This is a genomic window from Exiguobacterium sp. UBA7533, from assembly GCF_002479335.1.
GTDB lineage: Bacteria > Bacillota > Bacilli > Exiguobacteriales > Exiguobacteriaceae > Exiguobacterium_A.
In genome coordinates, this window is record NZ_DLMP01000003.1 from 173015 (window position 1) to 360737 (window position 187723).

At 46.5% G+C, this 187723-nt stretch carries 184 protein-coding genes, 2 tRNA genes, 2 pseudogenes and 2 other annotated features (1 of these 190 only partly in view); of the genes and pseudogenes, 32 read left to right on the forward strand and 156 right to left on the reverse strand.

Features of this window, described 5'->3' with window-relative positions; genetic code table 11:
* The 14 genes from trpB to B2U10_RS06465 form a co-directional block, all read right to left on the reverse strand.
* Positions 1 to 275 carry the 5' portion of a tryptophan synthase subunit beta gene (gene trpB, locus B2U10_RS06400; RefSeq protein WP_290786414.1) on the reverse strand. The gene continues 922 nt to the left of window position 1, outside the view, so the window shows 275 of its 1197 coding nt (coding positions 1–275); its start codon is at positions 273 to 275; the stop codon falls past the left edge of the window.
* A gap of 2 nt (positions 276 to 277) precedes the next feature.
* Complete coding sequence (locus tag B2U10_RS06405; RefSeq protein ID WP_290786417.1) at positions 278 to 841, reverse strand: phosphoribosylanthranilate isomerase; 564 nt, start codon at positions 839 to 841, stop codon at positions 278 to 280.
* On the reverse strand, positions 838 to 1605 hold the full coding sequence (gene trpC / locus B2U10_RS06410) for an indole-3-glycerol phosphate synthase TrpC (RefSeq protein WP_035409056.1): 768 nt from the start codon (positions 1603 to 1605) through the stop codon (positions 838 to 840). Before trpC ends, B2U10_RS06405 begins: the two co-directional genes overlap by 4 nt.
* Complete coding sequence (gene trpD, locus B2U10_RS06415; RefSeq protein WP_035409058.1) at positions 1602 to 2618, reverse strand: anthranilate phosphoribosyltransferase; 1017 nt, start codon at positions 2616 to 2618, stop codon at positions 1602 to 1604. Before trpD ends, trpC begins: the two co-directional genes overlap by 4 nt.
* Before the next feature lie 6 nt (positions 2619 to 2624).
* Positions 2625 to 3191 carry an anthranilate synthase component II gene (locus B2U10_RS06420; protein WP_035409060.1) on the reverse strand — a complete coding sequence of 189 codons (567 nt, stop codon included), beginning with the start codon at positions 3189 to 3191 and terminating at the stop codon, positions 2625 to 2627.
* Complete coding sequence (trpE, locus tag B2U10_RS06425) at positions 3188 to 4582, reverse strand: anthranilate synthase component I (RefSeq protein ID WP_290786421.1); 1395 nt, start codon at positions 4580 to 4582, stop codon at positions 3188 to 3190. Before trpE ends, B2U10_RS06420 begins: the two co-directional genes overlap by 4 nt.
* A gap of 50 nt (positions 4583 to 4632) precedes the next feature.
* Positions 4633 to 4882, reverse strand: a binding site (T-box leader).
* Positions 4883 to 4930: 48 nt separating this feature from the next.
* Positions 4931 to 5182: a binding site (T-box leader), on the reverse strand.
* A 56-nt stretch (positions 5183 to 5238) separates the two neighbouring features.
* Positions 5239 to 6507, reverse strand: a complete 1269-nt coding sequence (locus B2U10_RS06430) for a dihydrolipoamide acetyltransferase family protein (RefSeq protein WP_290786423.1) — start codon at positions 6505 to 6507, stop codon at positions 5239 to 5241.
* Positions 6508 to 6521: 14 nt separating this feature from the next.
* Positions 6522 to 7505 (reverse strand): alpha-ketoacid dehydrogenase subunit beta, encoded by a 984-nt coding sequence (locus tag B2U10_RS06435; protein ID WP_290748965.1) that lies wholly within the window; start codon positions 7503 to 7505, stop codon positions 6522 to 6524.
* The gene (locus tag B2U10_RS06440) at positions 7502 to 8515 is read right to left on the reverse strand and encodes a thiamine pyrophosphate-dependent dehydrogenase E1 component subunit alpha (protein ID WP_056060235.1); all 1014 of its coding nucleotides are present in this window, start codon (positions 8513 to 8515) and stop codon (positions 7502 to 7504) included. The genes B2U10_RS06435 and B2U10_RS06440 overlap by 4 nt, the downstream gene beginning before the upstream one ends.
* 13 nt (positions 8516 to 8528) lie before the next feature.
* Positions 8529 to 9950, reverse strand: a complete 1422-nt coding sequence (gene lpdA, locus B2U10_RS06445; protein ID WP_290786425.1) for a dihydrolipoyl dehydrogenase — start codon at positions 9948 to 9950, stop codon at positions 8529 to 8531.
* A complete protein-coding gene (buk, locus tag B2U10_RS06450) occupies positions 9920 to 11023 on the reverse strand; it encodes a butyrate kinase (protein WP_035409073.1) in 1104 nt (367 codons plus the stop codon). Before buk ends, lpdA begins: the two co-directional genes overlap by 31 nt.
* Positions 11024 to 11039: 16 nt before the next feature.
* On the reverse strand, positions 11040 to 12164 hold the full coding sequence (locus B2U10_RS06455; protein ID WP_023467593.1) for a Leu/Phe/Val dehydrogenase: 1125 nt from the start codon (positions 12162 to 12164) through the stop codon (positions 11040 to 11042).
* 13 nt (positions 12165 to 12177) lie between these two features.
* A complete protein-coding gene (gene yqiS, locus B2U10_RS06460; protein ID WP_035409077.1) occupies positions 12178 to 13098 on the reverse strand; it encodes a phosphate butyryltransferase in 921 nt (306 codons plus the stop codon).
* Between the two features lie 145 nt (positions 13099 to 13243).
* Positions 13244 to 14899, reverse strand: a complete 1656-nt coding sequence (locus tag B2U10_RS06465) for a sigma 54-interacting transcriptional regulator (protein WP_290786428.1) — start codon at positions 14897 to 14899, stop codon at positions 13244 to 13246.
* A 122-nt stretch (positions 14900 to 15021) separates the two neighbouring features.
* On the opposite strand from B2U10_RS06465, the gene B2U10_RS06470 reads away from it, so the two are divergent.
* A complete protein-coding gene (locus B2U10_RS06470; protein ID WP_023467590.1) occupies positions 15022 to 15276 on the forward strand; it encodes a DUF2627 family protein in 255 nt (84 codons plus the stop codon).
* A gap of 675 nt (positions 15277 to 15951) precedes the next feature.
* The gene (locus B2U10_RS06475; RefSeq protein ID WP_290786433.1) at positions 15952 to 16536 is read left to right on the forward strand and encodes a dihydrofolate reductase family protein; all 585 of its coding nucleotides are present in this window, start codon (positions 15952 to 15954) and stop codon (positions 16534 to 16536) included.
* Between the two features lie 156 nt (positions 16537 to 16692).
* On the opposite strand, the gene spo0A is transcribed toward B2U10_RS06475, so the two are convergent.
* The 15 genes from spo0A to aroQ form a co-directional block, all read right to left on the reverse strand.
* Positions 16693 to 17415, reverse strand: coding sequence for a sporulation transcription factor Spo0A (gene spo0A / locus B2U10_RS06480; protein WP_035409083.1), 723 nt, complete (start codon positions 17413 to 17415; stop codon positions 16693 to 16695).
* Between the two features lie 3 nt (positions 17416 to 17418).
* Positions 17419 to 19125 carry a DNA repair protein RecN gene (recN, locus tag B2U10_RS06485; RefSeq protein ID WP_035409085.1) on the reverse strand — a complete coding sequence of 569 codons (1707 nt, stop codon included), beginning with the start codon at positions 19123 to 19125 and terminating at the stop codon, positions 17419 to 17421.
* Positions 19126 to 19137: 12 nt separating this feature from the next.
* The gene (gene ahrC, locus B2U10_RS06490) at positions 19138 to 19587 is read right to left on the reverse strand and encodes a transcriptional regulator AhrC/ArgR (RefSeq protein WP_035409088.1); all 450 of its coding nucleotides are present in this window, start codon (positions 19585 to 19587) and stop codon (positions 19138 to 19140) included.
* Positions 19588 to 19741: 154 nt separating this feature from the next.
* On the reverse strand, positions 19742 to 20548 hold the full coding sequence (locus tag B2U10_RS06495) for a TlyA family RNA methyltransferase (protein ID WP_035409090.1): 807 nt from the start codon (positions 20546 to 20548) through the stop codon (positions 19742 to 19744).
* A gap of 6 nt (positions 20549 to 20554) precedes the next feature.
* On the reverse strand, positions 20555 to 22441 hold the full coding sequence (dxs, locus tag B2U10_RS06500; RefSeq protein WP_056060225.1) for a 1-deoxy-D-xylulose-5-phosphate synthase: 1887 nt from the start codon (positions 22439 to 22441) through the stop codon (positions 20555 to 20557).
* A 118-nt stretch (positions 22442 to 22559) separates the two neighbouring features.
* On the reverse strand, positions 22560 to 23429 hold the full coding sequence (locus tag B2U10_RS06505; RefSeq protein ID WP_056060223.1) for a polyprenyl synthetase family protein: 870 nt from the start codon (positions 23427 to 23429) through the stop codon (positions 22560 to 22562).
* Positions 23426 to 23647, reverse strand: coding sequence for an exodeoxyribonuclease VII small subunit (gene xseB, locus B2U10_RS06510; protein WP_023467583.1), 222 nt, complete (start codon positions 23645 to 23647; stop codon positions 23426 to 23428). The genes B2U10_RS06505 and xseB overlap by 4 nt, the downstream gene beginning before the upstream one ends.
* 2 nt (positions 23648 to 23649) lie before the next feature.
* A complete protein-coding gene (gene xseA / locus B2U10_RS06515) occupies positions 23650 to 24972 on the reverse strand; it encodes an exodeoxyribonuclease VII large subunit (protein ID WP_290786436.1) in 1323 nt (440 codons plus the stop codon).
* A complete protein-coding gene (gene folD / locus B2U10_RS06520) occupies positions 24969 to 25802 on the reverse strand; it encodes a bifunctional methylenetetrahydrofolate dehydrogenase/methenyltetrahydrofolate cyclohydrolase FolD (RefSeq protein WP_081780391.1) in 834 nt (277 codons plus the stop codon). Before folD ends, xseA begins: the two co-directional genes overlap by 4 nt.
* A 71-nt stretch (positions 25803 to 25873) precedes the next feature.
* Positions 25874 to 26275, reverse strand: a complete 402-nt coding sequence (gene nusB, locus B2U10_RS06525; protein WP_035409747.1) for a transcription antitermination factor NusB — start codon at positions 26273 to 26275, stop codon at positions 25874 to 25876.
* A 123-nt stretch (positions 26276 to 26398) separates the two neighbouring features.
* Positions 26399 to 27751, reverse strand: a complete 1353-nt coding sequence (gene accC, locus B2U10_RS06530; RefSeq protein ID WP_035409099.1) for an acetyl-CoA carboxylase biotin carboxylase subunit — start codon at positions 27749 to 27751, stop codon at positions 26399 to 26401.
* Positions 27752 to 27766: 15 nt separating this feature from the next.
* Positions 27767 to 28216, reverse strand: a complete 450-nt coding sequence (accB, locus tag B2U10_RS06535; protein ID WP_290786439.1) for an acetyl-CoA carboxylase biotin carboxyl carrier protein — start codon at positions 28214 to 28216, stop codon at positions 27767 to 27769.
* A 168-nt stretch (positions 28217 to 28384) separates the two neighbouring features.
* Positions 28385 to 28951, reverse strand: a complete 567-nt coding sequence (gene efp / locus B2U10_RS06540; RefSeq protein ID WP_023467577.1) for an elongation factor P — start codon at positions 28949 to 28951, stop codon at positions 28385 to 28387.
* Between the two features lie 35 nt (positions 28952 to 28986).
* Positions 28987 to 30051: a M24 family metallopeptidase gene (locus tag B2U10_RS06545; protein ID WP_035409103.1), complete on the reverse strand. Its 1065-nt coding sequence runs from the start codon at positions 30049 to 30051 to the stop codon at positions 28987 to 28989.
* A gap of 14 nt (positions 30052 to 30065) precedes the next feature.
* A complete protein-coding gene (gene aroQ / locus B2U10_RS06550; RefSeq protein WP_035409105.1) occupies positions 30066 to 30494 on the reverse strand; it encodes a type II 3-dehydroquinate dehydratase in 429 nt (142 codons plus the stop codon).
* 156 nt (positions 30495 to 30650) lie between these two features.
* On the opposite strand from aroQ, the gene B2U10_RS06555 reads away from it, so the two are divergent.
* Together B2U10_RS06555 and B2U10_RS06560 are read left to right on the forward strand one after the other, a co-directional pair.
* Positions 30651 to 31583: a DUF1385 domain-containing protein gene (locus tag B2U10_RS06555; protein WP_056060219.1), complete on the forward strand. Its 933-nt coding sequence runs from the start codon at positions 30651 to 30653 to the stop codon at positions 31581 to 31583.
* Between the two features lie 20 nt (positions 31584 to 31603).
* Positions 31604 to 32005 (forward strand): SA1362 family protein, encoded by a 402-nt coding sequence (locus B2U10_RS06560; RefSeq protein ID WP_035409109.1) that lies wholly within the window; start codon positions 31604 to 31606, stop codon positions 32003 to 32005.
* 56 nt (positions 32006 to 32061) lie between these two features.
* Here the strand turns inward: B2U10_RS06560 and hpt are convergent, their stop codons facing one another.
* From hpt to B2U10_RS06575, 3 genes are all read right to left on the reverse strand, one after another.
* Positions 32062 to 32589 carry a hypoxanthine phosphoribosyltransferase gene (hpt, locus tag B2U10_RS06565; RefSeq protein WP_035409112.1) on the reverse strand — a complete coding sequence of 176 codons (528 nt, stop codon included), beginning with the start codon at positions 32587 to 32589 and terminating at the stop codon, positions 32062 to 32064.
* Between the two features lie 148 nt (positions 32590 to 32737).
* Positions 32738 to 33160, reverse strand: coding sequence for a transcriptional regulator MntR (mntR, locus tag B2U10_RS06570; protein ID WP_035398709.1), 423 nt, complete (start codon positions 33158 to 33160; stop codon positions 32738 to 32740).
* Between the two features lie 24 nt (positions 33161 to 33184).
* Positions 33185 to 34015 (reverse strand): lipoate--protein ligase family protein, encoded by an 831-nt coding sequence (locus tag B2U10_RS06575; RefSeq protein ID WP_035409114.1) that lies wholly within the window; start codon positions 34013 to 34015, stop codon positions 33185 to 33187.
* 138 nt (positions 34016 to 34153) lie between these two features.
* Here B2U10_RS06575 and B2U10_RS06580 point away from each other — a divergent pair, with 138 nt between their 5' ends.
* Positions 34154 to 34534, forward strand: a complete 381-nt coding sequence (locus B2U10_RS06580; protein WP_035409116.1) for a rhodanese-like domain-containing protein — start codon at positions 34154 to 34156, stop codon at positions 34532 to 34534.
* A 64-nt stretch (positions 34535 to 34598) separates the two neighbouring features.
* Here the strand turns inward: B2U10_RS06580 and gcvPB are convergent, their stop codons facing one another.
* From gcvPB to B2U10_RS06640, 13 genes and pseudogenes are all read right to left on the reverse strand, one after another.
* The gene (gcvPB, locus tag B2U10_RS06585; RefSeq protein WP_035409117.1) at positions 34599 to 36068 is read right to left on the reverse strand and encodes an aminomethyl-transferring glycine dehydrogenase subunit GcvPB; all 1470 of its coding nucleotides are present in this window, start codon (positions 36066 to 36068) and stop codon (positions 34599 to 34601) included.
* A complete protein-coding gene (gene gcvPA, locus B2U10_RS06590) occupies positions 36061 to 37407 on the reverse strand; it encodes an aminomethyl-transferring glycine dehydrogenase subunit GcvPA (protein ID WP_056060214.1) in 1347 nt (448 codons plus the stop codon). The genes gcvPB and gcvPA overlap by 8 nt, the downstream gene beginning before the upstream one ends.
* A 13-nt stretch (positions 37408 to 37420) precedes the next feature.
* Positions 37421 to 38503: a glycine cleavage system aminomethyltransferase GcvT gene (gene gcvT / locus B2U10_RS06595; protein WP_035409121.1), complete on the reverse strand. Its 1083-nt coding sequence runs from the start codon at positions 38501 to 38503 to the stop codon at positions 37421 to 37423.
* Positions 38504 to 38687: 184 nt separating this feature from the next.
* Positions 38688 to 39002 (reverse strand): hypothetical protein, encoded by a 315-nt coding sequence (locus B2U10_RS06600; protein WP_035409123.1) that lies wholly within the window; start codon positions 39000 to 39002, stop codon positions 38688 to 38690.
* Positions 38999 to 39484 (reverse strand): shikimate kinase, encoded by a 486-nt coding sequence (locus B2U10_RS06605; RefSeq protein WP_035409124.1) that lies wholly within the window; start codon positions 39482 to 39484, stop codon positions 38999 to 39001. The genes B2U10_RS06600 and B2U10_RS06605 overlap by 4 nt, the downstream gene beginning before the upstream one ends.
* Complete coding sequence (locus tag B2U10_RS06610; RefSeq protein ID WP_231496877.1) at positions 39477 to 39749, reverse strand: hypothetical protein; 273 nt, start codon at positions 39747 to 39749, stop codon at positions 39477 to 39479. Before B2U10_RS06610 ends, B2U10_RS06605 begins: the two co-directional genes overlap by 8 nt.
* Complete coding sequence (locus B2U10_RS06615; protein ID WP_290773380.1) at positions 39746 to 40174, reverse strand: hypothetical protein; 429 nt, start codon at positions 40172 to 40174, stop codon at positions 39746 to 39748. The genes B2U10_RS06610 and B2U10_RS06615 overlap by 4 nt, the downstream gene beginning before the upstream one ends.
* Before the next feature lie 139 nt (positions 40175 to 40313).
* A pseudogene (locus tag B2U10_RS15545) lies at positions 40314 to 40391 on the reverse strand (prepilin-type N-terminal cleavage/methylation domain-containing protein); the annotation flags it as partial.
* A gap of 5 nt (positions 40392 to 40396) precedes the next feature.
* Positions 40397 to 40858, reverse strand: coding sequence for a prepilin-type N-terminal cleavage/methylation domain-containing protein (locus tag B2U10_RS06620; protein WP_035409128.1), 462 nt, complete (start codon positions 40856 to 40858; stop codon positions 40397 to 40399).
* Positions 40827 to 41138, reverse strand: a complete 312-nt coding sequence (locus B2U10_RS06625; RefSeq protein ID WP_023467559.1) for a competence type IV pilus major pilin ComGC — start codon at positions 41136 to 41138, stop codon at positions 40827 to 40829. The genes B2U10_RS06620 and B2U10_RS06625 overlap by 32 nt, the downstream gene beginning before the upstream one ends.
* 17 nt (positions 41139 to 41155) lie before the next feature.
* Positions 41156 to 42097, reverse strand: a complete 942-nt coding sequence (locus tag B2U10_RS06630) for a type II secretion system F family protein (protein ID WP_290786443.1) — start codon at positions 42095 to 42097, stop codon at positions 41156 to 41158.
* A gap of 14 nt (positions 42098 to 42111) precedes the next feature.
* Complete coding sequence (locus B2U10_RS06635; protein ID WP_056060197.1) at positions 42112 to 42954, reverse strand: ATPase, T2SS/T4P/T4SS family; 843 nt, start codon at positions 42952 to 42954, stop codon at positions 42112 to 42114.
* Between the two features lie 62 nt (positions 42955 to 43016).
* Positions 43017 to 43403 (reverse strand): Spx/MgsR family RNA polymerase-binding regulatory protein, encoded by a 387-nt coding sequence (locus B2U10_RS06640; protein ID WP_035409130.1) that lies wholly within the window; start codon positions 43401 to 43403, stop codon positions 43017 to 43019.
* 224 nt (positions 43404 to 43627) lie between these two features.
* Between B2U10_RS06640 and B2U10_RS06645 the strand changes: the two genes are divergently transcribed.
* The gene (locus B2U10_RS06645; RefSeq protein ID WP_023467555.1) at positions 43628 to 43891 is read left to right on the forward strand and encodes a DUF2626 family protein; all 264 of its coding nucleotides are present in this window, start codon (positions 43628 to 43630) and stop codon (positions 43889 to 43891) included.
* 42 nt (positions 43892 to 43933) lie between these two features.
* Here B2U10_RS06645 and B2U10_RS06650 read toward each other — a convergent pair whose 3' ends face one another.
* Entirely contained in the window at positions 43934 to 44551 is a 618-nt protein-coding gene (locus B2U10_RS06650) for an MBL fold metallo-hydrolase (RefSeq protein ID WP_035409132.1), read from the reverse strand.
* Between the two features lie 168 nt (positions 44552 to 44719).
* On the opposite strand from B2U10_RS06650, the gene B2U10_RS06655 reads away from it, so the two are divergent.
* Positions 44720 to 44899 carry a DUF2759 domain-containing protein gene (locus B2U10_RS06655; protein WP_035409134.1) on the forward strand — a complete coding sequence of 60 codons (180 nt, stop codon included), beginning with the start codon at positions 44720 to 44722 and terminating at the stop codon, positions 44897 to 44899.
* 106 nt (positions 44900 to 45005) lie between these two features.
* On the opposite strand, the gene B2U10_RS06660 is transcribed toward B2U10_RS06655, so the two are convergent.
* The 22 genes from B2U10_RS06660 to B2U10_RS06765 form a co-directional block, all read right to left on the reverse strand.
* The gene (locus tag B2U10_RS06660; RefSeq protein ID WP_035409136.1) at positions 45006 to 46931 is read right to left on the reverse strand and encodes an LTA synthase family protein; all 1926 of its coding nucleotides are present in this window, start codon (positions 46929 to 46931) and stop codon (positions 45006 to 45008) included.
* Between the two features lie 216 nt (positions 46932 to 47147).
* Positions 47148 to 48098, reverse strand: a complete 951-nt coding sequence (locus B2U10_RS06665; protein ID WP_035409137.1) for an ROK family glucokinase — start codon at positions 48096 to 48098, stop codon at positions 47148 to 47150.
* 83 nt (positions 48099 to 48181) lie between these two features.
* On the reverse strand, positions 48182 to 48385 hold the full coding sequence (locus tag B2U10_RS06670) for a YqgQ family protein (RefSeq protein ID WP_035409139.1): 204 nt from the start codon (positions 48383 to 48385) through the stop codon (positions 48182 to 48184).
* Entirely contained in the window at positions 48369 to 49406 is a 1038-nt protein-coding gene (locus B2U10_RS06675) for a M42 family metallopeptidase (protein WP_081780393.1), read from the reverse strand. The genes B2U10_RS06670 and B2U10_RS06675 overlap by 17 nt, the downstream gene beginning before the upstream one ends.
* A gap of 160 nt (positions 49407 to 49566) precedes the next feature.
* Positions 49567 to 50076, reverse strand: a complete 510-nt coding sequence (locus tag B2U10_RS06680; protein ID WP_035409143.1) for a GNAT family N-acetyltransferase — start codon at positions 50074 to 50076, stop codon at positions 49567 to 49569.
* A 255-nt stretch (positions 50077 to 50331) separates the two neighbouring features.
* Entirely contained in the window at positions 50332 to 51288 is a 957-nt protein-coding gene (locus B2U10_RS06685; RefSeq protein ID WP_035409145.1) for an L-lactate dehydrogenase, read from the reverse strand.
* A gap of 163 nt (positions 51289 to 51451) precedes the next feature.
* On the reverse strand, positions 51452 to 52231 hold the full coding sequence (locus B2U10_RS06690; protein ID WP_056060181.1) for a DUF92 domain-containing protein: 780 nt from the start codon (positions 52229 to 52231) through the stop codon (positions 51452 to 51454).
* Positions 52225 to 52770 carry a 5-formyltetrahydrofolate cyclo-ligase gene (locus B2U10_RS06695; protein ID WP_290786448.1) on the reverse strand — a complete coding sequence of 182 codons (546 nt, stop codon included), beginning with the start codon at positions 52768 to 52770 and terminating at the stop codon, positions 52225 to 52227. Before B2U10_RS06695 ends, B2U10_RS06690 begins: the two co-directional genes overlap by 7 nt.
* Positions 52771 to 52827: 57 nt before the next feature.
* The gene (gene rpmG, locus B2U10_RS06700) at positions 52828 to 52977 is read right to left on the reverse strand and encodes a 50S ribosomal protein L33 (RefSeq protein WP_012369771.1); all 150 of its coding nucleotides are present in this window, start codon (positions 52975 to 52977) and stop codon (positions 52828 to 52830) included.
* A gap of 104 nt (positions 52978 to 53081) precedes the next feature.
* Positions 53082 to 55265, reverse strand: a complete 2184-nt coding sequence (locus tag B2U10_RS06705; protein ID WP_035409150.1) for a 1,4-alpha-glucan branching protein domain-containing protein — start codon at positions 55263 to 55265, stop codon at positions 53082 to 53084.
* A gap of 31 nt (positions 55266 to 55296) precedes the next feature.
* Positions 55297 to 56022 (reverse strand): DUF4912 domain-containing protein, encoded by a 726-nt coding sequence (locus B2U10_RS06710; RefSeq protein ID WP_035409152.1) that lies wholly within the window; start codon positions 56020 to 56022, stop codon positions 55297 to 55299.
* A gap of 107 nt (positions 56023 to 56129) precedes the next feature.
* The gene (gene phoU, locus B2U10_RS06715) at positions 56130 to 56792 is read right to left on the reverse strand and encodes a phosphate signaling complex protein PhoU (RefSeq protein ID WP_035409154.1); all 663 of its coding nucleotides are present in this window, start codon (positions 56790 to 56792) and stop codon (positions 56130 to 56132) included.
* Between the two features lie 18 nt (positions 56793 to 56810).
* Positions 56811 to 57587, reverse strand: coding sequence for a phosphate ABC transporter ATP-binding protein PstB (pstB, locus tag B2U10_RS06720; protein ID WP_052019099.1), 777 nt, complete (start codon positions 57585 to 57587; stop codon positions 56811 to 56813).
* 95 nt (positions 57588 to 57682) lie between these two features.
* On the reverse strand, positions 57683 to 58591 hold the full coding sequence (pstA, locus tag B2U10_RS06725) for a phosphate ABC transporter permease PstA (RefSeq protein WP_035409158.1): 909 nt from the start codon (positions 58589 to 58591) through the stop codon (positions 57683 to 57685).
* A 1-nt stretch (position 58592) separates the two neighbouring features.
* Positions 58593 to 59534 carry a phosphate ABC transporter permease subunit PstC gene (pstC, locus tag B2U10_RS06730; protein WP_035409160.1) on the reverse strand — a complete coding sequence of 314 codons (942 nt, stop codon included), beginning with the start codon at positions 59532 to 59534 and terminating at the stop codon, positions 58593 to 58595.
* 89 nt (positions 59535 to 59623) lie between these two features.
* The gene (locus B2U10_RS06735) at positions 59624 to 60568 is read right to left on the reverse strand and encodes a PstS family phosphate ABC transporter substrate-binding protein (RefSeq protein WP_035409162.1); all 945 of its coding nucleotides are present in this window, start codon (positions 60566 to 60568) and stop codon (positions 59624 to 59626) included.
* A gap of 225 nt (positions 60569 to 60793) precedes the next feature.
* Positions 60794 to 62866, reverse strand: a complete 2073-nt coding sequence (locus B2U10_RS06740; RefSeq protein ID WP_056060174.1) for a peptidoglycan D,D-transpeptidase FtsI family protein — start codon at positions 62864 to 62866, stop codon at positions 60794 to 60796.
* 133 nt (positions 62867 to 62999) lie between these two features.
* On the reverse strand, positions 63000 to 63608 hold the full coding sequence (locus B2U10_RS06745; protein WP_035409166.1) for a superoxide dismutase: 609 nt from the start codon (positions 63606 to 63608) through the stop codon (positions 63000 to 63002).
* A 93-nt stretch (positions 63609 to 63701) separates the two neighbouring features.
* A complete protein-coding gene (locus B2U10_RS06750; protein WP_035409168.1) occupies positions 63702 to 65162 on the reverse strand; it encodes an alpha-amylase in 1461 nt (486 codons plus the stop codon).
* Between the two features lie 115 nt (positions 65163 to 65277).
* Positions 65278 to 65351: transfer RNA gene (locus B2U10_RS06755), tRNA-Ile, on the reverse strand.
* Positions 65352 to 65362: 11 nt separating this feature from the next.
* A tRNA-Met gene (locus B2U10_RS06760) sits at positions 65363 to 65436 on the reverse strand.
* Between the two features lie 126 nt (positions 65437 to 65562).
* The gene (locus tag B2U10_RS06765) at positions 65563 to 67206 is read right to left on the reverse strand and encodes a Na/Pi cotransporter family protein (RefSeq protein WP_035409170.1); all 1644 of its coding nucleotides are present in this window, start codon (positions 67204 to 67206) and stop codon (positions 65563 to 65565) included.
* Between the two features lie 207 nt (positions 67207 to 67413).
* Between B2U10_RS06765 and B2U10_RS06770 the strand changes: the two genes are divergently transcribed.
* The 4 genes from B2U10_RS06770 to B2U10_RS06785 all read left to right on the forward strand — a co-directional run bounded on the left by B2U10_RS06770 (position 67414) and on the right by B2U10_RS06785 (position 71022).
* The gene (locus B2U10_RS06770) at positions 67414 to 67899 is read left to right on the forward strand and encodes a hypothetical protein (protein ID WP_056060164.1); all 486 of its coding nucleotides are present in this window, start codon (positions 67414 to 67416) and stop codon (positions 67897 to 67899) included.
* Between the two features lie 167 nt (positions 67900 to 68066).
* Positions 68067 to 69176 carry a flavodoxin-dependent (E)-4-hydroxy-3-methylbut-2-enyl-diphosphate synthase gene (ispG, locus tag B2U10_RS06775; protein WP_035409173.1) on the forward strand — a complete coding sequence of 370 codons (1110 nt, stop codon included), beginning with the start codon at positions 68067 to 68069 and terminating at the stop codon, positions 69174 to 69176.
* Between the two features lie 98 nt (positions 69177 to 69274).
* Positions 69275 to 69844 carry a 5' nucleotidase, NT5C type gene (locus tag B2U10_RS06780; RefSeq protein WP_231496878.1) on the forward strand — a complete coding sequence of 190 codons (570 nt, stop codon included), beginning with the start codon at positions 69275 to 69277 and terminating at the stop codon, positions 69842 to 69844.
* 98 nt (positions 69845 to 69942) lie between these two features.
* Positions 69943 to 71022 carry a GGDEF domain-containing protein gene (locus B2U10_RS06785; protein WP_290748863.1) on the forward strand — a complete coding sequence of 360 codons (1080 nt, stop codon included), beginning with the start codon at positions 69943 to 69945 and terminating at the stop codon, positions 71020 to 71022.
* 60 nt (positions 71023 to 71082) lie between these two features.
* On the opposite strand, the gene B2U10_RS06790 is transcribed toward B2U10_RS06785, so the two are convergent.
* The 5 genes from B2U10_RS06790 to B2U10_RS06810 form a co-directional block, all read right to left on the reverse strand.
* Positions 71083 to 72912 (reverse strand): bifunctional diguanylate cyclase/phosphodiesterase, encoded by a 1830-nt coding sequence (locus B2U10_RS06790; RefSeq protein ID WP_290786453.1) that lies wholly within the window; start codon positions 72910 to 72912, stop codon positions 71083 to 71085.
* A 151-nt stretch (positions 72913 to 73063) separates the two neighbouring features.
* Entirely contained in the window at positions 73064 to 74494 is a 1431-nt protein-coding gene (locus B2U10_RS06795) for a bifunctional ADP-dependent NAD(P)H-hydrate dehydratase/NAD(P)H-hydrate epimerase (RefSeq protein ID WP_035409177.1), read from the reverse strand.
* Between the two features lie 95 nt (positions 74495 to 74589).
* Positions 74590 to 75021 carry a Fur family transcriptional regulator gene (locus B2U10_RS06800; RefSeq protein WP_035409180.1) on the reverse strand — a complete coding sequence of 144 codons (432 nt, stop codon included), beginning with the start codon at positions 75019 to 75021 and terminating at the stop codon, positions 74590 to 74592.
* On the reverse strand, positions 74993 to 75862 hold the full coding sequence (locus B2U10_RS06805) for a metal ABC transporter permease (protein ID WP_035409182.1): 870 nt from the start codon (positions 75860 to 75862) through the stop codon (positions 74993 to 74995). Before B2U10_RS06805 ends, B2U10_RS06800 begins: the two co-directional genes overlap by 29 nt.
* Entirely contained in the window at positions 75859 to 76626 is a 768-nt protein-coding gene (locus B2U10_RS06810; protein WP_035409184.1) for a metal ABC transporter ATP-binding protein, read from the reverse strand. Before B2U10_RS06810 ends, B2U10_RS06805 begins: the two co-directional genes overlap by 4 nt.
* A gap of 215 nt (positions 76627 to 76841) precedes the next feature.
* Here B2U10_RS06810 and B2U10_RS06815 point away from each other — a divergent pair, with 215 nt between their 5' ends.
* Genes B2U10_RS06815 through B2U10_RS06825 form a run of 3 tightly spaced genes read left to right on the forward strand, consistent with a single transcriptional unit; the run spans position 76842 to position 80755 of the window.
* Positions 76842 to 78380 (forward strand): Ppx/GppA family phosphatase, encoded by a 1539-nt coding sequence (locus B2U10_RS06815; protein WP_290786456.1) that lies wholly within the window; start codon positions 76842 to 76844, stop codon positions 78378 to 78380.
* Positions 78377 to 80530 (forward strand): RNA degradosome polyphosphate kinase, encoded by a 2154-nt coding sequence (locus B2U10_RS06820; RefSeq protein ID WP_035409188.1) that lies wholly within the window; start codon positions 78377 to 78379, stop codon positions 80528 to 80530. The genes B2U10_RS06815 and B2U10_RS06820 overlap by 4 nt, the downstream gene beginning before the upstream one ends.
* Positions 80531 to 80584: 54 nt before the next feature.
* Positions 80585 to 80755, forward strand: coding sequence for a XapX domain-containing protein (locus B2U10_RS06825; protein WP_023467523.1), 171 nt, complete (start codon positions 80585 to 80587; stop codon positions 80753 to 80755).
* A gap of 120 nt (positions 80756 to 80875) precedes the next feature.
* Here the strand turns inward: B2U10_RS06825 and B2U10_RS06830 are convergent, their stop codons facing one another.
* From B2U10_RS06830 to B2U10_RS06850, 5 genes are all read right to left on the reverse strand, one after another.
* A complete protein-coding gene (locus B2U10_RS06830) occupies positions 80876 to 81493 on the reverse strand; it encodes a hypothetical protein (RefSeq protein WP_290786459.1) in 618 nt (205 codons plus the stop codon).
* A gap of 20 nt (positions 81494 to 81513) precedes the next feature.
* Positions 81514 to 82416 (reverse strand): deoxyribonuclease IV, encoded by a 903-nt coding sequence (locus B2U10_RS06835; RefSeq protein ID WP_035409192.1) that lies wholly within the window; start codon positions 82414 to 82416, stop codon positions 81514 to 81516.
* A gap of 98 nt (positions 82417 to 82514) precedes the next feature.
* The gene (locus B2U10_RS06840; protein ID WP_035409194.1) at positions 82515 to 83867 is read right to left on the reverse strand and encodes a DEAD/DEAH box helicase; all 1353 of its coding nucleotides are present in this window, start codon (positions 83865 to 83867) and stop codon (positions 82515 to 82517) included.
* 47 nt (positions 83868 to 83914) lie between these two features.
* Positions 83915 to 84868, reverse strand: a complete 954-nt coding sequence (locus B2U10_RS06845) for a sugar ABC transporter substrate-binding protein (protein ID WP_056060147.1) — start codon at positions 84866 to 84868, stop codon at positions 83915 to 83917.
* Complete coding sequence (locus B2U10_RS06850; RefSeq protein WP_035409197.1) at positions 84865 to 86628, reverse strand: two-component system sensor histidine kinase NtrB; 1764 nt, start codon at positions 86626 to 86628, stop codon at positions 84865 to 84867. The genes B2U10_RS06845 and B2U10_RS06850 overlap by 4 nt, the downstream gene beginning before the upstream one ends.
* A 145-nt stretch (positions 86629 to 86773) precedes the next feature.
* Between B2U10_RS06850 and B2U10_RS06855 the strand changes: the two genes are divergently transcribed.
* Complete coding sequence (locus B2U10_RS06855) at positions 86774 to 87721, forward strand: 4-hydroxy-3-methylbut-2-enyl diphosphate reductase (RefSeq protein WP_035409199.1); 948 nt, start codon at positions 86774 to 86776, stop codon at positions 87719 to 87721.
* 98 nt (positions 87722 to 87819) lie between these two features.
* Here the strand turns inward: B2U10_RS06855 and B2U10_RS06860 are convergent, their stop codons facing one another.
* The 21 genes from B2U10_RS06860 to rpsU form a co-directional block, all read right to left on the reverse strand.
* Positions 87820 to 88932, reverse strand: coding sequence for a Nif3-like dinuclear metal center hexameric protein (locus B2U10_RS06860; RefSeq protein WP_035409201.1), 1113 nt, complete (start codon positions 88930 to 88932; stop codon positions 87820 to 87822).
* Positions 88932 to 89648: a tRNA (adenine(22)-N(1))-methyltransferase gene (locus B2U10_RS06865; RefSeq protein ID WP_056060136.1), complete on the reverse strand. Its 717-nt coding sequence runs from the start codon at positions 89646 to 89648 to the stop codon at positions 88932 to 88934. The genes B2U10_RS06860 and B2U10_RS06865 overlap by 1 nt, the downstream gene beginning before the upstream one ends.
* 120 nt (positions 89649 to 89768) lie before the next feature.
* The gene (cccA, locus tag B2U10_RS06870; RefSeq protein ID WP_035409203.1) at positions 89769 to 90110 is read right to left on the reverse strand and encodes a cytochrome c550; all 342 of its coding nucleotides are present in this window, start codon (positions 90108 to 90110) and stop codon (positions 89769 to 89771) included.
* Between the two features lie 153 nt (positions 90111 to 90263).
* Positions 90264 to 91349, reverse strand: a complete 1086-nt coding sequence (gene rpoD, locus B2U10_RS06875) for an RNA polymerase sigma factor RpoD (protein WP_023467512.1) — start codon at positions 91347 to 91349, stop codon at positions 90264 to 90266.
* 34 nt (positions 91350 to 91383) lie between these two features.
* Positions 91384 to 93180 carry a DNA primase gene (dnaG, locus tag B2U10_RS06880; protein ID WP_290748831.1) on the reverse strand — a complete coding sequence of 599 codons (1797 nt, stop codon included), beginning with the start codon at positions 93178 to 93180 and terminating at the stop codon, positions 91384 to 91386.
* A gap of 146 nt (positions 93181 to 93326) precedes the next feature.
* Positions 93327 to 94136, reverse strand: coding sequence for a pyruvate, water dikinase regulatory protein (locus tag B2U10_RS06885; RefSeq protein ID WP_035409206.1), 810 nt, complete (start codon positions 94134 to 94136; stop codon positions 93327 to 93329).
* Positions 94137 to 94148: 12 nt separating this feature from the next.
* Positions 94149 to 94778: a helix-turn-helix transcriptional regulator gene (locus tag B2U10_RS06890; RefSeq protein WP_029341036.1), complete on the reverse strand. Its 630-nt coding sequence runs from the start codon at positions 94776 to 94778 to the stop codon at positions 94149 to 94151.
* A 21-nt stretch (positions 94779 to 94799) separates the two neighbouring features.
* The gene (gene glyS / locus B2U10_RS06895) at positions 94800 to 96860 is read right to left on the reverse strand and encodes a glycine--tRNA ligase subunit beta (protein ID WP_056060127.1); all 2061 of its coding nucleotides are present in this window, start codon (positions 96858 to 96860) and stop codon (positions 94800 to 94802) included.
* Positions 96853 to 97743 carry a glycine--tRNA ligase subunit alpha gene (gene glyQ, locus B2U10_RS06900; protein ID WP_029341034.1) on the reverse strand — a complete coding sequence of 297 codons (891 nt, stop codon included), beginning with the start codon at positions 97741 to 97743 and terminating at the stop codon, positions 96853 to 96855. The genes glyS and glyQ overlap by 8 nt, the downstream gene beginning before the upstream one ends.
* Before the next feature lie 289 nt (positions 97744 to 98032).
* Complete coding sequence (gene recO / locus B2U10_RS06905) at positions 98033 to 98782, reverse strand: DNA repair protein RecO (protein ID WP_214854844.1); 750 nt, start codon at positions 98780 to 98782, stop codon at positions 98033 to 98035.
* A gap of 3 nt (positions 98783 to 98785) precedes the next feature.
* Complete coding sequence (gene era / locus B2U10_RS06910) at positions 98786 to 99694, reverse strand: GTPase Era (protein ID WP_023467500.1); 909 nt, start codon at positions 99692 to 99694, stop codon at positions 98786 to 98788.
* Entirely contained in the window at positions 99687 to 100085 is a 399-nt protein-coding gene (locus tag B2U10_RS06915; RefSeq protein ID WP_023467498.1) for a cytidine deaminase, read from the reverse strand. Before B2U10_RS06915 ends, era begins: the two co-directional genes overlap by 8 nt.
* A 48-nt stretch (positions 100086 to 100133) precedes the next feature.
* Positions 100134 to 100484, reverse strand: coding sequence for a diacylglycerol kinase family protein (locus B2U10_RS06920; protein WP_035409213.1), 351 nt, complete (start codon positions 100482 to 100484; stop codon positions 100134 to 100136).
* Positions 100481 to 100957 (reverse strand): rRNA maturation RNase YbeY, encoded by a 477-nt coding sequence (gene ybeY, locus B2U10_RS06925; protein ID WP_056060122.1) that lies wholly within the window; start codon positions 100955 to 100957, stop codon positions 100481 to 100483. The genes B2U10_RS06920 and ybeY overlap by 4 nt, the downstream gene beginning before the upstream one ends.
* Entirely contained in the window at positions 100954 to 103011 is a 2058-nt protein-coding gene (locus B2U10_RS06930; protein WP_052019073.1) for an HD family phosphohydrolase, read from the reverse strand. Before B2U10_RS06930 ends, ybeY begins: the two co-directional genes overlap by 4 nt.
* Positions 103012 to 103047: 36 nt before the next feature.
* Positions 103048 to 104010 (reverse strand): PhoH family protein, encoded by a 963-nt coding sequence (locus B2U10_RS06935; protein ID WP_052019074.1) that lies wholly within the window; start codon positions 104008 to 104010, stop codon positions 103048 to 103050.
* A 171-nt stretch (positions 104011 to 104181) separates the two neighbouring features.
* Positions 104182 to 104652: a hypothetical protein gene (locus tag B2U10_RS06940; RefSeq protein ID WP_035409220.1), complete on the reverse strand. Its 471-nt coding sequence runs from the start codon at positions 104650 to 104652 to the stop codon at positions 104182 to 104184.
* A gap of 13 nt (positions 104653 to 104665) precedes the next feature.
* Complete coding sequence (gene floA, locus B2U10_RS06945; RefSeq protein ID WP_035409222.1) at positions 104666 to 105649, reverse strand: flotillin-like protein FloA; 984 nt, start codon at positions 105647 to 105649, stop codon at positions 104666 to 104668.
* Positions 105646 to 106155 (reverse strand): NfeD family protein, encoded by a 510-nt coding sequence (locus tag B2U10_RS06950; protein ID WP_035409223.1) that lies wholly within the window; start codon positions 106153 to 106155, stop codon positions 105646 to 105648. The genes floA and B2U10_RS06950 overlap by 4 nt, the downstream gene beginning before the upstream one ends.
* 182 nt (positions 106156 to 106337) lie before the next feature.
* Complete coding sequence (locus B2U10_RS06955; protein WP_035409225.1) at positions 106338 to 106784, reverse strand: GatB/YqeY domain-containing protein; 447 nt, start codon at positions 106782 to 106784, stop codon at positions 106338 to 106340.
* Between the two features lie 21 nt (positions 106785 to 106805).
* The gene (gene rpsU / locus B2U10_RS06960) at positions 106806 to 106979 is read right to left on the reverse strand and encodes a 30S ribosomal protein S21 (RefSeq protein ID WP_012369719.1); all 174 of its coding nucleotides are present in this window, start codon (positions 106977 to 106979) and stop codon (positions 106806 to 106808) included.
* A gap of 312 nt (positions 106980 to 107291) precedes the next feature.
* Between rpsU and B2U10_RS06965 the strand changes: the two genes are divergently transcribed.
* Positions 107292 to 108545, forward strand: coding sequence for a dicarboxylate/amino acid:cation symporter (locus B2U10_RS06965; protein ID WP_290786464.1), 1254 nt, complete (start codon positions 107292 to 107294; stop codon positions 108543 to 108545).
* A gap of 67 nt (positions 108546 to 108612) precedes the next feature.
* Here B2U10_RS06965 and pulA read toward each other — a convergent pair whose 3' ends face one another.
* The 13 genes and pseudogenes from pulA to B2U10_RS07030 all read right to left on the reverse strand — a co-directional run bounded on the left by pulA (position 108613) and on the right by B2U10_RS07030 (position 126111).
* The gene (gene pulA / locus B2U10_RS06970) at positions 108613 to 111525 is read right to left on the reverse strand and encodes a type I pullulanase (RefSeq protein ID WP_290786467.1); all 2913 of its coding nucleotides are present in this window, start codon (positions 111523 to 111525) and stop codon (positions 108613 to 108615) included.
* Between the two features lie 178 nt (positions 111526 to 111703).
* A complete protein-coding gene (locus B2U10_RS06975) occupies positions 111704 to 112630 on the reverse strand; it encodes an LCP family protein (RefSeq protein ID WP_290786470.1) in 927 nt (308 codons plus the stop codon).
* Positions 112631 to 112643: 13 nt separating this feature from the next.
* Complete coding sequence (locus B2U10_RS06980) at positions 112644 to 113816, reverse strand: DHHW family protein (RefSeq protein WP_035409231.1); 1173 nt, start codon at positions 113814 to 113816, stop codon at positions 112644 to 112646.
* A gap of 15 nt (positions 113817 to 113831) precedes the next feature.
* Positions 113832 to 115220, reverse strand: coding sequence for an MBOAT family O-acyltransferase (locus B2U10_RS06985; protein WP_290786472.1), 1389 nt, complete (start codon positions 115218 to 115220; stop codon positions 113832 to 113834).
* Positions 115210 to 115695, reverse strand: a complete 486-nt coding sequence (locus B2U10_RS06990) for a hypothetical protein (RefSeq protein WP_035409236.1) — start codon at positions 115693 to 115695, stop codon at positions 115210 to 115212. The genes B2U10_RS06985 and B2U10_RS06990 overlap by 11 nt, the downstream gene beginning before the upstream one ends.
* Complete coding sequence (wecB, locus tag B2U10_RS06995) at positions 115692 to 116792, reverse strand: non-hydrolyzing UDP-N-acetylglucosamine 2-epimerase (RefSeq protein WP_290786474.1); 1101 nt, start codon at positions 116790 to 116792, stop codon at positions 115692 to 115694. The genes B2U10_RS06990 and wecB overlap by 4 nt, the downstream gene beginning before the upstream one ends.
* Positions 116793 to 116904: 112 nt before the next feature.
* A pseudogene (tagH, locus tag B2U10_RS07000) lies at positions 116905 to 117645 on the reverse strand (teichoic acids export ABC transporter ATP-binding subunit TagH); the annotation flags it as partial.
* Between the two features lie 11 nt (positions 117646 to 117656).
* On the reverse strand, positions 117657 to 118457 hold the full coding sequence (locus tag B2U10_RS07005) for an ABC transporter permease (RefSeq protein ID WP_035409242.1): 801 nt from the start codon (positions 118455 to 118457) through the stop codon (positions 117657 to 117659).
* Complete coding sequence (locus B2U10_RS07010) at positions 118454 to 119746, reverse strand: nucleotide sugar dehydrogenase (RefSeq protein ID WP_290786477.1); 1293 nt, start codon at positions 119744 to 119746, stop codon at positions 118454 to 118456. The genes B2U10_RS07005 and B2U10_RS07010 overlap by 4 nt, the downstream gene beginning before the upstream one ends.
* Positions 119747 to 120024: 278 nt before the next feature.
* Positions 120025 to 121278, reverse strand: a complete 1254-nt coding sequence (locus B2U10_RS07015) for a glycosyltransferase family 4 protein (protein ID WP_290786480.1) — start codon at positions 121276 to 121278, stop codon at positions 120025 to 120027.
* The gene (locus B2U10_RS07020; protein ID WP_231496879.1) at positions 121275 to 122591 is read right to left on the reverse strand and encodes a glycosyltransferase family 4 protein; all 1317 of its coding nucleotides are present in this window, start codon (positions 122589 to 122591) and stop codon (positions 121275 to 121277) included. Before B2U10_RS07020 ends, B2U10_RS07015 begins: the two co-directional genes overlap by 4 nt.
* The gene (locus B2U10_RS07025; protein WP_290786486.1) at positions 122486 to 123490 is read right to left on the reverse strand and encodes a class I SAM-dependent methyltransferase; all 1005 of its coding nucleotides are present in this window, start codon (positions 123488 to 123490) and stop codon (positions 122486 to 122488) included. Before B2U10_RS07025 ends, B2U10_RS07020 begins: the two co-directional genes overlap by 106 nt.
* A complete protein-coding gene (locus B2U10_RS07030) occupies positions 123487 to 126111 on the reverse strand; it encodes a glycosyltransferase (RefSeq protein ID WP_290786489.1) in 2625 nt (874 codons plus the stop codon). The genes B2U10_RS07025 and B2U10_RS07030 overlap by 4 nt, the downstream gene beginning before the upstream one ends.
* 287 nt (positions 126112 to 126398) lie before the next feature.
* Here B2U10_RS07030 and B2U10_RS07035 point away from each other — a divergent pair, with 287 nt between their 5' ends.
* The gene (locus B2U10_RS07035; RefSeq protein ID WP_197026223.1) at positions 126399 to 126563 is read left to right on the forward strand and encodes a hypothetical protein; all 165 of its coding nucleotides are present in this window, start codon (positions 126399 to 126401) and stop codon (positions 126561 to 126563) included.
* Positions 126564 to 126618: 55 nt separating this feature from the next.
* Here the strand turns inward: B2U10_RS07035 and B2U10_RS07040 are convergent, their stop codons facing one another.
* A complete protein-coding gene (locus tag B2U10_RS07040; protein ID WP_290786492.1) occupies positions 126619 to 127614 on the reverse strand; it encodes an NADP-dependent oxidoreductase in 996 nt (331 codons plus the stop codon).
* 187 nt (positions 127615 to 127801) lie between these two features.
* Here B2U10_RS07040 and B2U10_RS07045 point away from each other — a divergent pair, with 187 nt between their 5' ends.
* On the forward strand, positions 127802 to 128860 hold the full coding sequence (locus B2U10_RS07045) for a PTS transporter subunit IIC (protein ID WP_290748772.1): 1059 nt from the start codon (positions 127802 to 127804) through the stop codon (positions 128858 to 128860).
* 86 nt (positions 128861 to 128946) lie between these two features.
* Here B2U10_RS07045 and B2U10_RS07050 read toward each other — a convergent pair whose 3' ends face one another.
* From B2U10_RS07050 to B2U10_RS07060, 3 genes are all read right to left on the reverse strand, one after another.
* Positions 128947 to 129579 (reverse strand): HAD family hydrolase, encoded by a 633-nt coding sequence (locus B2U10_RS07050; RefSeq protein ID WP_035409257.1) that lies wholly within the window; start codon positions 129577 to 129579, stop codon positions 128947 to 128949.
* A gap of 13 nt (positions 129580 to 129592) precedes the next feature.
* Positions 129593 to 130156: a DedA family protein gene (locus tag B2U10_RS07055; RefSeq protein ID WP_035409260.1), complete on the reverse strand. Its 564-nt coding sequence runs from the start codon at positions 130154 to 130156 to the stop codon at positions 129593 to 129595.
* Positions 130157 to 130286: 130 nt separating this feature from the next.
* Positions 130287 to 130721 carry a YkvA family protein gene (locus tag B2U10_RS07060; RefSeq protein WP_035409261.1) on the reverse strand — a complete coding sequence of 145 codons (435 nt, stop codon included), beginning with the start codon at positions 130719 to 130721 and terminating at the stop codon, positions 130287 to 130289.
* A gap of 136 nt (positions 130722 to 130857) precedes the next feature.
* Between B2U10_RS07060 and B2U10_RS07065 the strand changes: the two genes are divergently transcribed.
* Positions 130858 to 131607 carry an SDR family NAD(P)-dependent oxidoreductase gene (locus B2U10_RS07065; protein WP_035409264.1) on the forward strand — a complete coding sequence of 250 codons (750 nt, stop codon included), beginning with the start codon at positions 130858 to 130860 and terminating at the stop codon, positions 131605 to 131607.
* A gap of 334 nt (positions 131608 to 131941) precedes the next feature.
* Complete coding sequence (locus B2U10_RS07070) at positions 131942 to 133189, forward strand: murein hydrolase activator EnvC family protein (protein WP_290786495.1); 1248 nt, start codon at positions 131942 to 131944, stop codon at positions 133187 to 133189.
* A gap of 63 nt (positions 133190 to 133252) precedes the next feature.
* On the opposite strand, the gene B2U10_RS07075 is transcribed toward B2U10_RS07070, so the two are convergent.
* The 15 genes from B2U10_RS07075 to lepA all read right to left on the reverse strand — a co-directional run bounded on the left by B2U10_RS07075 (position 133253) and on the right by lepA (position 150534).
* The gene (locus B2U10_RS07075; protein WP_290748764.1) at positions 133253 to 134902 is read right to left on the reverse strand and encodes a methyl-accepting chemotaxis protein; all 1650 of its coding nucleotides are present in this window, start codon (positions 134900 to 134902) and stop codon (positions 133253 to 133255) included.
* Positions 134899 to 135873, reverse strand: coding sequence for a BMP family lipoprotein (locus B2U10_RS07080; protein ID WP_290786498.1), 975 nt, complete (start codon positions 135871 to 135873; stop codon positions 134899 to 134901). Before B2U10_RS07080 ends, B2U10_RS07075 begins: the two co-directional genes overlap by 4 nt.
* Positions 135874 to 136010: 137 nt before the next feature.
* A complete protein-coding gene (gene deoC, locus B2U10_RS07085; protein ID WP_035409273.1) occupies positions 136011 to 136676 on the reverse strand; it encodes a deoxyribose-phosphate aldolase in 666 nt (221 codons plus the stop codon).
* A 75-nt stretch (positions 136677 to 136751) separates the two neighbouring features.
* A complete protein-coding gene (gene rarD, locus B2U10_RS07090) occupies positions 136752 to 137636 on the reverse strand; it encodes an EamA family transporter RarD (protein WP_035409275.1) in 885 nt (294 codons plus the stop codon).
* Between the two features lie 16 nt (positions 137637 to 137652).
* A complete protein-coding gene (gene rarD / locus B2U10_RS07095) occupies positions 137653 to 138528 on the reverse strand; it encodes an EamA family transporter RarD (protein WP_035409277.1) in 876 nt (291 codons plus the stop codon).
* A gap of 54 nt (positions 138529 to 138582) precedes the next feature.
* Positions 138583 to 139278 (reverse strand): 23S rRNA pseudouridine(2604) synthase RluF, encoded by a 696-nt coding sequence (rluF, locus tag B2U10_RS07100; RefSeq protein ID WP_035409278.1) that lies wholly within the window; start codon positions 139276 to 139278, stop codon positions 138583 to 138585.
* A 107-nt stretch (positions 139279 to 139385) separates the two neighbouring features.
* Entirely contained in the window at positions 139386 to 140720 is a 1335-nt protein-coding gene (mtaB, locus tag B2U10_RS07105) for a tRNA (N(6)-L-threonylcarbamoyladenosine(37)-C(2))-methylthiotransferase MtaB (protein ID WP_035409280.1), read from the reverse strand.
* Positions 140721 to 140725: 5 nt separating this feature from the next.
* The gene (locus B2U10_RS07110) at positions 140726 to 141472 is read right to left on the reverse strand and encodes a 16S rRNA (uracil(1498)-N(3))-methyltransferase (protein WP_035409283.1); all 747 of its coding nucleotides are present in this window, start codon (positions 141470 to 141472) and stop codon (positions 140726 to 140728) included.
* Between the two features lie 4 nt (positions 141473 to 141476).
* A complete protein-coding gene (gene prmA / locus B2U10_RS07115) occupies positions 141477 to 142424 on the reverse strand; it encodes a 50S ribosomal protein L11 methyltransferase (protein ID WP_056060066.1) in 948 nt (315 codons plus the stop codon).
* Positions 142425 to 142449: 25 nt separating this feature from the next.
* The gene (gene dnaJ / locus B2U10_RS07120) at positions 142450 to 143556 is read right to left on the reverse strand and encodes a molecular chaperone DnaJ (protein WP_023467442.1); all 1107 of its coding nucleotides are present in this window, start codon (positions 143554 to 143556) and stop codon (positions 142450 to 142452) included.
* A 132-nt stretch (positions 143557 to 143688) separates the two neighbouring features.
* Positions 143689 to 145515 carry a molecular chaperone DnaK gene (gene dnaK / locus B2U10_RS07125; RefSeq protein WP_056060063.1) on the reverse strand — a complete coding sequence of 609 codons (1827 nt, stop codon included), beginning with the start codon at positions 145513 to 145515 and terminating at the stop codon, positions 143689 to 143691.
* A gap of 48 nt (positions 145516 to 145563) precedes the next feature.
* On the reverse strand, positions 145564 to 146121 hold the full coding sequence (gene grpE / locus B2U10_RS07130) for a nucleotide exchange factor GrpE (RefSeq protein ID WP_023467440.1): 558 nt from the start codon (positions 146119 to 146121) through the stop codon (positions 145564 to 145566).
* A 24-nt stretch (positions 146122 to 146145) separates the two neighbouring features.
* Entirely contained in the window at positions 146146 to 147180 is a 1035-nt protein-coding gene (hrcA, locus tag B2U10_RS07135; RefSeq protein WP_035409289.1) for a heat-inducible transcriptional repressor HrcA, read from the reverse strand.
* A gap of 326 nt (positions 147181 to 147506) precedes the next feature.
* On the reverse strand, positions 147507 to 148646 hold the full coding sequence (gene hemW, locus B2U10_RS07140; protein WP_290773627.1) for a radical SAM family heme chaperone HemW: 1140 nt from the start codon (positions 148644 to 148646) through the stop codon (positions 147507 to 147509).
* A 64-nt stretch (positions 148647 to 148710) separates the two neighbouring features.
* Positions 148711 to 150534 (reverse strand): translation elongation factor 4, encoded by a 1824-nt coding sequence (lepA, locus tag B2U10_RS07145; protein WP_056060060.1) that lies wholly within the window; start codon positions 150532 to 150534, stop codon positions 148711 to 148713.
* 232 nt (positions 150535 to 150766) lie between these two features.
* On the opposite strand from lepA, the gene rpsT reads away from it, so the two are divergent.
* Positions 150767 to 151027 (forward strand): 30S ribosomal protein S20, encoded by a 261-nt coding sequence (gene rpsT / locus B2U10_RS07150; RefSeq protein ID WP_023467434.1) that lies wholly within the window; start codon positions 150767 to 150769, stop codon positions 151025 to 151027.
* A gap of 127 nt (positions 151028 to 151154) precedes the next feature.
* Here rpsT and B2U10_RS07155 read toward each other — a convergent pair whose 3' ends face one another.
* Both B2U10_RS07155 and holA read right to left on the reverse strand, forming a co-directional pair.
* Positions 151155 to 151598, reverse strand: a complete 444-nt coding sequence (locus tag B2U10_RS07155) for a GNAT family N-acetyltransferase (protein WP_290786507.1) — start codon at positions 151596 to 151598, stop codon at positions 151155 to 151157.
* A gap of 12 nt (positions 151599 to 151610) precedes the next feature.
* On the reverse strand, positions 151611 to 152612 hold the full coding sequence (holA, locus tag B2U10_RS07160) for a DNA polymerase III subunit delta (RefSeq protein WP_023467432.1): 1002 nt from the start codon (positions 152610 to 152612) through the stop codon (positions 151611 to 151613).
* Positions 152613 to 152712: 100 nt separating this feature from the next.
* Between holA and B2U10_RS07165 the strand changes: the two genes are divergently transcribed.
* Positions 152713 to 152874, forward strand: a complete 162-nt coding sequence (locus B2U10_RS07165) for a YqzM family protein (protein ID WP_023467431.1) — start codon at positions 152713 to 152715, stop codon at positions 152872 to 152874.
* A 36-nt stretch (positions 152875 to 152910) separates the two neighbouring features.
* Here the strand turns inward: B2U10_RS07165 and B2U10_RS07170 are convergent, their stop codons facing one another.
* The 15 genes from B2U10_RS07170 to B2U10_RS07240 all read right to left on the reverse strand — a co-directional run bounded on the left by B2U10_RS07170 (position 152911) and on the right by B2U10_RS07240 (position 165237).
* Positions 152911 to 155073 (reverse strand): DNA internalization-related competence protein ComEC/Rec2, encoded by a 2163-nt coding sequence (locus B2U10_RS07170; protein ID WP_290786510.1) that lies wholly within the window; start codon positions 155071 to 155073, stop codon positions 152911 to 152913.
* Positions 155073 to 155681, reverse strand: coding sequence for a helix-hairpin-helix domain-containing protein (locus B2U10_RS07175; protein ID WP_290786513.1), 609 nt, complete (start codon positions 155679 to 155681; stop codon positions 155073 to 155075). Before B2U10_RS07175 ends, B2U10_RS07170 begins: the two co-directional genes overlap by 1 nt.
* A 229-nt stretch (positions 155682 to 155910) precedes the next feature.
* The gene (locus tag B2U10_RS07180) at positions 155911 to 156639 is read right to left on the reverse strand and encodes a class I SAM-dependent methyltransferase (RefSeq protein WP_290786515.1); all 729 of its coding nucleotides are present in this window, start codon (positions 156637 to 156639) and stop codon (positions 155911 to 155913) included.
* A complete protein-coding gene (rsfS, locus tag B2U10_RS07185; protein ID WP_023467427.1) occupies positions 156639 to 156986 on the reverse strand; it encodes a ribosome silencing factor in 348 nt (115 codons plus the stop codon). Before rsfS ends, B2U10_RS07180 begins: the two co-directional genes overlap by 1 nt.
* Positions 156983 to 157558 (reverse strand): bis(5'-nucleosyl)-tetraphosphatase (symmetrical) YqeK, encoded by a 576-nt coding sequence (yqeK, locus tag B2U10_RS07190; RefSeq protein WP_035409306.1) that lies wholly within the window; start codon positions 157556 to 157558, stop codon positions 156983 to 156985. Before yqeK ends, rsfS begins: the two co-directional genes overlap by 4 nt.
* Positions 157548 to 158117 carry a nicotinate-nucleotide adenylyltransferase gene (gene nadD, locus B2U10_RS07195; protein WP_290786518.1) on the reverse strand — a complete coding sequence of 190 codons (570 nt, stop codon included), beginning with the start codon at positions 158115 to 158117 and terminating at the stop codon, positions 157548 to 157550. Before nadD ends, yqeK begins: the two co-directional genes overlap by 11 nt.
* Positions 158114 to 158407, reverse strand: coding sequence for a ribosome assembly RNA-binding protein YhbY (gene yhbY / locus B2U10_RS07200; protein WP_023467424.1), 294 nt, complete (start codon positions 158405 to 158407; stop codon positions 158114 to 158116). Before yhbY ends, nadD begins: the two co-directional genes overlap by 4 nt.
* A 2-nt stretch (positions 158408 to 158409) precedes the next feature.
* Positions 158410 to 159198: a shikimate dehydrogenase gene (gene aroE / locus B2U10_RS07205; protein ID WP_290786521.1), complete on the reverse strand. Its 789-nt coding sequence runs from the start codon at positions 159196 to 159198 to the stop codon at positions 158410 to 158412.
* Positions 159198 to 160307: a ribosome biogenesis GTPase YqeH gene (gene yqeH / locus B2U10_RS07210; protein ID WP_023467421.1), complete on the reverse strand. Its 1110-nt coding sequence runs from the start codon at positions 160305 to 160307 to the stop codon at positions 159198 to 159200. The genes aroE and yqeH overlap by 1 nt, the downstream gene beginning before the upstream one ends.
* Positions 160308 to 160450: 143 nt before the next feature.
* Entirely contained in the window at positions 160451 to 161035 is a 585-nt protein-coding gene (locus B2U10_RS07215) for a YqeG family HAD IIIA-type phosphatase (protein WP_035409311.1), read from the reverse strand.
* A 136-nt stretch (positions 161036 to 161171) separates the two neighbouring features.
* On the reverse strand, positions 161172 to 162512 hold the full coding sequence (locus B2U10_RS07220; protein WP_290786538.1) for an ArsB/NhaD family transporter: 1341 nt from the start codon (positions 162510 to 162512) through the stop codon (positions 161172 to 161174).
* Between the two features lie 59 nt (positions 162513 to 162571).
* Positions 162572 to 163351, reverse strand: coding sequence for a phosphatidylserine decarboxylase (locus B2U10_RS07225; RefSeq protein WP_081780405.1), 780 nt, complete (start codon positions 163349 to 163351; stop codon positions 162572 to 162574).
* Positions 163344 to 163832 (reverse strand): thioredoxin family protein, encoded by a 489-nt coding sequence (locus B2U10_RS07230; protein WP_035409313.1) that lies wholly within the window; start codon positions 163830 to 163832, stop codon positions 163344 to 163346. Before B2U10_RS07230 ends, B2U10_RS07225 begins: the two co-directional genes overlap by 8 nt.
* A 13-nt stretch (positions 163833 to 163845) precedes the next feature.
* Entirely contained in the window at positions 163846 to 164979 is a 1134-nt protein-coding gene (gene iadA, locus B2U10_RS07235; RefSeq protein ID WP_290786524.1) for a beta-aspartyl-peptidase, read from the reverse strand.
* 63 nt (positions 164980 to 165042) lie between these two features.
* A complete protein-coding gene (locus tag B2U10_RS07240) occupies positions 165043 to 165237 on the reverse strand; it encodes a YjzD family protein (protein ID WP_035409317.1) in 195 nt (64 codons plus the stop codon).
* Between the two features lie 198 nt (positions 165238 to 165435).
* Here B2U10_RS07240 and B2U10_RS07245 point away from each other — a divergent pair, with 198 nt between their 5' ends.
* Positions 165436 to 166245, forward strand: a complete 810-nt coding sequence (locus B2U10_RS07245) for a Cof-type HAD-IIB family hydrolase (RefSeq protein WP_056060040.1) — start codon at positions 165436 to 165438, stop codon at positions 166243 to 166245.
* Positions 166246 to 166296: 51 nt separating this feature from the next.
* Here B2U10_RS07245 and B2U10_RS07250 read toward each other — a convergent pair whose 3' ends face one another.
* The 7 genes from B2U10_RS07250 to B2U10_RS07280 form a co-directional block, all read right to left on the reverse strand.
* The gene (locus B2U10_RS07250; RefSeq protein WP_035409321.1) at positions 166297 to 167148 is read right to left on the reverse strand and encodes a YitT family protein; all 852 of its coding nucleotides are present in this window, start codon (positions 167146 to 167148) and stop codon (positions 166297 to 166299) included.
* Positions 167149 to 167336: 188 nt separating this feature from the next.
* Entirely contained in the window at positions 167337 to 169637 is a 2301-nt protein-coding gene (locus B2U10_RS07255) for a glycoside hydrolase family 65 protein (RefSeq protein WP_035409323.1), read from the reverse strand.
* 225 nt (positions 169638 to 169862) lie between these two features.
* Entirely contained in the window at positions 169863 to 170894 is a 1032-nt protein-coding gene (locus B2U10_RS07260) for a LacI family DNA-binding transcriptional regulator (RefSeq protein ID WP_056061891.1), read from the reverse strand.
* Between the two features lie 34 nt (positions 170895 to 170928).
* The gene (locus tag B2U10_RS07265; RefSeq protein WP_290786528.1) at positions 170929 to 172452 is read right to left on the reverse strand and encodes an alpha-amylase family glycosyl hydrolase; all 1524 of its coding nucleotides are present in this window, start codon (positions 172450 to 172452) and stop codon (positions 170929 to 170931) included.
* Positions 172453 to 172474: 22 nt separating this feature from the next.
* On the reverse strand, positions 172475 to 173308 hold the full coding sequence (locus B2U10_RS07270; RefSeq protein WP_035409327.1) for a sugar ABC transporter permease: 834 nt from the start codon (positions 173306 to 173308) through the stop codon (positions 172475 to 172477).
* Position 173309: 1 nt separating this feature from the next.
* Positions 173310 to 174665 (reverse strand): carbohydrate ABC transporter permease, encoded by a 1356-nt coding sequence (locus B2U10_RS07275; protein ID WP_035409329.1) that lies wholly within the window; start codon positions 174663 to 174665, stop codon positions 173310 to 173312.
* Between the two features lie 126 nt (positions 174666 to 174791).
* Complete coding sequence (locus B2U10_RS07280; protein WP_035409778.1) at positions 174792 to 176048, reverse strand: extracellular solute-binding protein; 1257 nt, start codon at positions 176046 to 176048, stop codon at positions 174792 to 174794.
* Between the two features lie 455 nt (positions 176049 to 176503).
* On the opposite strand from B2U10_RS07280, the gene B2U10_RS07285 reads away from it, so the two are divergent.
* Together B2U10_RS07285 and B2U10_RS07290 are read left to right on the forward strand one after the other, a co-directional pair.
* On the forward strand, positions 176504 to 178291 hold the full coding sequence (locus B2U10_RS07285) for a glycoside hydrolase family 13 protein (RefSeq protein WP_290786531.1): 1788 nt from the start codon (positions 176504 to 176506) through the stop codon (positions 178289 to 178291).
* Between the two features lie 140 nt (positions 178292 to 178431).
* Positions 178432 to 179583: a cation:proton antiporter gene (locus B2U10_RS07290; RefSeq protein ID WP_290782386.1), complete on the forward strand. Its 1152-nt coding sequence runs from the start codon at positions 178432 to 178434 to the stop codon at positions 179581 to 179583.
* 57 nt (positions 179584 to 179640) lie between these two features.
* Here the strand turns inward: B2U10_RS07290 and B2U10_RS07295 are convergent, their stop codons facing one another.
* Positions 179641 to 180414 carry an enoyl-CoA hydratase/isomerase family protein gene (locus tag B2U10_RS07295; protein WP_035409335.1) on the reverse strand — a complete coding sequence of 258 codons (774 nt, stop codon included), beginning with the start codon at positions 180412 to 180414 and terminating at the stop codon, positions 179641 to 179643.
* Between the two features lie 194 nt (positions 180415 to 180608).
* Here B2U10_RS07295 and B2U10_RS07300 point away from each other — a divergent pair, with 194 nt between their 5' ends.
* The 7 genes from B2U10_RS07300 to B2U10_RS07330 all read left to right on the forward strand — a co-directional run bounded on the left by B2U10_RS07300 (position 180609) and on the right by B2U10_RS07330 (position 187309).
* On the forward strand, positions 180609 to 181991 hold the full coding sequence (locus tag B2U10_RS07300; protein WP_035398439.1) for an MATE family efflux transporter: 1383 nt from the start codon (positions 180609 to 180611) through the stop codon (positions 181989 to 181991).
* Positions 181951 to 182418, forward strand: a complete 468-nt coding sequence (locus B2U10_RS07305) for an aminoacyl-tRNA deacylase (protein ID WP_035409337.1) — start codon at positions 181951 to 181953, stop codon at positions 182416 to 182418. Before B2U10_RS07300 ends, B2U10_RS07305 begins: the two co-directional genes overlap by 41 nt.
* 21 nt (positions 182419 to 182439) lie before the next feature.
* The gene (gene pssA, locus B2U10_RS07310; protein WP_174316042.1) at positions 182440 to 183186 is read left to right on the forward strand and encodes a CDP-diacylglycerol--serine O-phosphatidyltransferase; all 747 of its coding nucleotides are present in this window, start codon (positions 182440 to 182442) and stop codon (positions 183184 to 183186) included.
* 136 nt (positions 183187 to 183322) lie between these two features.
* A complete protein-coding gene (locus B2U10_RS07315; RefSeq protein ID WP_035409339.1) occupies positions 183323 to 184078 on the forward strand; it encodes a carotenoid biosynthesis protein in 756 nt (251 codons plus the stop codon).
* Positions 184047 to 184748, forward strand: a complete 702-nt coding sequence (locus B2U10_RS07320) for a lysophospholipid acyltransferase family protein (RefSeq protein WP_290748686.1) — start codon at positions 184047 to 184049, stop codon at positions 184746 to 184748. Before B2U10_RS07315 ends, B2U10_RS07320 begins: the two co-directional genes overlap by 32 nt.
* Positions 184745 to 185821 (forward strand): glycosyltransferase, encoded by a 1077-nt coding sequence (locus B2U10_RS07325; protein WP_056060018.1) that lies wholly within the window; start codon positions 184745 to 184747, stop codon positions 185819 to 185821. Before B2U10_RS07320 ends, B2U10_RS07325 begins: the two co-directional genes overlap by 4 nt.
* Before the next feature lie 15 nt (positions 185822 to 185836).
* Positions 185837 to 187309: a phytoene desaturase family protein gene (locus tag B2U10_RS07330; protein WP_290748682.1), complete on the forward strand. Its 1473-nt coding sequence runs from the start codon at positions 185837 to 185839 to the stop codon at positions 187307 to 187309.
* Positions 187310 to 187723 lie beyond the last annotated feature (414 nt).

The window sequence follows — 187723 nt, forward strand, 5'->3', positions numbered from 1 at the left end:
ATTTTATGGGCACCGGTATGGTTCAAGTCTTCTCGTTTCAAATAGATCTTTGCGCCACCAATCGTTTGCGTCAAATGTTCGGCAAAGTAAAGTGGTGTTTCACGTCCGACGTATTCTTTCAGCAATTCGTCCATTCGCGCTTGAAATGCTGGATCTTCTTTTACGGTTTCGTATGCTTCTTCAAGTTCGATCACTGCATGCATCAATGTTTCCGGGATGTAGCGTCCTCCGTATTTACCGTATTGCCCGAGTGTGTCCGGTAGTGCGTAGCTCATGCTTATCTCTCCTTTACGGCATCAGCGAATGCCTGCATTTTGATGGGATCTTTCCGTCCGTCCGTCTCGATGCCACTTGAGACATCAACGGCGAACGGGCGATATCGTTTGATTGCTTCTCCGACGTTTCCTGCTGTCAAGCCACCGGCAATGAATAGTGGACGTTCTGCTTGAATGTCTCGTGACCAGTCGAATGTCTCGCCACTTCCAGCAACCGGTGCGTCGACGAGTAAATACTCCGTCTGTTGCTCTACTTCTGCGATGTCCGTCACGGGAATCGCTTGAATGATCGGAACCGGTAGCTTGCCGTCCGGAATCGTCCCATGAATTTGGATGAGGTCCAGTTCGACTTGCTCGACGGCGTCGGTCACCTGCTGGTAAGTCGGGGAGACGAAGACCCCGACGACCTGGACCGTACTTGGAATGTCGCGTCTAAGACGCGCTGCTTCTTCTAGCGTGACCTGTCGTTTACTTTTAGCAAAGATAAAGCCGATGTAGTCCGCTAAGCGAACTGCCGCTTCGACATGTTCGCTTTCCCGGAGACCACAGAACTTAATCCGTGTCATACGCGAACGCCACTCACTTCTCGGATGAAGACTTGTGGATCGTCTGCCCGCATCAATGTCTCACCGACGAGGATCCCGTCTGCACCTGCAGCATGTAACAACTGTGCTTCCTCGACCGTCTTGATGCCACTCTCACTGATGTACCGGACGTCTGGTTGTTTCTGTTCGAGTAATCCGACCGATGTCTGTAAATCAACTTCGAACTTTTTCAAGTTCCGGTTGTTGATGCCGATGATTTGCGCACCAATCGCCTCTGCCCGGCGTAATTCCTCTTCGTCATGGACTTCGACTAAGACCTCAAGCCCTTCCGCGTAAGCATACGCATACAAGTCAGCAAGCGTCTCCTGCTCGAGAGCGGCGACGATTAAGAGAATCAACCGTGCTCCATGTGCTTTTGCCCGGTCGATCTGAACCCGGTCGATCATGAAATCCTTACAGAGGACGGGGATGTCGACCGCTGCAGCGACTGCCGCTAAATCGTCCATCGATCCTTTGAAGTACGTCTCGTCCGTCAAGACAGAGATGACGGTCGCCCCACTCGCTTCATATTGTTTTGCCTGAGTGACGACATCGACGTCGAGTGCGATGGCACCTTTTGATGGCGACGCTCGTTTGATTTCCGCGATGACGGATAAATCCGCTCCCGCTAGTCGTTGCTTAATCGACGGCTTCAATGCCTCTCGATCAATTCGTTCGACCCCGTTTAATTTTAATTGCAGGACTTCTGCTCGTTTCGTTTCGATGATGCGATCTAAGATATTCATCCGATTGCTTCCTCCCGTGTCATTTGTCGTAATTGGTTCAATCGTTCCATCGCTCGTCCTGAATCGATGCTATCTGCTGCTAAAGCAATCCCTTCCTCAATCGTCTTCGCTCGATTTGCTGCAAAGAGTGCAATTCCGGCATTGAGTAGGACCGTGTCGCGATAAGCACCATGCTCGCCACCAAGGACTTGCAGTAAAATCGTCGCATTCTCTTGTGCACTACCTCCACGGATCGCTTCAAGCGGTGCGGTCTTCAGTCCGACTTCCTCCGGGTGAAGACTGAAGCGGATCAGCTCACCTTCGTCAAGTAAGACGAGTTGGTTCGTTCCGGCAAGGGATGCTTCATCCATTCCATTCGCACCATGCAAGACGATTGCCCGCTTCCGACCGAGTCGATGCAATGTCAACGCCATCGTCTCGAGCATATCCTCCCGGTAAATTCCTAATAGTTGTGTCTTGAGTGGGACCGGATTCGTCAACGGACCGATCAAGTTAAAGATCGTTGGAATCCGCAGATCGCGTCGAACCTTCATGATTTGCTTGACGCGTGGGTGCATCCGTTGCGCAAACAAGAAGGCGATTCCGTTCGACTCGAGCTGTTCTGCTAAACGTTCTGGTGTCGCATCAAGTGACACCCCGAGTGCTTCGAGCACATCAGCGCTGCCCGTTTTACTCGAGACACTCCGATTTCCGTGCTTCGCGACTTTCATACCGGCACCGGCTAGGACGAAGGCGGCTGTCGTACTGATGTTGAACGATTGTGAGCCGTCGCCTCCCGTGCCGCAGTTATCCATGAAATCGCCGGTGACCGGAATGTCGAGGGCGACCTCGCGCATGATTGAAGCGAGACCAGCTAATTCTTCTGCAGTCTCCCCTTTTGCTTTCAAGGCGACGAGAAAAGCAGCAATTTCGCTATCGGTCACGTCTTCTGCAAACAGTTCGCGTGCTGCCTGTTGCATCTCTTCATATCGTAAATGTTTTGCTTCTGCTAATTTCAATAACGTCTCTTTCATCGTTCGTCACTCCTTCGTCAATTCAATGAATCGTTTAATCATCTGCTGTCCTTGTGGTGTTCCGACGGATTCAGGATGGAACTGGATTCCGAAAGTCGGATGCGTCCGGTGCTCGAGTGCCATAATCGTCCGGTCATCCGTTTCTGCTGTGATGACGAGCTCCGTCGGTAAGTCGTTTCGAGCGACGATCAGCGAATGATAGCGCATGACCTCTAACGTTCCTGTCATTTCGTCGAAGAGTTGTCCCGATTGTCGGATCATCGATGTCTTCCCGTGCATGATGACCGGTGCTTCAACGATGCGTCCTCCGAATGCTTCGCCGATTGCCTGATGTCCGAGGCAGACACCGAGAATTGGTACTTGACCCGATAATTGACGAATGAGATCGATGCAGATGCCAGCATCAGCCGGGCGACCGGGACCGGGTGAGAGGATGATACCGTCCGGTTTCATCTCGCGGAGCTCTTCGATGCTAACCGCATCGTTTCGAATGACGTGGACGGCCGTATAAACCGATGCGTATTGATATAGGTTATAGGTAAAGGAATCATAGTTATCAATCAGGACGATCATTTCCAAACCTCCAGTAGTGATTTCGCTTTGTGTAACGTCTCCTGGTACTCAAGTCGTGGAATCGAGTCGTAGACGATGCCAGCTCCTGCTTGAACAGAAGCGACACCATCCTTGATCACCATCGTCCGGATCGCGAGAGCAAAATCCATATTCCCCCGAATGTCGAAATAGCCAACAGCTCCAGCGTATACTTCTCGTTTGACCTGTTCGTACTGGTCAATCAACTGCATCGCTCGAATTTTCGGAGCTCCTGTGACCGTCCCAGCCGGTAGACAAGAGACAAGTGCGTCTGCTCCAGTCTTCCCGTCTGCTAACGTCCCTTCAACGACCGAGACGAGGTGCATGACGTTCTTGAATCGTTCGATTTGCATGAAGCGTGTCACTTCGACGGTACCAATCTGACAAATCCGTCCTAAGTCGTTGCGTCCAAGATCGACGAGCATCCGGTGCTCGGCCCGTTCCTTTTCATCGTGAAGCAACTCTTCTGCTAGCCGTTCATCTTCCTCTGTCGTCTTCCCCCGGCGACGTGTGCCGGCAATCGGATTCGTCGTCACTCGATTCCCTTTGACTTGGACCAAACTTTCCGGGGAGGCCCCAAGTACGATTGCTTCGCCTAAGTCGATATAAAAGAGATAGGGACTCGGATTATTCTTACGGAGTTTTCGGTAAAATTGGAACGGGTCACCCGTAAACGTCGCATCGAGTCGTTGCGAAAAAACCAGTTGGAAGACGTCGCCTTGCCGAATATGTCTCTTCGCTTGTTCGACGAGTCCTTCAAACGTCTCTTGATCCATCAACGGTTCATAAACGACATCCCGGAGTGGACGCTCGATGTCTGTTCGCTCTCGCGATTGTTCGAGTTGCGCTTTCCGATCTACTAGACGTTGACGTAATTCATCACGATCGGTGATGCCACCAAGTGACGTTTGAATTAAATGAACACGATGTTCGAGATGATCAAACAGGATGATTTGGTCGTAGACGGCGAGTAGCGCGTCCGGTAGTTGGCGCGTTCGTTCCGGAATCGCTCCGAGTGTCTCATACGCCCGCATCATATCGTAACCGACATATCCGATCCCGCCTGCTAAAAACGGAAGATCTTCTTCGACGCCCTCCCGGAGGATCAACTGTTGCATCAGTCGTACTGGATCACCTGTTTCTTGTGTCAATCGACCTGTCTTCAACTGTTCCCGTGTCACGGTTCGTCCTTCTGCGCGGATCATTTCCACCGGATCGACACCGATGATCGAATACCGTCCATGATCCGTATGGGCGGAGCTTTCAAGTAAACATTTCTGTGTTCCACTCAGTTGTTGGAAAATCATGATCGGCGTCATCTCGTCGCCGTTTAGTTCAAGTTGTTCAATGATAAGTGTGTCTGTCTGAACCATCTCTGTTCGCCTCCTGGAATAAAAAAAGTCCTCCACACAGCATATGCTGCATGGAGGACGATGATCTCGCGGTGCCACCTCTCGATTGGAACGGTTCGACCGTTCCCACTCTGTCTGATGCGTCTAAATAAGAGACATCATAGCCTACGATAACGGGGGCATCCGTCGTGACCTACTTCTTCGTTCAGCCACGCTCTCATGAGACCATTCACGAAACCTCGCCGTACGGAAGTCGCACCATTCTTCCGCTCTCTGAAACGCCGATGTTGCCTCGCTACTTAACTCACTCTACGATTTATTCGATTCAATTGTATACGAAAAGGGTCTTCTCGCCCATTCATGTAGAACATGAAGGACGGGAAGACCCGCGGTACCACCTTCGTTGACGATGCTGACATCGTCCCCTTTGAAACGAACCGGACCATTGTCCTGATTCGTCGACCCCAATAACGGGAGGAACCCGTCAGAGCCTACTACCCATTGAAAGGATTCGGTCTGAAGCTCGGAAGGCCATTCGCTTGTTACCCGATACTGATTCACACCACCCATCAGCTCTCTTAAATCGTTTCACAAGTTACTTCTCTTCGTCTTTGCTATCGTGTGTTGAATTGTTTCTTATATTACGATGCTTCTACTTCCCTGTCAACTGGAAAATCTCAGTATAAGGAAAGTTGGTTTGGATCGATGGATTCGAGCGCTTGTTTGACAGTTTGTAGGAACTGTCCGGCGACGAGTCCGTCGAGCACCCGGTGATCGATCGACATACAGAGGTTGACCATGTCGCGTGCTGCGAACATGCCGTTCACCCAAACTGGACGTTTGACGATTGATTCAACGGATAGAATCGCCGCCTGCGGGAAGTTAAGGATCGGTGCTGATTGGATTGAACCGAATGAGCCCGTATTGTTGACCGTAAACGTCCCGCCCTGCATCTCTGCAGACGACAACGTGCCGGCTTGTGCCCGTTTCCCGAAGTCATCAATCGCGCGTGCGATCCCCTTGATGCTTAGTTCATCCGCATTCTTGACGACTGGTACGAACAGAGCGTCCTGCGTTGCAACAGCAAGTGATAGATTGATCGCTTTCTTTTGAATGATCTTATCTCCCGCCCATGTCGAGTTCATGATTGGATGTTTCTTCAATCCTTCGACCGTCGCCTTCATGAAGAATGGTAAGAACGTCAATTTGACCCCTTCTTGTTTGAAGAACGCATCTTTATGACGATTACGTGCTTCGACCAAGTTCGTGACATCGACTTCGATCATCAACCAGGCATGTGGCGCTTCGTGTTTCGCACGTACCATGTTCGAAGCGATTGCTTGACGCACACCGGCAGTCGGAATCTCGATGTCGCCCGTTTCCGTCGCTTGTGGTGCACTGACCGGACGTTTTGGTGCGGATGGTGCTTCTGTTGGAGGCGCTACCAGAGCCGTTTTCGCTTCCGGTTTTGGTTCAGTTGTTTGTGGTGTAGGAATAGCACCGGACTCAATCAGTTTCAACAAATCTTTCCGAGTAATCCGCCCGCCGGCTCCTGTACCCGTCACTTGTTCGAGATCGATGCCATGCTCACCCGATAGTTTCAAGACTGCTGGTGAATAGCGCTTTTTCATCGAAGTATCAGCCGTCGTTGTCTCTTCGACAGCCGGGACTTCTTGTTCAGTCGCAGCAACTTCCGTTGATCCCCCGTTGACTTGCATCGTGACGATTGCGTCACCGACTTGCAACGTATCGCCTTCTTCTGCAAGAAGTTTTTCGATCACACCATCAAACGAAGACGGGACTTCTGCCGTTACTTTATCAGTAATGACTTCTGCAATCGGATCGTATTTTTTAACAGTGTCACCTGGTTTGACCAGCCACATCGAAATCGTTCCTTCAGTAACGCTTTCCCCGAGTTGTGGCATCGTAAGTGTTTCAGTCTTCATCGGTCAGTTCCCCCTTAGTATGCGTGTAACGTCCGGATTTTATCTTCAATTTTCTCACTTGAGATGTTGAAGAACTTCTCCATCGTCGGAGCGTATGGCATCGCTGGTACGTCTGGACCACAGAGTCGTTCGATTGGTGCATCAAGATCGAACAAGGCTTCTTCTGCAATGATCGCCGATACTTCACTCATGACGCTACCTTCTTTATTATCTTCCGTGACGAGCAAGACTTTCCCCGTCTTTTTCGCTGCTTCGATGACTGCTTCGCGGTCGATTGGATAAACAGTCCGCAAGTCAAGGATGTGAACATCGATTCCGTCTTTTTCAAGGCGTGTTGCTGCCTCAAGTGCCATATGAACACATAGCCCATAAGTGATGATCGTCACGTCTTCGCCCTCACGCTTGACGTCTGCTTTACCGATTTCGACCGTATAGTCGCCTTCAGGAACATCCCCTTTTAACAGACGATAGCCCCGTTTATGCTCAAAGAACAAGACCGGATCATTCGAACGAATCGCTGCCTTTAGCAATCCTTTTGCGTCATATGGATTCGATGGGATGACAATCTTCAGACCAGGCGTCGAGTTGAACATCGCTTCGACCGACTGAGAATGATAAAGTGCCCCGTGAATACCGCCGCCGAACGGTGCGCGGATGACGATCGGACACGTCCAGTCATTGTTCGAACGGTACCGAATCTTCGCTGCTTCACTGACGATTTGGTTGACCGCTGGCATGATGAAGTCAGCGAATTGCATTTCAGCAATTGGACGCATGCCGTACATCGCAGCTCCAATTCCGACACCGGCAATCGCACTTTCAGCGAGCGGTGCATCGATGACACGTTCTTCTCCGAATTGTTCAAGCAACCCTTGTGTCGCCCGGAAAACACCACCACGGACACCGACATCTTCGCCGAGGATGAAGACGGACTCGTCGCGCTCCATCTCTTCTTTGATTGCACTATTGATCGCTTCGATTAAACTTAACGTCGTCATTTCGTTTCCTCCTCGTCGTACACGTAACGTAATGCATTTTCTGGCGCATCGTAAGCCGCTGCTTCAGCATACGCCGTTGCTTCATCGACTTCTTTCTCCATCGCTTGTTCGATTTCAGTCGCTGTTTCTTCCGTCAAGACACCCATTTCAATCAGACGCGCACGGAAGAGTTTGATTCCGTCACGTGCTTTTAAGGCATCGAGTTCTTCAGCAGAACGGTATGATTTATCGTCATCATCGGATGAGTGTGGCACGAGACGTTCGACTTCAACTTCGATTAAGGTTGGACCTTCTCCCCGTAATCCACGTTCGCGTGCTTCTTTGACGACTTTGAAGACAGCAAGTGGATCAATACCGTCCACTGTATATCCTGGCATACCATAGCCAATCGCCCGGTCAGCAACGTGTTTAGCTGACAGCTGTTTCGAAAGTGGTGTCGAAATCGCGTATTTATTGTTTTCACAGAACAAGATGACCGGGAGCTTATGAATTCCGGCGAAGTTCGCCCCTTCATGGAAGTCTCCTTGGTTTGAAGAGCCCTCTCCGAACGAGACGTAAGCAACGAGTGGTTCCTTACGCATCTTCGCAGCAAGCGCGATCCCGACAGCATGTGGGACTTGTGTCGTGACCGGACTTGAACCAGTGACGATGTTCAAGGCACGTGAACCGTAGTGTCCTGGCATTTGGCGACCACCTGAGTTCGGATCTTCTGCTTTGGCGAATGCCGATAGCATGATATCGCGTGACGTTTGACCGAAGTGCAAGACGACACCTAAATCACGGTAATACGGCAAAATGTAATCTGTTCCTTTTTCGAGTGCGAACGCTGCACCGACTTGAGCCGCTTCTTGTCCTTGACACGAGACGAGGAAGGGAATTTTACCTGCTCGGTTCAACTTCCACATCCGTTCATCGATTTTCCGCGCACGGACCATCGTTTCGAACATGTGAATCGCGTCTTGTTCCGTTAATCCGAGTTCTACCAATTCTTTGAATTCTATCTTTTCCATCCGTAATTCCTCCTTAGGCGTGAACCGCAAGTCCGTCGACTGCAAGTGCTGCTTCTCCAAATGCTTCTGATAAGGCCGGGTGCGGATGCACGAGCTGTCCAACTTCCCATGCCGTTGCATTGAGTACGAGCGCTAACCCACCTTCACTAATCAGTTCCGTTGCTTTTGGTCCGACGATGTGAACGCCGACGAGATCATCTGTCTTTGCATCCGAGACGAGCTTGATGAAGCCTGCTGCTTCTCCTTCAATCCGCGCTTTTCCTAACCCATTGAACGAGAAGCTCCCGACCTTAACGTCCATTCCGGCACGTTTCGCTTCGTCTTCCGTTAAACCGACCGATGCCGCTTCCGGTACGCTGTAGATACAACGTGGTACGAACGCATATTCAAGTGGTGTCGTCGTTCCGTTTACGATCGCCTCGACTGCTTTGACGCCTTCTGCTGACGCGACGTGCGCGAGTTGCAAGCGACCGATGACATCGCCGATTGCATAGATATGTTGATCCTTCGTCCGGAAATGGTCATCCACTTGGATGAAGCCATTTTCGACGACGATATTTGTGTTTTCGATTCCGATACCTTCGACATTCGCCATCCGACCGATGGCGACGAGCAACTTATCCGCTTCAAGCGTCGTCTGTTCTCCGTTACGGTCGATCGCGATCGATACGCCGTCTTCTGACATACGGAACGTATCACTTTGTGCAGCTGCGCCCGTATGAATCTTGACGCCCCGCTTTTTTAGTTGGCGGGCGACTTCACGACTGACTGCCGCATCTTCTGTCGGTAAAATCCGGTCGCTGAATTCAACGACCGTTACTGCGACGTCAAAATCCGTCAACATCGATGCCCATTCGACACCGATGACGCCGCCGCCGATGATGACGATTGATTTTGGCAAATCTACCATATCGAGCGCATCATCCGAACTGAGGACATACTCTGAATCAAAAGCAAGACCGTTCAGTGGACGTGGACGTGATCCTGTCGCGACGATCAATTGGCGTGGAAGAATCAACTCGCCTTCGCCTTCTTCCGGCTCGACACTGATTGTTCCGGGCATCGGTGAAAAGATACTTGGTCCAAGAATCGAACCCCGACCATGAAAGACTTCAATCTTTCCTTTTTTCATCAGGTGCTGAATGCCTGCCTCTAATCCATCTACGATCTCTTGTTTGCGTTGTTTGACCTGTTCGAATCGTAAAAACGATTCCGGTACGTCCACGCCATATGTAGTAGCGTGTTTGACCGTCTGATAGACTGCTGCTGATTTCAAAAAGGCTTTAGAGGGGATGCAGCCACGATGTAAGCATGTCCCGCCTAATTTTCCTTGTTCTACGATTGCTACCGACTTCCCGGCTTGTGCTGCACGGATCGCGGCGACATATCCACCGGGTCCTCCACCTAGGACAACGACGTCGAATTCTCTAGCCATGTTGGTTCGCCTCCATATTCCTTAACTTCCTCTTCCCCACGTAAGACACGCAACACTCCTTCTGCGAGCGCCTGCAACTCATCTTCACCAGGACTACGCACGACTTGACCAAGGTGGGCGACGCGTTCTTCGATCATACGCGTCAACCGATCACTATAAGCAAGTCCGCCTGTTAGAATGATCGCGTCGATCTGACCGAACAAGACAGCACTTTGACCAGCGATTTCTTTCGCGATCCGGTACGCCATCGCTTCATATAACAATGCCGCTTTTTCATCGCCTTCTTCAATCCGGCTCTCGATCTCAACCGCGTCAAACGTACCTAAGTGCGCAACAAGTCCGCCTGACCCAACGACCAGACGCTTCATCTCTTCAAGTTTATACTTGGTACTATAACATAGTTCTACTAGTTGACCAACAGGTAGCGATCCGCTTCGTTCTGGCGAAAACGGTCCTTCTCCATCGAGTCCATTGTTGACATCGATAACACGCCCTTCATGGTGTACGCCGACTGTAATGCCGCCACCCATGTGTGCAATGATCAGGCGCAGTTCCTCGTATGGACGTCCGATTTCCTTCGCGTACCGTTTCGCAACAGCTTTCTGATTCAAGGCATGGAAAATACTTTTTCGTTCAAGTTCAGGTAAGCCTGTAATACGCGCAATCGGTTCTAGTTCGTCAACGACGACCGGATCAACGATGAATGATGGGATGTCGAGTGTCCGAGCAATCTCATCCGCAAGGAGTCCACCGAGGTTCGATGCATGAACGCCAAAAATACCGCTGAGTAAGTCTTCTCGCATTTCTCTGTTGACCGCATACGTACCGCTGACAAGCGGTCGGAGTAACCCACCACGACCAACGACTGCAGTAAGCGCTTTCAAATCAATCTGTTCTTCAGCTAACACTTCGAGTACTACATGACGACGCATCTCCAGCTGCGCTGGAAGCGGTCCTCTGACCGCTTCCGCTGGATGGCGTAACGTCTTCATGAACACCGGGTTTGGTCCTTCGAAGATACCGATCTTCGTCGAAGTCGAACCGGGATTGATCGTCAAAATACGTTCGCTCATGGATATCCTCCTCTGATCAGCCGCGTGATCCTAGAATGTTTTTATCACGACGTAAGAATTGGCTGCGGGCACTACGCATCGTTGCGATACGCTCTTCTGCCATTTTCTCCGCAGCACGATATGTCGGTAAATGATCGCGTTTTGCGATCTCGAATACTTTTGTGACCGCGTCGTAGACGAGTTCAACTTTTTTCATGGCACGATCACGGTTGTATCCGTCGAGTTCATCGGCAACGTTGATGACACCACCCGCATTGATGACGAAGTCTGGTACGTATAAGATATCGCGTTCTTCGAGCATGTCACCGTGACGGTCTTCTTTAAGTTGGTTATTTGCCGCACCAGCGATGATTTTGACTTTCAATTGTGGAATCGTCTCGTCGTTTAATGTCGCACCGAGGGCACATGGCGCAAAGATGTCCGCTTCGACGCTATAAATGTCTTCTGGTGCGACGATCAAGGCACCGAATGCTTCTTCAGCACGTTGAAGTGCTTCTTGGTTGATGTCCGTGACGATCAGTTTCGCCCCTTCTTCATGCAAATGACGGCATAGATTGAAGGCAACGTTACCGACACCTTGGATCGCAATCGTTTTTCCACCAAGTGAATCTGTTCCGTACACTTCTTTTGCCGCTGCTTTCATACCACGGTAGACACCGTATGCCGTAACTGGTGATGGGTTACCACTTGATCCGAATGCTGGGCTGACACCAGTGACGAAGTCCGTCTCCATATGGATGTAATCCATGTCTGCAACCGTCGTATTGACATCTTCTGCTGTAATATAACGACCGTTCAGTGACTGGACGTAACGTCCGAATGCCCGGAAGAGTGCTTCTGATTTTTGTGTCTTCGCATCGCCGATGATGACTGCTTTGCCACCACCAAGGTTCAAACCAGCGGCTGCATTCTTATACGTCATCCCTTTTGATAAACGGAGCGCATCAATCAATGCCTCTTCATCAGATGCATAATTCCACATACGAAGTCCACCGAGTGCCGGTCCGAGTGTCGTGTCATGAATCGCGATGATTGCTTTTAATCCAGATACTTTATCGTGGCAAAAAACAACTTGTTCGTAATCTTCCATCTCCATTGTTTCAAAGATACTGAAGCGTGATTCTACATTTGTTTCGACCATTTTAAGTTCCTCCTCAGATTGTTTGTTTTACTTTTTTCGTCTGTTGAGCATTTAATAGCGCAAAGGCTAGTGAGTACATTTTTGCTTCTGCTGTATCGGCGCGGCTTGTCAATACAACTGGAGCCCGCGCTCCGACGAGAATCGCCGCCACAGAGGCATGTGCGAAATACATGAGCGATTTGTAGATAACGTTCCCAACTTCAATTTGCGGAACGACGAGTAAATCCGCCTGCCCTGCTACGTCTCCCGTCAAGCCTTTTTGCTGGGCAGCGACGAGATTCACGGCATTGTCGAGCGCAAGTGGTCCGTCTACAAGGCAATCCTTGATTTGACCACGTCGGTTCATTTGCGTCAGTAGGGCAGCGTCTATCGTTGCCTGCATCGTCGGATTGACGACTTCGACGGCTGCTAAGACTGCGACTTTCGGTAATCCGTATCCAAGCGCTCGTAAGGCGGAGACACCGTTTTCGATAATTTTTACCTTATCTTCGAGTGTCGGTTGGATATGAATCGCTGCATCGGTCAATCCGATCGCTGATTCACGCCCTGGCACTTCGAACAACGCGACATGCGACAGGACATTTCCAGAACGCAGACCCGTTTCTTTGTTCAAGACAGCTTTCATGAACATCGCTGTCGGAACAAGACCTTTCATCAAGACACTCGCATCCCCTTTGCGAACGGCATGAGCGGCACGCTCTGCCGCTTCTTGCGATGTAGAGGTGTGGGTGATCACGAACTGCGACTCTCGTAATGTCCGTTTTTGAATCATCTGCTGAATCCGTGTCGCATCCCCGAACAAATGAAAACGCGCTAAATCGTTTTCAATTGCTAATGCGACAGCATCCATCACTTCTTCGTCATCCGCAGCTGCAATCGCAACGACGGAATCTTCGAGTCGAGCTGCCTGCTCGACCATTTCACTGAATCTCACTGCATTCCCCCCCTTACCTGTCATACATAAATAGTAATAGCAATTTTCGTGCCAATTCAAAAGAGACGGTAGGATAAGCAAGAACGTCTTTAATTTTGCACGCTTTTGCATTTTTTGCAATATATTGCACGCAAAAATTTGCGCTTCATGAATAAATGTTAAATCGTTCCACTTTGTAATAAAGTGCCCGGAGAGAAATCCCAAGTTGTTTTGCGGCTTCTGTTTTGTTGCCATTAAAAGCAGTAAGCGCTTCCCGGATCAATCGTTCTTCGACGTGAGACATCTCGTCGGATAAATGTTTGATTTCCTTTTTCTGTCTCGTCGTGACTTTTGTTATTTGTGGCACGACAAGTTGAAGATGTCCTTTTCGTAAGACCGTTTCTGTTTTATCCGTAAAAATCAATGCGCGACCGATGACATTTTCAAGCTCGCGGACGTTTCCTTTCCACGGTTGCTTCTTCATTGCTTCGAGTACATCATCCGAGATCCGTCCGACCGATCGTCCATAACTTTGATTCAATTTGCGGAGTAGGTGTAAGGTTAACGGTGCGATATCATCCGGACGCTCACGTAGTGCCGGTATGTGAATCGGTAAACGATTAATCCGGTAATAAAGATCTTCTCGGAACTCATTCATGATGATTTTTTGTTCGAGATTGGCATTCGTCGCCGCGATGATCCGGACATCGACTGGAATCGCCTTCGTGCCACCGACACGGACGACTTCATTTTCCTGTAACACCCGTAACAGTTTGGCTTGGACGTCGAGTGGCAATTCGCCGATCTCATCTAAGAATAGCGAACCTCCGTGTGCTTCTTCGAAATATCCCCGTTTCCCGCCGCGCCGCGCTCCTGAGAACGCGCCTTCCTCGTACCCGAATAGTTCACTTTCGAGTAACGTCGGTGCAATCGCCGCACAGTTGACGCGGACGAATTGTTCATATTTGCGTTCGCTCGCTGCATGGATCGCATGTGCGAACAGTTCTTTACCGGTTCCGGATTCACCGCGAATCAAGACGTTGACTGGCATCGTTGCCGCAAGCTTCGCTTGATCGACGACGAAGCGCATTGCTTCACTCTCGGCGATGATATCATCGAATGTATATTTAGCTTCGAGTGTCCGGATTTTTTGTCGCGCTGCCTTTAATTCTTTTGCTAGAGCCTTCATTTCCGAAATATCTCGAATGACCCCAACGGAACCGCGGACTTGTCCATCGACAATGACAGGTGCTGCGTTGACGATGATATCGCGTTGATCTTGTCCGATCTTCATACGAACATCTCGCACGTTCTCGCCTGTATTCAAGACTTTCAAATGAACGGATTCCTGCATCCCGATATCAGCGCTAGCCGGTTTTCCGACGACATCTCGTTCTGTGAAACCGGTCATTCGCGTATACGCCGGATTAATCAGCATCGTCTGTCCGTCTTGATCGGCGACGGAAATCGCTTCGCTCGTACAATGAATGATTGCTTCGAGCATTTTCTCTTTTTCAGTCAGACGCTCAAGTAACACTCTGACGAATTCACCCGGTAAGACCGCCGCTCCCGGAAAATCATGGATTAATTGTTCGAGTACGCCACTTTCTCCCGTAGCGTCAATGATGAAATCGACGTCTGCTCCTTCGAATGCTGACCAGTTCGTTTCGATCCGAATGTCCGCGCGCCGTGCAAGCGCTACCCCAGGCGCCTCCATGTTTGGATCAACAAGACCGATGACCGTTAATAGTGGTGAACGTTGAAATGCGTGCAAGACCTCTGTTCCCCCTTGACCTGCTCCGACGACGAGTAGATGATGCATATAAATTCCCCCTTTGAAACTGCTTACATTTCTATCCTACTCGGAATAAAAAAGGGAAGCAAACCCGATTCGCAGAACGATCGATTTTTTGATACAATACGCTTGGAAAGGAGTGGCGTCCTATGCGTATCATTGGTTTGCTCTCATTATTAATCCCCGGCATCATCGGCGCGATTGGTATTAAGCTCATGCGCGACAGTGTCTTTCTAATTGCGCAAGTGCCGTTTAAATACTTAGGCGATGCGGCTTACGTATATGTATTGCAAGGTCTCGTTGGGTTGATTCTTGCGATGGGTGGTATTGGATTTGTCGCAGGATATGTCTTTTATCGCGATCGAAAACGTGGAAAAGTCTCCGACCGCTATCAAAAAAAATAAACACAGAAAAAGGTCCCCATCTCTTGAACTCATTTCAAGCGCGGGACCTTTTACTCGTATAAAATTGGTTTCACTTACGGATGAACTCCTCTCATAGTTAGAACTATTCGTGTACTCCAAAACCTTAGGTGTTCCTCTTAATGAAGAGGTGGAAAGAAATCAGATCTGGCTATCGAGCTAACGATAGAATGGTATTTCAGTTCCATCATCTGACTGTACTCGGGACCTAGGTGGAGCGTAATGTCATCCGCTTGAAGCAGTCAAACATTCGGTTGCTAACAATCACTGCTAGACAACACTCCTTTTCACGAACTGTACTTTTCATTTTAGACGATCCGTTACCTTCCACTTTTCCCTAGCTTCGAAATCATGGAAGCTCCCATTCATTCGAGATTTCCCATCTAGAATGAACAAGATACCTTGGTACGACTTCTACCAAGAGAATGTCGTCCGGCATTCTTGAGCCATTTACAGTTGGCGTTCTGAGATGATATTCATCAACGGGATTTCCGGAGTCCTCGCCGACTCGACGTTCATCTGACGTCTTGCCAAATCATTTGGTACCTTTATTATAACAAACATTTCAGTTTATGCAATATTTATTTGCAAACGCTTTTATTTTTTTTGACCTCTACCGTATGCTGTAGAAAGAGTGCATTCGAAAGGAGATCTTGTATGCGAAAAATCATCGTATTCGAACATCTATCTTTAGATGGTGTCGTTCAAGCACCGAGTGGAAAGGAGGAGGATGTAAGCAACGATTTCGAACATGGTGGCTGGACCGTTCCTTTTCAACATCCTGAGATCGGTCAAGTCATTCGCGGATGGATGCATGAGGACTGCTCTCTGTTGCTCGGTCGTGCGACTTACGAACAATGGGCAAGTTATTGGCCACTCCACTCAGATGTCTGGCCGATTGCCGATCATGCCATGAAGTATGTCGCCACGCGTCATGCACTACCTGTCCTTTGGCAGCCGACAACTTGTTTGAAGCATCCGACTTCTGAACTAAAGCTTTTGAAACAACAGGATGGCCCACCATTTCATATCTGGGGCAGTAGTGAACTCGTTCATACACTTTATCAAGCGGATTTGATCGATGAGCTTCGCTTGATCCATTATCCTGTCATCATCGGTTCCGGTAAGCGTCTCTTTCCCGATCAAAGAATGGTTCCCCTCACTTGGAACGTCATGGAACAACACACGTTTGATAACGGAGTGTCAATCATTCGCTATGAACGAAATAAGAATCAAATATAAACCGTTATCGTTTAGATTCTGCCTTTTACCAGAAAGAAAGAGGAAAGAAGCGTAGCGATTCGAGATGGACAAAAAAAGTGCAATCTTTCTCGTCAAGAGAAAAACTGCACTTTATCTTCAGTCTGGCGCCTTTTATGAATTAGACGGTATATGGCTTCAACCGGATTGTTCTTGATTCATATGACTCGATACATACGAGATGAATTCCGAGTTCTTTGGACTCTTCTCTTGTTCGATCCGACCGTTAAACAACTCGTGTTGCTGCATTCCTTCGTTCCAGGCGGACTTGATGGCATGACGCATCGCTCGTTCGACGCGAGAAGCTGTTGTTTGATGTTTTTTCGCAATCGTCGGATAGAGTTCCTTTGTGATCAATCCGAGTAGATCTTCCCGTTCAAGCACCATTAAGACAGCGTCTTTCAAATACGTAAACCCTTTGATATGCGGAGCGATCCCCACTTCTCGAAGCGTCGAGCCGACTTTTAGATCAATCGTTTCGATCGCCGGAGCTTGTCCTTGATTCGTCACGAGACGAATTTTTTGAACGAGCTGATCCATGCTGAACGGTTTAAGTAAGAAGTATGATGCTCCAAGGGTGACCGCCTGTTGTGAGACCTCGTCCTTACCGAAAGCACTCAACATGATGACAGCAGGATTCTTCTTTTTCTTCATCAATTCTTCGAGCACACCAAGCCCATCTAAATGAGGCATGATGATGTCGAGGAGCAATACATCCACCTCATGTTCTTTCATGCGTTCGAGACAACTCTCGCCATTGTAGGCGACGCAAACGACTTCCATGTCTTCTTGCGCAGAGATATGCTGGCGAATCAGTTCGACCATTTCGCGATTATCATCTGCTATCCCGACTTTAATCAATCCTTACACCCCATTTTTAAGCGATTCTTTCATCGTCTTCGCCTGATCCATCAATTCCTCGGCATGCCGTAATGTCAAATCCGTCATATGGGCACCGGAAATCATCCGTCCAAGTTCGTTCCCTCGATCTGCTTGAGACAAGACGTTGACTTGGGTCGTCGTACGATCCGTCTCCTCAATCTTTCGAATATAGAGATGTTGATCCGCCATCGAAGCGACTTGTGGTAAGTGCGTAATACAAAGCACTTGTCCGTCTACCGACAAACGATAGATTTTTTCTGCCATCGCTTGTGCAACACGACCCGAAACACCCGTATCGACTTCATCGAATATGATTGAGGCGACTCCGACCGAGCGCGAGAAGATCGACTTCAGTCCAAGCATGATACGAGATAATTCCCCGCCCGATGCAACTTTTCCGAGCGACTTGAATGGCTCTCCCGCATTCGTCATGATGAAGAATTCCACATGGTCGATCCCGTTCTTGCGTAGCATCGGTGTCTTTCCGTCTTGAAGAAAACGAATTTCAAACCGCGCCTTCTCCATGTAAAGCTCACGCAACTCCAAATGAATCGCTTCACTTAATTGAACTGCCGCTTTGCGACGCTGTTGTGAGAGTCGACCACCAATTTCAAACAATTCGCTTTCGAGCTGTTCGACTTCGGTTTTTAAGCGTTCAATTCGTTCATCTCGATTTGTCATCGTATCAAGTTCAATCCGAATTTTCTCACCGTAAGCGATGACTTCCTCAATCGTCGCTCCGTATTTTCGTTTCAGCTGTTGGAAGACGGACAAACGTTGTTCGATCTCATCGAGTCGATTGGAATCGAACTCAAGTGTTTCGAGTTGATCTCGAATGGCATAACCGACTTCTTCTAGTCCATAAAAGGCGCTTGCGATCGCGTCACTTTGCTGAGAAAACTGTTCGTCGATGCTTGATGCTTGTTGTAGTTCACGCATCGCGTCTCCAACGGAATCGATGCCGCGCATCTCATCGTGTAAGGCGTCATAGGCTGTCTTCAACGACGCATATAACTTCTCGAAGTTCGCAAGACGATTCCGCTCGACGAGTAACTCATCTTCCTCATGCGCTCGAAGTTTTGCGCCCTCGATCTCTTCGGTCTGAAACGATAACAAATCGATCCGTTGGGCGAGTTCTTGCTCACTTTGTGCGAGCGATTGTAGCGCCGTCCGTTTTTCTTCATACGTTTGATAACCGGACTGATAGGCTTGAAGGAGTGGCGCGATCGCCTCTTGCGCGAAGTCATCGAGAATCGCTTGATGGTACGTACTGTCCATTAAATGCTGATGTTCATGTTGCCCGTGCATATCGACGAGGACACGTCCGAACTCACGTAAAATCGTCAGTGTGACCAGCTTATTGTTGACGCGACAGACACTTTTTCCTGTCGCGAACAGATCACGTCGCAAGATGATCAATCCGTCTTCGATATCGATGCCATACTCTTCTGCAAGATCATAGACGAGATGGTCGTCTTCAATCAGAAACAATCCTTCTAGTTCCGCCCGATCTTCCCCGTATCGAACGAATTCCGCGGATCCACGTCCACCAATTAATAATCCGATCGCATCGAGAACGATCGATTTACCGGCACCTGTTTCCCCAGTCAAGACGGTCATTCCTTTTTTAAAGTCGATCTGTAGCTCGTCAATGATCGCAAATTGTTTGATCGATAATTCAGCTAGCATCCTGTCAACTCCTTACAGCATTTCTAAAATTCGTTCCGTCACTTCTTTCGCTTGTCCCTCACTTCGTGCAATCAATAGGATCGTATCGTCCCCACACACCGTTCCAAGCAGTTCGCTCCAGCTCAAATGGTCTAGTAAGACAGCGACTGCATTCGCATTTCCCGGCAGGACATGCATGACAATCAGATTTTGAGCAGAATCAATCGAGATGAAGCTATCTCCGAGCAGACGCCGCAATTTCCCGAGTGGGTTGAAGCGTTGGTCGGCGGGTAAGCTATATTTATAACGTCCATCATTCAACGGGACCTTCACGAGATGGAGTTCCTTGATATCTCGTGATACCGTTGCCTGTGTCACCTTATATCCTGCATTCCGTAATTCCTCTACCAATTCATCCTGGGTTTCTACTTCTGATTGGGTGATGATCTCCCGAATCTTAATCAACCGTTGCCCCTTTGTCATTCCTGCACCTCACAGTATTCTTCGATGTTACTATTGTAATCCAATAAATCATCAAAAGTCCACGTTTCCCATTTTATTATCCGGTTTTCATCGTGCCACACAACAAGGAAGACGGACCCATGAACCGGATCCGTCTTCGTTATCATCTGTTCGTTTAAAGACTAGCATGCGCTAGCTTGACCGTCTCCGTCGCATGAACGGACGGATCAAGCCCTGGTTGACCAAGGCGTGCATGCAACAAGAACTCAATGTTGCCCTCTCCACCGGTAATCGGAGAATAGTCGAGCTGCTTGACATAGAACCCTTGTTGAATGAAGAATTCGATCATCTCATCGAGAACTCGGACATGAATCCGCTCATCACGCACGATCCCTTTTTTACCGATATCCTCACGACCTGCTTCGAATTGCGGTTTGACGAGCGCCATGACGTCTCCTCCTTCAACGAGGATCATCTTCAATGGCGGAAGCATCAAACGTAATGAAATGAACGAGACATCGATCGTCGCAAACTGCGGCGCGACAGGGAACATGTCTGGTGTCGCATGCCGGAAGTTCGTTTTTTCCATCACCGTCACGCGGTCATCCGAGCGAAGCTTCCAGTCCAGCTGATTGGAACCGACATCAAGTGCATACATATGTGCTGCTCCATTTTGTAAGGAGCAGTCGGTAAAACCACCTGTCGACGATCCGATATCGAGACCTGTTTTACCCGTGACATCAAAATCGAATACTTGAAGTGCCTTTTCCATCTTAAAGCCACCACGCCCCACGTAAGGCATCAACTGACCTTTAACGTGCAAATCGATATCGGACTTGACCTTTTCACCGGCCTTCTCCAATCGTTCCGTGCCACTAAAGACGAGTCCAGCCATGATCGACCGTTTCGCTTTTTCACGCGTTTCAAACAAACCGCGCTCGACGAGAAGAACGTCGAGGCGGATTTTCTTTACATTTTCCATGAATCGTCACACACTCTGTTTCTTTCCTTGATTGACGAAAGCGCGTACTTCTTCTGCGATTTGTCCAGGTAATAGTCCAATTTCTTCCAGCAACTCATTCACACCGCCGTGCTCGATATACCAATCCGGAATACCGAAGCGTTTGACGCGTGGGAATGCTTCCTGCTCGTTCGCATGCTCAAGGACAGCTGATCCGAATCCACCTTTTAGGACGGCTTCTTCCAGTGTCACAAGTGGAATTCCCTCTGCGTAAAGAGCGTTCAGCATCTTCTCATCAAGCGGTTTGATCGTCCGGGCATTGATGACACGAACTGATAATTCGCCTGCTAAGAGATCCGCGATTTTGAGCGCGTCTTGCACTTGTGGTCCGAATGCAAGGATGGCGACATCTGTTCCTTCACGTTCAACTTCCCACGTATCGAGCGAAATTTCATGCAATGTCTCATCCATTGGTACACCAAGTCCTTCGCCACGCGGGAAACGAACGGCGATTGGTCCTTCGTATTTAACAGCTGAATAGAGCAAGTGCTGTAGTTCATTCTCATCCTTTGCCATGACGATTCGAATATTCGGAACGTGGCGCATGAAAGCAATATCGAAGACCCCTTGGTGTGTCTCTCCATCTGCTCCAACAAGACCTGATCGGTCAATCGTAAACGTTACGTCAAGATTTTGACGCGCCACGTCATGCACGAGTTGATCGTATGCGCGCTGGAAGAACGTCGAGTAGATTGATACAACGGGTTTCATGCCTTGCGTCGCTTGACCAGCTGCGAACGTAACAGCATGTTGTTCCGCGATCCCAACGTCAAACATCCGCTCTGGGAATTCTTTTTCAAAACAATCGAGTTTTGAGCCAACACTCATCGCTGGTGTGATCAACGTCAGCTTTTCATCGTCGCGTGCCATCTTCGTCAAGGTATCCGCTACCGTAAAGGAATAACTTGGTGCTTTTGATTTTCCTTTGATGACTTCGCCGGACTCCATCTTGTATGGTCCAAGACCGTGCCATGTACCGACCCCATCAAACTCTGCCGGACGATAACCTTTCCCTTTTTTCGTGATGACATGAAGCAGGACAGGTCCTTCTTCTTTTTTCACGTAATTGAGCTGTTCGATCAAATCATTAAGATCGTGTCCATCGACCGGACCGTAATAGTTGAAACCAAGTTCTTCAAAGAACATCCCAGGAACGAGCGCTCCCTTGACGGCTTCTTTCAATTTCTCGCTTCCTTTTTCCAAACGTCCGCCAATGACCGGAATCTTTTTGATCAATGCTTCAAGCTCGTCTTGCGCAAAACGTACTTTTCGCGATGAACGAATCCGTCCTAGCATTTGATGCATCGCACCGACGTTTGGTGCAATCGACATCTCGTTATCATTTAAGATGACGATGACGTTTTGTTGCTCTGCTCCGATGTGATTCAATGCTTCGAGGGCCATACCGCCTGTTAACGCCCCGTCACCGATGATCGCGACTGCGCGGTCATCCTTACCGCTCAATTCGTTTGAAACAGCAATCCCCATTGCTGCTGACAAGGACGTCGAGCTATGCCCTGTCTCCCAGACGTCATGCACGCTTTCATTGCGTTTCGGAAATCCACAAAGTCCTTTATGCTGACGGAGCGTATCAAACTGGCTCGCGCGTCCTGTGAGAATCTTGTGCACATAGGCTTGGTGTCCGACGTCCCAGACGAACTTGTCATTTGGACTGTCGAATTCACGATGCAGTGCAAGCGTTAACTCGACGACTCCAAGATTCGGTGCCAAGTGCCCACCTGTCGTCGCTAATTCTTCAATCAAAAAGCGTCGAATATCGCCTGCGAAAACTTCGAGTTCGGAGACCGACATACGCTTTAAAAATGACGGATCCTGTATTTCTGTCAATTTCATACCTTACCGCCTCTTTTCCTTACAATCTTATAGGGTTTGTACCCTACATTGTACTAGAACAATCTATCGAGCGCCATTGTCAGCATAGAAAAAGACGACGCACGATGCGTCGTCCTGCTTAATGGTCACGCTTGACCACGAAGTCTAGCAGTTCCTTAAGTGTCGTCGCTTCGACCGATAGTGCTTCAATCGCCTGTTCTGCTGCTTCCACCTGAGCTGTCAGTGCACGTTTCGCACCTTCAAGACCGAGGAGTTTCGGATACGTCGCTTTTTCATTTTCTTCATCACTACCAACCGGCTTGCCGATTTTTTCAGCATCTCCTGTCACGTCTAAGATGTCATCTTGAATTTGAAAAGCAATGCCGAGATGGCGACCATATTGATGCAGGTGCTCAAGATCTGTCGGACTAACCGCGGCGAGCAACCCGCCTGCTTCGACCGCAAAGACGAGAAGTGCTCCTGTTTTTCGACGATGAATCGATTCTAGCTCCGCTACATCATTTATGCCACCACGCTCACCGAGCATATCATCGAGTTGTCCACCGACCATACCAGAAGCTCCTGCCGCCGCCGCTAATCGTTCGACGAGCGCAAGCTTCACTTCTGGCGAAGCTGGTGTCTCAAGGAGGCAGCTGAATGCGTTCGTGAGCAATGCGTCTCCTGCTAAAATCGCTGTCGCTTCATCAAAAGCAATATGATTCGTCGGACGACCTCTACGGAGATCATCATCGTCCATTGCCGGAAGGTCATCATGAATCAGCGAATATGTATGAATCATCTCAAGTGCCGCAGCAGTAGCATCTCCTTTTGAGCGGTCGATTGAAAAGGCATCGAGTACTGCATAAATCAAGGCCGGACGAATCCGTTTCCCACCGGCATCAAGTGAATACCGCATTGAGTCACGTAAACGGTCGGGTGCATCGAGTCGCTCCATGAACTCTGCCATTTTGTTTTCGACTTGTGTCTTCCATTCATGCAAGGCAATCATTGTGCTCCTCCTTTTTCCCGCAGCGTACCATCTTGCTCCAGGATCTGATCGAGTTTTTTCTCAGCAACGGATAACTTTCCTTGGCAAAGAGCTGTCAATTTGACGCCCTCTTCATAAAGAGCCATCGCTTGTTCTAGCGGAGCTTCGCCCTCTTCGAGTAACGTGACGATCTCTTCTAGTCGTTCTAGTGCTTCTTCAAAAGATTGTTCCGTCTCCATCCTTACTCCCCATCCTCTCGTTTGGCACGAACCGTTCCATCATGGAATCGGATATCGAACGAAGACGCTGTTAATGCCTTCGCGGAACGAACAATTTGTCCATCCTGTTCGACATACGCATAGCCGCGCATCAGGACATGCGTCGGACTGACGGAGTCGAGTCGCGCGAGCACATGACGCACTTGTTGTTGTTTCGATTGCAAAAGCCGACGCACGATTTCGAGTCGACGACGCGACTGTTCAATCGTTGCTCGTTGTTGTACGAATCGATCACGTACTGGTATTCGCATTAAACGTGTGTGAAGACGCTCCACCTGCTGTCGGTTTTGAGTCACGATATACTGCATCTCTTTTTGGAGCAACATTTCCGTCCGGTCCAGTTGTTCCTGCTTTAGTCCGAGTAAAACACGTGGCGATTTAAGACCGTAACTCGCGGCTAGACGTGTCACTTGCTCCTGTTTACTCTTAAGGAGTTGTGTATACGTTCGTTCCAAACGTCGCTCTACATCCTGGACACGACGGACGAGTGCCTCTGCTTCCGGAGTGACAAGTTCTGCCGCCGCTGTTGGTGTAGCAGCACGAACGTCGGCGACGAAATCACTGATCGTAAAATCAGTCTCATGTCCGACAGCAGAGACGATTGGGATACGTGATTCAAACACGGCTGTCACGACAGACATTTCATTGAATGCCCACAACTCTTCGATCGAACCGCCACCACGACCAATGATCAACACATCACAGGCAGCATGCTCGTTCATCAGTTGAATAGCACGACTGATTTGGGGTGCCGCGTCTGCTCCTTGTACAAGAACCGGCGCGAAGACGATGGCTGCTTGCGGATAACGACGCCGGAGTGTTGTTGCAATGTCATGAAGCGCCGCTCCTTTTGGCGATGTGATGATCCCGATCCGATCCGGAAAAGCAGGCAACGGTTGTTTGATCGCAGGATCAAACCAACCACGTTCTTCAAGATCCATTTTCAGGCGAGAAAACGCCTCGTATAACGCGCCCACACCATCTTCCGTCATCCGTTCGACATAGAGTTGCATTTCTCCAGAAGAGACGTAGACAGATAAGCGTGCCGTGACGACGACACGCATGCCGTCGCGTATGTCTGTCTTGACCCGACTCGCATCCCGAGCAAACATGACGGCTTTCATCCGTGACTGTTCGTCCTTCAACGTAAAATAAAGGTGACCGGAAGAGTGTCGTTTAAAGTTCGACACTTCTCCCACCACCTGGACTTGTTGTAGAAGGGCGTCACCTTCTAGTTCACGTTTGACATAGTGGACTAAATCGGAAACGTGAAGAGGTTCACTCATTGCGCGGCCTCGATCGTGTTATGCAGTAACATCGTGATCGTCATTGGACCAACGCCACCCGGAACAGGTGTAATCATCGATGCAACGTCTTGTACCGTATCAAAATCAACATCACCGACGAGTTTACCATCGACACGGTTGACACCGACGTCAATGACGACAGCATCCGGTTTCACCATATCTGCAGTAATCAGCTTCGGTACACCGACTGCGACGATCAAAATATCCGCTTGGCGTGTCATCGCACCGAGGTCTGCAGTTTTTGAATGACAGTATGAAACGGTAGCCGATTCATTCAAGAACAACATACCGACGGGTTTTCCGACGATTTGACTCCGTCCGACGACAACGACGTGCTGACCCGCGATCGGTACATTCATCTCTTTTACGAGATGGAGAATACCATTTGGTGTACATGGTAAAAATGTCGGTTCACCAATCATCATCTTCCCGACAGAGACAGGATGGAAGCCATCGACGTCCTTTTCAGGAGAAATCGCAAAAATGACCTTGCTCTCATCAATATGGTCTGGCAACGGCAATTGAACGAGAATCCCGTGGACACTCGCATCTACGTTCAGGCGTTCAATCAAATGAAGGAGTTCTGATTCCGTTGTTTCTGCCGGAAGTCGGATCAACTCTGAATCCATTCCGATTTCCTTCGCTGCCTTCTCTTTTCCGCGTACATAAGATTGACTAGCTGGATCTTCACCAATCAAGATGACAGTCAATTGCGGTTGAATCCGCTGTTCTTTCAGACGTGCGACTTCTTCTTTCAGCTTCATACGATATGAATGGGCTACCTGTTTTCCATCGATTACTACTGCCATGATTTGTCCACTCCCCCAAAAAGTTCGATTCACTCTTCTGTCTGTTTGTCTCTATTCGGTTTTAAATCGGTTTATGAATTTTCTTTGACGACGCCTTGTGCCACTTTACCAAGAACACCGTTCACAATTTTCGTTGCTTCTTCATCTGCGAACGCCTTCGTCAATTCGATGGCTTCGTTAATCGTTACTCGAACCGGAATGTTCGTTTCGAACAACAATTCATAGACGGCTAAGCGAAGAATCGTCCGCTCGATGTTTCCAAGTCGCTCGAACGACCAGTTGACGAGCGCTTCTCGAATATGCTGATCAATTGTTTCTTTGTTCGTTTCGACACCGTTCACCAATTGCTCGACGAATGTATCGTATTCCTTACCTTCTACCGCGAATTCAATGGCCTCTTGTGCAGTCAGATCCGAAAGTTCCATTTGGAACAAAGATTGGACTGCGAGTTCGCGTGCCATGTGTCGTTTCATCATGATTTTGCGTGCTCCTTTTTTTGTCGTTCTCAATCAGTTAGTTTAGCACATTCCTCTTTTAAAAAACATAGAGAACGCCAAAAAAAGACGGGAGTTCGTCGCACAAACTCCCGTCCTGATTCAGTTTACGATCGTACCTTTTAACTCACGCTCTGCGAATTTCGTCGTAAATGTACCACGACGGAATACCGGGTGACTGAGAACCCGTTCGTGGAACGGGATCGTCGTTTTGACACCTTCGATCCAAAATTCAGCCAGTGCACGTTCCATCTTCGCACATGCTTCTTCCCGTGTTTCCGCATGGACGATCAATTTCGCGACCATCGAGTCATAGTATGGTGGAATCATATACCCTGGATAGACCGCGCTATCGATGCGCACGCCCATTCCGCCCGGTGTCACGTATTGTGTGACACGTCCAGCAGACGGACGGAAATCATGGTCTGGATCTTCGGCATTGATCCGGCACTCAATCGAATGACCATGGAACTTGATATCCTTTTGTTTAACGGCAAGTGGATGATCGAGCGCGACTTGGAGTTGTGCTTGAACGAGATCGAATCCTGTGATCATCTCCGTTACTGGATGTTCCACTTGAATGCGCGTGTTCATCTCCATGAAGAAGAATTCTTCCGTCTCTTCGACGAAGATGAATTCGATCGTTCCAGCTCCTGTATACTGAATCGCTTTTGCTGCTTTTACAGCAGCCTCGCCCATCTTCAACCGTGTCGCTTCACTGACCGCAGGAGATGGTGCTTCCTCAATCAGTTTCTGCATCCGGCGCTGAACGGTACAATCTCGTTCACCGAGATGAATGACATTGCCATGCCGGTCAGCAAGTACCTGTACCTCAACATGGCGGAATTCTTCGATGAAGCGCTCTAAGTATACGTCTCCGTTTCCGAAGGCTTGTTTCGCTTCACGGCGCGTCTCACTTAGACCATTGATCAACTCTTCTTCCGAACGAGCGACCCGAATCCCTTTACCACCGCCACCTGCTGTCGCTTTGATGATGACCGGATAACCGATTTCTTGCGCCAGCGCGACCGCTTCTTCGTCTGTGACCGTTCCATCTGAACCAGGCACGACGGGTACACCGCATTCGATCATCGTCTTTTTCGCGACATCCTTGATCCCCATCTGACGAATCGCATCCGACGTCGGACCAACGAACTTAATCCCACACGCTTCACACATCTCGGCAAAATCGACGTTCTCAGCTAAGAAACCATAACCCGGGTGGATCATCGTGACTTGACGATTTGTTGCGATCGCAAGGATGTTCGTAACGTTTAAGTAGGATGAAGCAGAACTTGCTTCACCGATGCAATATGCCTCATCTGCTAAGCGAACGTGTAACGCTTCCTTATCCGCCGTCGAGTAGACAGCAACGGTTTGTATTCCAAGTTCCTTTGCCGCTCGAATGATGCGGACGGCAATTTCTCCACGGTTGGCAATCAATAATTTTTCCATGCTGTTCACCCCCGCTTACGGACGGATCCGGAAGAGTGGTTGACCAAATTCAACGAGATCTCCATCGGCGACAAGAATCTCGACGACCGTTCCAGATACTTCCGAGTTTAAGTTATTGAAGAGTTTCATTGCTTCAAGGACACAGACGACTTGACCGACTTCGATCTGATCCCCGACTTTGACGTATGCCGGTTTATCCGGATTTGGACGAGAATAGAACGTCCCGACCATTAACGCATTGATTGTGATCGTATCGTCAGCGACTGCTTCTTCTTCAACAGGTGCTGCTGTTTGTTTCACAGGAGCAGGTGTTGCTACCGGTGCAGCGGGTGCTTGGTGTGAGAACGTTACCGTCTCTCCTTGTTTCTTTAACTCCAATTTATACGTATCCGTCTCAAGTGTGAGTTCGTTTACACTCGACTGATCGAGCATTTCGAGTACTTGTTTCAACTGATCGATTTTCATCTGTCATTCTTCCCCCATCTATGCTGTATTCACAATTATTATACCAGGTGCTAATGCCTACTCAAATACTTATATTAACTGGTCATACCATTGGATGCAAGTCACGCTGGATGAAAAAAGACGCCTCTCGACCTAACAAAAGGTGAAAGACGTCTTGTCGTTTCGTTCTTATCCGTTGTAACGACCTGTGAAATCACCTGTACGTGTATCAACCGTTACTTTTTCGCCCGCTTCGATGAAGAGTGGCACTTGAATGATGTGTCCCGTCTCTACTGTCGCGTTTTTCTTGACGTTCGAAGCTGTATCGCCTTTAACGCCCGGCTCCGCTTCAACGATCGTCATGACGACCGTGTTAGGTAATTCAAGACCGAGGATTTCGCCGTTATAAACAGCGATTTGAACTTCCATGTTTTCAAGCAAGTATGGAAGAGCTGCTTCGACTTGTGCCGTCGTCAATTCCAACTGCTCGTAAGATTCTGTATCCATGAAGACATATGTCTCACCCATTGGGTAGAGGTATTGCATCTTGTTACGCTCAATGTGCGCACGCTCGACACGCTCACCGCCGCGGAATGTCATCTCTTGGATGTTCCCGTTACGGATATTACGCATTTTCGTCCGAACGAACGCTGCCCCTTTACCTGGTTTAACATGTTGGAATTCAAGTACTTGCCAAATCATACCGTCTGAAGTTTTGATCGTTAATCCTGTTTTTAAATCGTTTACTGATACCATGAATGGTTCCTCCTAAAATGTCCCGTCACTCTGAATTAGAGAGTGATCAGTTCTTTTGGTGAAGACGAAAGAATTTCTCGACCTGTTTCCGTGATCAAGACGTCATCTTCAATTCGGCATCCGCCGACTTGCGGCACGTAGATACCTGGTTCGACCGTGACGATCATGCCCGGTTCAAGTTTCGTCTCAGAGCGGAAAGATAGACCAGGTCCTTCATGTACTTCTAGACCAATGCCGTGTCCCGTCGAGTGACCGAAGTACTCGCCGTATCCTGCTTCTTTGATGATATCACGCGTCAATGCGTCCGCTTCGATCCCTGTAATACCTGGTTTTAAACCATCAACACCCGCTAGTTGCGCTTGTAAGACTGTATCGTAGATTTTCTGCAATTCAGCATTGATCGGACCGACTGCTACAGTCCGTGTGATATCTGAAACATAACCGTTCAGAAGCGCCCCAAAATCAAGCGTGACAAGTTCGCCTGTCGCAATGACCTTCGAACTGGCAACACCGTGCGGCAAGGCAGAACGATAGCCCGATGCAACGATCGTATCGAAAGAAGAAGACGTCGCTCCATGCTTACGCATGAAGAATTCTAGTTCATTTGATACTTCAAGTTCCGTCCGTCCTGGTTGAATGTACGTCAAGATATGCTGGAAGGTCGCATCTGCGAGCTCCACCGCTTCCTTAATCATCTTAATCTCTGATGAATCCTTAATCAAGCGTAGGTTTTCGATGATTCCCGTCGTCGGAACGAGTTCGATCGAAGAAGCTTGATCATACGCTTCAAAAGCACCGAGTGTCATCGCATCTTTTTCGACGCCGACCGCGCGAACACGTGCCCCTGCCATCAATTCACCCATTGTCTCTGGAATCGAACGTTCAATTTGGACGATTTCCATTCCTTTGACTTGGTCTGCCGCTTGCTCCGTGTAACGGAAATCCGTCACGAAGTACGCTTGCTCTTCTGTTACGAGACATGCACCGCTTGAACCTGTGAAGCCGGAAATATAACGAATGTTCTCTGCTTTCGTGACGAGTAATCCTGGAAGGTCCCGTTCCTTTAAAGCTGCTTGTAACGCCTCGATCCGTTGTTTCATGATTGATTTCCCCCTTATTCCGATTGTTGTAAAGCTTGGAGTGCTTCTGTTGCCAGACGATATCCCGTCATGCCAAGTCCAGCGATGACCCCCTTGCAGACTGGTGCGATCATCGAATGATGCCGGAAGGATTCACGTGAATGGACATTCGATAGATGGACCTCTATGACGGGTGCTTCGATTGCAGCAATCGCGTCACGTAACGCGATACTCGTATGCGTGTAGGCAGCCGCATTGAAGACGATGCCGTCCGCCCCTCGTTCCTCGTGAAGAACATCAATCAGTCGTCCTTCATGGTTCGATTGCTCGAACCGAAACTGAATGTTCGGAAAATAAGCGCGAAGCTCGTGTTCTAAATCAGCTAACGTTGCCGTTCCGTATGTATCCGGTTCGCGTGTTCCGAGTAAATTCAAGTTTGGTCCGTTTAAAATCAAGACACGCAAAAAAACACCTCCTCGAATTCTTTTTCATTGTATCATAACCCGATTTCCGACTCCTAAAGATTACCTCGTTTTGACGAGTCGAACATAGTTTTTTTGTCGTAAATCAAGTACACTGACGATACACCTAATTTTAATGAAGACGGGATGCGTTCTATTATGAAAACGACTAATCCGCCGGTCGGTGGTCAAGCCATCGTCGAGGGCGTCATGTTCCAAAATGCGACCCATGCGGTCTCTGCGATTCGTCGAAATGATTCGTCGATTGAGACGTTTGCACAACAAAAACCGATTCGACCACGAATCGCCAAAGGAAAACGAATTCCACTCCTGCGCGGTCTCTTTGCATTAATGGAGTCTTCAGCGAATGGCGCAAGTCACATGAATTTCGCAAGTGATCGCTACGGCGTTAAACCCGGTGAAGAACAACCGGAAGAGTCAACGGCTAGTCCATTGACGAAATGGCTCGGAGTGGCTGTCGTCGGAATTCTTTCCTTTTTCTTTGGGAAATTACTCTTTACGCTATTACCTGCTTTCCTTGCGTCTTTGTTTGATGTGTTTCCGCTCTTATCGGGACATGTCGTTCAAAACATCATCGAAGCAGTGATTAAATTAACGTTACTATTTAGTTATCTCTACGTGATTTCTTTGACTCCACTCGTAAAACGACTCTTTCAGTACCATGGCGCTGAGCATAAAGTCATTAACTGTGTCGAGTCCGGACGTCCACTCACCGTCGAAAACGTTCGTGTTAGCAGTCGACTCCATTACCGGTGTGGCTCGAGTTTCTTGATTTTCACCGTCATCGTCGGTTTTTTCGTCTACTTGATCGTCCCAACAGATCCGCTTTGGTTGCGTCTCGTCTGCCGGATTGCTTTATTACCGGTCGTCATCGGTCTCTCATTTGAAGTCTTACAGCTAACGAATAAAGCACAACATATCAAAGGACTTCGTGTTATCGCCTTGCCTGGTCTATGGTTACAGTACTTGACGACGAAAGAACCGGATGATGCTCAAATTGAGGTTGCGATTTATGCGTTTGAAGCCTTAGAAAAACAGGAACATAACCTACATGAGAATGCACTGGGTTAATCGATAACAGGGGTGATATTATGATCAGACAACGCATTGGTTCTACATTCGCACTCGTCGTGTTACTGTTCGCTTTTGTCGGCTTTGGATATAAACTCGTCAATAATCCAAGTAGTCTGTTTTCACAATTGCTGTTCTTCGGCATTACTGCCGGGATTATCTTCTTACTCTTTAAGTTCCTGACTCGTAATCGAAGCGTCGGAAACGGTACGAACGCACAGTACCGTAAATCGGTCGCTCAATCCAAAAAAATGCATGGTCCTTCGAATTCTGTTCGCCGGACAGACTTCAAGAAAAAACCAGTCAAGTCTTCGAAAGCACCTGCATCGAATAAAGTCAGACCGTTACGTGATCGTTCGAAAGCGCCTCATCTGACGGTCATTGAAGGAAAAAAAGGCAAAAAGAAAAAACGTGCTTTTTAATGTTGAAAGCATATTAATTAAGGAGGTTCGTCGCCTATGACGAACCTCCTTATTTTTCACTCCGTTTCGACCCAACCGATGTAAGGAAGATTGCGGTATTCTTCAGCACAATCAATCCCGTACCCGACAACAAAGTAATCCGGAATCTCGAACCCGACATAGTCCGCATCGAGTTCTACTTCACGACGTGCCGGTTTATCAAGTAACGTACACACCTTCAGGACGCCTGGCTGATGCAATTTCATATGATCACATAGGAAATGAAGCGTCCGTCCTGTATCAATGATATCTTCGATGACGACGACATATTTTCCTTGAACATCGAGATCGAGGTCCTTCTTCAATTGAACACGACCTGAAGAAACGGTCTTTGTACCATAAGAAGAGCACGCAACCGTATCAATTTGGACGCTTCCTTTGATTTCGCGCATCAAATCCGCAGCAAAAACCATCGATCCTTTCAATACGACGACGAGAACGATTTGACGTCCTGCCGCATCTGCTTCGATCTGCTGTGCTAACTCACGAACTTTTTCTTTCAGTTGTGATTCCGACACTAACTTTTCTTTAATCGTGATTTCCATGACAAGGTGCGAACACCCGTCACCCCCTTCGTCCATTTTCAGGATCAGTATAGCATATCTACCTCATAATGCGTACTTTACCATGAAATTATAATGGATTGTTCGTGTTTAAGTGTATCTAATAAGAAATTATATAAAAAAACAAGCCTCAATCCTCTGGATGGGCTTGTTGATAGCGATGTAACTCTTCTTTCAGACCAGGACGTTCCGCAAAGAACTGAATCATCCCATTGATTTTATCCAATGCTTCGATGCTAATATGGTGTTCGATTCCTTCGACATCCTTGTAAATCAATTCCTCATCCACACCAACGAGACGAAGAAAATCTTCAAGCAATGCATGTCGTTCTACAAGACGCTTCCCAATCTTACGTCCTTTAGGCGTCAGCATGAGCCCCCGATATTTTTCATAAACGAGATAGGTCTCGCGGTCGAGCTTTTGTACCATCTTCGTCACAGACGAAGGATGTACACCTAATGACTCCGCAATATCCGATACACGGGCATATCCCTTATCTTCAATCAACTTATAAATTTGTTCCAAATAATCTTCCATACTCGGAGTTGGCACGACATCACCTTCCCATTTCATTCATTAGCGTTTCCAGTTCCACTCATCACTACGGTATTTCTCGGCAAGACGCTCAATCTCCTGCCACTGCTCACTAGTGAATGTCAACGGAACGAACGACAAATCAAGTGCTTCTTCAAACCCTTTCGTGAACGCTCCTCTTACTTCGTCAAATGCTACAGCGCGACCTGCTAACTCGTTCAGAGCGACAGCCTTTCCTGAAAAACGAGCCTTCATCCGCTCGCGCGTCGACTCATCATCGTACAAGAAGCAATCAAACAGTTCGCCTTCATCAACAGAGAGTGGAACAGAACCATGCTGTAAGACGACGCCTTGATGACGGACTTGTGCACTTCCGGCGACTTTTCGTTTACCGACAGCGAGTTCATAATACGATGCTGCATCAAAACAGACAGCCGATTTTGGCTTCCGTAATTCTTCTTTTTCCTCTTCCGTCAATGGAACTGAAAATTCGACTGGAATGCCGAGGTGATGGTATCCCTTGCGAATCCCTTCCGTCAACATTCGGTAACTTTCGATGACCGTGCGTGGTAACCCTTCCGTATCTTCAGGGATGACGATACTGTATGTCAACTCGTCTGCATGCAAGACAGCTCGCCCTCCTGTCATCCGACGCACGATCGGAATGCCGAGCTCCGCGATCCGCTTTCGATCGATATCACGGGTTGCTCGTTGGAAATGACCAATACTTAATCCACGTGGTTCCCATGAGTAAAAACGAAGCGTCGGTGCGATCTCCCCCCGCCCGACGAACTGAATTAATGCTTCATCGATTGCCATGTTCATTGCCGGCTCCATTGCCGGCGTCGTCAATACTTGCCACTCTCTGTTCACTTCAGCACCCCCAAAACGTTTCCGTATTAGTGTATCAAACCCTTTCTCGGTCGCGCAATCACGAGTCGATTGCCGAAATCGATTTCGTTGACTATAATGAAACAGAGGTTAAACGAACGAAGGGGTTGGAAGTCGAATATGGAAACTGGAACTATCGTTACGATCGTATTATGGGTCGCGCTGATCGCCTACATCGCTTGGCGTTTCATGCCGGTCAAAGGTATCACGAAATTGTCACAGGAAGAATTCCGTGCGAACTATCGCAAAGCACAAATCGTCGATGTCCGCGAGACACAGGAATTCAAAGGTGGACACATCGTTGGTGCTCGTAATATCCCGGTCAGCCAAATGAAGATGCGCTCGAAGGAATTACGGAAAGATATGCCGATTTACTTGTACTGCCAAGGTAGCATGCGTTCTTCACAGGCTGCAAAAGTTTTGAAAAAAGCAGGCTATACGAATCTGTATCAATTAAAAGGCGGATTCAAGCAGTGGTCAGGAAAAATCAAACGGAGCTGATGCTTCGTTCATCGCAAAAAAAGGATCCCTCCGGAAGGAGAGATCCTTTTTTTATGGTTCTTGCTTATACATGTACTTCTTGTTTTGGTTCATAGCGTAAGACGGGCTTGCGAGCAGCAAGTGTCTCGTCCATCCGTTTGACGACCGTCGTGTGTGGGGCGTTCAAGACGACATCCGGTGTCTCTTCGACCTCTTTTGCAATCTGGAGCATCGCATCACAGAAGGCGTCGAGTGTTTCTTTCGATTCCGTTTCCGTCGGTTCGATCATGATACACTCCTCGACGTTCAACGGGAAGTAGATCGTTGGTGGATGGTATCCAAAGTCAAGCAGACGTTTAGCGATATCAAGCGTCCGGACACCTAATGCTTTTTGACGTTTACCCGACAAGACGAATTCGTGCTTGCAATAGACGTCGTATGGCGCGTCATACGCACCTTTGAGACGAGCCAACATATAGTTCGCATTCAAGACCGCTTCTTTCGAGACGCGAGCGAGACCTGCCCCACCCATCGTCCGAATATAGCTATAGGCACGAACGTTGATGCCGAAGTTACCGTAGAATGGTTTGACGCGACCGATCGCTTCCGGGCGATCGTAGTCGAGGACATAACGCTCTTCTTCTTTGCGGACGATTGGTTTCGGTAAATACGGAATCAAATCTTGTTTGACCCCTACTGGACCCGATCCTGGTCCGCCGCCACCGTGCGGTCCTGTGAACGTCTTATGCAAGTTCAAGTGGACGACATCAAAGCCCATGTCCCCTGGACGAGCAATGCCCATGATCGCATTCGAGTTCGCACCATCATAGTACAGTTTTCCGCCTGCTTCATGAACCGCTTGTGCGATTTCGACGATATCCGACTCAAACAAACCGAGCGTGTTGGGATTCGTCAACATGAGTGCCGCTGTATCGTCACCGACTTTTTTCTTTAAGTCTGCTAGATCAACGAGACCACGTTCATCCGATAAGACCGTCACGGTATCAAATCCAGCGACTGATGCCGATGCCGGGTTCGTTCCGTGTGCCGAGTCCGGTACGAGGACTTTCGTCCGTTTAAAGTCACCACGTGCATGGTGGTAGGCCTTAATCAACATCAAGCCTGTCCACTCACCGTGTGCTCCCGCCGCCGGCTGGAGCGTCACTTCATCCATTCCTGTGATGACCGCGAGTTTTTCTTGCAGATCATACATCAAACCGAGTGCCCCTTGAACACTTTCGACTGGTTGAAGCGGGTGAATGTGTGCAAACCCAGGGAGGCGTGCCATATCTTCATTGATTTTCGGATTGTATTTCATTGTACATGACCCGAGTGGATAGAATCCAGAATCCACACCATGGTTACGGTTCGAGAGTGCCGTGTAGTGACGGACGAGATCCAGTTCAGATACTTCCGGTAGCGCCACGTCTTCCTTCCGTAACATCGAGGTCGGTAACAATTCTTCTACTGCCACCTCATCGACAGTCGGTAACGGTAAGCTATAGGCGATACGACCCGGTTTAGAAATTTCAAAGATCAATGTTTGCTCATTCATGTGTGAGTCCCCCTAACGCTGTCACGAATTGATCCAACTCTTCATTCGTCCGTAATTCCGTTGCACAAACAAGCATTTCATTTTGACGCGCTGCGTCATACGATCCTAACGGTAAACCGCCGATGATTCCGTGATCGAGCAATTGTTGACTCGCACGTGTCGCGTCGATTGGTAGCGTAACGACGAATTCATTGAAGCTCGGTCCATCGTCAACGATCGTAAAGCCAGCCTGTTTCAGCTTTTGTTTTAATGCATGTGCCGTTTGCAAGTTACGTGTCGCGAGTTCCCGGATACCCCGTTTTCCGAGTGCACTCATCGCGATCGAAGCAGCGAGTGCATTCAACGCTTGGTTCGAACAGATGTTAGATGTCGCCTTGTCACGGCGAATGTGTTGTTCACGTGCTTGTAACGTCAGAACGAAACCGCGTTTCCCATTCTCATCGACGGTCTGTCCAACGAGACGTCCCGGAATCTTACGCATCAACGCTTTTGTCGTCGTGAAATAACCACATGTCGGTCCGCCAAAGCTTTGTGGAATTCCGAACGGTTGGCAATCTCCGATCGTAATGTCAGCGCCAAGTTTACCTGGCGCTTCTAAGATACCGAGTGCCAGTGGATTCGCAGAGACGATGAACAGCGCACCACGAGCATGAGTCGCATCGGCCAATGCTTGTAGTTCTTCGACACGACCGTAGAAGTTCGGATACTGCACGATGACACAGGCGACGTCTTCGATGGCATCGAGTTGATCGATCCGTGTGACACCTTGCTCAAGCGCCAACGTCTCGACGTTTAGTCCTGGACCGTTCGCATACGTCCGAACGACATCGTGCGCTTCCGGGTGAACGCCATCTGAAAGAACGATCGTTTTTTTCTTCGTATGGGCACAAGCAAGCATGGCCGCTTCCGCTAACGCCGTGATACCGTCATACATCGACGAGTTCGCGACATCCATCCCTGTCAATTCACAAATCATCGATTGGAATTCAAAAATCGCTTGTAGCTCACCTTGCGAAATCTCTGGCTGATATGGTGTATAGGCAGTGTAAAACTCTGAGCGCAGTAACATATGATTGACGACAGCAGGTGCATAGTGATCATAGATGCCTGCGCCAAGGAACGATGGATATTGTTTCGTATTCATGTTTTGGTCGGCAAGCTTCGATAGAGTCCGAATCAAGTCCGTTTCCGGAAGTGGCACACCGACTTCTTCCAATGTACCGTTATCACGGACGGATGCCGGGATATCAGCGAGTAAATCTTCGATCGATGCTGCACCGATCGTCTGTAACATCGCCTGCTCATCTTCTGCTGTCATTGGTAAATAACGAAAATCCATAGAAATATCCCCCTTATTTCGTGCGACGATAAAACGGTGTCGCTGTTCGTTTCGCTGCTAAACGTTTTCCGCGTACTTCCACTTCAAATTGCTCTTGTTCCGCTACTTCTGCAGGAACGAGTGCCCAAGCAATAGCTTTTCCGACTGTCGGCGGCAACGTACCTGTCGTCACCACACCAACGACTTCCCCGTCATGCCAAACCGGTGCATCTTGACGCGCAATCCCTTTATCGAGTAATTCAAGACCGATCAAGCGTCGCGGTGCTCCTTGTTCTTTCTGTTGCAACAATACCTCTGAACCGACGAACGGTTTGACTTGTGGTTTGACCGCAAAGCCCATTCCAGCTTCGATGGGTGAAATCGTTGCTGATAATTCATGTCCGTAAAGTGGCAGACATGCCTCAAAACGTAATGTGTCACGTGCCCCGAGCCCGCATGGTACGACACCTTGCTCAAGCAGTGCTTGCCAGACAGCAGGTGCGTCACCAGCTGCCATGTAGAGTTCGAATCCATCTTCCCCTGTGTACCCACTGCGTGAGACGATCATTTCCACTCCTGCAACCGTCCCCCGTTGGAACTTGAAAAATCCGATCTCTGATAAGACAAGTGGTGTCATGCCGGAAAGGATGGCTTCCGCACGTGGTCCTTGGACCGCAATTTGACCATATTGTTCCGATTGATTCTCAAGCGTGACGTCCCCTGTTAGATAGTGACGTAAATGTTGTTCGTCTTTTTCAATGTTCGAAGCATTGACGACGAGAAGATAGTCCGTTTCTGCCAAACGATAGACGAGTAAATCATCCACTGTCCCACCGTCTTCTTGGCATAAGACGTTATATTGCGCTTGCCCCACCGCAATCTTCGAAATATCGTTCGATAATGTAGCTTGTAAAAACGTCAGAGCATCCGGTCCGCTGACGAACAGTTCTCCCATGTGCGAGACATCGAACATGCCGACGTTCTCCCTTACTGCAACGTGTTCTTCTTTAATCGAGGAAAACAAAACTGGCATTTCAAATCCCGCAAAATCCACCATCTTACCGGTTTGCGAAACCGTCTCGAATAACGGTGTTCTTTTCAATGTCGTTTGACTCATACAAATCCCCCTATTTACGAACGTTTTCGCTCTCTCTTCTCTTTAATGTTCCATTTTCAAATCCATCTTACCAATTAAAATCATAATTATCTAGTATTATTCGGAAAAAGGAACATACGAAAAAGAGAGAAAGGACCCTGTCCCTTCTCTCCTATTGTTTCATATTCTTCCCATGAAAGCCATTTCAAAATTGTTTGATTCCGGCAGTTCGTTTGATTTCCTCCTGGAGTCGACGACCTTCCGTCACCAATTGGCTTGTTCCCTGCTTCACACGATTTCCTTCTTCGGTGATCCGGTTGATGTTCCCTTTGATTTGATCGATTCGGTGCGTTGTATGATCGATGTTCGTCTGCAAGGTTTTCTGACGAATCGTAAAGCGCTCCATCAATTGCTTTAATTGTTGAATATCCTGAGATAGCTTCTTTTTGTAAAGAATGAATCCGAACAACACAAGTCCTACGATGGACAATAAAATAATACCTAACGTAATCCAAATCATGACTTTTCCTCCAATACAGTTTCAATCGCATGAACCAACCCTTCGATTGATGTCGTTCCTTCAATGCGAACAGTGGCAACTCCAGCATACAAAGAATAGCGACGATCGAATAAATGCTTCACCTGTTCCCGTTCTGTCACGAGTGGACGATTCGAGTCAGAAGCAATCCGTTTCCAGATGACATCAAAAGGCGTATCAATCCAAATGACTGTCCCTGCCTTTTTCATGAACAGTCGGTTCTCTTCTCGTTCGACGATTCCACCACCCGTGACGACTACTTCCGCGTTGCTGTTCCTTAACAATTCGCTCTCGTGTGTACGAAACCCTGCTTCGCCATACTCAGCAAAAAAAGAAGGAATCGTTTGTCCATGTTTCTGTTCGAAGTGTTCATCCAATTCGTCGACCGTGTATCGTCCACGTAATCGATGTCCGACGGCTGATTTACCAGTTCCCATAAAGCCAATCAAATAAACCTTACTCATGTGTAACGACCGCCTCGATTCTTTGACCATTATCTAATCTCGCTTCCATTTTAAAGCCTTTATCGGTCACTGTACAGCTGACTTGCCCGATTGGATAGCGGAGGGTCTCATCCTTCGTACAATCTGCTTTTGCCGCGCGGATGAGAGATTCGAGTTGTAGTGCTTCTTGTTCCAACTGATGATGGCGCATTTCTTCGTCAATTTGCTGACAAGCGATTAAGAGCACGACTCCCATGCCTAGAAGCAACAGTAAGGTCTGAATCAAGATGAATCCGTCTTGACGCATCGGAAGGAACGTTTGCTGTCGTTCAACTGAATTGAGAGGATCTCGGCAGTGCTTGTCACAGTGTATTGTTTGACATCGCGAGCGTATGTCAGTTCACCTCCTTGTTCTTTCTTGAGGCGTAGTTGATCCTGCACACGGACGAGACGCCATTTCTCAGCCATCTCTCCCGGATTAACGTCCATTCCGCGAATCTCATCTCCAACGCGTTCACACATCGTACTCCGCCACATGAGCCGTTCTACGGTATGAAAGAACAGTTCCTCATTCATTCGATTGACTTCTGGTGGGCGAACGAGTGGTGTCAGCGTCAAAATCGCCAACAGGAGCAACGGACTGATCCACAGGACGAACGATAGTTCGAGGAGGGTCATTCCGGATTCTGCTCGCAAGACATGTCGTTTCATTGCACCACGCTCCTTGCTTCAGAACATAGGACACTGTTCGGTTTTCAACTTGATCCGTCGCCATCTGCTCAAGCTGTTTCGTCTCTTGTTCCCATTTGATTTGTTTCGTTCGTAAATCGAGATAAGGATCGATCGCTAGCATCATGAAGACACCCATCGCAACGATAGAGAGAATCACTTCGAGCAAAGAGAAACCCGCTTGTCGTTTGTCCTGCATACTTCTCACCTCACTTTACGGATTGCCATTTGATAGTTCCCAAGTAAGAATTTAATTTCATACTCGGCTGTTGCCGAACGGCAAGACCACGTCGCTGCATAAATCGAGTGATAGCTCTTAAAGTAGATGATGCGGTTTGACGGGGGGACGGCACATGTATGCCCATTCTGGAACGTTCGTTGCCATAACAGCCGGTCATCCGCAAGTACAAGGTATCCTGTCCCGTCTCCTCGAAATCGAAACTGCATCAATGCTTGATCTTGTTTCGAGTACTGCATGAGCCGAAGCGTCTGAATATCTTGTTCCATTAGACGAACCTCTTGTTCAAGCGGAATCCAGTCCGGTCGTTTTTCAAATAGTGCCGGCAACAACAAAACAAGTAAACAAGCAATGATTGTCAGTACCGCCGTCATCTCAAATAAGGTAAATCCTTGTTCACTTCGTAAGTTCGCCAGTCTTCGGATCATACGTATACGTCTCCTGATCACAGACGAGGGCATTCGGTTTATCGGCGGTTCCCCGATTGATCGTCTGAAGCGATTCCGGGTATTTTTTCTCTTTCGCATAATAGAGATTGACCTCCGAACGAATGACTCGAATGTTCGCCTCACAACTCACACCTTTCGCCTGATCCTTTCCACTTGTCATCGTTGGAATCAAAACGAGCAGTAACAACGAAATGATCAATAAGACGGCTGCCATCTCCAGTAAAGTGAATCCGTCCTGTCGTTTTAAGAATTGTTTCATCGTATCGTCTCCTCTGTTTAAAATGGAAGCTGCTGTATCGCTAGCTGAATCGGATAATATAAGATGAGAAACAACGTTCCTGTCATGATCGTTAATCCCCCGTACAAAATCGGCTCGATCCATAACAACTTTTTCTCTAACTCCTCTTCCATCGACTCATGCAAGAGCGTCGCTTGTTCAAGCAACAACGGACCAAGATCTCCACTTTCTCGCGCTAAATGGACGATTCCAATCGTCTCGGCTTCGATGATCTCATCTTCGCCAAGCGCTTCTGCAAGTGGTTCCCCCGCCTGTTGTTTAGCATGCAAACGAGCGTACAAATGACCTTTTTTATTCGCTTGTCCTTGCTCTAGATGACGAAAGGTCTCTTCGAGCGAAAAGCCAGCATCGATAAACGATCCTACTTCGATCGTGAATAAATAGCTGTAGTAGAGACGAATCAAACGCTGTAACGGTTTCAGTCGTAAAATACGCTTTAATGGAAAGAAGCGAAAGAAGAGGTAACCGGAGGTTAACAAAATAACGGGAATACTTGCGAGCATATATTTCGCAGAGGGGTGAAGAAGAAGATGAAGAAATGAGGGGAGAGTTTTCGGGTCCGACATCTCGAGGAGAGATGGAAATACGTAGAGGGCGTAAAAGAAGAACAGCAGGAATAGACTGGTCGCTAGAACAAGCGGATATCGGATCATCTTCCAAAACTTCGATCGCATTTCTGTTTCGAGGTCGAGCAGTTTCACGATTTGGTGAAGAACAAGCAACGGTCGCTCTGTCCTTTCTCCAACAAAAAGAAGTCGTTTTAAGGTATTCGTTAACGCAAGCGGTTCAAGGGATGCTGCAAAGGAGTCTCCTTTTTCAAGACGTTGCTCCATTTCTCCGACCACTTCCGAGAACGGATGACGCTCGAATCGTTTTAAAATGAGTAGCGTCTCTTTCGCGGAAATTCCTTTTGATAACAAGCGATGATATCGTTTTAAGAACCGACTTTGATCGCGGCTTGTAAGTTTCTGACGGTACAGCGGACATCCTCTCCTTTTCGCTCGAGATGAATGATGCGTTGACAGACAGCTAGCTCTGACTCTTCGATACCTAAACTGCGCAATCGTAATCGCGCTTCATCAATACTTCCAGCGTGTAGCGTAAACAACACGACGTGACCACTAAGGGCGGCATTCATCGTCAAACGTGCTGCCTCCCTTGTCCGCACCTCACCAAAAGCAATCCAATCTGGATCCGCTCGCAGTATTTCCTCAAAACATCGCGTAGCAGTGAAGCCTGCTTTTTCATTTAGTTCCAGTTGTAAGACGTTTGGTACCGTACATTCCACCGGATCTTCAATCGAGATGATTCGTTTTTCTTCCATTGCACTCATCAAGGAATATAACATCGTCGTCTTTCCTGCACCTGTCGATCCGGAAATGACGATACACCCATGTCGTTGTTCAGCTAACCATGCGAAGTCCAATTGATCATGTAACGTTTGTAAAGCCGTTTCTCGAGAGACCGTCGAACGATAAAAACGCCACGACATCGCATCCCCTTGTCGACTCGGTAACAACGAGACACGCATTCCCTTTTTCCCATGTGGATACAAGCCACTTTGCGGAATTCGTTCATTTTGTTCCTTTAAGTTCGCCTCATAGCGAATATGGCTGACAAGCGTCCGGTAACGTGTCAGTTCTACGTCATCTTGTTCACACAGCCCATCGCTCGTTCGACAAACGATTCGGACGCGAGTCTCGTTCGGGACGAAATGAACATCTGTTGCACCGAGTGCTTCGAATCGTTCCATGAGTTGTGTCGTCCATTCCTTCATTTCTACTCACCTCCCTACAGCAAACAATACACAAAAAAAAGAAGCCGACCAAACCGGCTTCTTTACGATACGTGTGCAATTGTCCGATGTTTACGCTTCGCTAATGTCTCAAGACCCGGTTTATCATACCCGATAACGAGTTGTTTTCCATCAGTGATGATTGGGCGGCGTAACAACTTCGGGTTGTCACTCATGAGGCGTAATAACTCACTGAGTTTCATGTCTTCAATATCAATGCCGAGATCTTTGAAGGCTTGACTGCGTGTTGCGAGCAAACTTTCAATCCCGTCTGTCGATAATTTTAACAGTTCCATGAGTTCATCAACTGTTGGAGCATTTCTGAACAGATGACGTTCCTCTACATCAACATGTTCCTCCTTTAACCATGATTTCGTTTTACGACATGATGTACAGCTTGGATATGTGAAAAAGACTAACTCATTCGCCATTTTTGCTCCTCCTCTCAAAGTGTGGGGTTTCATTACAGTTACTATAGCACGACATTTTGACTTTGTACACCTTTTGTACAACTATTGTACAACTTTTTTTGAAACTTCATCTTTTGTTCACAGTTATTCCTTAACAATCACTAGAACAGGATAGACGAATGATTGTTTGCTTGGTAAAATAAGTACGTATATTGACTATCTGTCGGATTTAGGGGGTTATAGGAATGGGGAGAATGTACCGCGTACTCGGTTTCTGGACTGGTATCATCGCAGTCATGGCATTTATCGGCGCATTGGGTGGCGATGCAAGCTCAAGTGAGCATACGGATTCATTTTTAGTCATGGGCTTCGTCTTCTTGGCACAAACTGTCTTTTTTGCAGCGCTTGGTTACTTGCGTTTAACTGAAAAAACGTATGTCTATATCTTTGGAGCTTACTTAACTGTATTTTTCATCGTCTTTACGTACTGGTCGAACTTCCAGATGTAATGAAAAAAACTCGTCATCCTATTGGATGGCGAGTTTTTTTGCTTATAGAAACGGATTGGTTTTCATCTCTTGTCGGATCGTCGTATTTGGACCGTGACCCGGATAGACTGTCGTGTCTGCTGGTAGTTCCGCAATGAGTCGATCAAGCGAACGCATCAATACGTCTTGATTCCCACCATAAAGATCCGTTCGCCCGACGCCTTGTTGGAATAGGAGATCCCCACCGAATGCGATTCGTTCTCCCTTGAAATAGAACGTCACACTTCCTGGTGAGTGTCCTGGCGTCTCAAGTACATGCATTGAAAAGTTACCGATTGCCAATTGTCCTGGTTGTAACAGATGATCGGCTGGCTTCATGCGCATCGGCGGCATGCCGAATTTTGCCGAACCATTCCATTCTGGATTACCAAGCCAGCCTGCCTCTTCCGCATGAACGTAGACAGGAGCTTCCGTGAAGCGTCGTAACATATCCACACCACCAATGTGGTCAAAGTGAGCATGGGTCAAAAGGATTCCTTTTAAGGTTGCTCCTCGACTTTCAATTTCATCGAAAAAACGCATATCTTCTGTTCCTGGATCAATGACGAGACACTCCTTGTCCTTAAATAACAAGTAGCCATTCTCAGATGCCATACCGGAAGTGATCATGACGATTTCCATTCTATAAAACCCCTTTTCAATAGACTCTTCCCCTACTATACACGAAATTGTCGAAAGTTCCTGCAACGCCCTCTCGACTTTATCCCGAGAGTCGGATAAACTAAAAAGTGAGATTTAAGTGAAATCTTCGTGAAATTCATAACGTGATTGTTTAAGGGGGAGTACGTCATGCATTTGGATCAACCAATCGGTTGGCTTTTCTTCTTCGTCGCACTCGTCGGTGTTTGGGCCGTCGTTCGTTCACTTAAGAAACGCCAAATGTTTCCACTCGTATTCGCAGCCCTAACTGTCGTCTTATTCGGCTGGTTTGGGATTGCGACATTGATTTACGGCGGTATTCCATCGTAATCAGAGTACGCTAAAAAGAGAGGTGCCTCGAGCATCTCTCTTTTTTGTTATTTTATAAAAAGAGTAGACCTACTAGAACGTAGACCTACTCTCAGTATTATCTTACTTATTTTGAAGTTTGAAGGAAACGTAGCAAGTCGCCATAGATGACTTTATCTGAGAGTCCTAATTCTTTCTCAGATTGTTTCGTAGATTGTTTACACATTTCCGCTTGTTCCCCGTCCTTCACTTCTTCTCCTGTCTTACGGTCATAACATGTTTCTTGCGTGTAGACCGTCTTATCTGTTACGACAGAACCGTCACGGAACAACGCATAGTCTTTATGTTGTTTTGAGAAGAGATCGGTACCGAACAAGATCTCATTCTTGAAATCATGACCTAACAGGTGAAGCAATGTTGGTTTAATATCGATTTGACTCGCAACATTTTCGTGTTTGACACCTTTCGTTTGACCCGGTAAATGAATGACAAACGGTACACGTTGCAGTTGCGCAACATCATACGGAGTCAACTCATCTTTGTTCATGAGTTCTGCCATTGCAGCATTATGGTTTGTTGAAATACCGTAATGGTCACCGTATACCATGAAGATCGTATCATCCCACGTACCATCTTTTTTTAGACCTTCGATGAACTTACCGAGTGCCATATCTTGATACGCTAGCGCCTGAACGTAGTGGTTCAGTGTCGTAGAACTCGTTTCAAGCGGTGGTACGAGTTCATCTTCTGGTTTTGGCATCTCAAATGGATAGTGGTTCGTTAACGTAATGAATTTCGAATAAAACGGACGTGGTAAATCTTTTAACATCGGAAGTGACTGTTCAAAGAACTTGTCATCGAGTAAGCCCCACTCCGTCAAATCTGCTGGATCCCCTAAATCATAATCCGTCTCCGAGAAGAAACGATCTACGCCGAAACTGTTGTAGACGATGTCCCGGTTCCAGAATGACTTGTTATTTGCATGGAAAACAGCTGAGTAATAGCCATCTTCTTTCAACATCTCAGGTGTTGCACGGAATTCGTTCTCTCCGTTCGTAAAGAATGCAGATCCACGACCAAGTGGATAGATCGAATTCTCAAGAATGAACTCAGCATCTGACGTTTTCCCTTGTCCTGTGTTGTGATAGAAGTTATCCCATGAATGGGATTCCTTGATCAATTTATTCAAGTTCGGTGTAATTTCTTGACCGTTTGGTGCTTTTAAACCAACGGCAAATGATTGAGCTGACTCAAACGAGATGACGATGACGTTCTTACCTTTATACTTGCCGAACATCGCCGGATTGGCTGCAGCATGCTTCGAATCGATGAAGTTTTGGACTTCTGATAACTCAGAGCTATCCGCAAGTGCTTTTTGCGCAGATGTCTTCGACTGGATGAGTGCGTCATACATATGGAAGTTAAATGTTCCGATGTTCTTAACGAGTAATTCCCGGTCAAAGGCACGTGTCAATAATTCTGGACGTTCTGTCTCAGCAAGCGTCAAGTTTCCAAGGAAGACGACGACTGCTGCGACGAATGCAAGAATTGCGCGCCCACGTGACGCGACGTTTTTGGACATATCCATTTTCCGTAAGAAAAATGGTAAGATGATCAAATCGCCGACGATCAGTAAATCAGCCCAACTTAAAAGCGATGCGAGTGAAGCGGAAACCGTCTCTGCATTCGAAGTTTGGAACAATACTGGCAACGTCAAGTAATCATTAAAGAAGCGGAAAAAAATGATGTCCGCATATAAAATGATGGTTGCGACGAACAGTGTACCGTAGATGAACCATTTTTGGACATTTCCTCGGAAGAAGAAGCTAAATCCAAACATGAAGAGCGCTGAACTAATTGGATTAATTAGTAGAATGAATGCTTGCGCGGAATTCGTTACGGGAACGTTGAAGAAAAGTGTATACGCTAAATACGTTTTTAACCAAATCAATAAGGTCGCAATCCAAAAAAGCTTATGCTCTTTATAAGTACTGCGAACGCCTTGACCCATCTTTAGGCGCATTCGCGACCAGATGTTTGCGTCTTGCTGCATAAAAACCTGCCTCCTAATTTACATGTGCCTTCTGCTTTCAGTTCACACAACTTACATCATAATGTACATATACCCATATCACGTGAAAATTTTACGCTTAGTTTTACAAAAATGCAACCGGAATCCGGAAGATACTTAACAATCACACAATTACTATACGTTTGTAAACAAAAAAAAGATTCGCCGGAGCGAACCTTTCATTGAAATTGAATATTATCATTTTTTCAAGAACATTTGCTTAGCAAGCCATGCACACCCAATGACTCCAGCATCGTTTCCGAGTTCAGCAATCTTGAACGTCGTTGATCCAAAGACACGGGGTAACGCAAACCGTTCAAATTGCTGACGTAGTGGTGCAAGCAGTGTTTCACCTGCTTTCGAGACACCACCACCGATGACGATGATTTCCGGATTGATACTATTTGCTAGATTTGAAATCGCAAGTCCGAGGTGGAACGTCACTTCCTCTACAACATCCGTTGCGATACGATCGCCTTTCTCATACGCTTCAAATACATCTTTCGCCGTCACTGCTTTAATGTCATTCAGTAGCGATTCTTGTCCTTTACGTTTCTCAAGACCAAGACGGGCGATACCCGTTGCTGAAGCAATCGTCTCAAGGCATCCTTTACGTCCACATCCACACATGACGCCACCTTCAGGCAACATCGTGATATGACCGATTTCTCCTGCCATTCCGACCGTACCGTGAACGATTTGTCCGTTCGTGATCAGACCACCACCGACACCCGTACCAAGTGTGACCGCGAGTAATTCTGTTGCGCCACTACCGGCACCTTTCCACATCTCACCGATCGCTGCTGCGTTCGCATCATTTTCAAGTACTGCCGGTAAACCTGTCAACCGTTCGAATTCACCAACGAGTTCAAAATTATGCCACCCGATGTTGACTGCCTTTTCAACGACACCCGTATTAAAGTCGATGAATCCTGGCGCACCAATACCTGCTCCGACAAAATCCTCTGGTCGTTTGTTGCTTTCTTGACACTTCTCAAAAAATGATTTTGCAATATCTCCTGGAATTTGTGCACCATCATTCAGGATCACCGTCTCAATTTCCCATTTTTCTACGATGATGCCTTGCAAATCCAAAATTGCCATCTTCACTGTCGTTCCACCGATATCAATGCCGAGTAACCATTTCATTGCTCTGTCTCCCCTATGCTCATATAATGTCTACTTGTTCATTTTAACGGACACACTCGTATTGCGCAAAGGGTTGCGCAACCTTAAACATTATCGGATTGTGAACGTTTTAATTCATGTCGTAAGATGAGTTTTGCTGAATCATACTGACGTTGCTCCAAAACGCCTGCTTCTTGCAATTCATCAAGTTCGAGCATCATCATCGCAATATCTGATGCTCGATCTCCTAGATAGATGAATGTTCCATACGTCTTAAGTAGCTGTTGTACATCATACAGTGTCTTCATCGACCATCGGCTCCTTTACATACGCATGTAGCAAATCATAAGTCGCTTGTAATGACGTCTCATGTGTTCGTTCGTAAGAATGGCTCGATTCAATCCCCGGACCAAATAGTCCGTGTCGAACATCATGTCCCGCACGCACTGCTGCCGAAGCGTCCGAGCTATAGAACGGATAAATATCAACTTTATATGGGATACTATTGCGTTGTGCTAGACGTGTTAGCTGATGACGTAACGCTAAGTCATACGGACCGGAACCATCTTTTGCACAAATCGAGACCGTGAATTCGTCAGAGTGCTGACCATCTCCTAACGCACCCATGTCGACCGCGACATATTCTGCGACTTCTTCCGTGAATCCAGCATTTCCACCGAACCCAACCTCTTCGTAATTTGAAATCAGGATCTGGACCGTGTGTGGCAGGTCGATGGTTTTCCATTCTTTAATCAATTCAAGCAACAAAGCAACCGATGCTTTATCATCGAGATGGCGCGATTTCACAAACCCAGTTTCCGTATAGAGGAAACGCGGATCAAACGTCACGACGTCTCCTACTTCAATCCCCGCGACGCGCGTCTCTTCGGCTGTCGTCGAACGAATATCAAGTCGGACTTCAATATTATCAGCGGACCGTTCCGTTTTGTTCGTCTCGCGTGACGTATGGACACTCGAATGATGGAAAACAATCGTACCGGAAATTGTTTGACCGTCCATCTTATGCACGAGACAGTTCTCTCCTTCGATCGCTGTCCAAGCATAGCCCCCTAATTGTGATAAACTGAGTCGTCCCGTTGGTAAAATCTCTTTTACCATTGCCCCTAATGTATCGACGTGTGCCGTCAGTAACCGCGTGCGAGTTGAAGCACCAGGCAAAGTCGCTAAGATGGCTCCTTTCTCGAGTTTTCGATACGTGATGCCTTCTGCCATCAATCGCTTTTCTACGTATGTAATCGCTTCTTTCGTCGAACCTGTCGGACTTGGAATCGAGACCAGCTCTTCAATCGTACGTATGACTTCTTTCATGTTCATTCGCTCCCTTTCAATCGGACTACAACGTGCTATCCGCTTTGTTTTCATGATAACAAATATTCATTCTTTGTCGGTACTGATATCCTACATCCACTACGCGAAAAAGCTGTAGCGCTTTTTTGCTACAGCTTTTTGTCCACACCATATAATGAACTTAGACGTATTTTTTCATCCAAATATCATCACGGTATGTGCCATCTTCTAATTTTACGGAGTCTGGATCTTCGGCATATACTTCAAAGCCGAGCGATTCGTAAAGACTTTGCGCTGCTTCATTTCCTGATAATACGGCAAGAATGACTTGCTCAACGTCTGGTAACTTCTTCGCCTCGTCGATCAAGGCCTCCATTAGAGCACGACCGGTCCCTCCACGATATGCAGGCGAAACATATACTCCGGAAATCATCGCTTTGTGCGATTCACGTGACAGTTCATATGGCTTGACCTGACCAAACCCAAACAATACATCGCCGTCGAACATACCGAGCCAAATCTCATCGGAGTCGGGTTCTCCTTCTAGACCTTCTCGTACTTCGCGGAGCGGGGTTTGCTGTTCATCGTCAAACGAATGACCGAACGCATCTGGATGATTCTTTAATCCCTCAAGGCGTAGATTCCAGTATTGTTCTGCATCCTCTTTAGTTAATTTTCGAAAAGTATACATGACTGTCGATTCTCTCCTTTTTTGGGTTTCATGACGTACAAAAAATAACGGAAAAACGCTTCTATCTCTTACTTAACCCTTTTCTAGTAAAATAAAACCTAGATTTTTTTCTCTTTTAATTTCACTTAAATACAGTAGTGATGTTTGCCTCTTTTTTTCTCATAACAAAAACTCAAAGGTGGACACTAAGATACAGGATCACCATTTGAGTTTTTAAGCTCTCTATTTATGAGGTTTTCGTCATGCTTTGCGCCGTTAATCTTGCAAGACAGGTTCGAGTGTCTGACGCAATACATCAGCAGAATGATGAAACTTCTTCATTTCTTCTTCCGTCAACGCGACTTCAATGATTTCCCGCACACCTTGACGATTGATGATCGCCGGTACTCCGATGTGAATGCCGGAAATCCCGTACTGCCCATCTACATACGCCCCGACCGTCAACAAACAGTTCTCGTTCCCAAGGATGGCACGCACGATTCGAACAAGTCCAAGTCCAATCGCATAATAAGTTGCTCCTTTACGTTCGATAATATGGTAGGCAGCATCCCGAACGTTGATATAGATTTGATCAAGGTCTGCTTGAGAATAACGATCGTCCTCAGCAAGTAGTTCATCAATTGTTTTTCCATAAATACGGCTATTACTCCAGGCAGCGAATTCCGTATCTCCATGTTCTCCAAGAATGTAGGCATGGGCATTGCGAGAATCGATGTGAAAGTATTCTCCAAGCATTTGACGCAGACGTGCTGTATCGAGCACCGTTCCTGATCCAAATACGCGTGATTTTGGAAGACCGGAATATTTCCAAGCCAGATGTGCCATGATATCAACCGGATTGGAAGCCACGACGATGAGACCATCAAAACCAGAATCCATAATCTGACGAATCATTTCTTTCATGATCAATGCATTCTTTGCGACGAGATCGAGTCTCGTCTCTCCTGGTTTTTGAGGAGCTCCCGCCGTGATGACAACGACCTCAGCCTCTCGGCAGTCCATATAATCTCCAGCCCAGATCCGCATCGGTGAAGAACTAAATGGGGTTCCGTGGTTCAAGTCCATCGCTTCACCTTCTGCTTTTGCTTTATTGACGTCAATGATGACAAGTTCCTCACAAAGTCCGGCTGTTGACATCTGATAAGCAAAGCTTGAACCGACCGCACCTGCTCCGATTAACGCCACCCGTGTTACTTTCGCATGTAATTCCATCTCGTAATGTCCACCCTTTCATTCGTTCTAAGAGTTTGTTAACTATCTCACAAATAAATTGTAACATCTTTCACATTCTTTGTAATATGTGAAATTAATCACATTTGTCCATTTTGTGTCATTGATATCCTAACATAAGGAATTACCCTGTCATACTTTGCACTTACCAGAATCGGACGATGATAAACCCGATTCCACTCGCTAGACCACTCGTCATGACGTTTACCGCATCATTTCCAAGAAACCAAATACCCGATACGTAAGCTGTCGGTTGTCCATGATGCTCTCGTTTTTCCGTACGTTCCCCGCAAACTGAACATTCATACACGCGTTGCCACATTGCTCCAAATAGTGTATCGAGCAGACTTCCAAGGACACCGATACCTGTCACAAGTAAGGCCTCTGTCAAAGAAAGAGAGAAGATCCACTGCGCTGCTAAAGCGATGAACGCAGCTCCAGCAATTGTTCCTAACGTTCCGATTAACGACATCGCTCCGCTCGTTCCTGCTGGTACCCGTCGTAATGTTTTCAAAGACCATGGATCACGTCTTGAGAGTGGACCGATTTCCGAAGCCCATGTATCGGCATTCGATGCCGCGATGACGAATAGGAATAACAAGAGATATGCAAAATTCATCGTCATGGCGTAGGCTATAGCAGCGACGAACGCTACTCCTCCATTCGCAAGTACTTGCCATCCGTCACGTGCACCCTCTTTTTCGACGATCGCGTCCACGGATTTTTTTCTAGAACGCCCAATTTTCGATAAAAGACTCGAGCTGCCAAAGAAGAGTAAGAGCACCACTAAACCTTTCAAGCCGAATCCAAATGAGACACCACTGCCGACGAGCATTGTCAAGACAGCCCCGCTTGTCGTCAACAAGCGAAAATATCGTCCAGTCCAGGCGAGAATGAGACAAAATAAAATCGTAACACTTAACATCGGATAACCTCTTGGTCCGTGACGATGAGATCAACTGGGATATCGAAGTCTTCCACTTCAAAATCTGGAAAGAGCTGTTCTGAAAAGGCGATGGATACTTTACAACCTGTGTATGTCACGAGTGCACGATCATAATAACCGCCTCCCCACCCTAAGCGATAGCCATCCCGTCGATAGGCGCGTCCCGGAACGAGACAAAATCCCGCTTGATTAAGTGTAGTGCGACGAGCTGAATCCATTGGTTCTGCGATTCCCATCTGATTATGCTGCAATTGATCTTCTGGTCTGTATTCATAAAAGACCATCTCTTCTCCGACTACTTTCGGTATCAAGACCGTCTTGTCCTCTTGCCACGCTTGTTTAATCAATATGCTTGTATCACATTCATTTCGAAATGCTAACGTGATTGCGACACAAGTCGCTTGTTGCCATTCAGGCAATAACAAAACATGTTCGTGTATTAACCGTTGCTTTTCAGCACGGTTCTCCATCACATCTAATCTTTCTTTGATCAGACGGCGTACTTCTTGTTTGTTCATAACTGTCTTCCTTTCCACAAAAAAAGCCATCACACGAAGTGACGGCTTCCATCTCAATTATTTCACTTCACGGTGAAGTGTGTGTTTACGGAGACGTGGGTTGTATTTCTTCAACTCAAGACGCTCTGGGTTGTTACGCTTGTTCTTTTTAGTGATATAAGTACGGTCACCAGTTTCAGTGCAAGCTAATGTGATTTTAACGCGCATGGAATTCCCTCCTATCTAGCTCTCGATGTATCAAGTGATTTTGCTTTACATAAGGTTAAGCATACTCAAGTATCGTACCAAGAAAGGAAAGGAATTGCAACTGTTCATCCGTTCTTTTTCGGATTCGTCACGTGTTGATATGGTTTTTCAAGGTTCTCTTCAAAACGAAGGGGTTTCTTTTCAACGTGATACTCCTGTTCCACCCCGTTGCGTGACTCTTCCCGTTCTAGATAAACGACAGCCGATTGACGCAATGCGTCTCCTTCAAGTCGTTTTAACGCAACGACCAGACCACCTGAACGATCCGGAGAACGCTCACTCTCGACATCATAAACATTACTGACGAGTGGCAACTCTTTCATCTTGGCGATTGCCTGGGCAGCTGACGCTGTTTCCATATTGAAGTTATGGACGACTTGGAAGTCAACGATCTTCGCCAAGGCTTGCGCCTGACGCAAGAAGGCTAGATTTAACGCAGCCAGTTGATTGTATGTTTGAACGAGCGGTAGACCTGTCACTTGTACCCCGTATACATGTACACCCTCCTCGAATCGATACGCTTCAGGATGTTCCGTTACGACGTAGACGTTCTCTCCCGCTGCCGCTAGTCGTCTAGCTACATCACGAACTGGACGGTGAGATTGTTCGTAATCCCGAGTGAACATGAGAATACCATCCTTGTTCAAAGCAGCATCGCGTTTGACCGCAACATAATAGTCATGAGCCGTTAAGAAAACATCTGGTTCAATGTCTTCATCTTGCAAGAACGGATATTGTTGATAACGCCCTTCCAACCAGTCCATCGTTAATTCTTGTGCATCGAGACGACGTTCGGTTTCTTCAAAACGTAAGATATGCTCACGGAACCGGTTCGCAGCGTACTGTGCTGTCGTCTGTCCGTCTAAAATGAACGGCCAGTCACTTGAGACAGCAAGTAGATATTCTCGAATGAGCTGGCGTTTCGCCTTGACAGTCAATGCATCTTGATGACGATTTCGCGCAACGATTCCTGCTAGTCTCTTTTCGAGCTGGTGGAGATGGCGAATCATCCAGTCGTTGCGCTCGTTGATCCAGACTTCCGCATAGCCTTTTCGTCCCCACGTTCCCATCGCGACATGTGCCGTATCGATGTCTTGGAAGTGACGTTCGAGGAACATAGCTGGTGAAATCGACTCAATCGCCTGATCCTCTAGACGTTCCATCGCTTTACCAAGGAAATCAGGTCCTTCGAACCACCAGTGACCAAACAATTCAGCATCAAATGGTGCTGTGACGAGAAATGGCGGGAAGTCTTGTCCTTGATATGCATCTAAATGTTCACCAAGTGCTTGAGCAAAATCTGCTGCATGCTCACTTGTTCGTTGCCATGCCCAGTCACGTACGTAATAGTCTTTTTGATCCGTCTCACCTGTTACACGATGCAATTTCAACCCGGTATCATAACGTAAGCCTTCCGGATGCATGAACTCAGCAATTTGATCCCATTCCCGATCATACGCGAGATCCCGATAAAACTCACGATAATCAGGATGTCCCGGATACCCGATAACAGAACTCCAGATTTTTCCGGAAATGATTTGATCACGCGGGAAGAGTGCTACGCCGTGTGGAGAATAGACGGGTGCTCCGATTCCGTGTTTTGGTGCTGGATCGGCGTTTAAAATCGAATGTTCATCGACGAACGTATAGCGAATGCCTTCCTCATATAAAATCCGATCAAGTCCTGGCGTATAGGCACATTCCGGCATCCAAAGACCTGATGGACGGAATCCGTAATGGCGTTCAAAACAGTTCAAGCCTGTCTGAATTTCAGAGCGCGCCGCTTGTTCAGACAACATGTGAGGACTGAACCCGTGTGTCGCCGTACAGGTAATCAAATCAAGATAGCCTTGCTCTTTGTAATGGCGGAATGCCCGGTTCAAATCTTTTTCCCAGTGAAGGAACGTATTCAATAAATCTTGATAGCGGTCTTGATAGAATAAAAGAGCATCTCGTTCCTTTTGGTCAAGCTCTCGCTCCAGTTCCTGACGAATCAAACGTAATGTGTCCTCGATATGCTCGATGTAGCGGTCTTGAATCAGTGGATCGGCAAGCATCTCGATGACCGGCGGTGAAATACTGACTGTCCAACCGAGCGGACGTGATAAGCGGTCGACTTCCCACAATAATGGAATGTAGGTTTCTGAAATCGCTTCATACATCCACCGTTCCTCGAGACGATGCGCCTCTTCATGACGGATATATGGTAAGTGTGCATGTAAGACGAGTGAAAAATATCCTTTTCGCATAGCTTCTCTTCCTTTCCTCTCTCTAATTCCATTATCGGACGCGATCGAAATAAGAATACGGGCGTAATACCTCGACCCATTCCGGCTGTTCGACCTCACCGTATTGCCAATGATGCACGACTTCGGCGAAGCGTCCGTCTGTGACTGGTTCGTCACGTGGTGTCTCGACTGGTTTCGAACGTAGTACTGGAACGAAATCTCCATCAATCGTTTGAATGCCCCATTCAATGATGTATGTAGTATTCGGGGCAACTGGTCGAACGAACCAAGCATTCGTCATCTCAGGCAGTTCGAACTGATACGTACGATTCGCTTGTCCTTGTTCGTAATCGACGAGTGTGACGTCAATGATGCGTAACTCTTTACGGAACGAATCAAATGTCGTGTGATAATGCGTTTCTAACAACTGTTTCGACAGTTCAGACAATTCCCAGTAGACATATAACGCAGTCGGTGACTGAACGATCGCATGGAGAATATCATCTTCATAATGCGTCGCCATTCCAAACGCATCACGTTCGAGTGATGGCATCACTTGCACAGACGGTACGACATCTAATACCGGTGCAGTCGACTTTTTGGTCTGTTTGACAGTTTTTGATTTTACTTTCGGTGCTTCTACAGTTGGTTGATTTGTCAATGATTTACGATATTTGGTCCAAGCATATTTAATTTTTCCTTCAGTCGTATCCAATTGAGCTGCGATTTGTTTTGTTGTCAGCCCTTGTTCTTTCATTTTAATGATTTGCTCAAGCATTCCCAATCACCTCTCTGTCATTATTCACTTCTTTCCTATTCTACAAACGTGTTTCGAATCCCTTTACAAAAAAAGTAGGCAGAGGAAATTCCTCCTGCCTACTTAGTTCACCCATTTAAATCATAATGTTTTCCTTTTTCGAGATAGATCAGATGTTCCCCGACGTTCGTCAAGTGGTCACCCATTCGCTCGATATATCGGCAAATGTTCGTGAATTGCATGACTTCATCGACAACGATCGGTTGCAAGGACATATGACGCATATACTGACGGAGCGCCTTGTATGTCGTCTCATCGATGACATTGTCGAGATCAGACAGTGCTTTTGCTTTTTCGACATCTCCATCACGATATGCAACGATTGCGGTTTCCGTCATATCGAGTAATGTCTCAAACGCTTCCTTCAACAAGGAGATATCGATGACGTATGGAAATGTTTCGACACGAAGGACTGCTTTTGAAATATTTCCTGCATAATCCGCAATCCGCTCGAGATCCGATGAAATCTTCATCGCTGTGATGATCCGTCGTAAATCCGTCGCAACTGGTTGTTGCTTCGCGATTAAGAGGATCGCATCATCGTTGATTTCGAGTTCAAGATCATCGAGTTCATTGTCGTTCGCAATGACACCACGTGCGATATCTTGATCATATTTTTCGAGCGCCTCTGCTGTCGTTGCGATTTGTTGCATCGTTTTTCGTGCTAGTAAAAAGACTTTTTGATCGAGTATTGCAAGGTTTTCTCCAAAAATTGTACGGTTCGCTGCCATTCGTCTCGTCTCCCCTTCTTATCCGAATCGTCCTGAAATGTAATCTTCCGTCCGTTTGTCGGTCGGATTTCCAAAGATCCGGTCTGTTTGATCGAACTCGACGACTTCACCATTCAAGAAGAATGCTGTTTTGTCAGATACACGTGCAGCTTGCTGCATGTTGTGCGTGACGATGATAATTGAGTAGTCCGATTTCAACTCTTGGACGAGTTCTTCTACTTTTAATGTAGAAATCGGGTCCAGTGCCGATGTCGGCTCATCCATCAAAATGACATCCGGCTCGATCGCGAGGCAACGCGCGATACAGAGACGTTGTTGTTGACCACCCGAAAGACCGTAGGCATTTTCATTTAAGCGATCTTTGACTTCATCCCAAATCGCTGCTCGGCGTAAACTACGTTCCACGATCTCATCAAGGATTTTTTTGTTTTTAACGCCATGGACACGTGGACCATATGCGATGTTATCGTAAATTGATTTTGGGAATGGATTCGGTTGCTGAAAGACCATTCCGACAGACGTCCGTAATTCTTCAACACCATACTCTTTTTCAAAGATATTACGTCCGTGATACTCAATGACACCATTCGTCCGCACGATCGGAACGAGTTCGACCATCCGGTTCAATGTTTTGATGAATGTCGATTTACCGCATCCTGACGGTCCAATAATTGCCGTAACTTCATTTTTTTTGATATCAAGATTGACATCTTTAAGCGCGTGATCGTCACCGTACCATAAATTTAAATTTTTAACGTTATAGACGCTCTCGCGTGCTACTACTGGTTGGTTCATACGCTCTGCCCCTTCTGTGACGACTGATTTCGTATTCAGCTTCGTATCCATCATCTGTCTTCCTCCTTAAAAGAAATCCCTTCTATCTCGTTCGATTAATAGCGTTTAGAAAATCGGTTCCGAATCCAGATCGCAAGCGAGTTCATCGTCAAGAGAATGACCATCAAGATGATGATTCCTGCTGCTGCAAGACCTTGGAAGTCCGCTTGTGGACGACTTGTCCAGTTATAGATTTGAATCGGTAATGCCGTGAACTCTGAAAAGATCCCTTCTGGCGCACGGGCGATGAAAATGGCAGCTCCGACCATGATCAACGGTGCTGTCTCACCGATCGCTCGGGATACAGCTAAGATGATTCCTGTAATGACTCCCGGAAGTGATGCCGGAAGAACGACTTTGAACGTCGTTTGCCATTTCGATGCACCGAGTGCGAGTGATGCATGGCGCATCGCTTGTGGCACGGCGCGAATTGCTTCTTGAGAAGAAACGATGACGACCGGAAGACTCATCAATGCAAGTGTCAAAGCTCCAGCAATCAACGTCGAACCGAAGCCCATATTACGAACGAAGAACGTTAATCCGAGTAAACCAAAGACGATCGACGGAACACCTGCGAGGTTCGAGATATTGACCTCGATGAACGATGTCATCCGACTCTTTTTTGCATATTCTTCTAAATAAATTGCTGCTCCAACACCAATGATGAAAATCATCGGGATGATCAGGAGCATCAAGAAGATCGATCCCATTAACGCTGGATAGATTCCGGCACGTTCCGCACGACGAGATGGTGCGTTTTGTAGAAATTCAAGTGATAACCACGAAGCACCGTCACGGATGACGCCGAATAGGAGAATACCTAAGACGACGAGACCGAAAAACAGACCGACGAGGAAAATGACTTTCGTTACATTGTTGACGACGAGGCGTTGGCTAATGGATTTCTTAACTGCGACCGGGTCGATGAATTTTTTTGTGACAGGTTGCTTTTCTGGTAAGGCCATCTTAATACTCCTCTCTGAAGCGGCGTGTGATCCAGTTCGCGAGTAAGTTCATCAATAACGTAAAGACGAACAAGAGCGTACCAACCGCATAGATACTGTAATATTCAACTGTTCCAAATCCAGCATCGCCTAAAGCGACCTGAACGATATACGCAGTCATCGTCTGGACCGGCTCGAGTGGATTAACAGCAGCTGTCGGATTCGAACCACCAGCGATCGTCACGATCATCGTCTCACCAATCGCCCGAGACATTCCGAGTACGATTGAAGCAATGATTCCGGACAAGGCAGCGGGAACAACGACTTTTAATGCGACTTCAAGACGTGTCGAACCAAGAGCAAGCGCACCGTCACGAATTTTTTTAGGAACAGAGCTCATCGCATCCTCAGAAATCGAGGCGATCATTGGAATGATCATGATACCGACGACGATCCCCGGACTGAGCGCATTGTAGATTTGAATGCCTGGAATTAATTTAACGAGTAGTGGTGTGACGAACGTCAACGCGAAGAATCCGAAAACGATCGTCGGAACACCAGCTAAGACTTCTAAAATCGGTTTTAAGATACGGCGTGCACGGTCTGACGCATACTCACTTAAATAAATCGCAGACGTGAGGCCGATCGGCACGGCAACTAGCATCGCAATCACGGTAATCTCAAGTGTACCGACGACGAGCGGCCAAATCCCATACTCTGGTTGAGAGTTCAGTGGATACCAGCTCGTACTGCCGAAAAATTCCTTGAACGGAACGACTTCAAAGAAATGCTCGGTTTCAATGACTAACGTGAGAATGATGCCGATGGTCGTAACGACCGAGACGAACGCACACAGAAATAAAACGATCGGCATGATGCGTTCCATGACGTTTTTCACACTGAATTTTTGCTGTCGGTTCTGTTGAATCAGCTCGCGAACCGATTTATTGGGTGTTGAATTCATCCTTCTTCGCTCCCTACTCCTTCTTGACATGAGAACGGGACCCAACCGGTACAGACTTCCCCGGTTGGGCCATCCTCATGACTCGATGATTATTTCATTGCATCTTCGATTGCTTTTGTGTTTTCATCGTAACGATCTTGTGGCATTTTGATATAACCGACTTCTTCAGCTAAATCTCCAGCGTTTTCGTTCGTGAATTTCACGAAGTCTGCCACCTGTTTTTTATCGTTCAATGATTTGTTGTTGACGTACGTGTAGATTTCACGTGACAGCGGGTAAGATAAATCCTTGATTGTTTCTGGTGTTGGATCGACAGCATCTTTTCCTTCAGCTGAAAGTGGTACTTCTTTTAACTTATCTTTATTTTCAGCGTAGTAGGCATAACCGAAGTAACCAATCGCACCTTTCGTTCCTTCAACCCCTTTGACGAGTACGTTATCGTCCTCAGACAGTTGAACGTCTTTACGCATGTCTTTCTTCTCAAGTACTTTTTCAGAGAAGAAGTCGAATGTTCCTGAATCTTTCCCTGGGCTGAAGAACTTCAGTGGTTCAGCCGGATAAGAAGAATCAACATCTTTCCAAGTCTTAACGTTTGGATCGAGCCAAATCTTTTCGAGTTGATCAAGCGAGAGTTCTTTTACCCATGTATTATCTTTGCTGACTGCAACAGTTAGACCATCATATGCAAGTGAAAGTTTTGTATATTCGATGTTGTTCTTTTTCGCTTCAGCTGCTTCTTCTTCTTTAATTTCACGCGATGCGTTCGAAAGATCCGTTTCACCGACGACGAAGCGTTTGAATCCGCCACCCGTACCAGAGACACCGACTGTGACATTTACGTCAGGTTGTTCCGTTGAATATTCTTCACCGACAGCTTCCATGATCGGGAAGACTGTAGAAGAACCGTCGATTGCGATTTTCCCTTTTAAATCAGATGAACTAGCAGAACCGCCTTTATCGTTACCACATGCTGCCCCCACTACTGCGATTGATGCTACCGTTGTAATGAGTGCTGTTTTTTTCATCCAAGACATGATTAATTTTCCTCCTCGAAAGTATGTCGCTGACGATGCTACGACTTTTTATCCGTTTTCCTTACAAGACTTATACTACGGATGAACTATTAAAACGAAATGAATCCAACGTAAAAGAATTGTAAAGGCGTGTTTTTTAGTGTTTACAATTCGAAATCCATTACAAAAAAAGGTCAATACAAACAAAAAAACGAGAGTGATTGCTCACCCTCGCTTAGTTTCTAGTTAATTTGGCTTAGTCTGCCACGGTACGTCCTTTACGTTGAAGTACGCTTTGACAAGATCATGACCGATTTTCGAGTTGACAGTCTCTTGTTCCATGTAAGGAAGGAACACGGCCCACGCCATCTCTGGATTGTCATACGGTGCCCAACCGACAAGATTCGAGTTCAATGAACGAACCGGTTGCCCGCTTCCGTCACGTAAGGCGATTCCGTCATCCCCATAGACGCTGACCTGTGCAGTACCTGTTTTTGCTGCAGCATCGATTCCAGTTTGTGCGATGACTTTGGCTGTACCACGCTCACCTTTTACAACACGGTGCAACCCTTCCCGGACATGATCAATATTATCTTGACTGACTTCAATCCGGTTCAGATAATTCGTTTTAAAGCTGTAATCGACTTTTTTCGTACCCTTTTCAATCGAGTTCGACGCCAATACTTCTTTTAAGAAGTGAGGCTGAACTCGATAACCACCGTTCGCAAGTGTTGAAATGTACTGCGCGACTTGAAGCGGCGTAAAGGCATCGTACTGACCAATGACTCGGTCCATCAACAACGTGACACGGTCTGGCGTCCCTTGAACACCTTTTGCTTCGTAAGGCAAATCAACACCTGTCGTCACCCCAAGACCGAACTGACTATAGTAATTCTGCATGATGGCAGCTGCTCCATCCACGCTCGCACCAGCAATCCCATTGCTCGGATATTTCGCCATCCGCATCGCAATGTTAAACATATAGACGTTCGACGAGCGCTCAAGCGCCGTTAAATCCGTAATCGGTCCCATGTTAACATATGATCCTTTTTTTGTACCTCCGATTGTGATCGGCGCATCGTTGATGACTTCGTTTTGACGAATGACACCTTCCTGTAGTCCCATCGCAACTGTCGCACCCTTGATCGTTGAACCGATTTGAAGAGACGTCAAGACATTATTAATCGCTACATCCGTGAACTTCCCAGTCGAAGGATCAAGCTTTTGACCTGACATCGCTAAAATCTCACCAGTTTGTGGATTCATGACGACGGCATATCCTTCTTTTAAATAACGACTACCCATGCCACGACCCATTTTGATCGCTTGTTGCATGATTTGATCTACTTTTTTATTGTATTCCGCATCAACGGTTAGAACGAGGTCCTTCCCGGACTCGCCTTCTTCACGTTTTGGATCACCGACCGGTTCTCCATTAAACGTTTCGTACACATCGTATGCCGGTTTCCCGCGCAGAAGATCTTCGTACTGTTGCTCAAGGAACGAAGTCCCGACACGATCATTCAAACTATATCCTTTTGCTTTGAACTCCGCTTGTTGTTCTGCCGGAATCTTCGAGTACTTTCCGAAGATGTTTCGAAGTGTTCCTTCATACGGATAAGAGCGTTCGTAAAACGGTTCAACCGATACACCTTTCAAATCTTCTAAATTTTCATCGATGATTGCCATCTCTTTTGCAGACGCACCGAGCTTGACGAGTTGTGGATCAAGCGCATAACCGACTTCCATGTTATGTTTGATCGCAATGACTTCCATCGTCTTATCATCGTAATCAATATCTTTTTTCGTGATCGCATCCAGGCGGATTTGATCTTGTTCCGCAATCGAAAGCTTACTTTGTGCTTCCGTTGAAGGATACTTCTTTTTCACTGCTGCTTGGTAACGACGATCCGACTCTTCCGTGTTCGTCGCGACCCAAAAATCCTTGATGTCACGTTCCGTGACTTTCCAGTCTTTTTTAGGCAGATCAATGATTGCTGCGAGACGCTGCGCGATTTCAATACGTTCATCTACTTTCGTCGATTGTGCGCGACGATATACAATGGAGTATTTAGAAATTGTATCGACAAGTAGACGACCATCCCGGTCATAAATCTTACCACGTGGTACTTCATACTTTGATGCAGTCATCTCCGTTTTTTGGACTTCCCGCGAAATTTTTTCACCATTGACGATTTGAACGACTCCTAGACGGAAAATCAAAATCGCAAACAATAAAAAAACGACGAAGAACATTAAATTCAGACGAAGCGGCAGATGATTACGCCGTCTTCCTCGTACGGTGATTCGTTTAGCCATGGCGTACTCCCCTATCGTTCAAAAGTCATCTTGTTTCATTATATAGAAGGAAACTTTCCATAACAACCTATCCCATGATTTTCCGCATTAAAAAAAGCGTATCGTTCACAATTGAACGATACGCTTCTTTCCATTACTTCGCGTCAGCGTAAAGCTTCGCTACGTGGTCCCAATCAACGACGTTGAAGAATGCATTGATGTAATCCGGACGACGGTTTTGATAGTTGAGATAGTATGCATGTTCCCAAACATCAAGACCAAGGATTGGCGTTTTGCCTTCCATGACTGGTGTATCTTGGTTTGGAGTCGAAACGACTGCCAATTTCCCACCGTCAACGATCAACCAAGCCCAACCAGAACCGAAACGAGTTGTTGCTGCTTTTGCGAACGCATCTTTAAATGCATCAAATGATCCGAATGCTTCGTCGATTGCTGTTGCAAGTTCCCCTGTTGGAGCAGCGCCATCGTTCTTCTTCAACAATTTCCAGAAGAATGAGTGGTTCCAGTGACCGCCACCGTTGTTACGGACTGCAGTTTGAATGTTTGCTGGGAGAGCATCCAAGTTTTGAAGAAGTTCTTCAAGTGACTTTCCTTCATGTTCTGTACCCTCAAGCGCCGTATTCACGTTCGTGACATACGTGTTGTGGTGTTTCGTGTGGTGAATCTCCATCGTACGAGCATCGATATGTGGCTCAAGCGCATCATAAGCGTAGCCGAGTTCTGGTAATTCAAATTTTGACATGTTCATGTCCCCCTTTGTGCTATTTTCGAAAACTTCAATACCCTTTAAGACTAGCAAAAGTACCTGTGTTGACGCAAGTCAAGACCCTCGGATTTACTCGACTTCTTGCGGAGCAAAAACAGAGACGCCTCCGCCCGGAACCGGGAAGACACCAAATCCTTCTTCGTCAATCACGACTGGATGATCTTGATGGTTTGTATAGTCGAACCATTCTTGACCCGCACGCTCTTCACCGACGAACATGCGTTTCTCGCACATGTCGGCGTTCGAAAGCAACACGGCACAACCTGAGTTCTCGATTTCATCGACACCAAGACGAACCCAGCCTACACAGTGCGGGTCATCAAGATAATCCTGTTGTTCTCCGTATGCTTTATGATAGCGCGTATAGAGCAGGGCATTGATCATCTCTTTTTTTCCTTCGACAGGGGTCGGTCCTTGGACGCCATAGTAATCCCCGTAAAAGACACATGGATATCCGTCCTTACGTAACAAGATCGCTGCATAGGCATGTTGCTTGAACCAGTCATCCACCCATGATTCTAGCGACTCGCCAGGCTGTGAATCGTGATTGTCGACGAACGTCACGGCATTCGTCGGATGCGACTCGACGAGCGTATCCGCAAACAATGTCGTTAAATCAAATTTTTCTCCCTGCTTGGAAGCTTCATGGAATTTATAATGAAGCGGAACATCAAACAAATCAATCGTGTAGTCGACACTGTCTAGGAAATGACGGCAATCGTCGAGATCTGACTTCCAAAACTCGCCGACCATGTAAAAATCGCCTTCGCTGCTTTCCATCATCGATTTCGCGAATTCACGGACAAATTCATAGTTGATATGCTTGATTGCATCAAGACGGAAGCCTTGGCAATCGATCGTGTCCTTGAACCAGTGTCCCCAACGGATCATTTCTTCCCGTACCGTCGGATGATTGTAGTCGATGTTTGCAAACATGAGGTAATCATAATTGCCGAACTCATCATCTACTTGGTTGTTCCAATCTTTATTATTTCCGGAAATCTTAAAGATTCCTGTTTTTTCTTCGCGCGCGTCAAAATCCGTTCCATTGAAGAATTCGTGTGTCCAGACGAAATCCGAATACTTTCCATTACGACCTGGGAAAGTAAACTTCGTCCACGCATCGATTTCAAACTCTTCTGAAATTTCTTTCGATCGGTCTTCTGGATTGACTTCCACTACTTTAATCGTTTCGAGTTCGTCTGCTGCAGCTTTATGGTTCATGACAACATCCGCATAAACAGCGATATCGTTCTCATGGGCAACTTCGATTGCTTCGACCAGTTCATCCTTTGTGCCATATTTCGTCCGGACCGTTCCTTTTTGATCGAACTCGCCTAAGTCATAGACATCATAGATCCCGTATCCTGTATCTTCATCCGACTGACCTTTCGATGCTGGGGGAATCCACACGGACGTGATGCCAGCAGCACGCAATTCAGGCGCTCGTTCTTTCAAACGTTGCCAGTGCTTTCCATCATTCTCTACATGCCACTCGAAAAACTGCATCATCGTATGGTTACGTTCCATCTCTCTTCGCTCTCCCTTAGTTACTATAGTATGAATATTATTACAATACCTTTACTATTCCCCGAGCGAACAAAAATAAACGCTTCCCGTTTGCAACGAGAAGCGTTCAACCAAATGGACCCTGCAGGACTCGAACCTGCGACCGGACGGTTATGAGCCGTCAGCTCTAACCAGCTGAGCTAAGGGTCCTTAAGTAATAGTAGCGGCGGAGGGAGTCGAACCCACGACCTCACGGGTATGAACCGTACGCTCTAGCCAGCTGAGCTACACCGCCATGATGTATGTTTCTTACTCTTATTAGATTACGAGATGTGACGAAACTTGTCAATATGCTATTTCAAAAAAATAAACAGCTGATTTCATTTTTTTCGAAATCAGCTGTTTTAAAATAAGTCTACGCTTAGTTCATTAATGCTGTCCGCTGTTCAAGGACGAGATCCGTGATGTTCACCGCGTGATCGCCGATTCGTTCAAGGTTTGAAAGTAAGTCGACGAAGATCATTCCCGCTTGTCCTGTACATTCACCAGCATTCACGCGAAGTACATGCTGTTTACGGAATGAACGTTCGAATGCATCAAGTTTCCCTTCAAGTTCAAGAACTTTTCGTGCCCGCGTGACATCGTCTTCTTCGACGGCGCGAATCGCACAAGCGACGATTTCTTGTGTCAGGACATACATCTCATCAAGCTCTCGCTTCGCAGATGTGGTGAACTGAATCCGGTTGACGATCTGGAAGTCGATTAATTCAACGATATTCTCAACATGATCACCAATCCGCTCAAAGTCATTGACGGCGTGCATCAATAACGAATGATCGTTTGATTCACGTTCTGATAAATCATGTGCTGCTATTTTAACGAGATAACTCGTCACTTCTGTATTCAGGTAGTTGATCGCATATTCAATCTGCTCGGATTCTGAAACATCTTTTTTATCATGCGATTGCGTGTAACGGTGTGCTTTTGCAAGTGCGTCTTTTGAGAATTCACCCATACGCAAAACTTCAAGTTTCGCTTGGTTTAAGGCAAGCGCAGAAGATTGATTTAAGATGTTTTGATCGAGATGACGCGGTTTTGAATCGATCGTCGTATCCGTACCTGGTACGATTTTTTGAACGAGCCATGCGATTTGTGCGATGAACCAACATTGAATCAATGTGTTGACGACATTGAACGTTCCGTGTGCAAAAGCAATTTGCATTTTCGGTTCTAAACCAAGCGCGTCTGTAATCCATGCGATGAAGCTTGAGAACACTGGTAATGCGATCAAGAACAAAATTGTTCCGATGATATTGAAGATGACGTGTGCGGCGGCTGTCCGTTTGGCTGCGATCGACGCACCAAGTGCTGCAAGTACTGCCGTAATCGTTGTTCCAATGTTATCACCGAACAAGACCGGTAGTGCCGCTTTGATATCGATCATGTCACCAGCATACAACTCCTGTAAGATACCAATCGTCGCAGATGACGACTGAACAAGAACTGTAAAGATAGTTCCGACGAATACACCAAGCAATGGGTTATCCGACATCGAGACAGTCAACTCTCGGAACCAGGCACTTGATTCGAGCGGAGCCATCCCGTCCCCCATCAATGTGAGACCGTAAAACAATGCACCGAAACCAAAGAAAATCTGTCCGATATACTGAACACGTTCTTTATTGAAGAAGAAGATCAAGAAAGCACCAATGGCGATTGCCGGAAGTGCCGCTTCTTTAACATTGAACCCGATGATAAAGGCCGTGATCGTCGTACCGATGTTCGCTCCCATGACGACACCAATTGCTTGTCGTAAATTCATCAGACCTGCACTCACGAGTCCGACGACGATGACAGTCGTACCGGATGACGATTGAATCAATATCGTGACGACGATACCTGCTAAGATACCTAATAGTGGATTCGTCGTATACTTATCGAGGATATAACGTAATCGGTCTCCCGCTGTTTTTTGGAGACCATCTCCCATATACTTAATACCGAAAAGGAAAATCCCAAGTCCACCGATGAAGGTAAAAATCATTTCCTGCAAATCATAGTTCATCTTGCCAGCTCCTTTATTTGATGTGGATTGATGTGTTTGTAAAGTTTATTTTTTCGACCCCCCTATTATGTAAAGGTCTGATGAACTTGTAAACAGTTTTCCCGACATCCAATTGTTAAGGTTTTATTAATCTGTACCACTACAATAATTCCTTTATTTATGAACAAATAGACAAACCAAAAAATCTGTTATAAAACAATGGAAAGAGTGATATTCTTGTCTTTTTTACGTCAACTCATTAATTACTTACAAACTTCATTAATTCCAAACCGCTCGTTTTTACGACTTCGTCTATCAGATGTTTCTTTGTATTTCTGTGGATTGGCTTGGATTTCACTATGGACGACGATCATCGATTCCTTCTTTTTACAAAAAAATATTCCAATCGTGATTTGGTTCGTTCTCCACTTCATCTTCATCGCTATTGCGGTCTTACTGTATTTGCTCTTGATGGCATATTTGACGAAAGGATTCGTTCGTCTGTTACTCCCCCGCCCATGGGCATATCGTCAGACGTTCCCTTATACGGTTGCAACGAATCTATGGACCTTCCCCCTTGGCATGCTTCTTTACCAATTGGGGCATCATCAAATAGGAGTCGCTTTACTTATCCTCGGGCACTTCATTTACACGTTGGTGCCATTATGGATTGCCCGTTCCCCGAAACCTCGCGCGTCACGTAAATCTCGATGAGTATCAAAATCAGGCGTCCGACGGATTGACGGACGCCTTACTTTCATTAAACAATTGTAAATGTTCGATTTTCGTTCTTGTTTCTCGATTTTTAGGGAATAGTTCGATATGATAGAAAAGGTAAACATAAACAATATGGCGGTATGCCACAAAAGGAGATTTTCGATATGCCGAAAATGGTCCATCGCTCTAAGACTCGTCCCGTTCGTGTAGGGGACCTTGTCATTGGTGGAAATAATGAAGTCATCATCCAAAGTATGACGACAACTAAGACACACGACGTCGAAGCGACAGTCGCTGAAATCCTACGTCTTGAAGAAGCTGGTTGCCAAATCGTCCGCGTCGCTTGTCCAGAAGAACGTGATGCGCTCGCACTTGCAGAAATCAAAAGCCGAATCAACATCCCGCTTGTCGTAGACATCCACTTCAACTATAAACTCGCGCTCATGGCGATCGAAGCTGGCGTCGATAAAATCCGGATCAACCCAGGTAATATCGGTCGCCGCGAAAAAGTCGAAGCCGTCGTGACAGCAGCAAAAGCGAAAAACATCCCAATCCGTATTGGGGTAAACGCTGGTTCACTCGAAAAGCACATTCTCGAAAAATACGGTTATCCAACAGCACGTGGTATGGTCGAAAGTGCCTTGCACCACATCAAGATCCTTGAAGACCTCGACTTCCATGACATCATCGTTTCATTGAAAGCATCAGACGTACAGTTGGCGCTTGAAGCATATCAACTTGCTTCTGAATCGTTTGACTATCCACTTCACGTAGGGATTACGGAATCGGGTCCACTTCGTTCTGGTTCATTAAAATCAGCAGCAGGACTTGGAGCGATCCTCTCACGCGGAATCGGAAATACGGTTCGTGTATCTCTTTCAGCGGACCCTGTCGAAGAAGTAAAAGTCGCAAAAGAAGTCTTGAAATCATTTGGTCTCGCAGCCAACGCTGCGACATTGATCTCATGTCCAACATGTGGTCGGATCGAAATCGATTTGATGTCGATCGCTGCAGAAATCGAAGACTATATCGAAAATATCCAAGCGAACATCAAAGTTGCTGTTCTTGGTTGTGCAGTCAACGGTCCTGGTGAAGCACGTGAAGCCGATATCGGTATCGCCGGCGCTCGTAACGAAGGATTGTTGTTCCGCCACGGAGAAATCATTCGTAAAGTACCAGAAGCAACAATGGTCGAAGAATTGAAAAAAGAGATCGATGCCATCGTCCTCGAAAAACAGGCTGAAAAAGAAGCCGAAAAAGCAAATCACGTATAAGATAGGGCTCCTCTTTGATGAGGAGTCTTTTTTCGTATCTCGATTTCGACTATGTTATACTAAGTGAAGAAAAATTCTTAGAACGTGGGTGACTGTAAATGAAAATTGGAATCGACATCGATGGAACGATCACACATCCATCCTCTTGCTTCACTTACATGAATAAACATCTCGGAACGTCGATTGACTTCAATCAGGCGTCTGAATATGAATTGCATACGTATACGGATATGAATCAAATCGAATTTTGGGACTACATGGTGAACTCCGGTCACGAGTCAGGAATTTATCGTGAGTCCATCCCTCAAGAACATGTTCGCCACCACTTATGGAATTTGCGGAAGCAATATGATCTCCATTACGTGACAGCACGATCGGAACTCGTTCGTCCTGTAACTGAAGAGTGGATCAAACAACATGAACTTCCTCTTGATTCCTTAATCATGACGGGATCACACGACAAAGTACAAGTCGTCCGTGATTTATCACTCGATTTGTTTATGGAAGATCGATTAGAGAATGCTGTGCAGATTGCAGAAGATACATTCATCCCTGTGATTTTGTTCGACGCACCTTATAACCGTAAAGCCGTACCGAATAATGTTATTCGTGTCGCTTCATGGAATGAGGCTGTTCAAGAGATTCAAAAATTTGCACCGATTCGTTAAAACAGCCGATTAGGCTGTTTTTTCCGTTTTTCATGTTATTGAACTCTGAGATATCTTACAATGATTTTCGTTTTAAATTTTAAAATAGGAAGTGCTTCATGATGCTTGCTACAGTGAATATCTTTTTTGTTAATATTTGTATTATTTTTCTCGTTTCTACGTTCGCCTTTTATCTGCTTCGTGATCGTTTACCGATTCAACCCGACTCGATGATATCTACTCGGCTGTATTTTGGTTTTGCTAATGGGATCACCGGTATTCTTCTTATGCATCATGCGATTGATTTAAACGGCGCACTGATTGATTTGCGTTTATTACCTCTCGCTTTATCCGCTTTATTCGGTGGTAACATCAGTATCACAGTGACGGGATTAATGCTTTTGATTTATCGTTTTTTAATCGATAATGGCGATTCTATAAATGCCTTACTTAGTTCTGTCATGACGCTACTCGGTTTTTTGATGCTGTCATTTATTTGTCGTCGGTTCATTACACGGCAAGGATATTTTTTTACCGCCATCGTGACAGTCGGTTCTCTACTTGTTCTTTGGCGACTGATTACGAGTAATTCCCCTGTAGATGCCTGGAGGACGATTTATATTCCTTATTTCATCTTAACGATTGGCGGAGCCTTTTTGTTTTATCGTTTGTCACTACTCCTGCAACAACATTTTGTTCTTTACTCTTATCAATCCTATCTCGCTTCGACCGATCAATTAACAAGGCTTGCGAATCGACATGTCATTTTGGAAAAGGTCACGACGCTTGAAAAAAACAGAGCTTCTTGGGGCGTCATCTTGTTTGACTTAGATCACTTCAAGAGTGTGAATGACACACATGGTCACGCCGGCGGCGACGCCGTCTTGCGCCATTTTTCGATTGTATTGAATGAACATTGTCCCGCACCTATCACGGTTGGTCGATATGGCGGTGAAGAGTTCATCGTCATCATTCCAGATTGTGACCTTTACGAACCTATTCATTTAGCAGAAACAATCGTGGCAGCCGTTCAACAAACGCCATTTGTCATGCAGGATCACGCTGTATCGATCACGGTATCTGCTGGAATTGCTTACGCTCATCATCAACCCGCTGAAACGGTCTTCAAGCAAGCAGATATTGCTTTGTATGAAGCAAAAACACAAGGTCGAAATCAATATCGACTGTACCAATCATAAATACTGTATGAAAAAGCCACTTCTCTCCGAAAGGTTCGGACTGAAGTGGCTTTTTAGGGATTAATGAATCGTTCCTTCATTCGTTTTTTGTAGTAGACAGATGATTTCTTCGAGTGGTACCGGTTTAGCGAAGAAGTAGCCTTGGAACAAATGAATCCCGATTTCTTTGGCAATGCGTACTTCTTCTCCCGTCTCTACCCCCTCGACGATACATTCGACATGCATCGACTGACTCAATTGAAAAATCGACTCAAGGATCGATTGTCGTTTCTCTGATGCTCCGATTTGTTCAATGAATTGCTTTGGAATCTTTAATTGACGTAACGGTAATAAACGTTCGAGGACGTGATACGAGGCATGACCAGTCCCGAAATCATCAAGAGAAACTGGAAAATCGAGTGTTTTGATGCGCTTGAGCGCTCGATGAATCGATTGACTCTCAAAATCAAGCGACTGACTTTCCGTGATCTCGATCTTAATCTGTTGCGGCTTTAGTGCATACTTGAGTAGCGTTCGTTCAATGAATGGCATGAATGACTCACTCGTCAATTGTCGTGGCGATACGTTAACCGATAAGGTAAATTCATCCGGAACGAGACCGATCAATGCTTTACGCGTCTTACACCCTTCCTCAAAAATCCATTCTCCTAGACGAATCATCAAGTCACTTTTTTCAGCAATCGGGATGAAGACGGATGGTCGATCAGCTCCTTGCAACGAGGTCTTCCAGCGAACCAATGCTTCAAGACCAATGAATTGTTCTGATCGAACATCGTACTGCAATTGATAGACGAGGTGAAAGTCCGTTTCAATATTAGCCTGTGCTAATGATTGTGCTGCTTTGACTCGCAATTCTTGATCCTTTCGCCAGGCTTGGTCAATGCACATCACACGTTCATTTTGTTGAGCGGCTTCCTGTAGCGCAGTCAATAACTGCTGTACTCGACGCTTCCGATTGTCCGTCGCCCCTTCTCCATTATCGATGACTATGGATATGTTGACGTAGACATGATGCCCTTCGATTTCGTAAGGTATGGAAATTTCTTGACTCAATTTTTCCATCGCTTCCTTACATGCCACCTTGTCCGGCTTTTTCATGACGATCAATAACGTTCCTGCTTCGATTCGAGCAAACGCTTGATAAGGAGGTAGTTTTCGCTTGAGCCGTTCAATACATGCTCGTAACACTTGTGACTGAATGTCTTCTCCAAAATACCGTGCCAACTCATAATAATTTTCTAAATGAATCCCGACAAAAATGAGCTGTTTTTCAGGTCTTGGGAAATCGACTTCGTTCAATCCTTGACGATTCAAAACACCTGTTTCTTCGTCACAGCGTGCCGTATCGTGTAGTTGTATCGCCAAATCATTCAAACGATTTAAATTACGGATATGCAAGTGATTGATGACAAGGGCAATGGAAACACCAATTATAATCATGCCAATTCGTCCATAATGATCAGTCGGATCAATTTTCACCGTCACGTTATCGGCATTCCACATGACGTAAAAACTAGTTGCGATGGCAATGATGATGGCGTACCACATCATGATTCGTTGATACGAAATCAAAGCGATCATTAAAAACAAAAAACTGCTAGCCCAAACGGTGACCGCCGCATAAGGTAAAAAACTAATCGAAGTGATTGGAACAACGAGCAACATCAAGGACAATAAGTGGGTTTGCAACACCACGTCCATCTTACGACGACTGATATAAAAAATAAAAATCCCCATGAGGACTAAAAATGAAATAATGACAGAACGACTTAAATATGCATTCTTTATCGTCTCTTCCGTCGTCGTATAAATGATTAAAGCGCCAACAAGCATCATGAAAAGGGCAAAATTTCCGATCCACCATTGTTGTTTCCGAACAATGTCCTCCATGTATTTCCCTCCTTTCCATTAGTTTTTTCGTATATAGGTTTCGACATCGCTTGATGATACTCCTATCGTATCGAATGTGTCAATTCTTTCCTAAAAAGAAAAGTCTTCCCTCATACATGTCGTGGAAGACTTTTCTCTAACATTTATTGTCCTATAACCCAAATCGTCCTAACTCTTCGATGACATCCGTTGCTAACAAACTACTTGGATGTAATCGTCGTTCAACTTGTTTTGAAGCACACGCATACCACTCCGCTCCTAGCGCTAGCGTTTTTTCGACATCTCCTGATGGATGTTGCGCAAGGAGACTCGTTAAAATTCCAAACAAGGTATCCCCGCTTCCTCCCTTTGCGAGACCACTCGATGCACCAGAGATGACAAACCCACCTCCATTTGGTTTAGCGATTAAAATAACATGGGATTTCAAAACGACAGTTACTTGATGCAAGACGGCATACTCAGTTGCTTGACCGAATAGATCATCTTGAATACTTGCAACAGTCTGATTCGTCATCCGAGCGAATTCGCCAATATGCGGTGTGACGATGATCGGCGCGGTTCGTTCTGGGTAACTTTCTTTTATTAGTGCTCCGGCATCTAATACTACCGGTAAATCACTCTCAAGTAGATGATCCACCCATGTTTCGGCTACTTCTTGCGATAAACCAGGACCGATTCCAACTGCTGATATGGAAGATAGCACGTTCTGAATCGCCGGTAACGTCTGGTCCACGACCATCGCTTCCGGTGCTTGGACGACGATCCCCTGTTTCGCAAGTGACGTCGTCGCGACTTGTAGTTTACCGACTCCCGTTCTTAGGGCTGCCCGCGTCGCGAGTTGGATGGATCCCGGCATCGTGTCACTTCCTCCAATCAATAATGCCGTTCCGTATGTCCCCTTGTGACCGTATGGTTCCCGCTTAAACAAGGAAGCCAGATCCTTCGGTGAGACGCGCCATTCACCAAAAGCCGGTAATCCGATATCTAGCGTTTCTGATTCTCCATAAAACGGTGCCGTCCGTATCAAAAAGGTAGATCGTTTCATCGCATGCAATTGAAATGTCGCATCTGCTCGAATCGCTATCTCTTTGAATCCTATAGTATGGTCCGTTGGCACACCGCTCGGTACATCTATTGCATAGATGCGTGCTCCTTGCTGCTTTTGTTCCGATACGAATGTACACTGCGCCTCGAATTCCGGATTAATCCGACCTGGATCAAATCCAGTACCGTATAAGGCATCCAAAATGACATCATATCGACCACATGGTTTTTCGGCTACAAGTCCGAACGCTTCTGCATAATGAGTATGAATCGTTGCAATATCCGAACGACTCTTTCCAAACGGAGTGAATAGCGTGACATCGAATCCGTCACGTATCAGTTCGCGACCAATGACATAACCATCCCCACCATTATTGCCGGTTCCACACAAAATTAGTATTCGTTCCCTCTTCGAATGGCGCGTTTTAATCTGTGTTGCGATCTGACTTCCGGCTCGCTCCATTAACACCTCGAGCGGTAGCCCAGATGTCCGTGCCCACTCATCAATTTGTCGTGCTTCCTGTGTATCATAAATCATCATCTCATCACCTCTGTTCGACTATTCCCGTTTTAATCAGGACTAGTCGTATAAAAACAAAAAAGAGAACGTCCCGAATGGACGTTCCCTTCTATTTAAGACGTCAAGCGTTGACAATTCGCACAACGTCCATAGATTTCGAATTTATGATCTTCGACTTCAAAACCAGTCTCTTGAGCGGGTGAAATCCACTCCATCGGGCAGACATTCAACGTCTCCGTCTTGCCACAGATTCGGCATATCAAATGATGATGGTGATGACCGGAAGCACAGGCAGCCCGATATTTCATCTCACCGTCTAATTCCGTCACTTCTAATAAGTCGATTTCCGAAAAATCATTCAAGTTTCGATAAATCGTATCATAACTTAACGAAGGATGAGACGTCCGGAGAGCTTCTGCCACTTCCCGCGCACTGACATACCGATTCACTTCAAACAGATACGATAGCAAATCCAGACGTTTCGGTGTCATTTTAAACCCAGAAGCCTTCATTCGTTCACGCGCTTGTTCGATGTTCGTCTTCATGTGTTTTACCTCCTATCCAAAAACGTTCTAATAGCATGACGATGATCAGTTCGAGCACGGCAAGTAGGACAATCATTCCGCCGGGTGCTAAATCAAACTGATAAGCCAGGATGAGTCCAAGTACTGTTGCAATCTCACCGAAGATGATAGCTAAAAAGATCGTCGTCTTAAAACTTTTTGCAATTCGAAGTGCTGCCGCAACCGGCAACGTGATTAAGCTCGAGACAAGTAAAATCCCGACGATTCGCATACTAATCGCGATCACAAGCGCAACGACGATCATAAAGAGAATGTGAACTAAACGAAGTCGGATTCCCGAGACACGTGCCTGTTCCTCGTCAAATGAGAGGAACAACAATTCCTTATAAAAGGCAAAGACGAAGATGACGACCACGACCGTCACGATAAGAATCGTGTACACATCCGTTAAGGCAACAGCCGAAACCGTTCCAAATAAGAAGGAGACGAGATCCATTGAAAAGCCGTTCGCAAGACTAATGAATGTCGCACCGAGCCCCATCCCTGTTGCCATGATGATCGGAATCGCGAGTTCTTGAAAATGCTTATATTTAGCGCGCAACCAATCAATCGTCAGTGCCGCGATGACCGACGTCACGATTCCTAAGTACAGTGGATTTAAGTCCGCTAATTGCGCGACCATACCAGAAATCAAGAGACTGAGTGCAATCCCAGCTAACGTGACGTGCGAAAGTGCATCTGCGATCAGGCTCATCCGCCGGACGACGACGAACGAGCCAATCAATGGGGCCGTGAATCCAATTAAAATGGCAGCCACTAAAGCATACTGTAAAAATTTTAACGTCATGAATGCTTCGATCATTGGACACTCTTCCCTTCGTGAACGAGGACACGTCCCGGAACTGGATAGAGGGAGCGGATCGTCTGTTCATCTAGTTCCCAATACTCTTTAATGCCACAGTTACAACCTAAACGTCCATCGACCAAATGAATGACATCCGTGACGAGTTTGCTGACGAAATGGATATCATGTGTCACAAGGACGAACGTTCGCCGTTTATCTCGACGCAGTTCTTCAAGAATTTCATAAAATTCTTTCACGTATCGCTGATCGACACCAACAGTTGGTTCATCTAAGATCATTAAGTCCGGATCGTTGACGAGCGCGCGCGCGATGAAGACGCGTTGTTGTTGACCGCCGGACAAGTCGCCGACTTTTGAATCACGGCGTTCCCACATTCCGACTGTTTCAAGGGCAGTCCGTACTTTGTCTCGATCATCGCGTGACAAACGACGAAAAAGTCCTTTTTTAGCATACAACCCCATCTCGACGACTTCTGCGACAGTTACCGGGAAACCCGAGTTAAACGAAGCTGCTTTTTGCGAGACATAGCTGATTCGCCACCATTCATTGAATTGCGATTGGGGTTGTCCGAATAAGCGAATCGTTCCTTTCGGTTGCAATAAACCTAAGATACATTTGATCAGCGTCGATTTCCCAGATCCATTTTCCCCGACGATTGCTAAGAATTGTCCTTGTTGAACCTGAAACGAAACTTGATTCAATACCCGGCGATCTGGATAATCATAGCTGACTTGATCAATCTCGATGATTGGTGTTTCCATTTATTTTCACTCCTTCCGTTTTCGTAAAACGGAATAATTACGTCTTAATCAACTGTCTTATTATAGCGTTCGCTAATTATTGGTGCAACTCTAGCAACTTCCTATCCTCCTTTGAAAATAATCAAGGTACAATAAAGACAGAAACTAGCTGTTTCCGGCTTGTTCAGGAAGGGAAATCTTTTAATGCACGCATCGCAGAGAGGAGTCGAGGTCACTTGAAACAAGAACTTGCAGTTATCGATATCGGTTCCAACTCAATTCGTTATGTCATCTTCCATCCGATCGCTTCTGGTCGTTACATCGAGAAGATTAACATTAAAGTCGTCGCGCGTTTATCTGCTCATATCAATAAAGACGGAGCACTTGACGACGCAGGCATCTCGTTACTCGAAGAAACGTTACATCGATTTTACGAAGTCGGTGTCACCCATGAGGTCGAGGAGACGATTTGTGTCGCGACCGCTGCTATTCGTAATGCGACGAATCGAGAAGCAATTGTTAAATCCGTTACTGAAAACACACCTTTTTCCATTCAGGTTCTAACAGACGAACAAGAAGCATACTATGGTTATTTTGCTATCATCAATTCTACCTTCCTGACAGATGGGTTTTCTGTCGACATCGGCGGTGGTTCCATGGAAGTCACCTTGATCGAAAATCGCGAGATGGTAGCGTATCATAGCTTTCCATTTGGCGCCGTCACATTGACACGGCAATTCGTTTCCGACGAGACACTTAGTGCAAGTGATAAGAAGAAGTTGGTGAAATTCTTACGGGAACAATTCGAATCGATACCATGGCTAAGTGATAAAAAGCTTCCTTTAATCGGTGTCGGTGGTTCTGCCCGAAACTTCGTTCGTATCCATCAATCCAATCAGGATTATCCGCTTCGGAGCGTTCATCAATATCAAATCAAGGCGAAGGAACTCGCGAAAATGGTCGATGATCTGGAAGGGAAATCAGCGAAACAGCTATCGAAAATCGAAGGGTTATCAAAGGATCGAATCGATATTTTCCTGCCGGCATTGATTGCGATCCAAGGGTTAGCTCAACACATCGAAGCGGAAGAATTCATCATGAGCAATCTCGGTCTTCGTGAAGGTCTTGTTTACGAGTTCGACGTGCAGGACGAAGCATACCGCCGGATTGAAAACGTACGTGAGCAGAGCCTCTATCAGCTTGAAAGTGATTATAAGGTCAATCGTGATCGTGCGTCGTATATCGGAACACTTGCTAAATCGATGTACCGTCAACTCGTCACGTTAGACCTGGTATCAGAACGAGCGTCCGATTTACGCCTCCTCGATTCCGCAAGTCGTTTGTTTTATTGCGGTCAATACATTAATCCGGATACGCGATCAGACCAAACGTTTTATTTGTTGACGAACACCGAAATGAATGGCATGACGCACAAGGATCGCGTTGCGCTCTCCCTTGTCAGCTCCTATTCTTCAGCGAAACGGATGCAACAATTAGCAAAGCCGTTCAAAGAATGGTTCACGGAAGAATCACTGGACCGCTTCGACTTACTCGGTTCTTTACTCAAGTTAAGCCATGCCCTCGACGTGACGGAACGAAAAGCTGTCGATCATTTGGAACTGTTCCTTAAAAAGGACCAACTCCAATTCGTCCTCGATACAGGCGATCACGATTATGGATTTGAAGTCGAAAAAGCCGAAAAACAAAAGAAACACCTGGAACGAATCACTGGTTGTACGATTACCTTCGAAACGAAAGGAGATCTTCCTTCATGAAGCTCGACATACCGGAACATTTCAATAATCGTGAGCTCAGCTGGCTCCAGTTCAACGAACGTGTACTGGGTGAAGCTTTTGACACACGCAATCCATTAATGGAACGTTTTAAGTTTCTCGGTATCTTTAGTTCCAATTTAGACGAGTTCTATATGGTAAGGGTCGGTGGCTTAAAGGATGAAGTGCTCGCTGGGTTCAATAAACCGGAAAATAAACAACAGATGACACCTAAACAACAGTTACGTGCGATCGCGTTGAAAACAAAAGAGTTAGTCGATCGGCAATACGAAGCATTTCAAGCAATCAATCAGACGTTATCAGATGAAGGCATTACATTCTTAAAATACGACGCCCTGACTTCAGAACAAACGACCTATGTAAAATCCTTTTTCCGTGAACAAGTCTTTCCGGTACTCACGCCTGTTGCTGTCGATGCCTATCGTCCGTTCCCGATGTTGTCTTCAAAATCACTTAACATCGCAACGGTTCTTGAAGCAGAAGACGGGACGAAACGAAATTTGGCACTCGTACAAGTACCTGCTGTTTTACCGCGATTCGTCGATTTACCGGTAGAAGATGACGAGACGACGGCTGTCATTTTACTCGAAGACGTCATCATCGCCTTCATTGACAGTTTATTTAAAGGCTATCGCGTGTTGTCTGCCATGCCATTTCGGATCACCCGGAATGCCGACCTTCCGTTTCACGAAGAAGGGACACACGATTTATTGAAGTTAATCGAAAAGGAATTAAAAAAACGGCGTTGGGGGGTAGCAATTCGACTTGAAGTCCAAAAAGCTGCCATCAATACTGAACTACTCAACATGCTACGTGATGTACTTGATTTGCAGGAACGCGATATCTTTGCTGTGGATGGTCCGATTGATTTGACGTTCTCCTTCGCCTTCTACAGTCAAATCGGTGTTGAATATGATCATTTGATCTATCAGACGATCATGCCGGTCGACCCACCCGCACTCGATAGTTCAAAAAATCTGTTCAATCAATTACTGGAACGCGACTATCTCTTGCATCATCCGTATCATACGTTTGATCCTATCGTCCGGTTCATCGTCCAAGCGGCTAATGATCCGAACGTCCTTGCCATCAAACAAACCCTTTACCGCGTATCTGGTGACTCACCGATCATTAAAGCCTTAAAAACAGCAGCCGAGAACGGGAAACAGGTCACTGTCCTCGTCGAACTCAAAGCTCGATTCGATGAGGCGAAGAACATCGAGTGGGCAAAGCAGTTAGAAAAAGCCGGCGCTCATGTCATCTACGGATATAGTGATTTAAAGACGCACTCGAAGATCACGCTCGTCGTCCGACTCCACGAAGGAAAGATTCAGCGTTTCGTCCATCTTGGTACCGGCAACTATAATGATTCGACGGCGAAACTATACACGGATGTCGGATTATTGACGGCTCGAGAAGAAATCGCCGAAGATGCGACAAACTTCTTTAACTGGTTGTCCGGATACGGGGAACAACCCGAATGGAACGTCATCCAAACTTCACCGAACGCGATGCTTGAGAAGTTCCTGTCATTGATTGATGAAGAAATCCATCATCATCAAAAACACGGAAACGGTCGAATCGTCGCCAAGATGAATAGTTTAACGGAGAAAGACATCATCTTACGTCTCTATAAGGCATCGCGCGCCGGTGTACAAGTCGAACTTATCGTTCGTGGCGTCTGTTGTCTGCGTCCTGGCATTCCAGGTGTTTCGGAGAACATTCGCGTCATCTCGATCGTTGATCGTTATTTGGAACATTCACGCATCTTCTACTTCCATCATAACGGGCAGGATTTGATGTATGGATCAAGTGCTGACTGGATGACACGCAACATGCGAAAACGGATTGAAATCTTGTTCCCGATTATGGACGAAGAACATAAACAATATCTAAAGGATTGTCTCGCCCTCGCCCTTGCTGATAATGTCAAAGCGCGTGAGCAGACAGCCGCTGGATCCTATTATTACGTTAAAGACGGAAAACAGAGCTGCGAATCACAGTTGCTGATTCTAGATTATACGAGCGGCAAATTAAAACAAAAACCAAGTTTTACAGCTCCATTGAAACAAAAGTGGATCACAATCGAAAAGAAGGATGACAAAGTCATTCTTGATCAAAATGCCACCTGACATTTAAGATATACTTTACTTCAAATGCTGATTACAGCAGAAAGGACGAAATGTATGCTTCAGCAAATCTTGTTATCCCTTCTCGCAGGCGTCATCTGCGGAGTCGTGTTCACCGCATTGAAATTACCAATCCCTGCTCCACCCGTTTTCCCAGCCGTCGTCGGGATCTTTGGTGTCTTCCTTGGGATGAAAATCTATCTATTTTTAGTAGAACGCTTTTTCTAATCTAAATGAAAACAGTTCTCTTTACTGCCAGCGCAGATAGAGAACTGTTTTTTTGATTCTTTTAAGGTTTTAATGATTGGATGATCAGTCATACGAGCTCTGCTTGAATAGAAAAAGCTTTTACTCACTCTCTTCCGTCGCCGCCGCCGTATCCATAGCATGCAACATCCGTTGATGTAACCACCGGTGACATGTCGGACACACCGTCTGGTATCCTTCTGATGTCAAATGCCATTCGAGTAACGACTGCCTAGACTCCTCACAATGAACACATTGACGCGCAATTTGTTCTAGATGATTTCGCTCCTTGAAGCGCTCGATTCGACGTTGTTTAGATTGTACGAGTGTCAGCACATCGGTTTCGAAATACCCATACTGCCATGAATCAAGCAGACGTGTGCGAAACGCGCTTTCGACTGGTCCGGTTTTAAGACTAAGTTGATCGAGTGGTCGTCCAAGTAACGGATGTCGTAAATCCACACTGATGAGATCAAGACATACATAAGATCCTTCCGAATCGTCAGCAACGGTCAACCAAAACGGATCCTCTGGACGTGTCGTATACTCCGTGAACAAGACTTCTGCATACGCAATGATTCCATCAGACGTCGCAAGAAATACTTCTTCTCCCTCTGCCAGATCTGCCGGCAAATAAAACGGTTCCTTTGTTTCATAATAGTGGACAACAGCTTGTCGTATCGCAAAATTAGTCTCATCGACGACGAGTATATGACACATCACTGACACCCCTTTATGAGTTATTCGACCGGTGCTCCTAGAATCGGTAGACGCCAGTCTGCATCAAATGCACCCGAACGTAACATATCGATTTCTTGTTTATACGGTGCTACTTTTTTCTTTGGATCGAGACCAATGTAAGGTGTCTCTAGAATTTTGGGTAAATGAGCCAGGGCAGGATGATGCACGACACGGTGTAAGGCATCAAATCCAATCTCACCAAAACCAATATTTTCGTGACGGTCTTTCCGCGCACCGCGGACATTTTTCGAGTCATTCACATGGATGACACCAAGACGATCCAGTCCGACGATTCGGTCGAATTGTTCGAGAACACCATCTAGGTCGTGCACGATATCGTATCCCGCATCATGCACGTGGCATGTATCAAGACAGACGGACAGACGATCATGATGTGTGACGCCTTCAATGATCTGAGCAAGTTCCTCGAAGGTTTTTCCGATTTCCGATCCTTTTCCAGCCATCGTCTCAAGCGCGATCTTCACCTGTTCTTCGCCTGTCAATACTTCATTGAGTCCTTCAACGATCCGTTTGATTCCAACCTCTTCCCCAGCACCTACATGCGCACCTGGATGCAATACGATGTGTCGTGCTTTCTCTAAAGCTTCTGCTCGTTTGATCTCAGCTCCTAAAAACGAAACCGCGAGTTCGAATGTCTCGGGTTTTGTCGTATTCCCCAGGTTGATGATATACGGTGCGTGTACGACGATTTCTTCAATTCCATTCGCACTCATATGTTGCAACGCTTCCGGAATTCGTAACTCTTCCATCGGCTTACGGCGTGTATTTTGAGGTGCTCCTGTATAGACCATCATCGTCGTTGCACCATAAGACGCTGCTTCCTCACTGGCACCTAACAGCATTTTTTTCCCCGAAACGGAGACGTGTGAACCTATTTTCATGTTGTTTTCCACCTTTCTCTTTTTACAGTGTACCAAATCTTGAAAACGACAAGACACCCGAAAAATGTTTTTTCATTTCACGGGTGTCATCAATGGAGTTATTTTGATTTGCGGGCGTTTTCTTTACGTTGCGCGCGACCGACACCACGTTGTTCTTTGATGCGTTCACGTTTTGCTGTTTCTTTCAGCTTATATTGATGTTTCTTCTTATAACCTGGTTTAACACGTTTTTTCGCTTTTGCTGCTTCACCCGAAAGGCGACTATGCGCTGTCTTCGAGACGGCAGTCTTCATGTGCGGCTTCGCACGGCGACGTTCTTTGACTTCGACGATTTGACTGCCTTTGACATCGACGTTCGTAAATTGAATGCCACGGTCCTCTAAGCGATTGATCATACCGTTCTCATGATCTTCAAACAGCGTGTACGCCAATCCATCTTGATCGACACGACCTGTCCGACCAACACGGTGAACGTAGAAGTCCAAGTCTTTCGGAATACCGTGGTTGATGACGTGTGAGACACCTGAAATATCGATTCCACGTGCAGCAAGATCCGTCACGATGACATACTGGTACTTCGCATCGTTGATTTCCTTGATCGCTTGTTTCCGGCGACGAGCCGGGAGATCACCGTGAAGAGAACCAACATTAAGTCCTGCTTCTAGGAACAAAGCTTCGACTTCGATTGCTTCTGCTTTTGTGTTCGTAAAGATCAGACAGATATAAGGGTTCAACGCTTTCGCGACTTTTAGCGTCAACTCTGAGCGCTCACGGTGCTTGACTGGAATCGTATGGTGAACGATTTTCTTCGCTGTCTGCTGTTTCGGATCCACATGGGCGTAACGCGGGTTGTTCATGTATTTTTTCAAAAACGGTTGCAATTTCTCAGGAATCGTTGCTGAGAAGACCATCATCTGAAGCTGTTCTGGAAGAGCTTGAGCAATCCGGTCAACTTCTGGCAAGAACCCCATATCGAGCATTTGATCCGCTTCATCGATGACGTAGTGCTTCACGAAATGCGGCTTCAATGCTTGTTCCTTGAATAAATCTAAAATACGTCCCGGTGTTCCGATGACGATTTGTGGCGAGACTTTAACACGACCAATTTGACGTTCGCGATCCATCCCACCTGTAATGAGACTCGTTTTGATGAAGTCAGGTTCTTTCACGAGTAACGATTTTAGTTCTTCATGGATTTGCCAAGCAAGTTCACGCGTCGGAGCAACGATGATCGCCTGTAATTCTTGAAGCTTCGGATCGACGTTTTGAACGATTGGAAGAAGGAACGATAACGTTTTTCCTGTTCCTGTTTGTGATTGACCGATGATATCGCGCCCCTTTACTGCAGCTGGGATGATCCGCGACTGAATGTCGGTCGGTTTTGTGATGCGGGCGTCATCGAGTGCTTCGATGACGAACGGGTGTAATTGATAATGGCTGAATCCATTCATGAATTGACACCGTCCTTTCCTTATTTGCTGAGGCATCTGCCTCTCGATTAGTTCAACATGGTTATGGGTCTACTACCGTCATACAGATAGGAGTACGTATAAAAACGATTTGGAATCTTTTTGTTTTTCGTATGAAGCTTCAATGCACTGAAGGCGACTTTCATCATCTCATCAGCACTCTGGACGACCGTCGCATCCATCGATTTCATGTCAACAGCTTCTAATATAGCACGATTCCCGTCTATGCCGACAATTATTTTTCCTTTGATGCCTGCTTTTTTCAATGCTTCGAGGACACCAAGCGCAATATCGTCATTATGACAATAGACGGCATCAAACGGAATTCCTGACTCAATCACCTGCGTCATAACCTTTTCTGAAGTGATGGGGTCGTAATCCCCATTCACGGATTCGACAATCTGAAGTTCCGGCTCACGCTCAAGACCAGTCAAAAATCCTCGGTGTCGTTCATTCGTTGTATTGACGTTTGCTGTCCCTGCGACTTCAATGATATTGGCGGTAGCTCGTCCCGTCTGCTTGATACGTTCGTGTTTAATGAATGATGCAAGTTGTTCCCCAATCAATTGATTATTTGAAGTGATTGAACTGACGACTGCATCGGAACGAATCAATCGATCGATGGCAAAAACCGGAATCCCGGCACGAGCCGCTTCTTCTAATGTATTAGCGATATAGACGTCATCTAGTGTCGTCACGAAGATCGCATCGACTTTCATCCGAATGAACTCTTGAATCTGCTCCCGTTCATTGATGCGTGAGTTATGGGAAGTTGTGACGACCGCTTCGTATTTATTGATTTTTGCCTGCGTTTTAAACGCATCTACGAGCCGTTGTGCGAACTCATGCTTATCATTCACGATCGTAAATCCAACGAGATGACGTCGTGGACTAGGATCTGGATTGACGAACAAGTTGGAAATGAACAGAACGGATGAAATCCAGACAATCAGGACGAATAACCAGGCCTTATTGAATTTCATTCCATTTGCTCCTTTCGTGGCAAGTGAACTTGAATCGTCGTACCGACGCCCGGCTTACTATCAAAGATCATTTTCCCTTTATGATCACGGACGATTTGTTTCGACATGAAGATCCCAAGTCCATTTCCGTCGACTTTCGATGTTTTGAATGCTTGACCGACATGTTCGATTTGATCTCCGTCCATACCGATTCCGTTATCCTGAACAATGAATACGACCTCTTCTGGATAGACATGGACATGCAGATGACATATGCCGTCCGGTCCTTTAAACGCAACAGCTTGTAGGGCATTTCGGACACAGTTTGCTAAAATTTGTAAGATTCCCTCTTCTGACGCATAAATCTTCGGCATAAAGGATGGTGTATAAATCTTGCAGTCCGCCTCGTAATGATGCGCTTCAGCTTCGAGGATATATGTCAATTTCTTCATTAAATCATTCATATCAATCGTTGTTTTTTGAAGCGCATTGTTCTCACCTTTTGACAGATCGAGCATCGTTTGAATCATACCATTCGCCCGATCGAGTTCTGATAAAGCAAGAACGAGCATTTCTGCATTACGATCTTTTTCCGTCGCTAACAACTGTAAGGTCATCTTAACAGGCGTCAATGGATTACGGATTTCGTGTGCGATTCCTGCTGCTAATTGACCGAGCGATGCTAATTTTTCTTGATGTAACATCGTTTGTTGCTGACTCAATTGCTCAAGACGCGCATTTTCCATCCGTTGTGCATACTCGTTATAGGCGGCAACGAGTGTCTTGACCTCATTAGATCCCGCTCGCTCAAGAACGATCGGTTTGGGTGAGGTGCTTTTCTCGATCTTATTTACAAGTTCAAGCATCGGCGCGGTCAACTGCTTCGACATCAAATAGCCGACAATTAGACTGAGGACAAGCGTTAAAGCCGCGATGATCAAATATTGTTGTCGTGTCGTATAGACCGGTTCATAAAAAACATTTCGCGGCGTTCGAACGAGTATTTTCCAATCCGTCACTTTCAAATCTTTCGCAAAGTAATACATATCTTGATTCGTACTAAAAATCTCGGAAGGTTCTAGCGATTTAAAAGCACGGTCAACCACACTTCTCGATAATACGCGCTCTTCATCTGTCACGAGATTACTGGATGTGGCTAACAATTGTTTTTTACTATTGAAGAGGTAAGCAATGGTCTGATCGTCGAACGATTCAAGTGAATTTCGAAAAACAATCGAATTCATGACGCTTAATCCACCACCAAAGACTCCGACACGCTCATTGCCGTCTCGAATCGGGACGAACATGTACGTGACAGCATCTGACTCCATCGTATATAGCTTGCTCATATGAAAATCCGTACTCGTCAACGTTTGCACAAAATCATCGTCTTTTAGGATGGTACTATTCTCCACTCGACGATCATCGCTTGAGAACCAGGTGATTTGTTTCGTCTTTCGGTCAAAATAAAAGAGACTTTTAAACCCTGTATCAATGTCTAACAATTTAGACTCCTCAATTTTCCGACTCAACTTTTTAGGGTTTTTGACATTCAACTGCAAGCTCATGATTTCTTCATGCAAATTCCCGACATTGTCGCGAATCGCATTCCCAGAGACTTCAACACTTTTTTCACTCTGTTTCTCTGTTTGTTGTTCGACTCGGGAAATCGTGACCCGGTCTGCAGTGAAGGCAAGCGCTGAAATGACAAGACAAATCAGGATGAATAAGACGGCGGTGATTTGGAAAAAATACGACCGCATCATTTTCTTTGACTCCATCCCTTCGCCTCCCTTTTGAATAATTGACAACTTCATTAGTATAGCATGTTCTGTGGCTGAAACAGACTCCTCTATTTTCATTCAGCTTCAATCAATGGTACACTCTAACTAATCATTCTTTTTCACAAAGGGAGAATCTACAACTATGCTAGTAAAAAAAATCAGCCCCCGCGGCTATTGTTACGGTGTCGTCGACGCAATGAAACTTGCACAACAAGCGGCATTGAATAAAGATTTGCCACGTCCGATCCATATTTTAGGGATGATCGTCCACAATGCTCACGTCACACGTGAGTTCGAAAACATGGGCGTCATCACTGTTGATGGTCCTGATCGCCTCGAAGCCTTAGAGACGATTCAAGAGGGAACGGTCATCTTTACAGCACACGGTATTTCACCTGCTGTTTATGCTCGTGCTGCAGAGAAGAACTTACACGTCGTCGATGCGACGTGTCCTGACGTAACGCGTACCCACGACTTGATTCGTCAAGTCGTCGCAGATGATTACGAAGTCATCTACGTCGGGAAACATGGTCATCCGGAGCCTGAAGGTGCCGTCGGCGTAGCGCCGGAACATGTTCACCTCATCGAAAAAGTCGAAGATATCGATGAACTTCCTCCTCAGCTTGCTCATAAAAAAATCATCGTCACGAACCAGACAACGATGAGTCAATGGGATGTCCAAGCTTTGATGGAACACGTTCGGAAAAAATATCCGCATGTGGAAGTACACAATGAAATCTGTAACGCAACACAAGTCCGACAAGAAGCGGTAGCAGATCAAGCAGGAGACTGTGATCTCGTCATCGTCGTCGGTGACCCACGTTCGAACAACTCGAACCGTTTGGCACAGGTATCCTTTGATATCGCAGGAACTCCTGCACATCGAATCGGCGATTTAACGGAGCTTGATTTATCATGGCTTGAAGGTGTACAGCAAGTCGGCGTCACATCAGGTGCATCGACGCCAACACCGATCACGAAAAAAGTCATCGACTTCTTACAACAATATGATCCTACTGATATTAGTACGCATGACAAGACACCATTCCTTGAACTAAGACGGATTTTGCCTAAAGTCAAAGTACTTTAATCCTAACAATCGATACAGCAAAACCGAGTCGCGATTATCATTCGCGACTCGGTTTTTTACTGCTCAAAAGATACCCTTAGCGTACTCGATTCGTTGCCTCACAAAAACTGAAACGGATTCGTATTCGCTGTTGAAATTAGTAGTTCAACGTCGATTTTTTTCTGATCGAATCGGCGCTTCAATTCGTTGACGACGCCTTCTTTCATGACCGACTCTACATGATGTCCGGGATCAACGACCGCTAGTCCAAGTGCCATCGCATCATGGGCGACATGAAAATAGAGATCACCCGTGACAAGGACATCGGCTCCGGCAAAAGCTGCTGTCGAGACATATTTATTCCCATCGCCACCGAGAACAGCGACTTTATTGATCTCCCGTGATTCGTCTCCAACGAAACGCAAGTTTTGAACACCAAACACCGTCCGAACGTGCTCTGCAAATGCTCGCAACGTCATGGGTTTCGGCAATCGACCTATCCGTCCGAGACCAAGTGGCGCTGCCGGACGTTCCTGCTTTATGAGATCATAGGCTACCTCTTCGTAAGGATGTGCCTGCTTCATCGCTCGAATGACTTGTTTCTGATCCAATTCCGTCACGATCGTCTCAATTCGGACTTCAGAAACCCGCTCGAGTTGATTCGCTTCACCGATATATGGCGTAGCCTCAGGCGACGGTCGGAATTGCCCAGTTCCATTGACATGAAACTGGCAGTCACTATAATCCCCTTCTTGCCCGGCTCCTGCTTTTGCAAGTGCTGTCGAGACACGCTCTGCAGCTTCTGTTGGTACAAAAACGCTCAACTTGTAGCGCGTATTTTCAAATGTGGGGGCGAGAACTTCACATGACTCAAGACCGATTGCCTCTGCCATCCAATCATTGACCCCTCCTGGTGTCACATCAAGGTTCGTATGCGCAGCGTACACCGCAATATCGTGCTTGATACATTTTGTGACGATGCGTCCTGTTGCGGAACGATCCGTCACATTCGCTAACTTGCTAAAAATCGGTGGATGATGCGCGATGATGAGATCAACCTTTTTTTCAATCGCTTCATCAACGACAGACTCCAAGACATCAAGTGTCACGAGCACACGTTTTACGTCCTTGTTCAACGTTCCAATATGCAAACCGATCGGATCACCCTCGAGCGCGAATTTTTTCGGAGCGAATGCTTCAAACTGCTCAATGACATAATTCCCATTCGCCATCAGCTTGTCACCTCTTCCATCTTTTGAATCAATCGTTCGATCGCTATGATTTTTTCAGATAAGATTTCCGTAGTTTGTCCTTGTTTCATCTGCTCCAAAATATACTGACGTTTTTGTTTTTCCATTTGCCACTTTGCAATGAATTCTGGCGCTCGCTCTCGCATCAACTGAGGACCAAAGAAGAGTTCCCATTGTCGTGTTGTTTCATCTTCCGAATATAAGGTTTCTTCGCCACGTTCCGCGACAAGGATTTCATAAATCTTCCCATTCTCCTCGACGATGGCTTCTGACAATAAGGCATACGAATGTGCGAGTAACCAGTTTCGGACATCGACTGCATCGACATTCGGTTGTAGAATCAAACGTTCTTCTCCCGACAATCGATCTTTCCCTTCTTCAAGGATTGAGGCAATCAATGTTCCACCCATTCCCGCGATCGTGATCGCTGTCGCTTCTCCCGGTTTCAATACCGATAGACCACTCCCGAGACGGACATCAATTTGGGACTCGAGTCCTACAAGTGCCACTTGTCCTTTTGCGGCTTCCATCGGTCCTTCATTCACTTCCCCCGCGATGGCGCGTTCGATTTTATTTTGTTGGATACAAAAACACGGTACGAATGCATGATCCGAACCAATATCTGCAAGGATGGCTCCTTGTGGAATATACGACACGACTTTTTGGAGTCGTTGATCCAATACGACGTTCATTTGCATCTTCTTCATCCTTCCTATTTTCCGAAAAACTCTCTTTTAAAATAGCGGATTTACAGTAAAAAAGAAACCATCCGCCCATAAAAAAACATCCATCTCGTAACGAGATAGATGCTCTTGTTCTTATTTCTTAGCAGCTAACCATTTAGCTAGAACAGCTGCTTCTTCGTCATTCGCAAGACCGCCAGGCATTTGCCCTTTACCGTTCATTGCGATGTTCTTGATTTCATCTTCTTTCAGCTTCGCGCCGATCTTTGTTAAGTTCGGACCAACGCCGCCTTCTAAGTTTCCACCGTGACATCCTGTACATCCTTTAGATGCAAACAAGTCTTCTGGCTTCATTTCTGCAGTTGACGGCCCTTTGCGAGCTTCCTTCACCTGATCGACCCCAAAGTAAGACAATGAAATCATTGCGATGATGGCGATGACTGCGATCGCCGCAAACGGTACTAATGGATTACGCATTTGGATTCCCCCCATATTCTATACCCAACCAAGTTGGTGACTGAATGGTATTCCCCGTTACTATTCTACTGTAAAAAAAACAGGGAAGGAAGAAAAAAACGAAACTTTTTTCTCCCTTCCCACTAAAATTTCATATATTCTTCACACTTTGAATTAATCGAGGAAGTCTTTCAAGCGTTTTGAACGACTTGGATGACGAAGTTTCCGAAGTGCTTTTGCTTCGATTTGACGAATCCGCTCACGCGTGACGCCAAACACCTTGCCGACTTCTTCGAGTGTTCGAGTCCGACCATCATCAAGTCCGAAGCGAAGACGAAGGACGTTTTCTTCACGATCCGTGAGTGTATCTAACACATCTTCGAGTTGCTCTTTTAAGAGTTCATATGCAGCAGCATCCTGTGGTGCTGTCGCATCTTGATCCTCGATGAAATCACCGAGGTGTGAATCGTCTTCTTCCCCGATCGGTGTCTCAAGAGAAACCGGCTCTTGCGCAATTTTCAGGATTTCACGAACTTTTTCCGGCGTGATTTCCATCTCTTTCGAAATCTCTTCCGGTGAAGGTTCGCGTCCGAGATCTTGCAAAAGTTGACGTTGGACACGAATCAATTTATTGATCGTCTCAACCATATGAACCGGAATCCGGATCGTCCGTGCTTGGTCGGCAATCGCACGTGTGATCGCTTGACGAATCCACCACGTTGCATACGTCGAGAATTTATATCCCTTCGTATAGTCGAATTTCTCGACCGCCTTGATCAGACCCATGTTACCTTCTTGAATCAAATCAAGGAACAACATACCGCGTCCGACATACCGTTTAGCGATCGAAACGACGAGACGTAAATTTGCTTCCGCTAGACGTTTTTTCGCTTCCTCATCGTTTTGTTCGATTCGTTTCGCGAGTTCAACTTCGTCTTCTGCATTCAACAAATCCACGCGTCCGATTTCTTTTAGATACATCCGGACAGGGTCATTGATCTTAACGCCGGGTGGAACAGACAAATCGTTCAAATCCGCCTCTTCCTTTTCATCTCCTGTACCGTCATTGTTAACCTTGATACCTTCTGTTTCGAGCAATTGAAGGAATTCCTCGAATTGCTGAGCATCCATTGATTCGAACGAACTCAGTTTGTCTTCGATTTTCTGGTGCGACAATTCACCATTCTTATGTCCGAGCGCGATGAGTTCCTCTTTCGCGAGACGGAGTAATTCAGCTTCTGATCTTGCTTTTTCTGCCATCGAACCATACACTCCTTCCACATCATGCAGCAGGTCATCGATCTTTTAAACGACGCTTTCGTTCAATGATCGCCTGCATCAGTTCCGCTTGGGCACGGATATCTGTTTGTTGATTCAATCGTGATTTTTCTTCTTCGAGCAATCGACGTTGCTGTTCGTTCTGGACGGCACGAATGTAATGACTGAGTAAGTCAGGATCATATTCAGGCATCAGCATGAACTCTAGATCCACTACGATTCGTTGCAGGGAAGCATCATGGAGCATCGTCAAAAAACGATCGGAACTTCCTTGAGTACCTGTCCCGTAAAATTCATATAACTTGCCGGCAATCAATTGATGTGCCGGATCATTGAATTGGACACCCAGCTGCTCACGCACTTCTAGACATACTTCTTCGGAACGGATCATGTAGGCAAGTAAGAAGCGTTCTGCCTTTTTCCAGTTCGCGAACGTTCGATCAGGAGGTGCTGTCGGTACAGCGGTCGGGCGATCGGAAACGATTTGTTCTCTTTTCGGCTGTTGAACGGTTGGACGCACTTGTGCGATCAAGGAATCTTTCGAGAGTTTAAATTCCTCAGAAAGTTTTCCTAAATAGATGTCCCGTAACAACGGATTGGATGTTCGACCAATCTCTTCAAGCATAGTTTCAATATATCGAACGCGTTCTCCTTCTAATCGCAAGTTTTTTCCTTGTCGAAAATAAAAAGATTTGAATTCAAGACTTGAAACCCGTTTCTGTTCGATCCAGTGTAAAAACGTCTCTTCTCCCTGGTTCCCAATAAAGGAGTCAGGGTCTTCGCCATCCGGTAAGCGGATGACGGAACAGTCGACGGCAACGGCCTCAAGCAACTGTAAGGCTTTTAGCGTCGCAGCGCGTCCTGCTTTGTCTCCGTCATAACAAACAATGACTTCATCGACGATGCGTGCCAGGTTTTGGGCATGAACAGGCGTTAACGCTGTTCCTAAAGAGGCTACCGTATAAGGTATACCCGCTTGAGCAACACGCACAACATCAAGATTTCCCTCAACAAGGACGACTTGTTTGATTTTACGCATCGCCCCTCGTGCTTGAGCAAATCCAAATAACAGTTCACTTTTATTGAACAAAGGGGTTTCCGCTGTATTAACATACTTTGGGTCACGACCGTCAATCGAACGGCCACTAAATCCGACGATCGTGCCATCACGATCGGAAATAGGGAACACGACCCGACCGTTGAATCGATCTCGATAATCACCATCACGTCCGATTGAAATCAATCCCGCTTCGACCATCTCATCTAAATCAAACCCACGTCGTGCCAAGGAATCCACTGTAAAACGATCTTGATCCGGTGCATACCCGAGTCGAAACTCACGCATCGCCCCCTCGCGTATACCGCGATTTTCTAAATAGATTCTTCCGGCGTCGCCTGCTTCCGTTTGAATCAGCACCTCGTGATAGAGCTCGGTGACGATTCGATGCGCTTCGCGCATGCGGAACTTCTTTTCCTGTTCAGGCGTCGATTCCGACTGCTCGAATCGGTCTGGTTCTAGCTCTGGAAGTGTGACGTCGCTTCGATCGGCTAATTTCGAAACGGCTTCCTTGAAACTCATTCCTTCTGTTTCCATGACGAAAGTAATTGCATTTCCTCCTGCACCACATCCAAAACAGTAGTACATCCCTTTATCAGGAGAAACAGAAAAGGAAGGTGATTTCTCAGAATGAAACGGGCAAAGCCCTGAATATCGATTCCCTTGTTTTTTTAATTCTACACGTTCTGAAATCAATTCGACGATGTCCGTTGCTTGGCGGACCTGATCGACGATTTCATCAGGAATTCGCTTCATTCCGTCCTCTCCCCTTTCCTTGAGAACTTATCCTTACATGACCATACCCGCAATGAAACGGAACGATGACTCGTTCCGTTTCATTAGAAAAAGGGCATTATCTCATTTATCAGCTAAACAAGTATACTATGTTCCTGACTGCTTGACTAGTCATGCGCTTTCCCGGAAATTCCGGTCAAAATCAAATTCGCCGTCTCTTCGACTGCTTTATTCGTCACATCAATAATTTGGCATCCGATTCGTTCATATAAATTCCGTGCGTATTCAAGTTCCCGGTTGATTCGGTCCATCTGCGCATAGGCTGCTTCAGGTTTGAGTCCTAATGAACGCAATCGTTCCATTCGGATATCGATCAACTTTTCCGGTGAGATGAGTAGTCCAAAACATTTTTCTTTTGGAATATCGAATAGCTCTGCCGGTGGAATCGATTCGGGTACGAGTGGTACATTTGCTACTTTATATCGCTTTAAGGCTAAATACTGCGAGAGCGGCGTTTTAGATGTACGCGACACACCGATCAAAACGATATCGGCGCGTTTAATTCCTTTTGGATCACGTCCATCGTCATACTTAACAGCGAATTCGACCGCTTCGATTTTCCGGAAATATTCCTCATCTAAGCGATAGATTAATCCAGGTTCTTCCTTCGGTTGCATCTGCAAACGGTCTTCCATCGTGTCAAGCAATGGACCAAGTAGATCAATCGCCTTTACACCGTGGGCACGCGCTGTGTCTGCAAGCAAACGACGATGCGTCGCATGAACGATCGTAAAAGCGATCGTTGCTTGTTCTTCTTTTGCATGAAGAACCAAGTCATAAATGACTTGATCATCATCGACGAACGGAATGCGGACCGTTTCGATGGCTTGTTCCGGGAACTGAATAGCAGCTGCGCGGACGACGAGTTCACACGTCTCTCCGACAGAATCACTCACGACATAAATCCGTTGACGCATCAGGAGCCCCCCTTAAATTTCTTCATCACGTGCTAAAGCGACCAACACTTTCGTCATGTTCGTTTTCGTCATTCGACCGACGACTTTCAAGACCCCGTTCTCTTCTTCGACGACTGGCATCGAATCAATCTGTTTTTCGATCAGTTTCATGCCGGCACCAATTAACGTTTCCGATTTTTCACAGACTGTCAAATTTGGCATTCGTGTCATGATGATATTGACCGGTAACGAGTCTAATTCTTGATTACCGATTGCCGCACGTAGAAAATCCTTACGTGATAGCACACCGACCAACGCATGGTCCTTGCTGACGACAAACAGCGAACCGACATCTTCTAGGAATAAGTGGACGATTGCATCATACACAGTCATCCCTTCATGAATGACCTTTGCTGATGACATGAATTCGCCGACGGTCAAGGTGTCCAGTTTCTCATGAAGCATGGAAGCATTTTTCTTTCCGACATACATATAGCCGACACGTGGGCGCGCTTCTAACATGCCGGTCATCGTTAAAATCGACAAATCAGGTCGTAACGTCGCTCGTGTAAGGGAGAGCGCTGCAGCAATCTGCTCTCCCGTGATGGGACCATTCTCTTTGACGATTTGGAGTATCTTTTTTTGCCGTTCATTTAACTTCATCGGCTCATCCGTCCTTTTTCTTTACGCTAAAGTGAGTGCATTGAACCGAGCGACTGATTCGATTGCTTCTGCAAATCGTTTCATTTCGCTAAGACGGTTCGTACGGACCGTTTCGTCATCCGTCATGATCATCGTACCGTCAAAGTAGGCTGTGATCGATGGAACGGTTGCCTCAAGTGCCTCAAGTGCACGTGCATAGTCAAGTGACGCGATAGCTTGATCGACCTCCGGTAAGGCTTTCTCAATCGCCTCATGCAATTCGCGTTCCGCATCATTTTCAAAGAGCGCTGGATTAACAGTTGTGACACTTTCTGCTTTTTTCGAGATGTTCAAGACACGGCTTAATTGTTCGACCGTTTTCTTGAACGATTCTTTTTTCGTCGCCTCTTCGAGCATGGCAGCACGCTGTTCATTCGCTTCGACTGTCAACATATGGTCAAGAGCGGCTTCGACGACATCATGACGGAAGTCCATTTCCGATAGACGGTACTTCAAACGTTGCGCAAAGAAATCTTGTAATGCGGCTTGTACTTCTTCGGCATCCTTCGTATAAAGACCTGCTGCTACCTGTTCAGACACGACGAAGGCAATCAGTTCAGTCAATGTCAAGTTCAATTTACGATCCGATAAGATTTGCACAATTCCTTGTGCTTGACGACGCAATGCATACGGATCCGCTGATCCACTTGGAATCATGCCGACACCGAAGAATCCAGCGACGCTGTCCATCTTATCAAGGATCGCGTAGAGTGTCCCTGTCGGTGTCTCCGGACTTGCATCACCCGCGAAGCGTGGCATGTAATGTTCGCGAATCGCAGCAGCGACTTCCGGATCCTCGTTTTTCATGTTCGCATAACGTTCACCCATCAGACCTTGTAATTCCGTGAATTCATAGACCATCTGACTGACGAGGTCGAATTTATAAATCTGACCCGCGCGTTCGACACGTGTTTTGTCTGCGCCGACACGGTCAGCAAGTGCGAGTGCCATTTGACGTACACGACGGACTTTTTCACCTGTCGTTCCTAATTTTTCATGGAAGACGATTTTATCAAGACGTTTCGCCTGTTCATCAATGTCTGCTTTTTTATCTTCTTCATAGAAGAACTGAGCATCTGCTAAACGGGCACGAATGACTTTTTCGTTTCCGCGAGCAACGTTTTCAAGATGGGTTGCGTTCCCGTTTCGTACTGTCACGAAATAGTGGAGCAACGCACCGTCACGTTTGACTGGGAAGTACCGTTGATGTTCTTTCATCGTCGTGATCAAGACTTCTTCCGGCAACTCAAGATACGCTTCATCGAATGCACCGAACAAGGCTGTCGGATATTCGACGAGATTCGTGACTTCTTCAAGTAAAGACGCATCGATCGGTACTTCGAATTGTTCACGCGCCGCAAGCGCCGCGATTTGTTCTTCGATTAATTGACGACGAGCTTCATAACTGACGATGACGTGCTCTCCTGCGAGCGCTTCGACATAGGCATTCGGACGAAGAATCGTGATGTCTTGCCCAAGGAAGCGATGCCCACGAGACGTCCGACCTGTTTCGACGGATGCGACTTCAAACGGGATGACTTGATCGTCAAGAAGAGCAATTAACCAGCGAATCGGACGCATGTAGCGTAACGATTGTGTGCTCCAACGCATGTTTTTCGGGAACGTCATCGCTTCAACGACTTGTTTTAATCCGGGAAGTAGATCGGCTGTCGCTTGTCCAGTTTCCTTACGCGTCGCATAGAGGTATTCGACTCCCTTTTCTTCCCCAAGGAAGAGATCGTCCGTCGTGAGTCCTTTACCACGCGCGAATCCTTCTGCAGCTTTCGTCCAGTTCCCTGCTTCGTCCATCGCGATCCGTTTTGCGGGTCCTTTCAATGTCTCTTCGAGGTCGCTTTGACGTGCTGCGAGACCCTTGACATATACTGCAAGACGGCGTGGTGTCGAGAAGGATTCGACGCTTGTGAACTCAATCCGTGCTTCTTCAAGGAAACGCGTCACGCGTTCCTTGAGTTGTGTTTCGGATTGAAGGACGAATCGAGCCGGCATTTCTTCTAAACCGATTTCAAGTAATAATTCATGCATGTGACTCACCTGCTTTCGACTTGATCAATGGGAAGCCAAGACGTTCCCGTTCTTCGATGAAACTTTGCGCACAACGGCGCGACATGTTCCGTACACGATGGATGAATCCTGTGCGTTCCGTGACGGAAATCGCCCCCTTCGCGTCGAGAAGGTTAAAGGTATGCGAACATTTCAAGATGTAATCATATGCTGGGAAAACGAGATTCTCATCCAAGGCACGATTCGCTTCTTTTTCATATTGATCGAATAATGTAAAGAGTAAAGCGACATCTGATGTTTCAAATGTATACTTCGAATGTTCGAATTCCGGTTGATAGAAAATATCACCGTATTTGAACCCATCTGTCCAAACGAGATCAAAGACGCTCTCGACATCTTGGATGTAAGAAGCGAGACGCTCGATTCCGTAAGTGATCTCTACTGCGATTGGATTACACTCGATTCCACCGACTTGTTGGAAGTACGTGAATTGTGTAATTTCCATTCCATTTAGCCATACCTCCCAGCCGAGACCAGCAGCACCGAACGTTGGGTTCTCCCAGTTATCCTCTACGAAACGGATGTCATGTTCGAGTGGATTGATCCCGAGCAACTCGAGACTTTGTAAGTACAATTCCTGAATGTTGTCAGGTGATGGTTTCATGATGACTTGGAATTGATGGTGTTGATACAGACGGTTCGGGTTTTCTCCATAACGACCATCAGCCGGACGGCGTGATGGTTCTGTATAACAAACGTTCCACGGTTCCGGTCCGAGACTCCGTAAAAACGTCATCGGATTCATCGTACCGGCTCCTTTTTCTACGTCGTATGCTTGCATCGTCAAGCAGCCTTGTTCTGCCCAAAATTTTTGTAATGTCAAGATCATGTCTTGTACTGTCATCTTCACGACTTTCACCTCCGAAATGATTAAGGAACGCAAAAAACGCCCCTATGTACAACAATCGTTGCACATAGGGACGAGACGAGCCCGCGGTTCCACCCTACTTGCATGCATCGCATGCCACTCTTTTTGACAAAAAACACTCCGAAACGCCGTTCGCGCCCCTCTCACTCCCAGCTCGCACCACCCTGGAATCGCTTGATTGAGAAAAAAGACGGTACTCCTTTTCGTCATCGTGTTCATTTAGTTACTTCTTCCGCATTCATTCTACCGAACCCGCTTGTTGCTGTCAATCGTTGCCGAAATCAATCAACTGGTCGAGGACACGTTTTGAACGCAGACGTAACCCGCTGTAGCGTTCCATATAAGCATCCATGATTTGACGCAATAGACGCTTCGTTTCTGGCTTTACCGTCACGGTACCAATCCGTGAGAAATCATAGACGGAAAACACATAGAGCATCTTCGCAACTGCCTCTGACATATAGACAGCATGTTCATCCTCATGGCGATGCCGGCGACAGAGTAGACCGCCGTGGTGTAACGAAAAAGCGAATGGCGCTTCAGCACTTCCGCAAATCGTACAACCATTCAAATGTGGAGCAATGCCTAGATGACGCAACAGACGCAATTCGATGATGAAAGAGACGACGTCAGGATCTAGTCCTTCATCCATCGCCTCTAGTCCTTCGACGAATAAATCGTACAGCGCCGGTTGCGGCACCCGTTCATCAAGCGCTTTATCCGCAAGCTCCAATAGATACATCGCATAGGCCATCAACACGACATCTTGCCGAATATGCGCATGACTTGTAATGACGTCTGCTGATTTTAACTGACCGAGACCCCGTGAACGTGGATAGATATAGACAGCTCGGACGAAAGGCTGACTAGCCGCGTTAAAACGGCTACCCGGCTTCTTCGCTCCTCGCGCCATGACGGCGAGCTTGCCGTATTCACGTGTCAGTAGCGTAACGATCTTATTCGATTCACCATATACGACCGTTCGTAATACAAGCCCTTCCGCCTTATCGATCATCGCTTAATACTCATCATCGCGGAAGCCGAGTTCACGCAATTGACCGGCCTTGTTGCGCCAATCCTTTTGGACTTTGACCCACAAGTTCAAGTAAACTTTCGTCCCGAGTAACATCTCGATGTCCGTTCGTGCTTCAGAGCCGATTTCTTTTAGAAGTGCTCCGCGTTTACCGATGATGATTCCTTTTTGGGAATCGCGCTCGATCAAGATCGTCGCATGGACATCCACCATATTTCCATTCTCACGCGTCTTGATTTGATCAATCGCGACGGCAATCGAGTGTGGTACTTCATCGCGTGTCTTTTGCAAGACTTTTTCACGAATCATCTCTGAGATGATGAAGCGCTCTGGGTGGTCAGTGACTTGATCCGCTGGGTAATACATCGGTCCTTCTGGTAGAATTTTTGCGATTTCTTCAAGTAACGGTCCGACGTTATTCCCTTGTAGCGCCGAAATCGGAACGACTGCCGCGAACTCGAGTTCATTTTTGTACGACTCGATGATCGGTGGAATATCATTCGGATGAATCAAATCGACTTTATTCATGACGAGAATGATTGGTGTATCGAGTTCCTTCAATTTTTCAATAATGAAGTCGTCACCTTTTCCTTTTGGTTCCGTCACGTTGACCATGAACAAGATCGCATCGACTTCACGCAATGCGTTCGTCGCGACCTTCATCATGAAATCGCCGAGTTTATGTTTTGGTTTATGGATCCCAGGTGTATCGATGAAGATCGTCTGAACATCTTCTGTCGTGTAGACACCTTGAATCTTATTACGCGTCGTTTGTGGTTTATCAGACATGATGGCAATTTTTTGTCCGATGACACGGTTGAGGAATGTCGATTTTCCGACGTTCGGGCGTCCGATGATCGAGACAAAGCCCGATTTGAATCCTTCTTTAAACATGTAAATCTCCTTTCGTGAATGCTCCCGGTAAGAGGGCGCCCACTGTTGTTTCTGTGACATCCCCTTTAAGGTTCGTCAAATAGATTGGCATATCCGCATCACACATCTCTGATAACACTTGGCGGCATTGTCCGCATGGTGCGACCGGTCCTTCTGTGTCCGCAACGACAGCCATCGCTGCATACTCGCGCGCATCTTGTGCCCACGCAGAGAAGATAGCTGTCCGTTCTGCACAGTTACAAAGACCATACGCTGCGTTTTCAATATTGCAGCCATGGAAGACTTGTCCGTCTTTCGTTAAGAGAGCAGCACCGACTTGGAATTTTGAATATGGAACATACGCTTTTTCGCGTGCACGTTTAGCTTGTTCGAGTAATTGTTCTGTTTTCATGTGAGTATCCCCTTTTTAGGAACGGTATTGGCCAAAAAGGCCGGATTCTTATTGTACCAAATATGGGATGAAGATGCATAGCGCAATCGCAACAGATGTAAGCGCCAACACTAAAACAGCACCACTCGCGATATCTTTGACTGCTTTTGCCAGTGGATGCCACTCCTGTGTCACGAGATCCACGACGCGCTCAAACGCTGTATTGAACATCTCGGCACTTATGACGATCCCGACCGTCAGAAAAAGAATCGCTCGCTCGACAGATGTCAACGGTAATAAAAAGGCGACAAGTAATACGATGCCGCCAATGATGACATGAACTTTCATATGCCGTTCTTCTCGAATCGATTGGCGCAACCCATGCATCGCATGTCGAAATGGTTGCCACCAGCTTTTCACAATGTGCCCCGGAATAACTCGAAGTGATGCAGGATTTCCTCCTGTCGCTTCGTCATGATTTCCTCATCTGCCTTTTCAATGTGATCATATCCGAGTAAGTGGAGGAAACCATGGACGGCGAGAAAACCGAGTTCACGCTCGAAATGATTGCCATATTCAGCCGCCTGTTCGCGACATCGTTCCACGGAAATGATCAAATCACCGAGGACGACTGGTTCATCTTCCAATAATCCAAAATCGATTTCATCTTCTCCGAGTTCTTCCATCGCGAAGGAAATGACGTCTGTCGCCTGATCTTTCCCACGCCATTCACGATTAATCTCTTGAATTTCATCGTTTGAGACGAAAGTCACGGACAACTCACTGTTCGGATCGACTTCTTCTTGTTCCGCCGTGTAAATCAAAATCGATTCGACAAGCTGTCGTTGCTCTTCCGTTAGACGATTATTTTCGTCTGTCATATAAATGTTCATTTCGTTGCCTCTTTCTTTAATTCTGGATACTCGATTCGTTCATGGAACAAACCGGATAAGGTATGACATGCACTTTCACCAACACGATAAATCTCGCGTGTCGTGATGTCACATTCCGCAAATTGGTCGTCCATCATCTTTTCACGAATGATTTTCGCGACTAGGTCCCGAATTCCTTCTTCCGAAGGAGCTTTCATTGAACGAACAGCCGCTTCAATCGAGTCGACGATCATGATGACCGCCGCTTCACGCGTTTGTGGTTTAGGTCCTGTATAACGGAACGTATCCTCATCGACTTCACCTTGTTCTGCTGCCTTGACATAAAAATATCGGAGCAACGATGTTCCATGATGCTGGCGACAAATATCGATGATCGCTGCCGGGAGTTTTGCTTTTTCGAGCAATTCAACACCATCCTCCGTATGTGCCAAGATGACACGTGCCGACTCTTCCGGCGTCAATCGATCATGCGGATTGCGTCCATGCTGGTTTTCAATGAAATAAAGTGGTCGTCGTGTTTTTCCTAAATCATGATAGTAGGCACCGACTCGCGCAAGCAACCCATCTGCACCGATTGCTTCACAGGCTGTTTCTGCTAGGTTCGCGACCATCATGCTATGATGATACGTTCCTGGCGCTTCGACCAAGAGTTTCTTCAACAAGGGATGCGTCGGGTTCAACAGTTCGAGCAGACGCGTCGGTGCTAAGATACCAAATGTCATTTCGAGGAACGGCAATAACCCAATCGCAAGAATGGCACTCAAGATCCCACTAGCAATCGCAAAACCGACTAAAGTCAATGTTTCACGTAATTCGAATGTGCCACTACGTAATAGAACGAATGCAAAGAAAATCGCGATGTTTGCTCCGGCAATCGAAATACTGCTCATGAAAATACGACGACGTGACAAACTAGACTGTAGGAAAAACGTTGCGACTAAACCACCGACTAACAAATAGATCGCGATATTGAAGCTGAAGTTTTGATTCGTACTATAGAAGAATGTTCCGGCAAGTGCCGTGAAGAGTGAACTTGACAATGCAATCCGTTCGTTTAATAAATTGCGCAGAACAAGCGCAACAAAAGCAGTCGGTGTGAGTAAGTAAAGTGCAGGATTGATATCGTTTGCTAAAAACGCCATGCCATACATGACAAGCAATTGTAAGCTGACGACGAGGTAGACAAGCCCAAACAACCGGATCCGCCCCATCTGTGCATACCGTAGTTTCGAGCGATGAATGAAGCCGAATAGGAAAGCAGTCATCAATGCACTGACAAGCATCGCTCCAAGTAACGGTTTCAACGACTGACGGTCAGAAATCAAGCCGACGAGTTGTAGCTGGCGGTAAGCATCTTGCGAAATCACTTCGCCTCGCTTCACGATCACTTCCCCTTCCGAGATGATGACCGGTTCCACTTTATCACTTGTTTGTTTACGAAGCTGTTCCGTCTTTTCCGGATCATAGACGTAGTTCGTCACGATCAGTTGATCGGTCAACGCCTTGGCAATCGCCTTTAGCGAGAAAGAAAGCGGTGAACGTTCGATATCAGTTCGGGCATTTTCACGTGCTTCAGCCACTTCGCCGCCATCAGACGAGATGCGCTGACGCATCGCTTCTTCGATTGCTGTAATGACGACATCCCGTGTCGTGTCTCGAAGCGCTGTCGTTGAAGCTACAAGTAAACGTAGTTCGTCGTCCTTTAAAAGAGTTGCCGCTTCTGTCCCACGCAAACGCTGTTTGATTTTACTGATCTCGTCTGCTTTTTTAATGCCGGATAAACTAGCAAAAAGTTGTTCGACTTTATCAATTTGCTGTGCTGCATACTCTTGTTTGATCGTATACTGACTCTCGATTGCAGCAATCGCATTTTCCTTGATTTGATTCGTCGCGACCCGATCCTCCATCGTCAATGGCGACCGGATGTCTTCTTCTGCAATCGAGAATGGTTCTGCGGACAAGGCTTCTGGTCGGACACTGACATACATCATCGTCGATACGACGAGATAGAACACTACTGTCAAAAGTCCAACCCAGACCCTAACCTTGCGCATATCATCTCCCCCTTTTTCCATTATTCCCGTAACGGCTTATGTCAATTCCTGACTGTAAGCATCAACGATTTTCCGGACAAGTGGGTGACGCACGACATCAGCTGAGCCGAAGTGTTCGAAATGAATGCCTTTGACATTTCCGAGCAGATGCAATGCTTCTTGTAGACCAGACGTTTTTCCGCGCGGAAGATCAACTTGTGTCAAATCGCCTGTGACGATCATCTTCGAATGAAAACCAAGACGTGTCAGGAACATCTTCATTTGTTCACGTGTCGTGTTTTGCGCTTCATCTAGAATGACAAAGGCATGTTCAAGTGTCCGCCCACGCATATAAGCGAGTGGCGCAATTTCGATGACACCACGCTCAAGTAGTCGAGCCGTATGTTCGACACCAAGGACGTCGTGTAACGCATCGTATAGAGGACGTAGATATGGATCAACTTTTTCTTTAAGATCACCAGGAAGAAATCCAAGATTCTCTCCTGCTTCTACTGCTGGACGCGTCAGGACGAGTCGTTTGACATGTCCTTCCTTCAGTGCTTTTGCAGCCATCACGACTGCGAGATATGTTTTTCCAGTCCCCGCTGGTCCAATACCAAATGTCAAATCACAGCGATCAATTCCGCGGACGTAACGTGCTTGACCGAGCGTTTTCGCACGAAGTGGTTTTCCTTTATGATTCGTATGGATGACCGTATCGTAAAGTTCCAGTAGTTCATCCACCCGATCTTGACGTGCGAGTTGAATGGCGCTCGTTGCGTCACGCTCCGTCAAAACAGCTCCACGATTGACGAGTTGCTTCAGGACACCAACGACTTGTCCTGCCAAGATCACAGACTGTTCCTGTTCGGATTGTGCCAACAGCTCATCTCCTCGATGTGTAAGCTGGACTTCAAGTTCCGCTTCCATCGTACGTAAGACTGCGTCATTCGGACCGACGAATGCTTGAATCTGTTCTGAATTCGAAAATGCAAATGGGATTCTTTCGTTGAATATCACGTTGTGAATGGCCTCCTAGTCATGGATAACAAGTTGTCATCGCTTCATATCTAATCTCTTCCACTTTAGCACTTCCACCGAAAAGATGGAAAGAAAAACCCGTTTCCACCTTTTGGAAAACAAAAAGAGTCGATCCTACACGTTTCGTAGGATCGACTTCCTGTCCAACCATCATCGTTTTCGTTTAGAGACAGGCGCTCCGAGAACCTCACTCCAGACGATCGCACGTCGCATTTCGTCTTGCGAAAGCGTCGTTGCTGATGCCGAACGACTCGATGTTCCAATAGCACCGTCTGCGACGCTGTCTTTGATTTCACCAATACTCGAAGAAGGCACCCCTTTTTTCGAATGTTGTTTCTGACGTTGGTCCAAACGTTGTTGCAATTCCGTTCGTTCATGAACTGGTCGTGCTTTCGTTTGGGTTACCCCAGGTTGTTTCTTCGCAGGTGCTTTTTTACGAACGACAGGTGGAGGTGTCGTCTCTTGTCGAACCGTATCCACCTGTTCGACCATTTGCTTCACATACTCCCCGAACTCTTTTGAAGGTGTCCGGTTCGTCTGCTTCGGTTTTTTATCTGCTGCTTTTGAGATGACGGAGATGACACCGAATGCGATCATCAATCCGACCCATATGATATCCATACCGTCTCACCCTTTACTGTGAGTCATGTGGTGATGATTGTCCACCGATTGCTTGACGCATTTTCGTATCGGCTGTCACGTTCAAGTAGTTCGCATAATCCATGACGCCAAAATTTCCGTCACGCATCGCTTCTGCGATAGCAAGTGGTACTTCCGCTTCAGCAGCGACAACCTTCGCTCGCATCTCTTCAACACGTGATTTCATCTCTTGTTCGCTTGCGATCGCCATTGCGCGACGCTCTTCCGCCTTCGCTTGCGCAATGTTCTTATCTGCTTCCGCTTGATCCGTTTGAAGGACCGCACCGATGTTCTTACCAATATCAATGTCTGCGATATCGATCGAGAGAATTTCAAACGCCGTTCCTGAATCGAGTCCTTTTGCAAGTACTGTCCGTGAGATCATTTCTGGATTCTCAAGTACTTCTTTTTGGTCATTACATGATCCGATGGTTGAGATGACGCCCTCACCAACACGCGCGATAACTGTTTCTTCCCCAGCACCACCGACGAGACGATCAATATTCGCACGTACCGTGATCCGGGCTTTCGCTTTCACTTCAATCCCATTCATCGCGACACCGGCGATGAACGGTGTTTCAATGACTTTTGGGTTAACCGACATTTGAACAGCTTCTAAAACATTACGACCAGCAAGATCAATCGCCGCTGCGCGTTCGAAGCTCAGCTCGATATTCGCCCGGTGTGCTGCAATCAAGGCATTGACGACACGGTCAACGTTACCCCCTGCAAGGAAATGACTTTCCAGTTGGTTCGTATTCAAGTTCAATCCCGCTTTAACTGCCTTGATCAACGGATTGACGATTTTTGATGGTGTTACTCGACGAAGACGCATCCCGACTAATGTAAAGATTGATACGCGTACGCCTGCTGCGAGCGAGCTAATCCAGAGTGGAATCGGGACGAGCGTGAAGAAAATAGCGAGGAAAATTAAGATTCCTCCAGATATGAGTAATACGGTCAATAATTCAGGTGTCATGTGTGGGACTCCTCCTTCGTATGTTGGACTCTAACAATGACGCGTCCGTGCGTCACTTCTTTTACAACGATCGTTTCCCCCGCTTGAATGAAGGTTCCTTCTGTAACGGCATCGATTCGGTTCCCATCGATTTCAATCGTTCCTGACGGACGTAATGGTGTCAGACTGACTCCTTCTTGTCCTAACAGTTGTACTTTGTCTTGATGAGAAAGGTAGCCCTTTTCAGACGATGTAGAATCCGTCAAAATCAAACCTCTCCAAAGCAATGACTGATTTGATTTTATTCTGCGATACGCCCAGAACCCGGCCGCAAGTGACAGAAAAACTGCAAGCCCAACGGCTAAACCGACTTGTCCGACGGTCGCACCTGCCATAATCAAGCTAGCAAGGACAGCACCGATCCCAAGGACGCCAAAGATTCCAAACCCTGTGACGAATATTTCAACCAGTAACATGAGTACCCCGATCATGAAGACCGTCAAAATCATCCCTAAGCTAAACGTCATGCGTACGTTCACCCCTTTTCATTCGTGTCAGAAGCTACTTCTTTTGCACTTTGATTCGTTACTACAATTATATACGCTTTCGAAACAAAAAGGTTTCATGACTATTCTGAATTCATCAAGAAACTTTAAAAACGTGACAGGAACGACAAAAAAAGGTGTCCCGAGGGACACCTTTCCATGTATTAAGCGAGACGTTGTTTGACGAGTCGATTAATTAAGGCACCGTCTGCCTTGCCCTTAAGCTGCGGCATGACGACACCCATTACTTTCCCCATATCCGAAGGAGCAGAGGCACCCGTCTGCGCAATAGCTGCGTCGACGATTTCCTGTACTTCTTCCTCGGAAAGCTGTTTTGGCATATAAGCTTCGAGCACGACAATCTCTGCTTGAATTTTCTCGACGAGATCGTGACGACCAGCGCTTTCGAATTCTCGGAGGGAGTCGTTGCGCTGCTTCATTTCACGTGAAAGAATCGTCAATTCTTCCTCGTCTGTCAATTCTTGCTTACCGAGTTTGATCGTTTCATTTTGCAGCGATGATTTCACCATGCGAATCGTCGTAAGACGATCTTTTTCACGAAGACGCATGGCATCTTTCATATCCGCTGTCAAACGCTCCTGAAGACTCATGAGGATACACCCTCTCTAACGTTAGAACTTCTTACGCTTACGCGCAGCCTCCGATTTAAGCTTACGTTTTACACTTGGCTTTTCGTAGTGTTTACGTTTACGAACTTCTGCAAGCGTACCATCTTTTGAAACACCACGTTTGAAGCGACGAAGTGCGTCTTCAAGTGATTCATTTTTACGTACACGAGTTTCCACTAGTTTTCCCTCCCTCCGATATTACCGACTAAAGGAAACGTGTCAGACACGTCATACAACATTATAGTAGGAATATACAATTTGGTCAACAGTTGATTCAAGCGACTTTTCTGTACCCTACGCTGTTCCTTTTTGTTCTTTTCTATCCTCTCATGCTTGCATCCGTTTGACAACAAAATCTGATCATTCCTGCATCAAAATTCAGAAACTTTTTTGTAAGCGTTATCATCATTTTTTAAAATGTTTTGTCAAAAAGGGTGATGATGTGTCAAAATATAGGCAATTATCAAACAAAGGAGTGTGACATCACGTATGAAAGAAGCAAAACGTATCATTTTCGGACTTATCCTCGGATTGATTCTCGGAATCGTCCTCGCTGCATTGCCCGATAAGTCGATTTATGAGGGATTGAATAAATATGCTCTACAACCGATCGGGACGATATTCTTGAACCTGATCAAGATGCTCGTCGTACCGATCGTCTTCTTCTCAATCACCCTCGGCGTCATGGGACTCGGTAATCCAAAAGAACTGGGTCGAGTCGGTGGAAAAGCGATTACTTACTTCATGACGACGACAGCTGTCGCGATCGTCATCGCTCTCGGTTTATCATTATTGATTAAACCGGGTACATTCGGTAACTTCGAAACGCAAGATCTTGAATATGATAACGGCAATCTACCAGATACGAGTTTGATCAATACGATCGTCGGTATGTTCCCGACGAACCCGATCACGTCGATGGCGGAAGGCAACATGTTACAGATCATCGTCTTTAGTGTCTTTATTGGTTTCGGGATCACATTTCTCGGTAAAAAGGTCTCGACGTTACGGACTTTCATTGAACAGGGTAACGATTTAATGACATATTTGATCACACTCGTCATGAAGATGGCCCCGCTCGGTGCGTTCGCTTTGATTGCATCGGCAGTTGGCTCACAAGGATGGTCTTCAATTAAAGCCATGTTCTTCTACATGTTAGTTGTCGTTTTATCTTTAATTATCCATTCTTTATTGACGTACGGTTTAACCGTCTCACTTCTTGGGAAGATGAATCCGTTCTTCTTCTTTAAAAAGTTCGCACCTGTCATGTTATTTGCTTTCTCGACGTCTTCGTCGAACGCAACACTTCCTGTCGCGATGCAAACGGCTCAAAAAGAGCTGAAGGTTCCACGCTCCGTCTCTAGTTTCGTTCAGCCACTCGGTGCGACGATCAACATGGATGGGACGGCAATCATGCAAGGAGTTGCGACTGTTTTCATCGCGCAAGTCTATGCGGTTGATTTAACACCTGGGCAACTTGCGACGGTCGTTCTGACAGCTGTTCTCGCATCGGTCGGAACAGCTGGTGTTCCGGGTGTCGGTCTCGTCATGCTAACGATGGTTCTTCAGTCGGTCAATTTACCCGTAGAAGGGATCGCTTTGATCATCGGTGTCGATCGTCTTCTGGATATGATGCGTACAGCCGTCAATATCACGGGTGACGCAGCATGTGCCGTCATCGTCTCGAAATCAGAAGAAGGTAACCTCAAAGAAGGCGAAGAAACCGATGAACGCTATGCGTAATCGTATGTCTCTTACTCCAAGAAAGGACGTTCCGCAAACTGCGGAACGTCTTTTGTCGTTTGTTTGATTATTTTGCTAAGACGAACGAGCTGAGTCCCTCAACACGAACCGTACCTGAAACAGTGCGGATCGTTTTTGTTCCTGCTTGTTTACCATCTACGAGAAGCTTCCATTTCCCTTTCGGTAGCTTCATGTCAACTACTGTTCGATTTGCATTGTGAATGACATATAAATCGTTCTTCTGTTGTGGAGCGTCGTCATCTAGTCGATACGCAATGACTTGTGCCGGTGCTGCTTCAAACGTCAAGTAACGACGGATATCTTTCGCTGTTGCTAAGTGAAGTGCAGGGTTCTTCTTGCGTAATTCGATTAATCCTGTCATATAATCGACGTCTTGTTGACGATCCATCTTCCGTTTCCAATCGAGCTGGTTGACAGAGTCCGGTGATTTATATGAGTTATGATCGCCACCTTTTGTCCGCATGAAGTCCTGACCTGCATGGATGAACGTCGTTCCTTGTGACGTCAGCAAAATACTTGAAGCTAGACGGTGCATCTTCGTCTTCGTTGCGTCATTGTCTTGTGGATTCGTCAGGTTCAACTTATCCCAGAGGGTATGGTTATCATGTGCTTCAACGTACGTGATCGCTTGATCTGGTTCTTGCGTAAATCCTTGAATGTCTTTATCGTAAGCAATCTCGCCGACGATACCACGTTTGATACGTGTCTCAAGACCCGCTTTCCCGTTGATGAATCCAGCATCCGTGTCTTCGAAGACACTACCTTTGAGCGCATCACGCAGGTTGTCATTGAAATGTCCGATTCCCGGCATTTGTTTTGTGTTCGTTTGGTTTGCTTTCTCTGAATCTGGAAGAGGAGTTCCGAGGCTCCACCCTTCTCCGAACACTAGAATCGACGGATCAATTCGCTTCGTCGCCTGTTTGACAGCGTTCATCGTCTTGACGTCGTGAATGCCCATCAAGTCGAAGCGGAAGCCATCCCAGTGGTATTCCTTTGCCCAGTACGAGACAGAATCAACGATTAGTTTATGCATCATTTGACGTTCAGAGGCTGTATCATTCCCGACACCTGTACCGTTCGCTAAATCGCCGCCTTCTGTATAGCGGTAGTAGTAACCCGGTACGATCTTATCAAGATTTGATGCTTTGGCGTCAAACATGTGGTTATAGACGACGTCCATGACGGCACGTAGACCATTGTCATGGAGTCCTTGGATCATCTGTTTCATTTCCGTGATCCGGACTTTTGGATCATATGGATTTGTCGCATACGATCCTTCTGGTGCATTGTAGTTCTTCGGATCATAACCCCAGTTGTATGATTTAAGCGGATTCGTCTCATCGACGGACGCTGTATTGAAATCATAAACAGGAATGAACTGGACGTGCGTGATGCCAAGTTCCTTTAAGTGATCGAGTCCCGTCTTTGTCTTCGTTTTTTTGCCATCCTTCGTTAAACGTGTACCTGGCTCAATGACGCCAAGATATTTTCCTTTTTGTTTGATACCTGAATCGTAACCTGAATTCGTCACATCAAACATCGATAGATCACGGACGTGGGATTCATAAATGATCGCGTCTGTTGCGTGACGAAGTGGCATTTTCCCATTCGTCCAGCGTTTTGGATCCGTCTCGCGTAAATCAACGACGACACCTTGGTCTCCGTTAACAGCGACCGCTGTCGCATACGGATCAACGGCACGCGTCGATTCTTTTGCGTGTTTGACTTCATATGTGTAACCGACACCGTCAAGATCACCCTTGACCGTCACTTGATAGACACCACGATCCGTCCGTTTCATCTGGATTTCACGCGTGATATCTTTTGTCGTAGCTGCTTGTTGTTTCGGTAAACGATATAACTCGAGTTCAACGGCTTGCGCTGTCGGCGCCCAGACCTTGAATGTCGTCTTCGATTTCTGATAGTCGACGCCGAGCTTACCACCATAGGCATACTTTTGATCGAATGCTTTCGAACGCAGTACCTTCCCTGCTTCAAGAACTGCTTCTCCAAAAACAGGATGCGTCACGCGGACGACTTTTGCTAAATCGATATCAGAAGCGACTTCGACTTTCGCCGTCTTGGCATCGATCGCTGATACGACTGGATTCGTCACACCTTCGAACGTAAATGCCTTTAAGTCTTCTGCCGTCATCGGTGTGTTCGTTTTAAGCGTCATCGTCCGGAAGTCATCAGCCAAAAAGCTCGTGATTTTTGGCGTCCGATCAATTTCCGGTTTGCTGTAGTACACTGTCTGGTCCCCTTCGATCAACCAGATGTCCTTCGCACCTGCATAAAAGAAACGATCGGCTCCGTCTTTTTCCGACCAGCCCTCAAGATGAGGAATGACGCCTGCAAGACGTGCTTTCGTTGGGTTATCAAGCGTTACTTTGGCAATGGCACCGAACTCATCCTGCTGATCGAATTCGAATCGTTTGCCATCTTGCGCTTCCGGCCAAGACCAGACGCCGTACTTATCATAATCATTGTCATACCGATAATAGTGGATATTCGTGTCGATTTTTTCGACGTCTGCTCCATTAGTCGGATTGACCGTCGAGATATCCTTGCTTCCCGACTCGATCCAGATTTCAGCAACTCCGTTTTTAATCATATCTTTCGTGATGAAACGATCGTTCTCAGATCCCCCATCCTTGTTCCAGTTATCATCTCGCACGATGAAGCCGACTTTTTCCGGCTGATCGACTGGAAATTCATAGGCTGCGATTTTTCCGTAAGCATCTTCACCATTAAAGGCATGTGCTTTATTCGGAAAATAATCCGGACCATTTGTCCATAACCACAGGTTCCAATCCTTCGTGGCATTCGGGTCTTCCTTGTAATGAATGATGACCAATGTAGACTTTCCTTTTTCCAGTGCTTGACCGGATAAAGACAGTCCACTAAATATTAGTGCAAACGTTAGCGCAACGATACAAACGGATCTTATGCGTTTCATACGATAGCCATCTCCTTTGTTATGTAATCGTTTTCATTTTGCATCCGTTTATAAGTCCTGTCAAAGCCTATTTGATGATTCGAACAGAAAATAAGACTTTTGAACCAAAGTGATTCGGTTGGATGGAAAACAACAAAAAAAGAACCGTCCGTGTGGTAGACAGTCCTTTTTACCGGGTTTAAGAAGACACGAGGATGGCATGAATCTTGGCTTTCGTTTGTCTCATGGATTCATCCGATGCAAAGAAGTACCATACCCCATCGTTTGCGATATAGCCTTCTCCGTCTAGCTTTAATGGTTTCAGCTGTTTGAATCCCGGCTGATTTTCTTGAGCAAGTTGTGCCGCCACGTCAAAATCGATGTTCGTCGCGAAATTATGCTTCATGACATTCGTGATTTCTTCCATCTTGGTCAGTAAACGAGGTCCAGCCAGTTTAGCACCGACGGCTTCTAAAACTTGACGTTGCCGAATCTGTCTGCCCATATCGCCGAGTGGATCTTGTTTTCGCATACGTGCGTAACCACTCGCTTCTAGACCAGTTAAATGAATCTTTCCTTTTTTATACTCCTTTTGTAAACGACGGTCGTTCCAGCTGAAGGCGGATGGATTATCCACTGTGACACCGCCAACAGCATCAACCAATTCAATCAACCCATCCATATTGATCTTAGCGTAATATGGGATATCGACATCAAACGTCTGTTCCACCGTCTCGACCGTCTCCTTCACACCACCATAGGCATACGTATGATTGATTTTCGTCTTTTCACCCGTCGGTATTGTGACTTGCATGTCGCGTGGAATGGACAACGAAGTCGCTTGCTTCGTTTTCGGATTAAACGAGAGCAACATGATGGCATCTGCCCGTCCCTTATCATTCTTTCGCTCGTCGACGCCAATCAAGAGGACATTGACTGGCTTCATCGATGCGAGTGGCTTTGCTTTTTCCCCACCCAACGGCTGTAAAAAGTAATGCGCCGTCTGTTGGATTTTTAAAAATGCCAGTCCCGTCGAAGCGCTAGCAATCAAGACGATCACGAGCAGAAGCGCACTGATGACGCGCCAGAGGATCGGAGGTCTTCGTTTATCGATGCGTGATTTCATACTCTGTTCTCCTTCACAATTTGTCCTCGTACGTCTTCATCAAACCGGCAATGTTCGAGTTGTGCAGAAACAGCACCGAATCGATCTGCTTTTGTTTGGCAAATCGGGAAACATCAAATGATTTTGGAACATATCGAATATCCACGACTTCTAAGTTGGCACTTTTCGCAAGCAATGGTAACACAGGATTTGCAAACGAATCCTTTAAAACCAAAATCGTCGGGCGATTTCGATTCGCCGCTGACTTCATTGACATGATGTCGTGGTTTCCGCGAAGAAATACTTCATATCGATCGACATAATCACCTTCTTGTTTGACGAATGATTCATCAATGACAGGACGTCCACATTTCCCTTCATAACAAACATCGATACCGTTGAAGAACGCAGGAGCATAATAATCTAGACGGTCACCGGACGCCGCATAGGAGAGCGTCGTTTTTCGTGCTAATGATCCATAGTAGGCGTGTTGATCTTCCTTCCGCCACTTCGTCTCAGGTAACGTCGTTGACAGTCCCATTCTTTTCGTGATGACTTGGTAAGCTTCTGTTGCACCGTCGATGTTCCAGTGATGATCTGTCTTGAAGTAGTCACTTAACTTCAATCCTTGCAAAGAAAGATTGGTCATCCCCGCCGCTTGAAAGTCTCGTACCATTTTTTCATAGCGCTCGTTTGCATTGGAAGCGACATAAGACGGAATTAGTTTGTCCCGTTCTGCGATAACGGTTTTAGACGGTGCTAACGCCATATAGACCGGACGATCGACTTCTCCAACGAATTGTTTGAATGCTTGCGGAATTTTTACGTTTCCTGATGCACTCGGTTCAATCATATAATCGTTTTTTGCCGTATAAATGCCATTACGAAACGGCTGTCGAAAGACATCTTTTGATAAAAGCGCCTGTATCTCGACGAACGTTCCTCGCAACAGTAATTGATCCGTGAAATAGGTCTCCATTTTGAGCATATCCTTGCCTGTCGCGATTCCCTCGACGGTGGGCTCAACGGACTGGGCAAGTGTACGATTTTCCAGCTGGGACCGGACACGGTCTTCCCGGACAAGCGTTCCGAGTCCGATCGTCAGTAAGACGAGAATAAAACTGACAGTCGTCACCCACATCATGATTCGCTCGAAAGAAGGTGTCTGATTCGTCTCCTGTTGCGTTTTCATCAATGGCTGCTCCATGGATAGTCCTCCTTTTTAGAACCGGAAATAGATGAACGGATTAAACGTGCTCGCAACGAGTGCCGATGTCGCAAGGAACAACATCAACATGGCATACCCATACTGCATCGTTGTTCCGATCTTCCCGAGAGAGACGACGACACGTTCTCCGAGATACTTCGGAATCGGTGTCGCAGCGATACACGCGACAAGTAGTAGGACTCCGTTCTGAACGAGTTGGTAACTCGCCCGTTCATCCCATAGCACATCCGGTACGAACATTGCTTGAATATACATAACGGCTTCTGGAAACGTCTCTGAGCGGAAAAAGACCCAACCGACGAGCACGAGGATGAGCGTCCAGACTGTCGAGACGACAGGCATACGCTCGAGCCATCTCCCGAGAAATGCCTTCTCGAGCATGATCCAAACTCCGTAATATGCGCCCCACGCGACGAATGTCCAACTCGCACCGTGCCAAAGGCCCGTCAACATCCAGACGATCGCCAGATTTCGATACTGCCGCCACGGCGATACACGGTTTCCCCCTAACGGAATATAAACATAGTCGCGGAACCAAGAGCCGAGCGAAATATGCCATCGACGCCAAAATTCTGACACGGATTTTGAAATATATGGGTAGTTGAAATTCTCCAAGAAATGAAATCCGAACATCAGTGCTAAACCAATTGCCATATCGCTATAGCCCGAAAAATCAAAATAGATCTGTAAGGCATAAGCGATGATTCCAATCCATGCTAGCCCCATCGAAAGGTCTTTCATATTAAAAACAGCGTCTGCGACCTGACCACATCCGTTCGCAAGAATCAATTTTTTTGATAGACCAATCGTAAAGCGGCGAACACCACGTGCAAAATCAGATACCGTCTCTTGACGACACTCGATCTGACTCGCAATCGTGTTGTAGCGGACAATTGGCCCCGCGACGAGTTGCGGGAAAAACGCGATATAAAGGGCGAGGTCGAGTGGATTCTTTTGCACCGCTTCCTTCCCTTTATAAATGTCGATGACGTAACTCATCGCATGGAATGTATAAAAGGAAATTCCAAGCGGTAAGACGACTTCTGGAACGAACCAACTCAGACCAAACGATTCGTTGACGGAGCGGACGAAAAATCCGCTGTACTTAAACCAACCGAGCAATCCAAGGTTGACGACGATCATGCTGAACATGATCCACTTCACTCCGACATGTTGCCGGTAGAAATCAACGAATAAGGCAAAGAAGTAATTGATCGTGACGCTGAGTAGCATCAGTAAGGCAAAGCGTGGTTCTCCGAATGCATAAAAGAACAGGCTGGCAACTAACAGCCAGCCGTTACGGAATGTCCGAGGCAACACGTAGTACACGAGCAGTACTGTCGGCAAGAATAAAAATAAAAAAATCGTCGAACTAAACAGCATAGGTTGCTTCCTCCTCAGCCTTGACGTATTGCGCGATGGCGAGTTCGCGGAGATGGACCCGGAAGCTCCCTTCGTTTAAAAACTTCCAGGCCATTTTGAAATAAACCGCTCCTGGCACACGCTCCATCTCGAACTGGACGATCGTCTCATTCGTCAACGTCAGATGCTCCGTCTCAGAGACCATCCGCTTCTTTTGCCCATACTGCATCTTAAATACTTGAACGAGACATGGTTCCGCCACTTCAAAACGGCACGTTACCTGAATGATGTCACCTATCAGTTCAGCATCTTTTCGATACAGTTTTGAAGGCGGATGTTGAAAGCCTTGATCGAACAGTTGCAGATACAGTTTGTCAGTCGCTATCGCATCCTGAAAATCAAAACACACCCCCGGCGCTGCATCTTCGAGCAAAATCTTTTCCTGAGTACCGAACGGAAAAAACTGATAGCTCGCGACGGTCAGCTCCTTATTCATACCGGTACCTCACTCATGATCGCATCGACGATTCGTTCTGCTGCCTGTCCATCGCCATACGGATTCGCGGCTTGCGCCATCGATTGATAGAAGATTTCGTCCGTCAATAATTGATGGCTCATCGCATAGATATGCTCTGGATTCGTACCGACCAGTTTCAAGGTTCCTGCTTCGACGCCTTCAGGTCGTTCCGTCGTCTCCCGTAAGACAAGAACGGGAACACCGAGTGAAGGCGCTTCTTCTTGAATCCCGCCTGAATCTGTCAGGATGAAGGAAGCACGAGCTGCCAGGTTGTGGAAATCAAAGACATCAAGCGGCTCAATCAACTGAATCCGTGGATGATGCTCTAGGCGAGCTGCTGCTTCTAGCACGACTGGATTCGGATGGACTGGATAAACGATTTCTATTTCCGGATGATCATTTGCCAACTGTTCAATCGCTTCAAAAATCGTTGCCAGTTGTAAATGGTTCTCACGACGATGAACCGTCAGCAAGACGAGTTTTCGCCCCGACTTCTCAAGTCGTGTCAGAACAGGATGCGTATAGCTAGCAGAAACGGTTGTCTTAAGTGCATCAATGACCGTATTACCCGTTACGATGATTGGTGTCTGTTTGTTCTCAGCACGTAAATTCATCGCCGCTTGTTCGGTTGGAGCAAAATGATAATCCGCCAACACACCTGTCAATTGACGATTCATCTCTTCCGGAAACGGTGCATACTTTTCATATGTCCGCAGTCCTGCTTCGACATGACCGACTGGAATCTGTTGATAGAATGCCGCTAACGAAGCAGCGAACGTCGTCGTCGTATCCCCATGGACAAGAACGAGATTCGGCTGTTCCTTTTCGAGGACACGACGCATCGCATTCAGAATACGTGCCGTCATCTCCTCTAACGTTTGACGCGGACGCATCAAATCCAAGTCATGGTCCGGAGTGATCTGGAACAATTCGAGTACCTGATCAAGCATTTCCCGGTGTTGCGCCGTTACGACGACAATCGGTTCGACGTCTGGGCGGTTTTCAAGTGCTTTTACGACAGGTGCCATCTTAATGGCCTCAGGTCGTGTTCCGAATACGAGCATGACACGTTTCATCTACTTCATCCCCTATCTCATTTCATGACGATCGTTCGATCGTCTCGCCTCTCATCTGTTGCTCAATGTCACCGATTCGACCGGTTCGTTTTTTCGAAACATAGTGAGTGGCTTGCTTTTTGGATAACTGTTTGTACCAATATAAATATTTATTGTATTCCGCGAGTGTTTCATTCGTTGGACCAAATAAACGCACTTCACCGTATTCCAGCCAAAGGATCTTCGTACAAAAGCTTTTGACTTGATTCAAAGAATGGCTGACGAAAAAAATCGTTTTTCCTTGATCCCGGAATTCGCGCATCTTATCGAGACACTTCTCCGTAAATGTTTGATCGCCGACAGATAAGGCTTCATCGATGATCAAGATATCCGGATTGATATTGATCGAGATAGCAAAACCGAGACGTGCCCGCATCCCACTCGAATAGGTTTTGACTGGCTGATCGATGAACTCTCCGATATCCGCGAATTCGAGAATTTCCGGTGTGATCTCCTCGATTTGCCGTTTGGTCAGTCCCATCATCAATCCTTTGAGCTCGATGTTATCGCGACCTGTCAGTTGACTGTTCAATCCACTTGAGATGGCAATCAGTGCTGATTTTCCTCCTAGCGTGACACATCCATACGTAGGCGGTGTGACGTTAGCAAGTAAATGGGATAACGTTGATTTCCCACTACCGTTGATGCCTACGACACCCACGATTTCTCCCTCTTCAACAGAGAAGGAGACATTTTTGAGCGCATAAAAGGATTTTCCGCTCACTTTTCCAAAGAGCACTTCCTTTAATTTATCGATTGGACGCTCATAGAGCATGTACCGTTTTGAAACGTTCTCAAACACGACGTGACTCATCGTCTTTCCTCCTATACATAATCAATGAAGTAGCGTCGGAAACGAATATGGACCGCTGCTCCGACGAGCAGGATACCGAGTGTCACACTCCAAAAATAAGCGCCATACCAGATGTGATCCATCAAGTAACCGGTTCCGATCAAGGCGGAGCGGTACCCCTCAATCAAATAGACGAGTGGATTCAACATCAATAGCATCTTAAACAGTGAATGTTCTGGGGGAATCCACATGATCGGCGTTAAATACATCAGCATCCTTATCGCGGATGTCACCATGTTCTGGACGTCTCGGATCATCGTAGCAAGAGCCGACAATAACAACGAGACGGCATAAAGAAAGATGACGCCGGCTGGAACGATATAAAACAGCTCGAGCGTATGCCATCCTGGGAAGTAACCAAATGCACTTCCTAAAACGATCGTCAGGGCAATCATCGCAAGGTGTCGATAGAATTGAGCCAAAATGACATATGCCGGAATCGTACTCAACGGAAAATGCATTTTAGAGACGAGCGCGACCCGACCGTAGATCGACCGTGATCCACTTGGAATCGTGCTTCCGATGAAGAACCATGCGATCAGTCCACTAACGAGCCAAAAGACGAATGGAATTCCGTCGACAGGATGTCCACCACGGATTCCAAAACCAAAGACGACCCAGTACACCCCGATCTGGAGGAGTGGCGTCATGATCTCCCAAAACCAACCTAAATACTGCATGCTATACTGACTTTTTGTTTCATAGAGTGACAGCCGAAAGATCAGATACAGATGATCTTTCAGCTCCCCTCCAATCGTTCGTAACGCGTTCATATTGCTTTTGCATCCACTTCCGTCACGCGGTGCGTATGCAAGTTACCGAAGTTGAGGACCTTGACCGCATCGAGTTCACGGACAATTCCTTTTGTATCGAAGAGTAACGGTGTCCGCATGTAGTTTGCGAAACGACGTGAATCGAATTGTTTGAACTCATCGTGGTCGACTAAGACGAGTGCTAGATCGGCGTCTTGGATCGCTTCGATTTCATCAACGAGTTCAAAGCGTGTCGAGATGGAATGCTCGATGTGTGGATCACAGACCGCGACATCGAGTCCACGATCGAGCAATTGTTCAATGACTTCGACAGCTGGGCTCTCGCGCATATCGTCAACATTTCCTTTATACGTCACACCGAAGACAGCGATTTTTGGACGAACACGTGAACCGACGAGACGAGCGGCTTGTTCAGCGACGAATTGTGGCATTTGGACGTTCGTTTGTCGTGCCGTATGAATGATGCGTGCAAGTGATGGGACTTTTGCGACGATGAAGTACGGATCTACTGCGAGACAGTGACCACCTACACCCGGTCCTGGATGATGCAAGTTCACACGTGGGTGCATGTTTGCCATCTCGATGACATCTAAGACGTTGATCTCAAGCTGGTGACATACTTGCGTCAATTCATTTGCCAGTGCGATGTTGACATCACGGAACGTATTTTCCATCAATTTCGACATTTCGGCTGTCTTCGCGTCGGTCCGAACGATTTCTCCTTGAACGAATGTTTCATAGACGGCTGCTCCTACCTCTGCACATGCCGGTGTCAATCCTCCAACGATCCGGTTGTTATGAACGAGCTCGTGTAAGATCTGCCCTGGTAACACACGCTCTGGGCAATGAACGACATAGACGTCTTCACCGATCGTAAAGCCGGCTTCTTCAATCAGTGGACGAACATGATCGTCCATAGTGCGTGGCGCGATCGTCGATTCAACGATGACGACGTTTCCTTTTTCAAGGAACGGCAACATGTTGTTGACGGCTGACACGACGTATTTTAAATCACATGATTTATACGTATCGTTCAAGTTCGGCGTCGGGACGGCGATTAAGAAAACATCGGCCCGTTCTGGCGTAAGTGTCGCTCGGAATTTTCCGTTAGCGACGACTCGTTTGATGACATCCTCGAGTCCTGGTTCCTCAATATGAATCGTTCCCGTGTTCAGAAGATTGACGATGTGTGGATCGATGTCGACACCGACGACCTCCGTGCCGTGATCCGCGAACATCGCCGAAGAAGGTAATCCAATATATCCTAGTCCGATTGTGCAAAGTTTCATTTTGTCATTCCTCCATCGAGTTAGTCATACTAGCCAACGAACGGTCTGTGGCTTGGCTGTAACTAGACCATAACGACATTTCCTTTGCTTTCCAATGCTTCTAACCATCTCTTAAACCATTCTTCACAGACCTTACATTTCCAGCGTTTTCTATTGTTTTTGTAAATCTTATGAAGCTTTCACGAATACTTCGTTGCCATTCATATCAAACAAAACGACCCGTCAAGAATCCACCTTCATTCCACGTGGATTTCCCTTCGAGTCGTTGACTATTTTTCTTATTTTGTCCCAGATTCCATGAAAATCGAGTCATAGACAGCAAGAAGTCGGCCTTTTTCTTGTTCCCAGTTGTATTGTCTCCTTGCTACGCTTGCTCGCTCCTGCATCGCCCGTCGCAAGTTCTCATCCTTCACTAGACGATTGACCGCCTCGGCGATACTATGCGGTGATTCGACATCGACGATCAAACCGATTCCTTCTGTTTCGACGACACGACGGATTTCTGGTAAGTCGGCCGCAACGACAGGAATTAACGCTGCCATGTATTCGAATAGTTTATTCGAAGAAGCTGAATAATGATTGAAGCAAACGTTCTGGAGGACTTGAAAGCCGACCGTCGCCGCTGCCGTGTAACTGGGTAGTTCAGCAAGCGGAACCTTATCAATGAAGCGGATACGAGACTTTTCCGATGATTGCGTGGCCAGTTGCATCAGTTTCCCTTTTAACTTTCCATCTCCAACGAAAATAAGTGTTCCTCGATCGATGAACGGCATCGCTTCAATGAGTCGCTCCAGTCCACGTCCTTCCTGGATCCCGCCTTGATACAACAAAATCGGCTCGTCTGGTGCGAGTGCTAACTCTTCGCGTAACGGTCGCGGTTGCGGAATAATCGGTTCGTAAAACGGATAATTGTGCAAGACGGATGGTCGGGTTCCATATAATTTTTGATGATAATCTGCACGCGTGTCATTTTCAACGATGGTCTGGTCGACGAATCGAAGCAACCAGCGTTCTAATTTCCCTTGCATGCTTCCGTATCCTGTCCGATCGGTCTGGACTTCATGCGAGTCATAGACGATTTGTGCACCACGCGCCGCCCCAATCGCTTGTGGTAACGTATTGACATCGTTCGCATGCATGACGTCATAATCATGCTTCCGGGCAGTACGTGTCATACGAAGAATGCCGAAACTGTTATATAGGGCGTAACGGATGAATCGACTTCGCATGAATAAAAAGAGCACGAGCATCACGGGAATGAGCCATGGCGCAAGAAGCGCACCCATCAATCCGATAGCAAGTGTCCGTTTTTTCCGTTTGCGAAAGAACGGGAGCCACCTCGCAAAAGGTGGCGTCCGGTCGATTCGAATGACGCGAAACCCTGACATCGGGTATTCGACTTCTGGAAGTGTGCCGTCATTTAGACAGTATAGGTCCACGCGGTGTCCTGCTTCGACGAGTGCCGTACATTCACGTAAGACACGGGCGTCATTCGTAAAAGGATTCCAAACAAACATTCCAATGCGCTTCATTCTGCGACCGCCTTTCGTGACTGCGTTTGTTCGATGGCTTCAAACAAGCGCTGTTCATTTTGTTCCCAATCGAAATGGCGTTGGACGTAATCCACACCCGCCCGTCCCATCGTTGCACGTTTCTCTGGATTTCGTGATAACTCGAGAATATGATCGACGATCTCCTCTTTTTTCCGCTGGACAGACACATAACCGGCTCCTGCTTCTTCGATGACATGCGCCGCATGACCTGATACCGCACCGACGATGGCACAGCCCATCGCCATGTAGTCGATGATCTTTCCTGGTGTCACTGTATCGAACGCTGTACTCTCGACGAGTGTCGCAAAGGCGATGTCACTCTTCGCGAGTTGTTTCAACGCATCCCAGCGTGGCATCGCGTCAAGAAACTCGATATTCGTCAATCCACGTTCCTTGACGAGTCGTTCGAACGTTTGTTTGTGATAGCCGTAACCGACGACTTGAAAGCAGATATCCTGTTCTTGTTGAAGTTCCTGTGCGACGTCAAGCAACAAGAACACATCTTGTGCGAGTCCGATATTCCCTGTATACACGACGCGAACTTGTTCCGATACTTTTCGACGTTTGATTAACCACTCGTTTTCCTCGATCGAGTTCGGGATATAATGAATTTTTTCCGGTGCAATGCCTCGTCCTTCGATATACGATCGAAAACCTTCACTGTTGATGACCAATTGATCCGCCTGTCGATACATCCACTTTTCAAGCCAGTAGAGCGGAGTCAATAAGAGACGCGATTTCGTAATGCCGACGCCAATCAACGATTCTGGCCATAAATCACGCACATCAAGAATCAAAGGAGCCTTTTTGACATGTTTCGCGACGACCCCGACGAGCCCCATGAAGATAGACGGCGTCGTCGCATAGATGTAGGCGTAGGATTTTGGATCATGTCGAACCTCTTTCACCGCAAGTACGAATTGTTCCACGAACAAGCGAAGGCGCCGCCATAAATTATTCGTCGCCCGGACGTCACGCGGTTGGATACGAGTCACATGTGCCGTGTCGAGGCTCGGTTCATCCCAGAACATCGAGTCCGTATAGAGTTCTGCCGTCGGATAAAGCGGTTCTGACGTCAGGACATGAACGTCACTTCCCGCTTGTTCCATCCGCTTGAAGATATTCTTCATTCGGTTTGCCGCACTGCCAATTTCCGGATAGAAATTTTGACAAATCATCAAGACGTTCATCGACGACTCCGGCGCTGTTTGAGTTGACGTCGGAACTTCCAGTAGCGGACGACGATTTTTCCGAGCTTTGAACGCGCGAGTGAGCGGTATTTTGATTTCCATGATGCATTCACCTCCAGCAATTCTAGATTTGACACCAATGACGCTTCGAATCGATCAAGAAGTGCGGCATATTGTTCTTCGAGCATCTTATATTGTTCACGCTGTTCCTGTAGTTGCTGTTCATGACGTAGTGATTCCGCTTGTGCCTGCTCGAATAAATCTGTTTGTTCCGCTAACCGTTGAACTTTTCGTTCTAGAGTCTGTTGCTTGCGCTTTAAGTCAATGATCGTTGCGAGATGCAATCGTTCCACTTCTTCAAAGGCATCCTCGAGCCATTCGACTTCCGTTGGTACAATTGCTCGACCATCTTGTGGTTCAGGATAGACTTGAATCGTGATTCCAAGCCACTTATCAAGCCGCTCGACCGTCTCGATTTTACCGAAGGGCGTCAACTGTTCAAGCAGTCGATTTAAATAATACGTCCGTTTGTGATCCGCATAATCGTTCACTCCAAATGGAACTGTGATGACGAGTCGTCCTTCTGGTGCGATGAACGAGACGGCACGAGCGATGAAGCGTTCCGGCTCCCCGATATGTTCCAATACTTCCGTCATCAAGACTGTGTCGAATTGAATGTCAGGTGTATACGTCATGACATTAGCTTCATGTAATTCCACTTTTTCCTTTACGGATGCCGGTTCCTCAAGCAATGCTTGTTTGGCTTCAGTAATCGCTTCTGGTAAGACATCGATTCCGACGACATGTTTCCCTTCCCGTCCAAGCAAAATCGGAACAACTCCACCGGAACAACCGATATCTAAAATGTGCTCCCCTTTTGCTTGTCGAACGATCCAGTGAACACGCGCGCGCACTTTTTTACCGAATCCCCCCCCTAATTGATCGTAGTAAGCTGCTCGGATTTGATCTTTTGGTCGTGCTGTCTTCATCGATGCCGTCATTTCTGCACCTCCTCAAGTAATAGATGTTGAAGGCGATCTGTCTCCTGACGGTCTGCAAGCTCCATGAATCGACGGATTAACGGGTTCGTCAATGTGATCGGCTCATAGAAACCAATGATTGTGCGCAACAATGCGACACTTGGTGCGAAATCCTTATCACTGCAGTAGCGTAATTTAACGAGATACCAATGCTCGAAGAAATGCTCGAATCGTGTTTCCTTGTATTCCTCAAGCACTCCATAACGAGCGAATTTCTCTGCTCGTGCCCGTTCTCGGACAACACTGCGTTCAAAAAATTTCACCGTCAATGCATTCACGGTCGATCCTGCAACTGCTGCATAATAATAATGGATGACCCGATTGACGAGTAAGACACGATTGGCGCGAAGCATCAATTCCTGGAAAAACAAGGAGTCCTGACCGACTGCACCGACGACCTGTTCCAATTGATGTTCGAGCAAGAAGGTACGACGGACGACGAGTGCTTGAATGCTTTGTACCGCAAAGCGATGTTTCAATAGAAAAGCTTTTGGATCTTCACAAACCGTTCGTCCTTGTTTGCGAATCGTCGGCAAGGCGATGATACTCGTCTTCTCGGCAAGTTTTTTCATATGACCCGCTACAAAATCAAGTGATGGATCGTTCTCTAATTCCTGAAGCAAAAAGGCATAACGATCGCTGAGTACCTCGTTATCTGGATCAAGGAACGTCACATAGTCAGCTCGTGCCATCTCGACTCCCTTGTTGCGAGGACGCGAAGCACTACCACTACCACCTGTCTCGAAGAAATAGGTTCTGACATTGCCATAACGTCGCGCGAGACGTTCTACGGCTTGACGTGCCTCTATGTCCGTCGATCCATCATCTACGAGTAAAATCTCTGACTCCATGAATCGATCCATCCGTGTTAGACTGGCGAAGCATTTATACGTGAGATGTTTCCCATTGTTATAGATGGGAACAACGACCGACAGTTGCGGTGTGTGATCCGTCGGAACTACTGTCTGCTCGTTCCACTCAAATTGATCGAGCAACAGCGTTTTTCCGTTCAATTCACCTGCTTGAAACGCGTCATATCCGATATCTGACCGCCAGATAATCGCACCGTTTCGGCTACCGCTCATCTCATGTAGATGATATGGATGTTGGCTCCCCTTTCGGACAATGCTGGCATCGCTATATTTAAAGCCATTCACGAGGTCCTCTAAATAATATTCACCGTAGGATTCATGCCCATCCATCCAAGCAACGAGATCCGCTTGATCATAGGTTTGCTCCGTCAATGCATCCGCTGAGACGATTTCGTCTGGTGTGAGACTTTGACGATTGATCACGTCACGAATGACTTCCCCATCCTGAGCGACAACGATTAGTAAACGATGTTTTCGTGTTTCAGGTACTCGTCCAATGAACGCTAGAATCTGATCCATCCGTTCGAAGACTGTATGCTCCGTCATGACGGCACGAAGTCCTTCTGCTCGTAAACGTTCGATTTCTTCTTGCGATGTGCGTTCTACGATCGCCGTCGCCTCCTGTGCGTCATGTACGGTGAAGATGTTCGGAAACTCGTTGTTGACGGCGATACTGTAATTCGACAGGATCAAATTACCGAGTGCTTGCGATTCATAGACGCGACGGGCACACATCGTCTTACTATATTTGATGCTATTTAGGTTCAGGACCCAGTCATAACATTTACTGACTTGTTGTAAGGCATCATAAGGAATCGCTGGTGCGACCCGTGATTGATAGCGTTCCGGAAACTGATAGGCTGGTAAGTCGAGATGATAATTCCGGTCCACGATATCGAGTTCGTGCGAAGACTGCATGACCCCATCAAACAACATCTCCGTATCTTTCACACGCTCCGGATATTTCGCCATCCAGCTACCGGCGAATAAAACGCCCTTCTTTCGGCTACGTGTCGCTCCAATCGGATTGTGAATCAATGGATTGACTCCAAACGGCATCGCCATGATTCGATCATGTCCACATAAAACACGATATTCAGGAATCATCGCCTCATCTGAAGTCAGGACATAATTGGCAGCTTGAGCCACGTCTTGAAACCGTTCATGGTTACTCGGGTCTTCCGTCGATTGAAAGACGACTGGAATTCCTTTAGCTTTGACTTCCTGCATCATCGAAAGTAACCGTTGGCGTTTCTTTGAATTTGGTGTGGCGACACCTTTCCAATCATCCCCTCGTAATCCTTTCCATGAAGATACGACCAAAAAGAGATCAATCTCGCGCTCGAAAACTTCTTCGAATGTGTTCGCATTGACATAATGGAGATGAACGGCATCTTCATAATAGGCATACATGAATTCCGAGCAGACGATTGCCATCTCGATTGGTCGTTTTTCATAATAACGCGTCGTCGTCCGTACCGGAATATGTGAGACATCCAATTGATCTAGTAATGACGCTTGGCTATTTTGTTGATAACGTGTCGTCGTGTTTTTAGAAGTTCGAACCGTTGGCAGACGCAAGACGTCCAGCTGACGAAGTTTTTCGAGTGACTCTTTACTTGCTGTCGTGTCGCTTGTGAGCCGTTTTTTCTCTTCGCGAACCCAATTTAGTTGTTGCATGATTTGTCGTTTCCATTTTTGATCACTCACACGTAAACACCCTTCCTCTTTTCAACTCTTTTTTAGTCTACGGAAGCAATTCAAAGGCTACTTGAAGGACTTGCAAGGTTTTTGTAAAGACTTAGTGAAGCTTTTTTGGATTTTCCTTACATTCCATTTCAGTCAACCTGTATTTCCTAGGAAATCGACCGGTTTCGCTTTCTTGTCCGTGGAAATCATTTACGCGTTTTCGAAAACGACTCTTATGCACTCTCATTGTTTTGGATTTAAAAAACGGGGAAACATTACTACGTACTGATAAAAGGAGATGACTGGACATGTTAAACGAAAAAAATCATGATTTACCAGATGAAAAGGCAGACGTTGGTCTTCACCCGGACCCTGATCCAGCTGAGACATCAGATCCCGGAATCAAGCCTGCGGAAACACAACATCCGGATCCAGATCCAGAAGAACTCAAGCGCGATCAAAAGGATTCATGAATCTCATGCCATAAAAAAGAGGTTGCGGAATAATTCCGCAACCTCTTTTGGCGTATTACTTAACTTTTACTAATAGTTTCCCTGTGTTCGAGCCATCGAATAATCCGAGGAAAGCATCTGGTACACGATCGAAGCCTTCAAAGATCGTCTCTTCATATCGTAATTTCCCTTCACTGACCCATTGACCGAGTTGCTCAGCCGCTTCCTTGAATCGTTTGCCATAATCCCCCACTAAGAAACCTTGCATGCGCGCACGCGCAATGATTAATTTCGATTGAACACGTGGACCGATGTCCTGTTGTGCGTTATACCCAGAAATAGCGCCGCAGACCGGTACTCGCGCGAATGGATTAAGCCGATCCAGAACCGCATCGCCGATCTCTCCACCGACATTTTCAAAATAAACATCGATGCCGTCTGGACACGTCCGGTCTAATGCTTTCCGGATGTCTTCCGTTTTGTAGTTGATGACTTCGTCAAAACCAAGATCTGCTTTTAAGTGCTGTAACTTTTCGTCACTTCCTGCAATCCCAACTACTCGTGCACCTTTGATTTTAGCGATTTGACCAACGATCGATCCAACAGCCCCTGCTGCTGCCGATACGACAACAGTTTCTCCTGGCTGTGGATTCCCGATATCAAGCAACCCGAAATACGCCGTCATCCCTGTCATTCCGAGAACACCGAGCGCTGTTGAGATCGGAGCGATCTGCTCATCGATTTTACGGACACTTTTCGCATCGACGACTGCTTTCGTTGCCCAATCGAGCATCCCCACGACGACATCACCTGACTTGAGCGCCTCACTTTTAGACTCGATGACACGCGCTACGACACCCCCGTGAATCGGTTCATCAATCTCAAACGGTTGCGAATAAGAACGCGTATCGTTCATACGTCCCCGCATATATGGATCGACTGAGATATAGAGTGACTCCAGTGCGACTTGCCCTTCTCGTAAATCTGCTAACTCAAATGATTCATAACGGAATGTTTCCCCTGTTGGTTTTCCGTTTGGTCGTTCCGCTAATACGATACGTTGTTCTGACATGATTCATGACCTCCTCATTCAATATACTTCTTCACTGTAACAATTCCGTTTCTGAAAGACGAATCCTTTGCTCGTTTGGAATTTTCTAACTTTTCCTTGACGTCCTTCTGTTCTTACCGTAAGATAAAACACAATTAATAACTTTTATACTGTTATGCACAAAAGCGTTACATAAGGAGAGGATTTTGTGGATTCATCTATTTTGCGTCAGCCACGTCAATTTGCAGTGCATGTTTTAAACGGTCTCAGTATTGGAATTCTCGTTGCCCTTATTCCAGGAGCCTTACTCGGTGAACTCGCTAAGGCATTATTGCCATACGTTTCTGGTGCCCAACACGTTTTGGACGCAACGACACTCGCGATGCGACTTTTACCAATGGTGATTGGTGTCGCCGTAGCGATGCAATTTAAAGTGACACCGATCGCCACCACATCGATTGGACTCGCGACGGTCGTCGGCTCAGGTGTTGCGACCCGTGCGGATGCGACATTCGTTTTCGTCGGTACAGGTGATGTCATCAATGCTGGTTTGACGGCAGCTATTGCAACAGCAATCGTCTTATTGATTGGTGAACGCTTCAAAACATATACGGTGCTTGTCATGCCAACGATTTTGATTGTCGGTGCCGGTGGAATTGGTGTTCTGACGTATCCGTTCGTCACACGGATCACAACAGCAATAGGACATGTCATCTCAGACTTCACGGCACTTCAACCCGTCTTGATGGGCATTCTAATTGCGGTCGCCTTTTCCGTTCTCATCGTCTCTCCGCTTTCGACGGTCGGCATTGCGACCGCGATCAGTTTATCGGGTGTTGCTGCCGGAGCTGCCAATCTAGGTGTCTGTGCCGCTGGGTTCGGTCTTGCGATTGCCGGTTGGCAAGCGAATTCACGCGGAACGTCGATTGCTCATTTTCTTGGTTCTCCTAAAATCCAGATGGCGAACTTCATTCGTAATCCATTGATGATTCTACCTGTCATGTGTAGTGCCGCTATCCTTGGTGCATTAGCAGGAATGCTCGGTGTTCAAGGTACACCGTTTAGTGCCGGATTTGGAATGTCTGGTTTAATCGGTCCAATCAATGCGCTACACCTGATGTCAGGAGGATGGACGCTCTTCAATATGACATTCGTGCTTGGTCTTTTTATCGTCTTACCCATTATTCTCTGTTTATTGTTCCATCTACTCTTCCGGAAGTTCCGTCCATGGATGAGCGCAGAATCGTACCGACTCGATTTCGAGTAAGTGCATCTTGATTGATATTTTAACCACAAAAAAGCCAAGCCGACCGTCTGAAAAAATCGACGTTTCTAGCTTGGCTTTTTACTTCTTTATTTTTCAATCACTGTTAACAAATCAAGCGGTGTCTCGATGACATGATCTGCCGAATTCCACTCGGATGGCGTACCAAAACCATATTGACATAAGACGACCGGCATATGTTCCTTACGAGCCGCTTCGACATCAGAAGACCGATCTCCAATCATCCAGTAAGATCCTTCTCCAAACTCATCGCGGTGAGCGCGTAAGATATCCGATTTTTCTTTTCCATTGACAGATTCCAAGCATTTCGGACTTGTGAAGAACGAGCGGATTTCCTGACTATCAAGCACAAGGTTTAGATAATGGTTGCCGCAATTACTTGCAGTTGAGACCGTGTGTCCCGCTGAAACAAGAGCTTGCAATAATGATCGAATTCCGTCAAATAATACATTCTGTTCAACCATCGTATCTTCTAAATGACCATGTCTCTTTTTTCGAATTAAACGAATATCCTCTTCTGAGGCTTCCGGAATCGCTTTTCGCCAAAAGGCGCTTCCTGCAAGACCGTAGCTTGCCTGAACACTTTCTTGCGAAGGTTTTGGAAGATGCGGCATGTCCTCCATCGCCCGATGGATTGCTTCTGTCATTTGTTCCGTTGAGTCAATCAATGTACCGTCAATATCGAATAAGATAATTGCCATGTTCCCACTCCTTTTACATCTCTTTTTTTGCTTTTCTCTTTTTCTGAATCAAATAGCCAACCGTAATCAACACGCCTAAACCAATCCAAACTATCGGATGATTGAGGTGATGCAATTTTCGCCATTCATGACCAACAGCTTTCCCGCCCCAAATGAAGAGCGTCGACCAGAGGAAAAAGGAAATCGTCGTCACGACGGTAAACGTCCAGCGTGAAACACCAGTTAGACCGGCACCAATCGCAAATCCGATACGCCACATCGGAGAAAGAAGAAGAATATAGCGTCCTTTCGTCTCCATTTGCGTCTGAAACTGGAGCATTTTTGTTTCCGAAATCCGAAACCATTTGAATAAACGATTCAATAATCGTTCACTCCCGAACTGTCCAATCGTAAAAAAGAGGTTCTGACTAATGACGAAGCTTACTACAGCAAGGAACACCATGAATAGCAGATTCGCCTGTGCCGTATGCACGAGATATCCTGCATACGCGAGCGGTACTTCGCTCGGTATGAATGGAAACATGAGCGTCATCATGATCCCGATATAACCGTATGATTCCATCCAGTGGTGTCCCATTTTCGCCCTCCCTCTCTCTTTACCAACTATTTCTAGTGTATCGAAATTTCAAGAGGGCGTACAGGAAACGGCTCTTTTTACATCAGAAAGAGCGACTTCTTGTGTGAAGTCGCTCGGATCATCTATTTGATCAATACGCATCCTCGCTTTGCAATGGTTGCGTACGACGTTTTTGTTGTTCATCTTGCCAGTCGCTGAAACGTGTCAATTCTTCAAAGACTGTTTTCGTGACGAAAAGGATGACTGCGATATCGTCTGCAAATCCAAATCCGAGTACGAAATCAGGTACGAGGTCAATTGGTGACACGAGATAAACCAATGCGCCGATTACTTTTAAGATCGTCGTACGACGAATGTTACGGTATTCACCTGACTGGTACGCGCGAATCATATCGACGAACAACGTTAACGGTGAAAAGACGACGGACAAACGAGAGTTCCCGTTTACCTTTGCAGTTGCTCGTTGTAACAGCGAGTTCGTCTTTTTCGGGCGATCAATATAATCTTTTGCATCTTCAGCATATTGATTTTGTTGTTTTTCTAATTGTTGATTCGAGAATTTCATTCCTATTTTCCCCCATTCTAAAGTAACTTCGACGCTTTTCTATTTCCCTGTTCCTACGGATGATAATCCTGTCAGGTTTCAGGATATGATGGAACGGTAAAAAAGGGAGAGAAGCGTTACAGAAAGGATGATTTTTATGAATCATGTTAATCAAACCGTCATCATTACGGGAGCCGCGAATGGCATTGGTGCAGAACTCGCCCGCACCTACGCTGCGCATGGCGCAAATGTCGTTCTTGCTGACATCGATCAGATGACAGGAGACGAATTAGTTCAACAAATTGAAGAAGATGGTGGGACGGCTTACTTCTATCACCTCGATATCCAACACGAAAAAGACGTTCAACTGTTGATTGAGAAAGCGATTGAACATACTGGTCGTATCGACATCGTCATCAATAACGCCGGTATCATGATTCGAAAACCCTTACTCGAATTGTCACTTGAGGAATGGGATCGGGTTCATCATACGAACCTGCGTAGTATCTTTTTAACGACTAAGGCCGCTACACCTTATTTGAAACAAAGTAAAAGTGGTGGTCGGATCGTCAACCTGGCTTCGACCCGCGCCTTCATGTCGGAACCGCATACAGAATCTTATGCATCGACGAAAGGTGGCATTTTTGCTCTGACCCATGCACTTGCTGTCTCACTCGGAGAAGACGGAATTCTCGTCAACGCGATTGCTCCTGGTTGGATTGAAACCGGTGACTATCAAGAATTATCACCTGAAGATCATAGTCAACATCCAGCTGGTCGCGTCGGAAAACCAAGTGATGTCGCTCGTGCGGCTCTCTATCTAACACACCCGGATAACGATTTCTTGACGGGCGAAACACTGGTCCTAGACGGTGGGATGACACGAAAGATGATTTATGAAGAATGATTCGGATGGAGTGCCTTTCGGGGCACTTTTTCATTTCACAAAAACTATATTTATACCTTTTTCAAACATTAATAAACCTTCTATTTATACGATGTTACAAAAATATATCTTCTGACATCATTCGGAAATCAATCAATTACATAATGATTTTTCCTTTCATATCAACATATTCTATTTATTCTTCTGTTCACGCATCATTATTTTCATAAATTCTTCATACTTTCTGCTAGCTTCTCTTGTATTTTTTTAAAAGAATTGTAAAGTGGATTTTCTGATTTTCTTGTTAGAGTGGGATAGGTAACACTTCACAAGGGAAAGGAATGACGCTTAGTTTATGAAACGACCTTTCGGAAAGTCACTCGGGCTATCGCTCATGACACTCACTTTACTCGCAAGTCCGCTCATGACGACAACTCCCGTCGACGCAGCAAGTTCATATAGAGAAAAGCAACAACAAAACCAGCAACAACAATCGAAGCAACGCGAGGCGTTGTCTCAAAAAAATAATCAATTATCTAAAGCACAGCAACAAGTCTACGCCCTGGATCAACAGATTAATGGGCTGACATTACAAGTCGTCGAGAATCAAAAGAAAATCGACGAAAACACGAAACAGATTGCTCGATTAGAAGATAAGATCGAGAAGTTGCAAAAGAAAATCAAGAAACAAGAAAAAATGCTCGGTGATCGTCTAGCGGTCCGTCAGTCGAAAGCCGATAACGCCCCACTGCTTGAAGCCGTCTTCGGCGCAAAAGATGTCGGTGATATGATCAGCCGTTTCAACGCCTTCAATACAATCGCGGAAAGTGATGCTTCTTTATTAAAAGATTACGAATCAAACAAAAAAGAACTGGCAGCTGCGAAAGAAGAACTGAAGCAGACACGCCAAGACTTGATTGAAGATCGTAATGTTTTAAAAAAGAAACAACGTGAATTAAAACAAGAAAAACAAAAGCGAACAGCACTTCTGCAACGTCTGACGTCGCAAAAGAAAAAAATCGAATCCAGTATCCTTAGCCTGAAAGAGGCATCGGCCCAACTGAAGGCACAGGAAGAGGCAGAAAAAGCTGCAGCACGTGCCGCGAAAGCAGCTGCAGCAAAAGCTGCAAAACAATCGGCAGTGCCAGCATCTGTTAGCAAGGCCAGCACGAAAGTCATTTCAAAAGCAAAAGGTAAATTCATCAAACCTGCTCAAGGCTCTGTTTCGCAAGGAATGGGTGCAGCAAGCGGAAGTAATGGTTATGCGTACCACAATGGAACCGACTTCGCTGGTCCACTCAACTCGCCAATCGTTGCGTCTGCAAATGGAACAGTCATCTTAGCAAGTTCCGGTGGTCCTTACGGCAACCACGTCTATATCTCTCATAATATCGACGGAAAAACGTATACGACCGTGTATGCCCATATGAATGCCTTGAACGTTAAACAGGGACAACAAGTCAAACAAGGACAGCAAATCGGTGTTCTCGGAAGCACCGGTAACTCGACTGGTCCACACTTGCATTTTGAAATCCACGATGGTGGATACCAGTATGATGCGAATGGACGAACGAATGAGCTCGATCCAGAAAGCTTCTTCTAAGTCGATTCAAGAAAAAGTGCACGCCTTCTCTTCCTGAGAATGCGTGCACTTTTGCTGTGTTCATTAAATTTTGAATTGATGTGTCTGACTGTCAAGCGACGTCGTCGTCGACTCGAGTTCTTGCATCAATTGATGAATCTGTTCGAACGATGCCTGTTGATCACGCATCGAAGCAGCGATCTCTTCATTTCCGGCTGCAAGTTCTTCCATGACACCACTAACTGTACTGACTTGACCAACGACATGGCGGGCTTGTTGTTTCGAATGTACGAGTTGTTTCGTCACATAATCGAGTGTTTCGGTCACACTCGCTACTTTTTGACGCGTCTCACCGAATGCTTGTTGGACGTGTGTAAAATTCTCGACCTGGTTCGTCTGTTCCCGCTCCGCTTGCACGAGTGCTTCTTGTAAAACAGCGCCGTCTTGGCGAATCGAACGGACGAGTGAGAAGATCGAACGCGTCGCTTCGTGTGTCTCATCTGCTAACTTTTTAACTTCACTCGCCACGACGGCAAATCCACGACCGGCTTCCCCTGCTCGCGCCGCTTCGATTGCCGCATTGAGTGACAATAAGTTCGTCTGCGCAGAGACTCCAGCGACGAGTTGCGCCATCTGTTCGATTTGTTGCGTTTGCTCAAGGAAACCTTCTAATTTCTGACCGAGTTCACGATTTTGTTCTGTTGACGCGCGTAATGAAGTAGCCTGTTGTTCCATGACAGAACTACTTTGAACCATCACGTGATCTGCCGCCTGTCCTTCTGCATAAGCGGTTTGTGCGCGTTGTTCGCTCTCCTCGAAGAGTTGTTGCATATCAGCCATCGTACTGACCGTTGTCTGTATATCATCCGACACCGTTTGTGTACCGCTCGCCATCTCATTAATCGCATGGGTCATGTTACCAGAAACTTCGACGATGTTCGCGTTCTCTGTGGTCGCTTCCGTACTCATTTGACGAATTGTGTTCGACGAACGACTGATCGTTCCGATGACCTCATGTAAAGTTCCTTGCATCTGCGCAACAGCCGTCTCGAGTCGACCAATCTCATCTTTTCGACCGGATACGACCAGTTCCTGTGACAAGTCTCCATCCGAAATTTGCTCTGCTGTCCGGACGACACGGCTGATCGGTCGCGTGATACTACGTGCGAAGTACCAATTGTATAACGCTAGACCAATCAAGAGGAGGAATGTCGCGATTAGGACGGTCCGCGTCAAATTCAATGTCTCGTCTTTTGCCTCACGTTGTAAGACATCATAAAACTCCCCATTTTTCGTATGTAACGTATAGAGATCACTGAGGACACCTTCAATTCGTGCGGCATGGGAGCGAATGTCAATCGGATTCACCGCGTCCGTCAGTTCCGTCCGTTTTGCAGCGAGCGTCTTATACTTCATATCCGCCCGGTTCAACTCTTCTTGAAACGCTGGAATCAAATATGTCTTCTGTAGCTGATTCAAAGCTTGCTCGTTCTTCTTACTAAGAGCCTGAACCTGCTCCGCCTGACTCTCAGACGGTTGGCTGGCCAGTCGGTTCCATGCTGCCTGTTCATATAAGAGCTTCGTTTCGAGTTCTGAAATTTCAACGAGTTGTTTTCCGTAGTCTTCGTTATAGGATTGAATTTGACGGAGTTGGAACAAGGTCCATCCCATCAAGATGACGACACTCAAAATCGTCACTAATGTTGAGAGTAAAAATCGTTTCCGTAACGTCATTGGATCGTCACCTTACCTTCGAGCACATCTTGTTGCAGCTGCTCTAATTTTTTTCGTTCCCCGTCCGTAAAGTTCGTATTACGGATTGGAGCCAACTGGATTGCCCCTTCTTTGACACCAAGGACGACTTGTCCAGATTGGAGTCCTTTTGCATCCACATCTTGTCCGATTTTCGTAATCGCAAGATCAACTTGTTTTAGCATCGACGTCATGACGGCGTCAGGCGCGATCGGGGTCTGATCGCTATCAACACCGATAGCTTTTTTCCCCTTCGTTTGCGCTGCCTCAAGGACGCCGCTCCCTGTTAACCCAGCAGCTGCATATAACACGTCTGCCTTTTTCTGCATCATTTCGTTTGCAAGCGTCCGTCCCTTTTCGGGCGCCGCAAAGTCCTCCGCATATTCGACGAGTACCTTTGTTTTCGGATTGACGGCTTTAGCGCCAGCTATGTATCCTTTTTCGAACTTCTCAATCAAAGGCGACTTCATCCCACCGACGAAACCAATCGTATTCGACTTGGTTTGGATTCCTGCAGCGGCACCCGCTAAGTAGCTTCCTTCGTCCTCTTTGAACGTAACCGAGAGTACGTTCGGTAACGTCGAGACGGCATCAATCAAGGCGAATTGTTGTTTCGGATATTTTTTAGCAACGGTCTCAAGATCTGTCTGCCCCATGTAGCCGAGTCCGACGATAACGGTCGGCTTCTTTTTCGCTAACGCTTCAAATGCTGTTTTATAGGTCTTCGTTTCGTTTAATTCCCGGTAATCGATCGACCAGCCTTCCTTCTCCCGTAACAACGCCATACCGCTCATCGCTGCATCGCTGAATGATTGATCGCCAAGACCAACATCCGATAAGACGACCGCCATTTCCTTTCGCTCCTTGACTGCCCGTTCTGGATCATCGATGACACTACCGCATCCTGCAAGGCTTAGTGTCGATGCCAGTATGATTCCACTCCATCGTTTCATTCATTCCACACCCTTCCGACATTCTACATCTGATTATCGGAAGCGATGTCTGACTTTTTAATACAAAATCCAAATTCAGAATAATCCCACAACAAAAAAACATGCCCCTCTAAAAAAGAGGGACATGTGACATATTCTTAGTAGTCGCTATCAGACGTACCACCAGTAACGATTGCGATTCCTGCTGAAGCACCAATGCGTGATGCACCTGCATCGATCATTGCTTTTGCACCTTCGAAGTCACGAACGCCACCAGACGCTTTAACACCGATATCAGGACCGACTGTCTCACGCATGAGACGGATATCTTCGACTGTTGCACCACCTGTTGAGAAACCAGTTGATGTTTTCACAAAGTTAGCACCTGCTTTAACTGAAAGTTCAGCAGCTGTTTTGATTTCTTCTTTTGTAAGAAGACAGTTTTCAAAGATGACTTTAACGAGCGTACCGTTCGCCGCTTCGACAACTGCACGAATATCACGTTCTACTAACTCAAGATTTCCATCTTTTAGTGCGCCGATGTTTAAAACCATATCGATTTCTGTTGCACCGTTTTGAATGGCATCCTTTGTTTCGAATGCTTTCACTTCTGGCGTGTTTGCTCCAAGTGGGAACCCGATGACTGTACATACTTTCACGTCATCATCTGACTTTAAGAGTTCTGATGCTAACGCGACGTATGTCGGGTTAACGCAGACGCTTGCGAATTTGTATTCTAATGCTTCTTTACAGAGTGTTTCGATTTGAGCACGTGATGTTTCTGGCTTCAGTGCCGTATGGTCGATCATTCCTGCTAAATTCATGATTGTTATCCTCCTTAAGGCTTCCCTTTGACTCTGATATTATTCTATCACGCAAGAGGTCTGACTTCTATCTTTTTACGCGACTTTTCGAAGCTGTTTTTTTCGAATCCAGACTCCATTGAGTGTAAAGACAATCGCTGCTGTCCAAATACATGTAAACGCCACCATATGTGTTTTAGTAAACGGTTCATGATAGAGCAAAACACCGAGTCCAAGTGATAAGGTTGGTGCGACGAATTGCAAGAATCCAACCCATGTGAATGGAATTCGTTGTGCCCCGAATCCAAATAACAAAAGTGGCACAGCGGTGACGATCCCCGTTAAGATGAGTCCAGTCATCGTACCGACAGATTCGGTTATCGAAGACGTTCCCTGTACTTGCCAATATCCGAGGAAGATCAAAGCCAGTGGAAGCGGCGCCATCGTCTCAAGTGTCAGACTGACCGTTGATTCAAGCGGACGACGTTTTTTGACGACGCCGTAAAAACCGAAGCTTAAGGCAAGCGCAATCGAGATCCATGGAAATTCGCCGTAGCCAATCGTTAAAATCAGAACACCGATCGTCGCAAGGACAATCGAGATCCATTCAATCCGTGAGAGCTTTTCTTGAAAGAAGAAGACACCAAAGACGATGCTGACGAGCGGATTGATGTAATAGCCGAGCGACGCCTCAACGATAAATTGATGATTGACAGCCCAGATGTAGATGAACCAATTCAAGCTGATGATCAGTCCATTTAAGAAAAAGAGTCGGCGCGTGAACGGATCACGCAATGCCGTCTTCCATTTTCCAAGTGCTTTTTGAAACGACAGTAAGATGAGTAGAAATAGAAACGACCAGATGATCCGGTGCGCTAGTATCTCTTCACTCGGTACATTAGCGAGCATCTTCCAGTAAAGCGGTAAGAGCCCCCAAATGATATATGCGACAAGCGTCGCAAAAAATCCCGGTAGATTCACATAATCCCTTCTTTCGTTATGATACCTTCTTCATCCGTATCTTTCCTGCTGATAAACCGCTGATCGTAAACAAAGCAACGGCAATCCAAATGAACAGGAAAGCGATGAAGTGAATCGTCGTAAAGACGTCATTAAATAGATAAATTCCAAGGAGTAGCGTTAACGTTGGTGCAATGTACTGCAGAATTCCGACGTAAACGAACGGGATTTTCGGCATCCCGTATCCAAATAACATCAATTGAACTGCTGTTGCGATTCCGAGCATGATGATTGCAAGCAGTGCACTCGTCGGCATCGCAAGCGGTTGACTATCCGTCACGCCTAGCGTCAAGAGAGCGAACGGGAGCGTGACGAGCGTCTCTAAAAATAATCCCGATAATGGCTCGGCTGCCGCCTTTTTCTTCAGCACACCATAAAATGCGAACGAGATAGCAAGTGAAAAGGCAATGATCGGAAATTGACCATAACCGAGCGTTAAAATCATCACACCAGTGATTGCTGATACAATCGCGATGATTTGTGGACGCGTTAATCGTTCCTTAAAAAAGATCAAACCGAACAAGACGCTGACGAGCGGATTGATATAATACCCGAGCGACGACTCGACGATATACCCTTCTCCGATGGCATACAGATAGAGTGACCAGTTCCCACCTAATACGAGACCTGCCGCAAGCACGGTATAACGTTGGCGTTTGTTTTGCCACAGGTGACGAACGAATTGAAACTTCTTCGTCAAGCGTAACAATAGTGTCACGAAGATGAACGCACTTAAAATCCGGATTGAAACGACCGTCCATGCTGGAATTCCAGTTGCAAATACTTTATAGATCGGCAATAGTCCACCAATCACATAGGCGACGAATGTCGCACTCATACCCCGTTTGTCCACGGTCATCCCCCTTATGTAAGAAGAAAGCCGCCGGGTGGCGACTTTCATTGAACCTTATTGCCCGTCTAGCGTCGTAAACAACTCGCTTAATTCCGCTTCCGTCAAATCACGCCAAGAACCGATTGGTAAATCGCCGAGCTCGATGTTCATGATTCGGACGCGTTGCAGCCGTTTGACCCGGTAGCCGAATTCTTTACACATACGGCGAATCTGACGATTTAACCCTTGCGTCAAAATGATGCGAAATGTCCGTGTCTCAAGTGGTTCAACGATACATTCCTTCGTCGTCGTACCGAGAATGTCGACTCCACTCGCCATGCCTTGAATGAACGTATCCGTAATCGGTGCGTCGACGGTCACGATATATTCCTTGTCGTGATTGTTTTCCGCTCGTAAGATCCGGTTGACAACATCACCGTCATTCGTTAACAGAATCAAACCGTCTGAATCCTTATCGAGACGACCGATCGGGAAAATCCGCTTCGGATGATTAACGAAATCGATGATATTTCCTTCGATATCAAGCTCCGTCGTACACGTAATGCCGACCGGTTTATTTAAGACGATGTAGACGGGTTTTGGTTTCGTTTGGAGTGGCTGACCGTCGATTTCGACGACGTCCGTCTCTTCAGCTTGCGAGCCGAGTTCTGCCGTCAGACCGTTGATCGTCACACGACCTGCGTCGACTAATTTATCGGCAGCACGCCTTGAGCAAAAGCCCGTTTCACTAATGAATTTGTTGATTCGCATGAATAATATCCTCTTTCCTTAATTGAACTGTATTCAGTGTAGCGCATTCCTGAAATGAAAACAAAAAAAGTGGCAAAGAAAACCAGAGGTTCCCTTTGCCCTTTCGATTAGACTACAGCGTCTTTAAGTGTCTGCATGATGCGAACGAATTGACCATCGTTCATCGGATAACCGGCTTTCGTGATTTTGACACGAACGAGTTGTCCGATCATCGACTCATCGCCTTCGATTGCGACACGCAAATAGTTATCTGTGTAACCGACGAGACGACCGCCTGCTTCTTCCGAGAATTCTTCCGGAATGATCTCAAGCAGTTCCCCTTCGTATTTCGAAGCATATTCCTTTGCGAGTTGATCTGATAATGCGATCAAGCGCGCGACGCGTTCTTCTTTGATTGATTCCTCGACTTGATCGTCCATCATCGCAGCTGGTGTTCCCGTCCGTTTCGAGTACGGGAAGACATGCAACTCACTGAACTTATGATCGTTGATGAAGTTGAACGTTTCCATGAACTCTTCTTCCGTCTCACCTGGGAAACCAACGATGACATCCGACGTGATTGCACAGTCAGGCAGGACTTCCTTCAGACGCGTGATCCGTTCTCCGAATTCCGCCATCGTATACTTGCGGCGCATCCGGCGAAGGACCGTATCGGAAGCCGACTGGATCGGAACGTGCAAGTGACGAACGACGATTGGTGAGTCCTTCAGGACATCGAGTACCTCGTCCGTGATTTGACTCGCTTCGATCGACGAAATGCGTAAGCGTTCAAGTCCATTGACGGATTCGAGTGCTTTAAGTAATTTCGCTAAGTTGTAGTCTTTCAAGTCTTCTCCGTATCCACCTGTATGGATTCCCGTCAAGACGATTTCTTTGTAACCCGCATCAACGAGCTGTTGTGCTTGCTTCAAGACATCTTCTGGTTGACGAGACCGCATGAGACCACGCGCCCATGGGATGATACAGAACGTACAGAAGTTGTTACAGCCTTCCTGAATTTTCAGCGAAGCCCGCGTCCGGTCCGTAAAGGCCGGTACATCTAGTTCTTCATAGACTTTTGCTTTCATGATGTTTCCGACCGCATTGATTGGCATGCGTTCTTCACGGAATTGTTCAATGTATCCAATCATTTTATGCCGATCTTGCGTTCCAACGACGACATCGACGCCAGGAATCGCCATGATTTCAGCAGGAGACGTTTGGGCATAACAGCCCGTTACGCAGATGACACTATCCGGATTTTGGCGAATCGCCCGTCGGATGACTTGGCGACTTTTCTTATCTCCGGTATTCGTGACCGTACATGTATTGACGACATACACGTCCGCATGATCAGCAAAATCAACGCGTGCGTAACCAGCGTCCTTGAACAGTTGCCAGACAGCTTCTGTTTCGTAATGGTTGACTTTACAGCCAAGCGTTTGAAAGGCAACAGTTGCCATTTCGTTCACCCTTTCAATTCAAAATGATACGAGACGGCGGAAAGGACATACAACGGTGCCGTTTCCGTCCGTAAGATGCGGCGCCCTAGAGCGGCTTTTTTTAAACCGGCATCCGTCAAACGTGCGATTTCTGCTTCAGCGAACCCACCTTCAGGTCCGATGACGACAAGAAGGGAATCTCCTTCTTGCAGTCCAGCAAGCGTCATAGCGAGGACGGAGGCCTCCCCTTGTTTCGCTGATTCTTCATAGGCAACCAGACAAGCCGTGTAGTTCGATGCATCCTGTAAGACTTCATCATACGCCACGAAGTCGACTGTCGGCAAGTGGGCACGGTACGATTGTTCCGCTGCTTCCTTGACGATTTTTTCGAGGCGTTCAATCTTTTTCGGAACCTTCTTCTGATCCCATTTCGAGACGGAACGATCGGCTTCGAAAATCCGTAGATGATGCATCCCGAGTTCCGTTGCTTTTTGGGCAACGAGTTCGATCTTATCGCCTTTTGGCAATCCATGGGCGATCGTCACACGAATCGGTAACTCCGTCTCGATCGGTAAAGTCTCTTCGATCCGGGCAGAAGCCGCTTCTTTATCGAGTGCTTCCAGGCGACACCGGTAAAGACCTGTCCCGTCGAGTACGAGAATCTCTCCGCCGACTTCCATCCGCATGACGTTTTTCATATGGTGTGCGTCGTCTTTCGGGAGATGAAAGACATCTCCCTGACGCATCGAGGGCTCGACGAAATACCGTTGCATGCGCTTATGCCTCCCGTTTCGCGATGATTGCGACCCAGTCCTCAAGCTTCGTCGTCTCGACGATCGTAAATCCTGCTTCTTGCATCGCTTGTACGACCATATCTTTCTTCTGACTAATGATACCGGAAGCGATGAAATGCCCGCCTGGTAACGTCAGCGTATAGGCATCCTTGACGAAGAGGAGGATGACTTCCGCTAAGATATTCGCGACGATCAACTCGACCGGCTCACTCAATTCCTTCATCAAATCGCCTTGACGGACCGTGATCTGCTCACTGACGTTGTTCAAAGCGACGTTTTCTGTCGCTGATTTGACAGCGACTTCGTCTAAATCCAGTGCAAAGACATCTTTTGCCCCAAGCTTCGCTGCTGCAATCGCTAAGACACCGGATCCTGTACCGACATCGACGACACGATCTTGCTCTTGCAAGTAGTTTTCGATTGCTTGAATGCAAAGAACCGTCGTCGGGTGTGTTCCCGTTCCGAACGCCATGCCTGGATCGAGCTCGATGATCTTTTCACCCGGCTGTGGCGTGTAGTCTTCCCACATTGGGACGACTGTCAGGTGGCGGCTGATCTTGACCGGTTTATAGAATTGTTTCCATGAATGTGCCCAGTCTTCTTCATCTACTTGAGTCAGCGTGACAGCACCCGTGCCAATCGACAGACCGAAGTTCGTCAATTGTTGGATGTCCTGTTCGATGCCTTTGATCGTGTCCGTCAAATCGCTGCTTTCTGCAAGATATGCCTTCACGAGTACACCTTGAGTCGGGTACTCATCTCGTTTCGTCTCATCCCAAATTTCACCGAAGTTATCTTCGCGGTGGGACATCATCTCGAAATCTTCGACGTCCTCGATGACGACTCCGCTTGCTCCCGCTTCATGTAAGATGTTTGAAACTGCTTCGATGGCTTCTTGTGTCGTATGGACACAGATCTCTGACCATTTCATTTCTTGTCACGCTCCTCTGTAGTGATCACCCTGTAAAGAATGTCTTGATCCGGCTGAAGACACCTTCGTGTTGCTCTTCGACACCTTTTTCATCGCTGATTTCATTGAATTCCCGTAATAGTTCTTTTTGACGTTCCGTCAGATTCTTCGGTGTGATGACGACGACGTTGACGTATTGATCACCATGATGACCGGACCGGACGTTCGGCATCCCTTTTCCGCGGAGACGGAAACGTGATCCTGTCTGTGTGCCCGCTGGAATCTTCAGACTGACCTTGCCATGAACGGTCGGCACTTCGATCTCATCACCGAGTGTTGCTTGCGCAAATGTAAGTGGCATATCCATGACGATATGATCATCGACACGTTCGAACAGTTCGTGTGCTGCGACACGGACGACGACATACAAGTCACCTGCTGGTCCACCGTTGACACCGGCTTCCCCTTTGCCTGCTAAACGAATTTGTTGCCCATTGTCGATCCCTGCTGGAATTTTGACACGGACATCTTTGTTTTTACGGACACGACCAGCTCCACGACATGTTTCACATGGCTCCTTGACGATTTGTCCACGGCCATGACATGTCGAACACGTTGTTTGGTTGACGACACGACCGAACATCGTGTTTTGTTCGACGTTGATGTGCCCCGAACCACCGCATCGTTTACATGTTTCTGGATGTGTTCCTGGTTTAGCACCCGAACCATGACATGTACCGCAATCTTCTTCGACTGGGATCGTGATCGTCTTCTCGACGCCTGTGACCGATTCCATGAAGTCGATTTCCTCAACGTATTGTAAGTCCTGTCCTTTACGTGGGGCATTTGGATCTTGACGACGTCCGCCACCGAAGAACATATCGAAGATGTCGCCAAATCCTTCAGCTCCACTGAATCCACCGCCACCTTGTGATGGATCTTGGTGACCAAATTGGTCGTAACGTGCTCGTTTATTGTCATCGGACAACACTTCATACGCTTCCGATAATTCCTTGAATTTTGCATCCGCATCGGCTTCCTTGTTGACGTCCGGGTGGTACGTCCGGGCAAGCTTTCGGTAGGCGCGTTTGATTTCCGCTGATGAGGCATCGCGCGCGACGCCTAGTACTTCATAATAATCGCGTTTTTCCACGTGCAGTCTTCCTCTCTCTATTCCGATTCATTTCATACTGTTTGATTTTACCGAACTTCGTGCGACATGGAAAGAGCCAAAGCGCGGATACGCTTTGGCTCTCTCTAGCGCCCGAAAAATCGGTCGGATGAATTACTTGTTGTCTTTCTCGTCAACTTCTTCGAACTCAGCGTCCATGACATTGTCGTCTTGACCACTAGCTTGTGCGCCTTCAGCGCCAGCTTGTTGCTGTGCCATGTTCTCGTAGACTTTTTGTGTCAACTCTTGAACGACTGTCGACAATTCGTCTTTTGCAGCACGGATTGCTTCGATGTCTGTTCCTTCGAGAGCTTTTGTTACTTTTTCTTTTGCAGCTTCTGCTTTTTCTTTATCAGCGTCAGCGACTTGCTCACCAAGATCTTTGATCGCTTTGTCTGTTGCGAAGACGAGTTGGTCTGCTTCGTTGCGTAATTCAACTTCTTCTTTACGCTTGTTGTCTGCATCCGCATTTGCTTCTGCATCCTTGACCATTTGCTCGATGTCCGCTTCAGTCAAGCCGCTTGATGATTGGATCGTGATTGACTGTTCTTTGTTTGTTCCGAGATCTTTTGCAGAAACGTTAACAATACCGTTCGCATCGATGTCGAATTTAACTTCGATTTGTGGCACGCCACGTGGTGCTGGTGGAATGTCCGTCAACTGGAAGCGACCGAGCGTTTTGTTATCTGCTGCCATTGGACGTTCCCCTTGGAGGACGTGGATATCAACAGCTGGTTGGCTGTCTGCTGCAGTTGAGAAGACTTGTGATTTTGAAGTTGGGATCGTCGTGTTACGATCGATCAATTTCGTCATCACGCCACCCATTGTCTCGATACCAAGTGAGAGTGGAGTTACGTCGAGAAGAACGACGTCTTTGACGTCTCCAGTCAATACGCCACCTTGAACCGCTGCACCGAGGGCAACGACTTCATCCGGGTTAACTCCTTTGAACGATTCTTTACCAGTGAAGTCCTGGATTGCTTTTTGAACTGCAGGAATACGAGTTGAACCACCAACGAGGATGATTTTGTCGATTTTGTCTGGTGTCAGACCTGCATCGTTCATAGCACGGCGTGTTGGTTCCATCGTACGTTCAACAAGATCTGCTGTGAGATCGTCGAATTTCGCGCGTGAGAGCGTCATTTCCAAGTGAAGTGGACCTGATGCGCCAGCTGTGATGAACGGAAGGCTGATTTGTGTTGAAGAAACACCTGAAAGATCTTTTTTCGCTTTTTCAGCTGCATCTTTTAAACGTTGAAGCGCCATCTTGTCTTGAGCAAGATCGATGCCGTTTTCTTTTTTGAATTCTGCTACGAGATGATCGATGATTTTTTGGTCGAAATCATCTCCACCAAGACGGCTGTCACCTGCAGTTGAAACTACTTCAAAGACGCCATCACCGAGCTCAAGGATCGACACGTCGAACGTACCGCCACCAAGGTCATAGATGAGGATCGTGTGATCTTCGCCTTTTTCGAGACCGTAAGCGAGCGCTGCTGCTGTAGGCTCGTTGATAATCCGTTTTACATCAAGACCAGCAATTGTACCAGCGTCTTTTGTCGCTTGGCGTTCTGCATCGTTGAAGTAAGCCGGTACTGTGATGACAGCTTCTGTGACTTTTTCACCGAGGTAGTCTTCTGCTTGCGCTTTTAATTTTTGAAGGATGATCGCAGAGACTTCTTGTGGTGTGTAGTCTTTGCCTTCAACTTCTACTTTATAGTCTGTACCCATATGACGTTTGATCGACATGATCGTGTTCGGGTTCGTGATTGCTTGACGTTTTGCAACTTCCCCTACTTGACGCTCACCGTTTTTGAATGCGACGACAGATGGTGTCGTACGGTTTCCTTCTGCGTTAGCGATGACGACGGGTTCGCCACCTTCCATTACTGCAACACATGAGTTCGTTGTACCTAAGTCAATACCGATGATTTTTGCCATGATCTATTTCCTCGCTTTCAATGATTGGAATAATGAAGTACAGGCTGATTACTCAGCTACTTTAACCATACTCGGACGAATCACACGATCGTGCAATTTGTACCCTTTTTGGAATTCAGCGATGACGACACCTGACTCGTGTTCTTCGCTCGCTTCTTGAACGACCGCTTGGTGTAAGTTCGGATCGAACGCTTCACCGACAGCTGGAATCTCGACGACGCCTTCATTTTGAAGCGTTTCGACGAGTTGACGTTTTACCATCTCGACACCCGTCAAGACAGATTTCGTCTCCTCGTTTTCCGTCTCGATTTGGAGCGCCCGGTCCAAGTTATCGACGAGTGGCAACAGCTTTTCGACGATCGCTTGTGAAGAATACTTCGCGCGGTTCTCTGCTTCGACACGGTTACGACGCTTGAAGTTCTCAAAATCCGCACGGAGGCGTAATTCTGAAGCTTTTGCTTCTGCGAGTTGTGCTTCGAAGTCCGGCTTCTCGTCTTCGACGAGATCCGCTTGGATGACTTCTTCTTCTGTGACTTCGACGGTTTCAGTCGGCTCTGTCACGTTTTCTTCTTGTTGGAGGTTTTGATTCTGTTCTTTTTCTTCCACTCTGAATCGAGCCCCTTTCTATATTCAATCCAAATTGTTCTTATGCAATTCGGTTTGGAATGCTTGAAGTAGATGGATGATCGAGTTGATTCCCCGGTTGTAATCCATCCGTTTCGGTCCGATCAATGCGAGTGTCCCAATTGAGACACCGTCGACCGAATAATGGGCCCGGATGACGCTACAATCTTTTAATGCATCCATATTGTTCTCACTCCCGATCGTAATCAAGATTTGATTATCGAGATTCGGTCGTAGGAAATCGAGAACAGCTTCTTGCTGTTCGATCAGTTCGAGAACAGGTCGTAGTTTTGCGACGTCCTGAAATTCAGGCTGATCGAACATGTTGGCTTTCCCGCCCAAATAAATGAACGGTCGCTCCTCTTGATCCGTCAAGACGAGATCAAGTGCTTTCGAGAGCAATACCGTCTGCTCAGAATGCTCTGAACGGAAGCGACGGATTTCCTCAAGCAGACGACTGCGTAAGGCTGAGAGCGGCGTACCGCGCAACGTCTGGTTCAGACGTTCCATCAGTCGGCTCGCTGCTTCCTGGGACAACGCTTGATTCAATTGCAATGTCTTGTGTTCAACATGTCCCGTCTCTGTGACGAGAACGATGACGACACGACCCTCGGCAAGAGGAATTAATTCTAGATGATGCAGTCGTTGTCCGTCTTCTTTTGGTCCAAGTACAAGTGTCGTGTAATGGGTTAAATCACTCAACAGGTCTGCTGTGTGCCGAATCAACCGATCATTCTCATTCACGGAATGGGCAAAGAGTGACTTCAATGCCTGTGCTTCTTTTGGTGTGATGTTTTCCGGACGAATCAGATGGTCGACATAAAAACGATATCCGAGTTCGGAAGGAATCCGTCCTGCGGAAGTGTGTGGCTTTTCAATCAGACCCATCTCTTCGAGGTCCGCCATCTCGTTACGAATGGTCGCGGAACTGAACGTCACGTCGTCTCGTTTTGAGAGCGTCCGTGAGCCGACGGGTTGAGCAGTCTTGATATAATCATCGACGATTGCACGTAAAATCAACAATTGACGATCCGTCAGCACCTTCTTCACCACCTTATTTTGTTAGCACTCACTTTTAACGAGTGCTAATTACATCTTTTACTATAAGGAATTGTCCGCCCGATGTCAACCGAATTGCGTGACCCTTTGAACAGTTTCCCATTCTGCGATACAGTGAAACAAAGAACGGAAAGGATGAATCGGATGATTGAATTATTGGCAATGGCGGGAGTCTTTGTCTGGCTGTTCATCGCGGTCATCGGAACGACTGCGTATTTTTTAAGGAAGTCGAAAAAATGAGAGAAGCGGTGTTCCACATTTGGGAAACACCGCTTCTCTCATTTTCATTGATTTCAGCTACTCTTATGTCATTGTACTTGCGCTTCACCAATGAACTCTGCAAAGACTTCGTTCGCTAGCGGAATTCCGGCTGGCGTCAAACGGATATGTGTCTCCGTCTGCTCGACGAGACCGTTTGGCAACAACCGTTTCATGACTTCACCAAATACATCTTTAAACGCTACTCCATACTTCTCCTGGAAACGCTCGAGCGATACGCCGTCCTTCATTCGAAGACCGAGGAACATCTCTTCTTCCATCCGCTCAACGTTCGTCAACGGCGTCTCTTTTCGAACCGGTAACCCTTCCGCCTTGATATAGTGCGGAATCGGTGCGATGTTCGCACGACGCGTCTGATTGATATAGCTATGTGAGCCTGCACCAAATCCGTAGTACTCATCGTTTTCCCAGTAGACGCGATTATGACGACTCTCTTTTCCAACTTCTGCGAAGTTCGAGATCTCATACTGTGCATAACCACCTGCTTCAATCGTTTCGATCATCACTTGATACATCTCTGCCTCGAGATCTTGCGTCGGTAGCGGTAGTTTTCCTTTTCGCTCTTGAATCGCAAAAACCGTGTGTGGTTCTAAAATCAATGAATAGGATGAAATATGCGTAATCGGTAATTGTAGCGCCCGTGTAACGTCGTAGCGGACCTGATCGAGCGTCTGATTCGGTAATCCGAACATCAAGTCGACGGAGATGTTATTAAATCGTTTCGCTGCTGCATCGAGCGTCTGCGCGACTTTCGCTTCCCGGTGCGTTCGACCGATGCGTTCGAGCAAACCATCGTCAAACGATTGGACACCGAAACTGACACGATTGACACCACCTGTCTTCATGATATCAAGTTTCTCTTCCGATACACCGTCCGGATTCGACTCGACCGTATACTCTAAATCGTCACCTGTTAGTGGCAACAAATGCTTTTGAATGATTTCCATTAAACGTTGCATCTGTGGTTCATTCAAAGCAGTTGGTGTGCCACCACCAATGAAGATCGTCTCGAGATGATCTGTCGGGTATTGTTTCAGCGTCAGTTCGATTTCGCGTTCAAGCGCATCGAGGTATTCATCGACGGGCTGATTCTTTAAAAAGACTTTATTGAAATCACAGTAGTAACAAATATGTTCACAAAAAGGGATGTGGACATATGCGGCGCGTATTCCCATTTCGCCTCATCCTTTCTCTATAAAAACCAAAAAGGGGACGCAAGCGCCCCCCACCTGTTTAATCTTCGTCCATAGATAGAACGGACATGAAGGCTTCTTGCGGTACCTCTACTGAGCCTACCATCTTCATGCGTTTCTTACCTTCTTTTTGCTTCTCGAGCAACTTCCGTTTCCGAGAGATGTCTCCCCCGTAACATTTCGCGAGAACGTTCTTCCGTAATGCTTTAATCGTCGAACGCGCGACAATCTTTGTTCCGACTGCTGCCTGAATCGGCACTTCGAACTGCATCCGCGGAATCAATTCCTTCAGCTTATCAACGATGACCTTTCCACGTTCGTACGCGAAGTCACGGTGAACGATGAAGCTGAGCGCATCGACGTTTTCGTTATTAAGAAGGATATCCATCTTGACGAGACGCGACTGTTGATAGCCGATCAATTCATAATCAAGTGACGCATATCCTTTTGTACTCGATTTCAACTGATCAAAGAAATCGTAGACGATCTCAGATAACGGCAATTCATAGGTGATTTTGACACGTGTCGTATCGATGTATTGCATATCGACGAATGTTCCGCGTTTCTTCTGACACAACTCCATGATTGCACCAACGTAATCATTCGGTGTCATGACAGCAGCCTTAACGAACGGCTCTTCAATGAATTCAACTTTTTGCTGATCCGGCATCTTCGATGGGTTATCAACATGCAAGACTTCACCCGCTGTCGTCGTCACGTGATAGATAACGGACGGTGCCGTCGTGATCATATCGATGTTGAACTCACGTTCGATCCGCTCCTGAATGATTTCCATGTGGAGCATCCCGAGGAATCCACAACGGAATCCGAATCCGAGTGCTTGTGAAGTCTCTGGTTCGAATTCGAGCGCCGCGTCACTGAGTTGCAGTTTTTCAAGTGCTTCTCGTAAATCATTGTATTTCGCAGCATCGATCGGATAGAGTCCACAGTACACCATCGGATTCATTTTTCGGTATCCTGGCAGCGCTTCAGCAGCCGGCTGTTTCGCGAGCGTAATCGTATCCCCGACACGTACATCGCCGACCGTTTTGATCGAGGCCGACAACGTTCCAACATCACCAACTGTCAATTCTTGCTGACGTAATGGTTTTGGTGTTGCGACAGCAAGTTCAAGGACTTCGAAATCCTTACCTGTCGACATCATTCGGATTTTATCGCCAACCTTAACTGTTCCGTTGACGACTCGAATCGAGGCAACGACACCACGATACGCATCATAGTACGAGTCGAAGATCAATGCTTCAAGCGGTGCAGAGGGATCACCCGTCGGAGCTGGTACTTTCTCGACGATCTGTTCGAGAATTTCTTCGATTCCGATTCCGGCTTTCGCGGATGTCGGAACGGCTTCAGACGCATCAAGTCCGATGACATCTTCGATTTCTTGACGGACGCGTTCGACGTCTGCAGAAGGCAAATCGATTTTGTTGATGATCGGAAGGATTTCGAGATCGTTGTCGAGCGCTAAGTAAACATTCGCAAGCGTCTGCGCTTCGATTCCTTGTGCCGCATCAACGACGAGAACAGCTCCTTCACAAGCTGCAAGTGAACGCGAGACTTCATATGTGAAGTCGACGTGTCCCGGTGTATCGATGAGGTGAAGAATGTAATCTTCCCCGTCTTTTGCTGTATACTTCAATTGAACAGCATTCAGTTTAATCGTGATGCCACGCTCACGTTCGAGCTCCATGGCATCAAGTGTCTGATCTTTCATTTCACGCGATGTCAGCGCGCCAGTTTTTTCTAAAATCCGGTCAGCGAGTGTCGACTTCCCGTGATCGATATGGGCAATGATCGAGAAGTTACGAATACTCTTCTGCCGCTTTAAACGGTCTTCATTCGTCATGTTTAGAGTCACCTTACCTTATTTTCAAACGTACATACGGTTCATTATACCAAAAAGCGCTTCACTGTACTATCTCGTTTTGTTTTACCCGAAAAACAAAATGTGAAGATTCCCTAGACGTCGTATTGCTTTTAAGAAAAACGTTTGCTACAATTGTGTTTGTTCTGTTGAACGATAACTGCAGATATGCGAATATAAATCTCGAATGAGTTTTATTGGAGGTGAATCATCCATGGCTAACATTAAATCAGCAATCAAACGCGTTAAAACAGCTGAAAAACGCCGCGTCGCTAACGTACAACGTAAATCGGCAATGCGTTCAGCGATTAAAGCAGTCGAAACTTTCGCAGCTGAAGGTAACAAAGACCAAGCGGTCCTTGCTTTCGCTACAGCTTCTAAAAAAATCGACAAAGCTGCTGCTAAAGGTCTCATCCACAGCAACAAAGCTGGTCGTGACAAATCACGTCTCGCTAAACTCGTAAACGCACTTTAATTCTTTCCGAAGAATACGGTGATGGGTCGCCACTAGGAGGTATCTCCAGTGGCGATTTTTTTATATGATGTGAAATGGCGGACGAAGGACTCGTGTGAAACGATTCCTTCGTCCGCCATTTGTTGTCCTATTTGTCGTTTAGACGGTCGATCATGACATAGTGAATACCAATTCCTTCAATCATGAAAGGCTCTCCGACGCGCTCTAGTCCAAGACGCTCATAAAAAGGAAGGGCCGTAACGCGGGCGTTACACCACCAAGCTGTCACTTGTCGTTCTTTCAAGAGACGACGGGCTTCTTCGATCAGCGCCCGACCATATCCTTCACCACGCACTTGTTCACTCGACGCCATGCCACGAAGTTGGTACGTCGCTCCTGGCGCTTGTGCATGTGATTGTTCCGAGAAACTACCGATCGCGACAATTTGTTGTGCTTTTATCCCGCCGAGATGAAACGTCGAGGCACGCGCATCGTCTGGATAAACACACGCTTCACGTGGTTGATGCGGACGCAACACTTCATGCCGTAATGGGATGACTTCTTCTGCTGTTATGAGCTGGACTTCCATCATCATTCTCCTCCTCTATAGTGTCGCTAAGCGAACGATCAACGCATCGAATAGAATCTTCTTATCACCGCGCCCCGTCTTCATGCCTTCATCCGTCGTCGTGATGGCGATGAGTGCTTGCTCGAGCTGCGCAAAGGTAAACCGCTTCGCAGATTGTAATGCCAATTTGATCGCATAGGGATGGGCTCCGACTTTCGATGCGATTTGTCGTTCTCCGTATCCTTGTTCTGCTAATCGTTTCGATAACAGCATCATCCGGTATTGGCGTGCCATCAGCCCAAGAAGGGCCAACACTTCCTGTCCCTGTTTTTCAAGGTCGCGAATCAAACGGATTGCTGGTTCGAGTTGACGCTTCATCAAGTAGTCCGTTAATTGAAAGACGTTGTCCTCTAATGTCCGCGGAACCAACAAATCGACATCCTCGATTTCGATCGTCGGGCGATCTCCTGCGAACAACATCAACTTCTCGAGTTCGTGCGCTAATGTCCCCCACATCTCAGCAGTCAGGAAAATAAGCCGCTCGATCGCCGGACGTTCCATCCGGTACCCTTTGTCATTGACGGCATCCAGGACGAAGCGGAACAGCTCTTCGGTCGTCGGTTTTTTCGCCTCCAGCACCGTCGCGCGCTCCTTCAATCGTTTAACGACGGTTTTTCGTTCATCGAGCTTTTCTGCTTCGACAATCAAGACAACGACCGCATAGTCTGCCGGTTGTAGGATATAATCTGCTAACCGTTCGAGGTTATGTTGTTTTTTATCTTTTGCTCCTGTCAGAAACGTTGCAGGTTTTGCAACGACGACACGGTAGTCACTCAAGAATGGCACCGTCTCTGCTTCATCAAGCACCGCATCAAGCGGTTGGTCGTTCAAATCGATTTTCATATAATCAAAGCGTTCTCCGTCCGGAAGAGCCGCTTTCACGATTTCACGTTCCCATTCTTCTAACAGATGTCGTTCCGTTCCATATAATAAGTATAAATTCGCTAATTTTCCGTTGACGAGCCAAGGAGTTTTCATCATTCCCACCACATTTCACAGTTTGTTCTTAACTTCATCATAGATAATCCTCTTTTATTCCGCTATACTAGAAGCGGAATCTATTAAGGGGGAATGCAGCATGGCACATTCAGTACGCCCACCAAGTGAAAACGCGTTCGAGAACGATATTCAATCAAAACGCAACGATGCGCTCGACTCTGCCGTTGGTTTTGGTGCATCATTCGGCTTCTTCGCAGTCTTGTTCATCATCGGTGTCGCAATTAAGTTCTTAAGTCTATAATCAGTAAAACAGCAACCTTGGGGGGTTGCTGTTTTTTTATTTTATCATAGGTTCACAGCCCGCTGAAGAACAAGTTACACTCCCATCCTCATCCGTTCGAAAGACGATCCGATCTGTCCCGATTCGTTCGAGGACGTCCGGATATGGATGCCCGTATCGATTTTTTCGTCCGACTGACAAGATGACAATCTTCGGATTCGTCTTTCGTAAGAGTTCTTCACCGGTCGACGTGTTCGAACCATGATGACCTGCTTTTAGAATATCGATCGGACCAATCTTTAACTCGTCTTCGATTGCTAGTCCAGCGTCGCCCGTCAGTAAAACACGTTGCTTGGCAATCTGTGCGAGTAATATGATAGACCGATCGTTTTCTTCTTCTTTTCGTCCAGTTGGTGCAAGTACCTGTAACCAAGGACGAATCGTTTGCCCCTTTTGAACGAACTCAACACGCGTTCCAGTGGCTTCGATAGAACGAATCAAATCATTTCGCTTCTCATCCATGTTGTCATATGCACCTAAATAAATGGTTTTCACGCGAACTTGGCGCAGTACACCTAGAAGTCCACCGACGTGATCGTGATCAGCATGTGTCACGATCAGACCGTCAATTTCGGCTTCTCCTCGTGTGAATAAAAAGGGAGCGACGATATGACTACCTGGATCAAACGGACGGAGCAGTGGATGCGTCGTTTGTTGATAAACGCCACCGGTATCCACAACGAATGTCTCTCCTGCTTTCTCAAGCACGATACTATCGCCTTGCCCAACATCTAAAAACGTGACTTGCTCAGGTGCGCGCCACTCCGTGTAGCCCCATGCCGCAAGTAAAAGGATCCACGGGAGAACATGCCCCCACCATCTCCGCTCAGCAATGAACCAAGCGATTCCCATTCCGACAACGACGATCGTCAAGACGATCGGAGAAAATGCCGGAACGGCAACCATCGCCAACGGTAAATCCTCCGCCAGTCGTAACACTTGATCCATCCATTGAATCGCATACTGATGTGCGATCTGAAACGTTGAACGAATCGGTAAGAACGGAAGTGTCGCGAGAATGAACGATCCCGGCAGAATCACCCATTCAATCCAGCTACCAATCAATAGGTTCAACAATGGCGACCAAATTGAAACAGTCGTCTGTTCAATACCCTGCAAAAAGAGGAGTGTTCCAAACTGTGCCCAAGCACTGATCAGCAGCCAGTTCCAAGGACGACGAACCGAACCCATTAGTCGTCTCGACAGCACAAGAAACAGCGTCAGTCCGACCGTCAATTGAAATCCGATATCGTAAATGACAGTCGGTTGAATCGCCAATTGAAAAGCCGCTACCCCTGCAATGACCTCCACCGGATCTAACGGTTTGTGGAAACGACGACCGAGCAACAGAATGATCGCGACAAGAACAGCTCGTGTGACTGGAGGGCTCCACTCCGTCAACCATCCGTAAATCGGCAGTAAGATAAGAACGATATCGAGTCGTTTTTCTTTTGTCATTCTGATTTTTCGTAAGACATATAGCAGACTAAATACTAAAAAAGCGATATGTGATCCTGAGATGACGATTGCATGTAATAAGCCGAATTTCTTAAACCGTTCGAGCGTCACTTGATCCATTAGTCGATCCTCACCAAACACAAGCGCTTCGACGTAGAATGCTTGCTTTTGTGGTAACAATTCTTCGATCCGCTTTAGCCATACTTCACGTACCCGTCTTCCTTCTGCCGCATACCCAGGTGTCGGATGACAGGAATCAAATGAACGGACTTCCCACTTTCCAGCGTAACGATGTGTATGCATGAATTGCTGTTCATCAAACCCTCCCGCATTCGATTGTTGGCGGACATCGAGCGGTTCCGTATTTACGCGACAGGAGTGCCCGATTCGTTCGTATCCTGTTTCTTCTTCCGTAATCGTTGCCGTCAATAGAACCGATTGACCGTTACTCTCTGCCTCATAACGAATTCGATCCCCATTACGCTTCCCTGACAAGATGTCAACAGACGAGACGTCATGCGGTTCAGGTGACAGATGACCCATTCCGATGAATAGGCAACTCAGAATGAACAGAAAAAAGAGACGACCGATTGAAAAAGACCATGATTTCAAGACAGCGAAGAGCATGAGGAGCACTAACCACCAAATCGATTCTTTGATGGCAACGATGAGTAAGAGGACGAACAGCGCATGAAGTGGCATCAGTAGACGATCAGGTAGGATTTAAGCGATTCTAACGTCTTTTCTCCAAAGCCCTTCACATCTCCGAGTGATTCATACGTCGCAAATCCCCCCTTCTCCTCACGATAGGCTAAGATCGCTTCTGCTTTGGCGGGACCAATTCCCGGAACCTCCATCAACTGTTCCGCCGTTGCTGCATTGAGGTCAATCAATCCTTTTGGTATCTCTGCTTTTGAGCGTTTCGTTGGTTTTGGCTGACCTTTCCCTTTTTTCACCGGCACGATGACTTCCTGTCCATCGATCAGACGTGCCGCGAGATTCATTTGTCGAATATCGGCTTTTTCAGTCGTCTTTGCTTTTTCAATTGCATCCTTCACTCGATCACCCAAATGAAATTGATAAGGTCCAGGCGCTTCTACTGCTCCTTTTACGTCGACCATGATGAGTTTGTCACGCATCGAGGTATCCTTTTCTGCTGGCTCTGCTTTTGCCTCTTGTTGTTTATCCGTTAAGGACGGTTGATCGACCATCGCTTCATTTGAACAAGAGGGTAATGGTACGAACAATAAAATGATGAGCAGCAGGACGACGACGAGACCTGCTATCTGTTGCAAACGTGGAACGGTCAAGACGAATCCCTCCTTTTCCCACGACTCTAACAGGTCACTACAGACTTCAGGAAACGAAGGAATACGCACTAACCATTCTTTACAGCACGATCCTGCGGTGTTTCGTCGGATGAAAGTCCTACCATCCATACCGTTACTTTGAATTAGCATCTGTTTCACGAACAAAAAAATCCGTCTCCTTCAAGCAACACGAACGTGTATCGCTAAAAGAAGACGGATGAAATCACTTTTACATTTTTTCGGCAACGAAGAAGATCCGCTCGACTGTCTCAGAAGGAGCGTCCGGTCCAAAATCGCCTGTGACCGCGAGAACCCGGAATCCGGCTTCGCGTAACCATGTTACGTATTGTGCCGGAGGATACGTCCGCTGATAATGCGTTTCATCGACACGCTCATAGCGACCATCCTCCTCCTCGATGAAGAATGTCAGTTCATGGACGACAGAAAGCGGCGCTTCACCAGGATCCGCGAACCAGATATACGAGCTTTGTTCCGCATGTGTCGCATACGTCTTCCCATTGAACAGCGTCTCCATCTTGTAAGGGGAGTGTGTATCAAACAAAAGACGTCCACCCTCCTTTAGAATCGCTGCTACATGTGTAAACGTCTGTTTGACATCCTCTTCCGTCTGGAGATAATTCAAGGAGTCGCATAGGATCGTCACGGCATCGACAGGTGTCGGCAATTCGATTTCGCGCATGTCTTGCGCCCAGAATTGAATAGTCAATCCTTCTTCCATCGCTTTTTCCTGCGCGACTTCGAGCATCTCTTCAGATAAATCGATCCCGAGCATCTCATAGTGGGCTGCTAATGCAAGCGTCGCCGTACCCGTTCCACATCCGATATCAGCAATTGTACTTCCAATCGGAACGTATGCTTTGACCCAGTCAACCCATTGATCGTAAGGGACGTCTTGCATCAATTCATCATAGATGTAGGCGAACTGTTCGTATGCCATTAGTTGACCTCGACTTCAACCTTTGGAGCATCTGCCCATAGTTTTTCGAGGTTATAGTAATCACGATCGTCACGGTGGAAGACATGAACAACGACGTTTTCAAGATCCGCCAACACCCAACGTGCCGCATCGAATCCTTCGAGGCGTTTGATCGGCAGGTTATGTTCGTGCGCGACTTCTTTGAGTTCACGCGCGATCGCCTGTACTTGTTTTTCTGAATTTCCTTCACAGATGACGAAATAGTCGGCAACTGGTGAGATGCTCGACATATTCAGGACGACGATATCTTCAGCACGTTTATCGTCGATGGCATTTACGATTAATTGTAATTCTTGTTCGACTGTCATAGGACGGTCCCCTTTCGTTTGGCCGCGACGAAGGCATTATAGGTCTCAATCGTTCGCGGGAAGATGATAGCTTGTTTCGTACATAAAAAATGAATCGTCTGACTGAGTGTTGCGATGACGGCGTCCGTCAAATCCTGCTCGGCTACTTCACGAAGCGCTTCGACACCCGAATAACTACGATTCGGCTCAATCGCATCCGCGACGAAGATGATTTGATCAAGTAACGGCATACCAGGTGCCCCTGTTGTATGATTCGCGATGGCCTGATAAATCACGTCTGAATCAAGACCAAGTTCTCGACGCACAAGCTCCGCACCCACTGGCGCATGAAGTAGTTCGTCATCATAGTCGAGTAAGATCCGTTGATTCAATTCAACGGCAATCGAACGCATCTCATTCGTATCGCGGTATTTTGCATAATCATGGAGCATGGCAGCAAGTGTTGCTTCTTCTTCGTCAACACCATATTTAAGAGCCAAGTGTCGTGCCGTCTCGACGACACCTAAGGTATGCACATAGCGTCGCTCAGGCAATGTGTTTTCAATGATTTGACGTGCTTCTTCAAGGCGCATATAGATTCCACTCCTCAATCCGTTGTCGAACGGCTTCCGGTACAAGGTAGCGAATGCTCCGTCCGCGCGCGACCCGTTGCCGGATATCCGTCGAAGAAATTTCTAACAATGGCATATCGACCGCTTTCACACGGGCACCACACGGAATCAAATACCGACTTCCCGGTCGAGCGACGGCACCAAAGACGACTTCCTCGTATAACCGTTCAGCTTGATACCACGTATCGAGACTAACGAGTGAATCTGCGCCGATCAGAAACAGAAACTCATGCTCCGGGTATCGGTGCTTGAGTGCACGAATCGTATCATACGTATAGGAAGGTTCTTTTCGCTCAAATTCAATCGCAGAGACAGAGAAGGCAGGGTTCAATGCAATTGCTTCTTCTACAAGACGGAGACGCTTAGTTGCGTCTGTGACAGTACGTTGTTTATGCGGTGGTACATTCGCTGGTAAAAACCAGACCGCATCAAGTTCGAGTTGTTCCTGCGCTTGTTCGGCAATCAGGAGATGACCGATATGCGGAGGGTCGAACGTTCCGCCCATCAGTCCGATTTTCATCGTGGCAATTCGAGCGTCTTGTTCTCTTTTGATTCTTTATAGAGAACGATGACTTTTCCGATGACTTGAACGAGTTCAGCATTCGTTCCTGCGACGAGTTCTTGTGCGACATCCTTTGGTGCGTCCGCACAATTTTGTAGTACTTGTACTTTCAAGAGCTCCCGCTTTTCGAGCGCATCCATCAAATCAGCGCACATCGCTTCACCGACTCCATTTTTACCGACTTGGAAAATCGGGTTTAAATCGTGAGCTGTCGCGCGTAAAAAACGTTTTTGTTTACCTGTTAACATGATTAAAATTCCTCCAATTGCTTTCGTATCACCTGCTCGCCAAGTGCGAGATCAGGTGCTTGTCCGGTGAAACGTTCAAACGCTTCAGCCGCTTGTAAGACGAACATCGGGACGCCGTCGAGTGTGTCGAGACCTTTTTCAGTCGCTTCACGTAATAGACGGGTCGGCGTCGGTCGATAAATAATATCACAAATCAAAGCGTTCGTCTCTGTCAATTCAATCGGACGTGCTTCGACATGTGGCGCCATCCCGACAGAGGTCGTATTGATGATGACGTCGTAACTCGTTAAATCAAATGTTTCGTGCCATGGCAAAACGTGTGTTCCGAATTCATCGGCAACCGCCTTAGAGCGTTCTTCTGTGCGGTTCGTGAGCGTCACATCTCCCGGTAGCGCAGCAATGATTCCTCGTGCTGCACCGCCCGCACCAAGGACAAGTGTCTTTTGAAATGACGGACGACGTTCTGTCAACGCACGGACGAATCCGATTCCATCTGTATTCGCACCAATCAACTGCCCATTCTTCCAGTATACCGTGTTGACGGCACCCGCTTTTTGAGCTGCCGGCTCCAGCCGATCCAGGTACGGAATGATTGCTGTCTTATGGGGAATCGTCACATTGATTCCATCTAGCTGATGCGTACGTAATTTCGTAATGATTCGTGGCAATTCATGCTCCGTTACATCGATAAGGTCATAACAGCTGAAAAGCCCAGCCGCTTCCAGCCAAGCTGTATGCAGCTCAGGTGAAAGTGAATGGGCAATCGGATGACCGATGACGGCAAAGCGCATCAGACGAGCGCCTCACGTAAAGATACAGCGACACCTTTCGGGGCATAAGCAGCGACACGTCCACCTTTTCCATGAACCGCAACCCACCCGAGTCCACTGAAGACGATATCCGTCTTCATGTTGTCGCGAAGACTGAATTCATGACGGACGAGCGGAGGTAGCATCTCACGCGTCTTTTCGTTCGGCGGAGACAACAGCTCACCGTTATGGTTCGCATATAGATCGTCTGCTTTTTCAAGCTTCGTCCGGTGAACTTTCAATTCGTTCGACATATAGATGACGAATGAACGCTTGTTCCCTTCCATATAGTCCAATCGCGCAAGACCTCCAAAGAAGAGCGTCTGTTGCGGATGGATTTGGAAGACTTGCGGCTTGATCTCTTTTTTCGGTGTGATCAGCTTCAAGTCCTTCGCATCAACGTAGTGAGCCATTTGGTGATGATTAATGATCCCCGGTGTATCATACAGGTTACAGTTATCGTCAAGTGGGATGTCGATTAAATCTAGTGTCGTTCCTGGGAAGTGACTGACCGTGATGACGGCCTCATCCTCTTCACCGAAACGTTTGATGACTTGGTTGATCAGGGTCGATTTCCCGACATTTGTACAACCAACGACATAGACGTCGCGTCCTTTTCGATAATAATCGATTTTCTCAGCAAGTTCATCGACCCCATGACCTTTTTTCGCACTGATCAGATGAACGTCAACTGGACGTAATCCAAGTTCTTTCGATGCTTGACGCATCCAGTTCATGAGACGGTTCGGATTCAATGACTTCGGTAATAAATCGGCTTTGTTCCCGACGAGTAAGACATCATTTTTTCCGACGAACCGATGTAATCCCGGTAACCAGCTTCCATTAAAATCGAAGATATCAACGATTTTAACGACAAGTGCATCTTTTTGACCAATTCCGTCTAAGATTTTAACGAAATCATCGTCCGATAAAGATACATCTTGAATTTGATTGTAGTGCTTTAATTTAAAACAACGTTGGCAAATGACCATTTCACGATCAAGTGCAGATTTAGGTGCGTATCCTGGTGCTTTTGTGTCTTCCGTTTGAATGGCGACACCACAACCAGCGCAGTGGATTTCTTCGATCATATTATGTTGAGCCGCATGCGGGAATGATTTCCCTTCTCTTTTCACCGTAGCGCCCTGCTCGCTACTCCAAGAGCGTAACTTCCGACCTCTCGCCGTACATGTTGCGACTACTGCCTTCCCTTTCATCTACCGATCTGACAGGGTTATTGTTGCTTATCCTGACGAAGTGTTTCGATCGGATGCTTCAGTGCAGAAGGATCTTCCTTGACGCGTTGTGTCAATTTATAGATTCCTTTGCGTTTCATCCGGTGGAAAATGACACGTTCCATCAGGCGATTGAATTTCGTGACGACACCGTCCGTCTTAACGACGGGTTGAACGTGGATGACTTCGATTCCAACGGAGTTTGCACCGAGTACATCCGTGAAGAGTTGGTCTCCTAAGAAGACGACTTCTTTCGCGTGATAGCCGAATTCCGTCAATGCCCTTTTAAACCCGATAGGAAGCGGTTTTCGAGCAGGCGCAATATAATGCAGTCCGAGTGGATCCGCGAACTTCTTAACGCGGTCTCCGTTATTGTTCGATACGATGATGACGTCAAAACCATATTGATTATTCACCATATCCAGCCAAGCAACCAATTCGTCTGGAGCATCTGCGATATTCCATGCGACGAGCGTATTATCAAGATCGGTCAAAATAGCTTTGACACCGTTTCGTTTGAGCATTTCAAGGTCGATATCGTAGATCGAAGCCACGAAATGTTTCGGATAAAGTCGTTTGAACAAGAATAAAACCTCCAGATAATGGTCTAGCTCTATAGTTAAGTTTAAGAAACAGTTATGCTCTTATCGTTCGATTATAGCACAATCAGGTAGCAAGAGCGACGCACAAAAGAAAACGGGAGGCGAACCTCCCGTTTTCTTAATAATACCGAATCCACAAATAGAGTTGGGATAGGATCAACGTCACAATCGTGATCGGTGCTCCGTAAATCAAAAAGCGCATATAGGTGAATTTTTCACCTTGTCGTGTCGCAAGACCCGCGACAATGACGTTTGCCGATGCACCGATCAATGTCCCGTTACCACCGAGACATGCACCGAGTGCGAGGGACCACCATAAAACATCCACTTTCGCATCTGCTGGTGTAAGTCCGATCCCAGCAGCGACATCATTGATGAGCGGGATCATTGTCGCGACAAACGGAATGTTGTCAATCGTCGCACTCGCGATACCGGACAACCAAAGAACAGCAGTTGCTGTCGTCTGAATGTCACCGCCTGTCAAATCAATCGTCTTCTCCGCAAGATATCGAATGATACCGGCTTCCTGAATTCCACCAACAAGTACAAATAGTCCGGCGAAGAAAAAAATCGTCGTCCATTCAACACGTGCAAAGATTCCTTCTAGCTGATGATCGTTTTCAATCGTTAGCAACATCAGGACGGTCGCTCCAAGAATTGCGATCGCTGGTGCTTCGAGATGGAGTCCGATTCGATCAAGCATCGGATGCAATACGAAGAGTGCAATCGTACTAACGAGTACGACACTACTCCGCGTAACGAGTTTTCGACTGACAATATAACTCTTTTCATCGATTTCCATCAATTTTTGTCGATCTTCTGCCTCGACATGCAGTTGCTTCCGGAAGACCAAGTACAGAATGCCGATCGTCACGACCGTAATGATCAGGATGATCGGTGCAAGATTCAGCAAAAAGGCATTGAACGTTAAGTGTGGATTCGCGGCACCGATCATGATGTTCGGTGGATCGCCAATCAAGGTCGCCGTCCCACCGATGTTCGCAAATAATACTTCGGCGAGCAAGAACGGAAACGGCGCGATTTTAAGTATCTTTGTAATCGAGAAAGTGATTGGGACAATCAATAAGACTGTCGTGACGTTATCCAAAAAGGCAGATCCAAGTGCCGTCAATGCGGATAATAGAATCAACACTTTGATTGGGTCGCCTTTTGTTGTCTTCGCTGCACGAATCGCAATATATTCAAACAATCCAGATTGATTGGCAATCGTAACGAGAATCATCATCCCAATTAATAAGACGATTGTTCCCCACTCGATGTATTCAAATAATGCAGTCTCGAGATCCACAATGCCGACGATGACCATCGCGAGCGCTCCGAGTAGAGCGACGATCGCCCGGCTTACTTTTTCACTGATGATGAAGCCATAGGTCACTAAAAAAATGATAAGTGCGATATATGTCTGGACCTGTGTACTTCCGATTTCTGCTAATGCCATTGCCGGCATGATTCATTCCTCCTAAACGTAAGGAGACGCCCTGAACGGGCGCCTCGCTCTCATGAATGCCATTGTCCGAGGCGTTGCCCCATTAAAACTGGTCCAATCGCTTGTGTATCTAATGTCAATGCATCTTTCGGACAGATCAGGACGACCGTTGAACCGAAAGAAAAGTATCCGAACTCATCTCCTCGACGAAGTTCCTTTGCTTCGTTTGTCCGAACGATTGAGTTGACGTTGAGTGCACCGACCATGACATGTTCAAGTGCATGTTTTCCTTGGACGATACGTGTCACGCGACGATAGTTCCGTGTCAATGGACGAAGCGCATGTGTGAGACCGATCTCATTCACCGGTGCCGAATCCCGACCGAGCGTATAACTGGTCCGGATCGTTCCGTCCATCGGTACATGGACACGGTGGTAGTTTTGCGGACTCAAGTAAAAGATCATCACACGTCCCCCGACATATTGTTGCGCCTCGTGATGGGAACCGAGTAACTCTGATACCGTATACGATTGTCCTTTGACGGTAAAGCGGCTATCAGCCGTCAAGTCGTCAACGACAGACAACATACCGTCACACGGACTGACGAATGCGCCTTCTGATTGATCAATTGGTCGCATTTCCGGTTTGACATGACGAATGAAAACGTCATGTAAACTCGAATACGCTTCTAAATTCCGAGTCGCTTCTGCCATATTCAAATCATATGCCCGAACGAACGGACCGATGAACGGACGACTGATCCGGCTCATCGCAAACCGTTTCAGCTGTTTGGCAACAAGCGGGTGTCCATTTAACTCGAACACGCGAGAGTAGAACCATTTTTTAATCATTGAGATCACCGGATGATTCTTCTTTTGAATCCTTTACTTCTTTTCCAGCAAAGAACTCTTTGTAGCTGTCTTCTGTTTGTTCACCAGCTACCCGTCCGACTTCCTTACCGTCCTTAAAATGAACGACCGTCGGTGTACCCTCGATGCCAAACGTGTCCCAAGCTGACTGTTCGAAAGCAAGATCGATTTGTTCGAACGGAATGTCTTGTTTTTCACCAAGCGGAACAAGATATGGTTTTACTTTTTCGCAGTGCACGCATCCCGTTTGATAGAAATACGTATAGAATTCGTCACCGGATTTTACTTTATCCGAGACTTGTGTAGCTGTTAGATTGCCATTCTTCGATGCGGAATCATCACGATCCGTGAAGACGAGCAGTAATCCCCCAACCAATACGATCAAGGCAATGACTCCCGCTGTAATCCAGTTCGCTTTGGATTGCGGTTTTTTCGTGTTTTTTCGTTTCGACTTCTTTGACACGTCTATCCCTCCGTCATTCTGGTATAAGCCATTTTTTCTGAATCATTATAGCATGACCATTCGCAAGAATCGTATCGATTTGCAAAGCGTCATCAATCAGTAACAGATCAGCACGTTCTCCGGTCGCTACCTGCCCACCCGGAACGCCATATGCATCCGCGACATGTCGCGTGATCGTCGAAATTGCCTGATCAAAAGCAACACCATGCTCTACTGCATCGCGCACGGCTTGCATCAAGGAAGATGGTTTTCCTGTATCGATTCGCACTAATCGACCTGCATCATCAAACGCCGGAAGACTTGCACCAGCGTCGCTCGACATCGTGATCTGCTCGGGTGGGATTCCCGCTGCTAGAGCACGGGCAACAGCCTGCCCTGCCGGAATCTCTCCTTCATCAACGAAGCTTTCTGTCGTACACGTCGTGAAATCGATTCGTCCGCCCTGTTTCGCCCAAGCGAGTCCCGCCTCAAAAATCCGTTCACTCCGATTGATATGCGTCGGGAGAAATTGCCCTATTGGAATATCAGTCGTTTCAATCACTTCATGTAATAAATCAAGCCCTTGTTTCCCGTCTCCGATGTGGACGTTCATCGTTCCCGACACGCCTTTGACCATGCCGGCGATTCGAGCCTCTGATGCTAACCGCGCGAGTTCATGGGCAGTCGGCTGTGTCGATCGGTGATCATTGATGGCAATCTCTCCGATGCCAATCACTTCATTGATGAGGACGATATCATGCCCTGTCGAATGTGTCAGGAAGACGGGTGGCACCATGTAACTTCCGCTCAAGAGAAAGGGACGAATACCGGATGCGGCATATCCTCGTATGTGTGCCAGTAGATCAATTCCGGTTCGCGTCCAGCCATCTGTTCCGAGCAATCCGACGACTGTCGTGACACCGCCTTCGAATATGTCACGAACAGTCAACGGAGCCGTTCGTGTCGCAAATCCGCCTTCCCCTCCTCCACCAATTGGATGTAAGTGTCCATCGATGAAACCAGGAACTAGCCGTTTGCCGCGACCATCAATCCGGTGTGTAATCAGTGCTTCATCTATGGTATAGGAACCGATTCCGATGATCTGATTTCCTGCTATGTAGATATTTTGCGGCATCTGTTGCCACATGACCTGTTCGATAACGATCATCGCTCATTCCTCCTTAAGACAAAAAGCGAGCCTATCGTCCAAGTGACGATATCTCGCTTTTCCTTATTCTGCCTTAGTCCCTTGACCAAGACCTAAATCTTCATTGACGGCATCGAGTGCGAAGACGACAAGTGAAGTGACGACAGACATCGCTGTCGCGAATCCAAAGCTATACGATACTGCATCAACCGCTGATACGATGAACACGGCTGTGTTCACGAGTAAGAATGACCAAAAGAATGTAACGAGAAAACGCATGATTTCCCCTCCGTTTCCATAACGTACTATAGTGTTGTCCTACGATTTGTAGTATACCATTTTTTAATCTAAGCAACAGCCTTTCTCCGTTTTTTTCAAACGCTTTCTTTTCCTTGAAAAACTTCATCAATTCATACAGGCGACTGTCACTTCGTATGCTACAGTAGAACTAACGAAAAGAAAGCGGAGGATTTCATCATGACTCGTCACTTAATTGCTGTCGATCTCGACGGCACCCTTTTAAAGGATGATAAAACGATCAGTGTGGCGAACATCGCTGCGCTTCAACGTGCACGTGCAAACGGTCACGAAGTCGTCATTGCGACAGGACGACCGTTCCGTCACGCTCGAAAATATTACGAACAGCTTGGATTAACGACACCGATCGTTAATTTTAACGGTGGTCTCGTCCATCACCCGCAGAATGTTCATTTTGAAGTCCAGCACCATCCAATTCCACTCAAGACCGTCCAACATATTTTGGAATCCGTCGCTGAAACAAAGACACAAAATATCGTTTGTGAAGTCACGGATCATGTCTATTTTCAATATGATCCAGTCGGTATCTACGAATTTTATACCGATCATGCTTTGTCTGTCACAACAGGAGATTTACGAAAAGTACTTCTTCACGAACCAACGTCACTTTTGATTCATGCTAAAGGAGAACATGTCGATGAGATTCGTTCCGAACTATCCGGTGTCCATGCTGAGACAGTACTTAATCGTCAATGGGTAAAACCTGAATTCATGGTCGAAGTGATGCGAAAAGGTACAAGTAAGGCGATCGGTCTTGCTCACATCGCGCATCATCTCGGGATTGATTCCCGACAGATCGTCGCGTTTGGTGATGAGGAAAATGATTTGGAAATGATCGAGTATGCTGGTCATGGTGTTGCAATGGGAAACGCCATCCCTGCCTTAAAACACCTGGCAAATGGCACGACGAAGCGAAACGAGGACGATGGTATCGCGTACTATTTAAAACATGTCTTAGGACTCGCATGAAGAGATACGAAAAGGCACTTGCTGCATATCGCAGAGCAAGTGCCTTTTTCATTATCCTTTTCGGAAGTATCCAACGACCGAGTCCGTCGCGACGACGTTGATGAATACTGTCTCGTCCGCTTCCCGACAAATCCGTTCGATATCCCGCAATTCGTGACGCTCAATGACCATCATCAACGTCGCTTTCTCAGCTCGTGAATACGTACCGATCGAAGGAATCTGCGTGATTCCACGAATGATGTGCTGATGCAGAGCCGTCGTGATGTCATCCGCATGATTCGTGACAATAAAAATCGTCAAGCGTTGGTTACTTGTATGAATCTCATCGACGACCTTAGAAGTCACGTAGATGAAGACGATCGTATATAAGGCAGTCGACCAGCCGAACAACGCACCTGCCAATAATGCGATCAAAAAGTTCAAGACGAACAGATATAAGCCGACACTGCGATCGGAGAAACGGGCAAAGATGAGGGCGACGATATCAAACCCACCCGTTGAAGCACCGAATTTAATCGTGATACCGGTACCAATCGCAAGCAAGACCCCTCCAAACACTGCATTCAGTGTCTGATCACCTGGTATGACAGCATATTGAGGAATAAGACCAATAAAAATCGTCGTTGCCAGAACCGAAATCAACGTGACGATTGTAAAACTCCGACCTAACATGATCCATGCAAGCACGATCAAAGGTAAGTTCAGCGCTAAGAACCAAACGTTTTCACCAAACGCAAACGCTGTATTTTGAAGGACTTGCGTCAAGATTTGGGCAAGTCCTGTAAATCCAGTCGAATAAACACCACTTGGAATCAAAAACCAGTTCATGGCAACGGCAATGACGAATCCTCCGATCGTAGCCACGATCACTTTTAACATACTTTCCTTTACTACTGCTGTCACATGCCGTTCTCCTCTCATTCATAACTATCTTGAAACACTTTAGCACATTCAAATGTCGTCGGATAGTCAAGATTTCCAAAGATTGATGTTCTTTTTCATGATGGCGTTTTCATTTGTGACAAAGGTGTCCTCTAATTCGTGTTACACAAAAAAAGAACCGACTTGGCATCAGTTCTTTTTCATCGTATTTATACTGTCATCGAAGCAGGCACCGTAATATTTCCTCCTGCCGGAACTTCTACAGTCGTTCCATGAACGTTTAAGCTGAATGCTTCGCCTTCCGTCTGAGTGATTTCGACGGCGTTTGGCTGAACATGGACATGGATATGATGACCGCGCCACTGCATCCGGAACGCATAGCTTGTCCAGCCTTTTGGCAACATCGGCTTAAAGGACAACGTATCGTTCGCTACCCGTAATCCAGCGAATCCATGGACGATCGACATCCAAGATCCAACCATCGACGTGATGTGTAATCCGTCTTCTGTATCATTGTTGTAGTTATCGAGATCAAGTCGTGCCGAACGTTGGTACAATTCAACTGCCTTTTCCTCATAGCCGACTTCCGCTGCAATGATCGAGTAGATACATGGAGATAATGATGATTCGTGAACCGTACGTGGTTCATAGAAATCGAAGTTCGCTTTCTTCTCTTCTAGACTGAAGCGATCCGTCAAGAAGTAGAGACCTTGCAGGACATCTGCCTGTTTAATGAATACAGAGCGAAGGATCCGGTCCCAAGACCAATTCTGGTTCAGCGGAAGATGTTTTGGATCGAGTTCAGCGACCAAAATTTGTTCCTTATCCATGAAGCCATCCTGTTGCATGAAGATACCAGGAGCTGCTTCATCTTTTGGATAATACATCTTCGCGTCGATATCTGCCCACTTCGCCAGTTCCTCATCCGTCAACGCTAATTGATGCATGAGTTCTTGCAAACGTTCTGGTTCTTCTTGTGCTAGATGACGGTGAACGGTCTGTGTATATTCGAGACACCATGCTGCGATCAGATTCGTATACCAGTTGTTGTTCACGTTGTTCTCGTATTCATTTGGTCCCGTCACCCCAAGAATCATGTAGACATCCTTATGCGCCACATAATTGACACGGCTTGCCCAATAACGAGCAATCTCGACTAACACTTCAAATCCGTATTGTCCGAGATACGACGTGTCACCCGTGTAGTTCGTGTAATTATAAATCGCATGCGCGATCGCGCCGTTCCTGTGAATCTCTTCATGCGTAATTTCCCACTCGTTGTGGCACTCTTCTCCATTCATCGTCACCATTGGATAAAGCGCACCCTTCATCCCGACATTCTTATCCGCGTTTTCTTTTGCTTGCGGTAATTGATTATGCCGATATTTGAGTAGGTTCCAAGCCACTTCCGGCTTCGACGTCGCGAGGTAGAAGTTCAAGCAGTACGCTTCTGTATCCCAATACGTCGCACCGCCATACTTTTCGCCCGTGAATCCTTTCGGTCCAATGTTAAGGCGTGAATCTTCGCCTGTGTATGTCTGGAACATATGGAAGATATTAAATCGAATCCCTTGTTGTGCTTCGACATCTCCTTCAATCTTCACGTCTGCTTCTTCCCAGTGATGCAACCACGCTGCTTCATGTGTCGCAAGTAATGTATCAAATCCGGATTCGAAAGCGGTATGAACCCGTTTCATCGCTTGTTCCAGTAATGCGTCGATGTCATAGTCACGATTCGTTACGAGCGCAACGAATTTCTCGACAGTGACACCTTCTCCGACTACTGCTTGTTTCGTAAAACGATTCGCGACATACTGCGTATTGCCGTCAACGACTTCACAACGTGCGCCTTCGACATCCGTGATCATAGCTGCTGTCACATGCCAATCAAGCTTTTTCGTCTTCGACGTGACGTAACCAAAACGCTCTTCGATTCCGTGTTCAACGGGAAGCCAGAACTTCTCATCATAGTTTGAGTCTTCATTCTCAACATCCGCATCGAGATACGATTCAATGATGATCTCTGCTTCGAAATTGACAGGTGTTACCGTATATTGCAAGGCTGCGATTTCTTTATCGACAATCGAGAAGAAACGTTTGGATTCAACTTTTATTTCCTCTTCCCCATGTTTCAACAGCATCGTCCGTGACAACACACCGTGTTGCATATCGAGTTCGCGTTTGAAGTCGACGACTTCCCACGTGTTCAAATCAACTGCTTTTCCATTAACGGATACTTTTAAGCCCATGATATTGACAGCATTGAGTACTTTCGCGAAGTATTCCGGATAACCATTTTTCCACCAACCAACACGTGTCTTATCTGGATAATAAACACCTGCGACATACATGCCTTGATGTGTGTCACCTGTGTACTCTTCTTCAAACGTACCGCGCATTCCCATATGACCGTTTCCGATCGATGTCATCGATTCTGCTAGTCGATTATCTTCTGGATGAAAACCAAGCTCTGTAATTTTCCACTCATTGACCTCAAAAAGTCGTTTCATCGTCAAGTCGCTCCTTTTATGCTAAACATGTCAGCTAGCCTGATCATGTAAGCGTTTCATCTGTACTCTACATTCTTTATTGTACACATAAAAAGCTTCAATGCAATCGTTTGCACGAAAATAAATTTCTTTTTCTGCAACCGCTTCCTTTTACTAGGAATAGATGTCTCTTGCATCAAAAAAAGTCTATGATTAAACCCGTCGGTTTAAACATAGACTTTCGTTTCATGCTTCGGATTTTCCGCCACAAGACTGACGGACGACAAGATAGTGTGGGACAATGACGCGTTTCCCATAAGGCGTCGCATCTTCATTGATTTGTTCAATCAAACAATTCGTTGCTTCAAAGCCAAGTCCAAAGATATTGATTTCGACAGAAGTCAACGGTGGACTTGAGAATTCTGCGATGAACAAGTTATTGAAACTGACGACAGCCATTTGATCTGGTACACTGATGCCCATCTCATTGAGCGTACTCATGACACCAAGTGCCATCATGTCGTCACTGACAACGACAGCGGTCGGTGGGTGTTCAAGTGACATTAGTCGTTTGACTGCTTCAGCCCCTCCTGTCGTCATAAATGGTGCGCTGACAATATAAGACTCTTGAATTGGAATGCCCTCTTCCATGAGAGCCGTCTTGTATCCGCCGACACGCTCTTGCGTCACGGCTAAGTCCTGTGCGCCACCTACGAATGCGATGCACTCGTGTCCGAGTTGATGTAAATACTTCGTTACCTCTCGACCTGCCAGATAATTATCCGTATCGACATACGTGACGTGCGACGAATCACTGAATGGTTTCCCGACGACGACGAACGGGAACTTCGAGTCTTGCAAAAATTGAACGACTTTATCATCCGTTCGGGAATAAAGAACGACGACACCATCGACGCGGCGACCCTGAACCATCGAGACGACACCTTCGTAAACCTCTTCTTCCGAGACACCTGTCGTCATATAAAGCGAATATCCATTTTGATGCGCTTTTGTACTAATCCCTCGAATGACTTCCGAAAAGAATGGATTTTGAAGCGTTTTTGTTGCGGCACTCGGCATGACGAGACCAATCGCTTGTGTCGTCCGATTCGCTAGACTGCGCGCATGAACGTTCGGATAGTATCCGAGTTCATCCATCGCCTGTCGTACCCGTTCTTTCGTCTTTTGACTGATACGCGAACTGTTCGCGATGACGCGTGACACCGTCGAGGGTGCGACATTTGCCTCCCGTGCTACATCCTTGATTGTTACCTGCATCCCCTTCACCTCACATTTCCCCTACTTAAGTATTTTATTTCGTTTGACGTTGCATCCGTTTACGGTGAACGAGAAGAAGTATGAGCGCTAAAATTGGAGCGATTGCACCGATTGCGACGATCGACCACCAATTGACTTGTGATTTTTCGATGACGTAGCTATTTGCGCTACTTGCATCGAGCGTGATTTCATACGCGTCACCATCTTGACGCACCAAGTCTGAGAATAAAAGACCTCTCAAACGCTGATCATTACCGATTTCCTTCGCAGATACACGTAAGCTCGTTTTTTTCTCCCCAAGATTAATCGCATAAACGACTTGTTGTTGTTTGGTTTCCCGTGAGTAGACCGCCATATGATCCGTTTTTGCGATCAAGCGTTGCTTCCCTGTGGCAAACGCTGGGTAGTCCTCGCGCATCTCATTCAACGTTTTTACGTACTGTTGCATCTTCTTGTTTTGATCAAATGTCATCATCATCCGGTTTCCGGGATCCTCACCGCCTGGCATCGCTACCTCTGTTCCTTGGTAGACGATTGGCATACCTGGAGCAGCATAGAGTGCAAACAGCGCTAATCGAAGTTGACGCTCCTCTTCTTTTGCGCCACTAATCTTCGCTTCCGTGATGAAACGTTTGACATCATGATTGTCAATGAAAGTTGCAAGTCCTTTAGCATTCGGATTAAACGTAGTATCTCGATTATAAACTGAATCGAGTTCTTCCGCTGAACCATTTTTGCGGGCAAACTGGTCCTTAATCCCATAATAAAACGGGAAATTCGTGACGGAATCAAAGCCTAATTTTGAATAGGAGGCAATTTTTCGCGGATCTCCGTCAAACACTTCAGCCAGTAAGAATAAGTTTGGATGCTTTTCCTTTACTGCAGGAATGAATGTTTTCCAAAATGCGGCTGGCACATGGCGAACCGTATCCAGTCGATAACCGTCTATACCCGTTTCATCGACCCAGTAGTTCGCAACATCAATTAAGTAATTCACAACTTCAGGATTTTCCGTATTGAAGTCTGGTAAATCAAAAAACCAATTATTTTCGACTTCCGATGGGTTATTCCAGTTCATGATGGGTTGATTTTTATGGAACCAGTCCGGTTTTTCTTTGACCATTGGGTGATTCGGTCCTAAGTGATTGACGACAAGATCGAGAACGACCTTGATATCTCGGTCATGCGCTTCCTTGACGAGACGCTTGAACTCTTCTTTTGTTCCAAAATGCGGATCAATCTCGTAATAATCATCCGTCCAGTATCCATGATACCCATTTGGACGGTTCTTAAAGATTGGTGTTAACCAAATTGATGTGAAGCCTTTTTTCTTGATGTAATCAAGACGTTTCGTCACCCCTGCTAAATCTCCACCTTGGAAGGCTTTTGGATTCTCAGGATCCGCCTCTCGGTCATTACTCGGGTCTCCGTTCTCGAACCGATCAACCATGATGAAATACATCCGTTCTTTTTCCCAACTTGCTGCTTCCCCGATCATCGGTTGAAGTCCGATAGACAAGAGAAGCGGCAAGAGGAGAAGCATTATGCCTCGTCTCATGCCGCTGATTTCCCCCTTATGATTATCCTTTCGTTCCACCAGCTGTCAAACCAGAAACGAAGAAACGCTGGAATGCGAAGAAAAGAAGAACGATTGGAACTGCTGATAATACGGCACCTGCCGCGAATAACGTAAAGTTGTTGTCGAACTGCTCTGACACCATGTTATACAACCCGACCGCAAGCGTCTGTTTCTCAGGAGAACGCAGCACAAGCGATGCTAAGATGAAATCGTTAAATGGAGCCATGAAGTTGAACAACGCGATGACGGCGACCATCGGCTTTGCGAGCGGTAAGATGATTTGCCAGAAGATTCGTAAGTGACCGGCACCATCCATCCGTGCCGCCTCATCAAGTTCTTTTGGAATCGTATCAAAATATCCTTTGGCAAGATACGTATTCATTGGAATCGCGCCACCTGAATAGAGTAAGATAAGCGCCAGATGCGTATCAAATAATTCTAACATATTAAGCAGGACATAAATCGCAATGATTGCAACGAATTGCGGTACCATCTGCAACACGAGGAATAGGATTAGTGAATTTTTCCGACCGACAAAGCGATAACGTGAAAAAATATATCCTGTTAACGTAATCAAAGCGACGGATACCACCATCGTGATGACGGCGATCTTAATCGTATTCAAGTACCACATGCCGTAATCCGTTTTTGCTGGATCAAACAAATCGAAATAGTGAATTAATGTCGGATTACTTGGGAAAATATCCGATGTAATGCTTTTCCCTGGATTCAGTGAGGTACCCACGACCCAAAGAAGTGGATAGACGATAATGATGGAGGCGATCGTCAAAATGAGATATGACAACGCCATATTAATTCGGTTTTGTTTTCTCATATTAGATCATATCCTCATCTTTGAATGATTTTGAACGCTTGAACTGAATGACGGCAATCGTCATGATGAAGAACGACAACACAAGCGTGATGGCTGCTGCGAATCCGTATTGCGGATTTGAGCCGAGCGATAATTTGTAAATCCATGAAATCAAGATATCCGTTCCACCTGCTGATTGTCCCGGTACTGCCGGTCCACCATTGTTGAAGAGATAAATGATATTGAAGTTATTGAAGTTGAACGTATACTGCGTGATTAAGATTGGTGCCGTTGCAAATAGAATCATCGGTAACGTGATTAGGCGGAATTTCTCGCCTGCTGTTGCTCCGTCAATCGTCGCCGCTTCATAAAGATCTTCAGGAATCGACTGTAAGATTCCTGTCGTCAGCGTCATGATGTATGGGAATCCTAACCACCACTGAATACCAATCAAGGCAAGCTTCGTATACGTCGGATCCGTCATCCAGTCGAGACCATTCTCAAGACCGATCGCTGGTAACAATGTCGTATTGAAGACACCGAAAGTTTCATTGAACATCGAGCGGAAGATCAAAATCGTGATGAACGCTGGTACTGCCCATGAAAGAATCAAGATCGAACGGAAGAAACGTTTTCCTTTGAGTCCTTTTTGATTCAGCAAGACTGCAAGGCCGATTCCAATTGCGATGACCCCTGTCGTCGAAGCGACGGTCCAGACAAGCGTCCAACCAAGAACGCTCACGAACGTATCACGGAAAATATCGACGGTGAAAATGTTCAGGAAGTTTTGGATGCCGATCCAGTCGACCAGCTTCGCTGGTGGTGAGTTGTTGAATTTGTAGTTCGTAAACGCAATCAAGAATGTAAAGATCAACGGTAAGACGACCGTGAACACTAAAAGTACTAGTGAAGGAATCAACATCGCGTACGGGAACCCGTTATCGCGGAAGTTCCGTAGTTGCATCTTCAAGGAAGGTACTTCGAGGTTCATGTCACGTAACTTACCGATTCGATACGCATCGATAAAGTTCCAGACGTAAATGGCGATACCAAAGACAAGTAAAATCAAGGCAATGATGCCCTCGACCATTAGAAAGATCGAGTGATCCCCCCTTACGCCTGGTACCTCACCGAGTGTAATCAAGCCCCAGATCGCTCCGCGATCGCCAGGACCATTTCCGGCTCCTTTGAAGAACAGTTCAAAGTTAACGAGGAAATATGAAAGTACGACAATAAAAAATGTCGCGCCTTTAAGGAATTGTTTATTGTATAGTTGTCCTACTCCTGGAATGATCGACATCAGCGCCGCAATCTTGCGGTGGTTCGTCTTTTTTTCAGGCGTTGGATTCGTCGGGTGTGGTGTTGCAATCGCAGCCATCGTCCGTTCTCCTTTCCAAAGGTCATGTCTGACCTCAGGCTTCTCTTCCAACCATAAAGATGAGGGGGAATCCAAGATCCCCCTCTCTTTATCTCTTTGTCATGGATTCATGCGTTCCACTTACGCTTATTGATTGTTTGCTTCGATTTGTTGCTTGATTTGTTTGACAGCATCATCTGCTGATTTTTGTGCGTCTTGTTTGTTCGTTGCAACAAGTTGAAGTGCTGCTGCCATCGGCTCCCAAACTTGACCCATTTCAGCGATGTTCGGCATAGGTACACCGTTTTTCGCTTGCGCGAAGACTGCTGCTGCGACTTCATTGTCCTTGATTGTTGCATCTTCTTGAAGTTCAGTGACTGGTGGGATCTCGTTGTATTTCTCGAACATTGCTTTCGCGTTATCTTTACCAGTGAGAGAAGCCAAGAACTTTTCAGCCCACTCAGCATTTTCTGAGTATGCTGAAATTGCGTATGTTTTTACACCAACGAAAGTTTTGATCGGTTCACCGTTTGGAAGTTTTGGAAGTTCCGAAGCTCCAAGGTTGATACCTTTTTCCTTATAACTTGCAACAGCCCATGGTCCGTTCATGACAGCTGCAGCTTTTTTATCACCGAAGAGTTGGTCCATGGCTTGACCACCGCCACCACCGATGAGACCTTTCGGGAAGAGACCCTCTTTATACCATTTACCGATGTAATCCATTCCTTCGACGGCACCTTTATTGTTCAAGCCGATATCTGCTGGATCCAATTTGCCACCATTGTCTTTAAAGACATAACCACCGTATCCACCGATTGGACCGTATGCGAAGTAGAAGTTGTCCCACAGAGCAAGGAATCCGTACTTACCATCTTTTTTCTTTTCAGTAGACAGTTTGTATAAGTCATCCATCGAAGTTGGTGCTTCTTTTAGTTCATCTTTATTGAAAAGGAGGATTGGTGTTTCAATGGCTTTCGGATATCCGTAGACTTTCCCGTCAAACGTTACTGCTGATTTTGCAGTATCGAGGAACGGCTCAAGTGCTTTTTCTCCGTCTTTAAGTTCAGCAATCAACCCTTGGTCAACGACTGTACCAATTTGATCGTGAGGAAGAAGCATGATGTCTGGTCCTTTACCTGCTGGTCCATCAAGTGCTACTTTCTTTTGCTGATCCGTCATTTTGACTTCTTTGACTTCGACTTTCACGCCTTCTTTTTCTTCGAACGCTTTAGCTGCCGCTTTTGTCGTTTCAGCTTTGTCTGTATCTTCCCAGACGACGATTTTAGATGGTTTTTTACTGCCTGATTCTGAAGATGAAGAATCAGAATCTGATCCACCGCCACATGCTGCAAGTGCACCCATTGCCATGACAGATACAGAAAGACCTGCTACGAATTTTTTCATTTCCATGATTGAAATTTCCTCCCCAAGTTAACTTATGAATGATACGTTTTAATGCACAACGTTTGCATAAAGGCACAACCATTTTCCCATGATAACAACCAAATGGTTGTAAGCGTTTTATGAAAACGTTTGCATCACCTTTACATTTTTATTATACAATCTAAAATCCTTTTGACAAGACCTTTTAATCAATTATTTTCTTACATTTCAAAAACTTTTTATTTCTGATTTCATTATTTGAATCAAATGCTAGATTGGATAAGCAAACAAAAAGAAAACGTTTTCATTTTTATCGTTTGCACAACATGATGCAAACGATTGCATCATACTCTCGACTTTTATCAGGAATCCTTGATTTCATGGGATTGCAATTGACTTTAAGAAAGCGCTTTACTATTCTTAGGTCGAAGATATAATCAATACGATGCAAACGATTGCGTTAAGGAGTGACTGCCATGTTCAAAGAAGCTGTGTTTCACCGTGCGATGTCTCCCTTCGTCTATAAGTATGACGAGCGAACGATCCACATCCGTTTACAAACAAAAAAAAATGACGTTGATCGCGTCGATTTGATTTGGGGCGATCCGTATGATTGGCATACTGAAAACCCAGATGCCGCCGACTGGAACTTCGATCCCTCGAAATCAAACTACTGGAATACATTCGAAACGCCGATGAAGCGTAGTGGCTCTGATGAACTATATGATTATTGGTTCATTGATGTCGTTCCACCCTTCCGTCGTCTACGATATGGTTTCCGTCTCCATGACGGTGCGACAAGCCAAATCTTTACAGAACGTGGATGGTTCGACGAAAAACCACTCGATGATACCGGCTACTATTTCTGTGTGCCTTTCCTTAATGCAGTCGATGTATTCACTGCACCGGATTGGGTCCAGGATACGGTCTGGTATCAAATCTTCCCGGACCGCTTTGCAAATGGTGATACGACGAACGATCCTGCTGGTACACTTCCGTGGAACAGCACGGCACCATCGACGACGAATCTCTTCGGTGGAGATTTCCAAGGTGTCATCGATCATATCGACTACCTTGTTGAGCTCGGTATTACTGGCATTTACTTCTGTCCGATCTTCTTGGCGAAATCGAATCATAAATACGATACGATCGATTACTTAGAAATTGATCCACAGTTCGGCACGAAAGAAAAATTCAAGGAAATGGTTGATTTGTTACATGCACATGGTATTCGCATCATGCTAGATGCCGTCTTTAATCACGCTGGCTTCCACCATAAAGCCTTTGCTGATATCCGTGAACATGGTAGTCATTCGACATATAAGGAATGGTTCCACTTGCGCGATTTCCCACTCGTGACCGAACCGCTACCGAACTACGATACATTTGCTTTCGTACCTGAGATGCCGAAATTCAATACCGAGAACGATGAAGTAAAGTCATACTTACTCCATGTCGCCCGCTATTGGGTCGAGGAATTCGGAATCGATGGCTGGCGACTCGACGTCGCCAACGAGGTCGATCACGCATTTTGGCGTGATTTCCGTCAAGTCGTCAAGGAAGTCAACCCTGACACGTATATCCTTGGTGAAATTTGGCATGACTCACAGGAATGGTTGCTCGGTGACCAGTTTGACGCCGTCATGAACTATCCATTTACGAATGCCGCTTTGAATTTCTTTGCTTTAGATAAGACTAAAGCAACTTCGTATGCGAACGATATGTCGCATGTATTGTTCTCAAACACGATGAATGTCAATGAAGTGACCTTTAATTTAATCGGTTCACACGATACACCACGTGCGTTGACGCGTGCTGGCAATAACAAACAAAAGCTTCGTCTTCTCTTGTTATCGATGTTGACGTTCTCGGGTAGTCCCGTCATCTATTATGGTGATGAAATCGGTCTCGATGGCGATCAAGATCCAGGCTGTCGGAAATGCATGCCATGGGATCCAGAGGAGCAGGATCAGGAGTTATTCGCCTATACGCGACACTTGTTACAGCTTCGAAAGCAGCATAAGACGCTTGCGAACCAAGGTCACATTTCTTTCGTTCATGCGAATGATGAGACGAATACGATCATCATGCGTCGCATGAGCCCGGAAGGATTGTATTATATCTACTTCAACAATTCAGATGTTCCTGTTTCGCTGACCGCTCCACAAGCTGGTCGAGGACTTGATTTATTGACGAACACGCACCAGCAGACACTTGATGTTTCTCTCCCCGCGTATTCTGGAACGATCGTTCAAGTCTTATAACCACCTAAAAGCCTGTACACCCACCTTCTAAAAAGAAGTTTTGTGTACAGGCTTTTTTCTGTATCCGTTCTCCAAGATAAAAACAAGTTAATGAATGCCATCGAATTAGGGTATAGGGTACAGAAAGGAGGACATCCTCCATGGAAATTTTCTTTTACGCCGGTCTCATCCTCATTGGCTTGTTTACGATCAGTTACTTGAGTGAACGATTCCACGTCCCGAGTATTCTGGCCTTCATCTTGATTGGAATCGTCCTTGGATTTTATTACGATCCTCCCGAAGAACTGAAACTCGGAGGAGAAGCGGGCATCATCGTCCTGTTCTTTTTACTCGGCCTAAAATTTTCAGTGGCGGACTTGCTGATTCAGCTCCGTTCCATTTGGAAAGCAGGAGTCATCGATATTCTACTTTCGTTTGGTGGAACAATCCTGTTGACTTTATCGTTCGGTTTTTCCATCGCCGAATCGTTTTTGATCGGCTGTGTCTTGTATGCGACGAGTTCTTCGATTTCAGCTCGACTGCTCGATCGGGAACCGGATAAACATCAGGATGTGAATCGCTTCGTGCTGTCCTTACTCGTCTTCGAAGATTTGATGGCACCGATCCTACTGACGACGGCCCCGTTCGTTTTAGGGACTGAGACGTTCTCGGTTGCCAAAATCAGCATCATCTTTTTAGGGTTCGCCTTCTTCTTCATTGCTTTAATCATCATGACGTTATTCATCCGAAGACGGAAACGTCTCGTCGATTCACTCTACCGTCATCCTGATGCCGGCATCGGAATCATCGGGTTAATCTTGTTATTTTCCGGTATCGGTATTTTATTCGGATTGTCAGAAGTACTTGGCGCCTTTATCATCGGTATTCTGTTAACCGAACTGGATGAGACGCGTTATCTTAGACGACTAGTCACGCCGTTTCAAGACTTATTATTACCATTGTTCTTTATCACGTTCGGAATGTCATTCGAGTTGACTGACGGATTACCGATTGATCTATTTTTCTTCGCTCTTGTCATTTGGGGAGTCGTCTCTAAATTCTTAGTCGGTTACCTCGGCGGAAGGTCCTTTGGTCTATCGAATTATCATGCGATCGAATCTGGCTTCTGTCTTGGTCCACGTGGTGAATTTTCGATACTTTTCATCACGCTCGCTAGTGGTGCATTCGTGACATTGACTGGGATATACATTTTTGTTTCTGCTTTTCTTGGAATTTTACTATTCCGTATCTCTACGGGATTAACGAATCGCACCCATGCGACTGCACGAAAAATCAAAAAGAAATTGAATTAAAAAGACGTCGGCGCATCGTGCGTTTCCGACGTCTTTCTTCTATATATGTTCTTCGATTCATCGTCCGACAAAAACAGGGCGTTTTTTTTCGATGAAGGATTCAACAGCATGACGATGGTCTTCCGTTTTTCCAGCACGTGACTGGTAGACGATTTCTTGAGCGAGCATTTCCTCCAAATTATTTTCATAACTCGCTGCTTGCAGCTGCTTAATGTACCCGATCACTTTCGTCGGACGATTCGCTAGCTGACGAGCAAAAGCTGTGACCTCTTCTCCAAATTTCTCTGATTCGATGCTTCGTGTCGCAAGATTGAGCGAAACGGCTTCGTCTGCTGATATCGTATCACCGAGTAACGCAAGCTCCGTTGCTTTTGCTGCTCCGATCAGTCGAGGTAAGAAATACGGAGCTCCTGCATCCGGGACAAGACCGATATTGATGAATCCGAGCGACAATTTCGCTTCCGCGTGGACGAGCCGGAAATCGCAGGCAAGCGTCAATGATAAACCGGCACCTGCCGCTACACCATTGATGGCAGCAATCGTCGGTTTTTTCGATTTAGCGATTGCCCGAACGACAGGATGGTAATACTGCTTTAGATATTCACCATGGTCGAGCTCAGGAGAGACAGTTTTTAAATCTTGTCCTGCGCAAAAACCGCGTCCTTCACCAGTCAAGACGATGACTCGTACTTCTTCATCTTGATTTGCTTCTTCTAAAGCGTCTGCGAGTTCTTCTAATAAATTCGAGGTTAATGCATTCAATTGTTTCGGTCGAGCGAGCGTTAACGTCGCAATCTGATCCTTGACGACATAATTCAGTTCTCGTTTCATCGGATTCCCCTACCTTTTAAAAATGAATGATTGTTCATTATGATGTATTCGTGATATTTTATGAAAATCCTTTTAAATCTCTTTTTTTTTGATGAAAGACAAAAAACCCTCTTTCATTATGAAAATTGAAGGCGTATAGTTTCAAAAAGATAAAGAAACACTATTCGTTTTATGAAACAAAGGGGATTTATTTTATGAAAACAGTCAAGCAACCAAGCTTATTCCACATTACGTGGCCATTATTCATTGAAATCGCACTGCATATGAGTCTCGGAATCATTGCAACGTTGATTTTAAGTTATTACTCGGATAGCGCTGCTGCGGCAGTCGGCGTATCCAATCAAATTTTGAATATCTTCATCATTTTATTCAATATCACATCGGTCGGTGCAACGATCATCATTGGTCAGTATCTTGGTGCAAGAAAGACACAAAATGCTCGCCAAACTGCTCGATCCGCTTTTGCAATTAACTTGTATACCGGTCTCATCGTTTCTCTGACCGTCGTCTTGTTCGGAAGACAACTTCTTGGATTTTTCTCATTAGAAGGAGAGACCCTCGTTTATGGCGAAACGTTCATTAAGATCGTTGGTTTGTTCCTTTTCTTAGAAGCCATCTCACTGACACTGGGTGCGATTCTTCGGAGTCATGGATTCACTAAAAATGCTATGTACGTCACGCTACTCATGAATTTCGTTAGTGCTTTTGGTAACGTCATCGCTGTTCTTGGACTCTTCGGCATTCCCGTTCTCGGTGTTGCTGGTGTCGCTTGGTCGATCGTCATCGCCCGGACAATCGCTGTCCTTGTGTTGTTCTTTGTCGTTTACCGCAAACTTTCTTTACGTTTTACAGTAAAAGACTTGATTCATTTCAATCGTGAGGATGTGAAACGAATCATGAACATCGGAATCCCATCTGCTGGTGAAGGGATCTCGTATCAATTCTCACAACTCATCATCACAGGATTCATCGCAACGATTGGTGAAGCAGCGTTGTCTGCTCGTGTTTATGTATCAAACATCACGATGCTTTGTTTCCTATTTACGCTTGCCATCGCTCAAGGAACTCAATTACTCGTCGCACGCCAAGTTGGTGCTCAACAATTTGAACAAGCATACGGACGTGCTGTGAAAACATTGAAGATCGCTGTTTTCGCAAGCTTCATCTCAGCTGTCGCTCTTGCTTCATTCGGTTCATCGATTCTATCAGCGTTCACATCGAGTCCCGAAATCATTGCAATCGGTATCCCACTACTCTGGGCAAGCGTCATTCTTGAACCAGGTCGCGCGATGAACATCGTGCTCATGGGAACTCTTAAATCGGCAGGAGATGTTCGTTTCCCTGTCGCCATCGGTATTCTATCGATGTGGGGAATCGCGGTCGTCCTAAGTTATACGCTTGGTCTTGGTTTCGGTCTCGGTTTACTTGGAATCTGGATTGCCTTCTCTGCTGACGAATGGTTCCGTGGCATTTTCGCCATGAAACGTTGGCACGGACGGAAATGGGTCCAATACTCACTCGTCAAAGGAGAAACACATGAGCAAAACGAACGTCGAGAGGCTTCTGAAGCAGTCTAAGATTGACTTTGAATCCCTCACTTATCCTGTTGATCTTGATGATTTATCTGCTGAAGCCGTCGCTAGAAAGATTAATTACCCCCTTTCGACCATTTTTAAAACCCTTGTTTTGAAAATGGTCGAAAATAAATATGTCTTCGTCGTCATTTCGGGGGAAGAAGAACTCTCTCTAAAGGCAGCGGCTAAAGCATTGCATTCGAAAAAAGTCGCGCTTGTTCCGATGAAGGAGTTAGAATTCCTGACTGGCTATATTCGAGGTGGTGTCTCTGCCATCGGTGCTAAGAAGAATTTTCCGGTTCTTTTATCGGATCGTGCTATCCATGAACCATTCATCATCATATCCGCTGGAAAACGTGGACATCAAGTTCGATTGAATCCTCATGATTTTTTATCTTTCACTCAGGGGATTCTCTTTACGAACGGCTGAATTCCATCTCCTAATTATGGTATGATGAGTAGTATCGATGAAGTGGCAGGAGGAATCATTTTGTGGAAAGATCGTGTTCGTAATTCAATACCCAACCTATTTACGTTCGGAAATCTGTATTGTGGTTTTTTAGCCATCGTCATGGCAGCAAAAGGTGATTTTCAAAATGCCACCTTACTAATCGTCATCGCGATGATGCTTGATAGTCTGGACGGACGTCTTGCTCGGATGCTTGGTGTAGCAGGCGACTTCGGAAAAGAACTGGACTCATTAGCAGATATCGTGACATTCGGTGTCGCACCTGCAATGATGGCCTACTATACGTATTTCTATGAATTCGGAGAAGTTGGTTTACTAATCTCTGCTCTGTTCCCGTTGTTCGGCGCATTCCGTCTTGCCCGGTTTAATTTATCGGCAACGAATGTGGCATCTGCTTATTTTTCAGGTGTACCAATTACGGCGGCAGGTGGTATTTTGGCCGTCGTCACGTTGTTTAGTGGACGAATGAACGACTTGATGGTCCCACTTGTCTTCACAGGTCTTGCCTTCTTGATGGTCAGTCGTGTCAAGATTCCAAGTTTTAAAGACATTCCCGTTCCGCGCCATACGTTCGTCATCACCTTTACGTTGCTGTACGTGACGTATGTCATGATTGCGCGTAGCAATGAGTGGTCGACGTTTTGGTTCGTTGCTGTTCCGTTGTATATCGCGTTTCTCCTTTTCTCATTTATCAAAAAGAAGAAGCAAAAACAACATTCAAACGGATGATGATAGGAAGTGGTTCGGTTTCTCTTGCGAGAAGCCGGACCACTTTTTTTATAAGACCGCTTCTCCCTCGCTCGTTTTCAAGATATATGGGTATACTTATGACAGAAGCTATTTTGGAAATGGAGGAATCTCACGCATGGAGCAGTTTCATAAACGTCTTTGGATTTTCTTTTCGATTTGGTTCGCCATTGGCTTGATCTTAGTCGGTTTTTCGTTACTTCCTCCTTGGCTCGAGTGGGCCAATGCCGTCTTTTTATTCGCTTCCGGCTTATACGCAGCTCTCTATTTTTGGCATGTCTTACCGAAGGGACGTCTTGTCATCCCCTTCATCTTTTTTGGTTCGATCATCATTGAGTCGATTGGGGTCCATACCGGTTGGCCGTTCGGAACATATCGTTACGAGTCGGATTTCGGTGTCCAGTTATTAGGTGTGCCGATTACGATTGGGGCTGCATGGTTGTCGGTCATGGGTGCGAGTCTCGCTTTCTCCCGTTTGTTCTCATTTCGCTATAGTACACTGATTCTCGTTCCATTGTTTGCCGTTTGGCTCGATTTAGCGATCGATCCTGTTGCTGCTAACGTGAAATCGTATTGGCTTTGGCAAGACGGTGGATGGTATTACGATATTCCGACACAGAATTTCTTCGGGTGGTATGGAACGGCGCTCGTCTTTTCCTTTTTCATCAATCGCTATCAAGTCAAAGCGACGGATGCCGCACTCGAACAAAACAATCAGTATCTCTTTTTGATGTTGCACACTTTATTCGGTGTAACAGCAGGAGTTGCTGGTCTCTATGGCGTCACTTTGGTCAGCTTAAGTGCGTTCATCGTCTATTTCATTGTGAAACGAGGGGTTATCGTTGAAAGAAGCAAACAAAAGCAAATTAGCTGAATCCGTATTTCATGCGTATGTTGATCATGCTTTGATTCAGCGTCATTTTCACCGTGTTTTATACCGCGCAGACGATTTACCCGTCCCAGGACTCATGCTTGCTACGCATAGTTCTTGGTGGGATGGTATGATTCTTTTTCATTTGGATCAGACCTGTTTCCATCACGACCCCTATGTCATGATTGACCAGGCAGGACTCGCCCGTTTTCCATTCTTCTCCCGTCTCGGAGCTTTCTCTGTCGACCGGACATCGTTCTCTGATATCAAGAAAAGCCTTCAATATGCAAAAGCACGACTCCAAAACGGAAGCAGCGTCTGGATGTTTCCTCAAGGTGAGGAACGGCATCAAGAAGAACGACCGATGCACTTAGCAAGTGGAGCAACGCAATTAATGCGTCATGCGGATACCGTGTCTCTCGTCGCCTTCTACTATTCGTACGGACATGAACAGCAACCGGATGTCTATGTAAGGACGCGTCGCTTTTATCCATTGTCTGACGAACGATCCAGTGTCCAAGTAAAACGTCTGACAGTAGAGCTAACAGCATTATATGACGACATACGAGCAGATGCGATGGCAGAGCGTGTTGATTTGTATCGCTGTATCTCAAAACGAAGGGAACCACTCCCTGCGCGAACGGAGCGCTGGTTACGGGCACTTCGGTCATGAGTTGGTTCTTTTTTTTCCTCGCTCTAGCTGTCTGTCTCTACACATGGGTCAATTTAGCTTTTTTACCTCGATTAACGGATGCCGTTCAACCAGATAGTCTAGCAATCTGCATCCCGTTACGTAACGAGGAGCGCAATGTACGAAAATTATTAGACGCACTGGAACCCGCTTTGACATCAGGTATGCACGTCTACTTATATGAAGATCGTTCGACCGATCGGACGCGTGAGTTATTGCTCGATCGGATTGGTCAAGACAATCGTTTTACGGTGATTGATGGTCTTCCCTTACCAGTAGGCTGGGCAGGAAAGGTCCATGCGTGTCATCAACTCGCGAGACGAACGACAGAGGACTATCTATTATTTCTCGATGCTGATGTGACACTGACACCTGATGCAATTTGTCGCTTATACGGAACGTTACGAACAGAACGAGCCGTTTTCCTTTCTGGTTTTCCGTCATTTCCTGTACCGACGTTTCTCGGGAAGTGTTTGATTCCGATACAACATGTTCTTATCGCACAGCATCTTCCGATTCCGTTTCGCAAGGTGAAACATCCGGCTTTTGCCGCTGCGAACGGAATGGTCGTCCTCGTCGAACGACATGCTTACGAACAAGTCGGTGGACATGACAGCATTCGAACGGCTCTTGTAGACGACCTAGAGCTTTGTCGTACATTTAAACGACATGGATGGACAACGACACTTGTCGAAGTCGCCCCAGTTGTTTCTTGCGACATGTACGCCACGAATGAAGAAGTCTGGCAAGGTTTTCTAAAGAATGTCTTTCGTGGGATGAACGATTCCTACGTCGTCGGATCATACTTTCTACTCTTTTACTTGATTCAAGCAAGTGTCCTACCTTATCTCATCCTTCACCCATCCTGGCAGATGGGTGGCGCACTGATTCTTCTTTACTTAGCAAGATTCCGGATCGATCGTGCGGCACAAATCCGACATGTTTGGTGGCTTCATCCACTGGCGGTACTCCTTTATGTCATCTTGCTAGCCAGTGCGATGATTCGAAGCTTTAGGAAACGGGAAATCACATGGAAGGGTCGAACCTATTCATAAGGAGGAATCAATAGTATGAAACATATAGCTGTCATCGGAGCCGGTCTTGGTGGACTCAGCGCCGCCATTTCATTAGCGGCAAAAGGGTTTCGTGTCACTGTCGTCGAGCGTAATGCACATATTGGCGGCAAGATGATGCCGATCGTCACAGAAGGACATCGCTTCGACTTCGGACCTAATACGATCACAATGCCGGAAGTCTTTCAGTCTGTCATTCTCGAGTCCGGAGCAGATCCCGATGAATACTTTACATTTACGAAACTTGAGCGCCATACGATCAATCACTTTTCAGACGGACGCACGTTAACCTTTTCGTCTGGGCGAGAAGCGATGCGAACAGAAGTAGATCGTTTCACGAACGGTCAGTTGGCGAAAAACGATATTGCCGGTTACCAAGAGGAAGTCGCGAAGTTGCATACGATCGCCAAACGACAATTTTTCACAAATATCGATTCATATGTCCGCCCTTCCCTGTGGCGTGACATGCTAAAAGTACATCCCTTTCAAAGTCTCCATGGACTGCATAAACACTACTTTAAGGATAAAGAGTTAATTCAGGCACTTGATCGTTATGCGACATATATCGGGAGCAGTCCGTATCAAACACCTGCTACCTTCAGTTTAATCGCTCATTTAGAACTAAATGACGGCGTCTACTTCACGAATGGCGGCAATACAGCAATCGCAGAAGGATTCGCTCGACGTGCAAAAGAACTCGGTGTCGTCTTCCGGCTTGGAGATGAGGTGACCCAGATCGAAGTCGTCGACGGACAAGCAACGGAAATCGAATTGAATCATTTAGAGTATCTACCCGTCGACTTCGTCGTCATGAACGGTGATTTGTTGACACAATATCCACGTCTGATCTCAGAAACCGCACGACCTGATTTTAAAAATCCGACGCCTACTCAAGTCGAACCGTCCATTTCTGCCTATGTCCGTTGCATCGGTCTCTCACGGCGGATCGAAGGACTGGCTCATCATAACGTCTTCTTCTCTTCAGATTACGAAGCAGAGTTCAAAGCACTTTTTGATGAAAAACGTTATGCGGAGGAACCGACGATCTATATCTCCAATTCTTCCGTCACAGCCCCAGAAATGGGACAAGCGGGTGACAATCTGTTTGTACTCGTCAACGCGCCTGCGACAGATACTGGACATGCGATTGATTTTGATACGTATGATCAACTGATCAATCAACGGTTGCAGTCGTTTGGAATTGATATTTCATCAGATGTCGTCTACGAACAACGGGTCACACCACAGGATATCGAACAAACCTTCTTTGCTTATCACGGCTCGTTGTATGGCTTGTCATCCAATGGCATCCGGTCGTCTTTCCTCCGTCCGAGCAACCGTTCAAAGAATGTTCACAATTTGTTTTTTGCTGGTGGATCAACGCATCCTGGTGGTGGTAGTCCAATGGTGACGCTTTCAGGAAAACTAGCAAGTGAACGAATCGTCTCTGCTGTCGCCGCTACCCTGTGAACGTTATGTGAATTGCATATCAATCACTTGTACGGACAACTAAGATTTGATACGATTACTTCGAGTTCAAGAGGTAGTGATTGACCCCACATCCTCAATCAAGCGCAAGGTGACTTCCCCGAGTCAAGAGCGTTGAAGAACTTACTTTTTCTAACCAGCGAAATCAAATGGGACCCACCCATTTCATCACGTGACTCATCGTGTGTCCATTCGCATGACTTACGACGTTCCCCCTTAGATCGTCTCATCCGAATGGTCCACAGATAGCTCGATAAAGAAAAGACCATCCCCGTGGTCGAAACAGACCTATCTCGTAGTCCAGATGTTCGCTCTGGTGTAGAAGTAATCTGAGACTCCCCGGTCTCAGACCATAGAAAAAAGACCTTGGCGGGGACCAAGGTCTTTTTTCTATGG

Coding starts and splice junctions, on each gene's coding strand:
- B2U10_RS06990 (WP_035409236.1), bottom strand. CDS start 115,695: ATGAATAAGGAGCTGACCGTCGCGAGCTATCAGTTTTTTCCGTTCGGT.
- wecB (WP_290786474.1), bottom strand. CDS start 116,792: ATGAAACGTGTCATGCTCGTATTCGGAACACGACCTGAGGCCATTAAG.
- B2U10_RS06605 (WP_035409124.1), bottom strand. CDS start 39,484: ATGAGTAAGGTTTATTTGATTGGCTTTATGGGAACTGGTAAATCAGCC.
- B2U10_RS06680 (WP_035409143.1), bottom strand. CDS start 50,076: ATGTATACTTTTCGAAAATTAACTAAAGAGGATGCAGAACAATACTGG.
- B2U10_RS06825 (WP_023467523.1), top strand. CDS start 80,585: ATGCTTCAGCAAATCTTGTTATCCCTTCTCGCAGGCGTCATCTGCGGA.
- trpC (WP_035409056.1), bottom strand. CDS start 1,605: ATGAATATCTTAGATCGCATCATCGAAACGAAACGAGCAGAAGTCCTG.
- aroE (WP_290786521.1), bottom strand. CDS start 159,198: ATGCGCTTTGCCGTCATCGGTCATCCGATTGCCCATTCACTTTCACCT.
- B2U10_RS06965 (WP_290786464.1), top strand. CDS start 107,292: ATGAAAGAAGCAAAACGTATCATTTTCGGACTTATCCTCGGATTGATT.
- B2U10_RS06785 (WP_290748863.1), top strand. CDS start 69,943: ATGATGCTTGCTACAGTGAATATCTTTTTTGTTAATATTTGTATTATT.
- B2U10_RS06420 (WP_035409060.1), bottom strand. CDS start 3,191: ATGATCGTCCTGATTGATAACTATGATTCCTTTACCTATAACCTATAT.
- B2U10_RS06915 (WP_023467498.1), bottom strand. CDS start 100,085: ATGAAAACAGAACAATTACTCGAACAAGCTAAACGTGCACGCGAAAAA.
- rpmG (WP_012369771.1), bottom strand. CDS start 52,977: ATGCGCGTTAAAATCACATTAGCTTGCACTGAAACTGGTGACCGTACT.
- B2U10_RS06745 (WP_035409166.1), bottom strand. CDS start 63,608: ATGTCAAAATTTGAATTACCAGAACTCGGCTACGCTTATGATGCGCTT.
- B2U10_RS06545 (WP_035409103.1), bottom strand. CDS start 30,051: ATGAAACAACGGATCGAGGCGTTACAAGCAGCTTTAAAGGAACGGGAC.
- B2U10_RS06780 (WP_231496878.1), top strand. CDS start 69,275: ATGAAAATTGGAATCGACATCGATGGAACGATCACACATCCATCCTCT.
- accB (WP_290786439.1), bottom strand. CDS start 28,216: ATGAAAATCGATCAGTTGAAACAAGTACTCGAAATGCTCGATCAGTCG.
- B2U10_RS06955 (WP_035409225.1), bottom strand. CDS start 106,784: ATGAGTCTTCAGGAGCGTTTGACAGCGGATATGAAAGATGCCATGCGT.
- dxs (WP_056060225.1), bottom strand. CDS start 22,441: ATGAAATTGACAGAAATACAGGATCCGTCATTTTTAAAGCGTATGTCG.
- B2U10_RS06685 (WP_035409145.1), bottom strand. CDS start 51,288: ATGGAATTACATGCGAAAGTAACACGGGTGGCGTTAATCGGAGCAGGT.
- gcvPA (WP_056060214.1), bottom strand. CDS start 37,407: ATGGATTTTCGTTATTTACCAATGACAGCAGAAGATGAGCAGGCGATG.
- B2U10_RS06735 (WP_035409162.1), bottom strand. CDS start 60,568: ATGTCTTGGATGAAAAAAACAGCACTCATTACAACGGTAGCATCAATC.
- nadD (WP_290786518.1), bottom strand. CDS start 158,117: ATGAAAATCGGACTGATGGGCGGAACGTTCGACCCTCCGCATATCGGT.
- B2U10_RS06465 (WP_290786428.1), bottom strand. CDS start 14,899: ATGCATCATCTACTCGTCGTCGGAGCAGGTCAAGGGGGAACAGAGGTC.
- B2U10_RS07020 (WP_231496879.1), bottom strand. CDS start 122,591: ATGGAAATCAAAATACCGCTCACTCGCGCGTTCAAAGCTCGGAAAAAT.
- B2U10_RS06615 (WP_290773380.1), bottom strand. CDS start 40,174: ATGAAACGACATGTCTTGCGAGCAGAATCCGGAATGACCCTCCTCGAA.
- B2U10_RS07170 (WP_290786510.1), bottom strand. CDS start 155,073: ATGCCACTTCATGCGCTGTTCGTCCTCTTACTCATCGTTGCCATCAAA.
- pstB (WP_052019099.1), bottom strand. CDS start 57,587: ATGAACCAACCAGTAGTAGCACGCGAGAGCGTCTATAACGTTAAAAAT.
- B2U10_RS06885 (WP_035409206.1), bottom strand. CDS start 94,136: ATGCGTCAACGGATTTATGTCGTGAGTGATTCTGTCGGAGAGACGTGT.
- era (WP_023467500.1), bottom strand. CDS start 99,694: ATGTTTAAAGAAGGATTCAAATCGGGCTTTGTCTCGATCATCGGACGC.
- B2U10_RS06505 (WP_056060223.1), bottom strand. CDS start 23,429: ATGATTGCCTTGCATGAATGGAAGACACAAGTCGAAAACAAAATGGCA.
- rsfS (WP_023467427.1), bottom strand. CDS start 156,986: ATGACAGTCGAACAAGAATTACAATTAATCGTAAATGCCATCGACGAT.
- B2U10_RS06690 (WP_056060181.1), bottom strand. CDS start 52,231: ATGTTAAGTGTTACGATTTTATTTTGTCTCATTCTCGCCTGGACTGGA.
- B2U10_RS07330 (WP_290748682.1), top strand. CDS start 185,837: ATGAAACATATAGCTGTCATCGGAGCCGGTCTTGGTGGACTCAGCGCC.
- recO (WP_214854844.1), bottom strand. CDS start 98,782: ATGATCGATAAGGCGGAAGGGCTTGTATTACGAACGGTCGTATATGGT.
- B2U10_RS07015 (WP_290786480.1), bottom strand. CDS start 121,278: ATGAAGCGCATTGGAATGTTTGTTTGGAATCCTTTTACGAATGACGCC.
- B2U10_RS06855 (WP_035409199.1), top strand. CDS start 86,774: ATGCTAGTAAAAAAAATCAGCCCCCGCGGCTATTGTTACGGTGTCGTC.
- trpD (WP_035409058.1), bottom strand. CDS start 2,618: ATGAAAGAGACGTTATTGAAATTAGCAGAAGCAAAACATTTACGATAT.
- B2U10_RS06930 (WP_052019073.1), bottom strand. CDS start 103,011: ATGCGCAAGGTTAGGGTCTGGGTTGGACTTTTGACAGTAGTGTTCTAT.
- holA (WP_023467432.1), bottom strand. CDS start 152,612: ATGAAAACTCCTTGGCTCGTCAACGGAAAATTAGCGAATTTATACTTA.
- B2U10_RS07065 (WP_035409264.1), top strand. CDS start 130,858: ATGAATCATGTTAATCAAACCGTCATCATTACGGGAGCCGCGAATGGC.
- B2U10_RS06750 (WP_035409168.1), bottom strand. CDS start 65,162: ATGGAACGTAACCATACGATGATGCAGTTTTTCGAGTGGCATGTAGAG.
- yqeH (WP_023467421.1), bottom strand. CDS start 160,307: ATGATCGAAGAAATCCACTGCGCTGGTTGTGGTGTCGCCATTCAAACG.
- B2U10_RS06695 (WP_290786448.1), bottom strand. CDS start 52,770: ATGAACAAACAAGAAGTACGCCGTCTGATCAAAGAAAGATTAGATGTG.
- B2U10_RS06985 (WP_290786472.1), bottom strand. CDS start 115,220: ATGCTGTTTAGTTCGACGATTTTTTTATTTTTATTCTTGCCGACAGTA.
- cccA (WP_035409203.1), bottom strand. CDS start 90,110: ATGCGTAATCCATTAGTACCGTTTGCGGCGATCGCAGTCATCGCCATC.
- B2U10_RS06830 (WP_290786459.1), bottom strand. CDS start 81,493: ATGTGTCATATACTCGTCGTCGATGAGACTAATTTTGCGATACGACAA.
- B2U10_RS07060 (WP_035409261.1), bottom strand. CDS start 130,721: ATGAAATTCTCGAATCAACAATTAGAAAAACAACAAAATCAATATGCT.
- B2U10_RS06580 (WP_035409116.1), top strand. CDS start 34,154: ATGGAAACTGGAACTATCGTTACGATCGTATTATGGGTCGCGCTGATC.
- B2U10_RS06805 (WP_035409182.1), bottom strand. CDS start 75,862: ATGATCGAAGCATTCATGACGTTAAAATTTTTACAGTATGCTTTAGTG.
- B2U10_RS06790 (WP_290786453.1), bottom strand. CDS start 72,912: ATGGAGGACATTGTTCGGAAACAACAATGGTGGATCGGAAATTTTGCC.
- B2U10_RS07220 (WP_290786538.1), bottom strand. CDS start 162,512: ATGGCATTAGCAGAAATCGGAAGTACACAGGTCCAGACATATATCGCA.
- B2U10_RS07290 (WP_290782386.1), top strand. CDS start 178,432: ATGGAAATTTTCTTTTACGCCGGTCTCATCCTCATTGGCTTGTTTACG.
- B2U10_RS06710 (WP_035409152.1), bottom strand. CDS start 56,022: ATGCTTGAGCAAATCATTAAAATGAAAGAACAAGGGCTGACAACAAAA.
- deoC (WP_035409273.1), bottom strand. CDS start 136,676: ATGAATTTAGCAGGAATGATCGACCATACGGCACTGAAGCCAGAAACA.
- B2U10_RS07050 (WP_035409257.1), bottom strand. CDS start 129,579: ATGGCAATTATCTTATTCGATATTGACGGTACATTGATTGACTCAACG.
- hpt (WP_035409112.1), bottom strand. CDS start 32,589: ATGGAAATCACGATTAAAGAAAAGTTAGTGTCGGAATCACAACTGAAA.
- B2U10_RS06890 (WP_029341036.1), bottom strand. CDS start 94,778: ATGAAGTTAAATGAACGGCAAAAAAAGATACTCCAAATCGTCAAAGAG.
- B2U10_RS06670 (WP_035409139.1), bottom strand. CDS start 48,385: ATGAAGACACTGTATGATGTACAACAGCTACTTAAGACGTATGGAACA.
- lepA (WP_056060060.1), bottom strand. CDS start 150,534: ATGACGAATGAAGACCGTTTAAAGCGGCAGAAGAGTATTCGTAACTTC.
- B2U10_RS07265 (WP_290786528.1), bottom strand. CDS start 172,452: ATGAGACGAGGCATAATGCTTCTCCTCTTGCCGCTTCTCTTGTCTATC.
- B2U10_RS07270 (WP_035409327.1), bottom strand. CDS start 173,308: ATGAGAAAACAAAACCGAATTAATATGGCGTTGTCATATCTCATTTTG.
- B2U10_RS07280 (WP_035409778.1), bottom strand. CDS start 176,048: ATGAAAAAATTCGTAGCAGGTCTTTCTGTATCTGTCATGGCAATGGGT.
- B2U10_RS07225 (WP_081780405.1), bottom strand. CDS start 163,351: ATGATTAAAAAATGGTTCTACTCTCGCGTGTTCGAGTTAAATGGACAC.
- dnaK (WP_056060063.1), bottom strand. CDS start 145,515: ATGGCAAAAATCATCGGTATTGACTTAGGTACAACGAACTCATGTGTT.
- B2U10_RS07075 (WP_290748764.1), bottom strand. CDS start 134,902: ATGACGTTACGGAAACGATTTTTACTCTCAACATTAGTGACGATTTTG.
- B2U10_RS07110 (WP_035409283.1), bottom strand. CDS start 141,472: ATGCAACGGTATTTCGTCGAGCCCTCGATGCGTCAGGGAGATGTCTTT.
- B2U10_RS06645 (WP_023467555.1), top strand. CDS start 43,628: ATGGGGAGAATGTACCGCGTACTCGGTTTCTGGACTGGTATCATCGCA.
- B2U10_RS07165 (WP_023467431.1), top strand. CDS start 152,713: ATGGCACATTCAGTACGCCCACCAAGTGAAAACGCGTTCGAGAACGAT.
- floA (WP_035409222.1), bottom strand. CDS start 105,649: ATGACACCTGAATTATTGACCGTATTACTCATATCTGGAGGAATCTTA.
- yhbY (WP_023467424.1), bottom strand. CDS start 158,407: ATGTTAACAGGTAAACAAAAACGTTTTTTACGCGCGACAGCTCACGAT.
- dnaG (WP_290748831.1), bottom strand. CDS start 93,180: ATGAAGCGAATTCCTGATGAAATCGTCGATCAGGTCCGCCAAGCAACG.
- B2U10_RS06660 (WP_035409136.1), bottom strand. CDS start 46,931: ATGCAGCAAGACGCAAACATCTGGTCGCGAATGCGCCTAAAGATGGGT.
- B2U10_RS06650 (WP_035409132.1), bottom strand. CDS start 44,551: ATGGAAATCGTCATGATCACTTCCGGTATGGCATCTGAGAATGGCTAC.
- efp (WP_023467577.1), bottom strand. CDS start 28,951: ATGGTATCAGTAAACGATTTAAAAACAGGATTAACGATCAAAACTTCA.
- yqeK (WP_035409306.1), bottom strand. CDS start 157,558: ATGCGCCTTGAAGAAGCACGTCAAATCATTGAAAACACATTGCCTGAG.
- B2U10_RS07275 (WP_035409329.1), bottom strand. CDS start 174,665: ATGGCTGCGATTGCAACACCACACCCGACGAATCCAACGCCTGAAAAA.
- B2U10_RS06435 (WP_290748965.1), bottom strand. CDS start 7,505: ATGACGACGTTAAGTTTAATCGAAGCGATCAATAGTGCAATCAAAGAA.
- B2U10_RS06950 (WP_035409223.1), bottom strand. CDS start 106,155: ATGACGTTTAGCTTAGGGATGATTTTGACGGTCTTCATGATCGGGGTA.
- prmA (WP_056060066.1), bottom strand. CDS start 142,424: ATGAAATGGTCAGAGATCTGTGTCCATACGACACAAGAAGCCATCGAA.
- B2U10_RS07040 (WP_290786492.1), bottom strand. CDS start 127,614: ATGTCAGAACAACGTATCGTATTAGCGGAACGACCAAACGGAAAACCA.
- B2U10_RS07260 (WP_056061891.1), bottom strand. CDS start 170,894: ATGCAGGTAACAATCAAGGATGTAGCACGGGAGGCAAATGTCGCACCC.
- ispG (WP_035409173.1), top strand. CDS start 68,067: ATGCCGAAAATGGTCCATCGCTCTAAGACTCGTCCCGTTCGTGTAGGG.
- B2U10_RS07035 (WP_197026223.1), top strand. CDS start 126,399: ATGTTAAACGAAAAAAATCATGATTTACCAGATGAAAAGGCAGACGTT.
- B2U10_RS07155 (WP_290786507.1), bottom strand. CDS start 151,598: ATGATGGAAGTCCAGCTCATAACAGCAGAAGAAGTCATCCCATTACGG.
- iadA (WP_290786524.1), bottom strand. CDS start 164,979: ATGATCGTTATCGAACAGGTCATGTGGCAACAGATGCCGCAAAATATC.
- B2U10_RS06795 (WP_035409177.1), bottom strand. CDS start 74,494: ATGATTTATGATACACAGGAAGCACGACAAATTGATGAGTGGGCACGG.
- B2U10_RS06620 (WP_035409128.1), bottom strand. CDS start 40,858: ATGATCCGAAGACTGGCGAACTTACGAAGTGAACAAGGATTTACCTTA.
- buk (WP_035409073.1), bottom strand. CDS start 11,023: ATGAGCGAACGTATTTTGACGATCAATCCCGGTTCGACTTCGACGAAG.
- B2U10_RS07240 (WP_035409317.1), bottom strand. CDS start 165,237: ATGCGTTTTCTCGTTACATTCTTTTGGTCATTCTTACTCGTGAACACA.
- B2U10_RS07180 (WP_290786515.1), bottom strand. CDS start 156,639: ATGGCATACGAACAGTTCGCCTACATCTATGATGAATTGATGCAAGAC.
- B2U10_RS06560 (WP_035409109.1), top strand. CDS start 31,604: ATGATCAGACAACGCATTGGTTCTACATTCGCACTCGTCGTGTTACTG.
- B2U10_RS06635 (WP_056060197.1), bottom strand. CDS start 42,954: ATGAAGGAATGGACGACACAACTCATGGAACGATTCGAAGCACTCGGT.
- ybeY (WP_056060122.1), bottom strand. CDS start 100,957: ATGAACATTTATATGACAGACGAAAATAATCGTCTAACGGAAGAGCAA.
- B2U10_RS06865 (WP_056060136.1), bottom strand. CDS start 89,648: ATGCAAATGAACGTCGTATTGGATCAACGACTCCAAAAAGTCGTGTCG.
- B2U10_RS06440 (WP_056060235.1), bottom strand. CDS start 8,515: ATGGAAAAGATAGAATTCAAAGAATTGGTAGAACTCGGATTAACGGAA.
- B2U10_RS06740 (WP_056060174.1), bottom strand. CDS start 62,866: ATGGCTAAACGAATCACCGTACGAGGAAGACGGCGTAATCATCTGCCG.
- B2U10_RS07325 (WP_056060018.1), top strand. CDS start 184,745: ATGAGTTGGTTCTTTTTTTTCCTCGCTCTAGCTGTCTGTCTCTACACA.
- gcvT (WP_035409121.1), bottom strand. CDS start 38,503: ATGAGTCAAACGACATTGAAAAGAACACCGTTATTCGAGACGGTTTCG.
- B2U10_RS07245 (WP_056060040.1), top strand. CDS start 165,436: ATGACTCGTCACTTAATTGCTGTCGATCTCGACGGCACCCTTTTAAAG.
- nusB (WP_035409747.1), bottom strand. CDS start 26,275: ATGAAACGACACATGGCACGCGAACTCGCAGTCCAATCTTTGTTCCAA.
- B2U10_RS06495 (WP_035409090.1), bottom strand. CDS start 20,548: ATGGAAAATGTAAAGAAAATCCGCCTCGACGTTCTTCTCGTCGAGCGC.
- recN (WP_035409085.1), bottom strand. CDS start 19,125: ATGCTAGCTGAATTATCGATCAAACAATTTGCGATCATTGACGAGCTA.
- accC (WP_035409099.1), bottom strand. CDS start 27,751: ATGGAAAAATTATTGATTGCCAACCGTGGAGAAATTGCCGTCCGCATC.
- rpsT (WP_023467434.1), top strand. CDS start 150,767: ATGGCTAACATTAAATCAGCAATCAAACGCGTTAAAACAGCTGAAAAA.
- glyQ (WP_029341034.1), bottom strand. CDS start 97,743: ATGACAGTACAAGACATGATCTTGACATTACAAAAATTTTGGGCAGAA.
- B2U10_RS06765 (WP_035409170.1), bottom strand. CDS start 67,206: ATGAACTATGATTTGCAGGAAATGATTTTTACCTTCATCGGTGGACTT.
- B2U10_RS06675 (WP_081780393.1), bottom strand. CDS start 49,406: ATGAAAGAAGTCATACGTACGATTGAAGAGCTGGTCTCGATTCCAAGT.
- pulA (WP_290786467.1), bottom strand. CDS start 111,525: ATGAAACGCATAAGATCCGTTTGTATCGTTGCGCTAACGTTTGCACTA.
- pstC (WP_035409160.1), bottom strand. CDS start 59,534: ATGAATTCAACACCCAATAAATCGGTTCGCGAGCTGATTCAACAGAAC.
- B2U10_RS06810 (WP_035409184.1), bottom strand. CDS start 76,626: ATGGAAACACCAATCATCGAGATTGATCAAGTCAGCTATGATTATCCA.
- B2U10_RS06975 (WP_290786470.1), bottom strand. CDS start 112,630: ATGAAATCACGCATCGATAAACGAAGACCTCCGATCCTCTGGCGCGTC.
- pstA (WP_035409158.1), bottom strand. CDS start 58,591: ATGGCCTTACCAGAAAAGCAACCTGTCACAAAAAAATTCATCGACCCG.
- B2U10_RS06470 (WP_023467590.1), top strand. CDS start 15,022: ATGCGTATCATTGGTTTGCTCTCATTATTAATCCCCGGCATCATCGGC.
- B2U10_RS06475 (WP_290786433.1), top strand. CDS start 15,952: ATGCGAAAAATCATCGTATTCGAACATCTATCTTTAGATGGTGTCGTT.
- rpoD (WP_023467512.1), bottom strand. CDS start 91,349: ATGGCAGAAAAAGCAAGATCAGAAGCTGAATTACTCCGTCTCGCGAAA.
- B2U10_RS06845 (WP_056060147.1), bottom strand. CDS start 84,868: ATGAAATTCAATAAGGCCTGGTTATTCGTCCTGATTGTCTGGATTTCA.
- B2U10_RS06820 (WP_035409188.1), top strand. CDS start 78,377: ATGAAGCTCGACATACCGGAACATTTCAATAATCGTGAGCTCAGCTGG.
- B2U10_RS06705 (WP_035409150.1), bottom strand. CDS start 55,265: ATGCGAAAAGGATATTTTTCACTCGTCTTACATGCACACTTACCATAT.
- B2U10_RS07025 (WP_290786486.1), bottom strand. CDS start 123,490: ATGACGGCATCGATGAAGACAGCACGACCAAAAGATCAAATCCGAGCA.
- B2U10_RS07010 (WP_290786477.1), bottom strand. CDS start 119,746: ATGAAACTTTGCACAATCGGACTAGGATATATTGGATTACCTTCTTCG.
- ahrC (WP_035409088.1), bottom strand. CDS start 19,587: ATGACAAAGGGGCAACGGTTGATTAAGATTCGGGAGATCATCACCCAA.
- B2U10_RS07295 (WP_035409335.1), bottom strand. CDS start 180,414: ATGAAACGAGAACTGAATTATGTCGTCAAGGATCAGATTGCGACGTTA.
- rluF (WP_035409278.1), bottom strand. CDS start 139,278: ATGCGAATCAACAAATTCATTAGTGAAACGGGCTTTTGCTCAAGGCGT.
- B2U10_RS06840 (WP_035409194.1), bottom strand. CDS start 83,867: ATGAATGGATTCAGCCATTATCAATTACACCCGTTCGTCATCGAAGCA.
- B2U10_RS06800 (WP_035409180.1), bottom strand. CDS start 75,021: ATGAAGACGAACATCGAACAAGCGCGTGAACGAATGAAGGCTTCTGGG.
- B2U10_RS07255 (WP_035409323.1), bottom strand. CDS start 169,637: ATGAAACGACTTTTTGAGGTCAATGAGTGGAAAATTACAGAGCTTGGT.
- B2U10_RS07285 (WP_290786531.1), top strand. CDS start 176,504: ATGTTCAAAGAAGCTGTGTTTCACCGTGCGATGTCTCCCTTCGTCTAT.
- B2U10_RS06600 (WP_035409123.1), bottom strand. CDS start 39,002: ATGATTTGGATTACGTTAGGTATTATTTTATTGTCCATCGTAGGACTT.
- phoU (WP_035409154.1), bottom strand. CDS start 56,792: ATGGCAGCGAACCGTACAATTTTTGGAGAAAACCTTGCAATACTCGAT.
- B2U10_RS07080 (WP_290786498.1), bottom strand. CDS start 135,873: ATGAAACGATGGAGTGGAATCATACTGGCATCGACACTAAGCCTTGCA.
- xseB (WP_023467583.1), bottom strand. CDS start 23,647: ATGGAGACGGAACAATCTTTTGAAGAAGCACTAGAACGACTAGAAGAG.
- trpE (WP_290786421.1), bottom strand. CDS start 4,582: ATGGTTCAGACAGACACACTTATCATTGAACAACTTGAACTAAACGGC.
- B2U10_RS06555 (WP_056060219.1), top strand. CDS start 30,651: ATGAAAACGACTAATCCGCCGGTCGGTGGTCAAGCCATCGTCGAGGGC.
- xseA (WP_290786436.1), bottom strand. CDS start 24,972: ATGAGTGAACCTCTTCACGTTTCCGATTTAGTCCACTATGTCAAACGT.
- B2U10_RS06665 (WP_035409137.1), bottom strand. CDS start 48,098: ATGAAATGGTTACTCGGCATTGATATCGGTGGAACGACAGTGAAGATG.
- B2U10_RS06640 (WP_035409130.1), bottom strand. CDS start 43,403: ATGGCGAATGAGTTAGTCTTTTTCACATATCCAAGCTGTACATCATGT.
- B2U10_RS06835 (WP_035409192.1), bottom strand. CDS start 82,416: ATGAAAATAGGTTCACACGTCTCCGTTTCGGGGAAAAAAATGCTGTTA.
- B2U10_RS06655 (WP_035409134.1), top strand. CDS start 44,720: ATGCATTTGGATCAACCAATCGGTTGGCTTTTCTTCTTCGTCGCACTC.
- B2U10_RS06625 (WP_023467559.1), bottom strand. CDS start 41,138: ATGAAACAATTCTTAAAACGACAGGACGGATTCACTTTACTGGAGATG.
- B2U10_RS06405 (WP_290786417.1), bottom strand. CDS start 841: ATGACACGGATTAAGTTCTGTGGTCTCCGGGAAAGCGAACATGTCGAA.
- B2U10_RS07070 (WP_290786495.1), top strand. CDS start 131,942: ATGAAACGACCTTTCGGAAAGTCACTCGGGCTATCGCTCATGACACTC.
- folD (WP_081780391.1), bottom strand. CDS start 25,802: ATGGCAGTAGTAATCGATGGAAAACAGGTAGCCCATTCATATCGTATG.
- glyS (WP_056060127.1), bottom strand. CDS start 96,860: ATGCATGAATTATTACTTGAAATCGGTTTAGAAGAAATGCCGGCTCGA.
- lpdA (WP_290786425.1), bottom strand. CDS start 9,950: ATGGCTAGAGAATTCGACGTCGTTGTCCTAGGTGGAGGACCCGGTGGA.
- mtaB (WP_035409280.1), bottom strand. CDS start 140,720: ATGGCAACTGTTGCCTTTCAAACGCTTGGCTGTAAAGTCAACCATTAC.
- B2U10_RS06860 (WP_035409201.1), bottom strand. CDS start 88,932: ATGGCGAATGGGAATTATGTCATTGAGCAGTTTGAAGCATTCGCTCCG.
- B2U10_RS07055 (WP_035409260.1), bottom strand. CDS start 130,156: ATGGGACACCACTGGATGGAATCATACGGTTATATCGGGATCATGATG.
- B2U10_RS06940 (WP_035409220.1), bottom strand. CDS start 104,652: ATGGATATCATATGGGTCGGATTGATGATCGCATTCGGTGTCATCTCC.
- B2U10_RS07305 (WP_035409337.1), top strand. CDS start 181,951: ATGAGCAAAACGAACGTCGAGAGGCTTCTGAAGCAGTCTAAGATTGAC.
- gcvPB (WP_035409117.1), bottom strand. CDS start 36,068: ATGAATGAGCAAACATTGATCTTTGAAATTTCTAAACCGGGTCGTATC.
- B2U10_RS06455 (WP_023467593.1), bottom strand. CDS start 12,164: ATGGTCGAAACAAATGTAGAATCACGCTTCAGTATCTTTGAAACAATG.
- pssA (WP_174316042.1), top strand. CDS start 182,440: ATGATGAGTAGTATCGATGAAGTGGCAGGAGGAATCATTTTGTGGAAA.
- B2U10_RS07300 (WP_035398439.1), top strand. CDS start 180,609: ATGAAAACAGTCAAGCAACCAAGCTTATTCCACATTACGTGGCCATTA.
- B2U10_RS07315 (WP_035409339.1), top strand. CDS start 183,323: ATGGAGCAGTTTCATAAACGTCTTTGGATTTTCTTTTCGATTTGGTTC.
- B2U10_RS07005 (WP_035409242.1), bottom strand. CDS start 118,457: ATGAACGCGTTACGAACGATTGGAGGGGAGCTGAAAGATCATCTGTAT.
- B2U10_RS06980 (WP_035409231.1), bottom strand. CDS start 113,816: ATGGAGCAGCCATTGATGAAAACGCAACAGGAGACGAATCAGACACCT.
- B2U10_RS06850 (WP_035409197.1), bottom strand. CDS start 86,628: ATGGAGTCAAAGAAAATGATGCGGTCGTATTTTTTCCAAATCACCGCC.
- B2U10_RS06430 (WP_290786423.1), bottom strand. CDS start 6,507: ATGAAGACTGAAACACTTACGATGCCACAACTCGGGGAAAGCGTTACT.